Consider the following 230,686-nt stretch of genomic DNA (forward strand, 5'->3'; position numbering starts at 1 on the left):
GTCAGTCCGCGGTGCGGGACGACGACGCCCTTGGGGCGGCCGGTGGAGCCGGAGGTGTGGATCACGTAGGCCGGGTGGTCGGCGTGGCGCGGGGCGGTGAGGTCGGCGGCGGTCACCGGCCGGTCCGGGGCGGCGGCCAGTTCGGCCCGGCCGTCGGGGTGGTCGAGGACCAGGCGGGGCAGGCCGCCGGGGCGGTCCGCGCCGCCCTGACCGCCCGCGCCGCCCGGCTCCGGCAGGCCGTCGGCGACGGCCGTGACGGTGACCAGGCAGAGCGGGCGGGTGTCGGCGAGCATGTCGGCGAGCCGGGCCGCCGGGTGGTCGAGGTCCAGCGGCAGGTACCCGGCACCGGTGCGCAGCACCGCGAACAGGGCGACCACGAAGTCGGCGGAGCGCGGCAGCGCGAGGGCGACGAACCGTTCGGGCCCGGCGCCGCGGGCGATCAGGGCGTGGGCCAGCCGGTCGGCCCGGCGGTCGAGTTCGGCGTAGGAGAGCCGCTCGCCGCCGAAGACCAGGGCGGTCGCGTCCGGGGTGCGGGCGGCCTGTTCCGCGAGCAGCCGGTCGACGGTGGTGTCGGGGACGGCGTGGCCGGTGTCGTCGCCGAGGCCGAGCAGCCGCTCCAGCTCGGCCGGCTCCGTCGCGGCGAGCCGCCCGACCGGGGTGGCCGGGTCCCCGGGCAGCGAGCGGACCAGCGCGGCGAGCCGGTCGGCCACCGACCGGGCCGTCCCGGCGTCGAACAGGTCCGGCCGGTAGGCGAGGCTCAGCTCCAGGGCCCGGTCGGGCGTCACCGCGAGGGTCAGCGGGTAGTGGGTGCCGTCGACGCTGTGGGTCCAGCCGATCGCGTGGCGGGCGACGGCCTCCTCACGGGCCGAGTCGTCCAGCGGGGTGTTGCGGAACACGTACAGGGTGTCGAAGAGGCGGCCGAAGCCGCTGAGCCGCTGGATCCGGCCGAGGCCCACCTGGTGGTGGGGCAGCAGGGCGGCGTGCTCGCGCTGGACGCGGACCAGCAGGTCGCGCAGCGGCTCCCCCGGCCGCACGGTGACCCGGAACGGGAGGGTGTTCATGAACATCCCGATCATGGTGTCCACGCCCGGCAGCTCCGGCGGCCGCCCGGAGACGGTGGCGCCGAACACCACGTCGTCCGAGCCGGTGAGGCCGGCCAGGGTGAGCGCCCACGCGGTGCTGAGCACCGTGTTGAGGGTGATGCCGCAGGACCGGGCGAAGGCGCGCAGCCCGTCACTGGTCGCCTCGTCCAGGACGATCGGGCAGACCTCGGCGATCACCGGCTGCCGGGCCGGGTCCTCGGGCGCGACCAGGGTGGCCTGGTCGAGGCCGGCCAGGTGGGCGCGCCAGGCCTCCGCCGAGGCCTCGCGGTCGGTGGCCGCGAGGTGGCGCAGGAACTCCCGGTACGGGGTGGCGGGCGCCAGCGCGTCCTCGTCGCCGCCGTGCCGGTAGAGGGCGAACAGCTCCTCGAAGAACAGCGACTCGGACCAGCCGTCGGTGAGGATGTGGTGCTGGGTCACGCAGAGCACGTGGCGCTCCTCGGCGAAGCGGAACAGGGTGACCCGCAGCAGCGGCGGCGCCGCGAGGTCGAACCGGGTGGCGGCGTCGGCGTGCGAGAACTCCTCCAGGGCGCGGTCCTGGGCGGCCCGGTCGAGGTGGCTCAGGTCGGTCTCCCGCCAGGGCAGCTCCCACGCACCGGGCACGATCTGCACCGGCTCGTCGAGTCCCTGGTGCCAGAAGCCCGCCCGCAGGTGGGGGTGGCGCCTCAGCAGCGCCTCGAAGGCGCGGCGCAGCGCGGCCCCGTCGACCGCGTGCAGCAGCTCGACGAAGTTCTGCATCAGGTAGACGTCGAGCGCGCGGTCGTCGTAGACGGCGTGGAAGTACAGGCCCTCCTGGAGCGGGGAGAGCGGCAGCACCTCCTGCGCGTCGGGGCGGAGCTCGGCGGCCAGGGCGCGGACGGCGTCGGGCACGAGCACGGCGGGTCCGGTGCCCGGGCGGTCGGCCCCGGGCGCGGCCTCCGCCGCGGCGGCGGCGAGCCTGGCGGGCGTGCGGTGCTCGAAGACGTGGCGGGGGGTGAGGACCAGCTGCTCCTTGCGGAGCCGGCCGACCAGCTGGATCGAGCTGATCGAGTCCCCGCCGAGGACGAAGAAGTCGTCGTCGGCGCCGGCCGAGGCGAGGCCGAGGACGTCGGCGAAGACCCGGCACAGGACGGTCTCGGCCGGGGTGCGCGGGGCGCGGGAGGCCGGGTCCCCGGTGAGGACGGGGGCGGGCAGCGCGGCCCGGTCGAGCTTGCCGTTGACGTTGAGCGGCAGTGCGTCGAGGACCACCAGGGCGGCGGGGACGAGGTGTTCGGGCAGCACGGCGGCCAGCGCGGTGCGGGCCGCGGCCGGGTCGGCGCCGCCGGTCAGGTAGCCCACCAGGCGGCGCACCCCAGGGGTGTCCTCGCGGACGACCACGGCGGCGGTGGCGACACCGGGCAGTGCGATCAGGGCGGCCTCCACCTCGCCGGGCTCGATCCGGAACCCGCGGATCTTCACCTGCTCGTCGGCCCGGCCGAGGTAGTCGAGGCGGCCGTCGGGCAGCCGGCGGACGAGGTCCCCGGTGCGGTACATCCGGCTTCCGGGCGGGCCGTACGGGTCGGCGACGAACCGGCCCGCGGTCAGGCCCGGCCGGTCGTGGTAGCCGCGGGCCAGCCCGGTCCCGGCCAGGTACAGCTCGCCGGGGGCGCCGTCGGGCGCGGGGCGCAGGGCGTGGTCGAGGACGCGGGCGGCGGTGCCGGCGATCGGCGCGCCGACCAGCGGGCGCGGGCTGTCGGCGAGGTCGGCGGCCAGGGCGTCGACGGTGTACTCGGTGGGCCCGTAGAGGTTGACGGCGCGGACGCCGTCGGCGGCGCGGACGGCGCTCCACTGGGCGGGCGGCACCGCCTCGCCGCCGAGCAGCAGCAGGGCGGGGCGGTGCTCGGCGTCGGTGAGGAGCCCCCAGTCGAGGAGCTGCTGGGCGTAGGTGGGGGTGACGTCGAGGGTGTCGACGCGGTGGTCGCGGACGTAGCGGGTGACGAACTCGGGGTCGCGGCGCTCGGTCTCGTCGAGGAGGTGCAGTTCGTGGCCGGCGAGCAGCCAGAACAGCTGCTCCCAGGAGGTGTCGAAGGAGAACGAGGCGGTGTGCAGGGCCCGCAGCCGGCGGCCGGCGGCCCGGGCGGCCGGGTCGAGCAGCGCCGCCCGGTGGTTGGCGTAGAGGTTGGCGAGGCCGCGGTGGGTGAGGACGACGCCCTTGGGGCGGCCGGTGGAGCCGGAGGTGTAGATGACGTAGGCGGGGTGTTCGGGGTCGACGGCGGGGAGCGCGGCGCCGTCGTCCCCCTCGGGGTCGCCCGGGTGGTCGGGGTCGTCCGGGTCGTCCGGGCCGTCCTTGCCGTCGAGCAGCAGCGGGCGCGGGCCGGCGGCGGGGAGCCGGCCGGCGGCGGCCGCCGTGGTGACCAGGCAGGCCGGGGCCGCGTCGGCGAGCATGTCGGCGAGCCGCTCGGCCGGGTGGTCGAGGTCCAGCGGCAGGTAGGCGGCGCCGCTGCGGAGCACGCCGAGCAGTGCGGTCACGGCGTCCGCCGAGCGCGGGACGGCGAGGGCGACCACCGACTCGGGGCCGATCCCGCGCGCGGCCAGCCGGCGCGCCAGCCCGGCCGAGCGGCGGTCCAGCTCGGCGAAGGTCACGGACCGGCCGCCGGCGACCACCGCGACGGCCTCCGGGGTCGCGGCGGCCTGGGCCGCGAAGCGGTCGGCGACGCTCCCCCCGAACGCGGCGGCCTCCGGGCCGGTCCCGGCCGACACCAGCCGGGCGTGCTCCTCGTCGGTGGTCAGCCGCAGCGCGCCCACGCTCGCGCCGGGGTCGGCGGCGATCCGCTCCAGCAGCGCGGCCAGCCGTTCGCCGATCCGCTCGGCCTGGCGGCCGGTCAGCAGGTCGGGCCGGTACTCCAGGTCGACCTCGGCGGTGCGGCCCAGGGTGACGGCCAGGGTGAGCGGGTAGTGGGTGGCGTCGCGGGCGGTGACGCCGGTGACGGCCGCCCCGCCGGCGAGCGCGGGGCGGGCGGACGGGTCGACGGGGTAGTTCTCGACCACGAGCAGGGTGTCGAACAGCTCGCCGCCGCCCGCCTGCCGCTGGATCCCGTGCAGGCCGAGGTGGTGGTGGGCGAGCAGGTCGTTCTGCTCGGCGCGGAACCGGCGGACCAGGTCGGCGACGGTCTCCTCGGGGCGCACCGCGACCCGGACCGGGACGGTGGTGATGAACAGTCCGATCATCGAGTCGACGCCGGGCAGTTCCTCGGGCCGGCCCGACACGGTCAGCCCGAAGACGGCGTCCCGGCGCCCGGTGAGGGAGCCGAGCAGCAGCCCCCACGCGCACTGGACGAGCGTGCTGGGGGTGGTGCCGAGCCGGCGGGCCGCCGCGGTGAGCGCCTCGGTGGCCTCCTCGGTGAACCGCCGGACGTGCCGGGCCGGGCGGACCGCCCGTCGGCCGGGGTCGGCCGGGGCGAGCAGGGTGGGCCCGTCCGTCCCGGCGAGCGCCGCGTGCCAGGCGCGTTCGGCGGCCGGCCGGTCCTGGTCGGCCAGCCAGCGCAGGTGGTCGCGGTAGGGGCGGACGGCGGGCAGGCCCGCCGGGTCGCCGCCCCGGTCGTAGAGCGCCAGCAGCTCGCGCACCAGGAGCGGCATCGACCAGCCGTCCACCAGGATGTGGTGCACGGTGACGATCAGCCGGTACTCGGTGTCGGCGAGGCGGGCCAGCGCGAGCCGGAGCAGCGGCGGCCGGTGCAGGACGAACCGCTCGGCCAGTTCGGCGCGTTCGGCCCGGTCCAGGGCGCCGCCGTCCGGGTCGGCGGCGTGCTCGGCCCGCAGGTCGGCCTCCCGCACGGCGATCCGCAGCTCGGCGGGGACGAACTGGACGGGCTCGGGCACGTTCTCGTGCCAGAACCCGGCGCGCAGGTTGGCGTGCCGGCGGAGCAGCGCGTCGGCGGCCGCGCCGAGCCGGGCCGCGTCGACCGGGCCGCTCAGCGCGACGGTCAGCTGGACGGTGTAGACGTCCGCGGCCTGCTCGTCGTAGGAGGAGAGGAACAGCATGCCCTGCTGGAGCGGGGAGAGCGGGAGCATGTCCGCGAGGCCGGTCCTGGTCATCGCTGGTCCTTCCACATCTGTTCGAGCATGGCGATCTGGTCCTGGTCGAGGGAGATCAGATCGAGGTCGGAGGGGGTGTGGCCGCCGGCTCCGGCGGCGCCGGCCCAGGCGGCGAGGCCGTCGAGGGCGGTGGTCCACGCCTCGGCGAGGGCACGGGCGGTCGTCTCCGGCAGGGCGCCGGCGGCGGGGATCCAGTCCGCGACCAGCCGGGGGCCGTCGGGGCCGGGGTCGATCCGGGCGACGATCTCCAGCGGGTGGGAGAGCGGGCTCCCGGGGTCGGGCCCGACGTCCAGGGCGTCGGCCTCGGGTGCCGGTCCCCAGGCGGTGCCGGGGGTGTGGGTGCGGCGGCCGAGGTAGTTCCAGAGCACCTCGGGCCGGTCGGCCGGGTCGAAGCGGCGGGCGGTGGCGGCGTTGGCGTAGCGGAGCAGGCCCGCGCCGATCCCGCCGGCGGGGACGGCCCGCAGCTGTTCCTTGACCGCCTTGAGGGCGCGTCCGGCGTCCTCGCCGCCGCTCAGGGCGGCGGCCGGGTCGACGGGGCCGGCGGCGAGCCGCACCGGGTGGAGGCTGGTCAGCCAGCCGACGGTGCGGGAGAGGTCGGCGCCGGGCAGCAGGTCCTGTTCCCGGCCGTGGCCCTCCAGTTCGACCGGCAGTCCGCCGGCCGCCCGCCCCGGGTCGAGGCGGGCCGCGGCCAGGGCGAGCGCGGTGAGCAGCACGTCGTTGACGGTGCCGTGGACGGCCCCGGGGACGGCGTCCAGCAGCGGCGCGGTCCGTTCGGCGGAGAGGGTGACGGTGAACGGGCGGGCGGTGGCGGCGGTGTCCAGGGCCGGGTCCAGCGGGCGGGAGGCGAGCGGGCGGCGGCCCTCCCCGGCGGCCCCGGCGGCCAGCCAGTGGTCGAGTTCGGCGGTCCGGCGGGGGCTGTGGGCCTCGGCGAGGAGGTGCTCGGTCCAGGCGCGCAGCGAGGTGGCGACCGGTTCGAGGACCGGCGGGCGGCCGGCGGCGGCGTCCTGCCAGGCGGTCCGCAGGTCGTCCAGCAGGATGCCCCAGGAGACCTCGTCGACCGCGAGGTGGTGGGCGGTCAGCAGCAGGCGGCCCGCCTCCCCGGGGCCGGTGTCGAGGTGGACGGCCTCCAGGAGGCGGCCGTCGCCGGGGCTCAGCCGGCCCACCGCCGCGGCCGACTCGGCGGTGACCAGGGCGCGGAGCGCCGCCTCGTCGAGGCCGTCGGCGGGTCGGGCGCGCAGGTGGTCGGCGGCGGTCACGGCCCCGGGCGGGGCCGCGACGGCCGACCAGACGCCGGGGGCCGGCCGGTGGAGGACCTGGCGCAGGCCGGCGTGCCGGTCGAGCAGCGCCTGGAGGGCGGCGGCCAGGTCGGGGGTGCGGACGCCGGGCGGCAGGAGCACCAGCCGGGTCTGGGCGATCCGGTCGACCGGGCCGCCGCGTTCGGCGAGCCAGTGGGCGATCGGCGGCAGCGGCAGCGGGCCGGTGCCGTCGTCGTGCGGCCTGGGGCCGCCCCGGGCGGTTCCGGCGGCCGGGGCGGCCGGGGCCGCGAGTCCGGCGAGCCGGGCGGGGGTGGGCGCCTCGAAGACCTGGCGGGCGGTCAGGGTCAGACCGGCCTTGCGGGCCAGCGAGACCAGTCGGATGGAGACGATGCTGTCGCCGCCGAGTTCGAAGAAGTCGGCGTGCGGGTCGACGGCGGGCAGGCCGAGGGCCTCGGCCATCACCCGGGCCAGCACGGCGGCGGGATCGGCGGTGGCGGGATCGGTGGCGGCGCGCTCGGTGGCGGGCGCGGTGGCCGGGCCGGCGGGCGGCGCCGGCAGCGCCCGGCGGTCGAGCTTGCCGTTGACGGACAGCGGCAGGGCGTCCAGCAGGACGACGGGCGCCGGGACCATGTACGCGGGCAGCCGTTCCGCCGCGAGCTTGCGCAGGTGGCGGGCGTCCGGCTCGGCCCCGGGCACCGGGACGACGTACCCGATCAGCCGCGCACCCCCGGAGCCGGACTCGCGGACCGCCGCGGCGGCCTGGGCGACCCCCGGCAGCGTGCCGAGCACCGCCTCCACCTCGCCGAGTTCGATCCGCAGGCCGCGCAGCTTGACCTGGTCGTCGGTGCGGCCGAGGTAGTGCACCCGGCCGTCCGCCGTCCGCCGGGCGAGGTCCCCGGTGCGGTACATCCGGCTGCCGGGCGGCCCGTACGGGTCGGCGGTGAAGCGTTCGGCGGTGAGCGCCGCCCGGTTCAGGTAGCCCCGGGCCAGCTGCACCCCGGTCAGGTACAGCTCGCCGGGCGTGCCGAGCGGGACGGGCCGCAGCCGTGCGTCCAGCACCCGGACCCCGGTGTTCCACACCGGGCGGCCGATCGGGACGCCGTCGCCGGGGCGGCCGGCGCCGGGCCGGGCGTGCTCGGCGGCGACGTGCTCGGCGGTGACGTCGACCGCCGCTTCGGTGGGCCCGTAGAGGTTCTCCAGGGCCACCTCCCGGCCGGCGGCGGACGCCCGGAAGCGCTCGGCGAGGTCGACCGGCAGGGCCTCCCCGCTGCACACCACCCGCCGCAGCGACGGGCACTCGGCGAGCCGCCGGTCGGCCAGGAAGGCGGCGAGCATGGAGGGCACGAAGTGGGCGACGGTGGCCCGGTGGCGGCGGACCAGGTCGGCCAGGTAGCCGGGGTCGCGGTGCCCGTCGGGGCGGGCGACCACCACGGGGACGCCCGCGGCGAACGGCCAGAACAGCTCCCAGACCGAGACGTCGAAACCGGCCGGGGTCTTGTGCAGCACCCGGTCGTCCCCGCCGAGCGGGTAGGCGTCCTGCATCCACCGCAGGCGGTTGACGATCGCGGCGTGGCTGACCTGCACGCCCTTGGGCAGACCGGTGGAGCCGGAGGTGAAGATGACGTACGCGGGGTGGTCCGGGTCCAGCGGGGCGAGCCGGTCGCGGTCGGTGACCGGGCCGGCCGGGAGGGCCGCCAGCGCGGCCTCCGTGCCCGGGTCGCCGAGCAGGACGACGGTGGGGCCCTCGGTCGCGGGTGCGCCGGGGGTAGCGGGCGCACCGGGGGTAGCGGGTGCGTCGGGGGTAGCGGGTGCGCCGGGAGCGCCGGCCGGCAGTCGGCCGGCCGATCCGGGGTCGGTGAGGACGCAGACCGGGCGGGCCGTGCCGAGGAGGTGGCGCAGCCGCTCGGCCGGGTGGTCGAGGTCCAGCGGCAGGTAGGCGCCGCCGGCGCGGACCACCGCGTGCACGGCCACCAGCAGGTCGGCGGAGCGCGGCAGCGCGACGGCGACCACGCTCTCCGGGCCGACCCCGCGGGCGATCAGCAGCCGGGCGAGCCGGTCCGCGCGGTCGTCGAAGGCGGCCCGGGACAGCTCGGCGCCGTCCGTCAGCACCGCGGGTCCGGCGGCGCCCGGCCGGGCTCCGGCGGCGACCAGGGCGGGCAGGGTGGCCGGGTCCCCGGGGCCGGCCGGCCGGTCGGTGGGCTCCGGTCCGTACAGGGCGAGCGCGCGTTCGCCGTCGGCCATCGGGTCGAGGTCGGCGAGGGGCCGCGCCGGGTCGGCGACGGCCTGCTCCGCGAGGCGGACCAGCCGGTCGGCGAGGGTGCGGGCGGTCGCGTCGTCGAAGCGGTCCCGGCTGTACCGGACGCCGCCATCCAGCCGTCCGCTGCCGTCGGCGGCGGGGCCGGCCGCCACCTCCAGGTCGAACTTGGCGCCGCCGGTGTCCACCAGCAGTTCGGCCGCGGCGGCTCCGAGGAGCCGGGCCGGGGCGGGGGCCGCGGAGTGGAAGGTGACCATGGTCTGGAAGAGCGGGTGGCGTCCGGCCGTACGGGTCGGCGCGACCGCCCGGACCACCTGCTCGAACGGCAGGTCGGCGTGGTCGAAGGCGGCCAGGTCGGCGTCGCGCACCCGCTCCAGCAGCGTGCCGAAGTCCGGGGTGCCGGACAGGTCGGTGCGCAGCGCCAGGGTGTTGAGGTGGTAGCCGATCTGGCCCTGGAGCGCGGCGTCGGTGCGGGCCGAGACGGGCGCCCCGACCACGATGTCCTCCCCCGCTCCGAGCCGGTGCAGCAGGGTGGCGACCAGGGCGTGGACGGCCATGAACAGGGTCGCGCCGTGGGCGCGGGCGAGCGCGGCGAGCGCCGCGGTGGTGTCGGCGGGGAGTTCGAACAGGGCGACGGCGCCCCGGTGGGTGGGCCGGACCGGCCGGGAGCGGTCGGCGGGCAGCGCGACCTCCTCGGGCGCGCCGGCCAGCGCACGCGTCCAGTACTCCCGCTGCCGGTCCCCGACCCGGGCCAGCAGCTCACCCTGCCAGCGGGCGAAGTCCGCGTACTGGAGCGGGAGTTCGTCGAACTCGGGGGCCCGGCCGGCCCGCCGGGCGGCGTACGCGGTGTCGAGGTCGGCGAGCAGCGGGGCGGTGGACTCCTCGTCTCCGGCGATGTGGTGCAGCGTCAGCAGCAGGACGTGCTCGCGCTCGGCGGCCCGCAGCAGGTGGGCGCGGAACGGCGGCTCGGCCGCGAGGTCGAACGGCGGGGCGAGCAGGGTGCGGAGCGTGGCGTCGAGCCCCTCCCCGCCGACCGGCAGCACGGTGAGCGGGACGGGCCGCGCACCGGGGGCGAGGACGTGCTGGTAGGGCTCGCCGTCGTGCTCCCGCACCACGGTGCGCAGGCTCTCGTGCCGGGCGGCGACGTCGGCGAGGGCGGCGGCGAGGGCGCCCGGGTCGAGCGCTCCGGTGAGCCGGACCGCGATCGGGACGTGGTAGGCCGCGCCGGAGTCCTGCACCTGGTCGAGCAGCCAGAGGCCGAGCTGGCCGGGCGAGAGCGGCGGGTGTTCCGGGCGCGGGCCCGCGGCGGGCTCCGGGCGGTCGGTCCCGGCCCGCTCGGCGAGCCGGGCGGCGAGCGCGGCCGGGGTCGGTGCGGCGAAGACGTCGCGGACGGCGGTGTCGGTCCGCAGGACGGCGCGGATCCGCCCGGCCAGCCGGGTGGCCAGCAGGGAGTGGCCGCCGAGGGCGAAGAAGTCGTCCTCGGGCCCGACCTCCGGCAGGTCGAGGACGGTGGCGAAGGCGCCGCAGAGCAGCTCCTCGCGGGTGTCGCGGGGCGGACGGGAGAGCGGCACGGCCGGACCGGCCGGGGCGGGCAGGGCCGCGCGGTCCAGCTTGCCGTTGGCGGTCGTCGGCAGCTGCGGCAGGACGACCACGGCGGCGGGCACCAGGTAGTCGGGCAGCGAGGCGGCGAGGGCGCGGCGCAGGGCGGCCGGGTCGGCGGCGCCGGTGGCGTAGCCGACCAGGCGCCGGTGGCCGGGGGTGTCCTCGCGGACCAGCGCGGCGGCGGCGCCGACGCCGGGCTGCCGGGCCAGCGCGGCCTCCACCTCGCCGAGTTCGATCCGGAACCCGCGCAGCTTCACCTGGTCGTCGGTCCGGCCCAGGTACTCCAGCGCACCGTCCGCACGCCGCCGGGCGAGGTCCCCGGTGCGGTACATCCGGCCGCCCGGCGGACCGAACGGGTCGGCGGTGAACCGCTCGGCGGTCAGCGCCGCCCGGTTCAGGTAGCCCCGCGCCAACTGCACCCCCGCGAGGTACAGCTCCCCCGGCACACCCGCCGGCACCGGCCGCAGCCGCGCGTCCAGGACGTGGGCCCGGGTGTTGTCCAGCGGGCGTCCGATCACCGGCCCGGCGGCGTCCGCCGCCTCCGCCACCAGCGCGTCGACGGTGGCCTCGGTCGGGCCGTAGTAGTTGACGACCCGGACGTCCGGGTGGCCGCGCAGCTCGTCCCAGAGGTCGGGCGGCACGCCCTCGCCGCCGAGCAGCAGCACCGGCGGCCGGTGGGCCCCCGCCAGCAGGCCCGCGTCCAGCAGCTGCCGGGCGTACGACGGGGTGACGTCGAGGGCGTCGATCCGGTGCTCGGCGCAGTAGCCCACGACGGCCTCCGCGTCGCGGCGGACGGTGTCGTCGAGCAGGTGCAGCTCGTGGCCGGCGACCAGCCAGAGCAGCTGCTCCCAGGAGGAGTCGAAGGAGAACGACGCGGTGTGCAGGGCGCGCACCCGGCGGCCCAGCCCGGCGGCGACCGGGCGGTAGAGGGTGCGGTCGTGGTCGTGGAACAGGTTGTCGAGTCCGCCGTGGGTGAGGACGACGCCCTTGGGGCGGCCGGTCGAGCCCGAGGTGTAGACGACGTAGCACACCTGGGCCGGGTCGGCCGGGAGGTGGACGGGCCCGGTCGGTCCGGCGGCGAGGGCGGCGGCGGTGGCGGGGTCGTCGAGGAGGACGGCCGGGGTGCCGGGCGGCAGCAGCCGGGCGCCCGCTCCGGTGGTGAGGACGGTGCCGGGGGCCGCGTCCGCCAGCATGTGGGCGAGCCGCTCCGCGGGCAGCCCGAGGTCGAGCGGCAGGAACCCGCCGCCGAGGCGCAGCACGGCCAGTGCGGCGGCCACCGCGTCGGCGGTGCGCGGCAGGGCGAGGGCGGTCAGCGTGCCCGGTCCGGCGCCGTCGGCGAGCAGCAGCCGGGCGATCCGGTCGGCGCGGTCGTCGAGTTCACGGAAGGTCAGGCGCTCGGCGCCGGCCACCACGGCCGTGGCGCCGGGGGTGGCCGCGGCCCGGGCGGCGAACTCCTCGGCGGCGGTGGTGGCCGGGCGGGCGCGGCCGGTGGCGTTCCAGCGGTCCAGCTCGGCGTGCTCGCCGGGGGACAGCAGGTCGAGCCGGCCGACCGGGGTGGCGGGGTCGGCCGTCACCAGGGTCAGCAGGCGGACCAGGCGGGCGGCCAGGGTCTGCACCGTGGCGCGGTCGAACAGGTCGGTGGCGTAGCGGATGCCGCCCACCAGTCCGCCCTCGGCCGGGTCGCCGGGCGGCAGGTCGTCGCGGGCCGGGTCGTCGGTGGAGGTGCCGACGGTGGAGGTGCCGCCAGTCGAGGTGCTGACGGTCCGGGCGGGCCGGAGCACCACGTCCAGGTCGAACTTGGCGGCGCCGGGATCGACGGCCACCTGCTCGGTGGCGAGGCCGAACAGCCGGGAGGTGTCGGGGCCCGCCTCCTCCAGGGCCACCATGGTCTGGAACAGCGGGTGGCGGCCGGGCGACCGGGGCGGCGCGAGCTCCTCCACCACCCGGTCGAACGGCACGTCGGCGTGGTCGAGTGCGGCCAGGTCGGCGGCACGGACCCGCTCCAGCAGCTCGGCGAACGTCGGGTCGCCGGACAGGTCGGCCCGCAGCACCACCGTGTTGACGAAGAAGCCCACCAGCCCGTCCAGCGCCGCCTCCCCGCCGCGCCCCGCGACCGGGGTCCCGAGCGGGACGTCGTCACCGCCGCCGAGCCGGTGCAGCAGCGCCGCCACCGCCGCGTGGACGGCCATGAACGGCGTGGCGCCGTGCGCCGCGGCGAGCGCGCGCAGGCGTGCGGTGACGTCCGCCGGGACGGCGAACCCGACGGTGTCGCCGCGGCCGCTCGGGACGGCCGGCCGGGGGCGGTCGGCGGGCAGCGGGACCTCCTCCGGCAGCCCGGCCAGCGCCGTCCGCCAGTGCGCGAGCTGGGGCGCCGGGTCCAGGCCCGCCTGCCAGAGCGCGAAGTCCGGGTACTGCACGGGGAGTTCGGCGAACTCCGGGGCCCGCCCGGCGAGCCGCGCCGCGTACCCCGCCTGGAGGTCGGCAACCAGCGGGGCGAACGACGCCTCGTCGGCGGCGATGTGGTGCAGCAGGAGCACCAGGATCCGGCCGCCGTCGGGGGCGCACAGCAGGGTGGCCCGCAGCGGCGGTTCGACGGCCAGGTCGAAGGGCCGGGCGGCCTCCTCCCGGGCGGCCGCGACGAGGTCGCCGGGGACGTCGCGGACGGTCAGCGGCGCGGCGGCGGCCGCCTCGGCCGGGGTCAGCACCCGCTGGTACGACTCGCCGTCCAGGACCTCGAAGACGGTCCGCAGGCTCTCGTGCCGGGCCGTCAGGTCGGCGACGGCGTCCGCGAGCGCGGCCGCGTCCAGCCGTCGGCCGTCCGCGTCGTCGATCCGCAGGGCCAGCGGCAGGTGGTACGCGGTACCGGGCCCCTCCAGCTGGTCCAGGAACCAGAGCCGCCGCTGGCCGGCGGAGAGCGGCAGGCGGTCGGGCCGGGGACCGGCCGTGAGGGCGGGGCGCTCGACGGCGGTCCGGCCGGCCAGCCGGGCGGCGAGCGCGGCCGGGGTCGGCGCCTCGAAGACGTCCCGGACGGCCACCGGGACGCCGAGCGCGGCCCGGATCCGGGCCGCGGCCCGGGCGGCGAGCAGCGAGTGGCCGCCGAGCGCGAAGAAGCCGTCCTCGGCGCCCGCCCCGGACAGGCCGAGCACCTCCGCGAAGGCCGCGCAGACGGCGTGCTCGGTGGGGGTGGCCGGGGGCCGTCCGGCCGCGGCGGGCCGGTCGGGGGCGGGCAGCGCGCGCCGGTCGGTCTTGCCGTTGGCCGTCAGCGGCAGCGACTCCAGCACCACGACCACCGACGGCACCATGTACTCGGGCAGCACCGCCGCCAGCGCGCGGCGCAGCTCCTCGGGGTCGACCGCTCCGGTGACGTACCCGACCAGCTGCTGCCGGCCCGGCTCGTCCTCGCGCACCAGCGCGACCGCCCGGCCGACACCCGGCAGCGCCGCCAACGCGGCCTCCACCTCACCGAGTTCGATCCGGAACCCGCGCAGCTTCACCTGGTCGTCGGTCCGCCCCAGGTACTCCAGCGCACCGTCCGCACGCCGCCGGGCGAGGTCCCCCGTGCGGTACATCCGGCCGCCGGGCGGACCGAACGGGTCGGCGGTGAACCGCTCGGCGGTCAGCGCCGCCCGGTTCAGGTAGCCCCGCGCCAGCTGCACCCCCGCGAGGTACAGCTCCCCCGGCACACCCGACGGCACCGGCCGCAACCGCGCGTCCAGGACGTGGGCCCGGGTGTTGTCCAGCGGGGTGCCGATGGCGGGGACGCCCCGGTGGCCGGCCGACAGCTCCGCCGCCGTCGCCCACACCGTCACCTCCGTCGGCCCGTACACGTTCGTCACCCGCCCGCACACACCCGCCAACCGCTCCGCCAACCCCGCCGACAGAGCCTCACCACCCACCAGCACATGCACCCCCCGCAACGACACCGCAGGCGCCTCCGCCAACAACCCCTCCCACAGACTCGGCGTCCCCTGCACCACCACCGGACCCACCCGATCCACCAACGCCGACAACGCCAACGGATCCCGCACCGTCCCCCGATCCGCCAACACCACCGTCGCCCCACGCACCAACGGACCGAACAACTCCAGACCCGCGATGTCGAACGACACCGTCGTCACCGCCACCAACGAATCACCCGGCCCCAACCCCAACCGACCGTCCATCGCCGCAAGGAAGTTCGCAAACGCCCCGTGCGACACCACCACACCCTTCGGCCGACCCGTCGACCCCGACGTGTGGATCACATACGCCGCCGCCCCCGCATCCACCGGGGTGAACGGCGCAGGCTGCGCCGCGGCGATCTCGGCGGCGGCCGCCGGGTCGTCGAGCAGCAGCACCGGCACCCCTTCGGGTACGGCCCGCGCGGTCTCCCCGACCGCCACCGTGCACACCGGCGACGCATCCTGCGCCATGAACGCCAACCGCTCCGCCGGGAACCCCGGATCCAACGGCAGATACCCCGCCCCCGACCGCAACACCGCCACCATCGCCACCACCAGGTCCACCGACCGCGGCAACGCCAACCCCACAAAACACCCCGGACCCGCACCCCGACCCACCAGCACCGACGCCAACCGACCCGAACGCACCCCCAACTCCCGGTACGTCAACACCTCCTCACCCACCACCAACGCCACCGCATCCGGCACCTCCCGCACCCACCCCGCCAACCGCTCCACCACCGAAACGGCAGGGCCGGTGGTGGCGGCGGCGTCGCCGAGGGCCAGCAGCCCGGCCAGTTCGGCGGGCTCCAGCAGCTCCAGGCCGTCGACCCGCCTGCCGGGGTCGGCCACCACCTGCTCCAGGAGCCGCAGCAGCCGGCCGGAGAGCGCCTCGGCGGTCGACCGGTCGAAGAGGTCCGCCGAGTAGAACAGCCGCAGGTCGAGATCGTCCCCGTGGGCGGTGTCGGCGAAGGTGAACTCCAGGTCGAAGCGGGCGGTGCCCGGGTCGAACAGCTCCATCCGGGCCGGGTGGCCGAACATCACCGAGGTGTCCAGCGTGACGGTGTTGTGCGACACCATGGTCTGGAAGAGCGGGTGGCGGCCGAGCGCGCGCGGCGGGTTGACGGTCTCGACGACCCGGCCGAACGGCACGTCGGCGTGGTCGAGCGCGGCCAGGTCGGCGGCGCGGACCCGCTCCAGCAGCTCGGCGAACGTCGGGTCGCCGGACAGGTCGGCCCGCAGCACCACCGTGTTGACGAAGAAGCCCACCAGCCCGTCCAACGCGGCCTCCCCGCCGCGCCCGGCGACCGGGGTGCCGAGCGGGACGTCGTCACCGCCGCCGAGCCGGTGCAGCAGCGCCGCCACCGCCGCGTGCGCCACCATGAACACACTGGTGCCGCTCTCCCGGGCCAGCCGGCGGACCGCGCCGGCCAGCGACCCGGGCAGCCGGCGGGTGACCAGACCCCCGCGGCCGCTCGGGACGGCCGGTCGGGGCCGGTCGGTGGGCAGCGCGATCTCCTCCGGCAGCCCGGCCAGCGCCGTCCGCCAGTGCGCGAGCCGGGGCGCCGGGTCCAGGCCGGCCTGCCAGAGCGCGAAGTCCGCGTACTGCAACGGGAGTTCGGCGAACGCGGGGGCCCGCCCGGCGATCCGCGCCGCGTACCCCGTCTGGAGGTCCGCCACCAGCGGCCCGCGGGAGGCCTCGTCGCCCGCGATGTGGTGCAGGGCCAGCACGAGGGTCGCGGCCCCGGAGGGCTCCCGCAGCAGGGTGGCCCGCAGCGGCGGTTCGGCGGTCGGGTCGAAGCGGTGGGCGAGCGCGGCGGCGATCTCCCGGTCCACCCGGTCGGCCGGGACGTCGCGGACGGTCAGCGGCGCGGCCGCCGCCGTCTCGGCCGGGGTCAGCAGCCGCTGGAACGGCTCGCCGTCCCGCTCGCCGACGACGGTGCGCAGGCTCTCGTGACGGATCGTCAGATCGGCGAGAGCGGCCCCGAGGGCGGCCGCGTCGGGGGTCCCGTCGATCCGGGCGACGAAGGGGATGGTGTAGGTCGCACTCGGCCCCTCGACCTGGTACTGGAACCAGAGGCCGCGCTGCGCGGCGGAGAGCGGCAGCGGGTCGGGGCGGGGACCGGCCGTGAGGGCGGGCCGGTCGGTGGCGGTCCGCCCGGCCAGCCGGGCCGCGAGCGCGGCCGGGGTCGGGGCCTCGAAGACGTCGCGGATCGCCGCGTCGACGCCCAGGTGGCGCCGGACCCGGCCGGCGGCCCGGGCGGCGAGCAGCGAGTGGCCGCCGAGCGCGAAGAAGTCGTCGTCGGCGCCCACGGCGGGCAGGCCGAGCACCTCGGCGAGGATGCCGCAGATCGCCGCCTCGGCGGGGGTGGCCGGGGGCCGTCCGGCCACGGCGGGCCGGTCGGGGGCCGGCAGCGCGCGCCGGTCGGTCTTGCCGTTGGCCGTCAGCGGCAGCGCCTCCAGCACCACGACCACCGACGGCACCATGTACTCGGGCAGCACCGCCGCCAGCGCCCGGCGCAGCTCCTCGGGGGACGGCGGCGCGGCCGCCTCGGCGGAACCGGCACCGGATCCGCCTGCGCTGTCGGATGCGGGCGCGGGTGCGGGTGTGGCTGCGGTGACGTACCCGACCAGCTGCTGCCGGCCCGGCTCGTCCTCGCGCACCAGCGCCACCGCCCGACCGACACCCGGCAGCGCCGCCAACGCGGCCTCCACCTCACCGAGTTCGATCCGGAACCCGCGCAGCTTCACCTGGTCGTCCGTCCGCCCCAGGTACTCCAGCGCACCGTCCGCACGCCGCCGCACGAGGTCCCCCGTCCGGTACATCCGGCCGCCCGGCGGACCGAACGGGTCCGCCACGAACCGGCCCGCCGTCAGGCCGGGCCGCCCGAGGTAGCCGCGCGCCAGCTGCTCCCCGGCGAGGTACAGCTCACCCGGTACGCCCGCCGGGACCGGCTGGAGGGCGCCGTCCAGGACGAGGGCGCGGACCTGCGGGAAGGGGGTGCCGATGGCGGGGACGCCCCGGTGGCCGGCCGACAGCTCCGCCGCCGTCGCCCACACCGTCACCTCCGTCGGCCCGTACACGTTCGTCACCCGCCCACACACCCCAACCAACCGCTCCGCCAACCCCGCCGACAGAGCCTCACCACCCACCAGCACATGCACCCCCCGCAACGACACCGCAGGCGCCTCCGCCAACAACCCCTCCCACAGACTCGGCGTCCCCTGCACCACCACCGGACCCACCCGATCCACCAACACCGACAACGCCAACGGATCCCGCACCGTCCCCCGATCCGCCAACACCACCGTCGCCCCACACACCAACGGACCGAACAACTCCAGACCCGCGATGTCGAACGACACCGTCGTCACCGCCACCAACGAATCACCCGGCCCCAACCCCAACCGACCGTCCATCGCCGCAAGGAAGTTCGCAAACGCCCCGTGCGACACCACCACACCCTTCGGCCGACCCGTCGACCCCGACGTGTGGATCACATACGCCGCCGCCCCCGCATCCACCGGCACACCGTCCAACGGCTCCGCGGACTCCACCTCACGGGCCGTCTCCGGATCGTCCAGCACCAACACCGGCAACCCGGCCGGCAGCACCCCGACGGTCTCCCCGACCGCCACCGTGCACACCGGCGACGCGTCCTGCGCCATGAACGCCAACCGCTCCGCCGGGAACCCCGGATCCAACGGCAGATACCCCGCCCCCGACCGCAACACCGCCACCATCGCCACCACCAGGTCCACCGACCGCGGCAACGCCAACCCCACAAAACACCCCGGACCCGCACCCCGACCCACCAGCACCGACGCCAACCGACCCGAACGCACCCCCAACTCCCGGTACGTCAACACCTCCTCCCCCACCACCAACGCCACCGCATCCGGCACCTCCCGCACCCACCCCGCCAACCGCTCCACCACCGGAGCGGTCCGCACGGGGACCCCGGCGTCCGGGAGCGCGAGGGCCTCGCGGCGCCGCTCGGCGGTCAGCAGCGGGAGCCGTCCCACCGCAGGACCGGACCCGTCGGCGGCGGCGAGCGAGCGCAGCAGGGTGAGGAACTCCGCGCACCGCTCCGCGAGTTCGTCCTCCCGGTAGGTCCGCGGGTTGGCGTCGAGCTCGAACCGGACGCGGCTGCCGCCGTCCAGGTAGACCGAGAGGGTGAGGTCGTCCACCGGCCCGGCGGCGAGGTTGCGGGCGGTGCCGGGGGCGCCGTCGAAGTCGAGCTGGTAGTCGAACGCCTTGATGTTGACCATCGGACCGAACAGGCCGTGACGGCGCCCGGCCGGGTCGAGGTCGCGCCGGATCTCCTCCGCGCGGTGGTTCTGGTGCCGGCGCAGGTCGCGCACCCTGCGGACCACCTGGGCCACCAGGTCGCCGAAGGCCGTGCCGGGGGCGACGGACAGCCGCAGCGGCAGGACGTTCACCTTCATCGCGGGCACGGTGAGCGCCACCGAGCCGAGGCGCGTCATCGCGGGCAGGGCCAGCACGACGTCCCCGGCGCCGGTCATCCGGTGCAGGTAGCCGGCGAAGGCCGCGGTGAGCACGTCCGCCCAGGTGGCGCGGGCGGTGCGGGCGAGGGCCAGCAGCCCGTCGCTCTCCTCGGCGGTCAGGGTCGCGCCGGTGCGCAGGAAGTCCGGGGCGGCCGGGTGGCCTGCGCCCGCCAGCGGCGCGGGCTCGGGCCGGTCGGCCAGCCGCTCCGCCCAGTAGGCGCGGTCGGCGGTGCTGCGCTCGGAGTCCCGGTACGCGGCCTCCTCGTCGAGCAGGTCGGCCAGCCGGCCGGGGGCCGCGGGCGGCGGCTCCTCGCCGCGGGCCAGCGCGGTGTGCAGTTCGGCGGTGCGCCGGGCGACCAGGGTGAAGCCGTAGGCGTCGAGCGCGATGTGGTGGACGCGCTGGTACCAGAGCACCCGGTCGTCGGCGACGGTGTAGAGGGCGTAGCCGAAGAGCCGGTCGGCGGCCGGGTCCACCGGGCGGGTGAGGTCGGCGCGCATCAGCTCCAGGGCGGCGGCGTCCGGATCGGCCGCGGCGCGCAGGTCGGCCCGCTCCAGCGGCCAGTCGGTCTGCGGGGCGGGTTCCTGGTACGGGGCGCCGTCCTCCTCGCCGAAGCGCATCCCGAGCGCCTCGGCCTCGCCGACCGCGCGGCGCAGTGCCGTCTCGAAGACCTCCTGGTCGAACCGCCCCCGGATCTCCACGTACTGGCCCACGTTGTACGCGGTGTTGCCGGGTTCGAGTCGCTGCCCGTACCAGACTCCGGTCTGGGCTCCGGTGAGCGGGAGGCGGCTCTGGGGGCGGTCGTTCATGGTGGCGGTGCTCCTGGGTCTGGGACTGGGCGGGCGGGTCCGGCCGGTTCGGGCACCGGCCGGACCCACGGCGGGTCAGAGCGTCTTGAGGATCTGTTCCAGCTGGTCGAGGATCCGGTCGGCCTCGGGGTAGCGGCTGGTGAAGAACGCCGGGACGGGGTGGACCTGCTGGGCCTTGGCCGCCTTGAGGGCCTTCCAGTTGGTCTGGTTCATCAGGTCGGTGGTCTCGGCGGAGGGCTTGCCGCCGGCCTCGTCGCCGTCCACGAGGATCACGTCGGCGCCGTCGAGCTTGCCGATCTCCTCGAAGGAGAGGTCGGCCCAGGCGTCCTCGAAGCCGACGCCCGGCAGGGCGGCGAACCTGCCCCCGGCGTCCTTGACGACCAGGCCGAGCCAGGACTTGCCGTCGTAGGCGGAGAACTTGCCGGACTCGCCGGAGTTGACGATCGCCCAGTCGGTCTTCGCCAGCTTGTCGGCGTAGGTGCTCTTGATCCGGGCGGCCTTCTCCTCGTACGCCTTCTTCACCTTGAGACCGGCCTCGGGCCGGCCGGCGGCGTCGGTGACCTTGAGGGTGGTGGCGAGCAGCTCGTCCGGGTTGCCGATGCCGAAGGAGACCACGGGGGCGATCGGCTTCAGCTTGTCGATCTGGAACTGGACCCGCTTGGGGGCGGAGATGATGATCAGGTCGGGGGTGAGCGAGGCGATCTTCTCGAAGTTCAGCTCGTTGCCCTCGCCGACCAGCGGGATCTCCTTGACCTTGGCCTTCTGCTCGGCGGAGAGCGCGGCGTCGTCGATCGAGGTGACGCCGACCATCGGGATCCCGGAGTCCAGCAGCCAGGCGGCGGCGTAGGAGAGGCCGATGATCCGCTTGGGCTTCGCGGGGACGGTCACGTCGCCGTCGGGCGTGGAGACGACCCGGGTGGCGTTCGCCGACGCGGAGGACCCCTTGGTGTCGGAGGCGCTGCCGTCGGAGCTGGTGGTGCAGGCCGCGGCACCGGCGATGAGGACGGTGGTGAGGAGGGCGGCGAGCAGCCCGCGCGGCCCGCGGGCGCCTCTCTGCCGGGAGTTGTCGGGGCTTGCGATGTGACGGGTCACCTGTGGTGCCTTTCCGGTTTCTTCGGGTGGGGCGGCGGGCCGTAAGGGGTACGGGGCCGCCGGGTTCGGGTCCCTCGGCCCCTGGGGCCGGGTGCTCGGGGGGAGTGATGCCGCGGAGCGGGACGGGTCGGGCGTGGCGTGGCGTGGCGGGTCGGGTCGGGTCGGGGTGTCGCGGGTCAGGGCGCGGCGGGCGACGGGGCGGGCGACGGGGCGGCCGGGGCCTGGGCGGCGGCTCCGTCCGCCTCGCCGGGCTCGCCGCCCTGGCCGTTCCCGCTCCCCTGGCCGTTCCCGCTCCCCTCGTCGCCGGAGTCGTCCTCGTCCTCCTCGTCGGGGAGCGTGGCCCGGCGCAGGCCGGGCACGGCGAGGGCGACCACGACCGCCGCCAGGGCGCAGACCAGCCCGTTCACCAGGGCCGCCCCGCCCGGGTTGAACCACCGGGCGAGCAGGGCCACTTCGGCCTCGCCGCCGATCTCGCCGCTGGTCTGTTCGGCGGTGACGACGCTGACCATCCGGCCGCGCAAGCGGTCCGGGGTGTGGTGCTGGAGCAGCGCGTAGTCGAGGATCGCGGCGACGGTGCCGGCGGCACCGGCCACCGCCAGCGCCACGAAGGCCGGCACCACGGACGGGCTGAGGCCGAAGGCGGCGACGGCCAGACCGGTCACCAGGACGGCGCCGAGCAGCACCGCCCCGGGGCGCCTGCTGCGGCCGACCCAGCCGCTGGTGGCGGAGGCGATGACGGCGCCGACGGCCGGAGCGGTGTAGAGCAGGCCGAGCATCAGCTCGCCGCCGCCGAAGCGCTTGTCGACGAGTTCGGGGAAGAGCACGACGGGGACGCCGAACAGCGCCGTGGCACCGCCGAGCAGGAGCAGTCCGCCGACCACCCGGTGCTTCACCGCGTAGCGCAGCGCGACCAGCGGGGAGCCGTTGTCGGCGGCCGGCCCGCCCTCGGGGCCGTCGTCCGGGCCCTCGTCGTCCCGGACGGGCGGCAGCGGCCTGAGCCTGGTGACCAGCAGGGTGGTGAGCGCGGTGGTCACGGCGGTGACGGTGAAGGCCGTGCCGGGGCCGGACGCGGCGAGCAGCACACCGCCGAGGAAGGGCGCCGCCACCGAGCCGATCTCGGTGGTGAGCGAGAGCAGCGCTCCGGCGGCCGGGAGCTGGTCGCGCCGGACCAGCGTCGGGGCGACGGCCATCAGGGCGGTCACGCTGACACCGGAGGCGAGGCCGTCCCAGGCGACGCAGACGTAGATCGCCAAGAGGCTCGGCTCGGGCTGGAAGGCGTTGGCGGCGAGCCCGGCGAAGGCCAGGGCCGCGGCGCCCCGGGCCACGATGATCAGGCGGCGCCGGTCGGTGCGGTCGGCGAGGACTCCGCCGACCAGCGAGCCGACCAGCACGCTGACGCTCATGACCATGCTGACGGCGGCGACGGTCAGCGTCGATCCGCTGAGGTCGTAGACCTGGGCCGCGAGGGCGACGGTGGCGACGCCGAGGCCGAAGAGGGAGACGGTCCGGGCGATGAAGACCGCGCGGAAGTCGCGGCTCGCCCGTAGTGGGGCGATGTCTATCAGCAGGTCGCGCAGGGACACTCGGGGACTCCTGGGAGGGGCGGAACGGACCGCGGCGGGGCGGGGCACGGCAGGACGGGGCACGGCGGGGCGGGGCACGGCGGCGGGCGGGCGGGAAGCCGAGCGCGGCGTCGCGGGCGCGGACGCGGTCGTCGGGGTCCGTCGCGGTCGGTCGCGGTCCCCGTCGGAATGACCGGGGGCGGTATGTCGGGGGCGGGACGGTCGGGGCGGGGCCACGGCCCCGGGTCAGCGGGCCGCCCGGACCCGTTCGGGCGTCCCGGCCCGCGGGACGACGGGCCGGAGCGCCTCGCCGGGCGGCGGTGCGACCGCCCGCAGCAGGGGTCCGGTGGCGGCGGTGGTCAACAGGGCCATCAGCACGATCACCGTGTAGCCGGTCTCACTCAGCACCCCGGCGGAGAGACCCACCGAGGCGACCACCACCTCCACCGCGCCCCGGCAGTTCAGGCCCACCGCGACGGCGAGGCCCTGACGCCGGGGCAGTCTTGCGAGCCGCGCGCCCCCGTACGCGCCGGCCACCTTGCAGCCGATCGCCACCGCCAGGTAGCCGGCCGCCCAGAGCAGCGACTCGGCACCGCCCAGGACGGTGAGGTCCATCCTCAGTCCGGCGACCGCGAAGAAGACCGGCGCCAGCAGGACGAGCGTGACCGGCTCCAACTGGGCACGCAGGCGCGGCCGGTAGTGCCGCGACCGCCCGATCAGCAGGCCCGCCGCGAAGGCGCCGAGCAGGCCGTCGGAGCCGGCCGCGTCGGCGGCCACCGCGAGCACCAGGGCGAGCACGACGGCCACCAGGAGGTCCCCGGATCCGCCGGTCCCGGCCTCGCCGTCACCGGCGGGCCCCGGCTTCCGGTCCGACCGCCGCACCCGGGCGAGTGCGGCGTCGACCAGCCGCGGCGCGAGCAGCACGAGGGCCGCCGTCAGCAGGAGCAGGCCGGCCACCGGAGCCAGCAGCTCCCCGGCGTCGCCGCCGCCCGGTCCGGCGAGCACCGTCACCCCGGCGAGCGCCAGCCACCCCACCGCGTCCGAGACCAGCGCCACGGTGAGGATCATCTGGCCGAAGTCGGCCTTCAGGTAGCCGAGTTCCGTCAGCACGCGGGCGACCACGGGGATCGAGGAGATGCTGAGGGAGACGGCGACCAGCAGGACGAACGACGGCCGGCTCGCGGCCGCTCCGGCGAACGACGGCGGCAGCAGCACGGCGAGGCCGAGGCCCGCCACGAACGGCACCAGGACGGCGCCCGCGCCGATCAGCAGCGCCGGGCGGCCGAGCCGGCGGATCACGCCGAGGTCGGTGTCGAGACCGGTGAGCAGCAGCAGGAAGGCCGCACCGAGCCAGGCCACCGTGTTGATCGGCGCTCCGAGCAGGGTCTGGCCGGGGACGAGCCGGTGCTCGGCCGCGGGCCAGAGCACCCCGAGGACGGACGGTCCGAGCAGCACGCCCGCCGACAGCTGTCCGATCACCGCGGGCTGTCCCAGCCGGCGCGCGGCGGCACCGGCGAGGTGCGCCACCACGGTGATCACCAGCAGCTGTACCAGCATGGCCCACTGGGCCGCGTGGCCGAGGGAGGGAAGGCCCACGGGTCTCCCGACCTGCCTTTCGTGCTCGTCGTGGATCGGCCCGCACGGATCGTGCGGGCCCTGTCGTCGCGGGGTGCGCGCGGGATGCACCCGGGGTGCGCGGGCGCGGGCGGCGGGTGCCGCCGGGCCGGTACCGGCCGGGCCGCCGACCGGTACCGGCGGGTGCCGGCCGCCGGGCGGGCGTGGCGGTGCCCGCCCGGCGGCCGGGGTCCGTCAGCCCGCGGCCGGCTCGGCCCAGGAGAGGCCGTCGGCGCCGGGCACCAGGCCGTCGGGCAGCAGCGGGGACTCCTTGGTCGCGGTGCCGAGGACGCCGCGCCGCTGGATCTCGTTCATCTCCTGCATCACGTCGCCGACGACCTTGGCGCCGAAGAGGTGGTTCATCCGCTCACCGGACTCGGTCTGCATCGACCCCGTGGCGGCGACGGCGTCGGACAGCGCCTTCGAGGAGGAGGCGAACCGCTCGGCCAGCGCGGCGGAGTCGGTCAGCGCCCGCTCCCGGGAGGCGACGCCGCCGACCAGGGTGACGAACGCCTCCAGGTCTGAGGAGTCGAAGGCGGTGACCTTCTTCGCCTTCCAGAAGTAGTTCTCCTCGCTGCCCTGCATGTCGTAGAAGGCGCTGAGGAACTCGTAGAAGACGCCGTACTCGCGGCGGTAGCGCCCCTCGAACTCGCCGAAGGCGCGTTCCTCGGAGATCCCGTCGGCCAGCACGCTGTTGATCGACCGGGCCGCCAGCAGACCGGCGTAGGTGGCGAGGTGGACGCCGGTGGAGAAGACCGGGTCGATGAAGCAGGCGGCGTCGCCGACGAGCGCCATGCCGGGCCGCCAGAAGCGGGTGTTGGCGTACGAGTAGTCCTTGCGGACCCGCAGCTCCCCGTAGGTGCCCTCGGTGACGCGGGTCGCCTCGGAGAGGTGGTCGCGGACGATGTCGCAGCGGTCGATGAAGCCGAGGAGCGCCTTCTCCTGCTCCTCGGGGGTGCCCTGGATGTCGGACGCCCGGTTGCGGCTGATCACCGCGCCGACGCTGGTCAGCGTCTCGCTGAGCGGGATGTACCAGATCCAGCCCTCGTCGAAGGCCGCGCAGAGGATGTTCCCGCGGTCCGCGCCGGGCAGCCGCTTGCCGCCCTCGAAGTAGCCGAACAGCGCCAGGTTCTTGAAGAACTCGGAGTAGACCCGCTCCCCTCCCGCGTGCCTGCTGATCCGGGTCTTGTTGCCCGACGCGTCGATGACGTACCGCGCGGCGACCTCGTGGACCCGGCCCTCCGGGTCGGTGTAGCGGACCCCCCGGACCCGCTCCTCGTCCTCGACGACCTCGCTCACCGGGGAGTTCTCCCGGACGTCGACGCCGTGCTTGGCCGCGTTGCGGAGCAGGATGTCGTCGAACTTCATCCGCTCCACCTGGTACGCGTACGAGGTGGGCCCGGAGAGTTCGGGGGCGAGGGCGAAGAGGAAGTTCCACGGCACCGGGTTGGTGCCCCAGCGGAAGCTGCCGCCCCGCTTGACCATGAAGCCGGCCTTCTCCATGTCCTCCTGGACGTCGAGCAGGCGACATATGCCGTGGACGGTGGCGGGGAGCAGCGACTCCCCGATCTGGTACCGCGGGAACGTCTCCTTCTCCAGCAGCAGGACCCGGTGGCCGTGCTTGGCCACCAGCGTGGCGGCGGTAGAGCCGCCGGGTCCGCCGCCGACCACGATGACGTCGAACTCTTCGTGCAGTGTCGCTTGTTGCGCAGTGTTCACTGGGGAGTCTCTCCTGGTGGTGACGGGCTGCCTCGGATCAGGGGGTGCGGAGCTGGTCCCACCAGCGTTTGACGGTCGCCTCGCCGGCGAGGTCGACGAAGGTCACCTCGGTGCCCTTGTCGCGCCACCGCTGGACCAGGGTCATCAGTCGGATCGAGTCCATGCCCTGATAGACGAGAAGTTCGTCGTCGTCGAGCTCCTGAAGGTCGATCTGGAGCACCTCGGCGACGTCCTGCCTGATGCCGTCCAGGGACAGCGCGTCGGTCGGGGGGATATCAGGCATCGATCGGCGTCCTCCTCTTGTCACGGGGGGGTGGCGGGCATGCGGCACGGGCCGTCGACCGGGGCCGGGGCCACCGGAGCCGACGGGGCGCACGCCAGCGGCCGAAGGCCCCTGACCACCCGTTCTACTTAGGTAAGGCTCACCTAACTCTCATTCGGACCCCGCTGTCAACCCGCCGGGCGACCCGGATCCGACGCCCCGACGGATTTCGCTGATGTCACGTCACGTCGTCGGCCCGAAAGGGGAATCCCGGGGCAGGCCCGCACCAAGGCCACCGGATACGGCCGCGGCGGACCCCGAGGCGCCCCGCAGGCCCCGCGGCGCACCTGCGGACGGCGACCGGCCGCCCCCGCCGCCCCGGAACCGCCGACGGGGCGCGGCGATCACCGGCGGAACGGGCTCCGGGACCGGCCCGAAGCGGCCGCCGACACGCCGGATCCGGCCCCCGGGCCGGGGCGGGAGCGGGCAGCGGAATCCCCCGCCTTCCCGATCAACGCCCCTCCATGGATCGGACACGGTGAATTCCCGGAAACGATCGGCGCAAGGGAGCGGAAACTGTCACCGGCGCCGGGTTCCCCCGCAGTTCCCACCGCCGCCGGGACACCCGCCCGCAGGTCCGCCCGCGGGCCGCGAGCGGGCCGCGAGCAGGCCGCACCCGGGCACGCCGAGGACGCCCGTCACACCGACCGGTGTGCGGGCGCACGACGACGCACCCCGGGCCCGGCCGGGCCGGACGGGGGCGCCACGAGGACACGACGGGAGCTGCGGCTGCGGACAGCGACGGACAGGGCACGAGGTCGGCGACGGGCGCGACGGAGAAACCGGGCCCGACGGGGAGCACCGGCGCGACGAAGGCGGCGCCGCCCGCCGGACGGGGGTCGTACGTGGCGCCCGGACCCCCACGGCCGGGCGCCACGGGTCCTCAGGGCCGCCAGTAGCCCAGGGCGTGCACCCGTGATCCGGGCACGGCCAGCTCCTTGCGGGTGAACCGGGCGAGCGCACGGGTGGTCGCCGTGTCGCAGGCGATCCACACGTACGCCGCCGCCGGGTCGCCGAGCAGGCCGGGCAGGTCGGCGCGGACGGCGGCCACCAGCCGCGCCCCGGCGTCCTCGCGGGGCACCCGGCGCACCTCGTGGCGGGCCGGGCGGACCCGCAGCGGGAGGTTCCCGTCGCTCCCGTACCGGGTCTCCAGCCAGACGGTGGCCGGCACCTCGGGCAGTGCGGACAACAGGGTGTTGATCGCGGGCACGGAGGCGCTGTCGCCGATCAGGAACATCCGCTCGGGCAGCGGATCCGGCTCGGCGAAGGCGGAGCCCTGCACGGTCGCCTGGACGGTCTCGCCCGGTTCGGCCGCCCGCGCCCAGCGGCTCGCGGGCCCCTCGTGCAGGGCGAACTCCACGGCGAAGGTCCCGGCCACCGGATCCGGGTCGACCAGGGTGTAGGCGCGCTGGTGGGGGCGGTTCGCACCGGGGAACCAGACCCGCACCCACATCGTCGGATACACGCCCGTGACCGCCAGCATGCCCCCGTCCGTGAAGTGCACGCGACGGCAGTGCTCGGTGACGTCCTCCGCCCCGGTCACCGTCAGCGAGAAGTCCCTGCCCCGCATCAGCTTGAGGACGACGCCCTCCCAGCCATGCCCCATGACATCCTCCAAACCCCCGAGAAAGTTAGGCCAGCCTAACCTATCTTGACAGGAGTGGGAGTCGCCCGGACAGCCCCCCGAGGAGAGTGCGTGCGCCCCTCTTCGCGCCGGAGCCGCTCCCGCCCGGCGGCTCGCCCCCGTTCGGCGCAATCGGCCGACAATTGGCCCGAACGGTGCTCTCGTGAGGAGGCATCAGACGAACGCCCCTCACCGGAGGTCCAGTTGTCACACCCCCGCCTCACCCGGCACACCCGCCGCTCCCTGGCGGCGGCCGTCGCCGTCGCCTCGGCGGCCTGCGTGCTCGCCGCCCCCGCCGCCTACTCCCGCGGCGCCGACCCGGCCCGGGGCAACCGCGCCGCGATCACCATCACGGAGAACCGGCTGCCCTTCACCACCCGCTTCCAGGGCGACTTCCACGGGTCCGTCACCCACATCAGCAACGCCCTGATGACCTGCGACGAGACCAAGCCCCCCGTCGACCCCGCCCAGCCGCCGTGCGAGCAGGCCCGCACCGGGGCGGGCAGCCGGCCGATCAACAACAACTACCAGATGCGGTACGTCAACATCGATCCCGGCAGCATCGGCCCGCTCGGCGACGCCATCTACTCCGCGAGCTCCGCCGACCTGCAGCTGCCCGCCGGCTCGGTCGTGAAGTACGCCCGCCTGTACTGGGGCGGCACCCGCGGCATCGGCGACGTCGTCCTGCCCGAGAGCCAGATCGACGAGATCTACCTCAAGTTCCCCGGCGACGGCCAGTACACCAACATCGCCAACCAGCAGCCCTCCATCGGCTACATCACCACCGACGAGGAGAGCAGCTACCAGGCCTCCGCCGACATCACCGACCTGGTCAAGCAGCACGGCACCGGCACCTACACGGCCGCCAACATGGACTCCGTGGTCAAGCCGCACAGCTGGGGCGGCTGGACCGTCGTGGTCGCCTACGAGGACGTCTGCGCGCCGCTGCGCCACGTCCACCTCTGGGACGGCTTCCAGCCCGAGCTGCCCAACAGCCCCGCGCTCTCGGGCACGCTCAGCGGGATCAGGACGCCGGCCACCGGCCCGGTCACCGGACACCTGGGCTGGGTCGTCTACGACGGCGACCACAAGTGGAGCGGCGACACCATGGACATCAAGTCCACCAACGGCCCGCTGACCCGCTTCACCGACGTCAACCACCCGGCCGACGACGCCTTCAACTCCACCATCGACAACCCGAACCCCGCCCAGCGGTTCCCCCGCAACCCGGCGCCGCGCAACAACTTCGGCTACGACGCCAACCGCTGGACGGTCTCCCCGTTCCTGCGCAACGGCGACACCGACGTCACCGTGACCGTCAACACCCAGGGCGACGGCTACAACCTGGGCGTGTTCTACGCCGACATCGACCTCGACGCCGACGCCGTCCGGGCGGCCGGACCCGCGCCCGAGTCCACCTGGACCGGCGCGAAGTGACCGCGGGCGCGCGGTAGCCGCCGACGCGGCGGGGCGGGACCGGCTCGGCCGGTCCCGCCCCGCGGCACGTCCGGCCGGGGCCGCCGGCCTACCGGCGGGCGTCCGCCGGGACCTCCGCCACGGTGTCGGTCCACTCCTCGGCGAGCAGACCGAGGACGACCTGGTCGCTGAAGGAGCCGTACGTCCAGGCGGAGCGCCGCAGGGTGCCTTCGAGGACGAAGCCCGCGCGGGTCGCGGCGGCGATCATCGGCAGGTTGTCGGCCAGGGTGTCGACCTGGAGGCGCTGCAGTCCGCGGACGGTGAAGCCGTAGTGGCAGAGCAGGGCGACCACCTCGTGCGCCAGGCCGCGGCCGCGGAAGCCGGGGAGCAGCGCGATGCCGAGGTGGGCGGTGCGGCTGTGGGTGTCGATGCCCCACAGCAGCGCCTCGCCGGCGAGTTCGCCGGAGGAGCGCTCCACGACCGAGAAGCAGGCCGCCTCGTCGCTGGGGGCCGCCACCGCGTAGGGCGACGCGGCGGCGCCGGGCGAAAGGGGCTGCCAGGGGCGGGAGTCGGCCCGGGAGCGGGTGGCGACGTCGTCGTACAGCTCGGACTGGAGGACCGGGACGTCGCCGTCGTGCCGGGCGCGGAGGGTGATGAGGGGGGTTTGTAGCATGTCACATTGTCTACAGGGGTCGACGAGGCCCTGCAACCGAATTGACGCCGCCCCCGTGCGACGTGCCCCTCCGCCTCCCGCTCCACGAGCCCGCCCACCGTCCCGCGAGCCCGCCCGCCGAGCCGTCCTGCCCTCGCGCCGAGCCCTCCGGCCCGCCCGGACCGGACCGTCAGGACCGGACCGTCCGTCATCGGCCTTCGCCCGCAGCCGCCCTGACAGGGCATCGGCACCGGTGGCCGGGAACCCGTCACGACATGGCCGCGTCACCGGCCCCGGAGGCCCCGGGCTAGGGTGTGATCGTGAGTCTTCATGTGGTTGTCGGATACGGGCCCGCGGGGGCGGCCACCGCTCGGACGCTGGCCGAGCGGGGCCATGAGGTACGTGTGGTCACCAGGTCGGGCCGGCCCCCGGAGCCCGGCATCGAGCACGTGGCGCTGGACGCCGCCCACCCCGAGCGGCTGACCGGGGCCGTCCGCGGCGCCGCCGCCGTCTACGGCTGCGCCGCGCCGCCCCTGCACCGGTGGACGACCGACTGGCCGCCGCTGGCCTCCTCGCTCTGCACGGCGGCCGAGGCGACCGGGGCCGTCCTGGTCATGCTGGGCAACCTCTACGGCTACGGCCCGGTGGACCGCCCGCTCACCGAGGACCTGCCGCTCGCGGCGACCGGGCACAAGGGCAGGGTCAGGGCCGCGGTCTGGGAGCAGGCCCGGACCCTGCACGAGGCGGGCCGGATCAGGGCCGTCGAGGTGCGCGCCTCGGACTTCTTCGGCCCCGGCGTGACCGACGGGGGCCACCTGGCCTCCCGGGTCGTGCCCCGCCTGCTGGACGGCAAGGCCGTCACCGTGCTCGGCGACCCCGACACCCCGCACAGCTGGACCTACCTCCCCGACACGGCCGGGGCGCTGGTCGAGGCCGCGGGCGACGAGCGGGCCTGGGGACGGGCCTGGCACGTGCCGACCGCTCCCCCGCTGTCGGTCCGCGCGATGGTCGACCGGCTCGCCGCCGAGGCGGGCACCGGCCCCGTGGCCGTCCGCAGGCTCCAGCCGGCGGTCCTGGGCCTGGCCGGGCTCTTCTCGCCGCTGCTCCGCGAACTGCGGGAGGTCCGCTACCAGTTCGACCGCCCGTTCGTGATCGACTCCGCCGCCTGGGAGTCCGCGTTCACGCTGCGCGCCACCCCCGTCGAGGAGCAGCTCCGGGCGACGGTGGAGTGGTGGCGCCGGCAGGCCGGCGCCCGGGCGACGCACGGCTGAGCCCGGGCGTCGCACGGCTGAGCCCGGCGGGCCGGACGGCGCCGGTGCCCGCGGGCACCGGCGCCGTCACCGCCGAGCCGGGTCAGGCGGACTCAAGGCGCTCGACGATCCGCTCGCACAGCTCGTGGGTGCGCAGCGCGTCGTGGGCGTCCAGGGTCCTCCCGCTGCGGACCGCGTCCAGGAAGGCCAGCACGACCTGCTCGATGCCGCGCTGACGGGCCACCGGGACCCAGTCGCCGCGGCGGCGGACCGTCGGCTGGCCGCGGTGGTCGACCACCTCGGCGAGGTTGTGGACCTCGCGCTTGGAGTCGCCGCCGGAGACCTCCAGGATCTCCTCGGTCGAGCCGGAGAGCCGGTTCATGATGCCCAGCGCCGTGAAGCCCTCCCCGGCCAGCGTGAGGACGACGTGCTCGACCAGGCCGTCGCGCACCCGGGAACGGACGTCGACGTGCTCGATCTCGCCGGGCACCAGGAAGCGCAGCACGTCCACGACGTGGATGAAGTCGTCGAAGACCATCGTCCGCGGCGCCTCGGGCAGGCCCTCGCGGTTCTTCTGCAGCACGATCAGGTCCCGCGGCCGCTCCTTCGCCTGCACGTAGCCCGGCGCGTGGCGGCGGTTGAAGCCGACCATCAGCGAGCGCCCGGTGCGGTCGGCGAGCTCCACCAGCCGGCGGGACCCCTCCAGGGTGTAGTCCAGCGGCTTGTCCACGTACACGTCGACGCCGGCGGTCAGCAGCCGCTCGACGATCGGGACGTGCTGCGCGGTGGACGCGTGCACGAACGCGGCCCGGATGCCGCTGCCGATCAGCTCGCCGAGGTCGGTGAACCGGTGCGCCGGGTCGATCCGGTGGGCGTCGCCGATCCGGTCCAGCTTCGCCCGGTCCCGGGTCATCAGCCGCAGGTCCACACCCGGCAGGGCGGTGAGCACCGGCAGATAGGCCTTCTGCGCGATGTCGCCGAGGCCGATCACCCCGACCGGCAGCACGGCGTCGGGAACGGCGGTCTCACTCATGGGATCTCCTGCCACGGGACGAACGATCATCAGGCGGACCCCACCCTACGAGCCCGACCGGCGGCCGGACCAGGCAGCCCGGACGCGCCGCGCTCGACCGCGCTCCCCGGGCCGGCGGCCTGCCCGGCTCCCCGGCCGGTGCCGTGCCCGCGCCGTGCCCGCGCCGTGCCCGGCTCCCCGCACGGTGCTACTCCCGCGCCCGCAGCCGGTCGATCGCCTCGTCCAGGGTGGACGCCGCCATGATCAGCGACAGGTGGGTGAAGGCCTGCGGGAAGTTGCCGAGCTGCTCGCCGCTCGGGCCGATCTCCTCGGCGAACAGGCCCACGTGGTTGGCGTAGGTGTGCATCTTCTCGAAGGTGTACCGGGCCGGGCGGACGCGGCCGGCCCGCGCGAGGGCGTCGACGTACAGGTAGGTGCAGAGGCTGAAGGTGCCCTCCGAGCCCCGCAGCCCGTCCGGCGACGCGGCCGGGTCGTAGCGGTACACGAGGCTGTCCGAGACGAGCTTGCGCTCCATCGCGTCCAGGGTCGACAGCCAGCCCGGGCTCTTCGCCGCCAGGAAGCCGACCCGCGGGATCAGCAGCAGGGAGGCGTCCAGCACGTCGCCGCCGTAGTGCTGCACCAGGGCCTGCTCGCTCTGGCTCCACCCCCTCTCCATCACCTGCTCCAGGATCGTGTCCCGGGCGTGGCGCCAGCGCGGGATGTCGGCGGGCCGGCTGAGCTCGGTCGCCAGGCGCATGCCGCGGTCGAACGCCACCCAGCACATCACCCGGCTGAAGGTGAAGTCCTTGCGCCCGCCGCGCGTCTCCCAGACGCCCTCGTCCGGGCGGTCCCAGTTGTCGGTCAGCCAGTCCAGTGTCCGGGCGAGCCCCTTCCAGCCGTGGTAGCCGAGCTCGACGCCGGTGTCCATGCCCTCGGCCAGGGCATAGAGGGACTCGCCGTAGATGTCGAGCTGCAGCTGGTCCGCGGCGGCGTTGCCCGCCCGCACCGGCCGCGACCCCCGGTAGCCCTCCAGGTGGTCGAGCACCTCCTCGGTCAGGTACGGGTCGCCGTCGACCCGGTACATGATCTGCAGGCGCTCGCCGGGCAGGTCCGCCCGGTCGTGCATCCGGTCGCCCAGCCACTTGGTGAACGCCGACGCCTCCTCGGCGAACCCGAGGTCGAGCAGCGCGCGCACCGAGAGCGCGCCGTCCCTGACCCACGAGTACCGGTAGTCCCAGTTCCGCTCGCCGCCGACCTGCTCCGGAAGCCCCATGGTGGCGGCGGCCACCGGGGCGCCGGTGGGGTGGTAGGTGAGCAGCTTGATCGTGATGGCGGAACGGTTCACCATCTCCGCCCAGCGCCCCCGGTAGCGCGAGGTGTGCAGCCACTTCTGCCAGAAGTCGACCTCCGCCCACAGCCTCGTCGTGATGTCCTCGACGGTCAGCGGCGGCGGCGCCCCGGCGTCCGCGCCCCCGGTGGTGAACACGGCGGCGGCGGACTCCCCGACCCCGAGGGTCACCCCGCCCGTCACGTCCGTCCCGTCCCGCTCCAGCGGGAAGCTCGCCTGCAGGTGGCCGGCGATCCCCGGACCGCGGAAGACCGCCTCCCGGGGTCCGAGGTCCAGGTCGTGCCCGGCCCGCCCGTAGTCGAACCGCGGCCGGCACTCCAGGACGAACCGCACGGTGCCGCGCACGGCCCGGATCACCCGGATCAGGCTGTGCCGGTCGGTCGCGGTGCGGCCGGTGTTCGCGGGCATCCAGTCGAGGACCTCGCCGACGCCCTCCGGCGACATGAACCGCGTGACCAGCACCGCCGTGTCCGGGTAGTACAACTGCCGGCAGGAGACGTCCTCGTGTTCGGGCGCCAGCCGGAAGTACCCGCCCCGGTCGTGGTCGAGGAGCGCGGCGAACACGCTCGGCGAGTCGAACCTCGGCGAGCAGAACCAGTCGACCACGCCCTGGGACGACACCAGGGCGGCGGTCTGGAGGTCGCCCACCAGTCCGTGGTCGGCGATCGGGGGGTAGCGGTCCATGAGCATCCAATCGCGGGGGTGCGAGGGCGTGTCCACCGATGGCCGACACGCCGGGTGGAGGGCGTGGGAGACCCGCCCCGGCCCGGGCGGGACGCCGTCGGCCGGGCCTCCCCCGCCGCCGCCCGGCGACGGCGCCCGCCTCCGGACGGGGCCCGCCGTCAGGCGATGACGTTGACCGCCCGCGCGATGACCAGGCCGAGCAGGAGCAGGGAGACTATGGACTGGAGCCCCATCGCGATCTTGGCCCAGTGCGCCAGCGGCATGACGTCGGTGGGGCTGAGGGCGGTGGAGTTGGTGAGCGCGAGGTACAGGTAGTCGACGTAGCGGGGCCGCCAGTGCGCCGGGGCGATCGCGGGGCTGAGCTGCTGGGGGAAGGCCAGGCCCGGGATCTCCGGCATGTGGTGGGCCCGGGCCGCCGCTCCACCGCAGTCGAGTTCGGAGTAGAGGAGCGAGAAGGCCAGCACGGTGCCGCCCCAGACGCAGCCGCCGCTCCGCAGCAGCGCGGACGCCGAGTTCGTCACCGGCCCCGCGTGCACCAGGTCGTCGACCAGCCGGCCGGTCGACCAGATCGCCCCGCACGCCAGCACCACCACCAGGGCGACGGACACCCCGCGCAGCACGGTCGAACGGCGGTCGATCCGGCCGGGGTCGGCCACCATCAGCGTCAGCAGCAGCAGGCCCTCCACCGAGGGCAGCAGCCAGCGCGGCGCCAGGCGCAGCTCGTCGGGCATGACCAGGGTCAGCGCGATCGCGACGGCCACCGCCCCGGCCATCGGCCACCGGGCGTCGCCGTAGACCTCCGGCTCATCCGGCCCGGCCACAGTCACGTCCTTTCCCACGGCGCCCCGCCCGGCGGGATCCCGCCCATTGTGCAGGCGCGCCCCGCCCGCGGACGGCGACACGCACGAGCCGCCCCACCCCCGTCACCCGCCGACCGGCCGCACCCGCGCAGGTGCCTGCTACGCCCGGGCACCTCCCGGCCGCGCACACGGCTGCCTCTCTGGAAGGGGGATCGCGAAATGGGACTGATCGGGGTGGAGTGGAGCGGGTGGCGGCAGCCGGCACAGGCGCTCTCAGGATCGCAGCAGCGAGCTCAGCGGTTCCAGGGCGCGATCGTCGGGGCGTGCCTGCCTGAGCGCTTCGACCAGCGCGTACCGCGCAGCCTCGCCGCCCTCGCCGCAGACATACCCTGCGATCGCCCACAAGTGATCACGCGCGACGTTGTGGTCCGCGATCGGCAGAAACCGATCCGATCTCATGTGGATCTGCATGTCCCGTACGATCCCCTGGCGGAATCCGTGGCTTCCCATGTCCTGGAAGGCCTCCATCGCCTCGACGAGGCGGGCCTGGTCGGACAGCGGCTCACTGATCCGACAGGCTCCGGCCAGAATGGCCACCACCTCGTCCAGATCGGCCGGGGTCCAGGTCGCCGCGAGGAGACGGGTCCGCGCTGCCACGAGCGAGGCTCTCAGCCCCAGGCGGGCAGGGAACTCGGCGACCAGGGACCTCAGCTCCTCGACCGCCGCCGGAGTTCCGCAGCGGCTCAGCACCACGGGAAGCGACTCCCGCCACTCGGCCAGTTCCATCTCGGGGGTGACCACGTGGACCCCGAGCGGGCGGGAGTACTCATCCTGGGCGAAGTGCCTGTCGAGCCAGCGGTAGAGCCGACCCAGGCCGCGCTCGTCGACGACCTCCTCCATGTATCCCCGCTCGGAACGCCCGGCGCAGGCGAACGCGAAGGCCCGGCTGAAGGGCTCCGACGCGTCGACCAGGCCCTCGACCTTGGACCAGCCGTCGGCCCCGTCGACCCGCACGAGCGAGCACGCGGCAAGGACGGGAAGTCGGAGGTCCCCGGACTCTCCGGAAACGACGACGGGGCCGAGTGCGTACTCGGCGACCGATCGTGCGAAGGGACTGCCCGCGGCGAGAAGGCCGGTGAGAAGTGCAGACCATGTACGCACCAGTGCCGACCGGCTCTCCGCCTCTCTCGCCAATGCCTTCTCCGAGAGCGCCAGAACCCCTACCGTTCGGCCGGTAGCGTAGTCCGGCCAGAAGGTGGCGGACAGCAGAGCCAGCAGGTCCTCCATGGTCCCCGTCACGTCGGGAGACCAGGTCGCCTCGATCCTCTCCAGCACCAGAGGTTGGCTTCCCTCACCGAGCTGTGCCTCGGCAAGCGTCCGGATCGCTCGACTCAGCCCGAGTGGGACATGGTCCGCCGCTTTCCGAAGAAGCTCTGCCCGGGGCCCGGAGAAGTCGCACCACGGGTCCACGATCGCGCCGACCCACGCATCCCAGCGGTCGGGTTCGAGCTCTTCCAGCCTGCCTGTGCGGTGGAGCAGGGCCAACGACAGGAAGCCCGCCCAGGCCCGCTTGTCTTCCGTCCCCGAACCGAGCCATTCGTCGGAATGATCGTTCTCACGCCGCAGGAACTCCAGGGCACACGCCGGCAGGGAGGCGAGTTCCTCCTCGCTGAAGACCGAACAGCCCGGCCAGTCGGTGATGTCACAGTCGAAGCGCCGAGGGCCGTTCCCACTGCTCGGGTCACGCTGCAGGTTCCAGAGAAGCTTCCAGAAACTGTCGGTGTCGTGGGCTCTCGACATCTCCAGTCGTGCGCGCTGTTCCACCACGAACCTCGCGCTCTCCGGCCACCGCGCCGCGGCCGAGCCGCGGTCGTTCCGGCGCCACGCCTTCGCGAGCTCGCCGTGGATCTCGATCGGCTGGAAGAACCACTCCAGGTACGGCCATGCGGGGTTGCCCTGACTACGGTAGGCAAGGTCGAAATGTTCTCGGCTCTGCTGGTCGAAGAGGACCTCTGCCAGGTGTGCGTGGGCTTCCGCCAGCGCAGCGCTCCCGGTGCACGCGGCCGCCCGGTCGAGCGCCCAGGCGAAGTCCTCCGCATCAAGCAGCGTCATCCGGTCGCCGTGGAGTCCTTCGCGTTGCAGCAACGACGAGCGGCCGGCCTCCCACTCGCGCACGACGAGCCACGAGAAGTACCTCATGTTCTGTTCTTCTTCGAGTCCGCAGACGATCATGGCCGAGGCGAGCTCACGTCGCAGATCCCGTACCGCGGTGGGCTCCGAGCCTTCCACAGTGACGGGGTTCAAGACCGTCGGAAGCGCGGTTCGCGAGTGCCCGGTCAATCGGGTCGTCAGAATCCGGGCAACAGAGGGCAGCAACGAGCCCGCGTCGGATGCGCGCAGTGCCCGGTCGACAACGCCGGACACGAACCTGTCGAATCCCTGCCACTCGCGGTGCCGGGGTGATGCGGCACCATCCGTCGTGCGCTGCACCAGCCATTCCACCAGGCTGTTCACGTCCTCCTCAGGGCAGGCGGCCGCCACACCGGCGACGAAGTGCTCGTAGGCCCCGTAGCGGTCGTCGCTCGGAGCCTCGCCCAGCGCGGCGAGCACCGTCGCCGTGTCGAGCGAACGAGGCCAGAGCAGAGTGAGGAGCGTACCTCGGAGGCCTAGGTCGGGATCCGCTCCCGCAGTCCGGTCGAGCGAGTGCAGGACCTCTCGAAGCGCAGGTGCTGCCAGTTCCGCGTCGCACCCGAACGCCGCCCTGGCCGCCTGTGCCCGGTTCGCGGCCGGCCACTTGGCGTCGGCAGCCAGCTCCAGTAGCGGCACCGCCAGATCAGGTGAAGGGCATTGCTCCGCCAGGTGGAGCGCCACCCGGGCGCGGGCCCACGTCGGCCAGTCCCCGAAGCCCCCGGGGTCCAGGGTGAGTGCCGGAAGAAGCTGGCGAGCGAGCCCGGGGTGTTCGAGGGCCCAACGGCTCCGCTGCCATCTGACATCCCCGAGCTCGACATCGGCGGCACGCTCAAGCAGACGGCCGACGATCAACTCCTTGACCTTGTCCGAGCGGACCAGTCCGCTGTGCACGGTCAGGCTCTCCGGGTCAGCCGCGGCCAACCACTTGACGCGATCGGGGTCCAGCGCCACCATCCAGGCAGCGGTCTCCCGCAGCGACACGGGGATACCGGCAGTCTCCTCGTCCGGCACTCCGACCAGGAACAGACGCCTGAGCGCGCCCTCCGTCACGGATCGGGAGACGAGGTGACGGGCCGTGAGGAAGGCCGCGATCGAAGAGTGCCTGAAGACGAACCTGTCATTGCCACTCGCCGTGAACAGGCCCGACCGAAGCACCTCCTCCGCCACAGCCGGGGTGACGTCGAAGTCCTGGAGGTCCCAAGTCTCAAGCCCTCCGACCACGGTGCCGAAGTCGAGGTCCGTGGGACGCGGCCTCTCCGACAGGAAGCTCCCGGACCAGAGGGAACGCCGGCCCGAAAGCACCAGACGGGCAGCAATGCGACCGGCGACCTCCAGACGCTGGGGCCACGTCGTCGTGGGCGCCGCGAGCCTGAGCCGCTCGGGGTCGTACTCCTGCGCCAACAGCCGGACACCGTCTTTGAACAGCTCGACGGCGCCGCCCCTCAGCCGCCCGCTCTCCCGGTACCTGCGCACGATCAGTTCCAGCGTGAGTGGCACGCTGGCGAGGGCACCCGCACGCAGGGACACGATCTCGGCGATCAGCTCCTCCCCGGGAACACCGGCACTCTCCGCCAGCGCCACGGCGTCGGCGCGCGCCAGTGGCGCAAGGTCGACCAAGGAGCAACGACCGAACGCATCGTGAAGAACGCGAGTGAGACCAGGCGGGTAGTCGCCGGTGCGACACGCGATCAGCAGTCGGAGGCCCCTGACATCCCTCTTCCTCAGCGATCGCTTCAGATAGCCGGGCAGGTTGCGACAGATCTCGCTCTCGTCTGCTTGGTCGATCACGACCGTCAGCGTTCCGCTCGTCCCTGGGCCCGGGCTTGGGCCGGATGCCATGTTCGGCAGTGCGAGCAGGTGCCTCCCCAGGACCTCCTGAAAGGTTTCGGACGTCAGATCCGCTCCGTCGATCCACAGACAACGGTCGTCCTCCTCACCACCCCCGAACGGCTCGTCCAGTACCGGCAGGCCGTCCACGACCGAGCTGAACACCGACGTCTTTCCGGCTCCCGGCTCACCGAGCAGCACGGTCGCGCCCTCCTGCGCCACCTCATCCGGAGAAACGAGCGCACCTGTAGGAGCCTCGGACACGGAAAGCGCGAAGAGGTGGTCGCTGCCCAGGAAGCCGTCATCGTCCAGCGGGAACAGGTCCCCCTCGGGTGAGCTCTCATGCCGGACCCGGCACCAGCGGCGGGCCCGGTGGGTGAAGACCTCGCTCCTCATGGCAGCAGCCGGGACAGTGCGACGAGGGCGCGGTCGTCCGGGCGGGCGGACTCCAGGGCGCGGTGGAGGGCCGCACGGGCGGCGGGAGCGTCCTTGTAAGCGTTCACCCGGCCGACGATCTCTCGTACGTGGTCGCGGGCCACGGGATACTCCGCCGCGAGGAAGGGGTGGGGGAGGTCGAGGATGCGGCCCATGTCGGTGAGGACGTCCTGCCGGAAGGCGGCTCGTGCCATGTCGCCGAAGGCCAGCAGGGCTTCCACCCAGACGGCGTCCGGCCAGACGGCGCCCGGCACGGTCGGCTCGGGGGCCGTGACCGGCGGCCGCGCCGTCGGGCCCGCGTCGGCCTTTCCCACGACGGGGGCGAGGAAGGTGCCGTGGCGGAAGTCGATGTGGTCCCCGCCGTAGCCCGCGGCGGGACGGACCGCGTCCCGGTCGGCTCCGGGGCGGACGGCCCGGTCCGGGCCGCGGGGCGGCAGGTCGTCCGGGTCGAGGTCGCGCAGGATCGCCGCGAGCGCGGCGGCCGCGTTGGCGGCGGCACGGTCCTGGGAGCCGGTGGCGTCGGCCGCCGCCTTTTCGCCGTCGGCGTGGTCGCTGATCCCGCGGACGGTCAGGATGTGCAGGTCGTGCCCGAGCGACGCCGCCGCGGCCACACCCGCGCTCTCCATCTCGACGGCGACCGCGTCGTCGTAGTGCCACCGGATCTGCTCGCGGAGCGGGCTGCCGGGCGCGTTCAGCACCACCTCGCCCGCCACCACCGGCTTGAAGTGCACGGCCGGCACCTCCACCGGCCCGCGGCCCACCGGGCTGCCGGGCCGCTCCGAACTCCCCGACGTGAACCAGGAGTCGTCGCTCAGCGCGTGCCAGGCGTTCTGCTCCAGCAGGTGTGAGACGGCGCCCGGGACGGGGCGCGCCAGGAAGCCGTCGGCGCTGTCCTTGCCCGGGTGGAGGTGGTGCACCTTCGTCGCCACCACGACGTCGCCGATGCGGACATCGGGCTTGAGCCCGCCGGCCACGCCGACGAAGAACAGCGCGTCGGGGCCCAGCCATTGGTGCGCGCGCTCGGCGAGCACGGCGGCCCGGAGGTTCCCCTCGCCCACCCTGGCCAGGACGACCTCCCAGCGCGTGCCGGGAAGGACCCCCGCGACGAACACCGTGCCCGACGGGTGCTGCCGCTTCACCGTACTGCCGAGCAGACCTCGCACCGCGCGGTACTCCACCGGCAGGGCGGTCAGGACGACCGCGGTTCCGGTGCGTCTTTCCGTCATGTCCATCACTCCCGAACACTCCCCTCCCAGCGGCGACTTGGCTTCCCCCGGGATCCTCACACGATAGCCTGACGGGATCACTGCGCCTGCACGGCACCACATGTGACGCGATGTCAGGCGGCGCTGTCGGGGCACCGCTCCGCACACCACACGGACCAGGGGATCGGATGGACTCGAACTGGGCAGTGCTGCTCCGGGTTCTCGCCGCGGCCGCGGCACAGCCGGGGGGCGAGGCGCTCCGGAGACACCTCGCCGCCCTCCTCGGCGACGCGACGGTCGACACCGTCGGCGCGCCCGGCGCAGCGGAGGAGGACGGCCCAGCGGAGGAGGACGGCGCAGCGGACGGGGACGGCGCCGGGCCCCCGGCGGGTGCGGACCCGCTGACGACCGCGCTCGCGGCCCGGGCGGCCGCGGACCCGGACCTCGGCCGGGTGCTCGACGAGTGGGCCGCCCGGCTGCGGGACCTCTCGGCCGGCGACCCGGCATCGGCCGCCGCCCTGGCCGCCCGCCTGGCAGCCGGGACACCGGGCGAGCCCTCCCCCGAACCACCGGACGAACCGTCCCGTTACTCGGGCGACCACGTCGACTTCGGCCACGGCCTCTTCCTCGGCCCCGTGACCGGCAAGACCGAGCAGCACATCCACCTGCACGCCCCCGCGGCGGCGCCGAACGGCCGCACCCCCGTCCGCGTTCCGTCCCGACTACCTCCGGACATCGCCGACTTCACCGGCCGCTCGGAGGACCTGCGCACCCTCGACTCGCTCTCCCGGGCGGCCGACGCGCCCGGAACGACGCCCACCGTGGTCATCTCGGCGATCGACGGCACCCCGGGCGTGGGCAAGACCACCCTCGCCGTGCACTGGGCCCACACCGCCCGCGAACGCTTCCCCGACGGACAGGTCCACCTCAACCTCCAGGGCTACGCACCGACCCCGGCCGTCAAACCGCGCCGCGCCCTCGGCGAGCTGCTCGCCCTGCTCGGGACGCCCGCCGGGGAGATCCCCGGCACGCTCGACGCACGCACCCGCGCGTACCGCGACCGCCTGGCGGACAGGCGGGTCCTGATCGTCCTGGACAACGCCGAGAACGTCGCACAGGTCCGCCCGCTGCTCCCTCTCGCCCCGGGCTGCTGCGTCGTGGTGACCAGCCGCAGCAGGATGGCCGGGCTCGCCGTCCGTGACGGCGCGCGGCTGCTCACCCTCGACGTCCTCACGCCGGAGGAGTCCCTGGCGTTCTTCGCCCGGGTGCTGACGCCGGAGCGGGTCGCCGCGGAGCGCGAGGCGGCGCTCGCGGTCGCGGAACTGTGCGGCCGCCTCCCGCTGGCGCTGCGGATCGCCGCCGTGCGGCTCGCCATGCGGCCGTCCTTCGGCTTCGCGGACGTCCGGGCCGAACTCGGCCCCGAGAGCGAACGGCTGGAGGAACTCTCGCGGGGCTCGGACGAGTACGCCGCCGTCATGCACGTCTTCTCCTGGTCCTACGACAAGCTCTCGCCGCAGCAGCGCCGGGCGTTCCGCCGGCTGGGGCTGCACCGGGGCGCCGTCATCGGCCTGTCCGCCGCCGAGGCGGTCCTGGGCGTGTCACGCCGGGAGGCCCGCGACCTCCTCGACGCGCTGACCGAGGCGCACCTGCTGGAGGCGGAGGCACCCGGCCGGTTCCGCTTCCACGACCTGCTGCGGCTGTACGCCCAGCACCGCTGCCGCGAGGAGGAGTCCGCCCCCGACGCCCACCGGGCGGTGACCCGCCTGCTGACCTGGTACGTGGCGACGGCCGAGAACGCCGACCGCGCCCTCAACGGGGGCCGCGAACAGGTCCTCGCCCCGGTGCCGGTCCCCGAGGACGTCCGGCCCGGGGAGTTCGGCGACGCGGACGCCGCCCTCGCCTGGCTCGACGCCGAGTACGGCAACATCCTGGACGCGGCCGCACAGGCCTCCGGGGCGGGACTGCACGTCCTGTGCTCCCGGGTGCCCATCACGCTCTGGTCGTACTTCCAGCGGCGCAGCCAGTGGCCGGAATGGCTGGAGGTCCAGCGGATCGGCCTCGCCGCCGCCCGCACCGCCGGCGACGGGCCCGCCGAGGCCTGGCTGTTGAGCGGCCTCGGCGACGTCCACGACGACCTGGAGCGGTACGACGAGGCCATCGCCTGCCACACGGAGGCGCTGGAGGCCCACCGCGCCCTCGGGGACCGCCGGGGGGAGGCGACGGACCTCAACAACCTGGGCGTCAGCCTGGACAACGCCGAGCGCTACGCGGAGGCCATCGAGCACTACGCCCTCGCCGAGCCCCTCTTCGCCGCCCTCGCCGATCCGAGCGGGCAGGCCATGGCGCTCAACAACATGGGCGCCGCGTACATGGTCATGGGCGATCTGGACCGGGCCGCCGACAGCTACCGCCGGTCGCTGGAGATCCGGCGCGGGGCGGGCGACGGCGGCTTCGGCGAGGCGATGACCCTGCACAACCTCGGGGAGGTGCACGAACAGCGCGCGGAGTGGGAGGAGGCCGCGGACGGCTACCGCGCCGCCCTGGCTGTCCACCGGGAGGTGGGCCACCTCCGCGGCGAGGCACGGGCCCTCCACCGGCTCGGCGTGGTCCTCACGGCGCTGGGGCGGCACGACACCGCGCGGGAGAGCTGGGAGCGGGCGCTGGAGATCTTCGAGGACGTCGGGGACGTCGACGCGGACGAGGTGGCCGCGCTCCTCGACGGCGGGGCGGCGGACGGCGGGGCGGCGGACGGCGGCGGCGCACCGGACGGCGGGGCGGCGGACGACGGCGGGGTGGTGTGAGCCGCGCGTGGTCGGCCGGACTGCGGCCCCGACGACTCACCCGCGCACGGCCCGGGTAGGAAGCAGTACCGGGGTCGTCCGGTGGCAGGGCTCGCCGGACCGCCGGCTCGTCGGACCGCCGGCTCGTCGGACTCGTCGGACTCGTCGGAGGGGGAAGGGCATGCTGGGGGAAGCAGGAGCGGGGCAGGGGTCCGCGCCGCCGCCGGGGACCGGGCTGACCGCCGGGCAGTTGCTCCTGGCGGAGTACCAGAGCGTCAAGGACGAGCAGAAGGCCCGCATCGGGTTCCGGGACAACCTCCTGTACGTGACGCTCGCGGCCGTGGCCGGTCTGGTGGCCGTGGCCGCGCAGACGGGGAGGACGCCCGTCCTGCTCGCGCTGCCGCCGGTGTGCGTCGTGCTGGGCTGGACCTACCTGGTGAACGACGAGAAGATCTCGGCGATCGGGCGCTACGTCCGCACCCGGCTCGCCCCACGGCTCGGGGAGCTGGCGGGAGCCGGGGCCGACGGGGCGGTCTTCGGCTGGGAGGACGCCCACCGGAGTGACGCCCGCCACCGGATGCGCAAGATCGTCCAGTGTGCGGTGGACCTGGGCGCCTTCTGCGGGGTGCCGCTGGCCGCCCTCGTCGGCTACTGGGCGGGCGCGGAGCCCCGGGCGCTCCTGCTGGCGCTGTCGGTGGTGGAGGCGGTCGCCGTGGCGGCGCTGGCGGTCCACTTCGTCGTCTACGCCCTGCCCTTCCCCTCCCCGGCGGCGGCCCCGGCACCCGCTCCCCCGCCGTCCCCGGCGGGGTCCTCGGCGGTGCGCCCGGCGCCGGCCGCCGACTGACGGACGCTCCCGCACCGCCCGCACGACGTACGGGTCCCCGGCCGGCCGCCGGTTGGGGGGCCGTCAGGGATCGGGGGCGGGCTGCGCGGCGGACAGGAAGCCGAGGAGGTCGAACGGCCCCCGCGCCGGGAGCGCGCGGCGGTGCAGGGCGGCCAGCATGGCGGCGACCGCGGTGGTGACCGGGGTGCCGCCGGCCCGCTGTTCGACCCAGTGCCAGTCGCCGTCGGGGTTGACCTCCAGGAAGACCGGCGTTCCGGCGCTGACGAGGAAGTCGAACGCCCCGTAGTGGAGCGACATCGCGGCGGCCAGCGTCCTGGTGGCGGCGGCCACCGCGGGCGGCGCCGTGACGGGGTGCACCCCGACCCGCCCGGGTGCCGTCCAGGGGTCGGCCGGCGCCGTCTTGGCGACGCGGAAGGCGTGCAGCCGCCCCGCCGCGTAGTAGACGCGCAGCTCCTCCTCGTGCTCGACGTACTCCTGCACGACGACGGGCGGGCCGGGGCCGGGGCCCGGGTCCGCGGAGGGGTCGTCGCGCTCCACGACGGTGGGGAAGATCCCGTTCAGCAGGCCCGGCTCCGGTTCCACGAAGTGGTGGTGGGCCGCCTTGACGACCAGCCGCGGGCAGTCGAACTCGCCCCGGGCGCGGTGCGGGTCGGTGGTCAGCAGGGTGCGCGGGACGGCGATCCGGTGGCGCCGGGCGAGCTCCAGCTGGGCGAGCAGCCCCGGCCGGGTCGCGCGGAGCGCCGTCCCGGAGACCGCCGCCAGCTGGTCGGCCGCGGCCTGCCAGGACTCGCGCAGGAACACCGTGCGGGCCGGCTCCCCCGTGCTCCCGATCGCGGACGCCGAGAAGTGCCTGATCCACGTCACGGTGGGGGTCAGCCGGCGGCCGTTGAGCCGGACCGTCCGGCGCTCGGGGTCGACGAGCAGGTCGGCGGCGCCGAGCTCGTCGGCGTTCAGCCGGGCCGACCGGACGCCCGCCGCGCCCAGCAGCGCCTGCACCCGTTCCAGGCCGCTGTCGCAGGCACGGCTGAGCAGCAGCACGGCCGGGACCGGACGGGGCCGGGCGTCGACGGTGCGGCCCGGCGGGGAGGGCCGGGCCGCCTGGGGGAGCTGGGCGAGGAAGGCCGCGAGGCCGTCGGCCATCGCGGTCAGCCCCTGCCCTCGACCCGGCCGCGGTGGCGGTGGCGGTGACCGTAGGGGTGGCGGCGGTCGGCGGCACCGGCCCGGCGGAGGCGACCGGCGGCGTCAGGCACGGCCGTCGCCGAGCAGTTCGTCCGCCATGGTCAGGAGCTTGGTCACCGTCGCGGCCACCTGTTCGGACGCCAGCGGCAGCCGTTCCGCGACCCTCCGCAGCAGCACCAGGTCCGGCTGCGGGGGCGCGGACCTCGCCGCCTCCGCCCGGGCGGCGCGGTCCGCGTCCAGGGAGCGGAGCCGGACGATCAGCTCCAGCACCGTCGCCATCTCGGTGGCCAGCAGCCCCAGGGAGGCCATGTCCCCGAGGTCGCACCGCTCGCGGCTGTCACGGTCCAGCACCGACAGCACGCCGATGCAGTCGCCGTCGCAGATGAGCGGCGCGGCCATGATGCTGCGCGGCACGTAGCCGGTGGACTCCGCCGCGCTCCGGGCGAACTGGGGGCTGTCCGCCACGTCGTCGATCACCACCGGCTGGCCGGACAGCATCGCCCAGCCGGCGATGCCCGTCCCGCTCGGGAAGCTCGTCCCGAGCAGGGTGTGCTCGCCCTCGCCGGCGACCGCCTCGAAGACCAGGTCCCCACTGTCCTGGTCCACCAGGAGTACGGAGGCGGCCGCGGCGCCGAAGACGCTGCGGGCGACCTCCACGATCGACTGGAGCAGTCTTCGTTGCGGGATGTCGGCACCCTCCAGGGGGTCAGTCGACACGCGCACCTCCCTCGGGTACGGCTACGTTCTCGGCGGCCAGGTAGAGGACGGACTTGAGCTGGAACGGCGTGAGCGCGCGGTGCTTGCTGAGGATCAGCGCGCAGATGCCCGCGATGTGCGGTGTGGCGAAGCTGTTGCCGGTGCTGAGCAGGCGGCGGCCGCCCGGCCCGGCCACCGGGACCCGGACGCCCCGTGCGTAGAACTCGACCGGCGGCGACGGGTTGTAGTAGTAGGTCATCGGGCTGGGACTGTCGTGGCTGGCCACCGAGATGACCGAGGCGAACGGCCACGGGTAGCTGTGGACCGGCATGTTGTGCGCCGACGCGACGATGACGCAGCGCCGGAAGTACGCGGCGTCCGACAGGTCGCGCAGCGCGTCGCGGAACGCCGGTTTCGTCGTCGAGAGGCTCATGTTGATGACGTCGAAACCCTCGTCGATGGCCCAGGTCAGCCCGGCCAGCAGGGCCGCGCCGCTGCCGTGTCCACCGCCGGACAGCACCCGCACCGAGGTCAGCGACACGGCGGGGGCGATGGCCCTGATCACGCTCGCACAGGCGGTGCCGTGCCCCGCCGGGTCGCCCGGTTCGGTCGGGGTGACGACGAGTTCGCCGTCCTCGCCCTTGACGACGTCCATGGCGCGGTCGAGCCCGCCGACGAGCGGGTGGTCGGCGTCCACGCCGCTGTCGAGCACGCAGACGCGGACACCGGAGCCGTCCGCGTCGCCCCACGCCCACTCCCGGGTGACCTCGGCGAGCGGGCTGACGGCGAACGGCTCCTGCGGCACCACGGAGACGGGCATGCTCCACGCGGGTACACCGGGGAAGTGGTCGCGCGGCGGGCGGCGCCAGGGCGGGAGGTCAGTCATCGGCCCCGGCCTCCTCCCCCGGCCCGGCGGCGCCGGCCGGCCCGGCGGCGCCGACCCCGGTGCCCGGCCCGCCGTCCGCCGCTCCGCCGTCCGCCGCTCCGCCGGCCGTCCCCGGCTCGTGGGCGGCGAGCCACTCCCGGACCCGTCCGGCGGGAAGTGCGGCGCCCTTCGCCTCGAACATGCGCAATGCCTCAGCCCCTTCAGCCCTCGCGCGTTCCGTCATCCCGGCCGCTTCGAGCACGACCGCCAGGTCGAGGAGCGTCTCCCCGGTCAGGCACAGGTCGTCGCACCGGGCCACCAGGGTCCGCGCCGCCACGGCCTGGGCGACCGCCTCCTCGTGACGGCCCAGGACCGAGGCGAGCCGGCCGCGCAGCGCGGCCTCGCCCAGCCGCGCCCGCAGACCCGCCCCCTCGGCGTCCCCGACCCCGGCGCCACCGGCCTCACCGGCCTCACCGGCCTCACCGGCACCATCGCCGTGCCCGGGCGGGTCGAGCCGGTCGAGGGCGGACCCGGCGGCGGCGGTCCGGCCCTGGGCGAACAGCTCCCGGGCGATCGCGACCTCGGTGTTCCGGGTGTCGGTCGCGTGCTCCGAGGTGCGGAGCACGCTCAGGCTCTGCCGGTACCGCGCCTCGGCCACGTCGTGCGCACCGGCCAGCGACTCCACGAAACCGGCGGTGTCCAGCACCACCGCGTCGGCCAGGTCGGCGTGGACGTCACGCGAGTAGGTCAGCGCCTCCGCCACGGTGCGCCGGGCGCCGTCCAGGTCGCCGCCGAGGGCCTCCAGGTGCGCCCTGGTCACCAGGACCGGGATGAGCAGCGACCGGCTCGCCGCGAACCGTGTGCCGAGCGCCGAGCAGAGCTTCAGTCCGGCGGCCACCGGCATCGGCGTCCACTGCGCCAACTCGCAGACGGCGCAGAGCAGTCGGTCCTCGTGGTAGCCGTCCCCCAGGGCCCGCGCCCGGGACAGCGCGCGGCCGAACGACTCCGCCGCCGACGCCGCTCGTTCGGCGACGAGTTCGAGATGGGCGAGCAGTTCGTGCAGCCGGCACCAGCTGAGGTCGTCCTCGGGATCGTGCTCCAGCTCCGCCGCGATCCGCGCCGCGTCCGCCGCCACGGAGGCGGGTGGTGCGAGCCCCAGCCGGAGCGCGACGATCCCGCGCTGGACCGCCAGGGTGACCGCGGACCGGCGGTCACCCGGCAGCGCGGCCTGCGCCGCCGCGAGCGCGGACCGGCACCGCCCCTCGTCCTGGAGCCAGATCCCGGCGTCGCAGACATGCAGCGCGAGCGCCGTGTGGCGGGGATCGCCCGACGGCAGCAGATCCCTTGCCCGCTCCAGGAGTTGGACGGCCGCCGGCAGGTCCTTGCGGGCCAGCGCGTGCATGCCCTCGGCGATCAGGATGTCCGCCGCCGCCCCGGCCAGCCGCGGCAGCTGCGGGTCCCCCGGCCGCAGTTGGCGGCGCAGCCGGCAGGTCGCCTCGACGTGGTAGGCCACGGCCATCGCGTCCTGCGGCAGCTCCCCGGCGTACCGCTCGGCGAGGAAGTCGTGCCAGCGCTCGCGCCGGGTCTTCGGGGTGAACTCGTAGGCGGTGTCGCGCAGCAGGGCCTGGGCGAAGCGGAAGGAGCCGGCCGGGCCGCGTTCGAGGAACCGCCGCCGGACCAGCCGCGCCGTCGCCCCGTCCGACTCGGCGGGGCCGATGCCGTCCGCCTCGGCCATCACGCACAGCAGCTCCCGGGTGAACTCGCGCCCGATCACGGCGGCCAGCTCCAGCAGCCCCCGCTCGGTGGCGGGCAGTTGGTCCAGCCGGGCGCCCAGCATCGCCTGGATCGTGGGCGGGACGTGCGTACCGGGGGCGGTCTCGGCGAACACGTCCATGAGCTGCTCGGCGAAGAGCGGGTTGCCGTCACACAGGGTGGCGACCCGGGTGTTGACCTCCTGGAGATCCTGCGGATAGACGTCGCCGACCAGCGCCAGCTCCCCCACCAGGGAGGCGATCTGATCGTCCGTCATCGGACCGAGTTCGAGCGTCGTCGCACCGGGCTTCCCGCCGCCCCATCCGCTGCGGGCCTCCAGGAGTTCGGGCCGGGCGACGCACAACAGCAGGACGGGGACACCGCGCAGCCAGGTGGCGACCTCGTCGATCAGGTTCAGCAGGGTCTCCTCCGACCAATGCAGGTCGTCCCAGACCATGACCACCGACCGTTCGCGGCCGAGGACCTCCAGGAGGTGCCGCACCGCCCACGCGATGTCGTCGACACCGGCCTGACCGGAACTCCCCTCCTGGTCCACGATCGTGCCGAGCGTGCGCGCCGCCAGGCCGTGCGACGGCGCCGCCGGTGCGCCGCCCCCGGTGCGCGCGGAGTCGTCCTCCAGCAGCCGGGTGAGCGCCGGCCAGCCGCCGGGGAGCGAGCCCAGCATCTCGGCCAGCGGCCGGTAGGTGATCCCCCGGCCGTAGGCGGAGCAGCGTCCGGCGAGCACGGTGACCTCGCCGTCCGGCAGGGACGCGAGGAACTCCCTTACCAGGCGCGACTTTCCTATGCCGGGCACGCCGACGACGGTGGCGAGGCAGACCTGTCGGCGCTGCCGGGAGCGCCGGAAGCCGCGTTCCAGCTCCTCCAGCTCGTCGGTACGGCCGATGAACGGGGTGACCGGCCCGGAGAGGTCGGCCGCCGGCTCCGGGGCGGTCACCCGCCAGGCGGGCACCGGGCGGGCCTTGCCCTTCACCTGCAGCGGAGCGACCGGCTCGATGCCGACCTGCCAGCGCACCATCGCGGCCGTGTCCGCGCACAGCAGCACCTCGCCCGGCCGGGCGGCCGTCTGCAGCCTGGCGGCCGTGTTGACGGAGTCGCCGACGACGCGGAAGTCGTCCCCGGGTCTGGTGATCACCACGACGTTGCCGGTGCAGATGCCGGCCCGCGCCTCCAGCTTCACCTGGTACCGGGCGCCGAGTTCGGCGGTGAGGCCGGCCAGAGCCGCGAGCGCGCCGTTGGCGGCCCGCACCGCCCGGACCGCGTCGTCCTCGCGGGCCACCGTGGCACCGAAGGCGGCGAGGATCGCGTCGCCGATGAACTTCTCGACCACGCCGCCGTGTTCGGCGATGCAGGCACCGCAGCTCGCGAAGTAGCGGTCCATGACCTGCCGCAGCGGCTCCGGGTCCAGCCGCTCGGCGAGGGCGGTCGAGCCGACGATGTCCAGGAACAGCATGGACACCTTCCGGCGCGTCTCGCGCGGCGCGGCCGCGACGGCCGTGAGCGGCGTGCCGCAGCCGGCGCAGAACCGGTCCGACTCGCCCGCCTGTCGGCCGCACGTGGAGCAGGTCACGGTGCGCCCTCCGGGGCGGGCGCGGACGGCGGCGCGGCGGAAGGGGCGGGGGTGGTGGGGGTGGTGGCCGAGGCCGGTCCGGCGGGGGCCGCGGGTGCGGCGGGCGCGGCGGAGGCCGTGGGCGGCGCGGCGGGCTCCGGCTCCTGCCCCGGCTCCTGCCCCGCGGTCTGCTCGGTCCCCTGCTCCGCCGCCGGCGCGGCCTTCGCGGGCAGGGCGGCCGTGTCGGGGAGGGCGATCCGTGCGTAGACCCCGGCCAGGATCACGATCACCCCGGACGCCGCGAAGATCGTGTCGATCGGGCCGAACCGCTGGCCGGCCAGCGTGCCCGAGAAGTCCCGCAGCCCGCTGCCGGCGAGCCAGCCGGACAGTACGGCGGCCAGCATCGCGGCCAGCCGGGTCACCGGGTAGAACACCGCGACCACCCGGCCCCGGAACTCCTGGGGCGTGGCCGCCAGCAGCAGCGGCGACATGGCGGTGTTCAGCATGGTGAGCGGGAGGACGAAGACGAAGAGCAGCGTCACGGCGGCGGGGAACCCGGTCTGGCGGGAGTACAGGAGCAGCAGGCCGCCGCTCACCATCAGACCGATCCAGGTGGTCCGCCGGGCGCCGATCCACTGGACCACCCGGCCCGCCGCCAGCGCGCCCACGATGCCGCCGACCCCCATCGCCATGCCGAGGTAGCCGTACAGCTCGGCGGAGGCGTGCAGGTTCCGGGTGGCGAAGAAGATGTTCAGGGTGTTCAGGGCGCCGATGCCGAGCTGGCCGATCACGGCGAACAGCAGCAGCGCCACCAGGAAGCCGCTGCGCCGGAAGAACCGCAGGCCCTCCAGGAACTCCTTGACCAGGCCGGGCCGTTCGGCGGCCTTCCGGCCCGCCTTCGAAGCCTGTCCGGCCTGCCCGGCCGTCCCGGACTGCGCGCCCTCAGCGGCGGGTGTTCGTTCCCGGCCGGCCGGCGGCGGCACGTCCACCGAGCGGATGGCGATGTACGACACCAGGTAGGAGACGGCGTTGAACATCAGCGCCCACTGCAGGCCGACGGTGAACAGCAGCGGCGCGGCGAGCGGCGGGCCGATGATCCAGGCGGTCTGCCCGGTCGCCTGGGCGATGCCGGCCGCTCGCGCGCGGTCGGCGTCCCCGGTGACGAGTTCCGCGATGACCGAGAACCGTGCCGGTGTGAAGAACTGGCTGGCCGCGTTCAGGACCAGCACGGTCACGTAGATCAGACCGAGCCACACCCCGATCGGCAGGTCGCCGGCCGGGAGGAAGGAGACGGCGGTCAGCAGCGCGACCAGCCCGCCGCGGATCGCCTCGGTGCCGAGCATCGTCGCGCGCTTGTCCCAGCGGTCCACGAACACGCCCGCGAAGGGGCCGACGAACAGCACGGCGATGCTGGTCGCCAGCACGACGCCGCTGACCGCCTGCGGCGCCCACGGCTTCCCCTTGGCCAGCTCGGTGGCCACCCACAGGACCAGGGTGGTGGAGAAGACGGCGTCCCCGACGGAGGAGACGGCCTGCCCGAACCAGAGGCGGGTGTAGCTGGGGTCGATGAGCATCAGCCGTGGTCTCATGAGGCGCGCTCCGGCAGGACGGGCCGCGGTGGGACGGGCCGCAGTGGGACGGACCGCGGTGGGACGGACCCGGGCCGGGCGGGCTCCGACAGCGCCGGCTGCTCCGGCCCGGCGGGCCTCGTCGGAAGGGTGGTCTCCGGCCGGAGGAGGAGCGTCATGAGCGCGGTCACCAGGGTCGTGTGGTACGCCTTCGCGAAGAAGGACCCGGCCGGTTCGGCGTCCGCCGCCGCGGTGGCCGCCGACCTCCCGGGGAGCGCGCCGTCCGGCCGCTGGGCCCGGGCCAGGCAGTCGACGGCGGCGCGGCCCCAGGGGGTGCCCAACGGGTCGAGGCCCAGGCAGACCTGGGTCATCACGAGCTCGGCGGCCAGGTCCCACCAGTCGTGCCGCACGGAGTGCTCCAGCAGCCGGCGGACCAGCTCCGCCGCGTCCGCGAGGGCCTTCCCGGAGAGCCCGGAGGCGGTCCGGCCGAAGTCGCTGAAGTAGAAGCTGGAGTGCGTGAGTGCGTATGCCTCCGGCACGGTGACCGGCGCCGCGCCCGGGTCCGCACCGCCCGCACCGCCCGCACCGCCCGCGCGATCCGTGCGGTCCGCCAGCTCGGCGGGCAGCCGGACGAGGAAGTTCCGCCCGAGCAGCTCCTCGTAGGGTTCGATGGTGTGCGGCACCCCCGCCTTGTCCGCGTAGTGCCGCAGCTCCAGCCGCTGGTAGGGCGACGTCCCGTGCGGTGACAGGCCGTCGGGGGCCAGCCGGGCGAGCGCGGCGCGGCAGGCCGCGGTGTCGGTCCCGCCGGGCGCCAGCGCGGCGCCGACCAGGGCGTACTGGACGGCGCACCGCGGGTCGGCGGTGAGCAGCCGCGGGAGGTCCGGGTGCTGCCAGACCGTCCGGAGCACCGCGGTCGCCCTGCCGAGGCGGGAGTCGTCCGCTCCCGCGCGGCGGGCCCACAGGTGGCAGAGCAGCGCGAGTTCCAGCGCGGCCTTCGCCCTCCCGTGCTCCGCGGGGCGGGCGGGCGCCGCGTACGGGTCGAAGTGGTCCAGGTGCCGCCCCAGCCAGGCGAGCGTGCCGGCGGACAGCCGGTCGAGGTCCGATGGTGTGGTGGCCGGCATGGCTACAGGCGCCCCGTCTCGTCCAGGTAGTCCAGCAGGGCCGCGTCCACCGTGTCGTGGAACGCCGCGAGCGTCCGGCGGTCCTCCTCGCGCAGGTAGAGGTCCTCGCAGCCGACCCACCGCTCCCGGGTCACCGCCGCGGGCAGGTACCCGTCAGTGACCGTGCCGACCTCCCAGTCGGTCTTGCCCGCGGTCTCCCAGCAGCTGGCCAGGGTGCCGTCCGCGCTCACCACCGCCCCGTAGCGGCCGTCGCCGTACCCGCAGGTGACGCACGGGCTGTGGGCCTGCGGCCGGGTGACGGTGAAGCCGAGGTCGAGCGCCCGCCGCTGCCACCGGGTGAAGCGGGCCGACAGCTCGCCGGTGTGCAGCAGGTCGTTGCCGTAGCCGATGCCGACGTCGCCCACCTGGGCGAAGTACAGGGTGCACCGGGCGGGGTCGAGCTCCGCGGCGAGCCGGTCGATCAGCGCGTCGACGCCCCGGTAGGTCTCCCCGGAGACGTTGACCCGCAGCAGCCACCGGATCGGGGAGGCCTCGGAGGCCCGGACGATGTTGTGGACGATCGCGTCGAAGGTCCCGCCGCCGTCCGTGCGTCCGACCCGGATCCGGTCGTGGTCGGGGCGGTCGCCGTCGAAGGTGATCTGGACGGACCGCAGCCCGAGGCCGGAGAGCCGGCCGGCGAGGGCCGGGGTGAGCAGCGTGGCGTTGGAGATCATCCAGGCGGAGGCCAGCCCGTGGTCCTGCGCGCGTTCCAGCAGTTCCAGGCAGCCGCGCGGGTTGAGCAGGGGCTCACCGCCGAACAGCAGGATCCTGAGCCGTTCCAGGCCGGCGGCCTCCATCTGCCGCTGCGTGAAGTCGAGGATCGAGGTGATGGTCCGCGAGGTGAGGCGGGTGCGGGCGATCCGCGGCGGGCGGCTGCCGCCGTCCGGGTCCTGGCTGGTGTTCTGGAAGCAGTAGCCGCAGCCGAGGTTGCAGTGGGTGCTGGTCAGCACGGTCAGCGCGTAGCTGCGCGGCGGCGGGGCGGTCAGCAGCCCGTGCTCGCGGAGCCGGCGTTCGGTGCCCGGCCGGAGCAGGCCGTCGGCGGTCAGCTGGCCGGGGCGCAGGCGGGCCAGCCCGCCGCCCGGGCCGAGGAACCACCAGTTCCGCTCGCCGCGGAGGATGCGGACGCCGCCGTCGAGGGCGGCGGGTGCCCCGGTCACCGTGCGCCCCGGATCACCGAGGCGCGGTCGCGGCCGGTGGCGGCGCCGTTCCCGGCAGTGGCACCGGCAGCGACAGAGGCAGCGGCAGCGACAGCGGCAGCGACAGAGGCGACTCCGGCAGCGGTCTCGGCCGGGGCGCCGTTCCCCGCGCCGCGCCGCCCGTGCGCGACGGTCAGCGCGGTGAGCGCCGTCACCAGGGTGGACTGGTAGGCCTTCCGGAAGAACTCCACCGTGGTCTCGGCCGTGTCCGCCCGGTCGCCGGAGGACCGCCCGGGGATCGCGCCGCCCGGCGACTGGACCCCGGCGAGCAACCGCAGCCCGGCCGCACCCGAGGGGGTGGCGAGCGGGTCGAGGCCGAGGCAGTGCTGCGCCAGGACCAGTTTCGCGGTGAGGTCCCAGTCCCCGTTGCGCACGCAGTCCTCGGTGAGGCGGCGGACCCGGTCGCGGGCGTGCTCCAGGGCGTCGCCGCTCAGACCGGGGTCGCGGAAGCCGAAGTCGCTCAGGTGGAAGACGGTGTGGGTCACGTCGCACACGTCCAGCTCGGTGACCGGCCGCCCGTCGCGGTGCCGGGCCAGCCGGCTCGCCCGGTACAGGTCCGGGTAGGAGTGCAGGCGGTGCTCGACGCCCGCGAGTTCGGCGTAGTACCTGGTCTCCAGGTGGAGGAACGCCGACTTGCGGCTCGGCGTCAGGTGGCCGCCGGCCACCACCTCGGCGAGCACGGCACGGTGCGGGCCGTCGCTGAGCCCGGGGGGCGCCAGCGCCCCGTACATCAGCCGGAACTGCCACGCGTAGCGCGGCTCGGCGATGAGCAGGGCCGGGTGGTCCGGGCTGCGCCAGACCTGCTCGACCGTCGCCGTCACCTCGGCCAGGCCCGGGTCCGCCGGCGCGGCCCGTTCCCAGGAGCGGCGCAGCGCGGCGAGCTGCAGCAGGGCCTTGACCCTCGGGGTCACCGGCAGCTCGGCGCGGCCCGACGGGGAGTCAAGATAACCCGAGTGCAGGCGAATCCACTGGAGTGCGCCCGCCGCCAGGCTCTCCACGACCGCTGTGTCCGGGCCTGCTGATCGAGTACCCATGGTTCTCCTGGTTCTCCTGGTTCTCCCCGAGGGGTGCGGACTGCCGGGCGGCCCGCTCGATGAGGTCGGCCGCGCGGACCGGGCTGTCCGCCGCCGCGAGCCGGGCGCCGAGGGTGCGGGCGCGTTCCCGCAGCCGGTCGTCCCGCCAGGCCGCCCCGATCTGCCCGGACGGGTCCGGCTGCTCCGTGCGCGGGACGTGCACGGCGACGCCGGCCCGCAGGCAGGCGCCGGAGAGCACCGGCTGTTCGGAGCCGTTGGGCGTGACGCCGAGCGGCCGGCCGCGCAGCAGGGCGCCGAGCACCGGGGCGGACGTCCCGCTGGTCAGCACCAGTCCGGCGAGGTCGACCAGCGGGCCCAGCCACGGCTTGCGGACGAGCAGGATGTCGGCACCGGGGGCGGGTCGCGGGTCCGCCGTCCGCCCCTGCTCGACCACGGCCTGGAACGGGCCGCCGGTGAACGTGGCGTTGAGGCGGGGCCACGGGGTGCCGCCGCCGAAGAACCGGCCGAGGTGCACGTAGACGACGGGCTTGCCGGACCGTTCCAGGTGGTCGGTGACGGCGGCGAGTTCGGCCGGGTCGGCGGCGGGCTCCCAGGTGAGCGGACCGACCTGGTGGACGCGCTCGGGCAGCACGGCGCCGGGGTACTCCAGCGCGGGGTCGCCGCGGAGCAGCAGGGCCTCGCCGAGCAGCGGGTCGTCCGGCCACCGCGGCGGCTCGCCCGACGGGCCGCGGGCGGGTCCGCGGGCAGGGCTGCGGGCAGGGCTGCGGGAGGGCCGCCGCGCCAGGCCGACCTGCTCGCGGACGGCGGCGTACAGCTCCAGGCACTCGTGGGTCCGGTTCTCCCTGGTGCGGCCCCACTGGGGTTCGTCCCCGCCGCCGGACCGGTAGTCCCAGAGGTGGACCGAGAGCCCGATCACCACCACGGGGATGTCCAGCACCTCGGCGGCCAGCAGCGTGCCGTTGCACAGCACCGAGGTGACCAGCAGGTCGGCCCGCGCCTCCCGGGCCGCGCGCACGGTCGCCCGGTACTGCTCCGCTCCGGTGGGGGCCCACGAGGCGGCGGAGAAGGCCCGCGCACCGCCGAAGTCGTCCGCCGGCGCGAACGGCAGGCCTGCCTCGGCCACGACGGCACCGGCACCGGACCGGCCGAGCACGCCGACCCGGTGGCCCCGGCGCCGCAGCTCGCGCCCGGCGGCGAGCGCCGGGTAGAGGTAGCCGCCGTCGCTGAGGGGGCAGAGCAGGATGTTCACGGGGCCTCCGGGCCGGGGCGGTCGGGCACCGGGCGGGCCGCCCGGGCCCTGGCGGCTCGCGCCGGGGACGAGGTGGCCCGCCCGGTTCTCATGGCTCGGTCCGTCGAGTCAGAGGGCCGCGCTGTTGTTGATGATGCAGATGCTGTCGTCGGCCACGGACTCCTCGCCCGCAGCGTGCGCGACGACGTCGACGTCCTCGTCCTCGACCTCGGTCGGCTCCGGGTTGATGTCCTCGGGCATGCTGTCCTCCTCTGCCATGGCCGCGTCCGCTACGCGGGCCCCACAGCACGTTAGGGATGCTCGGTATGACGACGATTAGGCAGCGGTTCGAATTCGGTATGACGGCCACTCAGAGGTGCGGCCCCGGTCCGGGCCGGTGGCCACCGCGCCGCCCGAACGGCCGGTCGGAGGCGCGGTACCGGTCCCGGGCCGGTGGTCCGGACGGCGGCCCGGCGCATACGGGTCACGGCCGGTGCCCCGGGCAGCGGCCCGGACGGTGCCCCGGGCGGCGGCCGCGACGGTGCCCCGGGCGACGGCCGCGACGGTGCCCCGGGCGACGGCCGCTCAGAGGTGCGGCACCGGTCTTCGGCCGGCCGTGCGGACGGCCTTCTCCCGCGCGTAGGCGTACGGCAGCGCCGGCATCTCGTAGCGCACCGTGTGGGCGAACCCCTCCACGTTCGGGACGGTCAGGAGGCTGGCCTCCAGCAGGTGCTCCAGCACCCGCACCGCCGCGTCCGGCCCGCAGTCCAGCACGGCGGCGGCCTGCTCCAGGGTGAACACCGGCTCCGCCAGCAGCCCGAGCCGCAGCACCGCCCCGTGCGCCGCCTCGGGCAGGTCCCCGATCGACTCGGCCAGCCGGGCGCGGACCGCCGGATCACCCCCGCACAGCTCGTCCAGCAGCCCCCGGGTGCCGGACATCCGCGCGCTGAACTCGCTGAGCGGCACGTGCCGCAGGAACGCCAGCCGGTCGGCGACCAGCCGGACCCCGAGCGGCAGCAGCCCCGCCGCCCGCACGATCCGGCCCGCGGACTCGCGGTCCGCGTCGACCCGGTCCGCCCCGATGACCCGGCCCAGGAACTCCACGGCCTCCTCCGCCGCGAACGAGGACAGCCAGAACCGGTGGGCACTCTCCAGGCCGACCATCCGCGGCCGGGCCGTCACCACGACCGCGCTCTCCCCGGCCTCCGGCAGCAGCGGGCGGACCTCGCACTCCCGCCGGGCGTCGTCGACCACGACCAGGGCCCTCCGCCCGGTCAGCCAGAGCTGCCACGCCCACCGCAGGTCCGGCGGGTCCGGTCGCCCCGCGAGCTCCGGCCGGCCCGGCGCGGCCGCGGCCAGCAGCTGGCGCAGCACGTCCTCCAGCGGGCGCGGCCGACCGTCCTCGCCGCGCAGCCGCACGAACAGGCGGCCGTCCGGGAAGCGCTCCCCGAGCCGGTGCGCGACGTGGACGGCGAGCGCGGTCTTGCCGGAGCCGAGCGGACCGGTCACCACGGCCAGCCGGTTGCCGCCCCGGGCCAGCGTCTCCGACAGCTGGCGGGTGGCCGCCGCCCGCCCGGTGAAGGGCGACGGGTCGCAGGGCAGCAGGTTCGGCGACGGCGCCCGGTCCGGCCGGGGTCCCGCGGGTGCCGGAGGCCGGGGCGGCGCGGCGGCGGGGGCCGGCGGACGCAGCGCGGCGGGCGCCGGCTCGCACAGCAGCGAACGGTAGAACCGGACCAGTGCCGGACCGGGCGGCAGCCCGAGTTCGTGCGCCAGCGACTGGCGCAGCTCGTCGTAGACCGCCAGCGCCTCGGAGCGCCGCCCCGCCTGGCACAGCGCGGTCATCTGCAGCATCCGCAGCCGTTCCCGGAGCGGGTGCAGCTGGACGGTCTCGGTCAGCCGCTCGATCACGGCCGGGCCGCCGCCCGCCGCGATCTCCGCCTCCGCCCAGTCCTCGAAGACCCCGAGGAAGCGGCGGTCCAGCCGCTGGGCGACGGCGCCGATCAGCGGCACGTCCCGGAACCCGTCGAGGGCCGAGCCGCGCCACAGGTCCAGTGCCTCGGTCAGCGCGCCGGCCCGGGCCCGCTGCTCGAAGCAGAGCGCGTCCAGCTCACCGGCCTCCGTGTGGAGCACGTACCCGCCGGCCTGGTGGCTGATCCGCGTCCCGGACTCCGCGCCGACCAGGCGGCGCAGCCCGGACACGTACACCTGGAGGTTCTTGCGGGCCGTCCGCGGCGGGGCGTCGTCCCACAGCGCCTCGACCAGGGAGTCGGACGAGACCCGCGCATTCGCGTGACACAGCAGGGTGGCCAGGAGAATCTGCTGCTTTCGCGATCCCGGGTCCACGGAACTGCCGTTCGCCTGCACCCGCAGCGGACCGAGGATCCCGAAACTCACCGTCATCTCACGCCAACTTGATGACGAGGGAATGCCCTTCCACCTCGGCGTCCGACACCGCGTCCAAGCGCTGTTTGACGGAGTTGAGGACGGTCACCTCGTCCTCGGTGAGCCGGGAGAGCACGTCCTGCTGCTCCTCCGTCAGCAGGTCGACCGGGTTACCCGCTTGCCGCAGGGCGGCGAGGGCGTCGAAGGTCATGGTCCCCTCCTGTCTCGTGTGCCAGATCATCATCGTCCCCGGCCCGGACCCCGTCCATGAGACCTTCGGGCCACAAAGCACCGTCGACCGGGGAGGAAGCCACCATCAGCGCGAAGAGTCCGGCCTGCAGTCTTGACCGAAGTCCCAGCTTCGCCAGAATGGCCGTGACGAACCGCTTCACCGTGCGCTCACTGATGTTCATTTCCCGCGCTATCGACCGGTTGTCGTACCCGAGGCCCAGGTACTGGAGGACGACGCGCTCCCGAGGGGTGAGCGACCGGTTCCGCGGCACGGCGTCCGCCAGCGGTTGCGGCAGCGCGGGCGGCCGGTGCGCCCCGCACGCCGGGCAGACCGCGGCGGTCGGACCGCCCGCCCCGTTCAACGCCGCCGTACCCCGGTACACGGGCGCGGCGGTCGTTCTCCACCGAACGTCAACAGGATCCCCCCTCTGGCCACACGACTGCGGTGCCCACATGCTGACGCGAGGACCGGGCACCGGCAAGAGGGCGGACCGACCCTCGTCATGCCAACGTCAGGACGGGGCAAGGGATTTGTGGCCAGAGGGGCGGGTGTGACAGGACCCTGCCGTCCGCCCGCGCTCCGGCGCTCCGCGGCGGCCCGGGGGGCGGGGCGGCGACGGGGGCGGCGACGGGGATGGCTCCGGGGATAGCTCCGGGGACGCGGCAGGGGGGCGGTGCCACCCGCACCGCCCCCCTGCCGGACCGAGCGGTGGTCAGGCCCCGACGTAGTCCGCGAGGTGCTCGCCGGTCAGCGTGGAGCGGGCCGCGACGAGGTCGGCGGGCGTGCCCTCGAAGACGACCCGGCCGCCGTCGTGCCCCGCGCCGGGCCCGAGGTCGATGATCCAGTCCGCGTGCGCCATGACCGCCTGGTGGTGCTCGATGACGATAACCGACTTGCCGGATTCGACGAGCCGGTCCAGCAGGCCGAGCAACTGCTCGACGTCGGCCAGGTGCAGGCCCGTGGTCGGCTCGTCGAGGACGTAGACGCCGCCCTTGTCCCCCATGTGGGTGGCCAGCTTCAGCCGCTGCCGCTCACCGCCGGACAGCGTGGTGAGCGGCTGGCCGAGGCTGAGGTAGCCGAGGCCGACGTCGGCGAGCCGCTCCAGGATGCGGTGCGCGGCCGGCGTACGCGCCTCGCCCTCGGCGAAGAACCTCTCGGCCTCCGTCACCGACATCGCGAGCACCTCGCTGATGTCGCGGCCGCCGAGGTGGTGGTCCAGCACCGACGCCTCGAACCGCTTCCCCTCGCACTCCTCGCAGGTGGTGGCGACGTTGGCCATCATCGCCAGGTCGGTGTAGATGACGCCCGCGCCGTTGCAGTTCGGGCAGGCGCCCTCGGAGTTGGCGCTGAACAGCGCCGGCTTCACCCCGTTGGCCTTCGCGAACGCCTTGCGGATCGGGTCCAGCAGGCCCGTGTACGTCGCCGGGTTGCTCCGCCGCGAACCGCGGATCGCCCCCTGGTCGACCGACACCACGCCCGCACCGGGCGGGATCGACCCGTGCACCAGCGAGCTCTTCCCCGAACCCGCGACGCCGGTGACCACGACCAGCACCCCGAGCGGGACGTCGACGTCGACACCCCGCAGGTTGTTCGCCGACGCACCGCGGATCTCCAGCGCACCGGTGGGCTTGCGCACGTCCTCCTTCACGACGGCCCGGTCGTCGAGGTGGCGGCCGGTGATCGTGTCACCCGACCGCAGCCCCTCGACGGTGCCCTCGAAGCAGACGGCGCCGCCCCCCGAACCGGCGCCGGGGCCGAGGTCGATGACGTGGTCGGCGATCGCGATCGTCTCCGGCTTGTGCTCCACCACGAGCACCGTGTTGCCCTTGTCCCGCAGGCGCAGCAGCAGCCCGTTCATCCGCTGGATGTCGTGGGGGTGCAGACCCGTGGTGGGCTCGTCGAAGACGTAGGTGGTGTCGGTGAGGGAGGAGCCGAGGTGGCGGATCATCTTCACGCGCTGCGCCTCGCCGCCCGACAGCGTGCCCGAAGGCCGGTCGAGCGCGAGGTAGCCCAGCCCGATCTCCACGAACGAGTCGAGGGTCTGCCCGAGCGTGGCGAGCAGCGGCGCCACGCTCGGCTCGTCGAGGCCGCGGACCCACTCGGCCAGGTCGGTGATCTGCATCGCGCAGGCGTCGGCGATGCTGATCCCGCCGATCCGCGACGCCCGGGCGCCCTCGCTGAGCCGGGTGCCGCCGCACTCGGGGCAGTCGGTGAAGGTGACCGCCCGCTCGACGAACGCCCGGATGTGCGGCTGCAGGGCGTCCTTGTCCTTGGCGAGGAAGGACTTCTGGATCTTGGGGATCAGGCCCTCGTACGTCAGGTTGACCCCGTTGACCTTGACCTTGGTCGGCTCGCGGTAGAGGAAGTCCTGCCTCTCCTGCTCGGTGAACTCACGGATCGGCTTGTTCGGGTCCAGGAAGCCCGACTCGACGAAGATCCCGACGGTCCACCAGCTGTCCACCTTGTAGCCGGGGATCGTGATCGCGCCCTCGGCGATCGACTTGGTGTCGTCGTAGAGCTCCGCGAGGTCGATGTCGGAGACCTTGCCCCGGCCTTCGCAGCCCGGACACATGCCGCCGGCCCGGCTGAAGGTCTGCTTCACCGTCTTGCTGCCGGCCCCCTTCTCGACCGTGATCGCGCCGCTCGCCCGGACCGAGGGGACGTTGAAGGAGTACGCGTTGGGCGAGCCGATGTGCGGCTGCCCGAGCCGGCTGAACAGGATGCGCAGCATCGCGTTGGCGTCGGTGGCGGTACCGACCGTGGAGCGGGGGTCGGCCCCCATCCGCTGCTGGTCGACGATGATCGCGGTCGTCAGGCCTTCGAGGACGTCGACCTCGGGCCGGGCCAGCGCCGGCATGAAGCCCTGGACGAAGGCGCTGTAGGTCTCGTTGATCAGCCGCTGCGACTCCGCGGCGATCGTGCCGAACACCAGCGAGCTCTTGCCCGAACCGGAGACCCCGGTGAACACCGTCAGCCGGCGCTTCGGGATCTCGACGCTGACGTCCTTGAGGTTGTTCACCCGCGCACCGTGGACGCGGATCAGGTCGTGGCTGTCGGCCGCGTGCGGCTGGGTCGACTGCGTGTCCGGCTTGGGGGCCTTGCTCATCGTGTCTCCATCTGCTGGGCGGGACCGCCTGTGCGGTCTCCGCCGGCGTCGCCTGACTCGATCTCGTTCTCGATCCAACCATTTCCGAATGCCGCCCGGACTCCTCCGGATCTCCGCCGGCCGTTGCGGACACCCGCGGTCGTGCGCTGACCTGCGCTGACGGGCGTGGATCCGTGCGGGCCCCGGCCGACCTTCGTGAGCGGGCGGGCAGCGTGTGAGCATACGGGCAGGCTCTGACAATCCCGCCGGTCCTCGGTCCGGACCGCAGACCGCGCGCGGCCGTCGGGGGTGGGGCGGGGGTGGGGCGGGGGTGGGGCGGGGGCGGGCGGCCCCGGAGACGGGTGCGGTGCCGGGTGCGGGTGCCGGGTGCGGGGTCGAGCCCCGGGTCCGGCACCCCTCGTACCCCGGATCCCGCACGGCCGACGCCTCGCGGACGCCGCTCCCGGGCTCAGCCGGTGGCCGACGCCGCCTCGGCCAGGGCCTCCAGCACCGGCCGGATCAGCGGATGGCCGTCCGCACCGGCCCGGACGGCGGCGAACACCCGCCGGGTCGCGAGCGCGCTGTCCACCGGCCGCACCGCCACCTGCCCGAGGTCCACCCCGAGCAGGGCGGAACGCGGCACCAGCGCCACTCCGGCACCGGCCGAGGCGAGCGCGACGACGGCGCGGAAGTCGTCCGAGGAGTGCACCAGGCGCGGCTGGAACCCCGCGTACTCGCAGGCCAGCAGCACCACGTCGTGGCAGGGGTTGCCGGGGTAGGGGCCGATCCAGGGCTCGGCGGCGAGGTCGGCGACCGCGATCGGACCGTCGGCGGCGGCCAGCGGGTGGGCGAGCGGCAGCACCGCCTCGAACGGTTCCGCGTACAGCGGGACGCGGGTGAGCCGGGCGTCGTCGGCACGCGGCGCGCCCCGGTACTCGACGGCCACCGCGAGGTCGGCGCGGCCGTCCAGCACCATCGGCAGGCTGGCGTCGCCCTCGGCGTCCAGCACCTTCAGCCGGACGCCGGGGGCGCGGGCGGCCAGGGTGCCGATGGCCGGCGCGAGGACCAGGGAGATCCCGGTGGCGAAGGACGCGACGGTGACCTCTCCGGCGACGCCCGCGCTGTAGGCGGCGAGGTCCGCCTCGGCGCGTTCGAGCTGGGCGAGGACGGCGTCGGCGTGTCCCAGCAGGATCTCGCCGGCGGCCGTGAGCCGGACGCCCCGGCCTTCGCGCGCGAGCAGGTGGTGCCCGGTCTCCTGCTCCAGCGCGGCCAGCTGCTGCGAGACGGCGGAGGGGGTGAGGTAGAGGGCGGCCGCGGCGGCGGTCACGGTCCGGTGGTCCGCCACCGCCCGCAGGGTCCGCAGCCGTCTTGCGTCGATCACAGCCCAATTCTGCCAGCGCCGCGGCACCCGAACGGGCGGGGGTGACCCCCGGCCCCGGCACGGACGGCCGACGAGGGGCGGCGGGCGGCGGAGCAGGAAGTCGGACCGGCCGACTTCCTGCTCCGCCGCCTGCTGCCCCTCGCGCCGCCGGGGCCCGCCTCCGCTGCAGCCGCGGCCGCGCCCCCTTTCCACCGGATCGGGCATCGCCCCCGGAGCCGCCAGTGCTCTTTGCAAAGTGTGCTCTTTGCAAAGAGCTGCAACGGAAACCCTTGCCGGGCAAGGAGAAGGCGGACCCTCGATGTACTTTGCAAAATGCACGGCGTGTTTGCAAAGTGTGATGCGGAAGGGGAGGGCGGAGCGGGGAAGAGAGAGCGGGAGTCGGGAACGAGGAACGAGGAGCGAGGAACGGACAGCGGGAGCACCCGGCTGCGGAGCGCGCAGCCCGGTGGGCGCCGGCGGCGGTCCGGGAAACCGCGAACGGGAGTGGGAAGTCGGACGGGCCGACTTCCCACTCCCGCGCGGGAGGGTGGGGCAGGTGGTTCTGGGTGCCGTGCGACGGGGGCGGGCCGGTGCCGCCTCCGCCGCACGGCGGCTTTCGGAGCCCGTGGCGCGTCCGGTTCCGAGCGGACGCGCCACGGGCGATCAGGGGGAGCCGTCCCGGACGGGGGACGGCTCCGCGGGGTACTCCCCCGCTGCCGGGGCTACTCCCCCAGCGCGGCGCGCGCGTCGATGAAGGCGGCGACGGCGCGCTCGACGTCCTCGGTGGAGTGCGCGGCCGACAGCTGCACCCGGATCCGGGCCTGGCCGTGCGGCACGACCGGGTACGAGAACCCGATGACGTACACGCCGCGCTCCAGCAGCAGCTCGGCGAGCCGCCCGGCCTTGGCCGCGTCGCCGATCATCACCGGGGCGATCGGGTGGTCGCCGGGCAGGATCTCGAAGCCGGCCTCGGTCATCTTCGACCGGAACAGCGCGGTGTTGGCCACCAGCCGCTCCCGCAGGTCCGTCGACTGCTCGACCAGGTCGAGCACCTTCAGCGAGGCCGCGGCGATCACCGGGGCGAGCGAGTTGGAGAACAGGTACGGCCGCGAACGCTGGCGCAGCAGGGCGACGATCTCGCGGCGCGCGGCGACGTAGCCGCCCGACGCGCCGCCGAGCGCCTTGCCGAGGGTGCCGGTGATGATGTCGACGCGGTCCATCACGCCGTGCAGCTCGGGGGTGCCGCGGCCGCCCGGGCCGACGAAGCCGACCGCGTGCGAGTCGTCGACCATGACCATGGCGTCGTAGCGGTCGGCCAGGTCGCAGATCTCGCGCAGCGGGGCGACGTAGCCGTCCATCGAGAAGACGCCGTCGGTGACGATCAGGCGGCGGCGGGCGCCCTGGGCCTCCTTGAGCTGCTGCTCCAGGTCGGCGAGGTCGCGGTTGGCGTAGCGGTGGCGGCGGGCCTTGCAGAGGCGGATGCCGTCGATGATGCTCGCGTGGTTGAGGGCGTCCGAGATGACGGCGTCGCGCTCGTCGAGCAGGGTCTCGAAGACGCCGCCGTTGGCGTCGAAGCAGGAGGAATAGAGGATGGTGTCCTCCTGGCCGAGGAACGCGGAGAGGCGGTCCTCCAACTCCTTGTGGACGTCCTGGGTGCCGCAGATGAAGCGGACGGACGCCATGCCGTAGCCCCAGCGGTCGAGCGCGTCCTTGGCGGCGGTGAGGACCTCGGGGTGGTCGGCGAGGCCGAGGTAGTTGTTGGCGCAGAAGTTGAGCACCTCGCCGGGGGCTCCGCCACCGGTGACGGTGACGGCGGCGCTCTGCGGGCTGCCGATCACCCGCTCGGGCTTGAAGAGGCCCGCCTCGCGGATCTCGTCGAGGGTGGCGGCCAGGTCGTCGCGCACGTTGTCGAACACAGCAGGCTCCTACACGAGTGAACGAGGGCGGAGGGGGGTCGCGGACGGTCGCACCGGGCTCAGGCGGTCCAGTCCAGGATGATCTTGCCGCAGCGGCCGCTGGCCGCTTCGTCGAAGGCGGCCTCGAAGTCGGAGGCGGCGTAGCGGCCGGTGATCACGGGGCTGAGGTCGAGCCCGCCCTCCAGCAGGACGGACATCGCGTACCAGGTCTCGAACATCTCGCGGCCGTAGATGCCCTTGATGGTGATCATCGAGGTGACGACGGAGGCCCAGTCGACCGGGAACTCCTCTGCGGGCAGGCCGAGCATGGCGATCTTCCCGCCGTGCGTCATGTTGGCGATCATCGACTGGAGCGCCTCGGGGCGGCCGGACATCTCCAGGCCGACGTCGAAGCCCTCGCGCAGGCCGAGCTTCTGCTGGCCCTCCTCGATGGTGTGCTCGCCGACGTTGAGGGCCAGCGAGACGCCGACCTTGCGGGCGAGGTCGAGCCGGTAGGGCGAGACGTCGGTGATCATCACGTTGCGGGCGCCGGCGTGCTTGGCGACGGCGGCGGCCATGATGCCGATCGGGCCGGCTCCGGTGATCAGGACGTCCTCGCCGACCAGCGGGAAGGAGAGCGCGGTGTGCACGGCGTTGCCGAACGGGTCGAAGATCGCGGCGACGTCGAGGTCGACGGGCACCCGGTGGACCCAGACGTTGGAGGCGGGCAGCGCCACGTACTCGGCGAAGGCGCCGTCGCGGCCGACGCCCAGGCCGACGGTGTTGCGGCACAGGTGGCGGCGGCCGGCCAGGCAGTTGCGGCACTTGCCGCAGACCAGGTGGCCCTCGCCGCTGACCAGGTCGCCGACGGCGATGTCCGCGACACCCGCGCCGATCTCGGCGACCTCGCCGACGAACTCGTGGCCGAGCACCAGCGGCGTCGTGATGGTCTGCTGCGCCCAGCCGTCCCACTTGCGGATGTGCAGGTCGGTGCCGCAGATGCCGGTGCGCAGCACCTTGATGAGCACCTCGCCGGGGCCGATCGCCGGGGTGGGGACGTCCATCAGCCAGAGTCCGGGCTCGGCCTTCTGCTTGACGAGTGCCTTCACGGCGGTGGCTCCTGACGCACGGTGGGTGGCGGCCCGGTGTGGGCAGGCCGACGGGGCCCGGCGGGGGGTGGCGGTTCCTGCAGGTCCTGGATCGGTCCTGGCGGTTCCAGGAGGGTTCCTGGTGTCCGCATTCCGGGCAGGCAGAAATCTGCCTGGTGGGAGGGGGTGCGGTCCATCGAGGAATTCTTAAGGGCCGCCACAGCTGGGCTAAACGATCGTGCCCGAGCTGGGTCGCGGGGCCCTCGCGGCATGCCGGTGGCCACTCGTACGGCGGAGCGCGTGGGGTGTGTTTCCGGGGTCGCGGGGTGCGTTTCCGGTGTCGCGGGGGTGGCGCGGGTCCATCGGCGGTCACGGGCGGGGCGGGATCGGAGCCGGGACCAGGACCGGAGCCGGGGCCGGGGCCGGGCGATCCGCTGCGGCGGGCCGCGACGGCGTGGGTGAGCGCGGCCGCTGTGGCGAGTGGGGCGAGCGGTGTTGGGGCGGGTGGCTGAGGCTTGGGTCCGTTCGGGCCAGCGGGGCGGCGGTCGGCGCGCGGGGCCGGTGCGGCGCGCATACGGTGGCGAACGCTCCCCCGTGGGCCCGTGGAGCGCTGCTCCGGGTCCGTCCGGCCCAGAGAGGCGCCTCGAAGATGACGACGAATTCCGTGACGAGTCCCCACCGTCCGCGCCCCGCGTCCGCGCGTCGGCGCAGCCGGTCGGTCCCGGTGGTGCTGGCGCTGGCCGGGCTGCTGGCCGGGGCGGGCTGCTCGGGCGGCACGGCCGCCGATCCGCCGGCCGAGGGGGCGGTGACCGCCGTTCCCGCGGCTCTGAGCCCGTCGGCGACGTCACCGGCGGCGTCCTCCTCCGGGTCCACGGCGTCGCCGACGGCGGGCGGGACGGTGGTGCCGCTGACGCCGGACGTGACGGCGCGGATCGATGCGGCCGTGCAGCGGGTGCTGCGGGAGGCGTCGGTTCCCGGTGTGATCGTCAGCCTGTCCTCGCCGAGCGGCAACTACCTGAAGGCCTTCGGCGTCTCCGACAGGGTCGCGGGCACGCCGATGGTGACCGGTCTCAACATGCGGATCGGCAGTGAGACGAAGACCTTCACGGTCACCGGCCTGCTCAGGCTGGTCGACCAGGGCAAGGCGGGGCTGGACGACCCGATCGGCAAGTACGTGACGGGTGTGCCGAACGGCGACAAGATCACCCTGCGTCAGCTCGCGGCGATGCAGAGCGGCCTCTTCTCGTACACGCAGGACGAGGACTTCGTGCAGGCCCTGGAGGCCGACCCGGACCGGGTGTTCACGCCCCAGCAGCTGCTCTCGTACGCGTTCGACCACCCGGTGAACTTCCCGCCCGGCGCCAAGTTCGAGTACTCCAACACCAACACGGTGCTGCTGGGGCTGGTGATCGAGAAGCTGAGCGGGCAGCCGCTCGGGGCGTTCCTGAAGCAGCAGGTGTTCGACCCCGCGGGTCTGGGGCGGACGGTGTTCCCGGTCGGGAGCGAGTTCCCGCAGCCGCACGCGCGCGGCTACACGAACCAGACGCCGACCGGGGCGATCGCCGACGCCACCGACTGGGACCCGTCCTGGGCCTGGGCGGCGGGGGCGATCATCTCCGACCAGACGGACCTTCAGAAGTGGGCCAAGGTGGTGGCCACCGGGACGCTGCTGACCCCGCAGACGCAGGCGCAGCGGCTGCAGCAGCAGCCCTCGCCGGTGCCGGACACCTGGTACGGGCTCGGGATCTTCTACGACCACGGGTGGATCGGGCACAACGGTTCGCTGCCGGGCTACCAGAGCGTCGTGGTGTACCTGCCGTCGGCGCAGGCGTCGCTGGTGGTGCTGCTGAACACGGACGTGTCGTTCCAGGGTGAGGAGCCGTCGACGCTGTTCGCGCAGGCGGTGACGGAGATCGTCTCCCCGGACAACGTGTACACGCTGCCGGCGGCGCCGGCCGGGTCGGGTTCCTCGTCGTCGCCCGCGTCGCCGTCGTCCTCGGCCTCGTCGTCCGCCTCGCCTTCGTCGCCGTCCCCGTCGAAGTCCGCGTCGCCGTCCTCGAAGTCCCCCGGGTCGAACGCGGACGCCTGACGGGCGGGGCCCGCAGCGCGGTGGCCCTGTCCGGAGCCGGAGTCGGAGGCTTCGGGCAGGGCCACCGGGCTGCCGGGCGGAGCGAGCGGTCCGGGCGGCGGCCGCCGGTCAGGTCCCGAGGACCTGGGCGAGGTCGTAGGAGACCGGCTCGTCGAGCTGCTCGTAGGTGCAGCTCCCGGGCGTGCGGTCGGGGCGCCAGCGGCGGAACTGGGCGGTGTGGCGGAAGCGGGTGCCCTCCATGTGGTCGTAGCCGACCTCGGCGACGCGTTCGGGGCGCAGCGGTACCCAGGAGAGGTCCTTGCCGCCGGTCCAGCGGCTCTGCGCGCCGGGGAGCCGGGCCCCGGCGTGGGCGGCTTCGTCGGCCCAGGCTCCCCAGGGGTGGCCGGAGGTGTCGGCCATCCGCAACGGGGCGAGTTCCTCGACGAGTTCGCGGCGGCGGGCCATCGGGAAGGCGGCGCAGACGCCGACGTGCTGGAGGCGGCCGTCGGCGTCGTGGAGGCCGAGCAGGAGGGAGCCGACGATCGGGCCGCTCTTGTGTTCGCGGTAGCCCGCGACGACGCAGTCGGCGGTGCGCCCGTGCTTGATCTTGTACATGGTGCGCTCGCCCGGCCGGTAGGGCTGGTCGAGGGGTTTGGCGACGATGCCGTCGAGGCCGGCGCCCTCGTACTGGGCGAACCAGGTGTCGGCGAGGTCGCGGTCGGTGGAGGCGGGGGCGGTGAAGACGGGGTCGGCGGCGTGGGCGAGGGCCGTTTCCAGGGCGGGGCGGCGGACGCCGAGGGGTTCGTCGAGGAACGACCGGTCGCCGAGGGCGAGCAGGTCGAAGGCGACGAAGGAGGCGGGGGTGCGTTCGGCGAGCAGGCGGACGCGGGTGGCGGCGGGGTGGATGCGTTCGAGGAGTTCCTCGAAGCGGAGCCGTCCGTCGCGGGCGATGACGACCTCGCCGTCCAGGACGCAGCGCGGGGGTGTCTCGCGGCGCAGGGCCTCGACGAGTTCGGGGAAGTAGCGGGTGAGGGGTTTGCCGGTGCGGCTGCCGAGTTCGATCTCGTCGCCGTCGCGGAAGACGATGGTGCGGAAGCCGTCCCACTTGGCCTCGTACTGCATTCCGGGCGGGATCTTCGCGACCGCTTTGGCGAGCATCGGCGCGACCGGCGGCATGACGGGCAGGTCCATGGTCCCGATCCTCGCGCCGAACCCCCGCCCCCGCACGGTGGGCGGGGGCGGTGCCGGGGGCGGGCGGTGACGGCGCCGGGCGGGGCGCGGGGTGGGCGGGCTCGGGGCGCGGGGTGGGCGGGGCGCGCTTAGCGTGGGTGGCATGGGCTCTGCCGTGGAACTGGATGTCGCCGGGCGCAGTGTCCGGCTCTCGAACCCGGACAAGGTGTACTTCCCGGAGCGCGGCTTCACCAAGCTGGACGTCGCCGAGTACTACCTGGCGGTCGCGGACGGGGTGCTGCGCGGGCTGCGGGACCGGCCGACCACGCTGCAGCGGTTCCCGGACGGGGTGGAGGGCGAGTTCTTCTACCAGAAGCGGGCGCCGAAGGGCCTGCCGGAGTGGCTGCCGACCGCCCGGATCGCGTTCCCGAGCGGGCGGTCGGCGGACGAGATCTGCCCGACCGAGCCGGCCGCCGTGCTGTGGGCGGCCAACCTGGGCTGTCTGACCTTCCACCCGTGGCCGGTGCGGCGGGCGGACACCGAGCACGTGGACGAGCTGCGGATCGACCTGGACCCGCAGCCGGGGACGGACTTCCGGGACGCGGCGCGGGTCGCGCACGAGCTGCGGGCGGTGCTGGAGGAGCACGGGCTGCGCGGCTGGCCGAAGACGTCGGGCGGGCGCGGGCTGCACGTGTACGTGCCGCTGGTGCCGGAGTGGACGTTCACGGACGGGCGGCACGCGGTGATCGCGCTGGGACGGGAGCTGGAGCGGCGGCTGCCGGGCCGGGTGACGACGGCGTGGTGGAAGGAGGAGCGCGGCGAGCGGATCTTCGTCGACTACAACCAGATGGCGCGGGACCGCACGATCGCGTCCGCCTACTCGCTGCGGGCGCGGCCGCGGGCGACGGCCTCCGCGCCGCTGCGTTGGGAGGAGGTGGACGACGTGCTGCCGGAGGACTTCGATCTGCGGACGCTGCCCGGTCGGTTCGCCGAACTCGGGGACCTCCAGGCCGGGATGGACGCGGAGGCGTTCCGGCTGGAGGGGCTGCTGGAGCTGTACGAGCGGCAGGTGGCGGACGAGGGGTTGGGCGAGCTGCCGTATCCGCCGGACCATCCGAAGGCGGCCGGGGAGCCGCCCCGGGTCCAGCCGAGCCGGGCCCGGAGGAAGGACGCCTGACGCCGCCCGGGCCGTCCGGCGTGGTCCTCGTGGGCAGGGACCGGGGGAAGGGACCGGGGCAGGGACCACGCGCGGTCCCTGGCGTACTGCCCGAAGTGCTCCCGGACGTGATCACGTAGGCTTTCGCCCCGCGAAGATCATCCGCGGAACGCAGGTGCACACCGCGGGCGGGTGCGAGCCGGGACGGGCGAAGGGGCGTGGACGGGGTGGGCGTGCGGGGGCTGCGGGAGATCCTGGCGGACGCGGCGGGCGGGCTGTTCCCGCCGTCGGACGGCTCGGTGACGGTGGTGCCGCAGCCGGCGCGCCGGGACGCGGGGGTGCTGTCGTTCTCGGCGCACGCGGTGGTGTTCACGGACGAGGACCCGGCGTGGGTGCGCACGGTGCTGGCCGCCGTGCCGAGCGACCCGCTGGCCGCACCGCTCTGCCCGCCGTTCCTGACCGCGTTCGCCGGACGGACCGGCCGCGAGGTCGGCAACATCGACCTGCTGACGGTGGCCGGCCGACTGCCGGGCGAGCCGCCGCTGGCGCTGGCTCCGGTGTCCGACCGGGAGCACCCCCGGGTGGTGCGCGCCCTACGCTACCGGGAGGACGTGCGGGTCTTCGAGGCCGACGGCGGCGTGCTGGTGCTCGGGCGCGGGGTGGCCGGGCGCTGGGAGTGCGCGGTCGAGGTGGCGCCGGACGCGCGCGGCCGCGGCGTGGGCCGGGCCCTGGCGGTCGCCGCCCGGCACCTGGTGCCGGACGGCGAGTGGCTCTGGTCGCAGCAGGCGCCGGGGAACGCGGCCAGTGTCCGGGCGTTCCAGGCGGCCGGCTACCGGCCGGTCGGCGCGGAGGTGCTGCTGGTGGTGGGCCGGCCGTGAGCGGGTTCGCGGTGGTGCCGCAGGAGGTGCGGGCCCGGCTGGTGGTCCGGTTCGGGCCGGGTGCGGCGGAGTGGTGCGCGGAGCTGCCGTCCCTGGTCGACGCCCTGGCGGGGCGCTGGGGCCTGACGGTGCTGGCGGCCGGCGGGGGCGGCACGGCACGGGTCTTCCGCTGCGCCAGGGCGGCGGACGGCGCGACCGTCTGGCTGAAGCTGACACCGGACCCGGAGGTGGCGGCGCAGGAGGCCGCGGCGCTGCGGGCCTGGTCGGGGTCGGCGTGGGTGGTGCGGCTACTGGAGTACGACGCGCAGGCGTGCGCACTGCTGCTCGCGGACGTCGCGCCCGGCACGACCCTGCGCGAGCGCGGGTGGCGCCCGGCCGAGGTGGCGGGGATGCTGGCCGGCCTGCGGTCGGCGCCGGTGGAGGGGGTCGCGCTGCCGCCGCTGGCCGAGCGGGTGGAGTTCCTGGTCGGTCTGACCGAGCGGCGCGCGCCCGGGCTGGTCCCGGCGGAGCTGTGGAAGCCGGCCCGGGAGCTGGCGACGGGCGGCCCCAGGGCACTGGTGCACGGGGACCTGCACCCCGCCAACGTGCTGCTCGGGCCGGACGGGCCGGTCGCGATCGACCCGCGTCCCTGCCTGGGCGACCCGGACTTCGACCTGGTGGACTGGGTACTGGACGGCGTCACCGACGCCGCGGCACTGGCGTCGCGGGTCGACGGGCTGGCCGCCCTGGTGCCGGGCGCCGACCCCGGACGGGTGCTGGCCTGGTGCCGCGCCGTCGCCGTGCTGATCGCCGCGCCGCGCGTGGTGGCCGGGCGGCGGGACGCGGAGACGGCGTTCCTGCGGGAGCTGGGCGGGATCTGACGCCACGGTGACGGCGCGGCGGAACGGCGCGGCGGAACGGCGCGGCGGAACGGCGTCCGCCCCACAGGCGGCGCGGAACGGGCGGGCCGCCTGCCCCTGCCCCTGCTGCCGCACCTCACCGGGCGGGCGGTCCGCCCGGGGTACCGGCCCGCCCCACCGCCGCCCGGCGGCGGCCGGAGCGCCCGCGCTGTTCGGTCGACTCCAGCTCACGCCGCAGGGCGTCCAGCATCGTGGAACCGGGGCTGAAGTCGTACGACTCCAGCCCGGGGAGGTCGACGTCCCTCCGCAGGGACGCCACCGCGAGGTCCCGCCACGCGTAGAGGTCGCCCGGACGGCGGCCGCCGTCCTCCGCCCAGCGCCGGCAGCGCGAGCGCAGCCCGAGGACGGCACCCCGCGTGGTGGCCGTCGCACACATCCCGCCCGGCCCGTAGAACCAGTCGTTCAGCTCCAGCGCCACCTCTCCGGCGAGTGCGGGCGTGACCTGCGCGCCCGAACCGTGCGAGAGCCTCCCGAGGACGCGGAAGACCTCCGGGTAGGAGTCGAGCCGGGCCTTGTGGAGCTCGATCGCCCAGCCCGACTTCAGGTCCGTGAGCCACCGCGCCCGCTCCCGGCGTTGCTGCGCCAGGGTCAGCGCGGCACCGACGCCCGCCACGGCCAGTGCCACGAGACCCGACACCAGCGCGGTCACGACCTGCTCGCTCATGGCAGCCCCTCCCCCGGTCACCGACGGGCCGAGTATGCCCGCCGATGGAGCGGTGAACCCCGTTGCGCCACAGCCGGGTTGAGCGGACCGGAGCTGGCCGGAGCGGAACCGGGAGGACCCGACAGGCCTGCCGGTGAAGGCCGGTAGAGTTCGATCAAGGGAAGCACCGGCTGGGGAGGACCATGCGAACGGACGACGTGCCGCCGATCGTGCTGGTGCACGGGACGCGCTTGAGCGCGGCCCAGTGGAGCAACCAACTCCCCGCGCTGGAGCAGGACTTCCCGGTGACCGCGGTCGACCTGCCCGGTCACGGCTCCCGGTCGGCGCAGCCGTGGAGCCTAGACGCGGCGACGGACGTCATCGCCGCCGCGGTCGACGCGCTCGGCCGCGGGCCGGCCCTGGTCGTCGGGCACTCGCTGGGCGGGTACGCCGCGCTGGAGTTCGCGCGGCGCCGCCCGGAGCTGCTGCGCGGACTGGTCCTCGCGGGGGCGAGCGCCTCGACGCACGGCCCCTGGGCGGTGCCGTACCGACTGGTCGCGGGGCTCGTCTCCCGCGTACCGGCGGACCGCCTGGGGCGGTGGAACGACCGGCTGCTGCGCCGGATGTACCCGCCCCACGTCATCGAACCGACCGTCCGCGGCGGCTACTCCTTCCACTCCCTGCCCGCGGCCTGGGGCGAGGTGCTGGGCGGTTTCGACGCGGGCTCCATGCGTCACGTGACGGCTCCCGTGCTCATCCTCAACGGCGAGAAGGACCTCGTCTTCCGCTCCGGCGAGAGGGACTTCGCCCGTGCGCACCCGCAGGCCCGCATCGAGCTGATCCCACGGGCACGGCACCTCGCGAACTTCGACGACCCGGACGCGTTCACCGGTGCCGTGCGCCGCTTCGCCGAGGGCCTTCCCGTTCGCGGCTGAGCCGACCCGGACGGCTCGGACGAACTTGCGGACGGGCGGACGGACGGGCGGACGGGCGGAGGCGGGCCCCGGACCGGGTCCGTCTCCGCCCGCCGCCCGTACGGCCCGGCGAGCCGATCCCGCCGCCCCTCGGGTGGGACGCGGCGGTCCGCCCTCCGGTGCGGCGTGGCGGTCAGGCGCTGCCCCTGCCGGTCAGCATGGCGAGGAGGAGTGCGAGCCCGAGCATCGTCCCGACGGTGGCACCGGCAGGGGCGTAGAGACGGTCGGCCAGCGGGTCGCTGACGGCGCAGACGATCAGGTAGCCGCCCGCGGGGAGGGCGGCCAGCCCGGCCACCAGCAGGGCCAGCCACCAGACGGTCGCCCGGAATCCGGTCTCGTGGCACTCGCCCCCTCCGCAGCGCACCGGTATGACGCCGTGGTCGTACGTCGTCTCCTCGTTCAGTGCGTAGCGGTAGGTGGGCTCGCCCCCGGCCGGGAGGAAGGTTCCGTCGCAGCCGCCGGGCGGCAGTTCGGCGCGTTGGTCGGCCGACGGTTCGGCCGGGCAGCGGTCGATGGCGTACATGCCCCGGACGCCGCTGCTGCCCGCCGAGTAGCCGATGTGCGGGACGGTGCGGGAGACCGCCAGCCAGGTGAGCGAGAACAGGCCCAGGGCCACGGCGACGAGCGCGATCCTGCCGAGGATCCACCGGAGCCGGTCCGGTCCCGGGCGTCCGGCGGGCGGCGGGCCGGGCGGCACCGCGTCGGCGACGGTGGCGTCGTCGCTGCCGGTTCCGGTTCCGGTTCCGGTGTCCGCGTCCGTGTCCGCGCCTGCGTCGGCGATCGGGGCGCTCTGCCCGGCGGCGTCGTGGCCGCCCCGGTCCTCACCCGTCGCCGGTGACCCGCCGGCGGCCCGGGCCCCGCCCGCCGCTCCTCCGCCGGCGCCTTGCGGCGGATTCCCGGGCGCCTCTCCACCGGCGCCGCCGATCACGTCGGCGTTCGCGCCGTCGCCGACCGTCTTTCGTGCCGGACCCCCGGCCGTACCGTCCGTGGTCCCCCGAGCCGCGTCCGCGTCCACCGCTCCCCCGTTCCCGGTCACCCTCGTCCGCGGCACCGCACCGGAGGAGTCCGGTGCGAGTGCCGTCCCGGATCCAGGACGCCGCGCGTTCGGGAGCGGTTGCGCATGCGGCGCGCCCGGCTGCGGGCCCCGGACCGCACACGGCGCGCACGCGGCCGGGTCAGACCGCGAGCGCTCCGGCCGGGGCGAGCGAGGCGACGATCGCGACGGCGTCGGCGATCTGTCCGTCCGTCAGGTCTCCGCGGGCGGTCAGGCGCAGGCGCGAGATGCCGTCCGGGACGGAGGGCGGGCGGAAGCAGCCCACCGCGAGGCCGGCGCGGCGGCAGTCGGCGGCCCAGGCGACGGCGGCCTCGGGGCCGGGGGCCCGGACGGAGACCACCGCGGCGTCGGGGGTGGAGGCGTGCAGGCCTGCGGCGGTGAGCCGGTCGGCGAGGGTGCGGGCGACCTCGCGGGCGCGGTCGGCGCGGTGCGGTTCGGCGCGCAGCAGTCGCAGGGCGCCGAGCGCGGCCCCCGCGGCGGCCGGGGCGAGGCCGGTGTCGAAGATGAAGGTGCGGGCGGTCTCGGTGAGGTGGCGGATCACCCGGCGGGGGCCGAGGACGGCGCCGCCCTGGGATCCGAGCGACTTGGAGAGGGTGACGGTGGCGACGACGTCCGGTGCTCCGGCGAGGCCGGAGGCGGCGAGCGCGCCGGCGCCCCCGGGGCCGAGGACGCCGAGGCCGTGGGCGTCGTCGACCAGCAGGGCCGCACCGAACGAGCGTGCCGCGTGGGCGAGTTCGGGGAGGCGGGCGGCGTTGCCGTCGACCGAGAAGACGGAGTCGGTGACCACCAGGGCGCGGCGCCGGGTGCGTTCGGCGAGGGCGGTGGCGACGGCGGCGGGGTCGCTGTGCGGGGCGCGGTGGACGTCGGCGCGGGCGAGCCGGCAGCCGTCGATCAGCGAGGCGTGGTTGTACGCGTCGGAGACGATCAGGGTGTCCGGGTCGGTGAGCGCGGTGAGCGCCGCGAGGTTGGCGGTGTAGCCGGAGGAGAACACCAGGGCCGCCTCGACGCCGCAGAACTCGGCGAGTTCGTCCTCCAGTTCGGTGTGCAGGGCGGTGGTCCCGGTGACGAGGCGGGAGCCGGTGGCGCCACCGCCCCAGCGCAGTGCGGCGTCGGCGGCGGCCCGGGTGACGGCGGGGTGCCGGGTGAGTCCGAGGTAGTCGTTGCCGGCGAGGTCGAGCACCGGGTCCTCGGCGGGCCGGCTGCGCAGTGTCCGGGTGAGTCCGGCCCGGGCGCGCTGCTCGGCCGTCTCGTCGAGCCAGTCGAAGACGGCGGCGGGGGCGAGGGCGGGCGCCTCGGGCGCGGTGCGGTGGGCCATGCCCGGCACTCTGGCACGCACGCCGCGCGGCGGGCAATGTGCGTCTGCGCACACGTCCGGCCTTGCATTCATCTCGGATTTCCCGGGAATTCCCTGCGGAAAGCGCCCGGGATCCGGCGTGTGGTTCCGGCATTCCGACCGGCGGTCCGGTCTTTCCGATCCTTCCGGCCCTTCCGGTCCTTCCGGTCCTTCCCCCACGGCTCTCGGCCGGTCGTTCGCCCCGCCGCGCGCGCCGAGCGCCCGGGAAACCGAGCGTCCGGGAAACCGGGTGGTCGCCGTCCCCGGTGACGGCAGCCTGTCCGGCCTGGCCGACCGGGCGTGCGCAGAGGCCTTCGTGGACGCCGCCCTCCGGGCCGCCCGGCAGGTCGTCCGCGAGGAGGGCCGTCCGGTCGCGCACCCCGCGGTCCGCGCGCGGACCGCCCGCCGGCCGGGTACAGCCGTGCCGCGGGGTGAGCCGGGGGTGCGCTGGGGATGAGCCGGGGATCAGCCCGGGGTGCGCCGGGGGCGGCCGCCCGGGTGTCCCGGCGGGGGCGGCCTTTGCCGGGGGCGGCGGCGAGCAGGCAAGATAGCCGGGTGACCCTCCTTGATCTGATGCCGAAGCCCGCCACGCCCGACGCGCTGTACGAGACGTTCGCCGCCTGGGCGGAGGAGCGCGGGATCTCGCTGTACCCGGCTCAGGAGGAGGCGCTGATCGAGCTGGTGTCGGGGAACAACGTGATCCTCGCGACGCCGACCGGTTCGGGCAAGAGCCTGGTCGCGGCGGGGGCGCACTTCGCGGCGCTCGCGGAGGGGCAGCGGACGTTCTACACCGCGCCGATCAAGGCGCTGGTGTCGGAGAAGTTCTTCGACCTGTGCAAGATGTTCGGCACCGAGCAGGTCGGCATGATGACGGGCGACGCGTCGGTGAACCCGACCGCGCCGATCATCTGCTGTACGGCGGAGGTGCTGGCGCAGATCGCGCTGCGGGACGGGCAGCGGGCCGACATCGGCCAGGTGGTCATGGACGAGTTCCACTTCTACGCGGAGCCGGACCGCGGCTGGGCGTGGCAGATCCCGCTGCTGGAGCTTCCGCAGGCGCAGTTCCTGCTGATGTCGGCGACCCTCGGCGACGTGCGCCGGTTCGAGGAGGACCTGACCCGCCGGACCGGCCGCCCGACCACCGTGGTCCGCAACACGACCCGGCCGGTGCCGCTGTTCTACGAGTACCGGCGCACCACCATGCACGACACGCTGGAGGAGCTGCTGCAGACCGGCCAGGCGCCGGTCTACGTCGTGCACTTCACGCAGAAGGAGGCGGTGGAGCGGGCGCAGTCGCTGATGAGCATCAACATGTGCTCGAAGGCGGAGAAGGACGCCATCGCCGCGCTGATCGGCAACTTCCGCTTCACCACCAAGTTCGGCCGCAACCTGTCCCGCTTCGTGCGGCACGGCATCGGCGTGCACCACGCCGGCATGCTGCCGAAGTACCGCCGGCTGGTCGAACGCCTCGCCCAGGCGGGCCTGTTGAAGGTGATCTGCGGGACGGACACGCTGGGCGTGGGCGTCAACGTGCCGATCCGCACCGTGCTGTTCACCGCGCTGTCCAAGTACGACGGGCAGCGGGTGCGGATGCTGCGGGCGCGGGAGTTCCACCAGATCGCCGGGCGCGCGGGGCGGGCCGGGTTCGACACGGTGGGCCAGGTGGTGGCGCAGGCCCCGGAGCACGTGATCGAGAACGACAAGGCCGTCGCGAAGGCGGGCGACGACCCGAAGAAGCGGCGCAAGATCGTCCGGAAGAAGGCCCCGGAGGGGTTCGTCGGCTGGTCCGAGGAGACCTTCGAGAAGCTGATCGCGGCCGATCCGGAGCCGCTGGTCTCCCGCTTCAAGGTGAGCCACGCGATGCTGCTGTCGGTGATCGGCCGGCCGGGCAACGCCTTCGAGGCGATGCGCAAGCTGCTGACCGACAACCACGAGGACCGCGCCGCCCAGCGCCGGCACATCCGCACCGCGATCGCCGTCTACCGCTCGCTGCTGGAGGGCGGCGTGGTGGAGCGGCTGCCGGAGCCGGACCCGGAGGGCCGGATCGTGCGGCTCACCCTGGACCTCCAGGAGAACTTCGCGCTCAACCAGCCGCTCTCGACGTTCGCGCTGGCCTCCTTCGAGCTGCTCGACCCGGCCTCGCCCTCCTACTCGATGGACGTGGTGACCGTGGTCGAGGCGACGCTCGACGACCCGCGCCAGATCCTCGCCGCGCAGCAGAACAAGGCGCGCGGGGAGGCCGTCGGCGAGATGAAGCGCGACGGCATCGAGTACGAGGAGCGGATGGAGCGGCTCCAGGAGATCACCTACCCGAAGCCGCTGGAGGAGCTGCTCACCCACGCCTACGAGGTGTACCAGCGGGCGCACCCGTGGATCGGCGACCACCGGCTCCAGCCGAAGTCGGTGGTCCGCGACCTGTACGAGCGGGCGATGACCTTCTCGGACTACGTCGGCTTCTACGAGCTGGCCCGCACCGAGGGCATCGTGCTGCGGTACCTGGCGAGCGCGTACAAGGCGCTGGAGCAGACCGTCCCCGAGGACGCGAAGACCGACGACCTGAAGGACGTCATCGCCTGGCTGGGCGAGCTGGTCCGCCAGGTCGACTCCAGCCTGTTGGACGAGTGGGAGCAGCTGGCGAACCCGACCGACCCGGAGTCGGCCGAGGTGGTGCTGGACGAGAAGCCGGCGCCGGTGACGGCCAACGCGCGGGCGTTCCGGGTGCTGGTGCGCAACGAGATGTTCCGCCGGGTGGAGCTGTGCGCGCTGGAGCACTACGACGCCCTGGCCGAGCTGGACGGCGAGTACGGCTGGGACGCGGACCGCTGGGCGGACGCCATGGACGGGTACTGGGAGGAGTACGACGACCTGGGCACCGGCCCGAACGCGCGCGGTCCGAAGATGCTGCTGATCGAGGAGGAGGACTCCTCCTGGAGGGTCCGTCAGATCTTCGACGACCCGGAGGGCGACCACGACTGGGGCATCAGCGCCGAGGTCGACCTGTACGGGTCGGACGAGGAGGGACGGGCGGTCGTGCGGGTCACCGCGGTGGACCGGCTGGGCGGCTGACGGTCTGTCACGGAGGGGCGGGCGGAAGGGATTCCGCCCGCCCCTCCGTGTCCGGTGCTACATCCAGACGAAGGGTGCGCCGGCCGTGTAGGAGAGCGCCCGGGTGGCCTCGTCGAGCATCTGCTCGGTGCCGGGGGCGCTGGTGGACGGCACCGGGAGCGGGGTGGTGACGGCGCCGGAGGGGCTCGGCGGGGCGGCGTGGGTGTCGGCCGGCCGCGAGCTGGTGACCGTCACGTAGTGGCCGACCAGCTCGACCCTCGGCTCGCCGCCGGGCTTGGCCGTGCCGGCCGCCTGGGCGGGTGCGGCGGAGGCGTCGGGGAGGATGAAGGCCACCGAGCCGGGCTTGGCGCGCAGCGCGTCCGCGGCCTTCGCGGCGGCGGGGGCGTCGGCGAACCGGAGCAGGGTGACGCTGCTGAGCACCGGCTTGTCCTGGCCGGTGAAGCTGACGGCGAGGTAGCCGCGGCAGCCGCCGTCGCGGAGCAGGTCCAGGGCCCGGTCGTGGAGCACCTCGGTGCAGTTGTCGCCCCGGCGGGCACCGGAGCGCTTGCCCTTGTAGCCGCCCGCCTCGATCACCCGCTGGGCGGGGAAGTAGGCGTCGACGTCGAGGACCTCGGGGTCGGCGACGGCGCGCGGCGCGTCGCCGACGACCGGTGGCGTCTTGGTCGCGTCCTTGCTGGACGGACCGAGCCCGGGTATGAAGTCGCCGGGCATCGGGCGGGAGATGACCCATCCTCCGGCCGCGACCACCCCGATCACCACGACCCAGCCGACGACGCGGCGGGCGGTCACTCTCCTGGCCCGGTACGCCCCGGCGGGCCGTTCCGACGTGTGGCCGGCCGGCCGTTCCGCCGACCGATCTGCCGACCGATCCACCGGTCGCTCCGCGGGTGACGGGGTGTGCTCCCCCTGCGTCGTCATGGCGCCGATTCTATGCAGGTCACGCGTGGTGGAGATCACTGGGGCGGGCTCCGGCGGCCGCCGTCCGCCGCTGCGGGCCGCCTCCGCACCCGACGTGACCTGCAGCACTACCGTGAGCTTCGACACTGTGACAACTCGCACATCCTCCCCGGGATCTTCTGGTGGGTTTCCTCTGGCGTCTCTCAAGGGCCAGGAGGCAGGATCAGGCCCATGGATCTGCTCGATACCCTCACCGCCAAGGGCCTGCGTGGGGAGACCCCCACCCGCGAGGAGGCGCTGGCCGTCCTCGCCACCACCGACGACGAGCTGCTGGACGTGGTCGCCGCCGCCGGACGGGTGCGCCGGCGGTGGTTCGGCCGCCGGGTCAAGCTCAACTACCTGGTGAACCTCAAGAGCGGGCTCTGCCCGGAGGACTGCTCGTACTGCTCGCAGCGGCTGGGCTCCAAGGCCGGGATCCTCAAGTACACGTGGCTGAAGCCGGACCAGGCCGCCGAGGCCGCGAAGGCCGGCGTGGCCGGCGGCGCCAAGCGCGTCTGCCTGGTGGCGAGCGGGCGCGGCCCGACGGACCGTGACATCGACCGGGTGACCGACACGATCACGGCCATCAAGGAGGCCGACCCGGCGGTCGAGGTGTGCGCCTGCCTCGGCCTGCTGTCCGACAACCAGGCCGAGCGGCTGAAGGCGGCCGGGGCCGACGCCTACAACCACAACCTCAACACCTCCGAGAGCACCTACGGCGACATCACCACCACCCACACCTACGCCGACCGGGTCGACACCGTGCAGAAGGCGCACGGTGCGGGCCTGTCCGCCTGCTCCGGCCTGATCGCCGGCATGGGCGAGCGTGACGAGGACCTGGTGGACGTGGTCTTCGCGCTGCGCGAGCTGGGCTCGGACTCGGTGCCGGTGAACTTCCTGATCCCGTTCGAGGGCACGCCACTGGCCAAGGAGTGGAACCTCACCCCGCAGCGCTGCCTGCGCATCCTCGCGATGGTGCGGTTCGTCAACCCGGACACCGAGGTGCGGATCGCGGGCGGCCGCGAGGTGCACCTGCGCAGCCTGCAGCCGCTGGGCCTGCACATCGCCAACTCCATCTTCCTCGGCGACTACCTGACCAGTGAGGGCCAGGCCGGTCAGACCGACCTCGACATGATCCGGGACGCCGGCTTCGAGGTGGAGGGCGCGGGCGAGGCCACCCTGCCCCGGCACCGGTCGGACGTCGTCGCGGGCGGCGGCGGGTGCGGCTCCGGTGCCGCGACCGGTGGCGGCGGCTGCGGCACGGGCGCCGCCCCGGCGGACGCCGCGGGCGCCCCGGCCGGCGGCCTGTGCGGGACGGGCGGCGGCTGCGGCCCGTGCGGCGGGCACGCCGGGCACGGCGCGGACACCGGACACGGCGGGACGCTCGTCGCGGAGCCGGTGGCCGAGGCGGCCCCGCCGGTGGCCGGGGTGGCGGCCGAGCCCGTGGCCGCGGCTGCTTCCGAGCCCGTGGCCGGGCCCGCCGGGGGCGGCGACGAGGCGCGAACCGACCTGGTCCGGGTCCGCCGTCGCGGCGCCGGCACCGAGCTCGCGCCCAACGCCTGATCCCGCCGCACGGAACGGAACGGTACGGAAGTAGACCCATGGCCAAGCTGTCCCCCGACACCCTCCTCGCGCTCGACCGGGCGCACGTCTGGCACCCGTACGGGCCGATGCCCGGCACCGTCACCCCGTACGTGGTGGAGTCCGCGTCCGGCGTCCGGCTCACGCTGGGCGCGCCGGTCGCGGGGGGCCGCCGCGAGCTGATCGACGGCATGTCGTCCTGGTGGGCGGCGATCCACGGGTACGGGCACCCGGTCCTGGACGAGGCGGTGCGCGACCAGCTGGGCCGGATGAGCCACGTCATGTTCGGCGGGCTCACCCACGAGCCCGCCGTCCGGCTGGCCGCCACGCTGGTGGAGATCACCCCGGAGCCGCTGCAGCACGTCTTCCTGGCCGACTCGGGCTCCGTGGCCGTCGAGGTCGCGATGAAGATGTGCCTGCAGTACTGGCAGTCCACCGGCCGCCCGGAGAAGCACCGGCTGCTGACCTGGCGCGGCGGCTACCACGGGGACACCTTCCACCCGATGTCGGTGTGCGACCCGCAGGGCGGCATGCACCACCTGTGGGGCGGGGTGCTGCCGGGCCAGCTCTTCGCACCGCAGCCGCCGGGCGGGTTCGACGCCCCCGTCGACGACGCGTACGTGCGCGCCTTCGACGAGTTGATGGAGCGTCACGCGTCGGAGCTGGCCGCGGTGATCGTCGAGCCGGTGGTGCAGGGCGCGGGCGGGATGCGCTTCCACTCCCCCGCGTACCTGCGGATGCTGCGCGAACTCTGCGACCGGCACGGGGTGCTGCTGATCTTCGACGAGATCGCCACCGGGTTCGGCCGCAGCGGTGCGCTGTTCGCAGCCGACCACGCGGGCGTCTCCCCGGACGTGATGTGCCTGGGCAAGTCGATGACCGGCGGCTACCTCACGATGGCGGCGGCGCTCTGCACGTCCCGGATCGCCGACGGCATCAGCCGGGGCGAGATGCCCGTCCTGGCCCACGGCCCGACGTTCATGGGCAACCCGCTGGCCTCGGCGGTCGCCAACGCCTCGATCGACCTGCTGCTCGCGCAGGACTGGCAGACCGAGGTCAAGCGGATCGGGACCGGGCTGCGGGACGGTCTGGCGGACGCGGCCGGGGTGCCCGGCGTCCTGGACGTGCGGGTGCTCGGTGCGATCGGCGTCGTCCAGCTGGACCACCCGGTGGACGTGCAGGCGGCGACGGAGGCGGCCGCACGGGAGGGCGTCTGGCTGCGCCCGTTCCGCGACCTCATCTACACCATGCCGCCGTATGTGACCGGCGACGAGGACGTGGCGCGGATCGCCGCGGCCGTGACGGCGGCGGCGGTGGCGGGATGAGCGCCCGGATCGTGTTCGTGACCGGCACCGGCACCGAGGTCGGCAAGACCGTGACCACCGCCGCCGTCGCCGCGGCCGCCCTGCGGGCGGGACTGCGGGTCGCGGTGCTGAAGCCGGGACAGACCGGCGTCGCGCCGGGTGAGCCCGGGGACGTCCAGGAGGTCGACCGGCTGGCCGGCGGACCGCTGACGCTCCGCGAACTCGCCCGGTTCCCCGAGCCGTTGGCGCCGGACACGGCGGCCCGGCGGGCCGGCCTGCCGTACCTGGCGGCGGAGGACGTCGCGAAGGCGGTGGCCGATCTGGCCGACGGCCACGACCTGGTGCTCGTCGAGGGCGCGGGCGGCCTGCTGGTCCGCTACGACGGACAGGGCCGGACGCTGGCCGACCAGGCGCAGGCCGTGCGCGGCCTCGGGCTGCCGGCCGAAGTCCTGCTGGTGGCGACGGCCGGGCTCGGCACGCTCAACACCACCACGCTCACGGCGGAGGCGCTCGCCGCGCGCGAACTGCCGCTGACCGGCGTGGTGGTCGGCGCCTGGCCCGACTCCCCCGGCCTCGCCGACCGCTGCAACCTGGCCGACCTGCCGCGCGCCGCCGGCGCCCCGCTGCTCGGCGCGCTGCCCGAACGGGCCGCCGGTGCCGGGGACTTCGCCGCCGTCGCCGTCGCCGCGCTCGCCCCCGGGCTCTACGGCCGGTGGGACGCGGCCGGGTTCACCGCGGAGCACGGCGCCGACTGAGCGGCGGGCGGGCCCGGCACCGGACGACCCGACAGAGTGGGGCCGGCCCGGGTCCGGGCGGGCCCCGGCCCGCGCCGCCTGAGCCGTTCGCCGCGGCCGGGTGTCGCTTCCGGGCTCCTCCGCGGCCGGTGCCACGCCACGCCGCGCCCCTGCGAGGCCGGGCCGGGCCGGTCACCGCCGTGGACCCGCCGGGGCGGGAACGCGACCGTTTTCGCTCGAACGAGTGAGATCCCGGCGCCACCCGGTCCACCGCGCGGTAGGCCTCAATACCGTTCTCCGCATGACGGATGGCCTGATGGTGGACGAGGCCCTGCGGGCCCTCGCCGCGCTCGAAGCGGCGTGGAAGGACGACGACGAGGCACTGGCCGCGCTGGCCGCCCGGGGCCCGGCCGAGCAACCGCTCGCGGCGCTGGTCGCGGCCTACGGCGAGCACGCCGTGGACACGCTGATGGCGCTGGCGTTCGGACTGCGGTCGAGCATGACGGACGAGGAACTGGCGGAGCTGACCGACGCGGTCAGCTCCAACATCGGCGCCCGGATGAGCGCGCTGCTCACGCAGACCCTGCGGGCCTGGGGCGAGACGGCCGGCGACGACCTCGACGTGGTCAAGGCGATCGCCCACGCGGTGATCGACGCGATGCGGGCGGTGACCGAGGAGCCGAGCAAGACGGACGTCCTGCCCCTGCTCGCCACGTTCCGGACGTACGCGCTCGGCAGTAGCTGACGGCCTGCCGGTTCAGCTGCAGGCCGCGGTCCTGCGCGGCCCCGACACGCCCGCCCGCCCTGGCACGCCCGCCCGGATCCGAACCGGGCGGGAGCAGCGGGACGCGGGGCAGGCGGCGGTCGCGCCGGACCCCGTACGGCCGGCAAGCCGGTCGGGGGCGCGTCGGCGCTCCTCGCGGGGCCGGCACGGCGAACGTCACGGGAGGCGAGCCGCCGGAGGTGCCGCAGGACGCTCGCGGTGCCGTCCGGACGGCGCCCGCTCCCGTTCTCCCCGCCCTCCCGGGAGCGGCCGGGAGGCCCGCGCCGAATCCGAGTGACACCGCATCACCAGGACCACTACATTCGCCGGATGCCCACGCTCCTCGAACCGCCCCTGCTGACGCGTCTGAACACGGCCGAGCGCATCCTGATCGCCGGTGCCGGGGGTGGCTTCGACGTCTACGGCGGGCTGCCGATCGCCCTGGCCCTTCGCGCCGCGGGCAAGGAGGTGCACCTGGCCAGCCTCTCCTTCAGCCACCTCTACGGCCTCGACTCCGAGGTGTGGCTGAAGCCCGGTGTCGCCCGGATCGTGCCCGACACACGGTCCGCCGAGCAGTACTTCCCCGAGCGCACGCTGTCCCGCTGGCTGAACCTGCACCGCATGCCCGACACGGTCTGGGCGCTCGCATCGGTCGGTGTCCAGCCGCTGCGGAAGGCCTACCGTGCACTCACCGCGCACCTCGGCATCGACGCCATCCTGCTGGTGGACGGCGGCACGGACATCCTGATGCGCGGCGACGAGGCCGGGCTCGGCACCCCCGAGGAGGACATGGCCAGCCTCGCCGCCGTCGCCGGCCTGTCGGGCGTACCGCAGCGGCTGGTCACCTGCCTGGGGTTCGGGGTCGACGCCCACCACGGCGTCAGCCACAGCCTGGTCCTGGAGAACCTCGCCGCGCTCGGCCGCGACGGCGGGTACCTCGGTGCGTTCTCCATCCCCCGGGACTCCCGCGAGGGGGTCCTCTACCTCGACGCGGTCGCCCACGCGCAGGCCGCGTTCCCCGAGCACCCCAGCATCGTCCACGGTTCCGTGGCGGCGGCGCTCCAGGGCCTGTTCGGGGATGTCCGCTTCACCGAGCGGACCAGGGGAACCGAACTCTTCGTCAATCCGCTGATGGCGCTCTACTTCACCGTGACCGTGGAGGCCCTCGCCGCCCGGAACCTCTACCTCGAACGGATCGAACACACCCACCTGACCCGCCAGATCAGCTCGGTCATCGAGGAGTTCCGGGACGAGCTCCCCGGTCTGCGCCCGCCGCGGACGTTCCCGCACTGATCCCGCGGCCGCCGGACCGCCCGCGGGTGAGCGGAGCCCCCGCGAGCGGAACGCGCAGGTCTTCGGCGCGTGCAGGACGGCACGCCCCTCGGGCGCCGCGCAGCCGAACGGGCAGGGGGGCGGTCCGTTGACGGGCCGTGCGGATACCACCTGATTGAATGACCCTATGCACGATCTCCTGCTCCGTCTGCCCGACATCGCCGCCGTCCGCGACCGCTGCCGGGCCCTCGCCATGCTCGACGCCGTCCTCAGCCCCGACTGGGAGGGCAGGTACTACTCCTTCGACGCCCAGTGGGGCGAGGGCGAGGAGATGGCCTCGATGCGGGACGGCTGCGGCGACGACTGGTTCATGGTCTTCTCGTCGGCGGGCGTGTACGCCCGGGGCTTCGCCCACGAGTCGCAGAACGCGCCCCACCTGCTGACGGAGGTCCCCGAGGTCTTCCGGTCCATCGTGGAGGAGCCCGCCTTCGCCGGGCACGACGGCTCGCCGATAGTGACGGTCTGCTTCTGGCGGCAGACCGGGGACGCCCACTGGCGGGCGCCGGTGGCCGCCGCGACGGGCGGCGCCGAGCTCTTCGGGCTGCTGGCCGACGGCACCGCGGGCGCGTACCGGGAGTGGGCCGAGGAGTACTACGAGCCCGAGCACGAGCCGAGCCTGTCGGCGGTCGAGCACGTCCTGGCGCTCCGTCCGCTCACCGCCGAGGTCGTGTCCGCCCTCAACCCCGACACCGACCTGGACGAGCTCGCCGACGACATCGCGGGAATCGGCTACCCGGTCTGAGCTCCCCCCTCCCGGCCCCCCTGGGGAGCCGGACACCGGGGTCCGGACACCCGGGCACCGGCCCCCCGGGGACCGGACCCCCGGCGCGAGTGCGCCGCGGCGGACGACCCCTGGGCGAACGCACGACGGCGGCCGGCCACCCACCGGTGGTCCGGCCGCCCCGGGGCCTGCGCGGGCTACAGCGCGGCCTCGTCCAGCCGGCGGCGCTGCTCCTCGGAGAGGGTCAGGTCGAGGGCGCCGAGCGCCTCGTCGAGCTGGGAGGTCCTGCTCACCCCGACCAGCGGCAGGATCCGCGCCTCGTGGTCGAGCAGCCAGCTCAGCGCCACCTGGTTGACGGTGGCGCCGGTCTGCTCGGCGACCTCGCGCAGGGCGGCGAGCCGCCTGGGCGTGCCCGGGTGGTCGTAGGCGGCGCCGATCTCGACGTCGTCGCGGGTGAGGCCGCCGGAGAGGAGCGGGCTGTAGACCCAGAGCCTGAGGTCGCCCTCGGACCGGACGTAGTCGAGGAGTTCGGACGTCACGTGGACGTGCGCCGAGGAGAGCAGCGGTACGTCGAACCGCGGCTGGAGGTAGGAGTAGCGGTACTGGAGGTGGCTGTAGCGCGGCCCCTCCCCGGCCAGTGCCCGCGCCCGCTCGACCCGCCAGACGGCGTGGTTGCTGGCGCCGACGGCGCCCGCCTTGCCGGACGCCACGAGGTCGGCGAACGCCTCCACGGTCTCGCCGAGCGGGACGGACCGGTCCTCGATGTGGCTCCAGTACACGTCCACGTGGTCGGTGCCGAGGCGGCGCAGGCTGTCCTCGGCGGCGGCCCGGATCGCCTTCCCGGAGAGTCCCTCGGCGCTCTCCAGTCCGCCCCCCGGCACGCTGGGCCGGGCGCCCACCTTGGTGCTGATGACGACCCGGTCGCGCGCGCCGCGGCTGGCCAGCCAGCGGCCGATGACCTCTTCGCTCTCGTCCCCGGTCGCGCCGTCGAGCCAGAAGGCGTAGTTGTTCGCGGTGTCGAGGACGGTCCCGCCCGCCTCGACGAAGCGGTCCAGGATGCGGAACGACGTCTCCTCGTCGACGATCGTGCCGAATCCCAAGGTGCCCAGCACGATGGTGCGCTGAGGAATGGTCATGGATGGTACCCCCCTTGTGGTCTGGACCATTCAAGACCGAATCGCGATCACCCGCAACAGGATTCCGGCCGCCCGCTCAGGCGCCGAGCGCGAACGCCGGCGCCGCGGCCGCGGCGGCACTACGCGGGGCCCGCGGAGCGCTGGGCCGCGCGGCGGGCGGCGGAGGTCCAGCCCTGGCGGTGGAGGCGGTCGATGCCGTCGAGGAGGAGGTCGAGGGCGAACTCGAACTCGAACAGGTCGTCGCAGCCGCCGCCGACGACCGAGCCGTCGTCGTGGGTCGCGGCGGCGGCGATCTCGGCGATGTGCGGGTAGGGCATCACCGCGTCGGGGGCGGGCGGCGCCACGGCCGCCGGGGCGTCCGGGGCCTCCGAAGCGGGCCCTCCCGGGGCTGCGGTGAACAGTTCCTGGGTGAAGCCGAGCAGCCGGCCGCCCATCGCGTGCATCGCATGGTGCGTCAGGTCGGCGGAGAGGCCGCCGGAGCGGAAGGTGCCGATCACCGAGTCGAGGTAGCCGAGCATGGCCGGGGTCGGCGCGGGCAGCGACTCGATCACGCGCGGTGCCCAGGGGTGGCGCAGCAGCACCAGGCGGGCGGAGAGGACGCGCCGCCGGACGGCGTCCTTCCAGTCGGTGCCGGAGACCGGCGGGTCGATCTCGCCGACGACGGCGTCGACCATGCGGAGCAGCAGTTCCTCCTTGTTGGCGACGTGCTTGTAGAGCGCCATCGGTACGACGCCCAGCTCCTGGGCGAGTTTGCGCATGCTGAGCGCGTCGATGCCGCCCCCGCCGTCGGCGAGTGCCACGGCGGTGCGCAGCACGCGGTCCTTGCTCAGGCGGGTGCGCCGGGCTCCCTCGGTCATCTCCACTCCTCCGCTCCTCCTGTTTCCGGCTTGACGAGTGTACGGCGTACGCCTACCGTGGGCCGCAGGTGTACGCCGTACACCTCGTGGGGTGGACTGGAAGGGGAGGCCGGTGGAGCCGATGAGGCGGACGGCAGTGGTCGCGGGGGTGCTGTTCCTGGTGACCGAAGTCGCGGCGATAGCGGGCATGCTGCTCTACCGGCCGGCGCTGGACGGCGCCGCGTACGTCGCCGGGAGCGGCGCGGACGGCCGCGTGGTGGCGGGGGCGCTGTGCGAGGTGGTGCTGGTGCTCGCGGTGATCGGCACGGGGGTGGCCCTGTACCCGGTGGTGCGGCGGCACGGCGAGGCGGTCGCGCTCGGCTACGTCTGCGGCCGGCTGCTGGAGGCGGCGGTGATCGCGGTCGGCATCGTGAGCCTGCTGGCCGTCGTCACCCTGCGCAGGGAGGCGGACGGCGCGGACGCCGCCGCCCTCGGCACGGTGGCCGACGCCCTGGTCGCGGTCCACGACCGGACGTTCCTGCTCGGGCCGAACGTGGTGCTGGGGGCCGACTCGCTGGCCCTGGCGTACCTGATGCTCCGTTCCCGGCTGGTCCCGCGGCCGATCGCCGTGCTCGGCCTGGCCGGCGGGTCGCTGATCTGCGCCTCGGCGGTGGCGGTGCTGTTCGGCCTCTACCCGCAGGTGTCCACCGCCGGGTCGCTCGCGGCGCTGCCGGTGTTCGCCTGGGAGGTCTCCCTGGCACTGTGGCTCGTGGTGAAGGGCTTCACTCCCACGAGGGTCTTCGTCCGGGCGAGTTGAGGAGCGGGCGCGCCCTGCCGGTCAGCCGGCCCGGCCCGCCGAGGGGACCTCGGGCCGGACGAGCGCCCGCGCGAACGGCTCGCCGTTCCTGCGCGCGTGGGCCATTCGCTCCTTCACCTCGCGGAGGGTGCGGGGCCGGTAGCCGGGACCGCCGCAGCAGCTCTTGTGGAAGCGGACGCCCGCGTGCAGGAGCAGCGCGAGCGTCCGCCAGGCGGCGGTGTCGCGCCGGCGCGGCGCGGCGAAGGCGGAGCCCGCGTGGACGAGCGGTCCGGCGCAGCGCGGGCAGCGCCGGGCCCGGTCGCGGTCGTGGGGCTGCTTGTACGAGGCCCGGCAGGGCAGGCAGACGTAGGAGGTCTTCGCGTGGGCCATGCCGTCAGCGTAGGGCGGGCCGGGGTGGCGTTCGACCGGTTTTCCGCACCGGTTCGCGGGACGGGCGGCCCCCGCGGCCGCCGCTACGCGTTCACGCGCGCTGCCTGCCGCGCGGACGGGCGCCTGTCCTTGAAGGGGCAGGCGAGCTGTTCCTGGATGGCGTCGGAGAGCAGGTCCTCACGGCCCTTGAGCGCGTCCGCCACCTCCTGGTCGACGGGGAAGACCAGCTCCGCCGCGACGTTGTCCTGGACGATCCGGGCGAGGTTGTCGAGGGCGGTGAGGACCGGGTCGGCGGGCGGCTCGGCGGTGGACACGTCGAGCAGGTGGGTCGCCGCGTCGGCGGGGTTCATGAACTGCTTGATGATGATCGTGTTCTGGTTGAGGACGGAGGTGGTCCAGATCGAGAGGACCACGACGTAGAGGTCCCTCCACCGCTCCTCCCCCACCCGGTGCCGCCACCGCCGCATGATCGCCTCGACGCCGGCGATCTGCGCCTTGGCCGCGTGGAACATGTTGGTCCGGACGTCGCGGTACACGCCGCCGGAGAACCCGGTGAACGACTCGATGCCGAACGTCCCGTGCTCCACCGACTCCTCGACGAACCGCAGCGCCGCGTCGAGGATCCGCCGGGACGACGCCTCCAGGTCGTCCGGCAGGCCGGCCTCGTCGAGCCGCCCGCGGGCGGCTTCGAGGGTGGCCCCGAAGTCCCGGAGCGGGCGGACCCAGCCGCGCCCCTCGGAGCCCTTGAGGTACGGCGCGAGGACGGAGAACAGGCCGAGCGGGACGTGGGCGACGGACTTCGCCAGCTCGAACACCTCCGGTACGGGGTGCAGGGACTCCCGCTCCCCGCCGTGGACCAGGGTGTACCGGCCGCCCCGGGCGTCGTTCTGGACGACGATGACGGGGCTGAGGTGCTCGATCAACTCGGCCTTGAGGGCGGCGTAGTTGCGCCGCATGTCGGCGTTGACCGCGAGGAGTGCGTCGCGCGCCCGTCGGGTCGGGTCGGACCGGAAGGCGACCATGTGCAGGTCGTGCGGGTCGACGTCCGCGCCGTGGTCGTTCGGGGCGTGGCTGTGCTGCGGGTTGCGCATCGTGCTCCTCGGTGCCGGGGGGAAGGGTGGCCGCCTCCCACCCTGGGTGTCCCGACGTCCCGGCCGACAGGGCTCCCGGTCCCGTCGGCCGCCACCCTTCCACTCCGGGACGCGCCGCTCAGGGACGCGCCGCTCAGGGCATCGCCCGGGGCGCTCCGGGCGCTCCGGGCAGGGACCCGACGCTCCGGGCGCTCCGGGCAGGGACCCGGCGCTCCGGGCGGACCGGGCGGAGCGGGCGACACTCGACGGCTGCGCCGCGCCGGCCGTCGGCCGTCGGCCGGTTCGGCGCGGGAGCACCGCTGAGCAGGGCGGACCGCCCCGCCCGAGGGTTGCGCACGGCACCGCCGGGCCCCTCGGGGGCCTTCCGCCGGACCGGTGACGTACGGAACTGTGCTAGACCTGGGGTAATCGAAGGGGCCCACGTGCACCAGCTCAACCTCGGAGTCATAGGGCAGTCGCGCAAGGAGAACGAGCGCAGACTGCCGATTCACCCCTCACACTTCGAGCGGATCGACCCCGACCTCCAGGGGCGCATCCTCCTTGAACACGGCTACGCCGAAGGTTTCGGCGTACCGGACGAACACCTGGCGCCCTTGGTCGCCGGCTTCCGCTCGCGGGAGCAACTGCTCGCCGAATGCGACGTCATCCTGCTGGCCAAGCCGCAGGCGGCGGAACTCGTGGAGTTCCGCCAGGGGCAGGTCCTCTGGGGCTGGCCCCACTGCGTCCAGGACGAGGAGCTCACCCAGATCGCGATCGACCGCCGGCTGACCCTGATCGCCTTCGAGGCGATGAACCACTGGACCAACGACGGCTCGTTCAACCTGCACGTCTTCCACAAGAACAACGAGCTGGCCGGGTACTCCTCCGTACTGCACGCCCTCCAGCTCACCGGCTCGACCGGTGACTACGGCCGCCGCCTCCGGGCCGCGGTCCTGGGCTTCGGCGCGACGGCCCGGGGCGCGGTGACGGCGCTCAGCGCGCTCGGCGTGCACGACGTCGACGTGCTCACCCAGCGCGGGGTGACGGCGGTCAGCTCACCGATCCACTCCACCCGGATCGTGCGGTTCGACCGCGACGAGAACGACGCCCGGCGCAGCTACGCGCTGTCCGAGGACGGCCGGGTGCCGCTGGCGGGGTTCCTCGCCGAGCACGACATCATCGTCAACTGCGTCCTGCAGGACACCGCCGCTCCGCTGACCTTCCTCGACGAAGAGGATCTCCGGCTCCTGGCGCCCGGCACCCTCATCATCGACGTGTCCTGCGACGAGGGGATGGGCTTCAGCTGGGCCCGCCCCACGTCCTTCACCGAGCCGACGTTCCAGGTCGGCGACAACGTCCGCTACTACGGCGTCGACCACAGCCCGTCCTACCTGTGGAACTCGGCGACCTGGGAGAACAGCGAGGCGCTGCTGCCCTTCCTGCGCGCGGTGCTCACCGGCCCGGGGGCGTGGACGTCCGACGAGACCCTGCGGCGCGCGATCGAGATCCGCGACGGCGTCGTCCAGAACCCGAGCATCCTGTCCTTCCAGCACCGCTCGGCGGACTATCCGCACCGGTCCCTGGAGCTGCCGGCGGCAGCCTGACGCCGACTCGCCCGCGCCTCCCGCCGGCGTCCCTCGCCGGCATCGGCGGCGGCGTGGGCGTGGGCGCCCGGGAGCCGACCGGGCGCCGTTCCGTCCCCGGGCTTCGAGAGCGGTCCCGAAGCCCGGGGAGTCCGTGTGCCACCGCCCGGCGGCCGTCACCTGCCCGACCGCGCTACCCCAGGATGACCAGCTTGCCCAGCGCCAGGCCGATCCGGTCGACGGCCTCGCACACCTCCTCCGGTTGCCGGGCGGTGAAGCAGAGCCGGAAGAACCCCGGGGCGGGGCTGTGCATGGTGCCGCCGGGGAGGAGGGAGACCCCGGTGGGCGGGGCGGCGAGGTAGTTGAAGAGCCAGAGCTCGTCCCGGTCCAGCCCGGTGCCGGCCGCGATCGGCAGCGGGGTGGCGGCGTACGAACCCTCGGGCGGGCGCTTGCCGAGGTACTCCTGGAGGTCGAGCCAGAAGAACTGGGCCGGGTTGTCGCCCTCCAGGTACACGAACCCGATGTCGTTGGCGGCCAGCCGGTCCTTCACCCGCTCGAAGCTCGCGCTCAGCAGCTCACGGTAGCGCCGCATCGCGTAGTCGGTGTACAGCTCCGAGCCGGAGCCGTTCACCGTGCTGGACAGCAGCGAGCCGATCACGTAGTGCTTCAGCGAGTCGAAGGGCGTGAACCAGGACATCGGGTGCTTCTTCTCCTCGATGCCCTGGGTGCCGAGCATCGCCCGCTGCACCGGGCCGTACTTCGAGACCACGAAGCCCGTCCGGAACCCCGACAGTCCGAAGTCCTTGGCGAACCCCCACACCACGTGGATCCGCTCCGGGTGCTTCCGGTAGGCGTCCAGGGCCACCGCGCTGGTGAACGGGATCCGCCCGCCGTCGACCTGCGAGTGACAGTAGATCTCATCGGAGATGATGTGAAGCTCGGTCTCGTCGATGGCCCAGGCGTAGATCTCCTCCAGCAGTTCCTTGCCGTAGTTGACGCCCAGCGGGTTGTGCGGGTTGGTCAGAACCAGCAGACGGGGCTGCCGGCCGGTCTGCCGCTCGTGCGCCCGGAACCGCTCCTTGACCAGGTCCAGCGTCAGCCGGAAGCGTCCGGGGCCCTCGGTCGGCAGGTCCACCGGGACGCACCTGAGCTTCGGCCGCTGCTCGAACGACCAGTTGAACCCCTGCCAGTACGGCGCCGGGATCAGCACCGCGTCACCCTCCACCAGCGGCGGCGGGCCGGGCTCGCCGTTCCTGGGCGCGTCCTGGAGCGCGAAGGCGAGGCACTCCAGCGCCGAGCCGACGCCCGCCGTCCCGAACACGTCACCGGCCGACACCCGGGCGCCCCAGGCCTTGCCGAGCAGGGCCGCCACCTGCTCCCGGAGCTCCGGCGTGCCGTAGGCGGACATGTAGTGGATGTACGGCTCGGGCAGCAGGGCGGTGTGGTCGAACACCATCTTCTGCATCGAGTCGTCGTAGACCAGGACGTTCTCCGCGACGGACAGGTCGACGGCCTCGTCGGGCGCCAGGTGGCGGTGGTAGAAGGCGAGGGCCTGCTCGAAGTCGGGGATGCGCGCGAGCAGTTCGGCGGCGTCGTTCAGGCCCGTGGGGGTGGCGGGGGTGGTCATGGCGCGGGGGTTCTCCTCCGGATTCGCCGGACCCGCCCGCCGGTCACGGACAGTGGCGGATCCGGCTGGTTCGCATACGGATAGTGCCAGCGCACCACGCACCCCGAACCCCCGCCAGCCGTCGGCACCCATCCGGCGACGGCCGCCCGCCACCCGGGGCGCCGGGCCGGGAGGACCGGCGGGACCCGCGGGAGCCGCCGGACCGGCGGCCGTGCAGGGCGGGCGTGCAGGGCGGGCGCACGTCGGCCCGGCCGTCAGCCGGCCGTCAGGCGGATGCCAGCGGCTTGGCCCAGCGCGTCCACTGCGGCTGCGGACCGTACCCGGCGGCCTGCCAGGTGCGGTGGCCGAGGGCGTTGTCGTCCAGCACCATCGCATCCGCCCGGCGGCCGCCCAGGGCCGCGAAGCGCTCCTCGGCGGCGGCCAGCAGGGCGGCGCCGACGCCCTGCCGGCGGTGCTCCGGGTCGACGGCGAGCCGGTAGAGGTGGCAGCGCCAGCCGTCCCAGCCGGCGATCACCGTGCCGACCGGAACGGCCGGGTCGTCCGCCCGGACCGCGAGGATCAGGCACTCCGGGTCGCGGCCGAGCAGCGCGGCCACACCCGCCGCGTCGTCGGTGATGCTGGTGCCCTTGGCCGCGCGGGCCCAGAGGGCCAGCACGGCGGGGATCTCGTCCGGGGTGGCGGTGCGCAGCGCGTAGTCGTCGGTCATACCGCCGTGTCTACCAGGGTGTTCGCGCGCCCGGCCGGGAATTTCGCGGAGCGGGACGGGGAGGGGAACGGGAACGGGAACGGGGGCAGGGACGGGGAGGTGGGCGGGGAGAGGGCCGGCGCGGGAGTTCAGCCGCCCGCCAGCGCCCACACCGTGGTGGTCTTCGACGCCGTGTCCTCCAGGTCCGCGACCACGGGCACCTCGTACGCGGCCAGTGCCGTGAACCGCTCGCGCGGCAGGTAGGCGCGGCCGGGGTCGCCGACGATCACCACCGCGCCGCGGGCCCGGGCGCGCTCCAGGAACGGCAGGAACCGGGACGCCATCGCCCGCTCGTAGAAGACGTCCCCGGCCAGCACCACCTCGGCGGGCGCGCCGTCGCCGTCGAGCAGGTCCTCGACCGCCGCGTCGACCAGGACGCCGTTCACCTCGGCGTTGATCCCGATCGCGGCGACGGCGTAGGCGTCGATCTCGGCGGCCCGCACCGAGCGGGCCCCGCACAGCGCCGCCGCGACCCCGACCAGCCCGGATCCGGCCGCGAGGTCCAGCACCGTCCGTCCGGCCACCAGCTCCGGGTGGTCCAGGACGTACCGGGCGACCCCGACCCCGCCCGCCCAGGCGAACGCCCAGAAGGGCGGCGGCAGTCCGCGCTCGCCGCGCGCGTCCTCCGTGGTCTCCCAGAGCGCGATGGCGTCCTCCGCCATGTGCAGGCTCACCTCGGGAACGAACGGCACCGGCCGGACGACCGTCTCCCGCCGCACAAACTCCCGGTCCGACGGGGCAGTTGCGGCGGACCCGGCCGGTCGCGTCTCGTTCAGCATGCGTGCAGCATAGAGCCCGTGACCAGGTGCTCCGCCCACCCGGCGGATCGGCCGTCCCGACCGGCCCCCGCGCAGCCGTCCGCGAGGGCGTCCGTGCGGGCCCGGGTGCGGACCGGTGGCGGGGCCGGGTGCGGACGGCGGCGGGGCCCCGGAGTGTCCCGGGAGCGGCGGCGCGCCCCGTGTCCAGCACGGCCGAAAGTCACCCCGTCCGGCCGCCCGGGCGGCCGCGCGCAGCGGGTAGGTTCTCCGCGTGGTCGGCGTGCGGCCGGCCGGAGACGGGGGCAGCGGTGTCGGACAAGGCGCTCATGGGCAAGGCGGCGGTCGTCACGGGCGGCTCGCGCGGGATCGGGCGGGCGATCGTCGAACGGCTGGCGGCGGACGGCGCGGACGTCGTCTTCGCGTACGCGAGCAACGACGCGGCGGCGGCGGAGGTGGTCCGTGCGGTGGAGGCGAACGGTTCCGGCCGCGCGCACGCGCTCCGGGTCGACCTGGGCGAGCCGGACGGCGCGGAGCGGCTGATGACCGAAGCCGAGGAGCACCTCGGCGGGCTGGACATCCTCGTCAACAACGCGGCGCCCACCTTCACCCGGACCCCGCTCGCCGAGACCCCGACGGCCGACTTCGACGCCGTCCTGGCCGTCAGCGCCCGCGCCGTCTTCCTGACCCTGCGGCACGCGGCCCGGCGGATGCGCGACGGCGGGCGGATCGTCAACATCTCCAGCCTGAACACCCGCCGCCCCACCGACGGCATCGCCGCGTACCTGGCCGGCAAGGGCGCCGTCGAGCAGCTCACGGCCGCCGCCGCGCTCGAACTCGGCCCGCGCGGCATCACGGCCAACACCGTCTCGCCCGGCCCGGTCGAGACCGACCTGCTGCGGGCCGTCAACCCGCCGCAGGCGCTGGAGGTCGTCGCCGGGCTGACGCCGCTGCGGCGGCTCGGGCAGCCGTCGGACGTCGCGGACGTGGTGGCCTTCCTGGTCGGGCCGGACGGACGGTGGGTCTCCGGGCAGAACCTGGGGGCCACCGGCGGCCTGGGCTGACACGACGGACGCAGGACCGGGACGGCGCGGCGACGGCGCGGGCACGGCGCGGCGACGGCGCGGGCACGGCGCGGCGACGGCGCGGGCACGGCGCGGGGCGGGGACCGGAACCCGGTGGCCGGGGGTGTCCCGGGGACGGTCCCGGGCCACCCCCGGCCACCGGGTTCCGACCGGTCGCGTGCCCCGTGAGGTGCCGGGCGCAACCCGGATCACGCACCGCCACCCGATGCGTACCATTTCGATACCGAAGCCAGGGTGAGCTGCGAAGATGCTCGCCGGGCGGGCCCGGGCCCGGGTAGCATCCGGCACATGCCATCCGGCCCGGTGCAGGCGGCTCAGCGCCGCCGTGCCGGTCTGCCGGGCGGCGGACTCTCGCGGGCCGCTCGGTGGTGCCCGCGTACTCGGTACGCGCGCCAGGGCAGTCGCGCGAACGGCGAAGGGCAGCGTCTTGGCGGATCGACTCACCGGTGGCGACTCCTCACTACTGCGGCGGATCAACGCCGCGGTGACCCTCCGGGCGCTACGCGCGGGCCACGCCGTGACCCTCACTCAACTGGTCGGCGACACCGGGCTCTCCCGGCCGACCGTCGAGGGCGTGATCGAGGGACTCGTGGAGACCGGCCTGGTCGCCGAGGTGGAGCAGCCGCAGAACGGCGGCCAGTCCGGCGGCGGGCGGCGCGGCCGGCCGGCCCGCTGGTTCAGGTTCCGCGCCGAGGCCGGGCACATCCTCGGCATCGAGATCGGCGTCCACGACATCCGGATCATCCTCGCCGACCTCACCGGCGAGGTCGTCGGCAGCCACTTCCGGCCGGTCGAGGAGACCCTCGACGCGGAGGAGCGGCTCACCACCGTCCGGTCCGTGGTCGCCGAGGTGCTGCGCAAGGCCGGCGTCTCCCGGGACAACCTGTGGGCGGTCGGCGTCGGCACCCCCGGCATCGTCGACCGCGACGGCACCGTGCAGCTCGGCACCGCCATGCCCGGCTGGACCGGCCTCGACCTCGGTGCCAGACTGCGGCGCTCCTTCCGCTGCCCGGTGATGATCGAGAACGACGCCAACCTCGCCGCCATCGCCGAGCACTGGCAGGGCGCGGCGGTCGGCGCCGACGACATGGTCTTCGTGATGGCCGGCCTCAGCCCCGGCGCCGGCTCCCTCATCAACGGCCGGCTGCACCGCGGTTTCGGCGGCGCGGCGGGCGAGATCGGCGCCCTGCACCTGCTCGGCCAGGAGGTGACGCCCGAGCGGCTGCTCTCCACCACCGGCAAGCCGCTCAATCCGCTCGACGAGGCGGCCGTCGCCCGCGTCCTCAAGCTCGCCCGCGAGGGCGACGAGGTCGCGCAGGTCGCGATGGACCGGTTCCTCACCCGCCTCGTCCAGAGCGTCGCCGCCCTGGTGCTCGCCATCGACCCGCAGCTGGTGGTGGTCGGCGGCTGGGCGGCCGGCCTGGACGGCGTCCTCGACCCGCTGCGCGAGCGGCTCGCCCAGTTCACGCTGCGCGCGCCCGAGGTCGCGCTGGCCGCCCTCGGCTCGGAGGTCGTCGCGATGGGCGCCCTGCGGGTGGCTCTCGACCAGGTCGAGGAGCAGCTCTTCGCCGTCAACCCCCCGGCCGCGGACCCGGCCTCCCCCGCCCGGGTGTGACGGACGGAGCGGCGGCCGCCGGGGGGTACCCGTCGGCCGCCGCGGCGCCTCGTGAAGGCACCGCCTCGATCAATCCGCCTGGAAGTCCGGGGCGGTGAGGTCGATGGTGAGGGAGTTGTCGCAGTTGTTGGTGAACGTCGCACGCGGCCAGTCCACGTCGATGCGGACCAGCTCGTTGCAGAACAGGTGGACCACCCACACCAGGTTGCGGTCGGCATCGAGGCGGGCGAAGAAGCCGTCGGAGCCGTGGGAGCCGCCGCCGCTGAGCAGGTGGCCTGCGCCGTCCGGGAGTTCAGCCTCGGCGTAGACGTCGGCGGAGGTGGTCCACTCGGGGTCGTCGTCCAGGAGTGCGTCCGCGTCGAACGGCTCGCCCAGCGTGAAGTACGTCAGGTAGGAGTCGTCGGAGTCGGCGTCGCGGCCGCTGCCGTCCGCACGGAAGAGACCGGAATGGACAGGGACTTCGCCAGACTGCCAGAGGTCCAGGATTCTCGTCACGGTCACCACCGCCTCTGCCCGTTGACCGGTGCCGGCCGGTCCTGCGATCCGTGCTCAAGCACCCTACCGCCGTTCTCGATGGGGGCACGGTACTCGGGCGGGTGCTGACGGACCGTCAGCAGGTCCGGTTTCTCGCCGTGTTCCCCGGCGTCCGGCGGGGCGGCGGGAGCGGGAGCGGGCCCCTCGGGCGCGGCCCGGCACCACCCGGACACCCGAACGGGCGCACGGACCGCGGACCGCGGACCGCGGACCGACCGAACCGCTACAAGACGCACAAGCCACGCAGGTGCACGCACAGGCGCACGGGAACGGCCCAGGCCCGGACGCCTGTGGGAGCGTCCGGGCCTGGGCCTGAGGGTGTTTCCGGGAGTGGTTCAGGAGGCGGCGGCACCGACCGGGGTCGCGCCGACCGGGGTGACCTCGACGAGGCCGGTCTCGCCGAAGGTGAGCTTGCAGGTGTCGGCCCGGTAGGTGGAGACCGCGAGGGCGACCAGGCGGCCGGCCGCCGCATACTGGGTGGTCATCACCAGGACCGGGGAGCCGGGCGGGCGCTCCAGCAGTGCGGCCTCGTCGGCCTCGGCGACGCCCAGCTCGACCGAGCGGGACTCGCCGTCGACCTCCAGGCGCTCCAGCTGGCGCAGCACCGAGCGGGCGCGGTCGCTCTCGGCACGGAAGCCGGGCAGGTGCGGCAGTGCGGCGGCGGGCACGTGCAGGGACTCGCTCGCCATGCTCTGGCCCTGGACGAGGCGGACCCGGCGGACGGTGTGGACGGTCGCGCCCTCGGCCACGCCGAGCGCCTTGGCCAGCCGGGCGGTGGCCGGGGCGGTGGTGCAGTCGACCGTGCGCCAGGCGTGGCTGCGGGCGGCGCCGGGCCAGCCCTCTTCCTGCCGGTTGACCGGGACGCCGACCCGGGGGGCGGCGATCAGGGTGCCGATGCCGCGGCGGCGGACCAGGCGGCCCTCCAGCTCCAGCTGGTCGAGGGCCTGCCGGAGGGTGGCGCGGGCGACCCCGAAGCGGGCGGCGAGCTCGCGCTCGTTGGGGAGGATCTGGCCGGTGGAGAACTCCGTGTCGATGGCGCGGAGCAGCACCGTGCGCAGGTGCCAGTACTTCGGTTCCGGTACCGCCGTGAGCTGTCCTGTCGTCCCCACCGTGTCCTCCACCCTGTTTCTTCCGCCCTGCCGAAAGAGGGCGGATCCGGCCCGCTGTCCGCTGTTGCGGCAGGTGGGAGAGCGGGCTTTTTCCGTCCTTCTTTATTAAAGGTCCTTGCAGTAAGTGACACTAGGGGCTCGGTCGGGAGATGGTCAAGACCAATGGCGGGCCCCGGCGAGCTTGCCGCACAGTTTCATGGTGCGTTCACGACAGCTCCGCAAGCGGACGCGTCGGATGACGGCCCCGCCCCGGCCACTCGGTAGGCTGCCCGGGTGATCGTGGTGACGAGTGTGAACGTGAACGGAATCCGGGCTGCGGCCAAGAAGGGCTTCATCGAGTGGCTGGCCGCCACCGAGGCGGACGTGGTCTGCCTGCAGGAGGTGCGCTCCGAGCCCGGGCAGCTGCCGGTCGAGCTGCGCGACCTGGACGGCTGGCACGCGGTCTGGGCGCCGGCCGCCACCAAGGGCCGGGCGGGCGTCGCGGTGCTCTCCCGGAACGAGCCGAGCCGTACCGTGATCGGCTTCGAGTCCGCCGAATTCGACGATTCGGGCAGATATGTCGAAATCGACCTTCCCGGTCTGACGGTGGCCAGCCTCTACCTGCCGTCCGGCGAGGTCGGAACCGAACGCCAGGAGGAGAAGGAACGCTTCATGGCGGAGTTCCTCACCCACCTCGGCAAGCTCCGCACCCGGGCCGCCGCCGCCGGCCGGGAGGTCGTGGTCTGCGGTGACTGGAACATCGCCCACCGCCCCGAGGACCTCAAGAACTGGAAGGCCAACCAGAAGGCCGCCGGCTTCCTCCCCGAGGAGCGCGCCTGGCTCTCCCGCGTCTACGACGAGGCGGGCTACGTCGACGTGGTCCGCCGCCTCCACCCCGACCGCACCGGCCCCTACACGTGGTGGTCCTACCGCGGCCGCGCCTTCGACAACGACTCGGGCTGGAGGATCGACCTCCAGGTCGCCACCCCGGCCCTGGCCGCCAAGGCCGTCGAGGCCTACGTCGAGCGCGCCGACACCCACGCCGAGCGATGGAGCGACCACGCCCCGGTGACCGCGGTCTTCGACCTCGACCAACTCCTCTAGCACTTACCGAAGTTCGGGCCATTGACTTCCGGACGGTCCGGAGCGAAGCGCCCCGCCCTCGCACGCGAACGCCCGGCCGGGAGAGCCCGGCCGGGCGCCGGTCGCGGTGCTCCGGGGATCAGAACTGGGTGGTGACGGTGACGCCGCTGAAGTCGGTGGCGGCGTACAGGCCGAGGTAGCGGTAGCCCGCCGTGGGGTTGGTGACGGTGATGGAGTGGGTGGTGCCGGCGACCGTGGAGGCGGCGGTGTAGGCCTTCGGCGACGCCCAGGTGTCCGCGTTGTAGTACAGGTACGCCTGACCGGTGCCGCCGAAGGTGTCGACCTTCAGTGTGGTGGTCCCGGCCGGCAGGTAGACGTACAGGTAGTCGGTGTTGCCGGCGGTCGCCGAGCGGCCGGTCCGGGCGCAGTTGCGGTCCATCGCGTCGGCGCGCTGCCCGGTGCAGGTCGGCAGGCCGAGGGCGGTCGTGGTGACCGCGGCCTGTGTGCTGGCGATCCGGCCGGTGTCATCGGTGGTGGTCAGCGCGACGGTGTACAGGCCGGGCGCGCCGTAGGTGTGGCTCGGGCTGCGCTCGTCCGAGGAGGTGCCGTCGCCGAAGTTCCAGTGCCAGCCGGTGATCCGGCCCGGGCCGGTCTGCACGGAGCGCTCGTTCAGGCTGAGGGTCGCGCCGTTCACCGTGGTGTCGAACAGCGAGGTCGGACCGGTCGCGAGGCAGCCGCCGGCGACGCAGGCGTCGAGCCAGGCGTCGAAGTCGGCGTCGTACGAGGTGCCGAGGTTGTTGTAGACCGCGTAGCCGCCGGGGTAGTCACCGACGCGGAAGCGCTCCAGCATGGACTGGACGTCGGCCGGGTGCCTCTCCAGCATGTAGCGGACGGCCAGGTAGCCCCACGGGTAGATGCGGGTCGAGTCCGAGTTGGCGTAGGTGTTCTGGAAGAGCGTGCTGAGCTTGTAGGTGTGCTTGGCCGCCTGGTTCATCGCGTCGACGTCGGTGGCGCCGCGGTGGCTGTACGAGACGTACTCGGCGAGGCCCTCGACCCACCACTTGTTCGGGACGGACGACTGGGTGTCGAAGTTGCCCTTCAGGTTGTAGATGCCGTCGAGGTAGTGGGTGTACTCGTGGTTGAGGTTCCACACCCGGGCGGGGTCGTTGACGTTCCAGGCCTTCTGGTACATCAGGGTCACGGCCCGCTTGTTCGGGTCGGTGGGGTCCATGAGGGTCACGCCGCCGTTGTCGGTGCTGTTGCCGAAGATCGCCCACGAGTAGGTGGTGTAGTCGGCCTTGTTGGCGAAGATCCCGAAGGTGACGGTCTTGGCGTACTGGTTCGGGATGGCCCCGCTGTCCTTGGACACGCTGTGGAAGAGCGCGTCCTGCTTGCGCAGGCTCTCGCAGACGGTGGCCAGTTCGGCGGCCGACAGGGACTGGGCCTGGAGGATGCGGTTGTCGCAGACCAGTTGGTTCGGCAGGATCACCGAGACGAGCTTGTTACGCAGGTCGCAGATGCCGTAGTACGAGCACTGGCCGTAGTTGAAGTACTCGGCCTGGCGGGCCGTGTACAGGTACAGCGTCCCGAAGGGCGAGAGCAGCGGCGCGGAGTCCAGCACCTTCTTGACCAGCGGCTTGGCCACGGCCTCGGCGGCGGGGCTCATCCCGGCGAACTTGGCCAGGTCGTTGCCCGCGTTGGTGTCGAGGACGTAGTTCAGCCCGCTGAGCAGGTCCCGGTGGTTGATCGCGAAGTCGGCGAGCGAGTTGATGAGGCTCGGGTCGTCCGCGAGCGCCTGGACGAAGTCCTTGTTCCGGTAGCCTTCCCAGAGCGGGTAGTACAGCACGGAGTTGACCGCGGCCCGCATCTGCGGGAACTGGTTGTACGTGTTGTCGTACTCGTCCAGGATCCGCTTGTAGACGCCCAGGTAGTGGGCCTGGACGTTGGCGCTGTCGGTGAGCCACACCACCTCCTTGAGGATGCGGCCGTTGTTCTCGCTGACGTCACGCCAGCGGGTGCCCGCGAAGAGGGTGTCCAGGGCGGCCGTGACGGCGTCGGTGAGCGCGGGGGTGTACGCGCCCGCCGCAACGGGGTGCCAGAACTGGATGTAGTAGCCCACCTGCAGGTACTTCACCATCGGCGCGATGCCGGTCGTGTTGTCGCCGGGGTAGGTCGCCGCCACGTCCTTGAGGGCGGCCGCGACGGACAGCATCCGGGCCTGGTTGAAGATGCTCGGGTCGGCGCCGCCGCTCCGGTACAGCGAGTCGATGCACTCCGTGGTCGAGCTCTTGATGAAGGCGACCAGGTCGGCCCCGGTGAGGGCGGCGAAGTCGGCCGGGGTGCAGCTCTGTACGGCGAGGGACTTGAACTGGGCGGGGGCGCTCGCCTCGGCCGGCTCCTCCAGCAGGCGCGTCGCGCCGATCAGCGCCGGGGACTGCGGAGCGGCGGGCTCGCCGGGTTCCTCGGAGCCCGTCGTCGTGGTCGGGGCCGTCGGGGCGGCGGGGCCGACCGGGCCGGCCGGGTCGGCCGAGGCAGTCGTCGTGGTCGGAGCCGACCCGGCGGTCACGACGGGCGGCGCCGCGAAGGCCTGGGCCGGGAGCACGGTGGTGGCCGTGGCGCAACAGGCGACGACGCCTGCCGCGAGCACGGAGAGTCTGGTGCGCAGGAGCACGCCGAATCCTTCGTCGAGTGGGGGCAGCCCGACGTGGGGTCGGGCTGAAGGAAGGAGATTTGGCGTGGATCCTGTCATCGACCGATGAGCAGAACAATGTCACAGGTTATATGGCATGAGATTTTCGGCCATCTCGCGGCTCGCACCCTCCGGGCGGCCGACCTGCGATGTTCCCGGCCCGAGCGGCTCGGCATATGGAACCGAAGGGACATCAGGCCATGATCCGGACCACCGCACAAGGCCGTTGGGCCTCACGGACTGGCCGATCTGCGCCTCCCACGCAGAACGCCCGGCCGGGGAGACCCCGGCCGGGCGTGCACGGCCTGCCACGCGACAGGTCGACGCGTCAGACGGCGCCGAACCCACCATTGGCGGCGGCGGTGCCGAAGGACTGGGACGAGCTTCCACTCGGCTGCCGGTAGTGCCACCAGCCCCGCCCTCACCCGCACCGGACCACGACGGCGGCGACGAGAACGTTGAGCGGGCACCGGGATTTTTCCCGGCGCCCGCTCCCCTCTCACCGGATCTCTCGTGCGGTAAGCCAGGAATCGGCCATGCCGCCACGGAAGGCTCCGCGATGGCAGCGCGTCCTCACGCCTGGGGCGGCGCCTGAGTCCCTTGGCGCTGCCGCCGGCGGTAGTTGCGCATGGACACCTGGGAGCCGCAGCCGGGACTGCAGTACAGCCCTCCCCCATTGCGGGTGCGGTCGAGGAAACCGAAATGGCACGGGGGGTTCCGGCACGCCTTGATGCGCCCCCAGTCGCTGCTCTGGGCGAAGGTCGTCACCGCGGCCAGTACGGTTCCGAACACACGCTCCACCCCCGCCTGCGGCGACGCCAGCTCGACACCACCGGCCGTGACCACCGCCGCCAGCGGGTAGAGCGAACCCGCGCGCCGCAGGTGCCGCTCGGCACGCTGCAGCGGCTCACCCAGGCTCTCCTCGTCGCCCGAGTGCGCGAGCAGCACGGTCACCAGGGCATCGCGCAGCTCGCGCGCGGCCGCGGCATCAGCATCGGTCGCCACCGTTTCGCCGCCGAAGTCGTCGCACTCCGCCAGCCACGCCGCGAGCGAGTCCCCGTCCCCGAACAACTCCCGCCGACCGGCCCCGTCCGCGCGCGTGTTCACGAACGCGAGCAAGGCCTCCACCGCCGGCGTGACGGTGCGCGGGCTGAGTTTGGGAGTTCCGGCCGCCGCACTGCTCATGGCTTCACTCTACATCAGCAGGAAGAGGCACTAATCCGTCTAACGGGCAACCAAGAGCGCCGTCCGGCTTGACTCGTTGCGAGCTAACTCATTACGGTCGCAACATGAACGGAACATCCAACCAGCAGACCCGCCCCCGCACATGGCTGATCACCGGCGCGACGTCCGGCATCGGCCGCGAACTGACGCTCCAGGCGCTCGCCAACGGCGACGCCGTCTCGGCGCTCGCCCGCAACACCGCTTCCCTGGACGAACTGACCGAAGTGCACGGCGAGCGCCTGCTCCCCATCCAGGCGGACGTGCGTGACGAGCAGGCCGTCCGGGAAGCGGTGGAGCGCACGCTCACGCGGTTCGGCCGGATCGACGTGGTGGCCAACAACGCCGGCTACGGACTGTTCGGAGCCGTCGAGGAGGCCTCCGACGCGCAGATCCGCGCCGTGTTCGACACCAACGTCTTCGGAGTGCTCAACGTGCTCCGCGCGACGTTGCCGGTGCTCCGCGCCCAGCGATCCGGGCACATCCTCCAGGGCTCATCCGTCTACGGGCAGTCCGCCCATCCCGGCGTGGGGCTGCTGGCCGCGACCAAGCACGCGGTCGAGGGGCTGTCGGACGCGCTGCTGGCCGAGGTCGCACCGCTCGGCATCAAGGTCACGATCATCCAGCCCGGGCTGACCGCGACCCCCTTCCTGGCCAACCTCGATGTCGCGGCCGGCCTGGCCGACTACGACCAAACCGTCCGCGAGGTCCAGAAAGGCATCGGCGAGCTGCCGGCATCCGCGTTCTCCTCCGCGGCGCGGATCGCCACAGGCATCCGGACCGCGGTCGACAGCCCCAACCCTCCGCTGCGCCTGGCCCTCGGCACCTCCGGCGCCACGGGCATGCGCACCGCGTTGGAGACCCGCATCGCGGACCTGGACACCTGGAAGCGCGTGACCGACGCCGTCGACAGATAGCCGCAAGTCCCGCCGGGGGCCGCGGCACTGACAGCCGAGGTGCCCCCGGCGGCGTAATCCGCGCGTGCCCGGAAAGCCGGGAAGTAATCTTGACCAACGACGTCATCCTGCTCACCGGAGGTCCCTACCGCGCAGGCCAGCAGACGCCCTCGAACAGTCCACACTCGAACGGGTGGACCTTGAACAAACGGCGCCGTTCCGCTGGAGGATCGACCTCCAGGTCGCCACCCCCGCCCTGGCCGCCAAGGCCGTCGAGGCCTACGTCGAACGCGCCGACACCCACGCCGAACGCTGGAGCGACCACGCGCCGGTGACCGTGGTGTTCGACCACCAGTCCTGACAGCTCCCCACGGGCAGGGCCTCCCAGGAGGCCGGGACCTCTGCCCAGCCGTCTCGACCGTCACGGCTTGGGCGAGGGGCCGGTCCTCTGGGCGTACGTGCGGGGCAAACCCCCCGCCGCCTTCCAGACCTTCCTGGACGACGACGGCATCCTCCGGCCGAAGTCCCGGCGAGCCCTTGGCACTTGAGCCCGGCTATCCGAGATCCCCGACAGGGTCAAGCCGAGAGGAAGGAGGAACGACGATGTCGCCACGCAGGAGTCCGCTGCCCTGTGGGGCCTCCGCGGGGTCATGGCCGGCAGAGATGATCCGGTTGCCCTCGTCGACGAAGACAACATGGGGCTTCATGTCGCGGGCCTCCTCATCGGATACCTGCGCATAGGAGATGATGATCACGAGATCTCCTGGGCTGATGAGTCGCGCGGCGGCACCGTTGATGCCGATGATTCCGGAGTTCCTCGGCCCTTCGATGACGTAGGTGGAGAGGCGGGACCCGTTGTCGATGTCAACGATGTCGACCTTCTCGCCGGGCAGTAGATCTGCGGCCTCCATGAGGTCGGAGCCGATGGTGAGCGAACCCACGTAGTGGAGGTCGGCCTGTGTGACCGTGGCCCGGTGGATCTTGGACTTCATCATGGTGCGGTGCACGGCGGTTGATCCTCGTCGTTCCTGCTCAGACAGCGGCTAGGAAACAGCTGCGGTATGTACGTATGATCTTGGTCAACAGGCTGGTAAGTCAGATGGTTGGAGCGCACTCCCGATTACGGCACATCGTCGGATATCGCCGGCACATCGCCGATCAGAGCGGGCAGTTCAGTCTCGTCGTTCTCGATCCGAGGGGACGGCAGCCATTCGCCCTCCTCGTTGATCACCACGACATGAGGGTGCGTTCTGCCGATATCCACCCCGGCCATCCGGCGAATCAGCCCTTACAGCCGTGCCCGGATCCTCTGGGCTCCTCTAGATGTCGCCATAGTCCGACGTGGACACCTCGGGACTGTCGGATTGCTCTTCCTGGACAGGAACTGCGGCGGCATCGTTGCGGGCCCCACCCCAGCGCTTCTCGGTCTCCCTGTGAATGTGCCAGATGTCGTCCTCGGTGAGGAGGACGGAGACGACACCGGGAAAAGCCTCCTCGAAGTAGATGTAGGGCTTTCGGTTGTCGATGCGCGGGGAGTGGTAGTCGAGTTGGTCCCGCATGCCGTGCTGGCGCGTGACCGGTGTCGCGGGGTGATAGGTGAGTATGTTCGGGCTGGCCAGATCGATCAGCTTGTCGTCGACGAGACGGCCCACTTCATGGATGGTCTCGTCGATACTCTCCCGCGTCTCACCGTCGAGGCCGAAGAGAACGGAGGTCCCCAGCTGCAGACCCTGCTCCTTGACGAGGGCCGCAGCTTCCCTGACCTTCTCCCTCCAGGGCTTCCGTTCGTCCCGGCGGATGTTCTTGTGAATGTTGTTCATGACCTGCGTCGACATGCTCTCGATGCCGATGTAGATGTAGCTGCATCCGGCATCCTTCATCTTCCGCAGGATTTTTGACGACTCTTCAGCCGAATGGAGCGCGACGAGGGTGTCCACGGTCAGCTGGGCACCCCACTGGAGGTCGCCCAGCCGCTGGACGTCGTCTTCCTCGCGAACGAATCTGCGGTAACGCGGTTCGAGTGAGCCGCCCTCCTCCCGGCGGATCCGGCCGAGCTCTTCGCAGAAGTTCTCGATGTCCCGGTACCGGCCGCTCCAGAAGACGGAGTCGTCGAAGAAGAGCGACTCGGCGCCGTAGCTGACGTACTCACAGACCCGCTCCGCCGCCGCACCTATCGCATCGTCCTTGAACCGCTTGAGCCCAGCGCCGAGTTGCGAAGACTCGGAGCAGAAATTACATCGGTACGGACAGGCGTTGGACACCATGAAGTGCGCGGTGCGCAGCACCTCTCCCGTCCCGGGGCGGGTGAAGATGGGGAATCGGGATCGGATCGCGAACGCCTCGTACGGCGAGGGTAAGGACGCGAGGTCGAGCGTTCGGCCACGGAGCGGAACGGCGTCGAAGGTCTCCCCCGCCGCCAGGACGACGACCGACGTGCCGGGCACGGGGCCCTCGTCGGCGAGCAGCCCCTGCAGGCACGGCAGCACCTGGTCACGGTCCACCCAACGCCGGTCGAGATCGGTGGCGAGGGCGAGGGCCCGCATGATCAGGTCCACAGCGAAGTAGGCCTCGCCGCCGATGACGGCGTCGACCACTCTGGGAGCCTTGCCCTCCTGGATGACCGCCACCGTGCTGCTGGGTTCGGACACGACGGTCTGGCCGTCGGGGGTGCAGGTGATGGTCTCGTCCACATGACGGCCTCCGAGTATGACGAAGGCATCCGGGACCTCGCACTTGACCAGCCTCGCGATTTCGAGCGCGTAGCGGTGCGCGGGTGACACGGCGCTGATGAGCACGACCCTGGGCTGGACCTCGCGCAGCAGCCGCAGCCACCTCGTGCGCGCCGCGTCGTCCCAGACCCGGGGGTCGAACACCGTCTGGTCGGTGTTGGGTGACGTGCCGTAGGCCCGGTATCCGTCGTCACCGGCGGAGAGCCGGTACTCCTTGGACGGGAACCGGGTCCACTCGGGCGCGAGGTCGCTGTAGTGCACGGCGTCCTCCAGCGGGCCGGCGTCCGCCACAGCACGGTGCACGGCAGCGCTCAGCGCCGTGTAGAGACACATCGGGTCGCCCGGATAGGTGATTTCACCCTCGGACTGGGTCATAACGGGCGCCAGTACCGACAGCACGGGGAAATAGCGGGTGTCCGTTCTCGCACTCGCCAGGTCGTCTGACAGCCGGCGCCTGCGCGTCAGACGCCGTTCCCGAAAAGCGTCCAGATCGGACACTTCCCCCGGGCGGTGCATCTGAATGGAGGCGCCTCCCGAATGTATCTTCTGAATAGCGTGCGTGGCCATCAGCCCTCCGGATTCTGGTTCTTCCGGGATCTTATCCCCGAACACGGACATCGACGACGCAATGACTCCAGCGGGCCATCGATGGACATTCCCATCCTTCTGCACTCCCGAAAACACACATCTCAATCCGTCACGGATTGGGACATTCTCAAAAGCGTGGCCGCATTCTTCTCATGGCGGTCCAGCAACTCTTCAATCGAGGGCCCACCCGGCACGACCTCGAACTCACCCGTGGTACTACTCGACCTTACTAGGTCGCGTCCGAAAATGTCATGTCCGAATCGGTCCTCAATCATTCACGTGCGCGCCGCCGGCCTTAGGGATTCGACCGGGGTTTCCGCGAACGCGAACCGGCCGACCGAGTCGGGCAGTTCCGGGCCCGCATTCAAGAACTCATCCGGCGGCTCGGCGAAATCGACGCACCCCGACCACCCCGACCACCCCGCCTACCGGCAGATCCTCACCGCCCCGGCCGACACGGGCGGGGCCTGTCCCCCCGCCCAGGCGCCTGAGGGCCGCCTCCCGCCCGCGACCAGTGATCCCTCCCCGACCTCGACCACGAAAGGACGAGCACTCACGTTCCGCATACTCACAGTCGGGCCCGGCGGACGGCCCTGCCTCCACGCCTTGTCCACCAGGCCCGTCCCGTTACGCTGCGCCGCTCCGCCCGGGGCCGGAGCTCCCCGCCCCGGGCAGAGCCGCCGTGGCCTGGAGATACGCGGCCAGGCCCTGCAGCGTCGGGTGGCGGTGCAGAGCCATCAACGTCAGCTCGGGCACCTGCGCCATACTGCGCATGGCCGTCATCGAGTCGCCGCCCAGGGCGAAGAAGTCGTCGTCACGCCGGATCCCCTCGACACCCAGGACGTCCTGCCAGGCCGCGGCGATCCGCTTCTCCCACGGACCGCTGGGCTCGGCACCCAGGGGCACGGCGCCGCCACGGCGCTCCTCGTGCGGTGAGGGGGCCGTGGGAAGCGACTTGCGGTCCAGCTTCCCGTTGGGACTCAGCGGCATGGCCGGCAGCACGAGCACGGTGCCGGGAACCATGTGAGCCGGGAGGCTGGCCGCGAGGGTCCTGCGGATGTCGTCCGGGTCCAGGACTTCGCCGTCGCGCGGCACGGCGTATCCGACCAGGACAGGGACGCCGACGGCATCGGCCTGCGCGGTCACCGCCGCTTCCTTGACCTGGGGATGGTCCCGGAGCACGGACTCGATCTCGGTCAGCTCCACCCGCAGCCCGTGAATCTTCACCTGCAGGTCGGTCCGGCCGATCAGTTCGATCAGTCCGTCGGCACCGAACCTCGCCAGGTCGCCGGTGCGATAGAGCCGCTCGCCGGCCACCGTGCCGTACGTCCACTCGATGAACCGCTCGGCGGTCAGGGCGGGCTGGTCCAGGTAGCCGCGCGCGAGGCCGACGCCGGCGAGGTACAACTCGCCTGTCACACCCGGCGGGACGGGTTGAAGTGACTCGTCCAGGATGTATGTGCGCTGATTGGCCATCGGGCGCCCGTACGGAATGCTCCTCCAGGTGGGTTCGGTGGCCTCGACCTCGAATATCGTCGAATAGATCGAGGCCTCGGTGGCCCCACCGAGGGAGATGAACCTGGCACCGGGCGCGGCTCCGCGGGCGCGTCCGGGCAGCTTCAGCGGGATCCAGTCCCCGGCGACCATGATCAGCCGCAGTGCGTTCACCGGTGAGGGCCCGCCGCCCCCGCCGCGCTCGACATGATCGAGTACCAGTTCCAGCAGCGCCGGTGCGGTGTTCCACACCGTGACGCCGTGGTCCGCCGCCAGTTCGGCCCAGTGCGCCGGATCCTTGGCCCGGCCGGGCTCAGGAAGGACGAGAGTGCCGCCTGCCGCCGTCATCCCGAGGAATTCGTAGACCGACATGTCGAAGCTCGGGGATGACAGGCCGAGGACACTGTCTCCGATGCCCACGGCGAAGCGGGAGTTGAGATCCTCGATGTTGTTCGTCACGCCCCGGTGGCGCAGCGCGATCGGCTTCGGCTTTCCGGTGGAACCGGATGTGTGGATGACGTAGCAGAGGTTGTCCGGCCCGGCCTGGGCCTTCGGATCGTGATCGGGCCGAGCGGACAGGGCGGCGGTCTCGCGGTCCAATAACACGAGGAGTGCCTGCTGTACGGAGTCCTCCCCGGTCAGAGCGGCAGCGAGCTCGCCATGGCTGATCAGAGCCACGCAGGAGGCACCGGTGATCATGGTGGACACCCTGGCCTGCGGATAGCCGGGGTCGAGTGGCACGTAGGCCCCGCCGGCCTTGAGTACCCCGAGCATCGAGATCAGCAGATCGGGCGAGTGCTCAAGGTAGAGGCCGACGCGGTCGTCGGGGCCGACGCCCAGGTCCCTCAGATGATGTGCCAGCCGGTTCGCCGCGGCGTTGATCTCCTGGAACGTCAGCCGGGTCGCTCCTTGGACCACGGCGACGGCCTCGGGGAACCGCGCGGCCTGCTCCTCGAACGCCTCGTGCAGACAGCCCTCCTCGCGGGGCAGTCGGACGGCGGTGTCGTTCCATTCCACAAGGATCCGGTGCGCCTCGGGCCCGGTGAGGAGCACGAGATCCGCCAGCGCCTGGTCCGGCCGGTTCGCGCCGTCCTCAAGCAGGTTCTGGAAGTGGGCGAGCAGTTGGTCGCCGGTCCCCGGTTCGAAGAGTCGCTCGTCGAAGTGGAGAGCGGCCGACCGGGACGCCGCCTCGGCCACAGGCAGCACGAGCTCGACCTCGTACGGCTCATCGCCCTCGCCGGACCGATTCGCACCGAGACGTACGCCGATGCGCGCGGGCTCCTTCCCGGGGGCCGCCACGGTACCGGCCGCACCGGTCAGTCCGCGGAGCGTGCTCTCCCCGGTGACGGAGAAGCGGCGCAGCGAGTCCTCACCTCCTTCGCGGCGCACGTGGAACTCGACCTGGTTCTGGCCGGAATACCGGTACAGCAGCGCGGCGAAGCCGGCGAGCAGCACACTCTCCGGGGCGGTCACACAGGACGCCGCCACATCCCTGACGTCACTGGCGTAAAGACCGGGAATGTCTCGGTGTACTACCCCCGTGCAGCGGGGTGCGTCGACGCCACGCGGCCGGTCCGCTGGGATTTGGGCGGCATGGGAGGACAATTCCTGTCTCCTGTCACAGATTCTCGACATCGCAGATGTAATTCGACTGTGAATATCGGATGGGCGCACGTGCGCACCGACTGCCGGGCCAGGAAGCTCCAAGCTTTGCGAGCGACCAGCCTCAGCGTCTAATCCGGGCCGAGGAAGGCGCTGTTGGCGACAGTATCGGCGGGCTGCGAACGCCGCAATGTGGCCGACGTCACACTTCGCAGCCGAAAGGTTGTCGCATAACCTTGTGTGCTCCCCTCATAGGGCGACCATGACGTACTCGGGGAGGGAACTCCCCCTGTGACCCGACCGGACCGCGGGGATGTGACTGGGGGGATGTGACCGGGGGGCCGGGGGACCCGCAGGAGTTCTGCCGAGCGATCGGTTTCCTGCCGCAGGCTTTCAGTGTCAGCTTGCTCTCCGTCGTGCGGCACTGCACCGACAATGGTTCGCACAGCGCTGTGCCATCCGACCGACACGGAACAGGACCTATGAACGCTGACACTTCGTCAACTGCTCTCGACTCCCTCGAACTGAGCCGCCTGTCACAGCGGGACGGGGAGAAGTGGGCCACCGCGGGCGCCGGCATGCTGGCCTCCTGGGTCGCGGACATGGACTTTCCGATCGCACCCGCGATACGCCAGGCCCTGCTGCGCCGCGCCGACGGCGATCTCGGCTACCCCCCGTGGTTCGACGAGAGCCGCGGCGGCCCGCTCGGCGAGGTGTTCGCCGAGCGGACGCGGCACCGGTACGGCCACAGGCCTGATCCCACGCACGTCCGGCTGTTCACGGACATCAACCAGGCGATGCTCGCGACGCTCCAGGTCGCCACCGACCCCGGCGACGCGGTGCTTCTGCACACCCCCGTCTGCCCGCCGTTCGTCGATGTCATCGAGAGGATCGGCCGCAGGGCGCTGACCGTTCCGATCCAGGAGGGCGGGGGCGGATGGGAGTTCGATCCCGCGCTCATGGAGCGGACCGCTGCGGACGAGGGCTCGGGGCGCTGCCGTGTGCTCTTCCTCGTCAACCCCCACAACCCCACCGGCCGGGTGTTCCGCCGTGACGAGCTGGAGTCACTCGCGGAACTCGTGCTCAGGTTCGACCTGTTGGTGATCTCCGACGAGGTGCATGCGGATCTGGCCCATGCCCCGCACCAGCACATTCCCTTCGCCTCGCTCAGCCCGGAGATCGCTGCCCGCACCGTCACCCTCACCTCGGGGAGCAAGGCGTTCAACCTCGCCGGGATCCGCTGCGCGCTGGCGCACATAGGACCGCAGGCCGTACGGGATGCCGTCGACGCCCGGCGCGGGCTGCTGTTCGGCCAGGTGGGAGTGCTCGCGGTCGAGGCGCTGAAGGCCGCCTGGACCTCGGGCGACGCCTGGCTGGACGAAGTGCTGGCCATCTTGGACCGGAACCGGCGGCTGCTGGCCGAGCGGCTCCCGGAGAGCATCCGATGTCAGACTCCGGAGGCCACCTTCCTTGCCTGGCTCGACTGCCGGCAGCTGGGGATCGGTCCGGACCCCATGCCCTTCTTCCGCGACGAGGCCAAGGTGCTCCTCTTCTCCGGTCCGGCCTTCGGAGCCGGCGGCGATGGATTCGTACGGCTCAATTTCGGTACCTCCCCGCAGGTCCTGGAAGAGACCCTGGAACGTATGGGCGCCGCGTTGCGACGGCGCGGACACGACTGAGAACCGCGTCGGCCTCGACCGTTCACGAGTCCTCGTCGGTTCGGCGATCCACGGCATCGGCCTGCCTTGGAGCCTTCCCGCCCCGGGTGCCGGTCACCTCGCCCCGGTCCTCGTCCCCCTGCGCGATCGCGCGCTGCGCGACGTGGACGTTCCGATCAGCACCGACAACCCCGAAGACACGGACAAGGAGCTTTCCTGTGACTGACCACGCGACGGTGCGGGTTCAGCCGGCCTCCGCTCTGGAGATGCAGTTCTGGCTCGGTGACCAGATCGCCCCGGCGAGCCGCGCCGGCTGGGTCCTCGCCCAGGTCCGCGTCGACGGCCCGCTCGAACTCCCCGCCCTCGACGCGGCGCTGGCGGCAGTGGCGCGCCGCCAGGAGGCGCTGCGCACCGCCTTCGTCTTCGAGCACGAGCAGGTGGTCCGGAAGGTCCTCGCGGAGCCGGTCGCAGAGCCGATCCTGTGCCTCGGGGCCGGCACCGGCTTCGAGGAGGCGGCCGCCGCCCTGCTGAACGCCGACACCTTCGATCTCGCCGCGGGCCGCGTCTACAGGGCCGCGGTCGCCCCGGACGCACAGGGTGCCACCGTCTTCCTGGCGGTCCATCACATCGCCTTCGACGGTCTCTCCCAGGAGGTGTTCGCCGCCGACCTGGCGTGCGCCTACGCACGGGCCGTCGACGGCGTCGCGACCGATCTGCCCGTGCTGGAACGGGCGGAGGCCGCAGAGCTCACGCCGGCGCAGCACGCCGAACTCACCGCGCACTGGCGCGCCTTGCTGGCCGGGGCGGCCGACCTGCCCACCCCGGACGGCAGCCCGGCGCCGAACCAGCACGAGCTCGCTGCAGGTGAATCGGCCGAGCTCGCGGCCACGTATCCGCCCGGCACCTGGCAGGCGGTGCGCGACCGGGCCAGGCGCAGCGCCTGCTCACCGTTCGCGGTGCTGCTGGCCGCGTACGGCCGGGCTCTGGCCGAGATCACCGGCGGCTCCGACTTCTGCGTCGGCACACCGGTGGCCGCCCGCTCGGCCGGGCAGGAGGACGAACTCGGCTGCCTGATCGACGTCCTGCCGGTGCGGATGCCCGAGCTGTCCGCAGCCGGGGTGGTCGAGCGGGTCTGGGCTGCCGTGCGGGAGAGCATCCTGGGCTCCGAGCTGCCCCGTTACGAGATAGTGCGGGCCGTACCTACGGTCGCCGGTGGTCGGATGCCCGTCTACCAGGTGCTGTTCGCCTTCGAGAACTGGCGGCGCGTCGAGCATTCGGCCGGTCCGGTGAGGATGCACGCCGTTCCGGTGCCGCCGGTCGGCGCGGTCGCCGAGGTCCAGCTCCAGGTGTGCGAGCGGCCCGACGGGACGCTGAAATGCGTCGTCCAGGCTCCGCTGACCGGTTCCTGGTCGCAGCGGCTCCCTGACCTGCTGAGCGCCTTCGGCAGCCGGCTCGTCGAAATCGCCCCGTCGGCCACGGCGTCGGCCACGCCTCACTCGCTCTCCTCGGAAGCTCCCGCCTGACCACCTCGTCGAGGTGGCTGTCGCACGCGGGTGCGGCAGCCGGGGTCCACCGTCACTGGCCGCTTCCAGGAGTCCGCCGTGCTGCGAGCCCCTCCCGGCCAGGTGCCTGGACGGGAGGGGCGGTTCCACAGGGGCGGGGCGGTCCGCCGGCCCGGGCGTCGCCGGGCTCGCCGTGGGTCCGTCGACGCGCGGAAGGGCTATGCGTCGAGCGGGAGCGGGGCTCCGTCGGATCCGTGGGCCAGCAGTTCGGCGAAGGCGGCCACCGTCGGGGCCTTGTACAGGCTCGGGAGGGTCACTTCGATACCCAGCGCCTCTCGGATCCGGGCCACCAGGCGGATCGCGTCGAACGAGTTGCCGCCCAGACGGAAGAAGTCGTCGTGGATCCCCATGTCGGGTGCGGCGAGCACGTCGGCGAACAGGCAGCGGAGCAGCGCCTCGGTCGTGTCGCGCGGAGCGGCCGGTCTCCCGGTCGGTCGGTGCCGGGGCGCAGGGAGTGCCGCCCGGTCGAGCTTGCCGTTGGCCGTCAGGGGAAGCGCGTCGACGATCACGAAGTGGTCCGGAACCATCTGCGGCGGGAGCCGGAGCTCCGCCTCCCGCCGCACGTCCTCGACATACAGGTCCGGAGACGACCAGCCCGACCCACGGTACGCCGGTGCGGCGCCCTCCCCGCCACCGGAGGCCGGCTGCCCGCCGCGGACCGCGTAGAGGGTGACCAGACCGGTCTCCGAGAGCATCGCCAGCCCGTCGACGGTGACCCGGTACCCTCGCTCCTCCAGTCGGCCCCGGATCCAGTCGATCCGGCCCGGGGCGTCGTGCGCTTCGATCACCAGCTGGCGGACCAGGTTCCAGTGCTCCTCACGGAGCCCCAGGAGCACCGCGCGTTCGCTCTTCTCCGCATCGATCTTGAGCAGGTCGATCCGTTCCACACCGGTCTCGTCGATGACGTCGGACAGCGTGCGCAGCTCGCAGGTCACGTCGGTGTGCTGCAGCCGCTCCGTGAGCAGGCTGTCGAGATCCGCCGCGCCGCTCTGCGGAAGGGATTCCCGCATCGGCTGCTCGTTGCGGACGAAGGCCTCCAGGACACCGCGCTCCTCGGCGGTGTCGCCGAATCGCCCCGACATGATCGAGAGTTGCGGATAGTAGGTGAACGACGCCGTACCGGCCGCTTCGGCGAGGCCGCACGGGTACAGCCTGGCGTCGACTCCGTGCAGCCGGGTGTTGAGTTCGAGCATGCGGAAGAGCTGCGGAATCGGCTCGAACGAATGGACCACGCTGCCGGGACGGGAGCGGGCCACCGCGAGCGCGAAGAACCCGATGTGCGCGCCCACGTCGAAGACGCAGGCCCCGGTGTCGGGCAGCGTGATCCCGTGCCGCAGATACTCGCCCTCCTCGAAGATCTCGCGGTACAGGAAGTCCGCCTCCGACCGGTTGGACGCGACGACGGCCATGCCGTTCGGTAGGGTCTGCAGGTCCGTCCGGTCGAGGAGCCCGGCTTCTTCGAGGCGGCACAGGTTCCGCAGTGCGGCGGCCTCGACGTGGTCGGGTACGAGGTAGGCGGTCAGCCGCGTCTCGCCGGCCTCGTCGGTCCTCGCGGCCACCACCGCGTCGGCGACCGCGGCGTGCCGGGCCAGTGTCGCTTCGATCTCGCCGAGTTCGATGCGCACGCCTCCCACCTTGACCTGGTGGTCGTTGCGGCCCAGGTAGTGCAGGACCCCGTCAGCGTCCCGCCGGGCGAGATCCCCGGTTCGGTACATCCGGCTGCCTTCAGGGCCGTAGGGATCGGGGACGAATCGCTCTGCTGTCAGCCCCGGCCGGTTGACGTACCCCCGGGCCAGCTGGACGCCCGAGATGTAGAGCTCGCCGGCCGCACCGGGCGCGGCCTGGTTCAGCTGCTCGTCCAGTACGTACAGCCGGGTGTTGCGCACCGGGGCACCGATCGGCACCGGGCCGGGCGGGTCGCCGGGGCCGCAGCGCCAGTAGGACACGTCCACCGCGGCCTCGGTGGGTCCGTAGAGGTTGTGCAGTTCGGCGTCCAGGAGGCGGAAGAACCGTGACCGCAGATCGGCCGAGAGCGCCTCGCCGCTCGTGAACACCCGGCGCAGCGAATCACATCGGGCCGTCCTCGGCTCTTCGAGGAAGTGACGCAGCATGGACGGGACGAAGTGCACGGTCGTGATCCGCTCCGCCCGGATCAGCTCGGCGATCCGGGCGGGGTCCCGGTGCTCGTCCGGCCCGGCCAGGACGAGGCGCGCACCGACGCACAGCGGCCAGAAGAACTCCCACACGGAGACGTCGAATCCGGCGGGGGTCTTCTGCAGGACGTGGTCGTCGTGGCCCAGCGGATACTCCGCCTGCATCCAGCGCAGGCGGTTGACGATGGCCTCGTGGGACACGGCCACCCCCTTGGGCCGGCCGGTGGATCCCGAGGTGAAGATGACGTAGGCGGTGCTCGACGGGTGCAGCGGGGGCCACCCGGTCCCGTCCGGCTCGGGCGCGCCCTCCTCCGACATCCGTCGGACGTCCTCGCCGTCGAGCATCAGCACGGGCCGTGCGTCCTCGGTCATCTCCCGGACACGCTCGGCGGGCAGCAGCGGATCGACCGGAAGGTACGCGGCCCCGGCCCTGTGGACCGCGTAGAGGGCGACCAGCAGTTCCACGGACCGCGGCACCGCGACCGCCACGATCGTCTCGGGCCCCACCCCCTTGGCCATGAGCAACCGCGCCAGTCGGCCGGCCCTGGCGTCCAGCTCGGCGTACGTGAGGGATTCGTCGGCGCCGACGAGCGCGACGGCGCCAGGGGTGCGGGCCACCTGGGCCGCGAAGAGACCGGGCAGGGTCTCTGCCGCCATCTCGTGAGCCCCGTCGTCGCTCATGACGTCACCTCCCATCGACGCGCCGACCGGTGTGCTTCGGGCCGTCGGTGCCCTCCCGCCCGCACCGCCGCGCGGACGTCGGTGAGGAGCCGGGCCGGCGGCGACGGGGCGGTCCTGTTCTCGGGGTGTCCACGCACGCGGATCGTCCTCCCTTGAGGTCGGCTACGGAAGAGGCGTCGCGGACGGACGGACGGCCGCCCGGCGCAGTGCCTCGATGTGCGCGGCCAGCGTCTCGACGGTCGGCGCGTCGACCAGGGCGCGCACCGGGATGTCCAGGTCGAGCTCGGCCCGCAGTCGGCTGACGACCGCCAGCAGGGAGAACGAGTCCCCGCCGGCCTCGAAGAAGTTGGCCCGCACGTCCACCTCGGCGAACCCGAGCACGTCTGCCCAGGCCGCCGCGACGGTGCGCTCCGTCTCCGTGCTCGGCGGTGTCACGACCGTCGGAAGCACGGGAATCGGCTCGGGTCGGGGCAGCCGCGGGCGGTCCACCTTGCCGGTCGGGGAGAGCGGCATGGCCTGGAGCCACATGAACACGGCCGGCTGCATGACGATGGGCAGCTTCGGGGCGAGGTGGGCTCGGAGCGCGGCCTCGTCGAGCCCGCTGCCCGGTGTCCTGACCACGTGGGCGACCAGCCGCTGGTCGGGCTCCAGGACCACCACGGCGTTCGCCACCTCCGGGTGACCGCGCAGCACCGATTCGATCTCCTCCAGCTCGACCCGCACGCCGCGGATCTTGACCTGATTGTCGACCCGGCCCAGGAACTCCATCTCCCCGTTGGGCAGGCGGCGCACCAGGTCACCCGTGCGATAGAGGCGTCGGTCGGGCCGGGCCGGGTCCGGGGCGAACCGGTCGGCGGTCAGGGCGGGCTGGTTGCGGTAGCCGCGAGCGACGCCGTCACCGCCGATCCAGAGCTCGCCGGGCACGCCGATGGGCTGCGGGTTCCCCCAGCGGTCGACCACCGCGCAGGAGGCGTTGGCGATCAGCTCGCCCAGCGGCATGGAGCTGCGCTCCAGCGGCTCGTCGCCCATCCGGCCGACCAGGGCCGCGCCCGCGGTCTCCGTCGGCCCGTACTCGTTCCAGATCTCGCACCCGGCGGAGACGACCGCACGGCTCCGCGCCACCAGGTCGGCGTCCAGGTTCTCGCCGCCCATGGACACGTGCCGCAGCGTCGGCATGTCGAGGCCGGCGTCGGTGATGCCGCGCATCTGGGTCGGCGTCAGGTACAGCATGTGGATCGACTGCTCGTTGATGAACCGGGCGGTGGCCCGGCCGTCGGCCTTGACCTCTCGGGGCAGCATGACCAGGCAGGCGCCTGCGGTCAGTGCGTGGAACATCTGCTCGACCGACCAGTCGAAGTGGTAGGAGAGGTTGTGCACCACCCGGGTGCCGGGCCCGATCGGGCGGATGTCCTGGGCCCACTGGATCCACGGGGTGATCGCGGTGTGCGGCAGGCCGACGCCCTTGGGCCGGCCGGTGGTCCCGGACGTGTACATCAGGTACACCAGCTGCGAGGGATGCAGCGCGGACCCCGGGGTGCCGCCCCGCGCGCCGTCCTGCGCGCCGTCCTGCGCGGTGCTCACCACGCCCACGCTCTCCAGGACGGCCGTCGGCAGCTGGTCCCGCAGTTCCGGGGTGGTGACCAGGATCCTCATCCCGCTGTCCGCGACGACGTAGGACATCCGGTCGACGGGGGCGAGCGGATCGATCGGCACGTAGGCGGCACCGGACTTCAGGATGCCGAGGATGCCGACGATGAGGTCCACCGACGGGTCCGCGCACAGGCCGACCAGATCGTCGGTGCCGATGCCGCGCGCCGTCAACTCGTCGGCCAACCGGGATGCTCTGCGGTCGAGTTCGCGGTAGCCGACCCGCTCGCCGCCGCTCTCCACCGCGTCCGCGTCCGGGGTCCTGAGCGCCTGTGCCTCGAACAGCCGGTGCAGGAAGAGGTCCGTGGGGTAAGGGCCGCAGCCGGAGGTGGACCACTCCTCAAGCTGACGACGCTCCTCCTCGGGAAGGATGGTGAGCTCGGAGAGGCGCTTGGCGGGGGCGGCCACCGCGTCGGCCGCGAGTACGGCCAGGTGGTCGAGGATGCGCCAGGCCTTGTCCTCCAGGAACAGGTCGGTGTTGTAGTCGACCGCGAGGCGGTACGTGAATTCGGTCTCGACGACCCGGAACACCAGGTCGAACTTGACCGCCTTCAGGTTCAGGCCCAACTCGACGTCGTTGACGGTGATCCCGGCCAGCTCCGGCGCCGGGACCGCGTGCTGGTACGACAGCATGACCCGGAACGGCCCCTGCCGGGAGGAACGGTCGGTCGAGACCGCGTTGGCCACCCGCTCGTAGGGGACGTCCTGGTGGGCGAAGTCCTCCAGGATCCTGCCCCGGACCCGGCCGAGCAGTTCGGCCAGCGTCGGGTCGCCGGACAGGTCGCTGCGCACGGCGAGGGTGTTGAGGAAGCACCCGAGCATGGATTCGAGCTCCGGCAGGTCACGGTTGGCGCTGGGGATGCCGACCACGATGTCCGTCTGGCCGCTGTACCGGCTGAGCAGCACGTTGAGCAGCGTGAACATGGTCATGAACGGAGTGGCGTTGTGCTCCCTGGACAGCTCGCGGATCCTGCGCGACACCGCTCGGGGCAGCTCGATGTCCACCGACGCCCCCCGGCTCGTGCCGGTCTCCCGGGGCGGCAGGTCGGTCGGGAGGTCCAGCGTGGGAAGCGGGCCGCGCAGGCGGTCCTTCCAGTAGTCCAGTTGGCGTTCAAGCGTCGTCCCGGTGACCGTGCGCCGCTGCCAGGCGGCGTAGTCGGCGTACTGCACCGGCGGCTTCACGGCCGCCGGGATCCCGGCGTCGGCGGCGGCGTAGAGCTCCAGCAGCTCGGCCATGGCGAGTTCGAAGGAGTACACGTCGGTGATGATGTGGTGCAGGTTGATGAGCAGGACGTGCCAGTCCTCGTCCAGCCGGTACAGCTCGACCCGGAGCAGCGGCCCCTGCTCCACGTCGAACGGCCGCTGGGCGGAGTCGAGGAGCAGACCGGCCAGCACCTGCTCCTGCTTCTCCTCCGGCTCGTCCCGGAGGTCGACCACGGTCAGCGGCAGTTCGGCCTCGGCCCGAATCACCTGCTCGGGGATGCCGTCGACCGCCTTGATGGTCGTGCGGAAGACCTCGTGCCGGTCGACCAGCGCCTGGACGGCCTGCCCCAGGGCCGTGATGTCGAGCGGGCCCACGAGCTCGTTCGCCACCGGGATGTTGTAGCGGGAGTTCGGACCCTGGATGTGCTCGTCGACCCACAGCCGCTGCTGGGTGAACGAGGTGGGCGCGTGGAAGACCTCGCCCGAGCGCCCCTCGAACGGCTCGATGACCTGTTCCGCCCCGGGCTCCTTCTCCCCCATCGCCTCGATGGCCGCGGTCAGCTCGACGAGGGTCTGTGCATCGAAGAGCGCGCTGAGCGGAATCCGGATGCCCAGCTCCTCGCGCAGCCGGCTGATCGCTCTGGCACCTTTCAGTGAATTTCCGCCCAGCGCGAAGAAATTGGCGTCAGGACCGGATATCTCGGTGTGCAGGACAGCCGTCCATACATCCGAGACGACGTCCATCACGGACCGCTGCGACATGTCTTTCCACCTAAATCCTTCAACGAGAGCACGGTTGTTTCGAAGGGCTTCGGGTCAGTGACCGCTCTGCCGGGGTGCGGCGGCGAGCCGCCCGGCGATGTCGGCGAGCACGGCCGGACGGGCGGAGTGCAGGAAGAAGTGACCGCCGGGAAACATCCGCAGGTCGAAGCCACCGGCTGTGAGCTCGCCCCAGCGCGGCATCGCCGCAATGCCCGCGGGATCGTCCTCGGTCCCACCGAACGCCGTGACCGGGCAGGTCAGCAGCGGCCCGCCGGTGAACCGGTAGGTCTCGACCACCGCGAGGTCGGCCCGGATCACCGGGAGCATCAGGCGCATCAGCTCCGGGTCCGCCAGAACCGCTTCCGGTGTCGCGGACCAGGAGCGCAGTCGCCCGATCAGCTCCTTCTCCGGACCGGCGTGGTACGCGGTCTCCTCCCGGGCGTGGGGCGGCACGCACCCCGAGACGAACAGCCGGGTGGGTGAGCCGATCTCCATCCGCTGCAGGGCGCGGGTGAGGTTCCAGGCCACCAAGGCGCCCATGCTGTGCCCGAAGAATGCGAACGGACGGTCCAGGTGCGGGATGACCGAGGGCACCAGGACGTTGAGCACCGCGCCCATCCGGTCGAACAGCGGGGATCCCAACTGATCCTCTCTGCCCGGAAGTTGTACCGACCACGGTTCGATGTCGGCGGGCAGGGCGGCGGCCCAGTCGCGGAACACCGAGGCACCGCCGCCGGCGTACGGGAAGCAGAACAGCCGCGTGGCCGCCTGCGGCCGCTCGGCGAGCGGCCTCACCGCCACCCTCATCGGCCGGTCCCGCCCGCCATCTCCCGGCGCAGGGTCAGCGGACGCATGTCCGTCCACACCTCATCGACGTGCGCGAGACAGGCCTCCTTCGAGCCCCGCTCGCCCGTCTCCCGCCAGCCGGCGGGCAGCTCGCGTCCCTGCGGCCAGATGGAGTACTGCTCCTCGGAGTTGATCACCACGACATAGCCGTCGTCGTCACGCTGCCCGTCCATGGGCCCTTCCTTTCGGTGAGTTGGCGGAGTACCGGCTCAGGCGTTCGGCGCCCCGGGCCGGGAGGCCCGCAGGGCCCCCAGCCGACGACGGCCGGCGGGTACGGTCCGCGCCGCCCGCCGGGCCCGCGCCAGCGGCTCCGCCAGGGCGGCCAGCGAGACCGACGCGTCCTCGACGACCGTCCGCAGGACCGCCAGAAAGGCCGAGCGGACATCCTCGGCCTCGGACTTCGCCAGCCGTCGGGAGTTGTAGTTGAGCCGCAGACTGAGCCGGTCGCCGTCCGGCCTGCCGAACAGGCAGAGGTCGAGCTGCGAGGTCTGCCGGGCCGGGGGCAGGAAGTCCGTGAACTGGAAGGAGGTCGAGAAGACCGGGTTCCGGCCGGGCCGGGACTCCACATCGAGCTTCTCCAGCATCAGGGTGAACGGATAGCGGCTGTGCGCATAGGCGCCGATGCTCACGGCCTTGGTCCGGCGCACGACCTCTTCGAAGGGGTCCGCACCCGACATCCGCACCCGGACGGGGAGCGGGTTGACGAAGTTGCCGAACATGCCGTCCAACTCCTTGGCGTCCCGGCCGGAGAACGGGACGCAGACCACGATGTCGTCGTCGGCGCCGATGTCCCGCAACGCGACCGCGTAGACGCTGAGCAGCAGGATGTGCGGCGTGACGCGCAGCCTCTTGACCAGTGCCGCCAGCCCTGCGGCCGTGTCGGCCTCGACGCCGAACTCCAGCGTCTCGTTCACCACCTCATCGGCGGGCGCGTCGTAGTCCCCGATGCGCAGCCGCGGCAGCGGGGCGGCCAGCTGGTCGAGCCAGTACACCTCCATGGCCTTGCTCCGGTCGCTCGCCAGCCACTCCCGCCGAGCCCGCACGAAGGCGTCGTAGGTCGTCGGGAGCGGGGGCAGATCCGGCTCTCCGTCCGCGGCGAAAGCCCGGTAGCAGAGCAGCAGTTCGCGTATCAGGATGCCCATGCTGGTGCCGTCGGCGATGATGTGGTGCACGTTCAGGTGGAGGCAGTGGTGGTCGGCGGCCAGCTTGAACACCTTGAGCCGCACCGGCGGGGTGGCGAGTTCGTCGAAGGGGGTCGCGCTCTCGGCCCGGACGCGCCGGTTCAGTTCGGCCGTCGGATCAGCCTCGCCGGTCAGGTCGACGAGCGGCACGTCCAGGTCGAATTCAGGCAGGACACGCTGGCGCGGACCCTCCGGAGTGTCCCGGAAGGACAGCCGCAGCGCCTGGTGCCGGTCCATCAGGAAGGCCGCGGCACGGCGCACGGCGACGATGTCCACCGCCTCGTACAGGTGCTGCCAGTACGGCAGGTTGGATTCCGCCCGGCCGTCGCCCAGCTGATTCTGGAGCCATAACCCCCTTTGACCGTTCCACAGTTCGAGCCAGGCCCCATCACCCTCGAAGTCGTCGGGGTCTTCCACTTGTCCAGCCAATCTTCACATCAGTGGTTTGCAGGATGCCCGGACCGACGCGACCGGTTCCGGGGACACGCGACCGCCGGGCCGCCACCGGGGGGTCGACGGCGTCACGCGCTACGAGGGCGGGCTGCACGGCTCCTCCGTCTCCCAGGTGGCCAGCAGGTCGGTGAGCAGGACCTTCACAGCGGGCGCGTGGAACAGCTCCTCCGCCGTCACGTCGACCCGGTGCACCACCCCGGAGCCCGACCAGTCGAGCGCCTCGCTCAGCAGGACGTGGGTGGGAGCCGGTGGGGCCTCCGGGGGCACCGCCGCGGTCAGGGTGAAGCTGAGCCAGGCCCGCTGCCCCTCGGTCAGTTCGACCAGGATCTCCTCGTCGAGCCCCGGCGAGCAGCCGACGATCACCGAGAGCAGGAAGGAGCCGGCCAGGGTGAGCGCGTCACCGGACGGCAGGCCGGTGATCGTGGGCACCTCGGCGGACTCGTCCATGGCCAGGGCGAGGTCGTCCAGCAGTTCCTGAGGAGTCTTGGGGTCGGCCCGTGCCGGGTCGAGCACGACGAGCGGGACGTCCGGCCCGGGCAGCGCCTCCACCAGCGCCGAGGCCAGGCCGACGGCCGAACAGTAGGCCAGCACCGCGACCGGGAGCGGCCCGGCAGCGGTGATCCGCTCGGCCCAGTGGGCGGCCTGCTCAGCCGTCCCGACGACTCCGTCGGCGAGGCCGGGGTAGTGCAGCGGGTCGATCCTGAGGGTCCGCCCCCGCCAACCGTCGGGCAGGATGCCGCCGAAGGTCCTCCGGGGCACTTCGTTCCCGAACTCCAGTATAACGAGGGGCCGTTGTTCCTGCATCACTCGGCACTCCTGACGGCTTCGTCGACCTCGGCGGAGAAGTCCGCGAGGATCGGATGGTCGAAGATGGCCCGCAGCCCGATCTTGATGCCGAACTGCTCACGCGTCCGGGACACCGCCCGGGCGGCGATCAGCGAGTGCCCACCGATCTCGAAGAAGCTGTCCCCTGAGCGGGGGAGGTTCCCGGTCAGCTCGGACCAGATCCCGGCGATCCGCGCCTCGGTCGCGCCGAGGGGGGAGGGCTCGGCCGCGGCTGCGACCGGAGTGTCCGGCAGGGCCTTCCGGTCGATCTTGCCGTTCGGTGTCAGCGGCATCGCGGCGAGCCGGTGCAGCCCGGTGGGGAGCATGTACGCGGGCAGCCGACCGGTCAGTGCGGCGCGGATGTCGCCCGGCTCGGCCTCGCCGCAGAAGAAGGCGCGCAGCGATCCGCCGTCCTGGTCCGGCACGTGGACGACGGCCGTCTGGTCCACTCCGGGAACGGCCAGGATCTCCTGCTCGACCTCGGCCGGCTCCACTCGGTGACCGCGGATGCTGACCTGGGCGTCCCGCCGCTCGACGAACTCCAGCTCGCCGTCGGCCGTCCAGCGGCAGAGGTCGCCGGAGGAGTACCAGCGGTTCCCGTCCTGGTCGGCGACGAACCTGCGGCCGGTGAGCTCCGGATCGCCCCGGTAGCCGAAGGCCAGGACATCGCCTCCGATCAGCAGTTCCCCGGGTACGCCGGGCTCGGCGACCTCGACCCCGTCGGCGTCCACCAGCCGGACCTTCGCGCCGGCGATGGGGCGTCCGATCGCCGGCGCGCCCTCGGTGGGGCGGCGGCGCAGGTCCGCGCTGGCGGTGGTCACCACGGTGGCCTCGGTCGGCCCGTAGTGGTTGAAGACCGCGGCGGGGAAGCCGTCCGGCGGGCTCACCCGAAGGCGGTCCCCGCCGGTCAGCAGGACGGCCAGGCCGGCGGGCGGGGCCGGGAGGGCGAACAGCTGCTCGGCGAGAGGGGTGCTCAGGAAGCAGTGGGTGATGGCGCTCCGCTCGATGAACCCGGCGATCACCGCGCTGTCGACGATCAGCCGCTCGGTCGGCAGCACCAGCGTCGCCCCGCTCGCGAGAGCCGCCCAGACCTCCCAGACCGCGGCGTCGAACCCCAGCCCGGCGAAGGCTCCGACCCGCACCCCGGGCCGGGTGCCGTAGGTTTCCCGGTGCCAGGACACCAGGTTCGCCAGGCCCGCGTGGCCGACCTCGACGCCCTTGGGCGTACCGGTCGAACCGGAGGTGTAGATGACGTAGGCCAGCGGGCCCGGCGACCCCGACGCCGGGGCCGCCCCGGTGCCGTCGAGCACCGGGACACCCGCGGGCACCCGTCCGGCGAGCCCCTCCTGCGCGAGCACCGCCACCGGCCGGGCGTCGTGCAGGATCGCCTCCACCCGGCCGTCCGGCAGTGCCGGGTCGAGCGGCAGGTACGCGGCGCCCGCGAGCCAGCTTCCGAGCTGCGCCACGATGCCCTCGATGCCGCGCTCGAAGAGCAGACCGACGACGCAGCCGCTCCGGTGGCCCTCGGCCTGCCGTATGCGTCCGGCCAGCGCGGCAGCCGCGTCCCAGAGCCGGCGGTAGGTGAGCCTCTGCTCGCCGAACTCGACCGCGACCACGTCCGGATGCGCGTCGACGATCGCGCCGAGCATCCGGACCACCGTCCGTTCGTTCACGATGCCCTGCATCAAAGACCACTCCTGTCCCCGGCAAGCAGTCCCCGGTCCGCCCGGGCGACGCGCTCCACCACGCCCCGGGCGCCCCGGTGGTCCTGGTGGGTGTGGAACCGGCGGACGTGGTGCTGCGGCGCCCGCTCCCCACCGATGGGGCTTTCCGCCGACTCCGGGGAGCCGCTCGTCACTCGTGGCATCCCAACTCTCCTTTCAGGCATGTGCGGTCGGCCGTCAAGAGGCCGTGCCGCGCACGGCCAGGCGTTCCAGGACGGTGATGCCGAAGTGCTGCCTCGTCACCGGCGGCCCGTCGAGGGCGAGATCCGCCCACCTGCCGGCGAGGCGCTCCAGTACGACCTCGGACTCCAAGCGCGCCAGCCCCGCCCCGAGGCAGTAGTGGGCGCCGAATCCGAAGGAGAGGTGCCGCCTGATCTCGCGGTCGTAGTCCAGGAGGTCCGGGTCGGCGAAGACGGCCGGGTCGCGGTTGGCCACGCCGAGCATCAGCAGGACGAGATCCCCCTCCGCGATCAGGTGACCGGCCGCCTCCACCGGCGCGGTGGCCACCCGGGCCACCTGCTGGACCGAGGTGTCGAAGCGGAGCAGCTCGTCGACGGCCGGGCCCGGTTCACCGCTCCGCAGGTCAGCCCAGGCACCGGCGTGCAGCACGGCCCGAACGGCCTTGCCGATGAAGGTCGAGGTGGTCTCGAACCCGGCGTAGATCAGCAGGCTCGCGGTGGCCCAGATGTCGGCGGCCTCGATGACGCCCCTCTGGCGGGCGTCGCGCAGCAGCCAGAGCCCGGTGCCCTCGCGGACCTCCGAGCGCAGGGCCTCGTCCACCACGGCCTCGATTTCCCGCAAGGCGCGATGACCCCTGGTCCTGACCTCCGGCAGGTAGTCCGCCAGCAGCAGCGCCGCGATGTCGGGCGCCCAGTCGTGCAGCCGGGGCGCGACCTCCCCGGGCAGACCCAGGATCCGGCAGATGACCCGACTGGAGAGCGGAACGGCGAGTTCCGCCATCACCTCCAACCCGTCCGTCCGCCCCGCCAGGAGCTCGTCGACCAGCTCCTCGACGACGGGACGCATCGCGGCGAGCCGGTCGGCCGCGAAGAGCGGCGCGACGACCCGGCGGGCCGCCGCGTGCTCCGGGTCGTCGTTGAACATGAACCACCTGCGCACGACCTCCGCGGCCCGTCCCCCGCCCTCTCCCCCCCGGTGCAGGGTGGTGGTGCCCCGCTGCGGCCAGGCGGCCGACAGGGCGGGGTGCCGCAGCAGGGCCGTCGTCTCGCGGAACCCGGAGACGATCCACACCTCCAGGTCCTCGTCCCAGCGGACCGGCTCCTCCTCCCGCAGCGGGAGGTAGTCCGCGCAGGGGTCGGCCGCCGGACGGTCGTCGTCGCGGTAGGGGCAGCGCGGGGCCTGTGTCACGGTCACTCGGTACTCTCCGGGTTCTGGTCGACCCGGCGCAGCGGGGCGTACTCGATCTCGTCCAGGGTGTTCGGCACGGCGGCGGCGGTCCGTGGCCGGCGGCGCGTGGGCTGCGTCAGGATCCCGTCGCCCTGCTCGTCCGGCGCGGACGGCTCCGGGCCGCGGATGACCGACGACCGGCCGAGGGCCACCGGTGCGACGGCCGGACTCACCACGGCTCCCCCTTGGTGCAGACCGCCTCGACGGCGGCCACGAGCTCACGCTCGGCGGAGTGCAGGAAGAAGTGGTCGCCGCGGATCTCCTCCACTCGGAAGGGGCCGTCCGTGTAGTCCGCCCACGCCTCGACCGAGGACAGGTCCGCCTCGTCGTCCGTGTCCCCGTAGAACGCCACCACCGGGCAGCCGACCGTACCCGGGGTGCCGGTGCCGTACTCGCCGAGGATCCGGTAGTCGGCGCGGATGACGGGGAGGTAGATCTCCATCAGCTCCTCGTTCTCCAGCAGCTCCCTCGGAGTCCCGCCCGACGCGGCCAGCCGCTCGATGAGTTCGGCGTCGGAGAGTCGGTGGCTGTCCGCGTCGGCGGCCGGCAGCCGGGGTGCGCGGCTGGCCGAGACCAGCAGCGCCGACGGCTCCGGAGCACCCTCGGAGCGGAGCAGCTTGGTCAGCTCGAAGGCGATCACAGCACCGTAGCTGTGGCCGAACAGCACGTACGGCGAGGCCGGGTCGAGCTGCTGGTACAGGTCCGCGAGCAGGGCTGCCAGCTCGTCGATCGGCTCCTCCACGCAGCGTGAGCCCCGGCCGGGGAGCTCCAGCGGGACGACGGTGACGCAGTCCGGCAGGTGCCGCTGCCACGGGTCGTAGACGCGTGCCGAGCACCCGGCGTAAGGAATGCAGTAGAGGTTCATCTGGGCATCTCCGTACGGAGGATGTAGTCGGTCAGCGAGGCGACGGTCGGGTACCGGAAGATCTCCTTGATCGGCACCCGGATGCCGAGGCCGTCGGTGAGCCGCTTCTGGAGCACCGCCAGGAGGGCCGAATTCCCGCCGGCGTCGAAGAAGTTGGCGTCCTCGTCGACGGAGTCCGCGGCGAGCGTCTGCCGCCACGCCTCGGCCACGAGCGACCGGACGTCCCCCGAGGGCGCTGCGGCCTGCACCACCCGGTCGCCGGCGGCCAGGCCGGCCGCCAACCCGATCCGGTCCACCTTTCCCGTGGTGGTGCGGGGCAGCGCGGACAGGGCGGTGATCCTGGCGGGGTGGTGGCTCGACGGCAGCCGGTCCTTCAACCAGCCCCGGAGGTCCGCCTCGGCGCGCTGGACCACGAAGGCCACCAGCGCCGCGGTGTCGGGCCGGTCGGCGTCCTGGAGCAGCACGACGGCCTGCGAGACGTCCGGGTGCTCCTCCAGGACGGCCTCCACCTCGCCCAGCTCGATCCGGTGTCCGCGCAGCTTGACCTGGCTGTCCAGGCGGCCGAGGAACTCCAGTGCGCCGTCCGGACCCCGTCGGACCCGGTCCCCGGTGCGGTAGATGCGGCGGCGGCCGGCGGGGGTGTCGCCGTGCAGGAAGCGCTCAGCCGTCAGCTCCTCACGGTTGAGGTAGCCGTGCGCCAGCCCCTCCCCGTAGAGGAGGAGTTCACCGCTCTCGTCGGTGAGGAGGCCCACCCCGGCCACCGGCTCGCCGATCGAGATCCGCTCGGGGGATTCCACCCGCGCCGCCGTGGCCCAGAGGACTCCCTCGGTCGGGCCGTACACGTTCCAGAGTTCACCGCACCGCGGCAGCAGCTCCCGGGCGAGGCTCGGGGTGAGCGCCTCGCCGCCGGTCCACAGTCGGCTCCCGGGCGCCCCCTTCCAGGCGGCGGCCGTCAGCATCCGCCAGAAGCTGGGGGTGGCCTGGACGACGTCCGGCGCGGCCCACGCGACCAGCTCCGCGAAGGCGAGCGGATCCGCCCTGACCTCCTCCGGGACCACCGTGAAGGAGGCCCCCACGGTCAGCGGAAGGAGCAGCTCCACCAGCGAGATGTCGAAGGACAGCGCGGCCATCGCCAGCACGCTCTCGCCGGCCGCCAGCCCCGGCCGCTCCGCCAGGCCGGCGAGGCGGTCGATCAGGGCCTCGTGGCCCACCATCACGCCCTTGGGCTGCCCGGTCGAGCCGGAGGTGTACAGGATGTAGGCGATCTCCCCCAGGTCCGGTTCCCTCGGCGGCGACGGGAGTCCGCTCCCCTCCAGGGCGAAGTCGCCCTCGGCCAGCTCGCGCAGCAGCAGGGCGGGGCGGGCGTCGTCGAGGACCCGGGCCCGCCTGGCCGGCGGGCTCCGCCGGTCGAGCGGCAGCACGGCGCAGCCCGCGGCGTTCGCGGCGAGGAGGCCGACGGCCCCGCTGAACCGGCTTGACGCGTCGAGCGCCACGACCGAGCCCGGCCGGACCTTCGCCGCTATCCGCTCGCCGAGGTCTCCGGCCAGCGCGGCGACTTCACGGTAGGTGTAGGTGCGTGCCGTCCGCGCGGCCACGGCCTGCGGCGTCCGCTCCACCTGAGCCTGGACGACATTCCACACTGTCTCCACGCGAGCCCCCTGGGTTCGAAAAGAAGTACTGGTCAGTGGCCGACGGCAGGCAGTGCCCGGGACACGCTCCGGAGCACTGCCTCCCGCTCGTCGTTGAGGAAGAGGTGGCCACCGGGGAAGACCTCCACCTCGGTCCGGCCGGTGGTCAGCTCGGCCCAGCCCGCGAGGTACTCCTCGGCGACCCTGGGGTCCGCGTCACCGCCGAAGACCGAAGCCGGGCAGGTGAGCGACTCGCCCGGCCGGTAGGCGTAGCCGGCGAACAGCGAGAGGTCGGCCCGGAAGGTCGGCAGGATGAAGGTGACGAAGTCCGCGTTCTGCAGCAGCTCCTCCGGCGTGCCGTTGAGACGGCGGAGCTCGTTGATCAGCTCCTCGTCGGAGAGGTCGAGTTCACTCACCTTCCTGGACTCGTGGGCCGGTAGCGCCCGGCAGCCGGACACCATGATCCGGACCGGCTCCAGGCCCTGCTCACGCTGCAGCCTGCGGGCGAGCTCCCAGCTGACGATGGCGCCCATGCTGTGCCCGAAGAAGGCGAACGGCCTGTCCAGGTAGGGAAGCAGGGCGGGGAGAAGGACGTCCAGCAGCTCCTCCAGGTCCGCGATCGGCCGGTCGAAGAACCGGTCCTCCCGACCCGGCAGCTGAACGGCGAACGCCTCCACTCCTTCCGGGAGTCCGGCGCCCCACTCCCGGAAGACCGAGGCGCCTGCCCCGGCGTACGGGAAGCAGAAGAGCCGGAGGGCGCCGGGCTCGGTCCGGCCGGGAATCGGCCGGACCCAGCTCTGGGCCGTCTGCGGTGGTGCCGAGTGCATGGGGGTTCCGCTCCTACCGGTCGAGAGGGGTCGAGAGGGGTGGGGCGCGCTCAGGCGCCGTGCCAGGACTTCCACAGCGCGGCGTACCCGCCGCCGGCCGCCAACAGCTCGTCGTGACTGCCCAGTTCGGTCACCCGGCCGCCTTCCATGACCGCGACCCGGTCCGCGTCGTGGGCGGTGTGCAGGCGGTGGGCGATGGCGATCACGGTGCGTTCCTTGAGCACGGCCGCCAGCGCGCGCTCGGTGTGCCGGGCCGTGGTCGGGTCGAGCAGGGAGGTGGCCTCGTCCAGGATCAGCGTGTGCGGGTCGGCCAGGACCACCCGGGCCAGGGCGAGTTGCTGGGCCTGCTGAGCGTCCAGACGGAGCCCTCCGGCGCCGAGCCGGGTGTCCAGACCGTCCGGCAGCTCGTCCGTCCAGTCGATACCGACGGCGGCCAGCACCGAGTGCAGGTCCTGGTCGGTCGCGGCGGGCGCGGCGATCAGGAGGTTGTCCCGGAGGGTGCCGAGGAAGACGTGGTGCTCCTGGGAGACCATGACGACGTGTCGGCGCAACTGGGCCGGGTCGAGCTCGGCGACAGGCACCTGCCCCACCGTCACCCGTCCGGTGCGGGGCTTCTCCGCCCCGGCCAGCAGCCGGCCGAGAGTGGACTTGCCGGCTCCGGAGGGGCCGACGACCGCCAGCCGCTCGCCCGGACGGACGGTGAGGTCGACGCCGTGCAGGACGTCCCGCTCGCCCTGGTAGGCGTACCGGACGTCGACCACGTCGATCCGGTCGTCCGCGGGCAGGCCGCCGCCGGTCACGGCCGGGGCGTCCACCTGGCCGATGCCCTCGACTCGGGCGAAGGAGGCGTTGCTGCGCTGGAGTTGGTCGAGCCAGAGCAGGACCTTGTCCAGCGGCTCGGAGAGCTTCCAGAAGTAGAGGGCACAGGCGACCACCGCGCCGGTGGTGACCGTGCCGCTGTTGCGCAGGGCTGCGCCGAGCAGCAGGATGCCGGCGACCGGGGCGATGTACGAGAACTCGACCACGGGGAAGAGGACGGTGCGCAGGCTGAGGGTGTAGGTGCGGGTGGCCCGGCAGTGCTCCACCGCCTCGGCCGTGGCGGCGATCCGGCGGTCCTGGAGGCCCAGGGCCTCGACGGTGCGGGCCCCTGCCGCGGTGGAGGTGAGGATCTCGATCAGCGCGGAGTTGGCGGCGCCTTCGGCGAGGTACCCCGTGTGCGCACGGCGCAGGTACCAGCGGGTGGCGAACCAGATCCCGGAGAGGCAGAGCAGTCCGCAGATGCCGAGCAGCGGGTTGACCGCGAGCATGGCGACCAGGATCAGGAGGATCTGGACGAGCGCCACCGAGACCTCCGGCCCGGCGTCGCGCAGGGTGGTGCCGACGGCGGCGACGTCGGCGGTGCCGCGCGTCAGCAGGTCACCGGCGCCGGCGCGTTCGGCCACCGAGGCGGGCAGGGCGAGGGAGCGGTCGACGAACTGCTCCCGGATCCGCGCCAGGGTCCGCTCGCCGAAGCGGTGGGCGACGTAGCGGGCGAAGCGGCCGAGGAGCAGCTGCGCGAGCGCGAAGCAGAGGATGCCGAGGGCGAGCCGGTCGACGTGTCCGACCCCGGCGCCGCCCCGGACGTCGTCGATGATCCGGCCCAGCAGCCAGGGGCCGCCCAGACCGGCGGCCGCAGCCAGTCCGTTGAGGGTCAGCATCGCGGCGACCGCACGGCGGTCCTGCCCCATCAGTCGCACGGCGGCCCGGCGGACCTCGGCGGGGCCGGCGATGGGGAGCCGCCCGGGGGCGGTCTCGGTCTGAGCGGTCATCGGACGGCCTCCTCGGCGGGCGTGGACCCGGTGGCGGTTTCGCCGCGGGCCACCAGCGCGCGGTAGCCGGGCTCTGATGCGAGCAGTTCCTGGTGCGGGCCGGCCGCCGCCAGACGGCCGTCGACGAGGTAGCAGACGGTGTCGGCCTGCTCCAGGAGGACGGGGGAGGTCGAGGTGAGGGCGGTGGTGCGCCCGGTCCGCGCCCGGCGCAGCCCGGCGGCCATGGCTGCCTCGGTGTGGGCGTCCACGGCGGAGGTGGGCTCGACCAGCAGCAGCACCTCCGGGTCCGCCAGCAGGGCACGGACCAGCCGCAGCCGCTGGCGCTGACCGCCGGAGAGGTTGCTGCCCTGGGCCTGGATCACGGTGTCCAGGCCATCGGGCAGTGCCTGCACGATGTCCTCCGCCGCAGCGTCCCTGACGGCCTGGGCGATGAACGGGCCGGTGTGCTCGGACCGGCCGCCGACCACGGTGCTCAGCGTGCCGGAGAAGAAGTCGGCGTCGTTGTCCGCCACCAGGATCCGGCTGCGGATCTCGGCCAGGGCGACCTCGGCGAGCGGCACGCCGCCCCAGGTCGCAGCGGATGCGCTGTACCGGCCGAGCCGGTCGACCACGGCCGCGGAATCGGCCGGGCGAGCGCTCACGATCGCGGTCAGCCGGCCCGGTACCAGTTCCACCCCGGTGTCGGCGTCGTGCAGGACCGATGGCTCCTCATGGGCCGGCCGCAGTGTCGCGGCGTCTTCGAAGGCGGGCTTCAGGTCGAGCATCCGGACCACCCGTCGAGCGGCCACCAGACCCCTGGTGAGGTCGTATCCGCCCTCGATGAAGTTGGAGACCGGTACCACCAGGACGGCGACGTAGCCGTAGACGGCGACCAGCGTGCCGATCGTGATGGTGCCCTCGGCCGCCATCCGGGCGGCCAGCCAGGTCACCAACGCGAGGAAGAGGGCGGGCAGGCCGACCGAGAGCGCTTGGATCCAGCTGGTCACGGCGCCGACCCGGTACCCCTCGGCCTGCAGGTCCTGCGATCCACGCAGGTAGCGGCCGGCCATCATCTCCTTGCCGCCGATGCCGTTGAGTACGCGCATGCCGCCGACGATGTCGCCGAGCCGGGCGGTCAGCGCCCCCTGCTGCGCGCGGTACTCGGACTCCGCGCCCTGGAGGCGTTCCAGCAGCGGCCCGACCACGACCGCGAGCAGCGGCACCCCCAGCAGGACCACGAGGGCGAGCGGGACGGAGACCGACAGCAGCAGCGCGGCCGCGACCAGGTACGCGACGACGGCACCGACGCCCGGACCGGTGATCGTCAGTGTCTGGCTCATCTGCGCGACGTCGCCCACACCGATGCTGGCCACCTCGCCGGCCGTCACCTTCCGGGGCAGTTCGGCACCCAGCCGAGTGGAGTGCGCGACCACGACCTTGATGGTCCGGAAGGTGGCGTCCATCCGGACCCGCGTCATGATGCGGTGGCGCATGATGCCGAGCCATGCGTTGAGCAGCCCGGCGCCGACCAGTGCGACCACCCAGCCGACCAGGACTCCGGTCTTCCCCCGCTGGAGCCCGTCGTCGATCGCACGCTGCATGAGGTACGGCGGCAGCAGGAGGCAGACCATCCAGAGGGTGCCGATCACCGCACCACCTGTCACCCGTCGCCGCTGACTCATGGTCAGCCACCACAGGTAACGCGCGGCGCTTCGGTGATCCGGGGTTCCCGGGTCGGCATAAGAATCCGTCATGAGTGAAACCCTAACCGTCCTTCCTGGTCCTTATCCAGAATTTCCTTCCACCTCCCGACCGCCTGTGGCTATAGTCACCACGGACGGGAGGTGTTCATCATGAAGAAGCAGCTTCGCGGAATCTGTGCGGGCTTCTAGAGCCGGTTCGACCGAGCCGCAGGATGCCGGAGTGCGGGGGGAAGGCTTTTCCCCCCGCATTCTGCCGCCCTTCAGAAATCTCGCCAAGGATTATCCAGCGAGACATCGGCCAGGGAGTTCTCGAACCCCTTGGACATATTGATCAGACCAGCCTCGATCGACGCCGCGAGAACGGCTGGGAGATTTCCGTCGAGATAGTCGCGGCTCGCGCCCACTCCGATGAGGACTCCCTTCCCCGTGGCCACTGCCAGGTGGAAGTTCGGCCCTGACCGCTGGGTGGACGGACGCCACTCGATCCCGGTGCGCAGGGGGGATCCGGCGGCCGGCTCGGCGTCCACGTCGCCGAGGAAGTTGTAGTGCTTGGCGAAGGCCGTCGGGTCCCCCTCCGGGAGGCCGGCCTCCCGGAGACCCTCCTTCAGCGCATCGACGTCGTAGCAGCCGTTCATGTACGCCGTCATGGACTGGACGTAGCAGTCCCGCAGGTAGTCCGGCGGATGGGCCTCCTCGTCGACCGTGACGGTCACCGGGGCGAACTGGTTGAGCGAGCCGACCAGCGGCACCCACCGGGTGGTGAGCCGGTTGGCGGCCATCAGCGCGAAGGTCATCCGCTCGGTGCGCTTGAGCCGGGACAGCGCGAGCGCGCCGACGCCGAGCACCACCGACTGGACCGAGATCTTCAGCCGGTCGGAGAGCTCCTGCGCGGCGGTCAGTCCCTCCAGGCTGTAGAGCGACGCCCGGCGTCGCTCACTGGCGTCCTCCGGATCCCGGTCCGCCGGGACGATCCGGCCCCAGGCCTCGGTCCAGTGCCGGACGCTCCGGGTGGCCGGTTCCCTCTGCTGCTCCTGCGCCATCTCCAGCGGCTGCACCACCGGCCCGAGCGCCCCGCCCTCCAGGAGGACGCCGAGCTGCTCCTCCAGCACCCGCAGCGCGCCGTTGTCGGCCGCGACATGGTGGATCACGGTGACCAGGTGGAGCGCGTCCCCCTGGTACGTGGTGACGAAGGCGCGCCACGGCGATCCGGTCTCGATGTCGATCGGATCGACGGCCGCCTCGGCCCCCAGCCGGAGGGCCGCCGCGAAGCTGTCCTCGGCCAGTTCCAGCGCGGCCACCCGGGACGGTCGGTACGGGTGGACCGTCTGGACCGGCGTCGGGCCGCTGAGGTCGTAGGTGGTCCGCAGCGACTCGTGCCTCTCCACCAGCTGGAGCCAGGCGTCCATCACTTGGGCCGCGCCGAGGCCGAAAGGCACCTCCCAGACACTGACCAGATTGGCGACCGCCCGGTGGTCGGGGCCGTGTGTCTCCAGCGAACGCAGGACCGACAGCTGGCCGTAGGTCACCACACCCGTCCTGAGCCCGCTCACAGCCGGGCCGCCTGGACGGCGAACCGACCGAGCATGCTCTGCTGGATCTGCGTGGTGCCCTCGATGATCTCCATCACCTTGGCGTCCCGGTAGTGGCGCTGCACGGACGCCTCCGCCCCGATGCCCTGGGCACCGTGGATCTGCACCGCGTCGGCGGCCGCCTTGACGGCGATCGTCGAGGTCCGGTACTTCGCCAGCAGGGTGTGGTTGACGGAGGCCGTCTCCCCCCGCTCCTTGCTCACCCCGGCGTGGTAGCAGAGCAGCCGGCCCGTGATGGTGTCGGTGAGCATGTCGGCCAGCAGTTGCTGGACCAGTTGGTGGTTGCGGATCTCGGTGCCGTACTGGACGCGGCGGCCGGCGTACTCCGTCGCGGCCTCCAGGCACGTCTGGGCCAGACCGACCGAGCCCCAGGCGGTGCTGTAGCGGCCGAGGTCGAGGGCGCTGGAGGCGACGAAGGTGAGGCCGATGCCGGGACGCCCGACCAGGTTGGCGGCCGGGATCCGGCAGTCGTCGAAGGTGATCCGGCCGAGCATCGAGCCGCGCAGGCCGAGCAGGCCCTCGATCGGCTCCACCGACAGGCCGGGAGTGTCCCGCTCCACCAGGAAGGCGGTGTGCCGCCCGTCGAACGTGGCGAAGACCAGAAAGAGGTCCGCGATCTGCGCGAAGCTGATCCACTTCTTGGTGCCGCGCAGGACGACGTCGGCGCCGTCGGCCGTCGCCGTGGTCTCGACGGCGGCGGCGTCACTGCCGGTGTCCGGCTCGGTCAGGGCGAAGGCCGCCAGCGTTCGGCCCGAGATGATCCCGGGGAGCCATCGCCGCTTCTGCTCCTCCGTCCCCCACTTGTGGATCGAGTGGGCGACCATGTCCTCCACGGCCACGAGGTTGCGGATCGACTGGCAGCCCCGGCCCAGCTCCTCGGTGAGCAGTCCGTATTCGACCCAGTCCATGCCGAGGCCGCCGAACTCCTTCGGGACGGGCGCGCCGAGGTAGCCCTGCCCGGCCAGGTCGGCGACGACCTCTCGGGAGACCGCCTGCTCGCGGTCGCAACGGTCCGCCTGCGGGACCAGGACACGGTCGGCGAAGGCGCGGAACTCGGCATGGCGCTCGGCCTGCTGCGGGGTGAGGTGACTGAGTATCAACGAATTCCTTGCGAACGTGAGGGCGGGCACGTCACTCCGTCGGGAGCGGTGGCATCCGACTCGGAGAGGGGGAGGCTCAGCCGGCGGTGGCGGAGGCGAGGGCCGGTCCGGCGTCGGCGGCGGTGTACCGCTCACGGCCGGTCAGGTTGACCAGTACGACCTGGTCCGGGGTGATCCGCCGGGCCGCGGCCTCGTTGCGCAGCGCGGCGATGGTCGCGGCCGAGGAGTGGCAGACGTCCAGCCCCTCAAGCTCGCGGAGCATCGTACGGGCTCGGACCAGTTCGTCCTGGCTCACCGAGACGATGGAGCCACCGCTCTCGGTGGCGATGTCCCGCATGTAGGGATAGGTGGCCCGGCCGTCGCCGAGCAGGATGGCCCGGGCCAGACCCGTCGGGTGCTCGATGACGTCGTCCTCGGTGAGCTCGGCCCGCCCCTCCCGCCAGGCCGCGGCCATCGGCGCGCAGGTGTCCTGCTGGACCATCACGAAGCGGGGTGAGGAGGTGAGCCGGCCGCAGGCGAGGTACTCCGCCACGCCCTTGCGAACGGCCATCATCCCCATGCCGCTGCTGATGGCCTGGACGACGACGTCGGGCTCGTCGTCCATGGCGTCGAAGGCTTCCAGGTAGGTGAGCTTCAAGCCCTCGCGACGGGCCCAGTTGAAGAACCCGCCCTCCCAGACCAGCCCTTTCCGAGCCGCGAACTCCTGGGCCGCCTGGGTGGCTTGTGCGTAGGTGCCGTCCACCACGGTGAGGGACACCCGGTCGCCGGTCTCGATGTCGTGGTCGCCGGTGAAGTCACGGCCGCAGAAGAAGTGTGCCCGCATCGAGTGGTCCCGCTGCACGGCGCGGGCCAGGGCGGTGGAGCTGTTCCCGGTGCTGGAGGCGACGAACTCCTTGATCCCGAACTGCCGGAACACGGCCAGGACCACGGAGGCCAGCCGGTCCTTGGTGGTCCCGGTCGGCTGCTGGGACTCGTCCTTCACCCAGAGGCGGGGCAGTCCGATGGCCGCTCCGAGGCGCGGGGCCGGACGGCAGGGGGTCCGCACACTGATGCCGGCGTCGAGCAGGCACTCGGATTCGACCGGAAGGAAGTCCAGGTAGGTCAGCTCAGGCCGGTCGCCGTCGCGCTCGGTGACGTTCTCCAGGTTCATCCTGGGATCGAGCGCACCCGAACACCGGGGACATCGGAGCCGGAACTCCGGATCGGACTCCCAGCCGCAGTCGACGCATAACAGGCGGTACTTAGGTGGCGCTTCGGCCTCTGCACAGTGGTCGACGACCGGCATTTTGCTTTTCCCCCATAGAAGTTACCGGAGCATGGACCGACTGGCCCGAAGCTATGCCGGAGCCACGATGCCAGTACACCTGCATATGACCGAATTGAGTGACATGGACCACCCGACGATCCACGGACAACGCTCCCCCGAACCTCCTTCACGGAAATCCGACCCGGACTCGACACCGGATCCAGGGGCCGCCCGATAGCCGTGGGCGTCACGGCGCGGCCTCTCAGGCCAGCGCTTCGAACCGCCCCCCCATGAGGGCGCGCGAGACGAAGCCGTCGGGCCCGCAGGGCACATCGCCGACGACGGTGGTGCGGTGCACGATCCGCTCCTCCTGGAACATCAGGCCGTCCACCGGCCCGGCATGGGCCACGGCGCGGTTGTCCCACATGACGAGGGTGTCCTGCTCCCAGCGGACCCGGGCGTGGATCTCGTCCCGCCCGGCGAGCTCGTCGAGCAGGAAGTCCAGCAGGGCCGTGCTCTCGCGGGGCTTGAGGCCGCGGATGGCCTGGAGGAACACCGCGCTGACGAGCAGGCTGCGCGCACCGGTCTCGGGGTGCACCCGCACCAGCGGGTGCACGGCCGCGAAGGGGCCTGCCGGCTTGCCGTCGGGGCGGGGCTCCGCCTCCGGGGTGTGCCGGGCGTGGATCGCCTGCAGGGTGTCGAGGTATCCCCGGAAGGAAGGCGAAAGCCCCTCGTAGAGCGCTTCCAGATCGGCGAAGAGGGTGTCGCCGCCGACCGGCGGAACCTCGACACCGCGCAGAATGGTGATGGCGTTCGGGTTGACCACGAAGGTGCTGTCGACGTGCCACTCGGTGCGCAGGCGCCGCGGCGTCGATCCCTTCAAGGGGTGGCTGAGGCCGGCCTCGGCCTCGACCAGCGCCCGCCGCTCCTCGGACAGCGCGGTCCGCAGCACGGCGGGCTCTTCGGGCAGGCCGTTCACGATGGGATGGGCCGCAGTGGCACCGCCGAAAGCATTGGTGAGTTCGACGTGTTGCGCGTCGTTCATCGGCTGATTGCGGAAAACGAGGACCTTGTGACGCAGCAGGGCCTCACGGAGGCGGGCCACGACGGCCGGCGACAGGTCCGCAGCGAGATCGACGCCTTCCACCTCCGCGCCAGTGATTGGCGTGAGAGGCCGAAAGCTGATTTCTGACACCAGTACCCCCAGTACTGTGGCTGTGCGGTGAAACCTCGGGCAGCCTACCCTAGGGTAGGCGCGGCCGAGCCCCGGTCAGGCCGAATATAGCAACAGGGCAGTTCGTTGACCATGCCCCGCTTCGCACCCGAAGCCTTCGCCCCGTCAACTCGGGCCTACCTGGCGCAATTTGGACATCGTGCCACGTATCATCCCAACCCAAAGATAGGTCTTGACGCTTCATCATCAACGCCATAGGGTCAATTGCCTAGATAAGCTTTGAATAGAAGAGATCTGGGAATACGAAATGTCGAACGAGCAGTCCGACAACTTGATGTCGGTGATTTCCGAAGTATTCGCTCCCCTTGAGGTCTCGCTGGACAGGACTTTCGACGACCTCGGCGCCACCTCCGTGTCGCTGCTCCGCCTGATGGTCTCGATCCAGAGCACGTTCGACGTCGATCTGGACGTCGTCGACATGTTCACCGTGGCCGACGTCGGTGAGCTGGTCCAGCTCGTCGAGGGGCGGATCGCTTCGAAGTAGTCCCGGCACGACGGCACGACCGGGCTCAAGCGACCCCGTCGCCGGCCCTGGAGCCGACGCATCCGGATGAGGGGACCCGAGTCCGTCCCCGCCGGCCCCACCCCGCAGCCCCGTAGCCCCGTAGCCGGCCGAAGCCTCTGAGCAGGCGGCCGCCGGGATTCCGGCCCGCGGCTCGACCGCGCCCGCCCGGGCAGTCCGTCGCACCTGACGCCGCCGGTACACACCGAGGCCCCGTCGAGCACGCCCCGGCAGTCTCACGACCGCCCGCGCCGACCGCTTCCAGGACCGTCGGGCCCGGAGAAGAAGTAGCCACTGTCCAACCGCCGAAGGGGACATCGTGACCGCGTACCCAGCTGCGAAGTACTTCCTGTCGAGCTACATCTCTCCACCCGGCAGCCTGTCCGTCATAGCGCCGCGCCATGATCAGAACATCGCGCTCTGGCGCAGTCACGACTCGCGGGTCGAACTGGTCAGGGTCTGGGAGCTGGAGCGCTTCAGCGGGCAGAAGCACCACTTCTGGCCCCTGTTCACCGTCGAGCGGTACCAGCGGTTACTGGCCGAGCTGCTCGCGGCCGAGGGGCTCTCCCCGGAGGACGTGAGCCTGTCCTGGGGCACGCCCGGCCTGCCGCACCACGCGGACATCAAACTGCCGTCCGGCGCCGAGGACTTCCCGATCCACAGCCTCGCCCACCTCTACAGCGGGCTGCTGCTCGACTCCGAGGCGTTCCGCAGCGAGACCATCATCGGACTCGCCCTGGACGGCCGGCCCGACTTCGGCCTCGACCCGGCGAGCAAGAAGTACTGGTACACCGGCTGCGTGTCCACCAAGGGCGACGTCGACTTCGCTCCGGTCGAGTCCCCGGCGCCCATCTATGACGCCGCGTCAGCCGAGTTCGACAAGGAGCCCGGCACCCTGATGGCCCTGGCGTCGGCCTGCCCCACCGAGGTCGCCTTCGACACCGAGGCGGCGGTGCGGGAGCTGAAGCTGTTCGGCGGTCGGCGGGTACCGCTGGTCGACACCCTCCCGTTCGTCCAGGACGTGATCCGTGCAGCCGAATCCCAGCTGCCGGCCATGGAGTTGGACAGCCGCTTCAGCGAGCAGGAGCACCTGCAGTCCGCGGTCATGAAGATCGTCCAGACGGCCTGCGAGCTCGTCATGGTGCGCAACGTCGACCGGCTGCTGGAGTCTGCGGGGGTGGAACCGAGCCAGGCGTACCTCTCCCTGAGCGGGGGCTTCGCCCTCAACTGCCCGACCAACTCCTTCCTCCTGCGCCGCTACGGCTTCAAGGGCCTGCTCACTCCGCCGAGCGCCAACGACTCCGGCCAGTCCCTCGGGCTCGGCCTCCTCGGGCTCCTCGGCGAGGGCCTGCTCCCGGGCGGCGGCTTCCAGCTCAAGTCCGCCTACCACGGCTCCGAACTGACCGATGTCGAGAGCGCGTTGCAGCAGTTCGACGACTTCATCGACGACGTCCAGGACTTCACCGAGGCCCAGTTCGTCGAGGACCTCTCCACCGGACCGCTGGTGTGGGCGGACGGAGCGGCCGAGATCGGTCCGCGGGCACTGGGCCACCGGAGCATCCTCGCCGACCCCCGCTCGCCCCGGTCGAAGGAGCTGCTGAACGACTGGAAGAGCCGGCAGTGGTGGCGCCCCGTCGCCCCGATCGTCCTGGAGGAGTACAGCGGCGAGTGGTTCGAGGACCCCTGGCCCTCGCCCTACATGCTTGAGACGGCGTACGTCACCGAGTCCAAGCGCCGGCTCGTCCCGGCCATCCTCCACCTCGACGACTCGGCCCGGCGCCAGACCCTGTCCGCCGGGACCAACCCCCTGCTCCACCGGGCGATCGAGGCGTTCCGGCAGGCCACCGGGGTGCCGATGGTGTGCAACACCTCCCTGAACGACAAGGGTGAGCCGGTGGTGGACACGGCGGCACAGGCCCTGAACTTCGCCATCCGCAAGGGCGCCGCCGTCGCCTACATCGCAGGTCGGCGGGTCCGGTTGCGCGCGGAGGCCCGCGGCCGGAGCCCGGTCCCCACGCGTCGGCACGATCGCCGCGAGGAGCTCTTCGCGGGCCAGGAGCAGGACCGCGACGCGATCTGGCAGTCCTGGGTCGACTCGGGCTACACCACCGCGGCCATGGTCCTGATGTCCCGCTCCCCCGAGCTGCGCGACCAGGGGCTGGCCACACCCGCCATGGTCAACCAGCTGGCCGAGGTCGCGGCCGCCCGGGACGCGAGCGGCACGCTGGCCCTCGCCGCGGCGAAGCACGCCCGGATGTTCGGGCCGACCGCCGTCTACGATCCCGAATCCGCGGAAGGCGCGGCTTTCTGACCGCTCGACGGGTGCGCTGACGGCGGACCGGACAGCCCCTGGGGCCGCCGCGACGGTGTGTTCCGAAGCAGGCCACCGCCCGGTCCCGATGGCGCAACGGTTCGACCGGTGATCGTGCCGCCATGTCCGGCTTCGCTCAGCAGTCTGGAGAGTTCAGAGCAGTGAACACGGAATCACTTTGGGCGCGGACCTCCGAAGTCGCCTACATGAGCGAGGACGGACGGGCCGCACATCCCTCGCACTCGGTCGTGACCGAGCGGATCGCGGCCCTCCAGACCGGGGCGCCGATCGAACTGCTCGACTGCGGCATCCTCTCCGGGGTCACCTACCGCCACCTGCTGGCGGCCGGCCTGGAGGTCGACTACACCGGCATCGACATCAGCGAGGCCGCCCTCGCCCACTGCCGCGGGCTCCACCCCGAGGCACGGTGGCAGCAGATGAGCGTCACCGACCTCGCCTTCCCCGACGGCTCGTTCGACGTGGTGAACTGCCGCCACCTGCTGGAAACGCTGCCGTACTACGAGACCGCCGTCCGCGAGGCGTTCCGGGTCGCCCGCCACACCGTGGCGATCTGCATGTTCCAGGTACCGCAGGAGCCCGAGGTACTGCTGCGGCGGGAGACGGCGAACGGCTACATCTGGCTCAACCGCTACGCCCCCGGCCCCTTCGAGGCACTGCTGCACTCGCTCTCGGAATCGGTCGAGACCGTCGACGTCACCGCGGACAACGGTCGAAACCGGATCTTCTTCTGCACCAAGCGATCCGCTTAGCCGCGGCCCATCCGGCAGGACGGACGACGCGCGTCCCTGCCCCGACCGTCGCGAGGCGACCTCATGACACTCCATCACTCCGCAACGCCGGCCACGGAATCCGCAGTGGACACGGGATCGCTCTGGGCCCGGACCTCCGACGTGGCCCACATGGGCGAGGACGCCCGGGCCGCGCATCCGTCCCACTCGGTCGTGACCGAGCGGATCGCGGCCCTGCAGGCCGGGGCGCCGTTCGACCTGCTCGACTGCGGCATCCTCTCCGGGGTCACCTACCGCCACCTGCTGGCGGCCGGCCTGGAGGTCGACTACACCGGCATCGACATCGGCGAGGCCGCCCTCGCCCACTGCCGCGAGCTCCACCCCGAGGCACGGTGGCAGCAGTCGAGCGTCACCGACCTCGCCTTCCCCGACGGCTCGTTCGACGTGGTGAACTGCCGCCACCTGCTGGAGCACCTGCCGTACTACGAGACCGCCGTCCGCGAGCTGTTCCGGGTCGCCCGCCGCACCGTGGCGATCTGCATGTTCCAGGTACCGCAGGAGCCCGAGGTACTGCTGCGGCGGGAGACGGCGAACGGCTACATCTGGCTCAACCGCTACGCCCCCGGCCCCTTCGAGGCACTGCTGCACTCGCTCTCGGAATCGGTCGAGATCATCGACGTGCCCGCCGACCACCGTCGGAACCAGGTCTACCTCTGTACCAAGCGACCCGCGTAGCCGTGGCCCGCTCCGGCAGGACGGGTGACGTACGTCCTCGCCCCGAACTCCCCAAGGCAACCTTCATGACACTCCCGCACTCGGCAACGCCCTTGCCCGGCACGGAGATCGGCGGACACCTCGCCGATATACCCGTCGTGCCGGAGCTCCCGTTGGACCGGTCCCATCCGGCGCAGCGGGACCTCCGCGGCGACTCAGTGCCCTTCCTGGTGCCCGCTTCGGCGACGGCCGTGCTGCGGCAGCTGGGTGAAGCCTGTGGAGCCGGGCTCCCGGCGGCGGCCTTCGCCCTCTACCTGGCACTGCTGCACCGGTACAGCGGGCAGTCCGAGCTCGTGGTCGGGGTGTCCAACGGCGCCGAGCTGACCACCCCGGTCCGCGCCGAGGTCGGCGGGAGCTTCCGGGAGCTGGTCCGGCTGGCGGGCGCCCGGCTGGCGGAGGCCGAGCAGGCCCGTACCGCGACGCCCGTGCACCTGTGGCCGGGCTTCTCCTACCGGCCGGCGCCGCGCGTCGCCCCGGAGACCGCATCCTGCGACCTGGATCTGCACCTCTCGTACGTCGGGGGCGAGCTGACCGGTCGGCTGGTGTTCGCGACCGATGTCCTCGATCCCGCCACCGCCCGCCGCGCGGTGGAGCACCTGCTCCGGCTCCTCGAAGGCGCGACCGCCGATCCGGACCGGCCGGTGGCCGAGCTGCCCCTGCTCACCGCCGAGGAGGAGCGCACCGTCGCCACGCTGAACGGCGTCGCGGGCGAGCCGACGGACCTGGGCTTCCACCGGCTCTTCGAGGCGCAGGCCGCCCGCACCCCGGAGGCGATCGCGGTCCGGGCGGAGGGCGCCTCCCTCAGCTACCGCGAACTCAACTCCCGGGCCAACCAGTTGGCCGACCTGCTGCGCGGGATCGGGGTCGGCCCCGAGGTGACGGTGGGCATCTGCGCCGACCGCGACGTGCGGCTGCTGGTGGCCGTGCTCGGCGTCCTCAAGGCCGGCGGCGCGTACGTACCGGTGGATCCGAACGACCCGGTCGAGCGGCGGGACGGCATCCTCGGCGACGCGGCCGTGCGGGTCGTGGTCGCGACGGCTCCGCTCGGCACCGGGCACCAGGTGATCGAACTCGACGCCGAGCTGGCCGTGTTGGCGGGCCGACCGACGGAGAACCCGCCCCCTGGGCGCTCGGCCTGCGGCGATGCCGCGTACCTGCTCTACACCTCCGGCTCCACCGGCAAGCCCAAGGGCGTGGTGATCGAGCACCGCCAGCTCGTCGGCTACACCCGCGCCGTCATCCGGCGGCTCGGCATCGACGGGCCGCTCAGCTTCGCGATGGTGCAGCCGCTGACGGTGGACTCCAGCGTCACGGCCTTCGCCCCGCCGCTGTGCACGGGCGGCGAGGTGCACCTGATCTCCCGCGAAAGCGCCCTGGACGCCGACCGGCTGGCCGACTGGGTGCAGACCTGGGGGGTCGACTGCCTGAAGATCGCGCCCTCCCACCTCCGGGCCCTCCAGTCCTCCCCGCGCTTCGTCGAGCTCCTGCCGCGCCGTCTGCTGGTCATCGGCGGCGAGGCCTCCGACTGGCGCTGGCTGCGCGCCCTCCAGCGCCTGGTGCCGCACTGCCGGGTCTTCAACCACTACGGCCCGACCGAGACCACCGTCGGCGTGCTGACCCTCACCGTGGCCGACCACCCGGACGCCGAGTGGGAGACCGCGCCGATCGGTGTTCCGCTGCCGGGCACCCAGGCCCATGTCGTGGACCCCGCGGGCCGGCCCACGCCCGTCGGTGTCGCCGGCGAGCTGCTGATCGGCGGCGACAACCTCGCCCGTGGCTACCACCGCCGGGACGACCTCACCGCTGCGGCCTTCGTCCCGGACACCCTCGGCGGCGGGCCGGGCTCCCGCCTCTACCGCACCGGCGACATCGTCCGCCGCCTGGCCGACGGGACGATCGCGTTCCTCGGCCGGCGCGACGACCAGATCAAGGTCCGCGGCTTCCGGGTCGCCCTGGGCGAGATCGAGGCCGCCCTGAAGAGCCACCCCGAGGTGCGCCACGCCATCGCCGTCGTCCGCGAGGACGCCCCCGGCAACCGGCGGGTGGTCGCCTACATCGAGCCGTACGGCCCCGGGTTCAGCACCGCCGGGCTGGAGCGCCACCTGCGGGCGCGACTCTCCCCGCACATGATCCCGCAGGCGATGGTGACACTCGACCGGCTGCCGCTCTCCGGGCACGGCAAGGTGGACCGCAGCAAGTTGCCCCGGCCCACCGAGCCCGCCGCCGCGCCGCTGCCGCTGCCGCCGCGGAACGAGCTGGAGCGGCTGGTGGCGCGGGTGTGGCAGGAGGTCTTCCGAGCCGAGGCGGTCGGCGCCGACCAGAACTTCTTCGACCTCGGCGGGCACTCCCTGCTCATGGTCGAGCTGCACCACCGGCTCCGGGCGGCGACCGGCCGGGAGATCGAACTGCTGGACCTGTTCCAGCACACCACCGTCCGGGCCCAGGCCGAGTTGCTCTCGCAGCAGAGGCAGGGGGCGGCACCCGTCACCACCCGCGGCCGGGGGGCCCAGCAGAACGCCCTACTGAGACGCCGCCAGCAGCAGTTGCAAGCGAAGCGAGGTCACCATGAGTGAGTACTCCCCCGAGCTCGCCCCCACCGCGGACACCGGGCCGGACTCCGAGCCTGACTCCGAACAGGCCGACGGGTTCTCCGAGTTCGACGACAGTCTGGACATCGCCGTCATCGGCATGGCCGGCCGCTTCCCCGGCGCCACGACGGTCGGGGAGTACTGGAGCAACCTCAAGGCGGGCGTCTGCTCCGTCACCCGCTTCGAGGAAGAGGAGCTCGCCGCCCGGGGCGTGGACGCCGCCACCCTGGCCGACCCGAACTTCGTCGGCGCGGGGTACGTGCTGGCGGACAGCGAGAAGTTCGACGCCGCCTTCTTCGGCTACTCCCCGCGCGAGGCCGAACTCATGGACCCCCAGCACCGGGTCCTGCTTGAGTGCGCCTGGACCGCCCTGGAGAGCTCCGGGTACGACGGCGATCGCCAGGACGGCCTGGTCGGCGTCTACGCGGGTGCGGGCAACAACACCTACCTGCTCCTCAACATCGCCTCCCAGCCCGGCGCCGCGCAGATCCTCGCCGACAAGCAGACGGTGATCGGCAACCGGCCCGACTTCCTCGCCAGCCGGGTCTCCTACAAGCTCGGCCTGGAGGGCCCCGCCCTCAACATCCAGTCCGCCTGCTCCACTTCGCTGGTCGCCGTGGTCGAGGCCTGCCAGGCGCTGCTGGCCTACCAGTGCGACACCGCGCTGGCCGGCGGCGTCGCCGTCGACGGGACCAGGAGCAAGGGGTACGTCTACCGCCCGGACGGCATCCTCTCGCCGGACGGCTACTGCCGCACCTTCGACGCCCGCGCGCAGGGGACCGTAGGCGGCGACGGCGTCGGGATGGTGGTGCTCAAGCGCCTCAAGGACGCGATCACCGACAACGACCACATCCACGCGGTCATCAAGGGCTCCGCCCTGAACAACGACGGCTCCCGCCGGGCCGGCTTCAGCGCGCCCGGCGCCGCCACCCAGGCCGCCGCCATCTCCACCGCGCTGGCGAACGCGGACGTGCCGGCCGAGAGCATCGGCTACGTCGAGCTGCACGGGACGGCCACCGTCCTGGGTGATCCGATCGAGTTCTCCGCGCTCGCCTCGGCCTACTCCGGTGTGCCGGAGCACAGCTGCGCCCTCGGATCCGCCAAGACCAACATCGGCCACCTGGACTCGGCCGCCGGGGTCGCCGGACTGATCAAGACCGTACTGGCCGTGGAGCACGGGCAGCTGCCACCCACCCTGCACTTCGAGCGGCCCAACCCCCGGATCGACCTGGCCGGCAGCCCGTTCTACGTCAACACCGAGCTGCTGCCGTGGCCCGAGGGCGACGGCCCGCGCCGCGCCGGGGTCAGCTCCTTCGGGCTCGGCGGCACCAACGCCCACGTCATCATCGAGCAGGCCCCGGAGCTGCCGCGCGAGCCCAGGCCGGCGGACGGCGCCGAGCAGCTGCTGGTGCTCTCCGCCAAGAGCCCGGAGGCCCTGGAGGCGGCCACCGACCGGCTACACGACCACCTCCGGGCACACCGCGAACTCCCCCTGGGCGATGTCGCGTTCACCCTCCAGCAGGGCCGCCGGGCGTTCCCGTACCGGCGGACACTGGTCGCCGGCAGCACCGAGGAGGCACTGGCGGCGCTCGACGCCCGCGACGACGGCCGGCTGCTCACCGCCACCGCACCCGAGGCACCGCACCGGCCGGTAGCCTTCATGTTCACCGGCTTCGGCTCCCAGTTCCCCGGCATGGCGCGCGAACTCTACGCCCAGGAGGCCGAGTTCAGGGACGCGCTGGACGAGTGCGCCGGGCTTCTGGAGCCGCTGCTCGGCACGGACGTCCGCGCGTTCGTCGCCACCGTCGACGAGTCCGCGGCCGCCGCCCCCGAGCCCTTCGACTTCCGCAAGCTGCTGCTCCAGCCGGAGCGCAGCGAGCACCCGCTGGACCAGCCGCGCCTCGGATACCCCACGGTGTTCGCCCTTGAGTACGCCCTGGCCAAGCTCTGGGCCGCCTGGGGGGTCGAGCCCGACGTGATGATCGGCCACAGCCTGGGCGAGTACGTCGCGGCCTGCGTGGCCGGGGTCTTCTCGCTGCCCGACGCGCTGCGGCTGGTCGCGGAGCGCGCGCGGCTGATCGAGGAGCAGGGCGAGGGCGCGATGCTCGCCGTGCCGCTCTCCGAGGGGGCCGTCGCACGGTACACGGACGCGGAGGTCTGCCTCGCCGCGATCAACGGCCCGCAGACCTGCGTCCTCTCCGGCACCGTCGAGGGCATCGAGCGGGTGGCCGGCGAACTGCTGGCCGCCGGCATCGCCACCCGTCGGCTGACCACCCGCTTCGCCTTCCACTCCCCGATGATGGACCCGGTCGTCGAGCGCTACGCCGAACTGGTCCGCTCGGTGCGGCTGAACGCTCCGGCCCTGCCGTTCGTCTCCAACCTGACCGGCACCTGGATCACCGACGACGAGGCCACCAGCCCCGAGTACTGGGCCCGGCACGTCCGGGAGAGCGTGCGGTTCGCGGACGGCCTGGCCACCGTGTGGTCCGTCCCGGACATCGCGATCGTCGAGATCGGCCCCGCGCCGACCCTGACCCCCGGGGCCCTCCAGCACCCCGCCGCGGCCGGCACCGACCGGGTCGTCGTCCCCTCCCTGCCCGGCGCCTTCCTCGGGCAGAGCGACCGCACCACACTCCTGCGGGCCGCCGGACGCCTCTGGCTGGCCGGCCGCGCCCACCCCTTCCCGGCCCCGACCGGCGCCCGCCGGGTGCCGCTGCCCGGCTACCCCTTCGAGCGGCGCACCTACTGGCTCGAACCCGGCGCCGCCCATCCCGGCGGCGGAGGCTCGGCCCAGCAGCGGCGCGGCACCCTGCCGCAGTGGTTCTACGCGCCGTCCTGGCAGCGGCTCGCCCCCGCGCCCCGGCCCGCCGAAGCGGATCCGGCCGGCCGGAGCTGGCTCGTCTTCGCGGACGCGGCCGGTGTCGGCCACGGCCTCGCCGACCGGCTCGAAGCCCTCGGCGCCACCGTGCACACGGTCGTCCAGGGCGCCGAATGGCAGCACGGGGGCGAGCGCGAGTACGTCCTCGACCCCGCCCGGGCGGACCACTTCCACCGGCTCGCCGAGGCACTGCGCGCCGAGGGAGCGTTGCCCGAGCGCGTGGTGCACTGCTGGAGCGTCGGCGACGACGCCGACCGGGCGGCGGCCCCCGAGGACGTCCGGGCCCTGCTGAACCGCTCCTTCGACAGCCTGGTCCACTGGGTCCAGGCCACCGAGGACGAGCTGATGACCCGGGAACAGCGCTGGGACGTGGTGTCCAGCGAGGTCTACGCCGTCCTCGGGGACGAGCCGCTCTGCCCGCCCAAGGCCACCGTCCAGGGCCTGTGCAAGGTGCTGCCGCAGGAGTACCCCTCGCTCAGCTGCGTCCAGTTCGACCTGCGCCTCGACGGCGGGCGGGCCGCGCCCGGGCTGGTCGACGACCTGCTGGCCGACCTCGCCGCCCCGCCCGGCGAGCGCACGATCGCGCTGCGCGGACGCCACCGCTGGGCGCCCTCGTACGTGACCTGCACGCCGCCCGCGCGCGAGGACGCGCCGGTCCGGGACGGCGGGGTGTACCTCGTCACCGGCGGCCTGGGGAAGATCGGCCTGCTGATGGCCCGCGCCCTCGTCGACCGGGCGAAGGTGCGCCTGGTGCTGATCGGGCGGACGGGCCTGCCGCCCCGGGAGAGCTGGGCCGACCCGCAGCACCCGGAGTCGGTGCGGGCCGTGATCGGTGCCGTCCGGGAGTTCGAGGCGCTCGGCTCCGAGGTCATGGTGGCCGCCACCGACGTCTCCGACCCCGCGGCCGTGCTGGCCCTGAAGGACCGCGTCCTGCGGGAGTTCGGCCCGGTCGACGGCCTGCTGCACTGCGCCGGCACGACCGGCACCGCCGCCCACCGGGAGGTCGCGGTGCTGCAGCGGGAGGAGGCCTCCTGGCACTTCGGTCCCAAGCTCTACGGCACCCAGGTGCTGCACGAGGCGCTGGCCGACCAGCGCCTGGACTTCGCGGTCATCTGCTCCTCGATCGCCTCGTTGCTCGGCGGCCTCGGCTTCGGCGCGTACGCCGCCGCGAACGCCGCGCTCGACGCCTTCGCCCAGCGGCACCACAGCGCCGCCCTGCCCTGGACCAGCGTCAACTGGGAGGCCTGGTACTTCTCGAACCAGGACCGGGCCGATTCGGAACTCGGTGCGGCGGTGCGGGAGTTGGCCCTCACCCCGGCCGAGGGGAGACAGGTGGTCGACCGCCTGCTCAACGCGGCTCCGCAGCCGCAGATCGTCATCTCCACCGGCGATCTGATGCTCCGTCACGAACTCTGGTCCGCCCCGGTCGCCGACACTCCGGCCCCGGCCCGACGGCACGAGCGCCCCAACCTCCGCAACCCCTTCGTCGCACCGAACGGCGAGACCGAACACCGGGTCGCGGAGATCTGGCAGGAGCTGCTCGGCGTGGAGAGCGTCGGCGTGCAGGACAACTTCTTCGAACTGGGGGGCAGTTCACTGCTCGGCCTCCGGGTCGTCCACCGACTGCGTCAGGAGCTGGCCGTGACCGTGCCGCTCACCATCGTCTACGAGGGACCCACCGTGCGCACGCTCGCCGTCCTCATCGACAACCTGCGGGCCTCCCGGTGAAGGCGGCCGGCGGTGGTGTCGCGATCATCGGTATGGCGGGGCGCTTCCCCGGCGCCGGGGACCTGACCGAGTTCTGGTCGAACCTGCGGGACGGCGTCGAGTCGATCGTCGCCCTGACCGACGAGGAGCTGGCCGGGGCCGGGGTGCCCCCCGAGGTCCACGGGCAGCCGAACTACGTCAAGGCCGCCCCCCGGTTCGCCGGGAGCGACCTGTTCGACGCGGAGTTCTTCGGGTACACCGCCCGCGAGGCCGAGATCATGGACCCGCAGCACCGCCTCTTCCTGGAGACGGCCTGGTCCGCGCTGGAGGACTCCGGCTACGACGCCGCCCGGTACGCCGGCGGCATCGGCGTCTTCGGCGGCGCGGGCACCAACCGCTACGTCCAGCACGTCTACTCGCACCGGCAGATCGTGGAGACCCTGGGCCAGACCCAGATCCTGGTCGGCAACGAACTCGGCTTCCTGGCCTCCCGGGTGTCGTACAAGCTCGACCTGCGCGGCCCCGCCGTCTCGATGCGCACCGCGTGCTCCACCGCGCTGGTCGCGGCACACACGGCCTGCCGGAGCCTGCTCGCCGGGGAGTGCGACCTCGCCCTGACGGGCGGCGTCCACGTCGACCCGAACCCGGGCAGCGGATACCTCTACCAGGACGGATCCTTCGTCTCCCCGGACGGGCACGTCCGCCCGTTCGACGCGGACGCCCGGGGCACCGTCTTCGGCACCGGGGTCGGTGTGGTCGTGCTGAAGCGGCTGGAGGACGCGCTCGCCGACCGCGACACCGTCCACGCCGTGATCAGGGGATCGGCCGTCAACAACGACGGTGCGGTGAAGGTCGGCTTCACCGCGCCCAGCGTGACCGGCCAGGCCGCGGTGATCGCCGCCGCGCACACCGACGCCGGCGTCTCCCCCGCGGACATCGACTATGTGGAGACCCACGGCACGGGTACCTCGATGGGCGATTCGATCGAGGTGCAGGCGCTGTCCCGGGCGTTCGGCGGCACCGGCTCCTGCACCCTCGGCTCACTCAAGGGCAACATCGGCCACCTCGACGCCGCCTCCGGCATCGCCGGCCTCATCAAAACCACCCTCGCCCTCCGCAACGAACTCCTCCCCCCGTCACTGAACTACCGACACGCCAACCCGGACATCGACTTCACCGACAGCCCGTTCCGCATCCAGGCCGAAGCCCGCACCTGGCCACGCACCGCCGACCGAACCCGCCGCGCCGGCGTCAGCGCCTTCGGCTTCGGCGGCACCAACGCCCACCTGATCCTCGAAGAGGCCCCACCCACCCCGCAATCCCCCCCAAGCCCACGCCCCACCGAAACACTCATCCTCTCGGCCCGCACACCCGCCGCACTGGAACAGGCCACCGACCGACTCGCAACCCACCTACGCCGCGAACGACCCAACCTCGCCGACACAGCCCACACCCTCGCCACCGGCCGCCGCACCCTCCCCCACCGCCGCACCGTCACCGGCCCCGACATCGACACCATCGCCACAGCCCTCGAAACCCGCGACCCCGCCCACGTCACCACCCGCCACACAACCCACGAGAACACACCCCTCGTCTTCCTGTTCACCGGCCAAGGCTCCCAACACACCGGCATGGCCCACGACCTCTACCAACACGAACCCGCCTACCGCACCGCCCTCGACGAGTGCGCCGAACTCCTCACCCCCCACCTCGACGACGACATCCGCACCATCATCCACACCCCCGACAACCGCCTCGACCAAACACAATGGGCCCAACCCGCACTCTTCGCCACCGAATACGCCCTCGCCAAACTCTGGCAATCCTGGGGCATCACCCCCACCGCCATGCTCGGCCACAGCCTCGGCGAATGGACCGCCGCCTGCCTCGCCGGCGTCTTCACCCTCCCCGACGCCCTCCACCTGGTCACACTCCGCGGCCGCCTCATGCAAGCCCAAACCCCCGGCGCCATGCTCAACGTGATGACCGACCGCCGAAGCATCGAAACCGCCCTCACCCACGACCTCTCCCTGGCCGCCCACAACGGCCCCCGCGACTGCGTCGTCTCCGGCCCCCACCAAGCCATCCAAAACTTCACCACCCTCGCCAACGAACACGGCTGGGCCACCCAACCCATCACCACCTCCCACGCCTTCCACTCCACCCTGATGGAACCGATGGTCCAGGAGTTCACCACCGCCGTCACCGCCGTCCCCCGCCAAACACCCCACACCCCCTTCATCTCCAACACCACCGGCACCTGGATCACCGACGACCAGGCCACCGACCCCCACTACTGGGGCCGACACATCCTCACCACCGTCGAATACGCCACCGGCATCCACACCGCCACCACCACAACCGGCACCACCCTCCTCGAAATCGGCCCCGGCCAAACCCTCACCAGCCTCGCCCGCCGCATCCTCACCACCACCGACACCCAAGCCACCACCCTCGCCACCCTCCCCCACAAACGCGACCCCCGCACCCCCACCGAAACCACCCAACGCACCCTCGCCACCCTCTGGCTCACCGGCACCACACCCCACTGGACCGACTACTACACCCCCCAACAACGCCGCCGCATCCCCCTCCCCACCTACCCCTTCCAACACAAGCGCTACTGGCTGGACCGGCAGACCTCGGCACCGGCCCTCGGCAGCGCCGGCACCGCGCGCCGCGACGACGTCCAGGAGTGGTTCTACGCCCCGTCCTGGCAGCGGGCCGCCCTCCCCGCCGGGGTGCGGCCGGACCACGACCGGCACTGGCTGGTCTTCGCCGACGGGCTGGGCGTGGGCGAGGCGCTCGCCGAGCGGCTGCGCTCCGGCGGCGCCACCGTCACCGTGGTGGCGGCGGCCGACGCCTGGTCCGAGTCGGGGGACGGCCGGTACAGCATCGACCCGGCCGACGGCACCGGCCACGAGCGGCTGATCGACGCGCTGCGGGCGGGCCCCGCCGGCCTGCCCAGCCGCATCGTCCACGCCTGGAACGTCACCGCGCCGGGCGAGGAGGGCAGCCTCCGGCACGGCTTCGAGAGCCTGATCCGCCTCGCCCAGGCCCTCGTCCGCCGGCCGGACGGCGAGCCGCGCCGGATCTGGGTGCTCAGCAACGGGCTGCACAACGTCACCGGCGCCGAGGCGCTCGCACCGCTGAAGGCCACCCTGCTGGGCCCGTGCCGCGTGCTGCCCCGCGAACTGCCCGGCACCACCTGCCGCAGCGTCGACCTCGACTGCCACGGGACCCCCACCCCGGCCCAACTAAATCTGCTCGTCGCCGAGTTGGCCGCCGAGCCGGAGCCGGGCCCGGAGACGGTCGCCCACCGGGGCGGCCACCGCTGGTCCCAGCACTTCCTACCGCGGCCGCTGCCCCGACCCGACGGGTCGCCGGTGGTCCGCCGGGGCGGCGTCTACCTGGTCACCGGCGGCACCGGCGGCCTGGGCCTGGCCCTGGCCGAGCACCTCGCGGCCGCGGGCGCCCGGGTCGCGCTCACCGCGCGCACCCGGCTGCCGGACGCCGCCGACTGGGACGCGTGGCTCGCCCGCAACCCTGGCCAGGGCCGGCTCACCGAGACCGTACGGACCCTGGTCCGGCTGCGGGACGCGGGCGCGGAGCTCCTGGTGCTCCAGGCCGACGTGACCGACCCGGCCGCGATGCGCGAGGCCGTCCGGCGGACCACCCTGCGCTGGGGTGCCGTCCACGGCGCCTTCCACACGGCGGGCGTCGCCGGCGGCGGCCTGATCCAGCTCAAGGACCTCCAGGCCGCGGCCGAGGTGCTGCGGCCCAAGGTGCGCGGCACCCTGGTGCTGGAGGAGGCCCTGGCAGACCAGGAGCTGGACTTCCTGGTCCTGTTCGGCTCGAACGGCGCCAACATCGGCAGCGTCGGCCAGGTCGACTACTGCGCCGCCAACTGCTTCCTCGACGCCTTCGCCCAGGACCGCGGCCGCGGGCGGCGGGTGATCTCGATCGACTGGGGCCCGTGGCGGGAGGTCGGCATGGCCGCCGGCACCGCCGCACCGTCCGGCGTCGAGCGGGTGGACCGGCGGGCCATGTCGACCGCCGAAGGGCTGCGGGCCCTCGACACCGTCCTGGCCCACACCTCGGAGTCGCAGGTCGTCGTGTCGCCCGCCGAGCTCGCGGCGCTCTTCGCGAGCGCCTTCTCGCTGGACCAGGACACCGCCCCGGAGCCCGCCGCCGCCACGCACGAACGCCCGGACATCCTCACCGAGTTCGTGGCCTGGCGCAGCGACACCGAGCGCACGGTCTGCGAGGTGTGGCAGGAGCTGCTGGGCATCGAGAAGGTCGGCATCCAGGACAGCTTCTTCCATCTGGGCGGCGATTCCCTGATCGCCATCCAGCTGGTGAGCACCGTCAACACCAGGCTGGGCACGAAGCTCACCCTCGGCGACCTGTACGAGGGGCTGACGGTCGCCCACCTGGCCGGCCTGGTCGAGCGGCCCGTCCAGCAGGCGACAGGCAACAGCCTCAAGGCGCTTGAGGACCGCAGAGAGAAGATGCAGCAGCGGCGGCGCCAGCAGCGGCGCCGCACGGCAAGGGGCGAATGATGACGACTGAATCCACGGATCTCCCGGAGCGGGACGGTGTCGCGATCATCGGTATGGCGGGGCGCTTCCCCGGCGCCGGGGACCTCACCGAGTTCTGGTCGAACCTGCGGGACGGCGTCGAGTCGATCGTCGCCCTGACCGACGAGGAGCTGGCCGGGGCCGGCGTGCCCCCCGAGGTCCACGGGCAGCCGAACTACGTCAAGGCCGCCCCGCGCTTCGAGGGCATCGACCTGTTCGACGCGGAGTTCTTCGGGTACACCGCCCGCGAGGCCAAGATCATGGACCCGCAGCACCGCCTCTTCCTGGAGACGGCCTGGTCCGCGCTGGAGGACTCCGGCTACGACGCCGCCCGGTACGACGGAAGCGTCGGCGTCTTCGGCGGCGCCAGCACCACCGCCTACCTCGGGAACATCCTCGGCAACCTGGAGCAGGGCGAGGAGATCAAGGGCGAGAACGTCGGCCTGGGCTTCGAACTCGCCTTCCTGACCAGCCGGGTGTCGTACAAACTCGACCTGCGCGGCCCGAGCTTCCCGGTCCAGACCGCCTGCTCCAGCTCACTGGTCGCGCTGCACGCCGCCTGCCAGAGCCTGCTCAACTACGAGTGCGACATGGCCCTTTCGGGCGCGGTCTCCTACAAGGTCCCCGAGAACACCGGCTACCTCCACCAGGAGGGGGCCTTCCTCTCCCCGGACGGGCACGTCCGCCCGTTCGACGCGGACGCCCGGGGCACCGTCTTCGGCAACGGCGTCGGCGTGGTCGTGCTGAAGCGGCTGGAGGACGCGCTCGCCGACCGCGACACCGTCCACGCCGTGATCAAGGGCTCGGCCGTCAACAACGACGGCGGGGTCAAGGCGAGCTTCACGGCGCCGACCGTCGCCGGCCAGGCCGAGGTGATCGCGGAGGCCCTGGCCGCCGCGGAGGTCGACCCGGAGGGCATCGACTACGTCGAGACCCACGGCAGCGGCACCGTGATCGGCGATTCGATCGAGGTGCAGGCGCTGTCCCGGGCGTTCGGCGGCGCCGGTTCCTGCACCCTCGGCTCACTCAAGGGCAACATCGGCCACCTCGACGCCGCCTCCGGCATCGCCGGCCTCATCAAGACCACCCTCGCCCTCCGCAACGAACTCCTCCCCCCGTCACTGAACTACCGACACGCCAACCCGGACATCGACTTCACCGACAGCCCGTTCCGCATCCAGGCCGAAGCCCGCACCTGGCCACGCACCGCCGACCGAACCCGCCGCGCCGGCGTCAGCGCCTTCGGCTTCGGCGGCACCAACGCCCACCTGATCCTCGAAGAGGCCCCACCCACCCCGCAATCCCCCCCAAGCCCACGCCCCACCGAAACACTCATCCTCTCGGCCCGCACACCCGCCGCACTGGAACAGGCCACCGACCGACTCGCAACCCACCTACGCCGCGAACGACCCAACCTCGCCGACACAGCCCACACCCTCGCCACCGGCCGCCGCACCCTCCCCCACCGCCGCACCATCACCGGCCCCGACATCGACACCATCGCCACAGCCCTCGAAACCCGCGACCCCGCCCACGTCACCACCCGCCACACAACCCACGAGAACACACCCCTCGTCTTCCTGTTCACCGGCCAAGGCTCCCAACACACCGGCATGGCCCACGACCTCTACCAACACGAACCCGCCTACCGCACCGCCCTCGACGAGTGCGCCGAACTCCTCACCCCCCACCTCGACGACGACATCCGCACCATCATCCACACCCCCGACAACCGCCTCGACCAAACACAATGGGCCCAACCCGCACTCTTCGCCACCGAATACGCCCTCGCCAAACTCTGGCAATCCTGGGGCATCACCCCCACCGCCATGCTCGGCCACAGCCTCGGCGAATGGACCGCCGCCTGCCTCGCCGGCGTCTTCACCCTCCCCGACGCCCTCCACCTGGTCACACTCCGCGGCCGCCTCATGCAAGCCCAAACCCCCGGCGCCATGCTCAACGTGATGACCGACCGCCGAAGCATCGAAACCGCCCTCACCCACGACCTCTCCCTGGCCGCCCACAACGGCCCCCGCGACTGCGTCGTCTCCGGCCCCCACCAAGCCATCCAAAACTTCACCACCCTCGCCAACGAACACGGCTGGGCCACCCAACCCATCACCACCTCCCACGCCTTCCACTCCACCCTGATGGAACCGATGGTCCAGGAGTTCACCACCGCCGTCACCGCCCTCCCCCGACGGACACCCCACACCCCCTTCATCTCCAACACCACCGGCACCTGGATCACCGACGACCAGGCCACCGACCCCCACTACTGGGGCCGACACATCCTCACCACCGTCGAATACGCCACCGGCATCCACACCGCCACCACCACAACCGGCACCACCCTCCTCGAAATCGGCCCCGGCCAAACCCTCACCAGCCTCGCCCGCCGCATCCTCACCACCACCGACACCCACGCCACCACCCTCGCCACCCTCCCCCACAAACGCGACCCCCGCACCCCCACCGAAACCACCCAACGCACCCTCGCCACCCTCTGGCTCACCGGCACCACCCCCCACTGGACCGACTACTACGCCCCCCAACAACGCCGCCGCATCCCCCTCCCCACCTACCCCTTCCAACACAAGCGCTACTGGCTGGAACCCCAGGCCCCGCAGGCCCCGGTGGAGCACGCCCCCGGCCCGCACCCGCTGCTGGACCGGGCCCTGCTCCGGACGATGGGCCAGTCCGTCTTCCTCACCGAGTTCTCGCTGGAACGGCACTGGGTGCTCTCCGAGCACAAGCTGCTCGGAGAGGCGATCGTCCCCGGGACCACCTACCTGGAGATGGCCCGCGCCGCCGCCTCGCTGCACTTCGGCCGGCCGGCCACCGAGCTGCGCGACGTCACCTTCCTGGTCCCGCTACTGGTGCAGGAGGGCGTCCCGCGCACCGCGCACACGACCGTCCGTGAACTCGACCCCCTGACCGCCGAGTTCACCGTCGCCAGCCTCGACCCGACGGGCGGGCACTGGACGGTGCACGTCCAGGGCACGGTCGGCGTCCGGCCGCACACCGCACCCGCGCCGCAGCAGGACCTCGACCGCCTGCGCGCGCTCTGCTCGCTGGAGAGCGTGGACATCACCCTGCGGCAGACCGAGCACAAGGTGATGGAGTTCGGCGACCGCTGGCGCAGCAGCCTGCCGACCGTGCACGTCGGCGTCCGCGCCGCCCTCGGCGTGCTCGACCTGCCCGAGCGGTACGGGGCCGAGTGCCAGGAGTACCCCCTGCACCCGACGCTGCTCGACCAGGCCACCGGCTTCAGCGGCTTCGCCGTCCTGGAGACCGCCGAGGACCGCCGACTCGCCCTCGGGGACCGGGACTTCTTCCTCCCGGTCGGCTACGACTCGCTGCTCCTGCACGGCCCGCTGCCCGCCCGCGGCCTGAGCTTCGTCCAGCCGCACCCGGGCGCCGCGCACAACGCCGAGTTCCGCAAGGTCGACGTGGTGATCTGCGACGAGTCGGGCGCCACCGCGGCCGAGATCCGCGGCTTCACCGTCAAGCGCGTGACCGACGCCAGGCGCACGGTCGCCCGCCTGCGCCCGCACTCCCGGCACCACACCATCCGCTGGGTGCCGGCCCCGGCGCCGGAGGGGCGGCGCGCGCTGCCCGCCCGCGTCCTGCTGGTCGGCGAACAGGGCGGTATGAGCGGCGAGTTGGGCGCCGCGCTGCGCGCCCGCGGGATCGCGGTGACCGAGGCCGCGCTCGCGGCCGGGTGGCGGGAACTCTCCGCCGGCCGGTACGAGGTCCCGCCCACCCCCGAGGGCTTCGGGCGGCTGCTGGACGCGCTCGGCGCGGAGCTCCCGGACGAGGTCGTACACGTCGCGGCCCCCGCCGACGGCCGCGTCCAGCAGGACCTGGACGTCCTGCGGGACCGGCTGGCGCACGGCGTCCACAGTCTGTTCCACCTGGCCCGCGGCCTCGCCGAACGCGGCGTCTCCCCGGCCGGGTTCAGCGTGGTCGCGCCCTCGGTGGCGCGGGTCACCGGCAGCGAGCCGGAGACGGCCCCGGTCCACGCGACGCTCTTCGGCCTCGCCAAGGTGATCGGCCAGGAGTACGAGGCCACCGAGGTGTTCTGCCTGGACATCGCCGAGGACACCGGCCCCGAGGCGGTCTGCGCCGAGCTGCTCGGCGCCCGCACCCCGACCGCCGTCGCCCTGCGCGGCGGGCTGCGGTACGTCGCGGAGCTCGTCCCGGCGGACCTCCGCGAGGAGCCGCGCGCCACGCCGGTGCGCCCGGACGGGGTGTACCTGATCACCGGCGGCCTGGGCGGGCTCGGACTGGCCGTCGCCCGCCACCTGAGCCGTACGGTGCCCGGTGCCCGGCTGGCGCTGGTCAACCGCACCGAGCTGCCGCCGCGCGAGCGGTGGGACGCGGTCACCGACCCCAGGGTGCGCCGGCAGATCGAGGCGCTGCGCGAACTCGCCGCCGACGGCGCCGAGGTGCGCGGCTACGCCGCCGACGTCACCGACCTGGCTGCGATGGAGGGCGTCGTCGCCAAGGTCCGCGCCGAGCTGGGCGGGATCGGCTGCGTCGTCCACGCGGCCGGGGTCGCCGGGGAGGGCTTCCTCTTCCGCAAGGACCCGGAGACCTTCCGCCGCACGCTGGACCCGAAGGTGCTCGGCGCCACCGTGCTGGACCTCGTCACCCAGGACGACCCGCCGGAGTGTATGGTCAACTTCGGTTCCACGGTGGCGGTCTTCGGCGCCGCCGGGCAGGGCGACTACACAGCCGCCAACAGCTACCTGGACCACTTCGCCGAGCAGCGCACCGCGCACGGCCGGCGGACGGTGACGGTCGACTGGAGCGACTGGCTGGACACCGGCATGGCGTTCGACCACGGGGTCCAGCAGGACCAGGGCTTCTTCCGGTCGGTGTCGGTCGAGGACGGTCTCGACAGTTTCGAGGAGATCCTCGGCGCGGCCCGCACGCCGGTGGTCGTCGGCGAGATCAACTACCCGAAGCTGGGCGCGTCCGCCGGGATCGCCGAACTGCTGTGCCGCGCACCGCTGGTGCTGGCCGCGCCGATCCGGCAGGCCATCGTCGCCGCCGGCGCCGGCGGCGGGTCGGATGCGTCGGGGGCCGCGCCGTCCGACGGAGGACCGAAGCTCTTCGGCAACCGGAGCGGCGAGTTCAGCGACACCGAACGCGCCCTCGCCCGGATCTGGGCCCGCGAGCTGGGCCTCACCGAACTCAACGTGCACGACACCTCGTTCGCACTCGGGGTGGACTCGCTGGTGGCGCTCCGGATCGCCCAGAGCATCCAGAAGGTCATGGACATCCGGGTCTCGATGGTCGACCTGTTCCGCTACGTCACGATCGCGGAACTCGCCGGGCACCTGGACACCCGGGACGACCGGGCCTGACCGGACCGGCCCCAACCCCCCTATCCCACAAAGGTGGTAACTCCCGTGAGCTTCCGTACCATAGGCGTGATCGGCGCGGGCACGATCGGCCGCGGCGTCGCCCAGTCCTTCGCGGAGGCCGGCTTCGAGGTCGTCCTCGTCGACATCGAGCAGGCCCAACTCGACAGTGCGCTGGCCCAGATCGGCCGCGACCTGCTGGTCCAGCCGATGCTGCTCGGCCGGGCGCCGAAGGAGGAACCCGCCACCGTCCTCGCCCGCATCACCACCGCCACCGAGCTGACCGCCCTGGCCGACGTGGACTTCGCGGTCGAGAACGTCACCGAGAACTGGGACGTCAAGCGCTCGGTCTACGCCCAGATCGACGCGATCTGCCGCCCCGGGGTGATCTTCGGCGTGAACACCTCGGCGGTGCCGATCACCCGGGTCGGCTCGGTCACCGGGCGCCCGGCCAAGGTCCTCGGGCTGCACTTCATGAACCCCGTCCCGATGATGGACACCGTCGAGGTGGTCAGCGGCCACTTCACCGGCGAGGAGACGCTGGACAGCGCGCTCGGCCTGCTGGCGGAGATCGGCAAGAAGGGCATCGTCGTCCAGGACGCCCCCGGCTTCATCACCAACCGGGTGCTCATGGTGACCATCAACGAGGCCATCTTCTGCGTCCAGGACCAGATCGCCTCGGCCGAGGACGTCGACAGGATGTTCCGCGGCTGCTTCGGCCACAAGATGGGCCCACTGGAGACCGGCGACCTGATCGGCCTCGACACGATCCTGAACTCGATCACGGTCATGTACGAGAGCTACAAGGACAGCAAGTACCGCCCGGCGCCGCTGCTCCAGAAGATGGTCGACGCCCGCCTGCTGGGCCGGAAGACCGGCCAGGGCTTCTACACCTACTGAACCCCGAACCACACTAGGAGAAACCGGACATGACGAACGACGACGCCCGCGCCCGGATCCGCGAGTTCCTCGCCCCGCAGCTGGCCGGCCAGCCTCTCGCCGACAGCGACGACTTCTTCGCCCTCGGCTACGTCAACTCCCTCTTCGCGATGCAGCTCGCGCTCTTCGTGGAGAAGGACTTCGGCCTGACCCTCGGCCCGGCGGACATGGACTTCGACAACTTCCGCACGGTCGACGGCCTCGTTCGCCTGGTCACGTCGCGGACGGCGACGGCGGCCTAGCACGTGTCGCACCCACGGGCGCGGCGGCCCACGCCGCCGCGCGCCGGGCCGTTCGACCGTTCTCCCATCGCCGAGGAAGCAGCACCATGACGCACTCCAACGAGGTCCTCACCCGGATCGACCTGCACAGCCCGATCCCCGAAGCGCTGGCCGACGAGATCGAGCGCCGGCTGTTCTTCGTGTCGCCCGAGATCACCGGTTTCGAGGTGACCGTGGACGGCGGCGAGGTGCGCTCCGTGACACTCCGCTCCGAGCAGCCGCTCCCGCACGACGCCCTGGCCGAGAAGGTCAACTCCATGGTGGACAACGACGTCCGGAAGCAGTGGGTGACGCCGGCCAAGGCCGTCTGGACCTCGCCGCACCAGCGCACCCCGCACCAGGGCGTCTTCGAACTCCTCGCCGGGACCGGCGCGGTGGCCGAGGTCGGCGAGGGCCAGGTCGCCCTCGGCGAGCCGCTGCTCTCCCTCCTCACCTACTTCGACCGGGCCGTCTGCGACCTGCTGGCCGAGGACCACGAGGTCCGGGAGTACCGGTACCCGACCCTGATCAGGACGAAGGCGCTGGAGACGGCGGGGTACTTCAGATCCTTCCCGCAGCACCTGATGTTCGTCACCCGACTGCGCAACGACCTGGACGTCTACCGCGCCTTCCAGGAGCAGCAGGCCGTCACCGGTGTCGACTCCTCGACGCTGGACTCCTGCGGCAACGTGGACTACTGCCTGCCGCCCACGATGTGCTACCACACCTTCAACCAGTACAGCAATCGCACGCTGGAGGCAGACCGGCTCCACGTGGTCACCTCGCGCGGCAAGTCGTTCCGCTTCGAGGCCGCGTACGCCACCGGCCTGGAGCGGCTCTGGGACTTCACCATCCGGGAGATGGTCTTCATGGGCTCCCGGGAGGACGTGCTGAACTCCCGGGAGCGCTTCATGCGAAAGGTCTTCGCCTTCGTCGAGGAGCTCGGCCTGAGCGGCTTCTGCGAGGTGGGCAACGACCCGTTCTTCTGCGGCACGGACACCTCCGAGCGGATCTGGTCGCAGCGGCTGATGGAGCTCAAGTACGAGCTGCGGCTGCATGTCGCGCCCGGGCGGACGATCGCCGTCGGCTCGTTCAACTTCCACGACGACCTGTTCGGCAAGGTCTTCGGCATCGGCTACGGCACCGACGGCCCGACCCGGAGCGGCTGCGTCGGCTTCGGCCTGGAGCGGCTGGTCTACGCCTTCCTCTGCCAGTACGGCCTCGACACCGCAGCGTGGCCCTCCCAGGTCCGAACCGCCGTCAGCGGGAGCTGACCGTGGGCGAGCGGAAGGGCCGCGCCCCGCGGGGCCAACAGGAGGAGATCCTCTGCGCCGTGTTCGCCCAGGTGCTCGGGCTGGACCGGGTCACCATCGACGACTCCTTCTTCGAGCTGGGCGGCCACTCCCTCCTGGCCACCCGACTGGCCGGTCGGATCCGGGCCGCCCTGAACGTGGAGGTCCCGGTCCGGACGGTCTTCGAGGCCCCGACCGTCGCCCGACTCACCGAGCACCTGGCACAGGGGTCCGGCAGTCGGCGCCCGCCGCTGCGCCGCCTGGACCGTCCGGCGGAGATCCCGCTCTCGCAGACCCAGCGGCGCCTGTGGTTCCTGAACCGCCTGCACGGCACGGCCGGGCACTACAACATGCCGATGGCCTACCGGCTGCGCGGTGACCTCGACCTGTCCGCCCTGCAGCTCGCCCTCGACGACCTGGTCACCTGGCACGAGAGTCTGCGCACCGCCTACCCCGACTGGGACGGCCGACCCCAGCAGGTCGTCCTGGACCCGGAGGAGGCTCCGGTCGAGCTGCCGGTCGACCGCGTCACCGAGGCAGGCCTGTCCGACGCGCTGAGCGCTGCGGCCGGTTACGCCTTCGACCTCACCGCCGAGACGGCGCTACGAGCCCGGCTGTTCCGGCTCTCCGCGGACGAACACGTCCTGCTCCTGACCATTCATCACATCGCCTGCGACGGATGGTCACTGCTCCCGCTGAACCGCGATCTGGCACTCGCGTACGCTGCGCGCCGCCTCGGGCAGGCGCCGGTCCGGCCCGAACTACCGGTCCAGTACGTCGACTACACGCTCTGGCAGGACGACCTCCTGGGTGCCCCCGAGGACCCCAACAGCCTGGTCAATCGCCAGCTCACCTTCTGGGAGGGTGAGTTGGCGGGAATGCCCGACCGCCTGCGGGTCGATGTGGCGGCCCCGCGTCCGGACACCCCCTCACACCGAGGCGGTCGAGTCCCCTTCCACGTCACGCGGGCGACCCACCGGGCACTGCACCAGCTGGCACGGGAGACCGGCACCAGCGTCTTCATGGTCGTGCAGGCCGCCCTTGCGACCCTGCTCACCAGGCGCGGAGCCGGCACCGACATCGCCATCGGCATCCCCACCGCCGGGCGCACCGACGAGGGCCTCGACGACCTGATCGGATTCTTCGTCAATACGCTGGTGCTGCGGACCAGGACCGACAGCGACCCGACCTTCCGGGAGCTGCTGTTCCGGGTGCGCGGCACGGACCTGGCGGCCTTCGCCCACCAGGAGGTGCCGTTCGACCACGTGGTCCAGGCCCTCAACCCGCCGCGCTCCCCCGCGTGGCACCCGCTCATCCAGGTGATGCTCGCATTCCAGAACAACGCGAGCGCCGAGCTCCACCTGCCCGACCTGGAGGTCCGGCCCGAGCCGGTGGCGGAGGGGATCACCCGCTTCGACCTCCGCTTCGAGCTGTTCGAGGGCTTCACCGGACAGCGGGCACCGGACGGCATCGACGGCAGCCTCACCTACGCCCTCGACCTGTTCGTCCCCGCGGAAGCCGAGCGGCTGGCCCGGGAGTTCACCGAGCTGCTCGACGCCGTGGCCGCCGCTCCGGGTCTGCGGCTGAGCGAGCTCGGCGGGGCAGCCGTCCCCGAGTTGACGAGCGGCCCGTCCGCCGGGCCGGAGCCCGCCGCCGCGGACGGCGCCCGGATCGCCTTCGTCTGCTCCCCCTACGGCCAGCAGTGGGTCGGCATGGGGCGGACTCTGTTCCGCACCGAACCCGCCTTCCGCTCGGCCCTGGAGGAGTGCGACAGCGAGCTGGCCAGGCACACCGGCTGGTCGCTCGTCCACGAGCTCTTCCTCGACGAACCCGAAGCCAGGACGAACGACGTCGGCGTCATGCAACCCCTCGTCTTCGCCGTCCAGGTGGGCATCGCCCGCTGGCTGGAGGAGGCGGGCGTCCGGCCGGCCGCCGTCACGGGTCACAGCGTCGGCGAGATCGCCGCCAGCGTCATCGCAGGCATCCTCGACCTGCCGGACGCGGTCCGGCTCGTCCACCACTACAGCGATCAGCAACGCCGCGTGGCCGGCCCCCACCGCGGCATGGCCGTGGTGGAGCTCTCGGCCGTCGACCTCTCGAAGCACCTGCGAGGGCTTGAGGGGAGCGTGTCCGTCGCCGCGCGGAACGGCCCGCGGACCACCGTGCTGGCCGGTGACCGGTCCGAGTTGGAGGCCATCGTCGCCGAGCTCCAGGCCGCGGACGTGCTGTGCGCGATGGTCCGAGTCGACCTGCCGGCCCACAGCCCGGCGATCGATCCGATCCTGACGGACCTCGAACGGGCCATAGGTGAGCTCACCCCCAGGCCCGGCCGGATCCCGATGATCTCCTCGGTCACGGGGCGCGCGCTTGACTGGCGGCAGGCCACCGCGGGCTACTTCGCCCAGAACCTGCGGCAGCCCGTCCTGCTGGCCGACTCCACCGCCGAGCTGCTGACGGGCCATGACGTACTGGTCGAGGTCAGCGCTCACCCGGTGCTCGCCCCGGCACTGTGGCAGAGCGTCGAGGAGTCCGGTGCCGCCGCGACCGTCCTGACCACCATGCGCCGTGGCCAGGACGACCGGACGGGCCTCGTCGAGGTGCTCAACGCCCTCGAACGGCTCGGCCTGAAGGTGGACTCCCCGGGCCGGCGGACCCGGTCGGCGTAGATCCGACGATCCGCGCCCACCCCGCAACCCTCAGGAGGTACCCGTCCGTGCGCACGCGCCCCGGACGGTCCTTCCGGGCGGTCGTGGCCGTCGATGCGGTGCAGCGGTCGTGCGCCGACGGTCGGCTCCGGGTGCCGGTCACGCGGTGACCGGCAGCCGGGTCACGCCGCGCAGGCTCACCAGGCCGTTCCACTCGACCTTGCCGTCCAGGGCCATGTCGGGGAAGCGGCGGACGAGTTCGCCGATGGCGACTCTGCCCTCGATTCGGGCCAGCGTCGCGCCCAGGCAGTGGTGCATGCCGCCGCCGAAGGAGAGGTGGCGCCGGGCGTTCTCACGTTCGACCTTCAGCTCCTCCGCGTCCGGGCCGAAGACCTCCTCGTCGCGGTTGGCGCCGGCCAGGTTGGCGAGGATGAACGAGCCGGCGGGGATCTCGTGGCCGCCGACCCGGTGGGGCTCGGTGGTGACGCGGCGGCTGAAGTGCACCGGCGGCTCGTGGCGCAGCACCTCCTCCACCGCGTTCGGCACCAACTCGGGTTTGGCGTGCAGGAGTTCCCGCTGGTCCGGGTGGCGCAGCAGAGCGTGCGCGCCGGCCGAGATCAGGTTGACGCTGGTCTCGTAGCCCGCGACGTAGAGCATGGTGACCTGGGCGACCAGCTCGTCGTGGGTGAGCGTGTCGCCGTCGTCCTCGGCGGCGATGAGGGCGGTGAGCAGGTCGTCGCCCGGCTCGCGCCGCTTGCGGGAGACGGCGTCGCCGACCACCTCGAAGATCTCCGCGTCGGCCGCCTCGATCACCCTCATCACCTCCCGGTCCGGGGTGAGTTCGACCGAGCGCATCAGCAGCGTGGTGAGCATCCGCATGTGCCCGGTGTCGATCGGCGGGATCCCGAGCATGCGCGAGATGACGGTGAACGGCAGCGGGAACGCCAGCGACTCGACCAGGTCCCCGCCGCCCGCCTCGGCGACGCCGTCGAGGGCCTCGGTGACCAGGCCGTGGATCATCGGTTCCAGCGCGTTGACCGCGCGCACCGTGAACGCCTGGGTGACCAGCTTGCGGAGCCGGGTGTGGTCCGGCGGGTCCCGGTCCAGCAGGGCCAACCCCTTCAGCCGCGGCTTGTCCGTCACCCCCGCCTTCGCGTAGGCGTCGCGGAACGGGCCCGGGGCGACGCGGCTCTGCTCGACGGACAGCCCTGAGCGCACCAGCTCGGCCACGTCCTCGTAGCGCGAGACCATCCAGAAGCCGCCCGGGTGTTCGTGCACCGGCGCGTGCCGGCGCAGCTCCGCGTAGTGCGGGTACGGGTCCTCCTGGAACTCCCGGGTGAACGGGTAGAAGATCACGGGCTGGTCCTGCGAAGCGGTGCTCACGGTCCGGTGTCCTCCTTCGTGTGCGGTCGGTCGTCCTGGTTCGTTCGCATGCCCTGGAGCGTCTGGAGGGCCTGGATCCGGGCGGTGAGGTGGGCCGCCGCACCCGCCATCAGGACCTCGGCGACGGCGTCGACGGTGCGCGCCCGCCAGGGTTCCAGCCCGGAGCCGGCGACCGCCTGGTTGAACGCGCCCATCGCCGGCCCGCAGTGGACCAGGTAGTCCACGGTGTGGTCCGGGTCGCCCGCCAGCGCCAGGCGCAGGCCCCGGTCGAAGTAGCGGCGCAGCGGCTGCTCCGCCTCCGACCGTGCCCCGGTGTCCGGTGCCGGAGTCGTCGGCGGACCGGTCGGGGGGCGGTACTCGCCGCCCAGGTAGCGCTCCAGGATCCGGGTCCTGGTCGCCTCGTCCAGGTCGGCCGTCGTGGTGTTGCGGCGCCACAGCTCGTGCAGCGCGGACGCCCGTGCAGGGAAGAACACGCCGCGCTTCAAGTAGCGCGCCCGCAGCCCGAGTTCGAACTGGTACGGCGACGGCGCGGTGTCCACGTCGTACTCGTCCGCCTGCTGCAGGAGGTCCTTGACGCGGTCGCTGGTGGCCGCCTCGACCGAGCACTGGTTCACCGACCCGGTCAGCACGAAGTCCGAGCCCAGCAGGAACGCCGCGGCCGCCGCCTCCGGCGTGCCGATGCCGCCGGCGCAGCCGACGTGCACCCGGGGCCCCGGCAGTGCGGCGGAGTCCCGCAGCCGCAGCACGGCCGGGAGCAGCGTCAGCGGGTCCGCGCCCGTGCACAGCCAGCCGCCGTCCGCCGTCACGCACAGGTCGTCGGCCATCGGGCTGCCGGCGGCGGCCGCGGCCTCGGCCTCGGTGACCGCGCCCCTCGCCAGCAGCCGTGCCACCAGGGGCCCGGGCGGCGGGGCGAGGAACGCCGCGGCCACGTCGGTGCGCGACACCTTCGCCAGGATCCGGCCGCCCTTGAGCCGGAAGCGCACGAGCTGCTCGGTCACCCCGGGGAAGCCGGAGACCTCCGCCAGGGTCACCCCGTGGCGCAGCAGCAGGTCGATCAGGGCGGCCTCCTGCTCCGGCGCGTCGGGGTGGTGGAGGACGTTGACGCCGTGGGCGCTGCCCAGGTCGAGTTCGCGCAGTCGCCGCTCCACCTCGGCGAGGTCGAGCCCGCCGGTCCCCAGGAAGGCGAGCAGACCGGCCTTGGTCGCGGCACGGACCAGCTCGGGGCCGGAGACGCCGCCGTACATCGATCCCAGCACGTAGGCGCGCCGCAGACCGTAGCGCTCACGGAAGGTCCGGGCGCCCAGGCCCTCGGCGGTGACGGCGGGCCGGGCACCCCCGGGGGAGCCGGCGGCGGCCGGGGAGGCGGGCGCGGTCGGGACGACGGGCGCGGCCGGGGAGGCGGGGACGGTCGGGACGACGGGGACGGCCGGGACGACGGGCGCGGTCGGGACGACGGGCGCGGCGGGCAGGACCGCCTGCGCGGCCGGGGGGATCGCCGCGGCCGGGGGGCGCGGCGCGGTGGCGGCCCTGGTGCGGGTGACGAGCTTGGTGAGCACCTGGCCGGGGCCCAGCTCCACGAACTCGAAGTCGCCCTCGCGCATCAGGGCGCGCACGGTGTCGGTCCAGCGCACCGGGGAGGCGATCTGCGCCGTCAGCCGGTCCTTGAGGGTCGACGCCGTGTACGGCAGGGCGTCCACGTTGGCGAGCACCGGGACGGTCGGGGGGCGCAGCGCGAAGCCGTCCAGGTAGCGCCCGAACTCCTCGGCCACCGGGCGCATGTAGCGCGAGTGCAGCGGCGCGCTGACGGTCAGGCGCACGGTGCGGGCGCCGGCCGCCTCGAACGCGGCGCAGGCCGCTTCGAGCTCCTGCTGCGGGCCGGAGAGCACGAACTGGTCCGGGGCGTTGTGGTTGGCGAGGTCCAGCGCCTCGAACGCGGGGTCGGCGAGGGTGCGGGTCACGTCCTCCTCGCCGACGCCGACCACCGCCGCCATCGAGCCGCCGGGGGCCGCGGCCATCAGCTCGCCGCGCCGGCGCACCAGCCGCAGTCCGGTCTCGAAGTCGAAGACCCCGGCCGCGAACAGCGCGGCGTACTCGCCCAGGCTGTGCCCGACGAGGTGGTCCGGTGCCACCGGGTCCTGTGCCACGCGGTCCAGGTAGGCCAGGGCGCTCACCACGTAGAGCGCGGGCTGGGTGAACTCGGTGCGGCCCAGGCGGCGTTCGGGGTCGCGTACGCACAGCTCCTCGATCGAGTAGCCGAGCACGTCGTCCGCGACCGCCGTCTGGGCCGGGAACCGTGCGAACAGTTCCCGGCCCATACCGCGGCGCTGCGAGCCCTGCCCGGGGAAGCCGTAGACCTTCGGACGGGCGGTGCCGTGCCCGCCCTGTCCGTCCCGCGGTGCCGCGGCCCCGATCCGGCGTGGTGCCGTACCGGCGGCGTGCAGGCGGACCTGCTCGAAGAGGGCGGTGTCCTGCTCGAACGGGCTGAGCAGCGGCAGCGACTGCGCCGGGCCCGCCTCGGGCAGCAGCATCCGGGCGAAGTTGTGCAGGGTGCCCGAGGGCCCGAGGTCGAGGTAGAGGAAGTCGTCACGCCCGCGCAGCCAGGCCATCGCCCGCTCGAACTCGATCGGCCGCCGGGCGACCTGCGCGAAGTGGTCCGCGTCGGCCCGTTCCACCGGCTCGCCGGTCACGCAGGACACCCACGGGATCCGCGGCGCCGCGAACGCCACGCCCTCGAAGTCGGCCCGGCACGCCTCCAACGCCCGATCCATCAGCCGGGAGTGGAAGGCGTACTCGACCGGCAGCGGCAGGTGCAGGACGCCGGCCGTGCGCAACGCGTGCTCCGCGCGGTCCAGTTCGGCCTGCGGGGCGGTGACCACGAAGCACTCCGGGTGGTTGCGCGCGGCGATCTCGCAGGCCCGCAGCTCCGGCACCCGCTCCAGCACCTCGGCTCCGGCGAGCACGGCGATCATCCCGCCGGGCGCGCTCGCGCGCAGTGCACCGGCCTGGCGCACCAGCAGCCGCAGGCAGTCGACCGGCTCCAGCGCGCCGGCGACGACGGCCGCCGCGTACTCCCCCAGGCTGTAGCCGAGGACGTAGTCCGGCTCGATGCCCTCGGCGCGCAGGGCGGCGGCCAGGGCGAGCTCGATCATGACGATGCCCGGGTGGGAGACCGCGGTGTCGACGAGGGGGTGGTTCCTCGGCTTCTCCTCGTCGAAGATCCGGGCCAGCACCGACACGCCGGACGCCTCGGCGACCACCGCGTCGTAGCGGCGCAGCTCGGTGCGGAACACCTCGTTGGCCTCGTAGAGCTCCCGGCCCATCCCGTAGTACTGGGAGCCCTGGCCGGAGAACAGGAACACGGTGGGCCGGTGGCCGCTCATCGGTAGCCGTCCCAGAACAGGCCGCCGGAGGCGGCGTCGGATGCGGTGGTGCCTCGGATGACGGTCCTCCGGTTCAGCGCGGGTTCGGGCAGGGGTTCGCGGGTGGGGCGGGCGGCATCGGGAGCCGGGGCGAGCAGGACGTGGGCGTTGGTGCCGCCGTCGGCGAAGCAGTTGAGCGCCGCCAGTGGCGCACCGTCCGGCCACGCCACGACCTCCCGGGGGAAGTACAGCGGCGATGACTCCAGGTCGAAGTGCTTGAGCGGTTCCTGTCCGGAGCCGAACGGCACCTGCTCCCCGTGCTGCAGCATCAGGACGACCTTGATGAACGCGGCGATGCCTTCCGCGCCCAGCGGGTGGCCGATGTTGGGCTTGACCGAGCCGAGCGCCACCGGGTGCGCCGGATCGGTGCCGTAGACCGCCTGGACGGCCTTGAGTTCGAGCAGGTCGGTCACGGTGGAGCCGGAGCCGTTGACCTCCACCCAGCCGATCTCGCGGGGGGTGTGGCCGCTGCGCGCCAGCGTCTCGGCCATCACCTCCTTCTGCGCCTGAGGGTTCGGGGTGGCCGGGCCGGCGGTGCGTCCGTCGTTGTTGACCGCGATTCCCCGGAGGACCGCGAGCACCCGGTCCCCGTCGGCCTGTGCCTGCGCCAGCGGCTTGAGGACGACCACGCCGACCCCTTCGCCGAGGACGAGCCCGGCGGCCCGGCGGTCGAAGAGGTGGAACTCGGGTCCGGGGTTGAGGAGTCCGCGCTGGGCGAAGATCCGGTGCGCCCGGCCGTCGGCCAGCAGGTTCACCCCTGCCACCACGGCCGCCTCGACGGCGCCCGCCCGCAGGGCGTACACGGCCGTCTCCATCGCCACCAGCGCGGAGGAGCAGGCGGTGTCGACCACGATGCTCGGGCCGCGGAAGTCGAAGAACTGGGAGATGTTGGCCGACAGGTAGTTCTGGCCGGTCGCCATCACCGGGTTCTGCGCCCGCTCGACCAGCGTCTCGTCCGGTGTGCCGGTGGTCCGGCCGCCGACGTACACGCCGATCCGCCGTCCCTTGAGTTCGGCGGGACGGTAGCCCGCGTGGTGCACGGCCCGGTCGACCTCCTCCAGCAGCAGCAGGGCCTGCGGGTCCAGGGCCGCGACGTCCGCCTCCGAGAGTAGGAACGCCTCCGGGTCGAAGCGCAGTTCCTCGGGCAGCAGGCCGGCGTGGAACCCGCCCAGGCCGGCGATGCGACGCTCCGGGACGGGCCGCAGCGCGCTGCGGCCCTGCCGCAGCAGCTGCCAGTACTCCTCCGGGGAGCCCGAGTGCGGGAAGCGGCAGGACAGGCCGACCACCGCGATGTCCCGGCCCGCCCGCTCGTCCGGCGCGGCGGTCGAAGCGGCGCCCGGGGCGGTGGCACGGGCGGTGGCGTCGACCGGGGCGGCGGCGTCGACCGCGGCCACCCGGGCGGCCGGGGCCTGCGGCGCCGGGGTGCCGAATGCGGCGGCGAGCTCCGCCGGGTGCTCGGCGGCGAGGTAGTCCGCGAACTCCCGGGCCGTCGGGTACTCCAGCAGGGAGGACGGGTCGAGCGACACGTCCAGCCGCTTGCCCAGGGTCTGCAGCAACTGCGCCACCAGGATCGAGTCGATGCCGAAGTCCTGGACCGGCACGTCGTCGGCCAGCACGGCCCGGTCGAACCGCAGCTCCTCCGCGAGCCGGTCCAGCAGCCACGAGGCCACCGCCGCACGCGCACCGAGGCTGTCCCCGGACGGCGCCGCGGCCCGGTCGGGGGCGCTCGTCGGCGCTCGGCGGGCGGCCTGCGGCACGGCGGATCCCGTCGCCGGCCCGTCGCCGGCCCCCGGGCCGCCGTCCGTCAGCCGCTCCGGACTCCAGTCGGTGTCCGGCCGCACCGCGGCGGCCAGCACCACCGGCTCGCCGGCGGCGAGCGCGCGGTCGAGCAGGGCGAGCCCCTGCCGGTCCGTCAGTGCGAGGAGCCCGGTGGCCCGGTAGGCCTCGCCGCGCACCTCCCCCATGCCGGTGTCGCGCCAGCTCGGCCACTGCACGCTGACCAGCGGAAGCCCGTACCGGCGCTCCTCGGCCACCGCGTCCAGGTAGGCGTTGGCCAGCGCGTAGTCGCTCTGCCCGACCGCCAGCCGGGGCAGCGCGGCGGTGACCGACGAGTACAGGACGAAGAAGGCCAGTGGCTCGTCCCGGAAGGTGCGCGTCAACGCGTCGAGGCCGAAGACCTTCGGGCCGATCACCCGCGCCGCGGACTCCAGCGGCTTGCGGACGAAGGCCGGGTTCTCGGAGTCCACGGACCCGGCGGCGTGCACCACCCCTCCCACCGGGCCGAGCCGCAGCCGGACCTCGGTCAGCGCCTTGGCCAGCGCCCCCTCGTCCTCCAGGTCGACCGCGAGCACCTCCAGTTCCACGCCCTGGGCGGCGAGTTCGGCCAACGGGCGCAGCTTGCGGCCCAGCCGGGTGTCCGCCGCGAGGTGTGCGGCCCACTCGGCCTGCGGCGGCAGCTCCTCCCGGCCGGTGAGGACCAGCTTGCGCACCCCGTGCCGGGCGACGAAGTGGCGGGCGGTCAGCAGGCCGAGGCCGCGCGTGCCGCCGGTCACCCAGAGCACGTGCCCGTCCGCGAGACGCGGCGGGCGGGACGTGCCGTCCGGCAGCTCGCGCAGCTGCGCCCGGTGCCGGACGCCGTCCCGGTAGGCGACCTCGGCCTCCGGCCCGGCGCCGGCGAGTTCGTCGAGCGCCCGGGCGACCGCCTGCCGGTCCGTGCACGTGCCCAGCCTGACGTGGAGCGAGCGCACGTGGCCGTACTCGCTCTGCAGCATCCGGTACAGGCCCGCCCGCTCCGCACCGCCGCCGGGACCGGCCGACGTCTCGCGTGAGACCAGCAGCGCGCGCAGGTCGCGCGGGCCCTGGTCGACCAGCCGCTGGAGCCAGCGCCACCAGGTGTGGAGCACGGTCCGGTCCAGCGGCTGCCCCTGCTCGGCGCACCCCGTCAGGTCCAGCACGGCGTCGAAGCGGTCCCAGCGGGTGCCGGCCAGCGCCAGGTCGGCGTCGAGCGCGGCGCTGGTGAGCACCTCGGCACCCGGCAGCGCGGCGGCCAGCGCGGCGGCCAGGGCCTCGGTGCCGGGGACCGCCAGGACGGCCGTGCGGCCCGGCAGGGCCCGCCGCGAGGCGGTCCGGGCGGGGACCCACTGCCTGGTGAGCAGCCGCTCCTCGGCCTCGGGGGCGTCCGGGGCGGGAACGGTCACAGCCGGTACGGCCGGGGCCGCTACGACCGGGGCGGGAGCGGCCTCAAGGGCGGCCAGTTCCGCGTCCGCGGCGGCGAGCCAGACCCGCCCGCCGTCGAAGGGGTAGCCCGGCAGCGGCACGCGGCCGGGCCGCCGCCCGCCGTGCAGCACGGACCAGTCCACCCGGCGGCCCGTGGTCCAGGCCTCGGCGAGCGCGGCCGGATCGGCCGCCAGGGCCCCGCCCCCGGCCGGCCGGCGCGGGTCGACCACGCCCGTCCAGCTCCCGGCCGGCACCCGGCCGGCGGCGAACTCGTCGAGGCGGTCGGCCAGTCGGTCCAGGTCATCGAACTCCACCGCGAGCCGGTGGGCCATCGCCTCGCGCCCGGACTGCAGCGTCCAGGCGACCTCGCTCGGCGCCGCGCCGGCGGCCTCGGCGCGCAGCCGCGCGGCCAGCCGCCGGGCCTGCTCGGCCAGTCGGTCCGCGTCCCGGGCGGAGAGCACGGCCAGCTGCGGGCCGTCCGCGGCGGCGGACGGCGCCTCGGCCCCCAGGTACTCCTGGAGGATGACGTGCGCGTTGGTGCCACCCGCGCCGAACGCGCTGACCCCCGCCGTCCGGGGCCGCTCGGCGCCGTCCGCGCCGACCCGGCGCGGCCACGGCTCCGGCTCGCGCTGGACCACGAACGGCGTCCCCGCGAAGTCGATGTTGGGGTTGAGCTCCTGCGCGTGCAGCGAGGGGGCCAGCTCGCCGTGCCGCATCTGGAGCAGCACCTTGGTGACCGACGCGATGCCGGCCGCCGACTCGGCGTGCCCGATGTTCGACTTCACCGAACCGATCGGCAGCCGCTCGGGCAGGTCGTCCCCGAAGGCCCGCAGCAGTCCGGTGATCTCCACCGGGTCGCCCAGTTCGGTGCCCGTGCCGTGCGCCTCGACGTAGTCCAGGTCGCCCGGACGCAGGCCGGCCCGGTCGAGCGCCGAGCGCACCAGGTCGCCCTGCACCCGGGGGTTGGGCACGGTGAACCCGCGGCCCGTTCCGCCGTGGTTGACGGCCGAGGACCTGACCACCGCGAGGATCCGGTCGCCGTCCGCGAGGGCCGCGTCCAGCCGCTTCAGCAGGACCGCGCCCGAGCCCTCCGCCGGGACGTAGCCGGTGCCGCCTGCGCCGAAGCTGCGGCACCGGCCGTCCTCGGAGAGGAAGCCGCGCCACGCCAGCTGGAGGTACTTGGCCGGGTGGCTGGTGATGTTGACGCCGCCGGCGACGGCGACCTCGCAGTCGCCGGCCCTGATGGCCTGGCAGGCCTGGTGGATGGTGACCAGCGCGGAGGAGCACATGGTGTCCACGGCGACGCTGGGGCCGGTGAAGTCGTAGAAGTACGAGACCCGGTTGGCCACCGAGGCGAACGACGAGTGCGGGGGCAGGCCCTCGCCCCGCAGCGCCTCCTGGACGCCGTACAGCTGGTACTGGCCGTACATCATGCCGACGAAGACGCCGGTGCGGGAACCGCGCAGCCCCTCGCGGGTGTAGCCCGCGTCCTCCAGCAGGTGCCAGACCGTCTCCAGGAACACGCGCTCCTGTGGGTCGGTGTGCTCCGCCTCGATCTGCGACATCCGGAAGAACAGCGGGTCGAAGCGGTCGGCGCCGCGCACGAAGCCGCCCCACTTGCCGTAGGTCTTGCCGATCAGCGACTTCCGCTCGTCGTGGAACAGCTCGTGGCGCCACCGGTCGGCCGGGACCTCCTCCACGCTGTCCCGCCCGGCGCGCAGGTTCCGCCAGAACTCCTCGACGTCGTCGGCCTGCGGGTAGCGGCCCGCGACGCCGATGATCGCGATGTCGTCGGCACCGTGGGCACCGTCGGCACCGTCGGCCGGGCGGGCGGCGGCGCCGGCTTCCGCGCCGGGCCGGGCCGGACCGGACTCGGCCTTCGGCGCCTCGGGCGCCTCGGGCGCCTCGGGCGCCTCGGGCGCCTCGGGCGCGGTGAACGCCTCCGGGTGCTCGGCGGCCAGGTGGTCCGCCAGCTCGCGGACCGTCACGTACTCGAACAGCAGGGTCTTCGACAGCGGGCCGACGACCTCCTCCAGCCGCCGGGTCACGCTCAGCGTGATCAGCGAGTCCACGCCGTAGTGGTCGAAGGGGTCGGTGGCGACGATCTCCGCCTCGGGGAGCTTCAGCTCCTCCGCCGTGATCCGCAGCACCAGCCGCTCCGCCCGTTCCCGTGCGTCCGCCGGGTCGGCCGCGATCGCCGGAGCCGACGCGGCGGCCGGGGCCCCGGGCGCCGGGCTCGGGCTCGGGCTCGGGCTCGGGCCGCCGCCCAGGGCGGCCAGGATCCGGGCCGGGTCCCCGGCGGCGAGCAGCAGCCTCGGCCGGCCGTCCGCCAGCGCCCGCTCCAGCCCGTCCAGCGCCGCCCGGCTGCGCAGCGGGCGCAGACCCGCGACCCGGGCCGCGTACTCCTGGGTGGCGGCGTCCACGTGCATGCCGCCGTCGGCCCACACCGGCCAGGCCGCCGCCAGGGTGCGGCCCTGCCGCCGCCCGGCGCGGCGCAGCGTCTCGCGCTGCTCGGCGAAGTGGTCGAGGAAGGCGTTGGCGAACGCGTAGTCGCTCTGGCCGGCGTTGCCGAGCGCGGCGGCGGCGGAGGAGAAGGCCACGAAGTAGTCGAGCGGGTCGTGCCGGGTCTCCTCGTCCAGCAGCACCGTGCCGTGCACCTTCGCGGCCAGCACCGCCTCCGCGTCGACCCGCCGCTTGCCGTGCAGCAGGCCGTCGCGCAGCACTCCGGCCGCGTGCAGCACGCCGCCGACCGTGCCGTGCGCGCGCCGTGCCTCGGCGAGCAGCGCCCGTACGTCGGCCGGCTCGGCCACGTCGGCCCGGACCACGCGGGCGCCGACGGCCTCGATCCGGGCCAGGGCCGACGGCGTGGGGGCGGTCCGGGCGGCCAGCACGATGCCGCCCGCGGTGACGCCCGCCGCGCGCCGTGCGGCGGCGAGGTGCTCGGCCACCAGCAGGCCCAGCGCGCCGGTGCCGCCGGTGATCACGTGCGCGCCGCCGCCCAGGAAGGCGCTGCCCGCGCCGGCACCCGGCAGGCCCACCGGCCGCCAGGCACGGCGGCTGCGGCCCGCCGCGCTCACCCTGGTCTCGGCCTCGCCGGCCTCCCCGAGTTCGGCCGCCACCGCCTCGGGCAGCGCGCCGTCCGCGACCGCCAGCACGCCGATGTCGATCGCCGGGTGCTCCCGGCGCACGGAGCGGGCCAGTGCGGCCAGTGCGGCCAGCGCGGGGTGGGCCGGCGCGGACACCGGGTCGCGGTGCGCGAACAGGTAGCGCAGCGCACCGCGCCGCGCCCGCTGCCAGGCCTGCAGGAACGCCACCGCCGTGTGGAAGCCGTACTCCACGGCGCGGGCGGGATCACCGCCCTCGCCGCCCAGGTGGACGACGTGCACCGGCCCGGGGCCGGCGGCCCGGATCTCCGCCGCCGCGTCGAACCCGCTGTCCAGTGCGACGACCCGGGCGGTCAGGCCCGCCCCGATCAGGGCGGCGGCCACGGCCGGACCCTCACGGCCGGCGTCCAGGACCAGCACGGTGCCGGCCGGCCGGTGCCCGGCCGCCGGGGCGTCCTGCCAGACCGGCTCGAACGCGACCACCTCGTCCGCCCCGGCGCGCGGGCCCACCGCGCGCAGCGTGAAGGACTCGATCGCCGCGACCACGCCGCCGGACGGGTCGAGCAGCAGGACGTCGAAGCAGAGCGTCCCGGCCGCCGCCGGGCGGGCGCTGGGCGTGGCGTAGGCGTACGGCTCCCGCGGCAGGTCGCCGTACAGCCGCACCGATCCCAGGGAGTACGGCAGGTAGTCCGGCGACGGCGCCGAGTCCCGCGCACCGGGTGCGAGTCGGCCCGCCGTCTGGAGCGCGGCGTCGAGCAGCGAGGGGTGGAACACGTAGGCGTCCCGGTCGGCGAGCCGCGGCTCGGGCAGCCGCAGCCGCGCGAGCGCCTCCCGCTCCCCCACGGCGATCTCCTCGACCGCCCGGAAGCTCGGACCGTAGTCGAAGCCCAGCCGGGAGAAGGCCCGGTAGCAGCTCTCGCCGTCGCCCACGGTGGTGCAGCGGGCGCGCACGGCCGCCAGGTCGACCGGCGCGGGCCGGGGCCCCGGCCCGCCGAACAGCAGGGTGCCCCGGGCGTGGGCGGTCCGGTCGTCGCCGGCCGTGACGACCTCGAACGAGGTGTCGGTGAGCCGGACGAGCAGTCGGCGCGAGGCCCCGGCGGGAAGCCGGACCGGTGAGGCCCACACCAGGTCGTCGACACCGCGCACCGACCCGCCCCCGGCCAGCTCCCCGGCCAGCCGGGCCATCTCCAGGTACGCCACCCCGGCCAGCAGCATCTCGCCGCCGGCCACGTGGTCGCGGAGGAAGAACTCCTCGCCGGTGAGCGTCTTGGCGTACACCCGCCGGGAGGCCGTGGAGAGGTCGGCGTCCAGCAGGGTCGGGTGCAGCGGAGCCTCGGCCGGCCGAGGCCCGGTGACCGGTCGCGGCTCGGTGGCCGCGGAGGACGCCGGACCGGTCGGGAACCAGTACCGGGGGCCGCCGAAGCGGTAGGCGGGCAGGTGCACCCGGCGCCGCCGTGCTCCCCGGTGCAGTGCCGTCCAGTCCACCTCGGCGCCGGCCACCCACTCGTCGGCCGACCGGGCCAGGTCGCCGGTCCCGGTGGCCGCGGGCGGGGCCGTCGGCTCCGCCCGCCCGGTGCGCACCCGCGAGGGCCGTCCGTCGAGGTGGGCGGTCAGCTGGGCCCGCAGTCCGGCGGCCCCGTCCGCCACCACGGCGAGGCGGTGCGCCATCGGCTCGCGGCCCAGCTGCAGGGTGTACGCGAGGTCGCCGGCCGGGACCGGGTGGTCCGCCAGGTGGTCGGCGAGGCGCTCGGCGGCGCCCCGCAGCGCCTCGGGGGTGCGGGCGGACAGCACGAACAGCTGCTCGCCGCCGTCCTCGTCGGGTGCGTCGGGCATGTGCGACTCCTCCAACACGACGTGCGCGTTCGCCCCGCCGAAGCCGAAGGAGCTGACCCCGGCCCGGCGCGGCAGCTCGCCTCCCCCGGCGTCGCGGAGCCGCGCCCAGGGCCGGGCGGTGCCGGCCGGCTCGAACGGGCCGCCGTCCAGCTCCAGGTACGGGTTCGGTTCCTCGATGTGCAGGCTGGCCGGGATGACGCCGTGGCGCACCGCGAGGACGGCCTTCAACAGTCCGGCGATGCCCGCCGCGGCCTCCAGGTGGCCGATGTTGCTCTTCACCGAGCCGATCGCGCAGGCGGGCCCGGCCGGCGCCCCGCGCTCGGCGCGCAGCCGGCGGAAGGCGGTGCTCAGGCCGGCGGTCTCGATCGGGTCGCCCAGCGCGGTGCCGGTGCCGTGCGCCTCGACGTAGCCGACGGTCTCGGTGGGGACGCCGGCCGCCCGGTAGGCGTCGACCAGCAGGTCCGCCTGGGCGTCCGGGCTCGGGGCCGTCAGCGAGGTGGTCCGGCCGCCGTGCCCGGCGACCGCCGCCTTGATCACCGCGTGCACGGCGTCGCCGTCCTGCCGTGCCCGCCCGCCCGGCTTGAGCAGCACCGCGCCGACGCCCTCGCCGCGGACGTAGCCGTCGGCCCGGCTGTCGAAGGCCCTGCACCGGCCCTCGGGGCTGAGCATCCCGCTCTCGGCGAGCACCTCGTACACGCTCGACGTCAGGATCAGGTTGACCCCGCCGGCGATGGCCAGGTCGCAGGTGCCGTCGCGCAGCGCGGCGCAGGCCTGCTGCACGGCGGTGAGCGAGCCCGAGCAGGCGGTGTCCACCGCGACGCTCGGGCCGCGCAGGTCCAGCAGGTAGGAGACCCGGTTGGGGATCATCGTCAGCGCCGCGCCCGTCGCCGTGTGCCCCTGGGGCGGGCGGCCCTCGGCCCGCTGCGCCTCCAGGTAGTCGGAGTTGGCCACGCCGATGAACACCCCGACGCGCCTGCCGGCGAGGTCGGAGGGCCGGTAGCCGGCGTCCTCGACGGCCGACCAGACCACCTCCAGCAGCAAGCGCTGCTGGGGGTCCATCAGTTCGGCCTCGCGCGGGGAGATCCCGAAGAAGGCGGCGTCGAAGCGGTCCACGTCGGTCAGGAAGCCGCCCCGGAGCGGGCCGGCGTCCGTCCGGTCCCGCAACCCGCGGCGGTCCGCGGGCGCCTCGCCGACCAGGTCGTGCCCGGCGAGCAGGTGGTCCCAGAACTCCGCGAGGTCGGCCGATCCCGGCAGCCTCCCGGCCATCCCGATGATCGCGACGTCCTCGCCGTGCGGCGGGCCGGCCGGCGCCTGCGCCGCCGGGAGCAGCGGCGCGGCGCCGGACTCCGGGGACCCGGCGCCGAAGTGTGCGGACAGGCCGGCGGCGTGGTTGTCCCACAGGTACGCGGCGAGCGCGGTCAGGGTGCCCTGGCTGTAGAACACCGTCGGACGGACCTCGATGCCGTAGGCGGCGCGCAGCTCCACGCTGAGCGCGGTGAAACCCACCGAGTTCATGCCCGCCTCGCCGAACGGGACGTGCGGGCCGAGCTCCTCGGGGGCGATCCCCGCCAGGCGGCCGATCAGGCCGGCCAGTTCGGCGGCGAGCGCCTCGGTACGACCCCCGGTCCGCGCCGGGGCCCCGGACCGTACCGGGGCCGCCTCGGTCCCGGACCCGCCCGCGGCGCCGAACCGGGCCCGCAGTTCGGCGAGCGGCAGCGCGGCCAGCGCGGTGCGGTCCACCTTGCCGTTCAGGGTGTGCGGGAAGCCCGTCACCCGGACCAGCGCGTCCGGGAGCATGTGGGCCGGGAGCCACTGCGCGAGCAGTTCCCGGGTGGGTTCGGGTGCCCCGTCGGCCGACACGTAGCAGGCCAGCAGGGAGCGGTCGCCGCCGTCGCGGCCGTGCGCCACCACGACGGCCTCGCGCACGCCGTCCAGCCGCCGCAGGGCCGCCTCGATCTCCTCCGGCTCGATCCGGAAGCCGCGCACCTTCACCTGCTCGTCGACCCGCCCCAGGTACTCGTACCGCCCGTCGGCGAGCCGGCGGGCGAGGTCGCCGGTGCGGTACAGGCGTGCGTCGGCGCCCGCGAAGGGGTCGGGCAGGAAGCGCTCGGCGGTGAGCTCCGGGCGGTTCGGGTAGCCGTCGGCCACCCCGTGCCCGCCGATGTACAGCTCGCCGGGCACCCCGGTGGGCAGCGGGCGGCGCGCGCCGTCCAGGACGTGCAGGGTGGTGTTGGCGATCGGGGTGCCCAGGGTCACCCGCTCGCCCGGCGCGAGCCGGCTCGCCGCCGACCAGATCGTGGTCTCGGTCGGGCCGTACAGGTTCCAGACCTCGCGGTTGCCGGCGAGCAGCGCCTGCGCGAGGTCCTCGGGCAGCGCCTCGCCGCCGCACAGCACGGTGAGGCCGGCGCCGCCCCGCCAGCCGGCGGCCAGCAGCATCCGCCAGGTGGCGGGCGTCGCCTGCATCACCGTGACGCGGCCGGATTCGAGCAGCTCGCGCAGCCGCAGGCCGTCCCGGGCGGTCTCGCCCGGCGCGATCTCCACGGTCCCTCCGCTGATCAGCGGCAGGTAGAGCTCCAGCCCCGAGATGTCGAAGCAGACGGTGGTGACGGCCAGCAGGGTGTCCTGCGGTCCGAACCCGGGCTCGCGGGCCATCGACCAGAGCAGGTTCACCAGCGCCCGGTGCGGGATCCGGACGCCCTTGGGCAGGCCCGTCGAGCCGGAGGTGTAGATCACGTAGGCGGCGTCCGACGGTCCCGCGGGCCCCGGGGAGGGGGCGGCCGGCGCGGCGGCGTCGTCGTCCAGCAGCAGGCGCGGCACGGCCGCGTAGCCGCTGGGGAGGTCGGAGCGGGTGAGCATCAGGTGCAGCCCGGCGTCCTGCGCCATGTGGGCGAGCCGCTGCTCCGGGTAGGCGGGGTCGAAGGGCACGTAGGCGCCGCCCGCGACCTGCACGGCCAGCAGTGCCACCGGCAGCTCGACGTCGCGCGGCAGCAGGACGCCCACCGTCCGGCCCCGGCCCACGCCGGCGGCGGTCAGCCGGGCCGCCAGGTCCGTCACCCGCGACCAGAGCTGCCGGTAGGTCAGCTCGGCTCCGGCGCAGCGCACCGCCACCGCGTCCGGGCGCGCCTCGGCCTGTCCGCGGACCAGCTCCCAGACCAGCGTGTCGGCCGGGTAGTCGACGCGCACGGCGGACGCGGCCCGCTCCTCCTCGGCCTGCTCCTCCCCGGTCCGCAGCTCCAGTTCGCCGACCGGCGTCCCCGGGGCGCCGACCGCGTGGGCCAGCAGGGCGGCGAAGTGCCGCCCGAGCCGTTCCACCGTCCCGGCGTCGAACAGGTCCGGGTTGTACTTGAGCGTGTACCGGCAGCCCTCGGGCGCGTCCACCAGGTCCAGGGTCAGATCGAACTCGCCCTCCTGGTGCACGCCCTCGACCCGGCCCCGGACCGCTCCGGCCCCGGTCAGGTCGCGGGCCCAGTTGTGGAAGTAGTAGGCCACGTTGAACGGCGCCGACGACGCCGGGTCCAGCCGGCGCAGTTCCCCGGCGAGCGTGAACAGCGGGTAGCCGCCGTGCTCCAGCGCACCCAGCACCGTCCGGTGGAGCCGGTGCGCCAGGGTGCGGAAGGCCTCCTGGGCATCGACCCGCTCGGCCAGCACCACCATGTTCATGAAGTAGCCGAGCACGTCGTCGAAGCCGCTCGGCGGGCGGCCGGCCGTCGGAGTGCCGACGGCGATGTCGTCCTGGCCGCCGTAGCGGTGCAGGAGGGCGAAGAAGGCGGCCAGCATGACGCTGGAGAGCGAGGTGCGCTCCGCGGCGGCCAGCGACCGGGCCCGCTCCGACACCTCCGCCGGGATCCGCCCGCTCACGCTCTCGCCGCGGAAGGTGGGCAGCGCGGGGCGCGGGTGGTCCAGCGGCAGCGCGACCGTGGTCCGCCGCCCGCGCAGCCGCTCGACCCAGTACGCGCGCAGCCGCTCCCCTTCCGGCCCGGCGAGCTGTTCGCGCTGCCAGGCGGTGAAGTCCCCGAAGGTCCGGGCGGGCCGGTCGGCCGGCAGCGGCCGGCCCTCGGCGACGGCGCGCAGGCCGCGCTCCACCTCCTGGAGCAGCAGCGGGATGGACAGGCCGTCGAGCACCAGGTGGTGCACCGTCAGCAGCAGTGCCTGTCGGCCGTCGCCGAGGACGTAGACGGTGGCGCGCAGCAGCGGGCCCCGGGACAGGTCGAACGGACGCCTCGCCTCGGCGTGGATCCGCTCGCGCAGGGCGTCGTCGTCGACCGCCGTCAGGAAGACCTGCTGGAAGGGCAGTTCGGGTTCGGCCGCGATCCGGACGTACGGTTCGCCGCCGTCGGTGCGGATCGTGGCCCGCAGCTCCTGGTGCCGGTCCAGCACGTCCTGGAGGACCAGGCGAAGGGCGGGCGTGTCGACGCCGGGGGCGAGCCAGAAGGCGAGCGGGAGGTTGTAGGCGTGGTTGCCCGGGGCGATCTGCTCGATCACCCACAGCGCGTGCTGGCCCGGGGAGGCCGGATGGGTGCTCAGCGTGGTGTCGGACCGGGGGCGCAGCACCCGGGCCACGTCCGCGGGAACGAGCGGCGCGGCGGGGAGGGACGGCTCGGCGGGGAGGGCCGGCGCGGCGGGAACGGACGGCTCGGCGGGCGCGGGGGCCTGCGCGGTGGGCAGCCATCCCTCCGCCAGGTGCGCGGCCAGCTCGCGCAACGTCGGCTTCTCGAAGAACTCCTCCAGCGGCACCGAGACGCCGAACGCCTCGTCCACGGCGGACACGATCTTCATTCCGCTGAGCGAGTCGAAGCCGTAGTCGGCCAGCCGGCGGTCGGGGTCGATGCGCTCGTCCAGCTTCAGGACCAGCTCCAGCAGCTCCCGCAGCCGCTCGGTGGCCGCCCCGGCCGCGTCCGACCGAGCCGGGACGACGGCCGTCACGGTGGCGGCGGTGGCGGCGGCGGAGGCCGTGGTGGCGGGCACCGCCGTACGCCGGTCGCCCACCGGGCCGTCGCTCCGCGCGACCAGGACGTGCTGCCCCGACTCCGCCGTCCCGGCTCCGAGGATCCGGGTCCGGGCGAAGCCCTCCTCGGCCAGCAGCCGGCGCCAGGCCTCGGGGTCGACCAGCGGGGAGCCGGGGATGCGCAGCTCGGCGTCCTGGAAGGCCCACCAGCCCTCCATCACACCGCCGGTGACGGTCAGGTAGGGGCGGATCGCGGTGAGCTCGTTGAGCAGCAGCAGGCCGCCGGGCTTGAGCAGCGCCCGGGCCTTGCGCAGGGTGGCCCGCAGGTTCCTGGTGGCGTGCACCACGTTGGTGGCCACCACGATGTCGGCCGTGCCGTCGGCGAAGCCCTGGTCGGGCAGGCCGCGTTCCAGGTTGAGCAGGTCGAAGCGGACGAACGGGTAGCGGGCGGCGAACCGCTCGCGGCCGTGCTCCAGGAAGCGCGGCGAGACGTCCGTGAAGGTGTAGCCGACCCGGCCCGGGTGCCCGGCCAGCACGGGCAGCACCCGCTCGCTGGTGGCGCCCGTCCCGGCGCCCAGCTCCACCACGTGGACCGCCTCCCCGGCGGCGAGCTCCGGAAGGCGGGCGGCCAGCGCCCCGCGAACCTCGTCCGCGACCAGCAGGTTGAAGAGGTCGGTCAGCGCGTTGCCCTTGTAGAGGTTCTCCACCAGCTGCATCGACGTACCGGGGAACATCACCTCCGTCCCCACCAGTTCGCCGCGCAGGAGCTGCGGATAGACCCGCAGGAACTCCCGGTTGAGGGTGACGGTGGGCGCGATGTCCGGGTAGCGGTCCGCGAGCCGGTCGAGCCCGGCCTCCCAGCGCTCCGCCCCGGCGGCCGCGTCCGCCGGACCGGCCGCCTCCGCGGTGGTGACGAGCTCCTCGCCCTCCCGGACCAGGAACCCGGCCTGGAGCATCAGGTCGAGCAGCGCCTCGTGCAGCCGCCGGAACTTGTCCCTGATCCCGAGCCTGGCCCGCAGTTCCTCACTGCGGTACCGCTCACCGGCGCCCAGGAAGACGCCCATCCGCCGGTAGGCGCCGAACACCCCGGACTTGGAGGCCTCGTCCAGCTCCGCGAAGCCGGCCAGCACGGCGGCGACGTCGGAGCCGGGGCCGGACGGGGCCTGCGCTCCGGCGGCCGCGGCCGCGGCCGCGACGGTGGCGGCGCGCGGGGGCTCGGGCCGGACCGGCGGGGCCGGGATCCAGTGGCGCTTGCGGGCGAACGGGTAACCGGGCAGCTCGATGCGGCGGGCGGTGGCGGGGGTGATCCGCGACCAGTCGACCTCCGCGCCCGTCACCCAGTGCTCGGCCACCGCCGTCAGGGCGCGGCCGGTCAGCGCCGCCTCCAGGGCCTGGGCCCCGGCGGCCGGCGGCTGCGCCGGGGTACGGGTCGCGGTGCCGGTGGTGATCCCGTCGACGGCCTCGCCGGCCGCGTACGAGGCCAGCAGCCGGGCCGCCTCGGCGACCGAGCCCGCGGGCAGCGCGAGGCGGAACTCGTGGGCGGTACGGCCGGACTGCAGCGTGTGGGCGACATCGGCGAGCCGCGGGTGGCGGCGGGGCGCCTCCCGCTCCTCGGCCCCGGTCCGGCGCCCGAGGCCGGCCACCGCCTCGGCGACCGCGCCGATGGTCTCCGCCGCGACCGCCGCCGTGGGCAGCCTGGTGCCCAACTCCTCGGACAGCAGCGCGAAGTAGCGGGCACGCTCGGCCAGGCCGAAACCGCAGTCGATCAGGTCCGTGGTGAGCTCGACGGAGTCCGGCGCCACCCCGGCCAGCTCGGCGGCCAGCCGCAGGCACCGGCTGCGGGCGTCGGCCAACGGGTCCGGGAGGGCCGCGTCCACGCCCACCGCGCCGGCGCCCGTACCCGCGCCCACCGGAGCCGGTGTGCCCCGGCGCAGGTGTTCCGCCAGGTCACCGGCGTAGGCACGCAACCGGTCCTCGGTCCTCGCGGACAGCACCAGGAGCTGCTCCGCCCCGTCCTCCGCCTGCTCCGTCTGATCCGGCTCGTCGGCCATCGGGTACTCCTCCATGATCACGCACGCGTTGGCGCCGCCGGCACCGAAGGAACTCACCAGGGCCCGCAGCGGAGCGCCGCCCGGCACGCCGGGACGCTCCGGGCCGGTCCAGGGCCGTGCGGCCTGCGGCACCTCGAACGGCGTGGTGGTGAAGTCGATCTCCGGGTTGGTCCGGGCCGAGTTCAGCGACGGCACCAGCGTCCGGTGGCGGAACTGCAGCAGCACCTTGGTGAGGCCGGCGATCCCGGCGGCCGACTCCAGGTGGCCGATGTTGGTCTTCACCGAGCCGACCGCCACCAGGGGCCGCCGGGCGCGCTGCGCCGGGTCGATCCGGCCGCCGAACGCGTCGACCAGGCCGGCGATCTCGATCGGGTCGCCGAGCATGGTGCCGGTGCCGTGCGCCTCCACGTAGCCGACGGTGTCCGGCGCCACCCCGGCGCGCTCCAGCGCGCCACGGACCAGGGCGCTCTGCGCGTCGGGATTGGGCACGGTGTAACCACCGCTGTTCCCACCGGAGTTGACGGCTGTCGCGCGGATGACACCGAGCACCCGGTCGCCGTCGGCGAGTGCCCTCGCCAGCGGCTTGAGCAGCACCGCGCCGACGCCCTCGCCGTCCACGAAGCCGTCCGCGTCCGCCCCGAAGGCCTTGAGCCGGTCGCCGGGCGAGAGCATCCCCGCCCGGGACAGCCCGTGCAGGTGCTCCGGGTGCAGGATCAGGTTGACGCCGCCCGCGATCGCGGCGGCGCACTCTCCGTCGCGGATGCTCTGGCAGGCCAGGTGAACCGCCGTCAGCGAGGCCGAGCAGGCCGTGTCCACCGCCAGGCTCGGCCCGGTGAAGTCGAAGGAGTAGGAGACCCGGTTGGCGGCCGACCAGTGGCGGGAGTGCGCCCCGGTGCTCACCCCGAGCGCGTTCGCCTCACCGCCCAGCCACTCGTAGTCGCTGTTCATCACCCCGACGAACACCCCGACCGGGCCCTGGGCGGCCAGTCGCGCCGCCGGGTAGCCGGCGTCCTCCAGAGTGGCCGCCGCCGTCTCCAGGAACAGCCGCTCCTGCGGGTCCATCGCCTCGGCCTCGGCGGGCGAGATGTGGAAGAACAGCGGGTCGAAGGCGTCGACGCCGTCGAGGAAGCCGCCCCACTTGCTGTGGGCGCCGCGCTTGCCCTCCGGGTCGTAGTGCGCGTCCGCGTCCCAGCGGTCGGCGGGCACCTCCCGGATGCAGTGGCGGCCCGCGACGAGGTTCTCCCACAGCTCGCCGACCGTCCCCGCCAGCGGGTAGCGGCCGGCGACGCCGACGATCGCGATCCGGTCGTCGGACCGCTCCCGCGCCGCGGCGACCGGCGCGGCCTCGTCCACGGGCCCGGAGCCGGGACCGTCGGCGGACAGGCGACCCGTCAGGTAGGCGGCCAGCGCTCGCGGGGTGCGGTGCTCGAAGACCATCGTCGCCGGCAGCCGCAGGCCGGTGCGGGTACTGAGCCGGTTGCGCAGCTCCAACGAGGCCAGCGAGTTGAAGCCGAGCCGGGGGAACTCCGTGCCGGGGTCGACCTCGGCCGCCGAGCCGTGCCCCAGGACCGAGGCGGTCTCGCGCAGGACCAGTTCGGCGACGACCTGCTCGCGCTCGGCCTCCGGCACGGCACCGAGGCCCGGAGCGGCGGACGCGGGCCTCGCGTGCGGCGCGTCCGACGGGCCGCGCCGGGCCGGGGCCGACCGGCGGAACGGCTGTGGCGGCGCCCCGGCGGTCCGGAGCGGGAGCAGATGGGCCCGGTCGGAGCCGAGGGCCTCGTCGAACAGCCGCAGGGCGTCCCCGGTCTCCAGCGGAAGCACCCCGGCGCCGGTGAGGCGGGCCAGGTCGGCGTCGTCGAGCCGGCCGGTCAGGGCGCTGCGCTCGGCCCACAGGCCCCAGCCCAGCGACAGCGCGGGCAGGCCGGTGCCGCGGCGCATCCGCGCCAGCCCGTCGAGGAACGCGTTGGCGGCGGCGTAGTTGCCCTGCCCGGCGGTGCCGAGCGTGGCGGCGACCGAGGAGAACAGCACGAAGGCGCCGAGGTCGAGGTCGCGGGTCAGCTCGTGCAGGTGCCAGGCACCGTCGGCCTTGGCCGCCAGCACCGACCGCAGGCGCTGCGGCGTCAGCGAGCCGACCACCCCGTCGTCCAGCGTCCCGGCCGCGTGGACGACCGCCCGCAGCGGCCGTTCCGCCGGGATCGCCGCGAGCAGTTCGGCGAGCGCCGCACGGTCACCGACGTCGCAGGCCGCCGAGGTGGCCCGGGCACCCGCCGCGGTCAGCTCGGCGGCGAGCCCGGGCGCGCCGCCGCGGCTCACCAGCAGGAGGTCGCGCACGCCGTGCGCCTCGACCAGATGGCGCGCCACCAGGGTGCCCAGGGTGCCCGACGCACCGGTGATCAGCACCGTGCCGTCGGCGGGGAAGCCGGCTGTTCCGGCCGCCTTCGACCGCACCAGCCGGGGCACCCGGATCTCACCGTCGCGGACCAGGAACTGCGGCGCGTCGCCGGCCGGCAGCGAGGGGAGCAGCTCGGCCAGGCCCTGCGGGTCGTCGGTGTCCACGAGCACGATCCGGTCCGGGTGCTCCGTCTGCGCCGAGCGCACCAGCCCCCACACCGCGGCCTCGGCGGGATCCGCCTCGGCGCCCGTCGCCACCGCCCGCCGGGTCACGACCACCAGGCGGCCGTCGCCGGCGTCCTCGTCGGCGAGCCAGGTCTGCAGGTCCGCGAGCACGGCGGAGGCCGCCGCCAGGGCCCGGGCGGGCGGCTCGCCGTCCACGGGCCGCCGGGGCAGCAGGGTCGCGTCCGCGCCCCCGGCCCGGGGGGTGCCCGGCCCCGCGGGGACCCAGTCCAGCTCGTGGAGGGCGCCGTCGCCCTGACCGGCGAGGAGCGCGGCGTCGAACGGACGCAGCGCCAGGGACTCGGCCGACAGCACGGCGCGGCCTGATTCGTCCGCGATCCGCACGGCCACCGAGCCGTCGTCCAGCGGGGTGAGCCGGGCGCGCACGGCCGACAACCCCGCGGCCGCGTCCGGGTCCAGCCACCGCACGCCCCGCCAGCAGAACGGCAGCCCCGGCTCGGACTTCAGGTCCAGGGCGTGCAGGGCCGCGTCCAGGAGCGCGGGGCGGACCGCCTCCGGCAGCGCGACCTCGGCGAAGAGTTCGCCGTCCTGCCGCCACAGCGCCCGCAGCCCCCGGAAGCCGGGCCCGTACTCCAGGCCCTGCGCGGCCAGGTCCCGGTACCAGCCCTCCAGGTCGACCCGCTCGGCTCCCGACGGCGGCCACGGACCCACCTCGATCGCGGTGTCCGGCTCACCGGCCTCGACGAGGGTTCCGGTGGCGTGCAGCTCCCAGTCGGCCTGCGGTGCGCGGGCGTACAGCCGCATCGGCCGGCCGGCCCCGTCGGCCGGGTCCACCACCAGCTGGATCTCGACCCCGCCCTGCTCCGGCACCACCACCGGGGTCCGCAGGACGAGCTCGTCCACGGTGTGGCCGGTCTGGAGCGCCATCTCCAGCAGGGCGGTGCCCGGCACCACCATCCGGCCGAGCACGCGGTGGTCGGCGAGCCACGGGTGGGTGCGCCGGGACAGGTTGCCGGTGAGGACCGTCCGCTCGCCGTCGGCCAGTTCGAGGGGGGCTCCGAGCAGCGACTCGGGCGCGCGCAGCCAGTAGGACTTCTGCTGGAAGGCGTAGGTGGGGAGTTCGACGATCCGCGCGTCGGTGCCGTCGAACGCCCGCGTCCAGTCCACCTCGACGCCCTGGGCGTGCAGTGCGGCTGCGGAGAGGGCGAACCGCCGGGTGGCGTCCTCGTCGCGGCGGAGCGTGTCCGCCACCACGGCGTCGCGGTCGGCGGCGTCCACCGTGTCCTGGATCGCCATGGTGAGCAGCGGGTGCGGGCTGACCTCCAGGAACACCCCGTACCCGTCCTCGGCCAGGGCGCGGACCGTCTCCTCGAACCGGACCTGCTGCCGGAGGTTGCGGTACCAGTAGGCGGTGTCCAGCTCCGGGCCGTCGAGGCGGCCGGCGGTCACGGTCGAGTGGAAGGCCACCCGGGCGGCCCGCGGCCGCACCCCGGCGAGCGACTCCAGGAGCTCCTCGCGCAGCTCCTCCACGTGGGCCGTGTGGGAGGCGTAGTCCACCGGTACGCGGCGGGCCCGCACGCCGTCCGCCTCGCAGGCCGCGAGCAGCTCGTCCAGCGCCTGCGGTTCGCCGGCGACGACCACGGCGGAGGGTCCGCTGACGGCCGCCACCGAGATCCGCTCGCCGAACGGCGCGATCCGCTCCCGCACCCGGGCCTCGGGGGCGACGACCGACACCATCCCGCCCCGGCCCGCGAGCGCCGTCAGGGCCCGGCTGCGCAGTACGGACAGCAGTGCGCCGTCCTCCAGGGTGAGCGCGCCGGCCACGCAGGCGGCGGCGATCTCGCCCTGCGAGTGCCCCACCACCGCCGCCGGCTCGACGCCGTACGAGCGCCAGAGCGCCGCCAGCGACACCATCACCGCCCAGAGCGCGGGCTGCACCACGTCGACCCGCTCCAGCGCGGCCCCGTCGGTCAGCACCTCGCGCAACGACCAGTCGACCAGACCGTCCAGCAATCGCTCGCACTCGGCCATCCGGTCGGCGAACACCGGTGCGGAGTCGAGCAGTTCGACCGCCATCCCGGCCCACTGCGCACCCTGCCCCGGGAACACGAACACCACCCGGCCATCCACCCGCCGGTCCGCACCCACCACCACCGACGAACCGTCCCCACCCCCCGCCAACGCCGCCAACCCCTCCAACAAACCCTCACGACCGTCCGCGACCACCACACCCCGGTGCTCCAGCACCGCCCGCGAACACACCGACGAGAAACCCACATCCACCACACGCACCGACGGATCCGACTCCACCCGCACCCGCAACCGCTCCGCCTGCGCCCGCAACGCCGCCCCACTCACCCCCGACACCACCACCGGCACCGGCCCCGGACCCGACACCACCGCCCCGGACTCCACCGACTCAGGCCCCACCGCCCCGGACTCCACCGGCGCGGACTCCACCGGCGCGGGCTCCACCGGCGCCTCCTCCAGAATCACATGCGCGTTCGTCCCACTGATCCCGAACGCCGACACCCCCGCCCGACGCACCCGACCCACCCGCGGCCACACACGCCGCTCCCGCAACAACTCCACCCCACCCGAAGACCAGTCCACATGACGCGACGGCACCTCCGCATGCAACGTCCGCGGCAACACCCCCGCCCCCAACGCCATCACCATCTTGATCACCCCACCCACACCCGCCGCCGCCTGCGAATGCCCGATGTTCGACTTCAACGACCCCAACCACAACGGCCGATCAGCCGAACGCCCCTGCCCGTACGTCGCCAACAACGCCTGCGCCTCGATCGGATCCCCCAACCGCGTCCCCGTACCATGCGCCTCCACCGCATCCACATCCACACCCGACAGACCCGCACCCGCCAACGCCGCCCGCACCACCCGCTGCTGCGCCAACCCGTTCGGCGCCGTCAACCCACTCGACGCACCGTCCTGATTCACCGCCGAACCCCGCACCACCGCCAACACCCGACGCCCCGCCCGCCGCGCATCCGACAACCGCTCCAACACCAACACCCCCACACCCTCCGCCCACCCCGTACCGTCCGCCGCATCCGAGAACGCCCGGCAACGCCCATCGGGCGACAGGGCGCGCTGGCGCGCGTACTCGACGAAGGTGCGCGGCGTGGCCATCACGGCGACGCCGCCGGCCAGGGCGAGCGTGCTCTCCCCCGAACGCAGCGACTGCACCGCCAGGTGCAACGACACCAACGACGACGAACACGCCGTGTCCACCGTCACCGCCGGCCCCTCGAACCCGAAGGTGTAGGAGATCCGCCCCGACGCCACACTCGGCAGGCTGCCGTTGAACAGGTGGCCCTCAAGGGCACCGGTCTCCGGGCCCAGGCGCGACGCGTAGTCGTCGTACATCACGCCCGCGAAGACGCCGGTCCGGCTGCCGCGCAGCGAGGCCGGGGCGATCCCCGCGCGCTCCAGCGCCTCCCAGGAGACCTGGAGCAGCAGCCGCTGCTGCGGGTCGGTCGTCAGCGCCTCGCGCGGGGACATGCCGAACAGGCCCGCGTCGAACTCCCCTGCGTCGTGGAGGAATCCGCCGTACCGGGTGTAGGTCGTGCCGAGGCGGTCCGGGTCGGGGTCGTACAGCCCCTCGACGTCCCAGCCCCGGTTCACCGGGAACTCGGTGAGCGCGTCCACGCCGTCGAGGGTCAGCTGGAACAGGTCCTCGGGCGAGGAGACCCCGCCCGGGTACCTGCACGCCATTCCCACGATCGCGATCGGCTCGCGCCCGGCCGTCTCCTCCAGCTCGGCCAGTTGGCGGCGGGTCTGGCGCAGCTCGGTGGTGACCCGCTTCAGGTAGTCGAGCAGCTTCGCCTCGGTCATCGTCAGGGCCTTCCAAGCTCATCGTCGATCAAGGAAAAGAGCTCGTCCGCGCTTGCCGCGGTGATCTCCTCGTCGTGCACCGGGTCCGCCCCGAACGGCTGGGCGGTCAGTGCCGACAGCAACTCCCACACCTGTGTGGTGACGTCCAGGCGCAGCCCGGCGTCGAGGGTGGCCGCACCGGCCACCAGTCGGGACAGTGCGGCGAGCGCGGGCTCGGCCGACGTTTCGGGGTCCGGGTCCGGGGTCGGCTCCGGGTCCGGGTCCGGGTCCGGGGTCGGTTCCGGGGCGAGCCGCTCCAGCAGGTGCCGGGCCAGGGCGATCACGCTCGGGTGCTCGAAGGTCACCGTCGTGGTCAGGGAGAGCCCGGTGAGGCCGGCCAGCCGGCTGCGCAGCTCCAGGGCGGTGAGCGAGTCGAAGCCCATGTCCATGAAGCCGCGGTCGGGTGCGACGTCGCTCGGTCCGGAGCGGCCCAGGACGGTCGCGATCTCCGTCTGGACGAGCCGGCGGAGCGTCAGTTCGCGCTCGTGCTCCGGCAGGAACCCCAGCTGTTCGGCCAGGGGCCGGGCACCGCCCGTCGTCCGCCCGGTCGGCGCGGCAGGGGCGCGGACCAGCGCGCGCAGCACCGCGGGCGGTGTGCCCTCCCGCAGCTCGTCCGGGTCGAACCAGGCGGGCACCAGATGCGGCCGGTCCGCGTCGAGGGCGAGGTCGAACAGCGCCAGCGCCTGGTCGGTGGGTAGCGGCCGCAGGCCGGCCCGGAGGATCCGCCGCCGGTCGGCGGCGTCGAGCGCTCCGGTCAGGCCGGTGCTCTGCTCCCACAGGCCCCAGCCCATCGACACCGCGGGAAGTCCCCGTTGGTGCCGGTGGTGGGCGAGCGCGTCCAGGAAGGCGTTGCCGGCCGCGTAGTTGGCCTGCCCGGCCAGGCCGACGGTGGCCGAGACGGAGGAGAACAGCACGAACGCGGACAGCCCGACGCCTTCGGTCAGCTCGTGCAGGTTCCAGGCCGCGTCGGCCTTCGCCGCGAGGACGGCGTGCAGCCGTTCCGTCGTCAGCGAGGAGACCGCGCCGTCCCGCAGGACCCCGGCCGCGTGCACCACGGCCCGCAGCGGGGCCGACGCGGGGACGGCCGCGAGGACACCGGCCAGCGCGGACCGGTCGGCCGCGTCGCACGCCGCCACCGTGACGGCCGCGCCCGCGGCGGTCAGCTCCGCGACCAGGTCGGCCGCGCCGTCGGCGGCGGGGCCGCTGCGGCTGACCAGCAGCAGCCGGCGGACGCCGTGCCGCTCCACCAGGTGGCGTGCCACGGTGGCGCCGAGGCCGCCGGTGCCACCGGTGATCAGCACCGTCCCGTCGGTGCCGGCGAGCGACCGGTCCGCGGCCGGCGCGGGGACGGAGCCGCGGGCGAGCCGGGGGACGAGGATCCCTCCGGCGCGCAGGGCGACCTGCGGTTCGTCGACGGCGAGGGCCGCACGCAGCCGATCGGCCGGGGGTTCCCCGCCGCCGTCGTGGTCCAGCAGGACGATCCGGCCCGGGTACTCCGTCTGGGCCGAGCGCAGCAGGCCCCACACGGCGGCGGCGGAGAGGTCGAGCTCCTCGTCAGGTGCCACGGCCACGGCCCGGCGGGTGGTGACGACCAGCCGTCCGGAGCCCTCGCCGTGCTCGGCCAGCCACGCCTGGACCTCGCCCAGCACGTGCTCCGCCGTCACGTGCACGGCCGCGGACGGCTCGATCGCGCTCGACGGGACCGTCAGCAGGACGGTCGGGGCGTCCGGCGCACCGGTTCCGGCGGGGACGCCGACCCCGCGCCATTCGACCTGGAACAGCTTGGGGTCGGAGCGGCGGGCGTCGAGCGGGCGCAGGGTGAGGCAGTCGACCGAGAGCACCGGGGCGCCGTTGCCGTCGGTGGCGGCCAGCGTCGCCCGCTGCCCGCCGAGCAGGCCGATCCGGACCCGGAGCCGGGTGGCACCGGTCCGGGCGAGCCGCACGCCCTCCCAGGAGAACGGGACCACCGGCCCGGTGTCCTCCTCCAGCACCAGCGGGTGGAGGACCGCGTCCAGCAGCGCGGGATGCGCGCGGAAAGGCCCCGCCTCCTCCGCCAGCGCCACCTCGGCGAGCAGGTCGGCACCGTGCCGCCACACCGCGCGCAGGTTGCGGAAGGCCGGCCCGTACTCCAGACCGCGCCGGGCGAGCTCGTCGTACCACCCGGCGGGGTCCAGCGGGGTCGCCCCGCTCGGCGGCCACTCGGTCGGCGCCGGGCCGTCGGCGGCGGCCTCGGCCGGGCCCACCCGCCCGGTGGCGTGCAGCCGCCAGTCCTCCTCGGTCTCGCCGTGCACGCGGCCGTGGATGCGCAGTTCCCGCCGGCCGGACGCATCCGGTGGCGCCGCCGTCAGCTGCACCTCGACCTCGCCCCGTTCCGGCACCACCAGCGGTGTCCGGAGGGTCAGTTCGTCCACCGTGTGGCCGATCCGCAGCGCCATCTCCAGCAGGGCCGTGCCCGGCACCACGGCCTGACCGAGCACCCGGTGGTCGGTCAGCCAGGGTCGGCTGCGCAGCGAGAGGCGTTCGGTGTGCACGGTGCCGCCGTCGGCGAGTTCCACGGGCGGCCCGAGCAGCGGCCGGTCCGCCAGCGGGTGCAGCCAGTGGCGGCGCCGTTGGAAGGCGTAGGTCGGCAGCTCGACGCGGCGCGCGCCGTTTCCGGTGTGAGGTCCGTTCCAGTCCACCGCGACGCCCTGCGTCCACAGCCTCGCCGCCGAGGCCAGGAACCGGTGGAGTCCCCCCTCGTCGCGCCGGAGCGTGCCGGAGACCACGGCGGCGCCCGGCTCGGACCGGCCCTCCAGGACCTCCTCGATGTTCATGGTGAGCACCGGGTGGGGGCTGACCTCGACGAACGTGCGGTACCCCTGCTCGGCGAGTGCCGCCACGGCGGAGTGGAAGTGCACCGGTCGCCGCAGGTTGCGGTACCAGTAGCCGGCGTCGACCGGCCGTTCGCCGAGCCAGTCCCGCTCGACGGTCGAGAAGAGCGGCACCCGCGCGGGCCCGGGGCGGACGTCCGCGAGCACCCGGGCGAGTTCGTCCTCGATCCGCTCCACGTGGGCCGTGTGGGAGGCGTAGTCCACCGGTACGCGGCGGGCCCGCACGCCGTCCGCCGCGCAGGCGGCGAGCAGCTCGTCCAGCGCGTCCGGATCGCCGGCGACGACCGTGGCGGACGGGCCGTTCAGGGCCGCCACCTCCAGCCGGCCCGGCCACGCGCGGAGGCGGGCCTCCACCTCGACGGACGGCAGAGCCACCGACATCATCCCGCCGTGGCCGGCCAGTCCCCGGGCGATCGCCTGCGAGCGCAGGGCGACGACCCGCGCCGCGTCCTCCAGGGTGAGCGCGCCGGCCACGCAGGCGGCGGCGATCTCGCCCTGCGAGTGCCCCACCACCGCCGCCGGCTCGACGCCGTACGAGCGCCAGAGCGCCGCCAGCGACACCATCACCGCCCAGGAGAGCGGTTGGACGACGTCGACCCGCTCCAGCGACGGGGCGCCCGGCACCTGCCGCAGCACGTCCTCCGGCGCCCAGTCCACGAACTCCGCCAGAGCCGCCGCGCACTCGGCCATCCGGTCGGCGAACACCGGTGCGGAGTCGAGCAGTTCGACCGCCATCCCGACCCACTGCGCACCCTGACCCGGGAACACGAACACCACCCGGCCATCCGCCCGCCGGTCCGCACCCACCACCACCGACGAACCGTCCCCACCCCCCGCCAACGCCGCCAACCCCTCCAACAAACCCTCACGACCATCCGCGACCACCACACCCCGGTGCTCCAGCACCGCCCGCGAACACACCGACGAGAAACCCACATCCACCACACGCACCGACGGATCCGACTCCACCCGCACCCGCAACCGCTCCGCCTGCGCCCGCAACGCCGCCCCACCCACCCCCGACACCACCACCGGCACCGGACCCGACACCATCACCCCGGACTCCACCGCCCCGGGCTCCGCCGGCGCCTCCTCCAGAATCACATGCGCGTTCGTCCCACTGATCCCGAACGCCGACACCCCCGCCCGACGCACCCGACCCACCCGCGGCCACACACGCCGCTCCCGCAACAACTCCACCCCACCCGAAGACCAGTCCACATGACGCGACGGCACCTCCGCATGCAACGTCCGCGGCAACACCCCGGCCCCCAACGCCATCACCATCTTGATCACCCCACCCACACCCGCCGCCGCCTGCGAATGCCCGATGTTCGACTTCAACGACCCCAACCACAACGGCCGATCAGCCGAACGCCCCTGCCCGTACGTCGCCAACAACGCCTGCGCCTCGATCGGATCCCCCAACCGCGTCCCCGTACCATGCGCCTCCACCACATCCACATCCACACCCGACAGACCCGCACCCTCCAACGCCGCCCGCACCACCCGCTGCTGCGCCAACCCGTTCGGCGCCGTCAACCCACTCGACGCACCGTCCTGATTCACCGCCGAACCCCGCACCACCGCCAACACCCGACGCCCCGCCCGCCGCGCATCCGACAACCGCTCCAACACCACCACCCCCACACCCTCCGCCCACCCCGTACCGTCCGCCGCATCCGAAAACGCCCGGCAACGCCCATCGGGGGAGAGCCCGCCCTGCCGGGAGAACTCGACGAACATCCCGGCGGTCGACATCACCGTGGCCCCGCCGGCCAGGGCGAGCGTGCTCTCCCCCGAACGCAGCGACTGCACCGCCAGGTGCAACGACACCAACGACGACGAACACGCCGTGTCCACCGTCACCGCCGGCCCCTCGAACCCGAAGGTGTAGGAGATCCGCCCCGACGCCACACTCGGCGTGCCCCCGGTCAGGGCGTAGCCGCCGAAGCTCTCCGAGGTCTCGTCCAGCGGGGGGACGTAGTCCTGGTTCATGACGCCCATGAAGACGGCCGTCCGGCTGCCGCGCAGCCCGGCGGGGTCGGCTCCGGCGCGCTCCAGCGCCTCCCACGACACTTCGAGCAGGAGCCGCTGCTGCGGGTCCATCGCCCGCGCCTCGCGCGGGCTGATCCGGAAGAAGTCGGCGTCGAGGTCCAGGGCTCCGGTGAGGAACCCGCCGGTACGGACCTGTCCGGTGCGCTCCGGGTCGAGGCTCCAGCCGCGGTCCTCGGGGAACGCCGTGACGGCGTCGGCCTCCTCGTGGACCAGACGCCACAGGTCCTCGGGCGAGGCCACGCCGCCCGGGAAGCGGCAGCCCATGCCCACGATCGCGATCGGGTCCTCGTCCGGGGCGGGACCGGCGGCGGCCGGGCGCTCCTCCGGGGCCTCCCCGGAGAGCTCCTCGTGAAGGTGGCCGACCAGCGCGGTGATCGTCGGGTGGTCGTACAGCAGGGTGACGGGCAGTCGCAGCCCGGTCGCCCTCCCGAGCCGGACGCTCAGCTCCACCGCGGTCACGGAGTCGAAGCCGAGCTCCGGGAACGCGTGGTCGGCCGCCATCGCCCCCGGGTCGGTGCGGCCGAGCACGGCCGCCGCCTGGGCCCGGACCAGGGTCTGCAGGTCCTCCGGCCCCCGCGCCGTCCGCCGTGGCGGGGCGGCGGCTTCCGCCCCGGGTGCCGACGGCGGCGCCGACGGCGCGGGCAGCGACGGCAGCGCGCCAACGGTGTCGGAGAGCCAGTAGGGCTGCCGCTGGAAGGCGTAGCCGGGCAGCTCGACGGTACGGGCGCCGGTGCCTTCGAACACCGGCCTCCAGTCCAGGTCGACGCCCTGGACGTGTAGTTCGGCCATGGACAGCAGCAGCCGCCGCAGCCCGCCCTCGCCGCGGCGCAGGGTGCCCTGGACCACCGCGTCCGGGGCGTCGCCCAGGGTCTCCCGGACGGCCGTGGTCAGCACCGGGTGCGGGCTGGCCTCCACGAACACCCCGTGTCCGTCCGCGGCCAGCGCCCGGACGGCCGCCATCCAGCTCACCCGTTCGCGCAGGTTGCGGTACCAGTACCCGGCGTCCAGGCCGTCCGCCCCGAGGAGGCCGCCGGTGACGGTCGAGTAGAACGCGACGTCGCCGGCCCGGGCGGTGACTCCGGCGGCGGCGCGCAGGACCTCCTCGCGGACGGGCTCGACGTACGGCGAGTGCGAGGCGTAGTCGATCGGGACCGTCCGGGCCCGGACGCCCCGGGCCTCGCACTCGGCCGTCACCGCCCGCACGACCTCGACGGGACCGGAGACGACGACCGAGTTCGGGCCGTTGACCGCGCCGACCGCCACCCGTTCCTGGTCCACCTCCTCGACCGGCATCGCCAGCAGGGCCATCGCGCCTCGGCCGGAAAGCCGGGCGGCGATGGCCCGGCTGCGGTCGACCATCAGCCGCAGCGCGTCCGGGAGCGGGACGATCCCCGCCGCGCAGGCCGCGGTGATCTCCCCCTGGGAGTGGCCGACCACGGCGGACGGCCGCAGTCCGACGGCCCGCCACACCTCGGCGAGCGACACCTGTACCGCGAAGAGCGCGGGCTGCATGACGTCCATCCGCCGCAGCGCCGCCTCGTCTCCCAGCACCTCCCGCAGCGACCAGTCGACCTGGCCCGCCAGCAGCCGCGCGCACTCCGCCATCCGGGCGGCGAACACCGGCGACGAGTCCCACAGCTCCAGGGCCATCCCGGCCCACTGCGGGCCCTGCCCGGGGAACATCCACACGACCCGGGACAGCGGGCCGCAGACGCCGGCCGCCACGTGCGGGGACGGCTCGCCCTCCGCCAACGCCGTGAGTCCGGCCAGGAGTTCGGCACGGTTCGCGGCGACGACGACCCCGCGGTGCTCCAGGGCCGTACGCGTGGTGGCGCTGGCGTAGCCGACGTCGCGCGGGCGCAGCGCCGGGTCGGCGCCGAGGTGTTCCAGCAGCCGGCGGGCCTGGGCCCGCAGTGCCGCCTCGCTCCGGCCGGAAACCAGCACCGGCACGGCCGGCCCGGACTCGTCCCCGGTCCCGGTCCCGGTCCCGGACTCGGCGGGTTCGCCGCAGGCCGGCTCGGACGCACCCGGGGCGTCGCCCACCACGACGTGGCAGTTGGTACCGCCGATGCCGAAGGAGCTGACGCCGGCCAGCCGGGCGCCCTCGGGCCAGGGGCCGGCGGTGTCGTTGACCCGGAGCCCGAGCCGCTCGAACGGGATCGAGGGGTTGGGCTCGGCGTAGTTGAGGCTGGCCGGGAGGACTCCGCGACCGATGGAGAGCGCGACCTTGATCAGCCCGACGACGCCCGAGGCCCCGTCGAGGTGCCCGATGTTGCTCTTCACCGATCCGACGAGCAGCGGCCGGGCGGCGGGCCGCTCCCGGCCGAGCACCTCGCCGAGCGCCTCGGCCTCGATCGGGTCCCCCGCCCTGGTCCCGGTGCCGTGCAGTTCGACGTACCCCACCCGCGCCGCCGGCTCCCCGGCCCGCTCGTAGGCCTCGCGCAGCAGTTCCCGCTGTGCCGCGCCGTCAGGGGTGGTGAAGGAGTCGCCCCCGCCGTCGTTGTTCACCGCGCTGCCGAGCAGGACGCAGTGGATCCGGTCGCCGTCGGCGACGGCGTCGGTCAGGCGCTTGAGCACGACCAGACCGCCGCCCTCGCCGCGGACGGTGCCGTTGGCGCGCGCGTCGAAGGTGTAGCAGCGGCCGTCCGGGGAGAGGGCCCCGGCCCGGGCGAAGGCGAGCGTGCTGTCCGGGGTCAGGTTGAGGTGGACGCCGCCGGCCAGCGCGAGGTCGGTGGCGCCGGACCGCAGGTTCTCGCAGGCCAGGTGCACGGCCACCAGTGAGGAGGACTGCGCGGCGTCGACGGTCAGGCTCGGACCGCGCAGGCCGAGGTGGTAGGAGATCCGGTTCGCTATCACGCCCCGGCTCAGTCCGGTCAGCGAGTAGGAGGAGACGGCCTCCTCGCCGTGCCGGTGGACGAGGGTGGCGTAGTCGTCGCCGGTGGCGCCGAGGAACACCGCGGTGGAGCCGCCGCGCAGGCTCCGGGGTGCGACGCCGGCGTGCTCCAGGGCCGTCCAGCCCAGTTCCAGGGCCAGCCGCTGGCGGGGGTCCATCGCCGCGGCCTCGCGCGGCGTGATGCCGAAGAAGTCCGGGTCGAAGTCGGCGACCCGGTCGAGGAATCCACCGCGCGTCAACCCGGCCGGCCGGAGGTCCTCCGGCACGCCGCCGAGGTCCCAGCGCCCCTCGGGGAGGTCGCCGATCGCCTCGGTGCCGTCGCGCAGCAGCCGCCAGAATTCACCGAGGTCGTCGGCCCCCGGGATGCGACAGGCCATGCCGACGACGGCGATCGCGGACCGGCTCGGGTGGCGCGTGGGCATCAGAGGGTGTTCCTTTCTGGTGGCTCTGCTTCGGACGGCCGGGCCCGCGGGTCCGCCCCCGCGCCGAGTGGCCGGAGGCGTGCGGGATCCGCCTGCGGAACGTCCGGATCCGCTGCGACGGCCGCGATCCGACCGGCGCGACCGCGCGAGCGGGAAGGAAATGCGCGCACGACGAGAACGTGCACGGATCAGGAGGATCGGCCGCGCACCGGGCCGGGGGGCGCCGAACGCCGCACCCGCGGAATATCTTCACCATCGACACGGAGCCGGCGAGCACGCCCGGCGAATGTCACAGTCGCAGAACCCCAGAAGAGACCCCCATCACTTCCGCTCCCCCCGTGATCATCCGTCACACTATAGGACGCGCATACCGGAGGCAATGCACAGAGCGTCATCGGCCGAGGAGTCCGGAGAGCACAGAGTGACATTCGGCCCGGCCTTTCCGGGATTTCGGCCGCCGGCCCGGCGGACTGGGTCGCCCCACCTCGCCGGACCCGGCCGAACCGGCCTCCGGCTCAGACGCCGAGCCGCTCCTTGACCTCCGCGAAGAACGGAATGTGCCGATAGTCCTTGGCGTCCTCGTCGTAGTCCGTGTACTCGTTGGTGAATTCCAGCAGTCGCTGCTTGACCTCGTCGGCCGGGACTCCGTTCCGGATCTCCCGCTCGATCCGCTGTATCGCGCCGAGGAATACGGCCAGGACCTCGGGGAGTTCGTCGTGGAGCCGGATCCGGTCCCCGCGCAATTCGATTCCACCGTGCTTGGAGAGGAAGTTGAAGAGCAGCTGGGAGGCGACCGCGTCGTAGTTGGGGCGCGGAATCCCCTCCACCGCGTAGCGGAGCAGCCGCTCGGACAGGATGTACTCGTAGGCCAGCCGCGCCTCCCGGGCGGGCAGCTCCGGGTCGTTCAGGCAGACCAGCATCGCGGAGACGTCGACCCGCAGCTCCTCCAGGCCCGCCAGCGGCTTCAGCTTCTTGACCGGCAGGTAGTCCGGGATGGGCATGTCGCCCTGCCGGTGGTGGTACTCGTGCAGCCGGACCCACCACGAGGAGGCCTGCTCGACCGTCCGGTCGTCGACGCCCCGGAGCAGCGGGAAGCTGTCCTCGGCCATCACCGCGTCGATCATCCTCCGGGTGATGCGGTTGTGCCGCTCGACGAACTTGTCGATGAAGTAGAAGATCAGGTCGTCGCCGTGCTGGATGCCGTCGACGTGGTTCTCCGGGAACAGCGCCACGACGACGCGCGACCCGAACCCCTTCGAACCGCCCGTGATGTTCACCGGCATGGTGTTGCTGGCGTACCGGGTGGCGAGGTGCGGATTGGTGGGCAGCGTCTCGTACGTCAGGTACTCCAGCGAAAGGGCCGGGAAGTACGAGGCGTCGAACAGCGAGAAGATGTGGTTGTCGCGCTTCCCGTTGATGTGCGCCTTGACGGCGTCCAGGCGGGCGCCGGGCGAGTGGTTCCGGAGGTCCTCGACCAGGGCCCGGGCGGCCGGCTGCCGGCCCAGGTTCGGGGCGTCGGCGATCCGCTGCGCCAACTCGTCCAGGAATTCTCGGTCCCGAAATGCGTCGCGCGATCCATGAACCTTCTCGCGGATTGCGTCGACCTCGTCGAAGACCGCTGACGGAATGCTGTTCGACATTGCCCACCTTCTTTACAGGCGTAGGTTCGTTGCTTCACCGGGGCCGGGGCGGCAGTGGCCGCCCGAGCCCGCTCCGGAATGTCCTTCCCCGGGTCTCCTCCGATCCTTTCGGCCGGACCGGCCGAATCAGGCCGGTGCGGTGCTTGCGCCTTTGTGACCACGCTGGCTAGCGTGATCACAGGGACTTCTCCGGAATATCCGCGAGCCCTTCGATCGCCCGGCTCCCCCGGGGAGCCGGCCGACAGAACTGGAGCAGCAGGTGCGAATAGAAGGAAGCGTTGCGCTGGTCACCGGCGGAACGTCCGGCCTCGGCCTGGCGACGGTACGGAAACTGCGTGAGCGGGGTGCTTCCGTGGTCATCCTCAACCGGCCTTCCGCGCGGAGTGAGAAGGTCGTGGCGGAGCTGGGCGGGGGAGTCGTCCTCTCCCCCGGCGACGTCACCGCCGAGGAGGACGTCACCGCCGCCGTCGACCGCGCCGAGGAGCTCGGCAGGCTGCGGATCGTGGTCAACTGCGCCGGCATCGGCAACGCCCACCGGACGGCCGGCCGGAGCGGCCCGTTCCCGCTCGAAGCCTTCAGCAAGGTCGTCCACACCAATCTGATCGGTACGTTCAACGTGATCCGCCTCGCCGCGGCGCGGATGATCCGGCTGGAGGAGGACGGCGACGAACGCGGAGTCATCGTCAACACCGCCTCGATCGCCGCGTTCGACGGCCAGGTCGGACAGGCCGCCTACGCCGCCGCCAAGGGCGGCATCGTGGGAATGACCCTGCCGATCGCCCGTGACCTCGCCCAGTCGCGGATCCGCGTGGTCACGATCGCCCCGGGCCTGTTCCGCACCCCGATGTTCGACGGCTTCCCGGAGTCCGCGGTCGAGGCGCTCGGCAGGCAGGTGCCGCACCCGCAACGCCTCGGCGAGGCGGAGGAGTTCGCCTCGCTCGCGGCGCACATCGTGGAGAACCCGATGCTCAACGGCGAGACGATCCGGCTCGACGGCGCCCTCCGGATGGGGCCGAGGTGACGATCCGCCCGTCCCGGTGAACCCGCGGCCCGCCCGCCCCGCCGGAGGCCGGGCGGGCCGGGCACGTGCCGCGGCGACCCGCCCGCCTCCGGTCGTGGCGGTCCGTCGGACCTACTGCGGGACGGCCCAGGAGAGGCCGTCCGGCGAGGGGATCAGACCGCCCTCGAAGAGCGGCGTCTCCTCCTCGGCGTCCTCCCCCAGCACCGCGTGCATCTGCACCTTGGAGCTCTCGGTCATCGCCTCGCGGGCCACGGACGAGCCGAGCAGCGGGGCCCAGTTGTCGTTGCCGCCCGCGGAGACGGCCTCGACCGCGGAGGCGAACTCCTCGGTCTGCGCGTGCAGGCGCGCCGCGACCGACTCGGCATCGCTGAGCGCCGCCTCCCCGGAGGAGACGCCGCCCACCAGTTCCACGAACGACTCCAGTTCGGTGCTGCTGTTCCGGGTGAGCTTCTTGGCCTCCCAGAAGTAGGAGCCCTCGACGCGGTGCATGTCGTAGAAGGACATCAGGAACTCGTAGAACACGCCGTACTCGCGGCGGTAGCGCGCCTCGAACTCCTTCATGGCCGCCTCCTCCTCGACCTCGCCGGCCAGCGTGCTGTTGATCGACCTCGCGGCCAACAGCGCGCTGTAGGTGGCCAGGTGGACGCCGGAGGAGAAGACCGGGTCGACGAAGCAGGCGGCATCGCCGACGAGCATCATGCCCGGCCGCCAGAAGGCGGTGTGGTGGTACGAGTAGTCCTTGCGGACCCGGATCTGGCCGTACTGGCCCGTGGTGACCCGGGTGGCGGGGGCGAGGAAGTCCGAGATCATCGGGCACTCGTCGATCAGGGCCTGGAGCGCCTTCTCCGGATCGCCCTGGACCTTCTCGGCCAACTCCCGCCGGACCACGGCTCCGACGCTGGTCAGGGTGTCGCTCAGCGGGATGTACCAGAACCAGCCGCTCTCGAAGGCGACGCACAGGATGTTGTAGCGGGTCGGCTCCGGCAGCCGCTTGCCGCCCTCGAAGTAGCCGAACAGCGCCAGGTTGCGGAAGAAGTCCGAGTACTCCCGGCGGCCGCCTATCCGCTGGTTGAGCCGGCTCTGGTTGCCGGAGGCGTCCACCACGAACCGCGCCGACACCTCCCGCTGCACGCCCTGGTCGTCGGTGTAGCGCACACCCGAGACCCGGTCGCCGTCCTCCACGATCTCCGACACGGCGCTGCCCTCGCGGACCACGGCGCCGACCCGGCGGGCGTTGTCCAGCAGGATCTTGTCGAACTTGGAGCGCTCCACCTGGTAGGCGGTGGAGGTCGGGCCGGCCATCTGGGGGGAGACCGAGAAGGAGAAGGTCCACGGCTCCGGGTTGGCGCCCCAGCGGAAGGTACCGCCGCGCTTGAGCGGGAAGCCCGCCTTGGCCAGCTCGTCCGCCGCGCCGGTCAGCCGGCAGACGCCGTGGATGGTGGACGGCAGCAGCGACTCCCCGATCTGGTAGCGCGGGAAGAACTCCTTCTCCAGAACGAGCACCGAGTGCCCCTTCTTGGCGACGAGTGCGGCCAGGGTCGAGCCGCCGGGACCGCCGCCGACGACCACGACATCGAATGCTTCGGTGTTGCTCACGCTGATGTGTCTCCCGTTTCCTCGCCGCCGACGCCGACGGTCTGTCCAGAATGTGCAGTGGGTGGAGTACTGGTCTCGATGCGGCCGGGCCGCCCCGGCCGGGTCGGCCGCCGCCCGTCCTTGCGCTCGTCGCCGATCAGCTGGAGCAGCGGACCCGTCATCACGGTGGTGATCAGCGCCAGCATGACCAGGACGGCGTAGAGCTTCTGGCCGATGAGTCCCGCGGACTTGCCGACCTCCAGCACGATGAGCTCGGTCAGACCGCGGGTGTTCACCATGACGGCGACCAGGGCGGACTGCCGGGGGTCCAGGCGGTGCAGACGGGCCACGCCGTAGGTGGGGACGATCTTGCCGGCGATCGCCACCAGCAGGAGCAGGCCGAGCAGGCCCAGGCCGTCCGCCCCCACCGCGCCGAGGTTGACGGACAGTCCGGTGACGACGAAGAACAGCGGCAGCAGCAGGTTGGCGACCTGCTCCATGGGCCCCAGGACGTCGGCGTCCGGGGCGCCGTCACGCCGCGGCATGGCCATCCCGGCGAGGAACCCGCCGAAGACCGCGTGCAGCCCGAGCGACTCGGTGACCCAGGCACTGCCCAGGGCGACGACCAGCGCCACCGGCACCGGGTTGCTCAGCAGGCTCGCCGGCCGGGCCAACCACCAGCGCAGCACGGGCCGGAGGCAGCCGAACAGGAACGCCGCGAACCCCACCAGCAGCGCCAGGGCCACCGGCCAGGACCAGCGGGTGGCATGGCCCGAGTCGCTGAGCACCGCGGCCAGCACCAACCAGGCGGCCACGTCCATGAGTCCGGCCGCCGCGATGGACACCGCCCCGGCGGTGGTGCCCGGCGCGCGCTCGCGCACGATGGCCGCCAGGACCGGCAGCGCCGTGATCGAGATCGCCACCGCCATGAACATCGCGAACGAGGTCCGGCCCGCGTGCGCCGGGTCCACCGCGGAGAAGAGCCCGCCGCACAGGGAGACGGCCGCCAGGGTCAGCCCCATCGGGGCCAGCAGCGCCGCCAGCGCGACGTTCACCGCGGTGCGTCCCGCCCGGAAGGTGCGGAAGTCGATCTCGTAGCCCGCCACGAAGAGGAACAGGACGATCGCGATCTGGGCGAGCACCGAGAGGAACGGCCGCGCCTCGGCGGGGAAGAGGAAGGTGGTCGGATCGCCCGGCAGCCGGCCCAGCAGGGTCGGCCCCAGGGCGATGCCGCCCAGGATCTGGCCGATCACCGTGGGCTGGTTGAGCCTCCGGGCGACTCCGCCGGACAGCCAGGACACCAGGACGACCAGGGCCACGTCCCCGAGGACGACGGCGGTCGGGGCACTCATGAGGACTCCTCCTCGCTCGGCTCGCCGGTCTCGGCGCGCAGTCCTGCCAGGTCCGCCTCCGGGCGCCGGACGATCTGCTCCAGCAGGCGCAGGTAGTCCCCGGACAGCCTCTCGGCGCTCCCCCGGGCGAACAGGTCGGTGCTGTACTCCAGGTAGCCCTCCAGGCCCTTCTCCGTCTCGCGCAGCGACAGGTTCAGGTCGAAGGTCGCCGTCCCGGGGAGGGTGGGGAGCGTTTCCCCGGCCAGACCGTCGACGCGGTCGATGTCCCGCCGGCCCCCGCCGTCCGTCGACGGGGCCGGCGCCAGGTTGAACATCACCTGGAACAGCGGGGAGCGGGCCGGATCGGGGTGCGGGACCAGCGTGCGGACGAGGTCCGCGAAGGGCAGGTCCTTGTGCGCCTGCGCCTCGGCCACCACCTCCCTGGCCTGGGCCAGCAGCCCGGTGAAGGCCTGCTGCGGCGCCACGTCCAGGCGCATCACCAGCGCGTTCACGAAGTACCCCACCACGTCGTCGAGTTCGGCGGCCGGCCGGTTGGTCACCGGCGAGCCGATCGCCAGTTCGCGGTCGTCGGTGCGTCCGCCCAGGAGCACCGCGTAGGCCGCCAGCATGGTCATGTAGAGCGTGGCGCCGTGCTGCGCGCCGAGCCCGCGCAGCCGCTCCACCAGCTCGGCCGGGACGGCGAGCTCCACCGCCGCGCCCTGGTGGGACTTCACCGGGCAGCGCGGGTAGTCGGTGCGCAGCGCGAGGCACTCGGGCAGTCCGTCGAGCCGCTTGCGCCAGAAGTCGCGTTGCCGGTCGAGCTCGGCGGCGTCCACGGTGCGGCGCTGCCAGCGGGCGAAGTCGGCGTACTGCAGCGGCAGCGGCGCCGGGCCCGGTCGGCCGTCGCCCGACCCCTGGTAGAAGGCGACCAGTTCCCGCATCAGGATGCCGGTGGACCAGCCGTCCACGACGCCCCACGGGCGGGTGAGGACGAGGACGTGCTCGTCCTCGTCGACGACCAGCAGGTGGGCGCGGAGCATGTGCCGGTCCTGCGGCGCGAAGGGGCGCAGCCGCTCGGCCCGCAGCCATTCGGTGAGCGCGGCCTCGCCGCCGGTGGACCGCGGGAGCGCCAGGACGGGCGTCTCGAAGCCGTCGGCGCCGTTCACGCGCTGGACGACGGTCCCGTCGCGCTCCGGGTAGCCGGTGCGCAGGATCGCGTGCCGCGCCACCAGGGCGTGCACGGCCCGCGCCAGGGCGTCCCGGTCCAGCCGGCCGCGCAGCCGTACGGCCAGCTGGGCGTTGTCGTGCGCGGTGCCCAGGTGCGCGGGGGTCCGCAGGAACCACAGGTCCTGCTGGGCGAAGGACAGCGGCGCCTCGTCACCCTCCGTCGCGGGCGCGGCGGGCACCAGGTCGGCGGGCACCAGGTCGGCGGACGGCTGCGGCTGCGGCTGCGGCTGCCCGGCGGCCCCGCCGTCGCTCGCCGCCCCGGTCGCCGGGGGCGTGCCGGCGCCGGGGTCGCCGGTGACCGCGACGGGCCCCTCCGTGCTCCGGTCGGCGGCCGCCTCCAGCGCCGCCGCCAGGTCCTCGACGGTTGCGGCCGTGAGGATGAGCTGGAGCGGCAGGTCCGTGCCGGTCTCCTTCTTGACCCGCAGGTTGAGGCGGGTGGCGAGCAGGGAGTGACCGCCCAGGTTGAAGAAGTTGTCCTGGAGGCCGACCCGGTCGAGCCCCAGGACCCCGCCGATGAGCCGGCACAGGGTGTGCTGGGCCTCGGTGCGGGGCGCGACGTAGACCTCCTTGGCGAGGTCCTCCTCGTCCGGTGCCGGCAGCGCCCGCTTGTCGACCTTGCCCTGGGGCGTGACCGGCAGTTCCTCCAGGACGACGAAGGCACCGGGGACCATGTAGTCCGGCAGCCGGTCGGACAGGTGGTCGCGCAGCTCCCGCACCAGGCCGGGGCCGACCCGGTCGATCTGCGGTTCGTTGGCCAGGCGCCGGGCCCGGTACGGGTGGCGTGCCAGCACCCGGGGCCGCTCGCCCCAGCCCAGCACCAGGTCGAGGCCGTCCGGCCGGTCCTGCGACCAGGTGGCCGCGATGTGGTAGCCGAGCTCCTCGGCGTGCCGCAGCGCCGCCTCCAGTTCCGCGGATTCCTCCCGGGCCCGCGCCGAGAGCCGCTCGCCACCGGGCAGCGGGTCCACCTGGCGGGACGGGGCCAGCCGGGCCAGCGAGGCGAGGACGCGCGCGTCCTCCGCGATCCGCGGGTTGGTCAGTCCGGTGACGCCGAACCGTTCGGGGACGTCGCCGACCAGCAGGGCGCGCAGCTCCGCCGGGGTGGCGGCCTCCAGCCAGGGGAGGTCGGGCGCCGCGGCGGCCGGGCCCTTGGTCAGCACCACGTCGTAGCGGTAGGCGAGCATCTCGTTGCCGCCGGTCCCCCGCTTGAGCATGATGTCGACGGCGCCCAGTTCCTCGAACCGCTCCGGGAGCCGGGTGAAGAAGCCGGGGCTGACCAGGAGTTCGCTCTCCTGGCGGCGGCGGCGCTGCACCTGCGCGGCCAGCGCGCCGACCGTGCTCGGGACGCCGGAGCGGCTGCGCTCGATGGCGCAGACGTGTTCGGAGAACAGGTCCAGGTTCCGGATGTCGCCCAGCAGGATCCGGCCGCCCTCTTCGAGCAGGGGCAGGATCCGGGCGATCACCTCCTGGAGGTAGTGGCGTGTGGGGAAGTACTGCGCCACGGAGTTGAGCACGACCACGTCGAAGGTCTCGCCGGCGAGCTCCGCCACCGACAGCGCGTCTCCCTGTCGCAGGGTGAGGTGGGACCAGCCCCGGCGCTCGGCGCTCCGGCGCACGTCCGCCAGGGCCGCGGCGGAGATGTCGATGCCGTGCACCCGCTCGCACTCCTGTGCGTAGCGGAGGAGCAGCAGCCCGGTGCCGCAGCCGACCTCCAGCAGCCGCTTGGGCCGCAGTCCGCGGATCCGGTCGACGGTGCCGTCGATCCACTCCCGCATCTCGGCCTCGGGGATCGGTTCGCCGCTGTAGCTGCTCTCCCACCCGGCCAGGTTGAGGTTGTCGGGGACGGCCTCCTCGGCTTCGCGGGAGTACTGGTCCTCGAAGAGCTTGCGCCACTGGACCAGGTGCTCGGCGGTCTGCTCCGCGGCGGCCGCCTCCAGCCACTCCTCGGCCGGGCGCACGTAGGCGCTCAGGGTGCCGGCCTCGCCGTCGGCGTGGGGCACGACCACGGCGCTGTGCACGGAGGGGTGCGCGTTCAGCGCCGCCTCGACCTCGCCGGGCTCGACGCGGAAGCCGCGGACCTTGACCTGCTCGTCCACCCGGCCGCGGAACTCCAGGGTGCCGTCGGGCAGCCTGCGCACCAGGTCGCCGCTGCGGTACAGCCGGCCGCCCGGGGTGTCGCCGAAGGGGTCGTCGACGAACCGCCGGGCCGTCAGCTCCGGGTCGCCGAGGTAGCCGCGGGCGACGCCGGCGCCGCCCAGGCAGAGCTCGCCGATCACCCCGTCCGGCACCAGCCGGAGCCGCGCGTCGGTGACGTGGGCGGTGGTGTGGGGGACGGGCACGCCGATCGGCACCCGGCTGTCCTCGGCGAGCCCGCGCGGGATCACGTGGTAGGTGGAGGCGATGCTGTTCTCGGTCGGGCCGTAGCCGTTGGTCACGGTCAGCCCCGGGTGGGCCTCGTGGAGGCGCCGGACGTCCCGGGCCGAGAAGGTGTCGCCCACGACCGCGAGCTCGCGCAGCGGCAGCGCGCGGCGGCTCGCGGCCTCGGCGAAGGCCGGCAGGAAGGCGGCCGACAGCAGCATCGTGGTGACGCCGGACCGCTCGACGCAGTCCAGCAGCTGGACCGGGTCCTTGGAGTCGCCGTCGTGCAGCACCAGGAGGCCGCCGGAGAGGAGCGGGGTGAGCACTTCCTGGGAGCCGGCGTCGAAGGCGATCGAGGAGTGGTGGAGCACCACGGTGGACTCCCCGGCCGCGAAGTAGTCCGGGTTGCGCACCAGTCGGACCACGCCGCGCTGCTCCACCAGCACGCCCTTGGGGCGTCCGGTGGACCCGGAGGTGAAGACGGCGTAGGCGAGGTGGGACGGCGTCAGGCCCAGCCCGGCGCGGTCGGGGTCGTGCACGGGCATGGTGTCGAGCACCTGGGCCCGGTCGCCGGCCCGCTCGCCGGTGTCGAGGTGGAGCACTTCGTCGACCTGCTCGAAGAGCGCGCCCGGCAGCCCGGACTGCCCCAGCACGATGCGCACCCCGGAGCCGTCGAGCAGGGCCTGGATGCGCTGTTCGGGGTAGTCGGGGTCGATCGGGACGTAGGCGCCGCCCGCCTTGAGGACGCCCAGCAGTCCGACCACCAGCTCCGGCGAGCGGCCGGCGCACACTCCGACGAGGACGTCGGGGCCGACCCCGGCGCCGCGCAGGTGGTGGGCGACCTGGTTCGCCCGCGCGTTGAGCTGTGCGTAGGTCAGCCACCGCTCGCCCTGGCGCACCGCGATCCTCTCGGGGTGCGCGGCCGCCTGCTCCTCGAACAGCTCGGCGAGGCAGGAGTCCTGCGGGTACGGGGGGCGCGCGCCGCGGGCGACGCTGAGCAGCCGTTCCCGCTCCGCCGGGGGCAGCACGTCGATGTCGAGTGCCCGGGTGCCGTGTCCGTCGTCGGTGGCGAGCGCGTCGACGATGCCCGCGAGCGCGGTCTCCACGTAGGACAGCAGGGTCTCGGGTTCGACCGTGTCCTCGATCTGGACGGTGAGGGAGAGCTCGTCCCCGAGGTCGTCGAGCGACATGCCCATGGGGTAGTTGGTCCGGTCCATGACGGCCAGCCACCGGATGCCCTGCTCCTCCAGGAGCGGCGCCTGGGCGTCGTCCCGCGCGGGCTCGAAGTGCCGGAAGTTGATCGCCGCGGTGAACAGCGGGGTGTCGCCGTCCAGTCCGCTGCACCGCTGGGCCAGGCTCAGCGAGGACTGCTCGCGGACGATCAGCCGGCGCAGGTCGGCGGCGACCTCGTCGACCAGCTCCCGCACGGTACGGCCGGCCAGCCGCACCCGCAGCGGGAGGGTGTTGATGAAGTTGCCCAGCATCCGCTCCACCCCCGGCACGCCCTGGAGGCGTCCCGACATGACGGTGCCGAAGACCACGTCGTCGCGCCCGCTGCCGGCGGCCACCACGCGGGCACAGGCCGCGTGGAAGAGCCACGCCGGACTGAGGCCGAGCCGACCGGCCTCGGCCCGCAGCCGCCGGGCGAGGTCGGCGGGCAGCGAGCGGCGCGGCTTGCGGGTGCGGCGGCCGTCGCCGTGCACGTCGCCCAGACCGAACGGCACCGTCGGTTCGGTGACGTCTCCGAACGTGGTGCGGAAGTACTGCTCCGCGTCGCCGGTGCGCAGCTGGTGCAGGGTGTGGGCGACGAAGTCGCGGTAGGGCGCGGGCGGGGCGAGCAGGTCGGCGCGCCCGGCCATGTGGGCGGCCAGCTCGTCGGCGATCAGGCGCATCGAGGTGGCGTCCTCGATGAGGTGGTGGAAGTTCATCAGGAGGAAGCGCCGGGACGATCCGGGGTCCTCCGCGATCCGGACCCTGAGCATCGGCGCCCGGTCCGGCGGCAGCTGGGCCGTGAGGCCGGCCATGGCACGGGCCCGCTCCTCGGCGTCGGCGCCGGTCGCGCCGTCCCCGGGCAGGCCGATGTGCTCCACCGGGAGCACGGCCGAGCGGTACACCACCTGCACCGGCTCGGGCAGGCCCTCGGTGAGGACGGCGGTGCGCATCACGTCGTGGCGGTCGATCAGGGCCTGGAGCGCGTCGAGGAACGCCGTGCACGTGGCTTCGTCGTCCGCGGTGAACACCGCGGACATCACGTACGGGTCGTTCTCCGGGTCGATCAGGTGGTGGAAGAGGATGCCCTCCTGGGAGGGGACCAGGGGGTAGACGTCCTGGATGTTGGGGGCTCCGCCGGGGACCCGCTCGGCGATCGCGTCCAGGTGCTCCTGGCCCAGCCTGACCAGGGGCAGCAGCTCGGGGGTCAGCCGCTCGCAGCCCTCGGGGACGGCGTTCGGCGGCACGGAGTAGCCGGGCTCGGCCGCCGGGTCCCCGCCCGTGCCGGGCCCGCCCGCCTCCGCGGTTCCCGCGTCGATGCGCGCCGCCAGGCCGCTCAGGGTGGCGTCGTCGAACAGGTCGCGCACCGTGAGCTGCAACCCGGCCGCCCGCAGCCGTGCCACCAGGACGGTGATGAGCAGTGAATGGCCGCCCAGAGTGAAGAAGTTGTCGTTCGCGCTGATCCGGTCGGCCTCGAAGCCGAGGAGGTCGGCCCAGACCTCCGCCAGCACCCGCTCGGTACTTTCGGCCGGGGCCGCGTAGGCGTGGCCCTCGCGCTGGGCGTAGGCGTCGATGCCGGGAGCCGGGAGCGCGGCGCGGTCGAGCTTCCCGTTGGTGGTCAGCGGCAGGTCCGGCAGGAGCACGTAGGCGCCGGGGAGCATGTACTCGGGCAGGACGCGGCGGGCGAGCCGGTCCAGCTCGGCGGGCAGCCCCGCCTCGTCCCGGTCGGCCGCCGGCACCACGTAGGCGACGAGCTGCCGGTTGCCGGGCCGGTCCTCGCGCACCACGACGGCGCACGAGCGCACCCCGGGGTGCTCGTTGAGGCGGGCGGAGACCTCACCCGGCTCGATGCGGTAGCCGCGGATCTTGACCTGGTCGTCGTTGCGCCCGTGGTACTCCAGCGAGCCGTCCGCCAGCCGCCGGGCGAGGTCCCCGGTGCGGTACATCCGGGCGCCGGGCACCCTCCGGAACGGGTCGTCGAGGAAGCGTTCGGCGGTCAGCTCCGGTCGGTTCAGGTAGCCGCGGGCGACCCCCGCGCCGCCCACGTACATCTCGCCGACCGCCCCGGTCGGCACCGGGTTGAGGTGCCGGTCGAGCACGTAGACGTTCAGGTCCGGCAGCGGCCCGCCGATCGGGCTGGCGGCGGAGGCGGTGTCCTCCTCGGTCACCGGCCGGTGGGTCACGTGCACCGTCGTCTCGGTGATGCCGTACATGTTCACCAGTTCGGTGGCCGCGTTGAGCGGCCGGGCGAACCAGGGGCGCAGCGCCGTGGGGTCCAGTGCCTCGCCGCCGAACACCACGGTACGGAGCCGGTGCCCGGCGCCGTCCTCGCCCTGGGCCGCGATCAGCTGTCCGAACGCGCTGGGCGTCTGGTTGAGGACGGTCACGCCCTCCGCGCACAGCAGCGCGTAGAACTCCCGGGGGCTGCGGGCCACCTCCTGCGGGACGACGACGAGGCGGCCGCCGTGCAGCAGGGCACCCCACATCTCCCACACCGTGAAGTCGAAGGCGAAGGAGTGGAACAGCGTCCACACGTCGTCGGGGCCGAAGCCGAACGACTCCCGGGTCGTGGTGAACAGCCGGGTCGCGTTGCGGTGTTCGACCAGGACGCCCTTGGGCAGGCCGGTCGAACCCGAGGTGTGGATGACGTAGGCGAGGTCCCTCGGCGAGGCGCCGGCCACCGGCTCCAGGTCGTCGGCGGGCAGCCACTCCCAGTCGCCGCGCACGTCCACCACCTGGGCGCCGCCGGCGCTGAGCCCCTCGGGCAGCGCGCCGTCCACCAGCACCACCTTCGGGGCGCTGTCCGACAGCACGTGGGCGAGCCGCCCGGCCGGCGCCGTCAGGTCCAGCGGCACGTACGCGCCGCCCGCCTTCAGCACCGCCAGCGCGCCGACGACGAGCCACTCGCCGCGCGGCAGGCAGAGCGCCGCCGGCGTGTCCCGGACCACGCCCGACGCGCGCAGGTACCGGGCCAGGCGGTTCGCCCGCGCGTTCAGCTCGGCATAGGTCAGGGAGCGGTCCTCGCAGGTCACCGCCACCGCGTCCGGGTTGCGGCGGACCACCTCCTCGAACCACTCGTCGATCCTGCGCACCGGCTCGGGCGCCGGGCCGGGCGGGGTCCGCCACGGCCTGGTCACGGCGTCGAGTTCGGCCTCGTCCAGCAGGGCCAGCCGGGAGACCGGCTGCTGCGGCGCGTCGGCGACGGCGGCGAGCAGGGTGGTGAAGTGGCGCACGAAGCGCTGGACGGTCTCGCGGTCGAACAGGGCGGTGCTGTACTCGACGGCGCCGGCCAGGCCCTGCGGGGTCTCCCGCAGGTCGAGGGTGAGGTCGAACTTGGCGATGGTGAAGTCGACGTCGACCGGCGTCACCTCCAGCCCGCCCAGGGTGAGCCGGGGCTCCGCCTGCTCCTCCTGGAGCACCAGCACGGTCTGGAAGACCGGTGAGTGGCTGAGTGCGCGCTCGACCTGGAGGGCGTCGACCACGGCCTCGAACGGCACGTCCTGGTGGTCGTAGGCCTCCAGCGCGGTCCGCTTCACCCGGGCGAGCAGCTCGGTGAAGGCCGGGTCGCCGTCCAGGCTGTTGCGCATCACCAGGGTGTTGGCGAACAGGCCGATGAGCCCCTCCGTCTCGACCCGGTTGCGGTTGGCGATGACGGTGCCGACGGCGATGTCGGTCTGCTGCGTGTAGCGGTGCAGCAGCACGGAGTAGGCGGCCAGCAACGTCATGTACAGCGTGGTGCCGTGCCGCTCGCCGAGCTCGCGGAGCCGGTTCAGCAGCTCCGGCGGGCAGTGGAAGAACTCCCGGGTGCCCTGGTAGCCGCGCACCGGCGGGCGCGGGCGGTCCGCGGGCAGCGTCAGAGCCGTGTCGACGCCGGCGAGCCGGCCCTTCCAGTAGTCGACCTGACGGGTCTGCACGTCGCCCGCCAGCCACTGGCGCTGCCAGTTCGCGAAGTCGGCGTACTGCACCGGCAGCGGCTCCAGGGCGTCGTCCCGGCCCTGGCGGGCCGCCTCGTACAGCTCGGTCACCTCGCGGAAGAACACCCCGACCGACCAGCCGTCCGAGACGGTGTGGTGCATCGTCACCATCAGGACGTGCTCGGTCTCCGACACCCGCAGCAGCAGCGCCCTGATCAGCGTGTCCTGCGCCAGGTCGAAGGGCGTGAGCATCTCCTGCTGGCAGATCGCGGACACCCCCGCCGGGTCGGCGACGTCCTGCTCGCGCACCGTGAAGCCGGTGCCGTCGTCGATGCACTGGTACGGGACGCCGTCGCGTTCCTCGAACCGGGTGCGCAGGACCTCGTGCCGCAGCACCAGCCCGGTCAGCGCCCGGCGCATCGCCGCGCGGTCCAGCGGACCGTGCAGCCGCATCGCCATCGGGACGTTGTAGTAGGCGCTGGTGCCCTCCAGCTGGGCCAGGAACCAGAGCCGCTGCTGGGCGTGGGAGAGCGGGAGCGGCCGGTCCTGGGAGCGGGGCAGGCGCGGGATGATGTCCAGCGCGGAGAGGTCGACGCCCCGCTTGGTCAGCAGCGCGATCACGGCGCGCTGCCGCTTGGCGGGCATCGCCTGGATCTTGCGGATCAGTTCCGGTCCGCTGTCCGGGTACGGCGTGCTCATCGTCGGCCTCTCTAGCTCTCGATGCCGGGTACGGCGTTGTCGATGTCCAGGGCGTCCAGCTCGGCGTCGGAGAGGCTCTCGATGAGGCCGATGCTCTCGCTGATCGCGTCGAGGTCGAGTGCGGCGCCGGCGCCGGGGTCCGGCAGGCCGCGCTCCAGCACGGCCGCCAGTTCGCCCAACCGGTTCGCGTCGAAGACCGCCTGGACCGTCAGTTCGGCGCCCGTCCGCTGCTTGATCAGGTTGATCAGCCGGGTCACCAGCAGCGAGTTGCCGCCGAACTCGAAGAATCCGCTCTCCGCGTCGAGCAGTCCCGCGTCGGTGTGCAGCAGCTCGGCCCACACCTCGGAGACGATCCGCTCGGTGTCGGTGAGCGGGGCCGCCGGCCCGCTCCGCGCGGACCGCGCCGGGGCCTCCGGCTCGGGCAGCGCGGCGGTGTCGAGCTTGCCGTTGCCGGTCAGCGGCAGCGCGTCCAGCAGGACGTAGGCGGACGGCACCATGTACGGCGGGAGCGCCGCCCGCAGCGCGCTGTCCAGCCGCTCCCGCAGCTCCTGCTCCTGCGGCCCGCCGGGCTCGCCCAGGCTGCCCTGCGCCGGTACGACGTATCCGACCAGGCGCCGCTCGTCGCCCTGGCCGCGTACCACCACCCGGGCCTCCGCGACGGCGGGGTGCTCGTTGAGCCGGGTGGAGATCTCGCCCAGTTCGATGCGGTAGCCGCGGATCTTCACCTGGCCGTCGTTGCGCCCGAGGAACTCCAGCGAGCCGTCCGCCAGTCGGCGTCCCAGGTCGCCGGTCCGGTACATCCGGGCGCCCGGCGTCCCGGCGAACGGGTCCGCCACGAAGCGCTCGGCGGTCAGCTCCGACCGGTTCAGGTAGCCCCGTGACACCGCCTCACCGCCGATCACCAGCTCGCCGACCGCGCCGGTCGGCATCGGGTCGCCGTGCCGGTCCAGCACGTACACGCTCATGCCCGGCATCGCCCCGCCGATCGGCCTGGTGGTCAGGCGGGTGTCCGGCTCGGTGACCACCCGGTAGGTGGTGACCACCGTCGTCTCGGTGGTCCCCCACATGTTCACCAGCTCGGTCCCGTCGTTGATCGGCCGGGTGAACCACGGCGCCAGCGGCGCGGCGTCCAGCTCCTCACCGCCGAGCAGCACCGTGCGCACCCGGTGCGGGGCGCCGTCGTCCCCCTGCGCCGCGATCAGCTGCCCGAACCCGGTGGGCGTCTGGCCGAGCACGGTGACGCCCTCGTCGCACAGCAGGCGGTAGAAGTCGCGCGGGCTGCGCGCCACGTCCTGCGTCACCACGACCAGCCGGCCCCGGTGCAGCAGCGCGCCCCACATCTCCCACACCGTGAAGTCGAAGGCGAAGGAGTGGAACAGCGTCCACACGTCGCCTTCCCGGTAGCCGAACCACTCCTGGGCCGCGACGAAGAACCGTGCGACGTTGCGGTGCTCGACCATCACCCCCTTGGGCAGGCCGGTCGAACCCGAGGTGTAGATGACGTACGCCAGGTCCTTCGGCGAGGCGCCGGCCTCCGGCTCCGGGTCGCCGGCCGGCAGCGCCTCCCAGCGGGGGGCGTGCCCGGGGACGTCCACCACCCGGGCGCCGCCGGCGTCGAGGCCCTCGGGCAGCGCGCCGTCCACCAGCACCGCCTTCGGGGCGCTGTCCGACAGCACGTGGGCGAGCCGCTCGACCGGCGCCGACGGGTCCAGCGGCACGTACGCGCCGCCCGCCTTCAGCACCGCCAGCGCGCTCACCACCAGCCACTCCCCGCGCGGCAGGCAGAGCCCGACCAGCGACTCGCGCCCCACGCCCAGCGCCCTCAGGTACCGGGCGAGCCGGTTCGCCCGCGCGTTCAGCTCGGCGTAGGTCAGGGAGCGGTCCTCGCAGGTCACCGCCACCGCGTCCGGGACGGCACGCGCCTCCTGCTCGAACCACTCGTGCAGCCGGCGCTCCGACCTGGCGTCGGCCGCCTCGGTCGTCACCGGCTCCCAGGCGAACCCGACGAGTTCGCGGTCCCGCATCGCGGCCGGCAGCACGGACAGGCCGAGGGCCGGGGAGAGTGCGCGCTCCTCGTCGCCGAGCGCCTCGACCAGGGAGGCCATGGCGGCCTCCAGGCAGTCGATCACGACGTCGGCGTCCTGGGCCCGGTGGATCTGCGCGTCGATCCGGAACGCGTGGCCGAGGTCGTCGACCGAGACGGTCACCGGGAAGTTGCTGCGCTCGAAGACGTCCGACAGCGGCGTGACGCCCACCCGCTGCAGCCGGGCGGCGATGCCGTCGTCGCTCGGCAGGTGACGGTAGTTGAAGATCGCGTTGAACAGCGGCAGTTCACGACCCGGCAGGCCGCTGTGCGCCCTGGCCTCGGTGAGCGGGACCTGCTCGTGGCGGACCAGCTCGTGCAGCAGCTCCCCGGTCCGCCGGACCGCGTCGCGCACGCTCCGGCCGGCCAGGTCGAGGCGCACCGGCAGGGTGTTGATGAAGCTCCCGAGCATCCGGTCCGTGCCCGCGGGCCCCTGGAGGCGTCCCGACAGAACCGTGCCGAACACCACGTCGTCGCGGTCGGCGCAGGACGCCACGGTCAGCGCCCAGCCGACGTGGAACAGCGTCGCGGGGCTGATCCGCAGCTCGGCCGCCAGGTCGCGGACGCGTCGGCCCAGGCCGTCGTCCAGGGACCGGCGCGCCTCGACGACCTGCCGCCCGTCGCCGTGCACGTCGTGCAGGCCGAACACCACGGTCGGCTCCGTGACGTCACCGAGCAGCCCGGTGAAGAAGGACGCGGCATCGGGCCCGGCGGGCCGCCGCCGGGTGTGGGCGACGAAGTCGCGGTACTGCACCGGCTCCGGCAGGTCGTCCGCCCGGCCGTCCATGTGCGCGGCGATCTCGGCGAACAGCAGGCCGAGCGACGACGCGTCATGCAGCACGTGGTGCAGGCTCAGCGCCGCGTGCCAGACCCCGGTGCCCGGTTCCAGACCGGCCCGCAGCCGGATCAGCGGGGCCCGGTCGAGCGGCATCCTCGGGGCGTTGCGGACCGACTCGGCCAGCTGGTGCACGGCCGGCGTTCCCGCCCGGATCTCCGTCTCCTCCAGCACGAGCTCCACGTGGCGCAGCACCGCCTGGACCGGTGTGCCGAGCCGGTCGGAGAGGATCACGGTGCGCAGCGCGTCGTGCCGGGCGATCACCGCCGTCAGCGCCGCGGCGAACCGGTCCAGGTGGTCGCGGTCCGCGAAGGCGAGAAGTCCCGAGGAGACGTACGGGTCGTGCGCGTCGTCCCGGACGTGGTGGAAGAGCATGCCCTCCTGCATCCCGGCGAGGGGGTAGACGTCCTGGAGGTTCGCGGCCCCGCCGGGCACGGCGGCGACGACCGCCGCGAGCTCCTGCTCCGTGAGGGAGACCAGGGGCAGCATCTCGGGGGTGATGCGGGTGGTGCCGGCCGGGATCCCGGCCGGCACGGGCGGGGTGCCGGAGTGGGCGGGGGTCACCGGGGCGGGCTCGACGGGGGCGGGCCCCGGCACCGGCTGCGCCGTCCGGGCGATCTCCGCGAGGTCGCGGGCGCGCAGGATGCTCGGCGGGTCGCTCAGCACGCCTCGTGCCCGCAGCCGGTCGGCGAAGTGGTGGGCGAGCAGCGAGTGGCCGCCCAGCGCGAGGAAGCTGTCCTCGGGGCCGAGTTCGTCCGCCGGGAAGCCGAGCAGCTCGGCGCAGACCTCGACGACCACGCGTTCCGGGCCGGCCGGAGCGCGGACGGGTTCCGGGGCGGCGGGGCCGGGCTCGGAGGCCGGGGTCCGGGTGGACGGGGCGAGTCGGGTGTCCGGGGACACGGGCTCCGGGTCCGCCGGTGCGGGCGCCACGGGCTCGGGCCGGCCGGCCGGGGCCGTACCCGCCGGCACGGGCCGGGCCGGCGTCCCGGCGAGCCAGTGGCTCGACCGCTCGAAGGCGGTGGCCGGCAGCGCCACCGGACGCCTGCGCCGCGCGTACAGCCCGCCCCACGGAATCCGGGCGCCGCACACCCACAGCTCGGCGAGCCGCTCCAGATCACGGTCGGCGACCAGCGCGGAGACGAACGCCTCGCCCCGGACCCCTTCGAGCACCGCCATGAGGGGGAGCGACCCGTCGTCGGTGTTGCCCGTGTGCGGCAGCGGTCCCGACGGGGCCTCGGCCGCCGCGGCACCGTCCGCCCCGGCCAGGAAGGCGGCGAGCGACGCCCGCAGCTCCTGAACGCTTCCGGCCACCACGGCGAACCGCGCCGGCATCGCCTCACGGCCCAGCTGCAGGGTGTACGCGACGTCCGCGAGGCTCACCGCGTCGCGCCGGTCGAGGAACGCCAGCAGTCGGCCCACGGCCGTGCGCAGCCGCGCCGGGTCGGCGGCCGACACGACCAGCAGGTGCCGCCCGGCGTCGTCGGGTTCGGCCCGCCTGACCGCCGCCCGCGGCGGCGCCTCGACCACCAGGCTGACGTGGCTGCCGCCCGCCGCGACGGAGTTGATCAGCGAACGCCGGGCCAGCGGACGGCCGTCCGCGTCCTCGCGCTCCTCCCAGAGGGTCAGCCGCTCGCAGAGCGTCAGCGGCCCGCCGGCCAGCGCGAGGTTGGGGTTGGCCTCCCCCGCGCCGACGAGCGGGGCCAGCTCCCGGTGCCGGAGCTGGAGGGCGACCTTGGTGAGCTGCGCGATGCCCGAGGCCGCCTCCGGGTGCCCGAGGTTGGACTTCACCGAGCCGACCACCACGGGCTCGGCCACCCCGTCGAACACCTCCCGCAGGGCGCTCACCTCGATCTCGTCGGACAGCGCCGTGCCGTTCGCCGACGCCTCGACGTAGCCGATCGACGCCGGCTCGGCACCGGACCGCTCCAGCGCCCGGCGCATGACGGTCACCTGGGCGCGGCGGCTGGGCGTGAGAAAGCCGTTGGCGCGACCGCTGTGCAGCGAGGCCGTTCCCTTGATGACGGCGTGCACCTCGTCCCCGTCGCGCAGTGCGGCGTCCAGCGGCTTGAGCAGGACCGCGCCCACGGCCTCGGCCGGGAGGTAGCCGTCGCCGTCGCGGAAGCTCCGGCTGTCCGGACCGCTGCCCAGCATCCGCATCCCGGCCAGCCCGAGGAACTTGTCCGGCCGGGGAGCCAGGTTCACCCCGCCGACGACGGCGGCCTCGCACTCCCCGCGCTGGAGGTCGGCGCAGGCGAGGTGGAGGGCCATCGCCGAGGACGTGCACATGCTGTCGACGGCCAGGCTCGGCCCCTCCAGCCCGAAGAAGTGCGAGACCCGGTTCGCGATCATGTTGTACGACGCCGTCGAGGTGAGCGCCGCGAGCGCGGGGTCGGAGGCGTCCGCCCGGTACTGCAGGTAGGAGGCGCCGACGTAGACGCCGACGCTCCGCCGGTACCGGCGCTCGATCACCTCCTGGGTGACGCCGCAGCCCTCCAGCAGCTCCCACACCGTCTCCAGGAACAGTCGCTGCTGCGGGTCCATCGCCGCCGCCTCGCGGGGCGACACGCCGAACAGCGCCGCGTCGAACATGTCGATGCCGTCGAGGAACCCGCCCCAGAGCCCCGACCGCTCCGCCTCGCCCCAGCGGTCGGCGGGCGGCTCGGTGACGCAGTCCTTCCCGTCCCGCAGGTGCGTCCACAGCGTGTCCAGGTCCGCCGACTGCGGATAGCGGCCGGCGATGCCGATGACGGCGACGTCCATGAAGTTCCCTCTGTGTTCCGTGGACCGGAGCGCCGCGCGTTCCGGTACGGGCGTGGTCTTCGCGCCCCCGGCGGGGCCGGTCGGCGGCTCCGCGGGGGCGGCTGCCGGTTCGGGCCGGGGTTCTGGTTCGTGGCGGTGCTCGGGTTCGTGGCGGTGCTCGGGTTCGGGTCGGCGCTCGGGTTCGGGTCGGCGCTCGGGTTCGGGTCGGGGTTCGCCCAGCAGGGCGCGCAGGGCCTCCGGATGCTCGGCCGCGAAGTACCGCGCCAGCTCCCGCAGGGTCGGCAGTTCCAGCAGCAGGGTCCTGGCCAGCGGGCCGAAGGCCCCCTCCAGCCGGGTGACGGCGTCGACCGCCAGGACGGAGTCCATGCCGTACCGCTCCAGCTCGACGTCCGGGTTCAGCCGCTCCGGACCGAGCTTGAGGACGTCGGCGAGCACCCTCCGCAGGTGGCCGACCGCCCGGTCCTCCAGCAGCCGGTCCCCGGCCCCCGCGGCCTCGGACGTCGGGACCCGGTCCCCGGCCGCGGCCGCGCCCGCCGCCGGGTGCGTCGCCCCCGGCCGGATCGCCCTGCCGGTGATCCGGGCCAGCGCCTCGCGCCGGCCCGCGAGCACGGTCAGCCGACCGTCCCCGGCGGCGTCCGGGTCGGTCAGCGCCCACCGCAGCACGGCGAGCCCCCGGGCGGATTCGAGCGGGGCCAGGTCCATGCCGCGCAGCCGCTCCGTGACGGCCCGGTCCGCTCCCATGCCGCCGTCGGCCCAGAGCGGCCAGCCGACGGACACCGTCCTGCCGGTGCGCCGCCCCGCCGCGACGAGGCGGTTGCGGTACACCGCGTAGGCGTCCAGGAACGCGTTGGCGGCGGCGTAGTCGGCCTGGCCGACGTTGCCGAAGGCGCCGCTGGCCGAGGAGAGGCAGACCAGGAACTCCAACGGCTGATCACGGGTCAGCTCGTCGAGGTGCACCAGCCCCGCGACCTTGGGCGCCAGGACCCGGTCCAGCTCCTGCGGGAGCTTGCCGACGACGAGCCGGTCCGCGAGGACGCCCGCACCGTGCACGATGCCGGTCAGCGGCCCGTGCTCCCGGACCACGTCGGCCATCAGCCGGGCCGCGGTCGCCCGGTCGGCGATGTCCGCGCGCCGGTACTCCACGGTCAGCCCCGCGGCGCGCAGCGCGTCCACCTCGTCCTGCCGCTCCCCGGAGAGGGCGGAGCGGCCGACCAGGACCACCGTGGCCCGGCGGACCGCGGCCGCGATGTCCCCCGCCACGATCCGGCCCAGCGCGCCGGCGCCCCCGGTGACGAGGTAGACGCCGTCCTCCCGCCAGGGCGCGGTCGCGGCGCCGACGGGGCCGGTCTCCTCCAGCACCGCCGTGTACCGGCGGCCGTCGCGGTAACGCACCTCGGGCTCGGGGCCGGGGCCGCCGGCCTCGGCCGTCAGCCGGGCGCCGACGGCGGCGGGGGACGCTCCGTCGAGGCAGTCCACGAGCTGCCCGTGCAGCCGGGGGTTCTCCAGACCGGCCGTCCGCAGCAGCCCGGACAGGCCGCGCAGGCAGGCGAGCCGGTCTCGCTCAGGGCCGGCGGCGGCCGGCCCCGCCAGGGCGACCTGGAACAGTACCGGGCCGGGCAGGCCGGGCCGCAGGACCTCCTGGAGCCGCGCGAGCACCTCCTGTGCGGCCTCGGTGTACTGCCGGTCCAACGCACCGTCCGCCGGCGCGACGAACCGGCAGTCGGCGCTCGGCGGCAGTCCGGCCCGCAGGTCGTCGCGCTCCTCCGCGGAGAGGCCGCCGACGACCGTCACGTGGTGCGCGGCGAACCCGTTCGCTGCGCCTGCCCCGTCGAGCTCCGCACCGGGCACCCAGCCCGGAAGCAGCAGCACCACTTCGCCGTCCGGCCCGTTCCCGTCCCGGCCGCTCGCCTCCGTCGGAGCCCGGTCCGGCAGGACCCCGCCGGGTGCCGCCCCGTCGAGCTCGATCCAGCAGCGCTCGCGGGCGAACGGGTAACCGGGCAGCGGCACGCGGCGCGGCCTCGGTCCCGGACCGCTCGTGCGGCCGGAGCCGTCCGTACCGGAACCCGTCGGCACCGCCTCCCACGGCACCGGGGTGCCCGCGGCCCACAGCCTCAGCAGCCGGTCGCCCGAGCCCTCCCGGGTCCAGTCCTCCAGGGCGCCCGCCAGCTCCGCCTCGTCCGGTGCGACCTCCGTGAGCACCGTGCCGCGCACCCAGCCGTCCGGCCGGTCCGGCTCGGCCGCGAACCGCGCGAGCACGGCCCTGGCTTGTGCCCGCGAGTCCGCCGCGAAGGCCAGACGCTCCTCCAGGACCACCCGGCCGGTCTGCAGCGTCCAGGCGACGCCGGCCAGCTCGGCCTCCGTCAGCTCGGCCAGTCGCGCCTCCAACCGCCGTGCCTGCTCGACCAGTTGGGCTTCACTGCGGGCCGAGAGCACGATCAGCGCGGGCCGACCGGCCGGGCCCGGCTGCGGCTGCGGCATCTCGTACTCGGTGAGGACGACGTGCGCGTTCGAGCCGCCCGCGCCGAAGCTGGACACCCCCGCCGTCCGGGGAAGGCCTCGGCTCCGCCCGCCGTCCGTGACCGTGGGCCGCCGCCAGGGCTCCAGGCTCCGCTGCACGCGCAGCGGGGTCCGCGGGAAGTCGATGTGCGGGTTGAGCGTGGTCGCGTGCAGGCTGGGCACGAGCTGGCGGTGCCTCATCTGGAGCAGCACCTTGGTGACCCCGGCGATGCCGGCCGCGCTCTCGGCGTGCCCGATGTTGGACTTGACCGAGCCGATCGCGCACTGCTCCGGCCCTGTGCCGGCCTCCTCGAACGCCTTGACCAGCCCGGCGACCTCGATCGGGTCCCCCAGCGAGGTACCCGTACCGTGCGCCTCGATGTAGCCGACCGACCGGGGGTCGACGCCGGACGCGGCCAGCGCCCGGCCCACGACCCTGCCCTGGGCCGCCGGGCTGGGCACGGTGTAGCCGTTGGTCCGCCCCCCGTGGTTCAGCGCGGTGCCCTTGATGACCGCGTGGATGTGGTCGCCGTCCGCCACCGCCCGGTCCAGGGGCTTGAGCAGGACCGCGCCGACCCCCTCGCCGGGCACGTAGCCGTCACCGCCGGCCCCGAAGCTGCGGCAGCGACCGTCGCTGGAGAGGTAGTTGCGCTGCCCCAGCATCAGGTACTTGTTGGGGTGCGCGGTGACGTTGACGCCGCCCGCGAGCGCCGCCCCGCACTGGCCGCTGCGGATCGCCTCACAGGCCAGGTGGATGGCGGTCAGCGAGGACGAGCACATGGTGTCCACGCTCATGCTCGGCCCGGTGAACCCGTAGACGAAGGACACCCGGTTCGCGACCGACGACGCACTCCCGGACAACGCCACCGCCTGGCCGCGGTCCTGGGCCTGCGCGCCGTAGAGCTGGTAGTCCTGGTACATCACGCCGGTGAAGACGCCGACGCCGCCGCTCGTGCGGTCCAGCACGTCCCCGGTGTACCCGGCGTCCTCCAGGACGTGGTGCGCGCACTCCAGGAACAGCCGCTCGTGGGGGTCGAGGTGCTCGGCCTCCCGCTGCGAGATCCGGAAGAACAGCGGGTCGAACAGGTCGATGCCGTCGAGGAAGCCACCCCAGAGGTCGGTCTCTCCCGCCCACTGCGGACGCGTCCACCGCTCGGCCGGGACCCGGCGCACCGAGTCGCGGCCGGACCTGAGGTTCTCCCAGAACTCGTCCAGGTCCGCCGCCTCCGGGTAGCGGCCGGCGACGCCGATGACGGCGACGTCGATCCCGGCGCCCGCGTCGGACGCCGCCTGCGGGGCCGCGCCCGCGGCCGCTTCCGGGGTCCGGGGCGCCCGCGCCTCCCGGGTCCGGGGCGCAGCCGCCTCCGGCGCAACCGCCGCGGCCTCCCCCGGTCCCCCGGGCAGGGCACGCGTGCGCAGCCCGGACAGGTCGGCGCACACCCGGCCCCGCTCGTCGAAGACCGTGACGTCCACCGGGGTCCGCGCCCCCGCCGGACCGCCGCCCGGCCGGTACCGGACCCAGGCGAAGGCCCGAGCGGGGATCGCACGGTGGGCGTCCACCCGCTCGACGGCGAACGGCAGGGCGGGCTCGGCCGATCGGTCCGCCGCGCCGTCCTCCCCGAGCCACAGGCCCGCGGTGGCCTGCAGCGCCCCGTCCAGGAGGGCCGGGTGCAGCAGGCACCCGGCGAGCGGGTCGGCGGCGACCGGGAGCCGCAGCTCGGCCAGCGCCTGCGGGCGCCCCGCTGCGTCGGTGCCGGTACGCAGACCGGCCAGCGAGCGCTGGGCGGGGCCGTACTCCTGGCCGAACCGGGCGAAGAGGTCGTAGATCCGCGCCGCCGACACCTCCGCGCCGGTACAGCCGGCCCGCGCCGTCTCCAGACCGTCCGACTCGTCCTCGCCGCCCTCGGCGCGGTCGTCGACCAGGTACGCCCGGCCCTGACAGCACCGTGCGTCACCGTCGTTCGGAGCCGTGATCTCGAAGTCCGCGCCGCCGACCGCCTGCCGCACGGTGACCCGCAGCTCCAGCCCGTCGGGCCCGCAGAATGCGGGGCGCAGCCAGACGACCTCCTCCAGCCGCACCCGCTGTGCGGTCGGTGCGTCGAACCAGGCGGACACGGCCGCCCGCGCCAGCTCCAGGTGGGCGACCCCGGGCAGCACGCGGGCGCCGCGCACCAGGTGGTCCCTCAGGTACGGCTCGCCCCCGTCGAATCGGGTCTCGTACGCGACGGCGGAATCGAGGGGGACGGCGCGGTGCAGCATCGGGTGCAGGTCCGTCTTCGCCGTCACCGGCGTCGGCGAGGGCGAGGGCGTCGGCGTCGAGGCCGCCGGCCGGGCGCCCGGCACCACGGGCGCGGGCACGACCCGGTCACCCCGGCAGGCGTGGACGTGCTCGGCCAGCTCCCGCACGGTCGGCTGCGCGACCAGCACGGTGGTGGTGAGCGCCAGGTCGTAGCGGCCGTTCAGGCGCTCCGCGAGAGCGGCCAGGGCGACTGGATCGAACCCGAGCTCCGTCAACCCGGCCTCCGGATCGATCTGCCGGACCGGCACTCCGAGCAGCGCCGCGATCTCCTCCACCAGCTCGCCGCACACCACGCCCGCCGCGCCGGTCGGCCCGCCGCCGACCGGCAGGGGCGCGCCGGTGGGGGGTGGGGCCGCCGGGCCGCCGGCCTCCGTGAGGCGTTCGTCCAGCCAGGCCGCCAGCTCCGCGATCGTGGTGCGCTCGAAGACGACGGTCGGGGAGAGCTCGATCGCGAACCGCTCCTCCAGCTCCCCCACCAGACCGACCAGGGTGACGGAGGACAGTCCGAGCTGGTAGAAGCCCGTGTGCGAGCCGACCTCGGCCGGCGGCGCCCCGAGCCGCGCGGCGACCAGTTCGCGCAGCACGGCGACGACGTCCCGCCCCGCCGCGGTGTTCCTGGCCTGTGGGGCGGTGGCCTGTGGGGCGGTGGCCTGCGGGGCGGGCTCGCCCCGGACGTCGAGGGCCGCCACGGACCGGACCCGCTTGGCCGCGAGTCGGCCGACCTGGGCGATCTTCGCCCCACTCGCGTCGTAGAACTCGGCCGCCAGCCGGATCAGTTCCTCGTCCCTGCTGGTCGAGTCGGCCGAGACCCTGACGAAGCAGCGCCTGCCCAGCGGGGCGATCGCCCGGAACGACTCGAACACGAGCGGCAGGTAGAGGGCCTCGCCCGGGTCACCCCCGCTTCCCTCGTGCAGCATGTGGCTGTTCACGCTGCCACCGAGCAGCCCCGCCTCGAACAGCGCCGGGTGGAAGAGGAAGCCGTCCGCACCGCCCGGCCGCGCCGAGGGGAGTTCCAGCTCCACGACCAGGTCCTCACGGCGGTGATGCACCACGCCGTCGACCTTCATCAGCCCCGAGTGAACCAGTTCGTGCTCGCGCAGCCATTCGTAGATATCGGCGAGCGACGTTTGCCGTTCCACTCCGGCGAGCGGCACCGGCAGCCGGTCCGGGAAGGCGCTCGACGATGGACGCACCGTCATTGACGCGTGCAGTACATCCGCTTCCCGCCCGCGCCGACTGCGAACCTCGATCCGCCACCCTTCCGTGGGCGCGGGACGTCCCTCGACGGTGGTCAGGACCTCCTCGCCCGGCTCCGCGACGAGCGGCGCCAGGATGGTCAGGTTCCGGAACTCGACGTCCGCCATGGCATGGCCGTGCCTCGCGAGCACCTGCAGCACCAGATCCACATAGCCGACACCCGGCAGAAGGTTCCGGCCGTAGACGACGTGACCTCGCAGCAACGGGTTTTCGGACGTAATGGTGAATGTCTCGGCGAACGTCACGGATTCAGCCATCGGTATCCATCCCAGGGCAGCGTCGAACCGGCGTTGGTGCCCGACCCGGGACCAATCACGGAGGCTTCCAGGCCCTTACGAAAAAGCCCGGATCAACACGTAGCAATTCACAGCGGACGAAAATAAAAGGGCGACAAGACCTACCCGGCCACATGAAAGTACAGACACTCCTCGCCTGAGCAAAGAGCGCCAAAAGAGCACCAAAAGGCCGCACCGGAAATGTGTGAAGGCGGTGGCCCCACACCGTCGGAAAGTCGGGAGGCACCAAGGCCACGCCCGTCAAAGACCAGCAAACCACTTACGCTGTCGGCAACTTCGGCCGCCCGGCCCAGTAGTCGCATTCACCTCAGAAGAGACCCCCGTCACTCCTTCCCCCTTCGTGATCAGCCGCCACGCTATACGACCACACACAACGATCGCAATGAACACAGCGTCATCTTCCGACCGCCCCGGGGGACGGAGCGTAACGGTCACCCGGTGCAGGCGGGCCGTAAAGGATCGGCCGACCGCAGAAGATCTGATCCGGTGGTGAAATCGTGAATCCACGACCTCCCTTTCGGCACCCTTTCGACCCCCGGGGACGTTTCAAAGTCGCAGCGATCAGGTAGGCGGCCTGCCCAGGGAATCTCCGGCAGGGCCGGCGGAGGTTTGCGGGGGGTGCAGGAGACGTGGCCGGAGGCCCGCGGCGCACCGGCGGCGCCGCGGCCGCCGGGGAGGCCGGGTCCGCGAGCCGGGCGGGCGGCCCGTGGTCCAAGGAGGCGGTGCGCGTCCCCGGCTTCCGGCCGGCCTCGATCCGCCGCACGCGTCCACCCGGGGATCCGCGCCGGAGCCCGACGAGGCCCCACCCGACCCGGCGGCGTCCCGGCAGCCCCGGGGACCGGCCCCGAGGACCGGCCCCGAGGACCGGCCCCGGTGCGACGGTGCCACCGCGCCGCGGCCGGTCCCCTCTCCACCTGCCGAGGGCAGGGGCACCTGCCCAATCGGGCAGTGTCGGCGTGCACCGCGCGATCCCCGAAAGCATCCCGTTGACACCAAAGTTGGTCTAGTCCACCGTGGGTGTCGCGAGGCCATCCACATGAGTTCGGCGGAGCCCCCGCGACCCGGGCACCGACACCGACCGGTGCTCACCGATGCCCTCGACTCGACTACTTCACAGCGGCTTCGAGTGATCCGTGCGGCGTGGCCGTGCCTGGCCCCCGGCCGGTCCGGCCGAAGGCCAGGGGGCCGACGATCGATTGGAGGGACGCCGCATGCGCAGGAGCCGCCCGGCCCTGCCGGTCGTCCGGGCCCGTCCCGCCACCACCACGGCCCTTGGCAGGGGAACCGCGGCCGCGGCGGGGAGCACCGGCGCGGAGGCGCGTCCCCCGGTCCGGCCCGCCTCGCACGGCAGTGCCTCCGCCGACCGCCCCGGGACCGTCGGCCGGATCCTCCCCGCAGCGAACGTCCCCCTGCCGCCGCCCGCACTCCACGGCCGCTCCGGCCCCGGCGGCACCGAGGAGTCCTCGGCCGGCCGGGCGGCGGGGGCCCGCACCACCCCCGCCGGCCCCCACCGTGGATCTCCGACACCACGAGCGCTCCGGTCCGCGGCGGCGCGACGGACCGGTCGGAGCCGCCCGCCAGGACACCCTCCTGCACTCGACCGGCCACTGCTGTAACGAATCTGACGATCAGACGGAGAACCCCACACCATGCAACGAGTCTGCCTCGCCCTGCCCACCATGCGTTCCTGCCCCGGCACCATCGTGGACCTCGCCGAGGAGGCGGCCTACGCCGTCGAGAACTTCGGGGTCGAGGTGCACATCCTCATCCTCGACAGCACCGACCGGACCGACGCCCCCGGATTCGCGAAGAACGCGGACGCCGTGGCCTCGCTGGCCCCCGCTCCGGGCGTGTTCGTGCACCACCTCGGCGAGGCGCAGCAGCGGGTGTTCCTGCGCCGGGCGGCCGAGCGGTCCGGCGCCCCCGACCCCGAGCTGCTGCTCGACCTGATGCTCCCGCAGGACGTCGCGTACGGTTCCTGCGTCAA

General features: G+C 73.8%; 114 protein-coding genes and 6 pseudogenes (2 of these 120 running past the window's edge). 39 read left to right on the forward strand and 81 right to left on the reverse strand.

Features of this window, described 5'->3' with window-relative positions; all coding sequences use genetic code 11:
- The 11 genes and pseudogenes from OG550_RS02775 to OG550_RS02810 form a co-directional block, all read right to left on the reverse strand.
- Positions 1–5,153: the 5' portion of a non-ribosomal peptide synthetase gene (locus OG550_RS02775; protein ID WP_327674100.1), read on the reverse strand. 2,146 nt of this gene lie to the left of the window's left edge; the window shows 5,153 of its 7,299 coding nt (coding positions 1–5,153); the start codon lies at positions 5,151–5,153; its stop codon lies off the left edge, out of view.
- Entirely contained in the window at positions 5,150–7,039 is a 1,890-nt protein-coding gene (locus OG550_RS32715; RefSeq protein ID WP_442906127.1) for a condensation domain-containing protein, read from the reverse strand. Before OG550_RS32715 ends, OG550_RS02775 begins: the two co-directional genes overlap by 4 nt.
- Positions 7,025–8,650, reverse strand: a pseudogene (locus OG550_RS32720) (amino acid adenylation domain-containing protein); the annotation flags it as partial. The gene OG550_RS32715 and the pseudogene OG550_RS32720, both read right to left, overlap by 15 nt.
- Positions 8,642–14,947: pseudogene (locus tag OG550_RS32725) on the reverse strand (amino acid adenylation domain-containing protein); the annotation flags it as partial. The pseudogenes OG550_RS32725 and OG550_RS32720, both read right to left, overlap by 9 nt.
- Positions 14,948–15,004: 57 nt before the next feature.
- Positions 15,005–19,522, reverse strand: a pseudogene (locus OG550_RS32730) (amino acid adenylation domain-containing protein); the annotation flags it as partial.
- Between the two features lie 75 nt (positions 19,523–19,597).
- Positions 19,598–20,614, reverse strand: a complete 1,017-nt coding sequence (locus OG550_RS02785; RefSeq protein ID WP_327674104.1) for an ABC transporter substrate-binding protein — start codon at positions 20,612–20,614, stop codon at positions 19,598–19,600.
- Positions 20,615–20,790: 176 nt separating this feature from the next.
- Complete coding sequence (gene entS, locus OG550_RS02790; protein WP_327674106.1) at positions 20,791–22,197, reverse strand: enterobactin transporter EntS; 1,407 nt, start codon at positions 22,195–22,197, stop codon at positions 20,791–20,793.
- Positions 22,198–22,422: 225 nt separating this feature from the next.
- Positions 22,423–23,772, reverse strand: coding sequence for a cation:proton antiporter (locus OG550_RS02795; RefSeq protein WP_327674107.1), 1,350 nt, complete (start codon positions 23,770–23,772; stop codon positions 22,423–22,425).
- A gap of 213 nt (positions 23,773–23,985) precedes the next feature.
- Positions 23,986–25,509 (reverse strand): tryptophan 7-halogenase, encoded by a 1,524-nt coding sequence (locus tag OG550_RS02800; RefSeq protein WP_327674109.1) that lies wholly within the window; start codon positions 25,507–25,509, stop codon positions 23,986–23,988.
- A 37-nt stretch (positions 25,510–25,546) separates the two neighbouring features.
- Complete coding sequence (locus OG550_RS02805) at positions 25,547–25,792, reverse strand: phosphopantetheine-binding protein (RefSeq protein ID WP_327674111.1); 246 nt, start codon at positions 25,790–25,792, stop codon at positions 25,547–25,549.
- A 922-nt stretch (positions 25,793–26,714) separates the two neighbouring features.
- A complete protein-coding gene (locus tag OG550_RS02810) occupies positions 26,715–27,437 on the reverse strand; it encodes a siderophore-interacting protein (protein ID WP_327674113.1) in 723 nt (240 codons plus the stop codon).
- A gap of 222 nt (positions 27,438–27,659) precedes the next feature.
- Here OG550_RS02810 and OG550_RS02815 point away from each other — a divergent pair, with 222 nt between their 5' ends.
- Positions 27,660–28,892 (forward strand): hypothetical protein, encoded by a 1,233-nt coding sequence (locus tag OG550_RS02815; RefSeq protein WP_327674115.1) that lies wholly within the window; start codon positions 27,660–27,662, stop codon positions 28,890–28,892.
- An 88-nt stretch (positions 28,893–28,980) separates the two neighbouring features.
- Here OG550_RS02815 and OG550_RS02820 read toward each other — a convergent pair whose 3' ends face one another.
- Positions 28,981–29,544 (reverse strand): GNAT family N-acetyltransferase, encoded by a 564-nt coding sequence (locus OG550_RS02820; RefSeq protein ID WP_327674117.1) that lies wholly within the window; start codon positions 29,542–29,544, stop codon positions 28,981–28,983.
- A gap of 299 nt (positions 29,545–29,843) precedes the next feature.
- Between OG550_RS02820 and OG550_RS02825 the strand changes: the two genes are divergently transcribed.
- The gene (locus OG550_RS02825; RefSeq protein WP_327674119.1) at positions 29,844–30,794 is read left to right on the forward strand and encodes an NAD-dependent epimerase/dehydratase family protein; all 951 of its coding nucleotides are present in this window, start codon (positions 29,844–29,846) and stop codon (positions 30,792–30,794) included.
- Positions 30,795–30,876: 82 nt separating this feature from the next.
- Here OG550_RS02825 and OG550_RS02830 read toward each other — a convergent pair whose 3' ends face one another.
- From OG550_RS02830 to OG550_RS02850, 5 genes are all read right to left on the reverse strand, one after another.
- Positions 30,877–31,776 carry a Gfo/Idh/MocA family protein gene (locus OG550_RS02830; protein ID WP_327683662.1) on the reverse strand — a complete coding sequence of 300 codons (900 nt, stop codon included), beginning with the start codon at positions 31,774–31,776 and terminating at the stop codon, positions 30,877–30,879.
- Positions 31,777–31,993: 217 nt separating this feature from the next.
- Positions 31,994–33,823 (reverse strand): glycoside hydrolase family 15 protein, encoded by a 1,830-nt coding sequence (locus OG550_RS02835; RefSeq protein WP_327674120.1) that lies wholly within the window; start codon positions 33,821–33,823, stop codon positions 31,994–31,996.
- Between the two features lie 152 nt (positions 33,824–33,975).
- A complete protein-coding gene (locus OG550_RS02840; protein ID WP_327674122.1) occupies positions 33,976–34,638 on the reverse strand; it encodes a hypothetical protein in 663 nt (220 codons plus the stop codon).
- Positions 34,639–34,890: 252 nt separating this feature from the next.
- Positions 34,891–39,030, reverse strand: coding sequence for an NACHT domain-containing protein (locus OG550_RS02845; protein WP_327674124.1), 4,140 nt, complete (start codon positions 39,028–39,030; stop codon positions 34,891–34,893).
- On the reverse strand, positions 39,027–40,295 hold the full coding sequence (locus OG550_RS02850; protein ID WP_327674126.1) for a 5'-methylthioadenosine/S-adenosylhomocysteine nucleosidase family protein: 1,269 nt from the start codon (positions 40,293–40,295) through the stop codon (positions 39,027–39,029). Before OG550_RS02850 ends, OG550_RS02845 begins: the two co-directional genes overlap by 4 nt.
- A 167-nt stretch (positions 40,296–40,462) precedes the next feature.
- Between OG550_RS02850 and OG550_RS02855 the strand changes: the two genes are divergently transcribed.
- A complete protein-coding gene (locus tag OG550_RS02855; protein WP_327674128.1) occupies positions 40,463–43,075 on the forward strand; it encodes an ATP-binding protein in 2,613 nt (870 codons plus the stop codon).
- Positions 43,076–43,235: 160 nt separating this feature from the next.
- Positions 43,236–43,898 (forward strand): hypothetical protein, encoded by a 663-nt coding sequence (locus OG550_RS02860; RefSeq protein WP_327674129.1) that lies wholly within the window; start codon positions 43,236–43,238, stop codon positions 43,896–43,898.
- A 63-nt stretch (positions 43,899–43,961) separates the two neighbouring features.
- On the opposite strand, the gene OG550_RS02865 is transcribed toward OG550_RS02860, so the two are convergent.
- From OG550_RS02865 to tdh, 17 genes are all read right to left on the reverse strand, one after another.
- On the reverse strand, positions 43,962–45,038 hold the full coding sequence (locus OG550_RS02865; protein WP_327674131.1) for a hypothetical protein: 1,077 nt from the start codon (positions 45,036–45,038) through the stop codon (positions 43,962–43,964).
- 102 nt (positions 45,039–45,140) lie between these two features.
- Positions 45,141–45,794 carry a GAF domain-containing protein gene (locus OG550_RS02870; RefSeq protein ID WP_327674133.1) on the reverse strand — a complete coding sequence of 218 codons (654 nt, stop codon included), beginning with the start codon at positions 45,792–45,794 and terminating at the stop codon, positions 45,141–45,143.
- Entirely contained in the window at positions 45,784–46,659 is an 876-nt protein-coding gene (locus OG550_RS02875; protein ID WP_327674135.1) for a S8 family serine peptidase, read from the reverse strand. The genes OG550_RS02870 and OG550_RS02875 overlap by 11 nt, the downstream gene beginning before the upstream one ends.
- Positions 46,652–49,978: an ATP-binding protein gene (locus OG550_RS02880; protein ID WP_327674137.1), complete on the reverse strand. Its 3,327-nt coding sequence runs from the start codon at positions 49,976–49,978 to the stop codon at positions 46,652–46,654. Before OG550_RS02880 ends, OG550_RS02875 begins: the two co-directional genes overlap by 8 nt.
- Positions 49,975–51,546 carry an MFS transporter gene (locus OG550_RS02885; RefSeq protein ID WP_442905916.1) on the reverse strand — a complete coding sequence of 524 codons (1,572 nt, stop codon included), beginning with the start codon at positions 51,544–51,546 and terminating at the stop codon, positions 49,975–49,977. The genes OG550_RS02880 and OG550_RS02885 overlap by 4 nt, the downstream gene beginning before the upstream one ends.
- The gene (locus OG550_RS02890; protein WP_327674140.1) at positions 51,543–52,646 is read right to left on the reverse strand and encodes a DUF6895 family protein; all 1,104 of its coding nucleotides are present in this window, start codon (positions 52,644–52,646) and stop codon (positions 51,543–51,545) included. The genes OG550_RS02885 and OG550_RS02890 overlap by 4 nt, the downstream gene beginning before the upstream one ends.
- Before the next feature lie 2 nt (positions 52,647–52,648).
- Positions 52,649–53,842 (reverse strand): radical SAM protein, encoded by a 1,194-nt coding sequence (locus tag OG550_RS02895; RefSeq protein ID WP_327674142.1) that lies wholly within the window; start codon positions 53,840–53,842, stop codon positions 52,649–52,651.
- Positions 53,839–54,915 (reverse strand): DUF6895 family protein, encoded by a 1,077-nt coding sequence (locus OG550_RS02900; protein ID WP_442905917.1) that lies wholly within the window; start codon positions 54,913–54,915, stop codon positions 53,839–53,841. The genes OG550_RS02895 and OG550_RS02900 overlap by 4 nt, the downstream gene beginning before the upstream one ends.
- Complete coding sequence (locus tag OG550_RS02905) at positions 54,821–56,164, reverse strand: glycosyltransferase (protein WP_327674146.1); 1,344 nt, start codon at positions 56,162–56,164, stop codon at positions 54,821–54,823. Before OG550_RS02905 ends, OG550_RS02900 begins: the two co-directional genes overlap by 95 nt.
- Positions 56,165–56,272: 108 nt before the next feature.
- On the reverse strand, positions 56,273–56,404 hold the full coding sequence (locus OG550_RS02910; protein ID WP_327674148.1) for a hypothetical protein: 132 nt from the start codon (positions 56,402–56,404) through the stop codon (positions 56,273–56,275).
- A gap of 324 nt (positions 56,405–56,728) precedes the next feature.
- Positions 56,729–58,543: an AfsR/SARP family transcriptional regulator gene (locus tag OG550_RS02915; RefSeq protein WP_327674149.1), complete on the reverse strand. Its 1,815-nt coding sequence runs from the start codon at positions 58,541–58,543 to the stop codon at positions 56,729–56,731.
- Between the two features lies 1 nt (position 58,544).
- A complete protein-coding gene (locus tag OG550_RS02920) occupies positions 58,545–58,736 on the reverse strand; it encodes an aroma-sacti cluster domain-containing protein (protein WP_327674151.1) in 192 nt (63 codons plus the stop codon).
- Complete coding sequence (locus OG550_RS02925; protein WP_327674154.1) at positions 58,696–59,211, reverse strand: helix-turn-helix domain-containing protein; 516 nt, start codon at positions 59,209–59,211, stop codon at positions 58,696–58,698. Before OG550_RS02925 ends, OG550_RS02920 begins: the two co-directional genes overlap by 41 nt.
- A 258-nt stretch (positions 59,212–59,469) precedes the next feature.
- The gene (locus OG550_RS02930; RefSeq protein WP_327674156.1) at positions 59,470–61,863 is read right to left on the reverse strand and encodes an excinuclease ABC subunit UvrA; all 2,394 of its coding nucleotides are present in this window, start codon (positions 61,861–61,863) and stop codon (positions 59,470–59,472) included.
- 448 nt (positions 61,864–62,311) lie between these two features.
- Positions 62,312–63,223, reverse strand: coding sequence for a LysR family transcriptional regulator (locus OG550_RS02935; RefSeq protein ID WP_327674158.1), 912 nt, complete (start codon positions 63,221–63,223; stop codon positions 62,312–62,314).
- Positions 63,224–63,924: 701 nt separating this feature from the next.
- The gene (locus tag OG550_RS02940) at positions 63,925–65,118 is read right to left on the reverse strand and encodes a glycine C-acetyltransferase (RefSeq protein WP_327674160.1); all 1,194 of its coding nucleotides are present in this window, start codon (positions 65,116–65,118) and stop codon (positions 63,925–63,927) included.
- A 59-nt stretch (positions 65,119–65,177) separates the two neighbouring features.
- On the reverse strand, positions 65,178–66,206 hold the full coding sequence (tdh, locus tag OG550_RS02945) for an L-threonine 3-dehydrogenase (RefSeq protein ID WP_327674162.1): 1,029 nt from the start codon (positions 66,204–66,206) through the stop codon (positions 65,178–65,180).
- A gap of 643 nt (positions 66,207–66,849) precedes the next feature.
- Here tdh and OG550_RS02950 point away from each other — a divergent pair.
- Complete coding sequence (locus OG550_RS02950; RefSeq protein WP_327674164.1) at positions 66,850–68,274, forward strand: serine hydrolase domain-containing protein; 1,425 nt, start codon at positions 66,850–66,852, stop codon at positions 68,272–68,274.
- Positions 68,275–68,382: 108 nt separating this feature from the next.
- Here OG550_RS02950 and OG550_RS02955 read toward each other — a convergent pair whose 3' ends face one another.
- Positions 68,383–69,444, reverse strand: coding sequence for an ATP-dependent DNA ligase (locus OG550_RS02955; protein WP_327674166.1), 1,062 nt, complete (start codon positions 69,442–69,444; stop codon positions 68,383–68,385).
- A 142-nt stretch (positions 69,445–69,586) separates the two neighbouring features.
- Here OG550_RS02955 and ligD point away from each other — a divergent pair, with 142 nt between their 5' ends.
- The 3 genes from ligD (at position 69,587) to OG550_RS02970 (ending at position 72,317) form a co-directional block, all read left to right on the forward strand.
- Positions 69,587–70,600, forward strand: a complete 1,014-nt coding sequence (ligD, locus tag OG550_RS02960) for a non-homologous end-joining DNA ligase (RefSeq protein ID WP_327674168.1) — start codon at positions 69,587–69,589, stop codon at positions 70,598–70,600.
- A 197-nt stretch (positions 70,601–70,797) separates the two neighbouring features.
- Positions 70,798–71,457, forward strand: a complete 660-nt coding sequence (locus OG550_RS02965) for a GNAT family N-acetyltransferase (RefSeq protein WP_442905918.1) — start codon at positions 70,798–70,800, stop codon at positions 71,455–71,457.
- Positions 71,454–72,317 carry an aminoglycoside phosphotransferase family protein gene (locus OG550_RS02970; protein ID WP_327674170.1) on the forward strand — a complete coding sequence of 288 codons (864 nt, stop codon included), beginning with the start codon at positions 71,454–71,456 and terminating at the stop codon, positions 72,315–72,317. The genes OG550_RS02965 and OG550_RS02970 overlap by 4 nt, the downstream gene beginning before the upstream one ends.
- A gap of 115 nt (positions 72,318–72,432) precedes the next feature.
- Here OG550_RS02970 and OG550_RS02975 read toward each other — a convergent pair whose 3' ends face one another.
- Entirely contained in the window at positions 72,433–73,020 is a 588-nt protein-coding gene (locus tag OG550_RS02975; protein ID WP_327674172.1) for a hypothetical protein, read from the reverse strand.
- A 182-nt stretch (positions 73,021–73,202) separates the two neighbouring features.
- Here OG550_RS02975 and OG550_RS02980 point away from each other — a divergent pair, with 182 nt between their 5' ends.
- A complete protein-coding gene (locus tag OG550_RS02980) occupies positions 73,203–73,934 on the forward strand; it encodes an alpha/beta fold hydrolase (RefSeq protein ID WP_327674174.1) in 732 nt (243 codons plus the stop codon).
- A gap of 172 nt (positions 73,935–74,106) precedes the next feature.
- Here OG550_RS02980 and OG550_RS02985 read toward each other — a convergent pair whose 3' ends face one another.
- Positions 74,107–75,009 carry a hypothetical protein gene (locus OG550_RS02985; protein WP_327674176.1) on the reverse strand — a complete coding sequence of 301 codons (903 nt, stop codon included), beginning with the start codon at positions 75,007–75,009 and terminating at the stop codon, positions 74,107–74,109.
- A gap of 139 nt (positions 75,010–75,148) precedes the next feature.
- Positions 75,149–76,342 (reverse strand): 8-amino-7-oxononanoate synthase, encoded by a 1,194-nt coding sequence (locus OG550_RS02990; RefSeq protein ID WP_327674178.1) that lies wholly within the window; start codon positions 76,340–76,342, stop codon positions 75,149–75,151.
- A gap of 591 nt (positions 76,343–76,933) precedes the next feature.
- Here OG550_RS02990 and OG550_RS02995 point away from each other — a divergent pair.
- The gene (locus OG550_RS02995) at positions 76,934–79,426 is read left to right on the forward strand and encodes a DEAD/DEAH box helicase (RefSeq protein WP_442906128.1); all 2,493 of its coding nucleotides are present in this window, start codon (positions 76,934–76,936) and stop codon (positions 79,424–79,426) included.
- Between the two features lie 57 nt (positions 79,427–79,483).
- Here the strand turns inward: OG550_RS02995 and OG550_RS03000 are convergent, their stop codons facing one another.
- On the reverse strand, positions 79,484–80,215 hold the full coding sequence (locus OG550_RS03000) for a hypothetical protein (protein ID WP_327674182.1): 732 nt from the start codon (positions 80,213–80,215) through the stop codon (positions 79,484–79,486).
- A gap of 339 nt (positions 80,216–80,554) precedes the next feature.
- Between OG550_RS03000 and bioB the strand changes: the two genes are divergently transcribed.
- The 6 genes from bioB (at position 80,555) to OG550_RS03030 (ending at position 86,818) form a co-directional block, all read left to right on the forward strand.
- Positions 80,555–81,925, forward strand: coding sequence for a biotin synthase BioB (gene bioB / locus OG550_RS03005; protein WP_327674184.1), 1,371 nt, complete (start codon positions 80,555–80,557; stop codon positions 81,923–81,925).
- A 38-nt stretch (positions 81,926–81,963) separates the two neighbouring features.
- On the forward strand, positions 81,964–83,268 hold the full coding sequence (locus OG550_RS03010) for an adenosylmethionine--8-amino-7-oxononanoate transaminase (RefSeq protein ID WP_327674185.1): 1,305 nt from the start codon (positions 81,964–81,966) through the stop codon (positions 83,266–83,268).
- Positions 83,265–84,002 (forward strand): dethiobiotin synthase, encoded by a 738-nt coding sequence (bioD, locus tag OG550_RS03015; protein ID WP_327674188.1) that lies wholly within the window; start codon positions 83,265–83,267, stop codon positions 84,000–84,002. Before OG550_RS03010 ends, bioD begins: the two co-directional genes overlap by 4 nt.
- Before the next feature lie 280 nt (positions 84,003–84,282).
- Positions 84,283–84,726 carry a hypothetical protein gene (locus OG550_RS03020; RefSeq protein ID WP_327674190.1) on the forward strand — a complete coding sequence of 148 codons (444 nt, stop codon included), beginning with the start codon at positions 84,283–84,285 and terminating at the stop codon, positions 84,724–84,726.
- Between the two features lie 348 nt (positions 84,727–85,074).
- Entirely contained in the window at positions 85,075–86,037 is a 963-nt protein-coding gene (locus OG550_RS03025; RefSeq protein ID WP_327674192.1) for a DUF1152 domain-containing protein, read from the forward strand.
- A gap of 166 nt (positions 86,038–86,203) precedes the next feature.
- Entirely contained in the window at positions 86,204–86,818 is a 615-nt protein-coding gene (locus OG550_RS03030; RefSeq protein ID WP_327674193.1) for a hypothetical protein, read from the forward strand.
- A gap of 176 nt (positions 86,819–86,994) precedes the next feature.
- Here the strand turns inward: OG550_RS03030 and OG550_RS03035 are convergent, their stop codons facing one another.
- Positions 86,995–87,933 (reverse strand): aldo/keto reductase, encoded by a 939-nt coding sequence (locus OG550_RS03035; protein ID WP_327674195.1) that lies wholly within the window; start codon positions 87,931–87,933, stop codon positions 86,995–86,997.
- Between the two features lie 119 nt (positions 87,934–88,052).
- Positions 88,053–88,790 (reverse strand): TetR/AcrR family transcriptional regulator, encoded by a 738-nt coding sequence (locus OG550_RS03040; RefSeq protein ID WP_327674197.1) that lies wholly within the window; start codon positions 88,788–88,790, stop codon positions 88,053–88,055.
- Between the two features lie 121 nt (positions 88,791–88,911).
- On the opposite strand from OG550_RS03040, the gene OG550_RS03045 reads away from it, so the two are divergent.
- Positions 88,912–89,586, forward strand: a complete 675-nt coding sequence (locus tag OG550_RS03045) for a DUF4386 domain-containing protein (protein WP_327674199.1) — start codon at positions 88,912–88,914, stop codon at positions 89,584–89,586.
- A gap of 21 nt (positions 89,587–89,607) precedes the next feature.
- Here the strand turns inward: OG550_RS03045 and OG550_RS03050 are convergent, their stop codons facing one another.
- Positions 89,608–89,955, reverse strand: coding sequence for a deoxyxylulose-5-phosphate synthase (locus OG550_RS03050; RefSeq protein ID WP_327674201.1), 348 nt, complete (start codon positions 89,953–89,955; stop codon positions 89,608–89,610).
- 83 nt (positions 89,956–90,038) lie between these two features.
- Positions 90,039–91,046, reverse strand: a complete 1,008-nt coding sequence (locus OG550_RS03055; protein ID WP_327674202.1) for a hypothetical protein — start codon at positions 91,044–91,046, stop codon at positions 90,039–90,041.
- 422 nt (positions 91,047–91,468) lie between these two features.
- Between OG550_RS03055 and OG550_RS03060 the strand changes: the two genes are divergently transcribed.
- Positions 91,469–92,629, forward strand: a complete 1,161-nt coding sequence (locus tag OG550_RS03060; RefSeq protein WP_327674204.1) for a N(5)-(carboxyethyl)ornithine synthase — start codon at positions 91,469–91,471, stop codon at positions 92,627–92,629.
- A 172-nt stretch (positions 92,630–92,801) separates the two neighbouring features.
- Here OG550_RS03060 and OG550_RS03065 read toward each other — a convergent pair whose 3' ends face one another.
- From OG550_RS03065 to OG550_RS03075, 3 genes are all read right to left on the reverse strand, one after another.
- Entirely contained in the window at positions 92,802–94,235 is a 1,434-nt protein-coding gene (locus OG550_RS03065) for a pyridoxal phosphate-dependent aminotransferase (RefSeq protein ID WP_327674206.1), read from the reverse strand.
- 265 nt (positions 94,236–94,500) lie between these two features.
- Positions 94,501–94,941 (reverse strand): GNAT family N-acetyltransferase, encoded by a 441-nt coding sequence (locus tag OG550_RS03070; RefSeq protein WP_327674208.1) that lies wholly within the window; start codon positions 94,939–94,941, stop codon positions 94,501–94,503.
- Between the two features lie 128 nt (positions 94,942–95,069).
- Positions 95,070–95,759 carry a class I SAM-dependent methyltransferase gene (locus OG550_RS03075; RefSeq protein ID WP_327674210.1) on the reverse strand — a complete coding sequence of 230 codons (690 nt, stop codon included), beginning with the start codon at positions 95,757–95,759 and terminating at the stop codon, positions 95,070–95,072.
- A 305-nt stretch (positions 95,760–96,064) separates the two neighbouring features.
- On the opposite strand from OG550_RS03075, the gene OG550_RS03080 reads away from it, so the two are divergent.
- Together OG550_RS03080 and OG550_RS03085 are read left to right on the forward strand one after the other, a co-directional pair.
- Positions 96,065–96,799, forward strand: a complete 735-nt coding sequence (locus OG550_RS03080; protein WP_327683666.1) for an SDR family NAD(P)-dependent oxidoreductase — start codon at positions 96,065–96,067, stop codon at positions 96,797–96,799.
- Between the two features lie 448 nt (positions 96,800–97,247).
- Positions 97,248–98,435, forward strand: coding sequence for an ROK family protein (locus OG550_RS03085; protein WP_327674212.1), 1,188 nt, complete (start codon positions 97,248–97,250; stop codon positions 98,433–98,435).
- A gap of 69 nt (positions 98,436–98,504) precedes the next feature.
- Here the strand turns inward: OG550_RS03085 and OG550_RS03090 are convergent, their stop codons facing one another.
- Both OG550_RS03090 and OG550_RS03095 read right to left on the reverse strand, forming a co-directional pair.
- Complete coding sequence (locus OG550_RS03090; RefSeq protein ID WP_327674214.1) at positions 98,505–98,930, reverse strand: hypothetical protein; 426 nt, start codon at positions 98,928–98,930, stop codon at positions 98,505–98,507.
- A 374-nt stretch (positions 98,931–99,304) separates the two neighbouring features.
- Complete coding sequence (locus tag OG550_RS03095) at positions 99,305–100,078, reverse strand: GntR family transcriptional regulator (RefSeq protein ID WP_327674216.1); 774 nt, start codon at positions 100,076–100,078, stop codon at positions 99,305–99,307.
- Between the two features lie 273 nt (positions 100,079–100,351).
- Between OG550_RS03095 and OG550_RS03100 the strand changes: the two genes are divergently transcribed.
- Complete coding sequence (locus OG550_RS03100; RefSeq protein WP_327674218.1) at positions 100,352–101,161, forward strand: exodeoxyribonuclease III; 810 nt, start codon at positions 100,352–100,354, stop codon at positions 101,159–101,161.
- Between the two features lie 118 nt (positions 101,162–101,279).
- On the opposite strand, the gene OG550_RS03105 is transcribed toward OG550_RS03100, so the two are convergent.
- Together OG550_RS03105 and OG550_RS03110 are read right to left on the reverse strand one after the other, a co-directional pair.
- Positions 101,280–103,811, reverse strand: a complete 2,532-nt coding sequence (locus OG550_RS03105) for a collagenase (protein WP_327674220.1) — start codon at positions 103,809–103,811, stop codon at positions 101,280–101,282.
- Between the two features lie 591 nt (positions 103,812–104,402).
- Entirely contained in the window at positions 104,403–105,014 is a 612-nt protein-coding gene (locus tag OG550_RS03110) for a CGNR zinc finger domain-containing protein (RefSeq protein WP_327674222.1), read from the reverse strand.
- A gap of 104 nt (positions 105,015–105,118) precedes the next feature.
- Here OG550_RS03110 and OG550_RS03115 point away from each other — a divergent pair, with 104 nt between their 5' ends.
- Positions 105,119–105,967 (forward strand): SDR family NAD(P)-dependent oxidoreductase, encoded by an 849-nt coding sequence (locus OG550_RS03115; RefSeq protein ID WP_327674224.1) that lies wholly within the window; start codon positions 105,119–105,121, stop codon positions 105,965–105,967.
- 202 nt (positions 105,968–106,169) lie between these two features.
- Positions 106,170–106,307, forward strand: a pseudogene (locus tag OG550_RS03120) (exodeoxyribonuclease III); the annotation flags it as partial.
- Between the two features lie 193 nt (positions 106,308–106,500).
- On the opposite strand, the gene panD reads toward OG550_RS03120, so the two are convergent.
- The 4 genes from panD to OG550_RS03140 form a co-directional block, all read right to left on the reverse strand.
- Positions 106,501–106,953, reverse strand: a complete 453-nt coding sequence (gene panD, locus OG550_RS03125) for an aspartate 1-decarboxylase (protein WP_327674226.1) — start codon at positions 106,951–106,953, stop codon at positions 106,501–106,503.
- Between the two features lie 113 nt (positions 106,954–107,066).
- The gene (locus OG550_RS03130; protein WP_327674228.1) at positions 107,067–107,219 is read right to left on the reverse strand and encodes an IS110 family transposase; all 153 of its coding nucleotides are present in this window, start codon (positions 107,217–107,219) and stop codon (positions 107,067–107,069) included.
- A 46-nt stretch (positions 107,220–107,265) separates the two neighbouring features.
- Positions 107,266–109,242: a B12-binding domain-containing radical SAM protein gene (locus OG550_RS03135; protein ID WP_327674230.1), complete on the reverse strand. Its 1,977-nt coding sequence runs from the start codon at positions 109,240–109,242 to the stop codon at positions 107,266–107,268.
- A gap of 648 nt (positions 109,243–109,890) precedes the next feature.
- Complete coding sequence (locus OG550_RS03140; RefSeq protein ID WP_327674232.1) at positions 109,891–112,230, reverse strand: non-ribosomal peptide synthetase; 2,340 nt, start codon at positions 112,228–112,230, stop codon at positions 109,891–109,893.
- A 611-nt stretch (positions 112,231–112,841) separates the two neighbouring features.
- Between OG550_RS03140 and OG550_RS03145 the strand changes: the two genes are divergently transcribed.
- Both OG550_RS03145 and OG550_RS03150 read left to right on the forward strand, forming a co-directional pair.
- Entirely contained in the window at positions 112,842–114,038 is a 1,197-nt protein-coding gene (locus OG550_RS03145) for a MalY/PatB family protein (RefSeq protein ID WP_327674234.1), read from the forward strand.
- Between the two features lie 197 nt (positions 114,039–114,235).
- Positions 114,236–115,540, forward strand: a complete 1,305-nt coding sequence (locus tag OG550_RS03150) for a condensation domain-containing protein (RefSeq protein WP_327674236.1) — start codon at positions 114,236–114,238, stop codon at positions 115,538–115,540.
- A gap of 197 nt (positions 115,541–115,737) precedes the next feature.
- Here the strand turns inward: OG550_RS03150 and OG550_RS03155 are convergent.
- The 18 genes and pseudogenes from OG550_RS03155 to OG550_RS03240 all read right to left on the reverse strand — a co-directional run.
- Positions 115,738–118,398, reverse strand: a pseudogene (locus OG550_RS03155) (amino acid adenylation domain-containing protein); the annotation flags it as partial.
- A gap of 177 nt (positions 118,399–118,575) precedes the next feature.
- Positions 118,576–122,025 (reverse strand): non-ribosomal peptide synthetase, encoded by a 3,450-nt coding sequence (locus tag OG550_RS03160; protein ID WP_327674240.1) that lies wholly within the window; start codon positions 122,023–122,025, stop codon positions 118,576–118,578.
- Positions 122,026–122,079: 54 nt separating this feature from the next.
- Positions 122,080–122,820, reverse strand: a complete 741-nt coding sequence (locus OG550_RS03165) for a thioesterase II family protein (RefSeq protein WP_327674242.1) — start codon at positions 122,818–122,820, stop codon at positions 122,080–122,082.
- 8 nt (positions 122,821–122,828) lie between these two features.
- A complete protein-coding gene (locus OG550_RS03170; protein WP_053690741.1) occupies positions 122,829–123,044 on the reverse strand; it encodes an MbtH family protein in 216 nt (71 codons plus the stop codon).
- Between the two features lie 36 nt (positions 123,045–123,080).
- Positions 123,081–124,469: a condensation domain-containing protein gene (locus OG550_RS03175; protein WP_327674246.1), complete on the reverse strand. Its 1,389-nt coding sequence runs from the start codon at positions 124,467–124,469 to the stop codon at positions 123,081–123,083.
- Positions 124,470–124,580: 111 nt separating this feature from the next.
- Positions 124,581–125,264 carry a hypothetical protein gene (locus tag OG550_RS03180; protein WP_327674248.1) on the reverse strand — a complete coding sequence of 228 codons (684 nt, stop codon included), beginning with the start codon at positions 125,262–125,264 and terminating at the stop codon, positions 124,581–124,583.
- A gap of 44 nt (positions 125,265–125,308) precedes the next feature.
- Positions 125,309–127,015, reverse strand: coding sequence for a non-ribosomal peptide synthetase (locus OG550_RS03185; RefSeq protein ID WP_327674250.1), 1,707 nt, complete (start codon positions 127,013–127,015; stop codon positions 125,309–125,311).
- 216 nt (positions 127,016–127,231) lie between these two features.
- Positions 127,232–128,428: a cytochrome P450 gene (locus OG550_RS03190; RefSeq protein ID WP_327674252.1), complete on the reverse strand. Its 1,197-nt coding sequence runs from the start codon at positions 128,426–128,428 to the stop codon at positions 127,232–127,234.
- Positions 128,425–128,637: a hypothetical protein gene (locus OG550_RS03195; RefSeq protein ID WP_327674254.1), complete on the reverse strand. Its 213-nt coding sequence runs from the start codon at positions 128,635–128,637 to the stop codon at positions 128,425–128,427. The genes OG550_RS03190 and OG550_RS03195 overlap by 4 nt, the downstream gene beginning before the upstream one ends.
- The gene (locus OG550_RS03200) at positions 128,631–129,326 is read right to left on the reverse strand and encodes a thioesterase II family protein (RefSeq protein ID WP_327674257.1); all 696 of its coding nucleotides are present in this window, start codon (positions 129,324–129,326) and stop codon (positions 128,631–128,633) included. Before OG550_RS03200 ends, OG550_RS03195 begins: the two co-directional genes overlap by 7 nt.
- Complete coding sequence (locus OG550_RS03205) at positions 129,323–130,975, reverse strand: non-ribosomal peptide synthetase (RefSeq protein ID WP_327674259.1); 1,653 nt, start codon at positions 130,973–130,975, stop codon at positions 129,323–129,325. The genes OG550_RS03200 and OG550_RS03205 overlap by 4 nt, the downstream gene beginning before the upstream one ends.
- A gap of 32 nt (positions 130,976–131,007) precedes the next feature.
- Positions 131,008–131,781, reverse strand: coding sequence for a thioesterase II family protein (locus OG550_RS03210; protein ID WP_327674261.1), 774 nt, complete (start codon positions 131,779–131,781; stop codon positions 131,008–131,010).
- A gap of 50 nt (positions 131,782–131,831) precedes the next feature.
- Positions 131,832–133,589, reverse strand: a complete 1,758-nt coding sequence (locus tag OG550_RS03215) for an ABC transporter ATP-binding protein (RefSeq protein ID WP_327674263.1) — start codon at positions 133,587–133,589, stop codon at positions 131,832–131,834.
- On the reverse strand, positions 133,586–135,322 hold the full coding sequence (locus tag OG550_RS03220; RefSeq protein WP_327674265.1) for an ABC transporter ATP-binding protein: 1,737 nt from the start codon (positions 135,320–135,322) through the stop codon (positions 133,586–133,588). Before OG550_RS03220 ends, OG550_RS03215 begins: the two co-directional genes overlap by 4 nt.
- A gap of 209 nt (positions 135,323–135,531) precedes the next feature.
- A complete protein-coding gene (locus OG550_RS03225) occupies positions 135,532–136,821 on the reverse strand; it encodes a condensation domain-containing protein (protein WP_327674267.1) in 1,290 nt (429 codons plus the stop codon).
- Positions 136,818–137,960, reverse strand: a complete 1,143-nt coding sequence (locus tag OG550_RS03230; protein WP_327674269.1) for an acyl-CoA dehydrogenase family protein — start codon at positions 137,958–137,960, stop codon at positions 136,818–136,820. Before OG550_RS03230 ends, OG550_RS03225 begins: the two co-directional genes overlap by 4 nt.
- A 76-nt stretch (positions 137,961–138,036) precedes the next feature.
- The gene (locus OG550_RS03235) at positions 138,037–139,110 is read right to left on the reverse strand and encodes a threonine synthase (protein WP_327674271.1); all 1,074 of its coding nucleotides are present in this window, start codon (positions 139,108–139,110) and stop codon (positions 138,037–138,039) included.
- Between the two features lie 358 nt (positions 139,111–139,468).
- Positions 139,469–140,401, reverse strand: coding sequence for a TauD/TfdA dioxygenase family protein (locus OG550_RS03240; protein WP_327674272.1), 933 nt, complete (start codon positions 140,399–140,401; stop codon positions 139,469–139,471).
- Between the two features lie 319 nt (positions 140,402–140,720).
- Between OG550_RS03240 and OG550_RS03245 the strand changes: the two genes are divergently transcribed.
- The 12 genes from OG550_RS03245 to OG550_RS03300 all read left to right on the forward strand — a co-directional run bounded on the left by OG550_RS03245 (position 140,721) and on the right by OG550_RS03300 (position 167,058).
- On the forward strand, positions 140,721–140,924 hold the full coding sequence (locus tag OG550_RS03245) for an acyl carrier protein (protein ID WP_327674274.1): 204 nt from the start codon (positions 140,721–140,723) through the stop codon (positions 140,922–140,924).
- A 337-nt stretch (positions 140,925–141,261) separates the two neighbouring features.
- Positions 141,262–143,253 (forward strand): carbamoyltransferase C-terminal domain-containing protein, encoded by a 1,992-nt coding sequence (locus OG550_RS03250; RefSeq protein WP_327674276.1) that lies wholly within the window; start codon positions 141,262–141,264, stop codon positions 143,251–143,253.
- Between the two features lie 206 nt (positions 143,254–143,459).
- Entirely contained in the window at positions 143,460–144,023 is a 564-nt protein-coding gene (locus OG550_RS03255; protein WP_327674278.1) for a class I SAM-dependent methyltransferase, read from the forward strand.
- A gap of 105 nt (positions 144,024–144,128) precedes the next feature.
- Positions 144,129–144,737, forward strand: a complete 609-nt coding sequence (locus OG550_RS03260) for a class I SAM-dependent methyltransferase (protein WP_327674280.1) — start codon at positions 144,129–144,131, stop codon at positions 144,735–144,737.
- Between the two features lie 152 nt (positions 144,738–144,889).
- Positions 144,890–147,349 carry a non-ribosomal peptide synthetase gene (locus OG550_RS03265; protein WP_327674281.1) on the forward strand — a complete coding sequence of 820 codons (2,460 nt, stop codon included), beginning with the start codon at positions 144,890–144,892 and terminating at the stop codon, positions 147,347–147,349.
- On the forward strand, positions 147,342–151,970 hold the full coding sequence (locus OG550_RS03270; RefSeq protein WP_327674283.1) for a type I polyketide synthase: 4,629 nt from the start codon (positions 147,342–147,344) through the stop codon (positions 151,968–151,970). The genes OG550_RS03265 and OG550_RS03270 overlap by 8 nt, the downstream gene beginning before the upstream one ends.
- Entirely contained in the window at positions 151,967–156,511 is a 4,545-nt protein-coding gene (locus OG550_RS03275) for a type I polyketide synthase (protein WP_327674285.1), read from the forward strand. The genes OG550_RS03270 and OG550_RS03275 overlap by 4 nt, the downstream gene beginning before the upstream one ends.
- On the forward strand, positions 156,511–161,904 hold the full coding sequence (locus OG550_RS03280; RefSeq protein WP_327674287.1) for a type I polyketide synthase: 5,394 nt from the start codon (positions 156,511–156,513) through the stop codon (positions 161,902–161,904). Before OG550_RS03275 ends, OG550_RS03280 begins: the two co-directional genes overlap by 1 nt.
- A 45-nt stretch (positions 161,905–161,949) precedes the next feature.
- The gene (locus OG550_RS03285) at positions 161,950–162,801 is read left to right on the forward strand and encodes a 3-hydroxyacyl-CoA dehydrogenase family protein (RefSeq protein WP_327674289.1); all 852 of its coding nucleotides are present in this window, start codon (positions 161,950–161,952) and stop codon (positions 162,799–162,801) included.
- A 29-nt stretch (positions 162,802–162,830) separates the two neighbouring features.
- A complete protein-coding gene (locus tag OG550_RS03290) occupies positions 162,831–163,082 on the forward strand; it encodes an acyl carrier protein (RefSeq protein WP_327674291.1) in 252 nt (83 codons plus the stop codon).
- A gap of 86 nt (positions 163,083–163,168) precedes the next feature.
- Positions 163,169–164,374 carry a hypothetical protein gene (locus OG550_RS03295; protein ID WP_327674293.1) on the forward strand — a complete coding sequence of 402 codons (1,206 nt, stop codon included), beginning with the start codon at positions 163,169–163,171 and terminating at the stop codon, positions 164,372–164,374.
- 2 nt (positions 164,375–164,376) lie between these two features.
- Positions 164,377–167,058 (forward strand): condensation domain-containing protein, encoded by a 2,682-nt coding sequence (locus OG550_RS03300; RefSeq protein WP_327674295.1) that lies wholly within the window; start codon positions 164,377–164,379, stop codon positions 167,056–167,058.
- 138 nt (positions 167,059–167,196) lie between these two features.
- On the opposite strand, the gene OG550_RS03305 is transcribed toward OG550_RS03300, so the two are convergent.
- The 5 genes and pseudogenes from OG550_RS03305 to OG550_RS03325 form a co-directional block, all read right to left on the reverse strand.
- Complete coding sequence (locus OG550_RS03305) at positions 167,197–168,420, reverse strand: cytochrome P450 (RefSeq protein WP_327674297.1); 1,224 nt, start codon at positions 168,418–168,420, stop codon at positions 167,197–167,199.
- Complete coding sequence (fabD, locus tag OG550_RS03310) at positions 168,417–171,800, reverse strand: ACP S-malonyltransferase (protein WP_327674298.1); 3,384 nt, start codon at positions 171,798–171,800, stop codon at positions 168,417–168,419. The genes OG550_RS03305 and fabD overlap by 4 nt, the downstream gene beginning before the upstream one ends.
- Positions 171,797–193,393: pseudogene (locus OG550_RS03315) on the reverse strand (amino acid adenylation domain-containing protein); the annotation flags it as partial. The pseudogene OG550_RS03315 and the gene fabD, both read right to left, overlap by 4 nt.
- A 29-nt stretch (positions 193,394–193,422) precedes the next feature.
- Positions 193,423–201,702 (reverse strand): SDR family NAD(P)-dependent oxidoreductase, encoded by an 8,280-nt coding sequence (locus tag OG550_RS03320; protein ID WP_327674302.1) that lies wholly within the window; start codon positions 201,700–201,702, stop codon positions 193,423–193,425.
- 515 nt (positions 201,703–202,217) lie between these two features.
- On the reverse strand, positions 202,218–203,342 hold the full coding sequence (locus OG550_RS03325; RefSeq protein ID WP_327674304.1) for a DUF6421 family protein: 1,125 nt from the start codon (positions 203,340–203,342) through the stop codon (positions 202,218–202,220).
- Positions 203,343–203,601: 259 nt separating this feature from the next.
- On the opposite strand from OG550_RS03325, the gene OG550_RS03330 reads away from it, so the two are divergent.
- Complete coding sequence (locus tag OG550_RS03330; RefSeq protein WP_327674306.1) at positions 203,602–204,363, forward strand: SDR family NAD(P)-dependent oxidoreductase; 762 nt, start codon at positions 203,602–203,604, stop codon at positions 204,361–204,363.
- Positions 204,364–204,474: 111 nt separating this feature from the next.
- Here OG550_RS03330 and OG550_RS03335 read toward each other — a convergent pair whose 3' ends face one another.
- Genes OG550_RS03335 through OG550_RS03350 form a run of 4 tightly spaced genes read right to left on the reverse strand, consistent with a single transcriptional unit; the run spans position 204,475 to position 228,660 of the window.
- Positions 204,475–205,959 (reverse strand): tryptophan 7-halogenase, encoded by a 1,485-nt coding sequence (locus OG550_RS03335; protein ID WP_327674308.1) that lies wholly within the window; start codon positions 205,957–205,959, stop codon positions 204,475–204,477.
- On the reverse strand, positions 205,956–207,290 hold the full coding sequence (locus tag OG550_RS03340; protein WP_327674310.1) for a cation:proton antiporter: 1,335 nt from the start codon (positions 207,288–207,290) through the stop codon (positions 205,956–205,958). The genes OG550_RS03335 and OG550_RS03340 overlap by 4 nt, the downstream gene beginning before the upstream one ends.
- Positions 207,287–216,673 carry a non-ribosomal peptide synthetase gene (locus OG550_RS03345; protein ID WP_327674312.1) on the reverse strand — a complete coding sequence of 3,129 codons (9,387 nt, stop codon included), beginning with the start codon at positions 216,671–216,673 and terminating at the stop codon, positions 207,287–207,289. The genes OG550_RS03340 and OG550_RS03345 overlap by 4 nt, the downstream gene beginning before the upstream one ends.
- 11 nt (positions 216,674–216,684) lie before the next feature.
- Positions 216,685–228,660 (reverse strand): non-ribosomal peptide synthetase, encoded by an 11,976-nt coding sequence (locus OG550_RS03350; RefSeq protein ID WP_327674314.1) that lies wholly within the window; start codon positions 228,658–228,660, stop codon positions 216,685–216,687.
- A gap of 1,688 nt (positions 228,661–230,348) precedes the next feature.
- Between OG550_RS03350 and OG550_RS03355 the strand changes: the two genes are divergently transcribed.
- On the forward strand, positions 230,349–230,686 hold the beginning of the coding sequence (locus OG550_RS03355) for a DUF6271 family protein (RefSeq protein WP_327674316.1). It continues 997 nt past the right edge of the window; the window shows 338 of its 1,335 coding nt (coding positions 1–338); it begins with the start codon at positions 230,349–230,351; its stop codon lies off the right edge, out of view.

Origin of the sequence: Kitasatospora sp. NBC_00458, assembly GCF_036013975.1 — a bacterium.
Classification (GTDB): Bacteria; Actinomycetota; Actinomycetes; order Streptomycetales; family Streptomycetaceae; genus Kitasatospora.

Bases quoted from the DNA above. Each gene is read 5' to 3' on its own strand.
- OG550_RS03035 (WP_327674195.1), bottom strand. From the start codon at position 87,933: ATGACCATTCCTCAGCGCACCATCGTGCTGGGCACCTTGGGATTCGGC.
- OG550_RS03025 (WP_327674192.1), top strand. From the start codon at position 85,075: ATGCCCACGCTCCTCGAACCGCCCCTGCTGACGCGTCTGAACACGGCC.
- OG550_RS03290 (WP_327674291.1), top strand. From the start codon at position 162,831: ATGACGAACGACGACGCCCGCGCCCGGATCCGCGAGTTCCTCGCCCCG.
- OG550_RS03075 (WP_327674210.1), bottom strand. From the start codon at position 95,759: ATGCTGAACGAGACGCGACCGGCCGGGTCCGCCGCAACTGCCCCGTCG.
- OG550_RS02860 (WP_327674129.1), top strand. From the start codon at position 43,236: ATGCTGGGGGAAGCAGGAGCGGGGCAGGGGTCCGCGCCGCCGCCGGGG.
- OG550_RS03200 (WP_327674257.1), bottom strand. From the start codon at position 129,326: ATGAACCTCTACTGCATTCCTTACGCCGGGTGCTCGGCACGCGTCTAC.
- OG550_RS03080 (WP_327683666.1), top strand. From the start codon at position 96,065: ATGGGCAAGGCGGCGGTCGTCACGGGCGGCTCGCGCGGGATCGGGCGG.
- OG550_RS03130 (WP_327674228.1), bottom strand. From the start codon at position 107,219: ATGGCCGGGGTGGATATCGGCAGAACGCACCCTCATGTCGTGGTGATC.
- OG550_RS02875 (WP_327674135.1), bottom strand. From the start codon at position 46,659: ATGACTGACCTCCCGCCCTGGCGCCGCCCGCCGCGCGACCACTTCCCC.
- OG550_RS03020 (WP_327674190.1), top strand. From the start codon at position 84,283: ATGACGGATGGCCTGATGGTGGACGAGGCCCTGCGGGCCCTCGCCGCG.
- OG550_RS03070 (WP_327674208.1), bottom strand. From the start codon at position 94,941: ATGACCGACGACTACGCGCTGCGCACCGCCACCCCGGACGAGATCCCC.
- OG550_RS03135 (WP_327674230.1), bottom strand. From the start codon at position 109,242: ATGGCCACGCACGCTATTCAGAAGATACATTCGGGAGGCGCCTCCATT.
- OG550_RS02995 (WP_442906128.1), top strand. From the start codon at position 76,934: ATGCCGAAGCCCGCCACGCCCGACGCGCTGTACGAGACGTTCGCCGCC.
- OG550_RS03280 (WP_327674287.1), top strand. From the start codon at position 156,511: ATGACGACTGAATCCACGGATCTCCCGGAGCGGGACGGTGTCGCGATC.
- OG550_RS02990 (WP_327674178.1), bottom strand. From the start codon at position 76,342: ATGGCCCACCGCACCGCGCCCGAGGCGCCCGCCCTCGCCCCCGCCGCC.
- OG550_RS02975 (WP_327674172.1), bottom strand. From the start codon at position 73,020: ATGAGCGAGCAGGTCGTGACCGCGCTGGTGTCGGGTCTCGTGGCACTG.
- OG550_RS03145 (WP_327674234.1), top strand. From the start codon at position 112,842: ATGAACGCTGACACTTCGTCAACTGCTCTCGACTCCCTCGAACTGAGC.
- OG550_RS03110 (WP_327674222.1), bottom strand. From the start codon at position 105,014: ATGAGCAGTGCGGCGGCCGGAACTCCCAAACTCAGCCCGCGCACCGTC.
- OG550_RS02885 (WP_442905916.1), bottom strand. From the start codon at position 51,546: ATGAGACCACGGCTGATGCTCATCGACCCCAGCTACACCCGCCTCTGG.
- OG550_RS03255 (WP_327674278.1), top strand. From the start codon at position 143,460: ATGAGCGAGGACGGACGGGCCGCACATCCCTCGCACTCGGTCGTGACC.
- OG550_RS02810 (WP_327674113.1), bottom strand. From the start codon at position 27,437: ATGGGGCATGGCTGGGAGGGCGTCGTCCTCAAGCTGATGCGGGGCAGG.
- OG550_RS02980 (WP_327674174.1), top strand. From the start codon at position 73,203: ATGCGAACGGACGACGTGCCGCCGATCGTGCTGGTGCACGGGACGCGC.
- OG550_RS03215 (WP_327674263.1), bottom strand. From the start codon at position 133,589: ATGACCGCTCAGACCGAGACCGCCCCCGGGCGGCTCCCCATCGCCGGC.
- fabD (WP_327674298.1), bottom strand. From the start codon at position 171,800: ATGAGCGGCCACCGGCCCACCGTGTTCCTGTTCTCCGGCCAGGGCTCC.
- OG550_RS03325 (WP_327674304.1), bottom strand. From the start codon at position 203,342: ATGTCGAACAGCATTCCGTCAGCGGTCTTCGACGAGGTCGACGCAATC.
- OG550_RS03295 (WP_327674293.1), top strand. From the start codon at position 163,169: ATGACGCACTCCAACGAGGTCCTCACCCGGATCGACCTGCACAGCCCG.
- OG550_RS02890 (WP_327674140.1), bottom strand. From the start codon at position 52,646: ATGCCGGCCACCACACCATCGGACCTCGACCGGCTGTCCGCCGGCACG.
- OG550_RS03160 (WP_327674240.1), bottom strand. From the start codon at position 122,025: ATGTCGCAGCGGTCCGTGATGGACGTCGTCTCGGATGTATGGACGGCT.
- bioB (WP_327674184.1), top strand. From the start codon at position 80,555: ATGGATCTGCTCGATACCCTCACCGCCAAGGGCCTGCGTGGGGAGACC.
- OG550_RS03045 (WP_327674199.1), top strand. From the start codon at position 88,912: ATGAGGCGGACGGCAGTGGTCGCGGGGGTGCTGTTCCTGGTGACCGAA.
- OG550_RS03345 (WP_327674312.1), bottom strand. From the start codon at position 216,673: ATGAGCACGCCGTACCCGGACAGCGGACCGGAACTGATCCGCAAGATC.
- OG550_RS32715 (WP_442906127.1), bottom strand. From the start codon at position 7,039: ATGGTCCCGGCGCCCGTCGTCCTGCTGGACGCCCTGCCGCTGTCCGTC.
- OG550_RS02805 (WP_327674111.1), bottom strand. From the start codon at position 25,792: ATGCCTGATATCCCCCCGACCGACGCGCTGTCCCTGGACGGCATCAGG.
- OG550_RS02920 (WP_327674151.1), bottom strand. From the start codon at position 58,736: ATGACCTTCGACGCCCTCGCCGCCCTGCGGCAAGCGGGTAACCCGGTC.
- OG550_RS02930 (WP_327674156.1), bottom strand. From the start codon at position 61,863: ATGAGCAAGGCCCCCAAGCCGGACACGCAGTCGACCCAGCCGCACGCG.
- OG550_RS02855 (WP_327674128.1), top strand. From the start codon at position 40,463: ATGGACTCGAACTGGGCAGTGCTGCTCCGGGTTCTCGCCGCGGCCGCG.
- OG550_RS03340 (WP_327674310.1), bottom strand. From the start codon at position 207,290: ATGAGTGCCCCGACCGCCGTCGTCCTCGGGGACGTGGCCCTGGTCGTC.
- OG550_RS03320 (WP_327674302.1), bottom strand. From the start codon at position 201,702: ATGCCCACGCGCCACCCGAGCCGGTCCGCGATCGCCGTCGTCGGCATG.
- bioD (WP_327674188.1), top strand. From the start codon at position 83,265: ATGAGCGCCCGGATCGTGTTCGTGACCGGCACCGGCACCGAGGTCGGC.
- OG550_RS03065 (WP_327674206.1), bottom strand. From the start codon at position 94,235: ATGACCACCCCCGCCACCCCCACGGGCCTGAACGACGCCGCCGAACTG.
- OG550_RS02910 (WP_327674148.1), bottom strand. From the start codon at position 56,404: ATGCCCGAGGACATCAACCCGGAGCCGACCGAGGTCGAGGACGAGGAC.
- OG550_RS03030 (WP_327674193.1), top strand. From the start codon at position 86,204: ATGCACGATCTCCTGCTCCGTCTGCCCGACATCGCCGCCGTCCGCGAC.
- OG550_RS02925 (WP_327674154.1), bottom strand. From the start codon at position 59,211: ATGTGGGCACCGCAGTCGTGTGGCCAGAGGGGGGATCCTGTTGACGTT.
- OG550_RS02845 (WP_327674124.1), bottom strand. From the start codon at position 39,030: ATGAGGAGCGAGGTCTTCACCCACCGGGCCCGCCGCTGGTGCCGGGTC.
- OG550_RS03115 (WP_327674224.1), top strand. From the start codon at position 105,119: ATGAACGGAACATCCAACCAGCAGACCCGCCCCCGCACATGGCTGATC.
- OG550_RS03050 (WP_327674201.1), bottom strand. From the start codon at position 89,955: ATGGCCCACGCGAAGACCTCCTACGTCTGCCTGCCCTGCCGGGCCTCG.
- OG550_RS03010 (WP_327674185.1), top strand. From the start codon at position 81,964: ATGGCCAAGCTGTCCCCCGACACCCTCCTCGCGCTCGACCGGGCGCAC.
- OG550_RS03350 (WP_327674314.1), bottom strand. From the start codon at position 228,660: ATGGCTGAATCCGTGACGTTCGCCGAGACATTCACCATTACGTCCGAA.
- OG550_RS02850 (WP_327674126.1), bottom strand. From the start codon at position 40,295: ATGACGGAAAGACGCACCGGAACCGCGGTCGTCCTGACCGCCCTGCCG.
- OG550_RS02900 (WP_442905917.1), bottom strand. From the start codon at position 54,915: ATGGGTACTCGATCAGCAGGCCCGGACACAGCGGTCGTGGAGAGCCTG.
- OG550_RS02835 (WP_327674120.1), bottom strand. From the start codon at position 33,823: ATGCTCATGGACCGCTACCCCCCGATCGCCGACCACGGACTGGTGGGC.
- OG550_RS03170 (WP_053690741.1), bottom strand. From the start codon at position 123,044: ATGGACGGGCAGCGTGACGACGACGGCTATGTCGTGGTGATCAACTCC.
- OG550_RS03040 (WP_327674197.1), bottom strand. From the start codon at position 88,790: ATGACCGAGGGAGCCCGGCGCACCCGCCTGAGCAAGGACCGCGTGCTG.
- OG550_RS02865 (WP_327674131.1), bottom strand. From the start codon at position 45,038: ATGGCCGACGGCCTCGCGGCCTTCCTCGCCCAGCTCCCCCAGGCGGCC.
- OG550_RS02820 (WP_327674117.1), bottom strand. From the start codon at position 29,544: ATGCTACAAACCCCCCTCATCACCCTCCGCGCCCGGCACGACGGCGAC.
- OG550_RS03055 (WP_327674202.1), bottom strand. From the start codon at position 91,046: ATGCGCAACCCGCAGCACAGCCACGCCCCGAACGACCACGGCGCGGAC.
- OG550_RS03220 (WP_327674265.1), bottom strand. From the start codon at position 135,322: ATGACGGATTCTTATGCCGACCCGGGAACCCCGGATCACCGAAGCGCC.
- OG550_RS03235 (WP_327674271.1), bottom strand. From the start codon at position 139,110: ATGAACCTGGAGAACGTCACCGAGCGCGACGGCGACCGGCCTGAGCTG.
- OG550_RS03210 (WP_327674261.1), bottom strand. From the start codon at position 131,781: ATGCACTCGGCACCACCGCAGACGGCCCAGAGCTGGGTCCGGCCGATT.
- OG550_RS03185 (WP_327674250.1), bottom strand. From the start codon at position 127,015: ATGCAGGGCATCGTGAACGAACGGACGGTGGTCCGGATGCTCGGCGCG.
- OG550_RS02915 (WP_327674149.1), bottom strand. From the start codon at position 58,543: ATGACGGTGAGTTTCGGGATCCTCGGTCCGCTGCGGGTGCAGGCGAAC.
- OG550_RS02955 (WP_327674166.1), bottom strand. From the start codon at position 69,444: ATGGACCTGCCCGTCATGCCGCCGGTCGCGCCGATGCTCGCCAAAGCG.
- ligD (WP_327674168.1), top strand. From the start codon at position 69,587: ATGGGCTCTGCCGTGGAACTGGATGTCGCCGGGCGCAGTGTCCGGCTC.
- OG550_RS03270 (WP_327674283.1), top strand. From the start codon at position 147,342: ATGAGTGAGTACTCCCCCGAGCTCGCCCCCACCGCGGACACCGGGCCG.